This is a genomic window from Aquimarina sp. AU58 (assembly GCF_900312745.1).
Classification (GTDB): domain Bacteria; phylum Bacteroidota; class Bacteroidia; order Flavobacteriales; family Flavobacteriaceae; genus Aquimarina; species Aquimarina spinulae.
Genome location: NZ_OMPD01000014.1, coordinates 1 through 230,686 on the forward strand (window position 1 = coordinate 1; position 230,686 = coordinate 230,686).

General features: G+C 32.2%; 217 protein-coding genes and 1 pseudogene (1 of these 218 cut by a window edge). 124 read left to right on the top strand and 94 right to left on the bottom strand.

Annotated features, from left to right (window positions below; all coding sequences use genetic code 11):
- The coding region (locus DK441_RS11685) for a type IX secretion system membrane protein PorP/SprF (RefSeq protein ID WP_160112064.1) at window positions 1-209 on the top strand (209 nt) is incomplete at its 5' end.
- A gap of 111 nt (window positions 210-320) precedes the next feature.
- On the opposite strand, the gene DK441_RS11690 is transcribed toward DK441_RS11685, so the two are convergent.
- From DK441_RS11690 to DK441_RS26555, 3 genes are all read right to left on the bottom strand, one after another.
- The gene (locus tag DK441_RS11690) at window positions 321-749 is read right to left on the bottom strand and encodes a DoxX family protein (protein ID WP_370444316.1); all 429 of its coding nucleotides are present in this window, start codon (window positions 747-749) and stop codon (window positions 321-323) included.
- A gap of 103 nt (window positions 750-852) precedes the next feature.
- Entirely contained in the window at window positions 853-2,007 is a 1,155-nt protein-coding gene (locus tag DK441_RS11695) for a DNA polymerase III subunit (RefSeq protein ID WP_074405907.1), read from the bottom strand.
- Between the two features lie 239 nt (window positions 2,008-2,246).
- Window positions 2,247-2,423: a hypothetical protein gene (locus DK441_RS26555; RefSeq protein ID WP_160112065.1), complete on the bottom strand. Its 177-nt coding sequence runs from the start codon at window positions 2,421-2,423 to the stop codon at window positions 2,247-2,249.
- A gap of 375 nt (window positions 2,424-2,798) precedes the next feature.
- Between DK441_RS26555 and pgk the strand changes: the two genes are divergently transcribed.
- The 5 genes from pgk to DK441_RS11720 all read left to right on the top strand — a co-directional run bounded on the left by pgk (window position 2,799) and on the right by DK441_RS11720 (window position 11,859).
- Window positions 2,799-3,989 (top strand): phosphoglycerate kinase, encoded by a 1,191-nt coding sequence (pgk, locus tag DK441_RS11700; RefSeq protein ID WP_109098897.1) that lies wholly within the window; start codon window positions 2,799-2,801, stop codon window positions 3,987-3,989.
- 208 nt (window positions 3,990-4,197) lie between these two features.
- A complete protein-coding gene (locus DK441_RS11705; protein WP_235015756.1) occupies window positions 4,198-5,826 on the top strand; it encodes a LysM peptidoglycan-binding domain-containing protein in 1,629 nt (542 codons plus the stop codon).
- Between the two features lie 20 nt (window positions 5,827-5,846).
- Window positions 5,847-6,845: a DUF4837 family protein gene (locus tag DK441_RS11710; protein WP_074405904.1), complete on the top strand. Its 999-nt coding sequence runs from the start codon at window positions 5,847-5,849 to the stop codon at window positions 6,843-6,845.
- A gap of 190 nt (window positions 6,846-7,035) precedes the next feature.
- Entirely contained in the window at window positions 7,036-9,162 is a 2,127-nt protein-coding gene (locus tag DK441_RS11715) for a Tex family protein (protein ID WP_109098899.1), read from the top strand.
- Window positions 9,163-9,516: 354 nt separating this feature from the next.
- On the top strand, window positions 9,517-11,859 hold the full coding sequence (locus DK441_RS11720) for a glycoside hydrolase family 9 protein (protein WP_160112066.1): 2,343 nt from the start codon (window positions 9,517-9,519) through the stop codon (window positions 11,857-11,859).
- Window positions 11,860-11,949: 90 nt separating this feature from the next.
- On the opposite strand, the gene DK441_RS11725 is transcribed toward DK441_RS11720, so the two are convergent.
- Complete coding sequence (locus DK441_RS11725) at window positions 11,950-12,138, bottom strand: twin-arginine translocase TatA/TatE family subunit (RefSeq protein ID WP_025665469.1); 189 nt, start codon at window positions 12,136-12,138, stop codon at window positions 11,950-11,952.
- A 365-nt stretch (window positions 12,139-12,503) separates the two neighbouring features.
- On the opposite strand from DK441_RS11725, the gene DK441_RS11730 reads away from it, so the two are divergent.
- From DK441_RS11730 to purD, 45 genes are all read left to right on the top strand, one after another.
- The gene (locus DK441_RS11730) at window positions 12,504-13,376 is read left to right on the top strand and encodes a M23 family metallopeptidase (RefSeq protein WP_109098901.1); all 873 of its coding nucleotides are present in this window, start codon (window positions 12,504-12,506) and stop codon (window positions 13,374-13,376) included.
- Between the two features lie 6 nt (window positions 13,377-13,382).
- On the top strand, window positions 13,383-14,882 hold the full coding sequence (locus DK441_RS11735; RefSeq protein ID WP_109098902.1) for a GH3 auxin-responsive promoter family protein: 1,500 nt from the start codon (window positions 13,383-13,385) through the stop codon (window positions 14,880-14,882).
- A gap of 55 nt (window positions 14,883-14,937) precedes the next feature.
- Window positions 14,938-16,632, top strand: a complete 1,695-nt coding sequence (locus DK441_RS11740) for a hypothetical protein (RefSeq protein ID WP_109098903.1) — start codon at window positions 14,938-14,940, stop codon at window positions 16,630-16,632.
- Window positions 16,633-16,637: 5 nt separating this feature from the next.
- Window positions 16,638-17,636 carry a hypothetical protein gene (locus DK441_RS11745; protein ID WP_109098904.1) on the top strand — a complete coding sequence of 333 codons (999 nt, stop codon included), beginning with the start codon at window positions 16,638-16,640 and terminating at the stop codon, window positions 17,634-17,636.
- An 88-nt stretch (window positions 17,637-17,724) separates the two neighbouring features.
- A complete protein-coding gene (locus DK441_RS11750; protein WP_109098905.1) occupies window positions 17,725-18,696 on the top strand; it encodes a type I phosphomannose isomerase catalytic subunit in 972 nt (323 codons plus the stop codon).
- A 6-nt stretch (window positions 18,697-18,702) separates the two neighbouring features.
- Window positions 18,703-19,716: a dTDP-glucose 4,6-dehydratase gene (gene rfbB, locus DK441_RS11755; RefSeq protein WP_109098906.1), complete on the top strand. Its 1,014-nt coding sequence runs from the start codon at window positions 18,703-18,705 to the stop codon at window positions 19,714-19,716.
- Between the two features lie 58 nt (window positions 19,717-19,774).
- Complete coding sequence (gene rfbA, locus DK441_RS11760) at window positions 19,775-20,632, top strand: glucose-1-phosphate thymidylyltransferase RfbA (RefSeq protein WP_109098907.1); 858 nt, start codon at window positions 19,775-19,777, stop codon at window positions 20,630-20,632.
- A gap of 1 nt (window position 20,633) precedes the next feature.
- Window positions 20,634-21,179, top strand: coding sequence for a dTDP-4-dehydrorhamnose 3,5-epimerase (gene rfbC, locus DK441_RS11765; protein WP_109098908.1), 546 nt, complete (start codon window positions 20,634-20,636; stop codon window positions 21,177-21,179).
- 353 nt (window positions 21,180-21,532) lie between these two features.
- Complete coding sequence (locus DK441_RS11770) at window positions 21,533-22,573, top strand: hypothetical protein (protein WP_109098909.1); 1,041 nt, start codon at window positions 21,533-21,535, stop codon at window positions 22,571-22,573.
- A 17-nt stretch (window positions 22,574-22,590) separates the two neighbouring features.
- The gene (rfbD, locus tag DK441_RS11775) at window positions 22,591-23,457 is read left to right on the top strand and encodes a dTDP-4-dehydrorhamnose reductase (protein ID WP_109098910.1); all 867 of its coding nucleotides are present in this window, start codon (window positions 22,591-22,593) and stop codon (window positions 23,455-23,457) included.
- Between the two features lie 88 nt (window positions 23,458-23,545).
- A complete protein-coding gene (locus DK441_RS11780; protein WP_109098911.1) occupies window positions 23,546-24,733 on the top strand; it encodes a UDP-N-acetylglucosamine 4,6-dehydratase in 1,188 nt (395 codons plus the stop codon).
- Between the two features lie 4 nt (window positions 24,734-24,737).
- A complete protein-coding gene (locus DK441_RS11785; RefSeq protein WP_109098912.1) occupies window positions 24,738-25,877 on the top strand; it encodes a LegC family aminotransferase in 1,140 nt (379 codons plus the stop codon).
- A gap of 338 nt (window positions 25,878-26,215) precedes the next feature.
- A complete protein-coding gene (locus DK441_RS11790) occupies window positions 26,216-27,469 on the top strand; it encodes a hypothetical protein (RefSeq protein ID WP_160112067.1) in 1,254 nt (417 codons plus the stop codon).
- A 34-nt stretch (window positions 27,470-27,503) separates the two neighbouring features.
- Window positions 27,504-28,145, top strand: a complete 642-nt coding sequence (locus DK441_RS11795; RefSeq protein ID WP_109098914.1) for an acetyltransferase — start codon at window positions 27,504-27,506, stop codon at window positions 28,143-28,145.
- Between the two features lie 4 nt (window positions 28,146-28,149).
- Window positions 28,150-29,157, top strand: coding sequence for an N-acetylneuraminate synthase (neuB, locus tag DK441_RS11800; RefSeq protein ID WP_109098915.1), 1,008 nt, complete (start codon window positions 28,150-28,152; stop codon window positions 29,155-29,157).
- Window positions 29,154-30,305, top strand: coding sequence for a UDP-N-acetylglucosamine 2-epimerase (gene neuC, locus DK441_RS11805; protein WP_109098916.1), 1,152 nt, complete (start codon window positions 29,154-29,156; stop codon window positions 30,303-30,305). The genes neuB and neuC overlap by 4 nt, the downstream gene beginning before the upstream one ends.
- A gap of 23 nt (window positions 30,306-30,328) precedes the next feature.
- A complete protein-coding gene (locus tag DK441_RS11810) occupies window positions 30,329-31,369 on the top strand; it encodes a nucleotidyltransferase family protein (protein WP_109098917.1) in 1,041 nt (346 codons plus the stop codon).
- Entirely contained in the window at window positions 31,369-32,088 is a 720-nt protein-coding gene (locus DK441_RS11815) for an acylneuraminate cytidylyltransferase family protein (protein WP_109098918.1), read from the top strand. The genes DK441_RS11810 and DK441_RS11815 overlap by 1 nt, the downstream gene beginning before the upstream one ends.
- On the top strand, window positions 32,085-32,996 hold the full coding sequence (locus DK441_RS11820; RefSeq protein WP_109098919.1) for a Gfo/Idh/MocA family protein: 912 nt from the start codon (window positions 32,085-32,087) through the stop codon (window positions 32,994-32,996). Before DK441_RS11815 ends, DK441_RS11820 begins: the two co-directional genes overlap by 4 nt.
- On the top strand, window positions 32,978-33,724 hold the full coding sequence (locus DK441_RS11825; protein WP_109098920.1) for an SDR family oxidoreductase: 747 nt from the start codon (window positions 32,978-32,980) through the stop codon (window positions 33,722-33,724). The genes DK441_RS11820 and DK441_RS11825 overlap by 19 nt, the downstream gene beginning before the upstream one ends.
- 92 nt (window positions 33,725-33,816) lie before the next feature.
- Window positions 33,817-35,205, top strand: coding sequence for a hypothetical protein (locus tag DK441_RS11830; protein ID WP_160112068.1), 1,389 nt, complete (start codon window positions 33,817-33,819; stop codon window positions 35,203-35,205).
- A gap of 232 nt (window positions 35,206-35,437) precedes the next feature.
- The gene (locus tag DK441_RS11835; RefSeq protein ID WP_109098922.1) at window positions 35,438-36,241 is read left to right on the top strand and encodes a hypothetical protein; all 804 of its coding nucleotides are present in this window, start codon (window positions 35,438-35,440) and stop codon (window positions 36,239-36,241) included.
- Window positions 36,242-36,477: 236 nt separating this feature from the next.
- Window positions 36,478-37,155, top strand: a complete 678-nt coding sequence (locus DK441_RS11840; protein WP_109098923.1) for a DUF4956 domain-containing protein — start codon at window positions 36,478-36,480, stop codon at window positions 37,153-37,155.
- Window positions 37,156-37,190: 35 nt separating this feature from the next.
- A complete protein-coding gene (locus tag DK441_RS11845; RefSeq protein WP_109098924.1) occupies window positions 37,191-40,175 on the top strand; it encodes a hypothetical protein in 2,985 nt (994 codons plus the stop codon).
- A gap of 82 nt (window positions 40,176-40,257) precedes the next feature.
- A complete protein-coding gene (locus tag DK441_RS11850; RefSeq protein ID WP_160112069.1) occupies window positions 40,258-40,875 on the top strand; it encodes a VTC domain-containing protein in 618 nt (205 codons plus the stop codon).
- A gap of 163 nt (window positions 40,876-41,038) precedes the next feature.
- Window positions 41,039-41,560 (top strand): hypothetical protein, encoded by a 522-nt coding sequence (locus tag DK441_RS11855; RefSeq protein ID WP_160112070.1) that lies wholly within the window; start codon window positions 41,039-41,041, stop codon window positions 41,558-41,560.
- A 284-nt stretch (window positions 41,561-41,844) separates the two neighbouring features.
- Window positions 41,845-42,690, top strand: coding sequence for an imidazole glycerol phosphate synthase subunit HisF (gene hisF / locus DK441_RS11860; protein WP_074405875.1), 846 nt, complete (start codon window positions 41,845-41,847; stop codon window positions 42,688-42,690).
- Window positions 42,687-43,337: an imidazole glycerol phosphate synthase subunit HisH gene (gene hisH, locus DK441_RS11865; protein WP_109098927.1), complete on the top strand. Its 651-nt coding sequence runs from the start codon at window positions 42,687-42,689 to the stop codon at window positions 43,335-43,337. The genes hisF and hisH overlap by 4 nt, the downstream gene beginning before the upstream one ends.
- Window positions 43,337-44,569, top strand: a complete 1,233-nt coding sequence (locus DK441_RS11870) for an N-acetyl sugar amidotransferase (protein WP_109098928.1) — start codon at window positions 43,337-43,339, stop codon at window positions 44,567-44,569. The genes hisH and DK441_RS11870 overlap by 1 nt, the downstream gene beginning before the upstream one ends.
- Window positions 44,570-44,578: 9 nt before the next feature.
- A complete protein-coding gene (locus DK441_RS27195) occupies window positions 44,579-45,136 on the top strand; it encodes a DapH/DapD/GlmU-related protein (protein WP_109098929.1) in 558 nt (185 codons plus the stop codon).
- Entirely contained in the window at window positions 45,136-46,374 is a 1,239-nt protein-coding gene (locus tag DK441_RS11880; protein WP_109098930.1) for an oligosaccharide flippase family protein, read from the top strand. Before DK441_RS27195 ends, DK441_RS11880 begins: the two co-directional genes overlap by 1 nt.
- Window positions 46,356-47,324: a polysialyltransferase family glycosyltransferase gene (locus DK441_RS11885; RefSeq protein ID WP_109098931.1), complete on the top strand. Its 969-nt coding sequence runs from the start codon at window positions 46,356-46,358 to the stop codon at window positions 47,322-47,324. The genes DK441_RS11880 and DK441_RS11885 overlap by 19 nt, the downstream gene beginning before the upstream one ends.
- On the top strand, window positions 47,308-48,519 hold the full coding sequence (locus tag DK441_RS11890) for an O-antigen ligase family protein (protein ID WP_109098932.1): 1,212 nt from the start codon (window positions 47,308-47,310) through the stop codon (window positions 48,517-48,519). The genes DK441_RS11885 and DK441_RS11890 overlap by 17 nt, the downstream gene beginning before the upstream one ends.
- Window positions 48,520-48,594: 75 nt before the next feature.
- On the top strand, window positions 48,595-49,899 hold the full coding sequence (locus DK441_RS11895) for a hypothetical protein (protein ID WP_109850921.1): 1,305 nt from the start codon (window positions 48,595-48,597) through the stop codon (window positions 49,897-49,899).
- 95 nt (window positions 49,900-49,994) lie between these two features.
- Window positions 49,995-51,245, top strand: a complete 1,251-nt coding sequence (locus DK441_RS11900; protein ID WP_109850922.1) for an O-antigen ligase — start codon at window positions 49,995-49,997, stop codon at window positions 51,243-51,245.
- Between the two features lie 129 nt (window positions 51,246-51,374).
- Window positions 51,375-52,163, top strand: a complete 789-nt coding sequence (locus tag DK441_RS11905) for a class I SAM-dependent methyltransferase (protein WP_109850923.1) — start codon at window positions 51,375-51,377, stop codon at window positions 52,161-52,163.
- 106 nt (window positions 52,164-52,269) lie between these two features.
- Window positions 52,270-53,274: an NAD(P)-dependent oxidoreductase gene (locus tag DK441_RS11910; protein ID WP_109850924.1), complete on the top strand. Its 1,005-nt coding sequence runs from the start codon at window positions 52,270-52,272 to the stop codon at window positions 53,272-53,274.
- Complete coding sequence (locus DK441_RS11915; RefSeq protein WP_109850925.1) at window positions 53,274-54,416, top strand: glycosyltransferase; 1,143 nt, start codon at window positions 53,274-53,276, stop codon at window positions 54,414-54,416. Before DK441_RS11910 ends, DK441_RS11915 begins: the two co-directional genes overlap by 1 nt.
- Window positions 54,413-55,447, top strand: coding sequence for a GDP-mannose 4,6-dehydratase (gene gmd, locus DK441_RS11920; RefSeq protein ID WP_074405864.1), 1,035 nt, complete (start codon window positions 54,413-54,415; stop codon window positions 55,445-55,447). The genes DK441_RS11915 and gmd overlap by 4 nt, the downstream gene beginning before the upstream one ends.
- Window positions 55,431-56,327: a GDP-mannose 4,6-dehydratase gene (locus DK441_RS11925; protein ID WP_109853502.1), complete on the top strand. Its 897-nt coding sequence runs from the start codon at window positions 55,431-55,433 to the stop codon at window positions 56,325-56,327. The genes gmd and DK441_RS11925 overlap by 17 nt, the downstream gene beginning before the upstream one ends.
- Before the next feature lie 27 nt (window positions 56,328-56,354).
- Window positions 56,355-57,668: a UDP-glucose/GDP-mannose dehydrogenase family protein gene (locus tag DK441_RS11930; RefSeq protein ID WP_109850926.1), complete on the top strand. Its 1,314-nt coding sequence runs from the start codon at window positions 56,355-56,357 to the stop codon at window positions 57,666-57,668.
- A gap of 2 nt (window positions 57,669-57,670) precedes the next feature.
- Window positions 57,671-58,648: a UDP-glucuronic acid decarboxylase family protein gene (locus DK441_RS11935; protein ID WP_109850927.1), complete on the top strand. Its 978-nt coding sequence runs from the start codon at window positions 57,671-57,673 to the stop codon at window positions 58,646-58,648.
- Window positions 58,649-58,659: 11 nt separating this feature from the next.
- On the top strand, window positions 58,660-60,006 hold the full coding sequence (locus tag DK441_RS11940) for an exopolysaccharide biosynthesis polyprenyl glycosylphosphotransferase (protein ID WP_109850928.1): 1,347 nt from the start codon (window positions 58,660-58,662) through the stop codon (window positions 60,004-60,006).
- A gap of 159 nt (window positions 60,007-60,165) precedes the next feature.
- Window positions 60,166-61,458 carry an O-antigen ligase gene (locus DK441_RS11945; protein ID WP_160112071.1) on the top strand — a complete coding sequence of 431 codons (1,293 nt, stop codon included), beginning with the start codon at window positions 60,166-60,168 and terminating at the stop codon, window positions 61,456-61,458.
- A 157-nt stretch (window positions 61,459-61,615) separates the two neighbouring features.
- Complete coding sequence (purD, locus tag DK441_RS11950; RefSeq protein ID WP_109850930.1) at window positions 61,616-62,887, top strand: phosphoribosylamine--glycine ligase; 1,272 nt, start codon at window positions 61,616-61,618, stop codon at window positions 62,885-62,887.
- Window positions 62,888-63,004: 117 nt separating this feature from the next.
- Here purD and DK441_RS11955 read toward each other — a convergent pair whose 3' ends face one another.
- On the bottom strand, window positions 63,005-63,235 hold the full coding sequence (locus DK441_RS11955) for a uracil phosphoribosyltransferase (protein ID WP_074405858.1): 231 nt from the start codon (window positions 63,233-63,235) through the stop codon (window positions 63,005-63,007).
- A gap of 126 nt (window positions 63,236-63,361) precedes the next feature.
- Here DK441_RS11955 and DK441_RS11960 point away from each other — a divergent pair, with 126 nt between their 5' ends.
- The 3 genes from DK441_RS11960 to DK441_RS11970 all read left to right on the top strand — a co-directional run bounded on the left by DK441_RS11960 (window position 63,362) and on the right by DK441_RS11970 (window position 66,269).
- Window positions 63,362-64,282 carry a DUF6427 family protein gene (locus tag DK441_RS11960; RefSeq protein WP_160112072.1) on the top strand — a complete coding sequence of 307 codons (921 nt, stop codon included), beginning with the start codon at window positions 63,362-63,364 and terminating at the stop codon, window positions 64,280-64,282.
- Window positions 64,283-64,615: 333 nt separating this feature from the next.
- Window positions 64,616-65,224: a DUF4254 domain-containing protein gene (locus tag DK441_RS11965; RefSeq protein WP_025665417.1), complete on the top strand. Its 609-nt coding sequence runs from the start codon at window positions 64,616-64,618 to the stop codon at window positions 65,222-65,224.
- Window positions 65,211-66,269: a glycosyltransferase family 9 protein gene (locus tag DK441_RS11970; protein WP_370444317.1), complete on the top strand. Its 1,059-nt coding sequence runs from the start codon at window positions 65,211-65,213 to the stop codon at window positions 66,267-66,269. The genes DK441_RS11965 and DK441_RS11970 overlap by 14 nt, the downstream gene beginning before the upstream one ends.
- Window positions 66,270-66,331: 62 nt before the next feature.
- Here the strand turns inward: DK441_RS11970 and DK441_RS11975 are convergent, their stop codons facing one another.
- Complete coding sequence (locus DK441_RS11975) at window positions 66,332-67,384, bottom strand: ferredoxin--NADP reductase (protein ID WP_074405854.1); 1,053 nt, start codon at window positions 67,382-67,384, stop codon at window positions 66,332-66,334.
- Window positions 67,385-67,613: 229 nt separating this feature from the next.
- Between DK441_RS11975 and DK441_RS11980 the strand changes: the two genes are divergently transcribed.
- Together DK441_RS11980 and DK441_RS11985 are read left to right on the top strand one after the other, a co-directional pair.
- Entirely contained in the window at window positions 67,614-69,086 is a 1,473-nt protein-coding gene (locus DK441_RS11980; RefSeq protein WP_109850933.1) for a DUF5687 family protein, read from the top strand.
- A gap of 5 nt (window positions 69,087-69,091) precedes the next feature.
- A complete protein-coding gene (locus DK441_RS11985; RefSeq protein WP_109850934.1) occupies window positions 69,092-69,808 on the top strand; it encodes an ABC transporter ATP-binding protein in 717 nt (238 codons plus the stop codon).
- Between the two features lie 54 nt (window positions 69,809-69,862).
- On the opposite strand, the gene DK441_RS11990 is transcribed toward DK441_RS11985, so the two are convergent.
- The 4 genes from DK441_RS11990 to DK441_RS12005 all read right to left on the bottom strand — a co-directional run bounded on the left by DK441_RS11990 (window position 69,863) and on the right by DK441_RS12005 (window position 72,427).
- Complete coding sequence (locus DK441_RS11990; RefSeq protein ID WP_109850935.1) at window positions 69,863-70,513, bottom strand: CHAP domain-containing protein; 651 nt, start codon at window positions 70,511-70,513, stop codon at window positions 69,863-69,865.
- Window positions 70,514-70,546: 33 nt separating this feature from the next.
- Window positions 70,547-70,867 carry a hypothetical protein gene (locus tag DK441_RS11995; RefSeq protein ID WP_160112073.1) on the bottom strand — a complete coding sequence of 107 codons (321 nt, stop codon included), beginning with the start codon at window positions 70,865-70,867 and terminating at the stop codon, window positions 70,547-70,549.
- Window positions 70,868-70,960: 93 nt separating this feature from the next.
- Window positions 70,961-72,040 (bottom strand): AraC family transcriptional regulator, encoded by a 1,080-nt coding sequence (locus tag DK441_RS12000; RefSeq protein ID WP_109850936.1) that lies wholly within the window; start codon window positions 72,038-72,040, stop codon window positions 70,961-70,963.
- 195 nt (window positions 72,041-72,235) lie between these two features.
- Window positions 72,236-72,427 (bottom strand): hypothetical protein, encoded by a 192-nt coding sequence (locus DK441_RS12005; RefSeq protein ID WP_109850937.1) that lies wholly within the window; start codon window positions 72,425-72,427, stop codon window positions 72,236-72,238.
- A gap of 378 nt (window positions 72,428-72,805) precedes the next feature.
- Between DK441_RS12005 and DK441_RS12010 the strand changes: the two genes are divergently transcribed.
- The 17 genes from DK441_RS12010 to DK441_RS12095 all read left to right on the top strand — a co-directional run bounded on the left by DK441_RS12010 (window position 72,806) and on the right by DK441_RS12095 (window position 91,379).
- On the top strand, window positions 72,806-75,451 hold the full coding sequence (locus DK441_RS12010; RefSeq protein ID WP_235015757.1) for a hypothetical protein: 2,646 nt from the start codon (window positions 72,806-72,808) through the stop codon (window positions 75,449-75,451).
- Between the two features lie 23 nt (window positions 75,452-75,474).
- Entirely contained in the window at window positions 75,475-75,921 is a 447-nt protein-coding gene (locus DK441_RS12015) for a polymer-forming cytoskeletal protein (RefSeq protein ID WP_109850938.1), read from the top strand.
- A gap of 280 nt (window positions 75,922-76,201) precedes the next feature.
- Window positions 76,202-76,432 (top strand): AtpZ/AtpI family protein, encoded by a 231-nt coding sequence (locus DK441_RS12020; protein ID WP_234387083.1) that lies wholly within the window; start codon window positions 76,202-76,204, stop codon window positions 76,430-76,432.
- A gap of 613 nt (window positions 76,433-77,045) precedes the next feature.
- Complete coding sequence (gene atpB / locus DK441_RS12030; protein WP_109850940.1) at window positions 77,046-78,122, top strand: F0F1 ATP synthase subunit A; 1,077 nt, start codon at window positions 77,046-77,048, stop codon at window positions 78,120-78,122.
- A gap of 32 nt (window positions 78,123-78,154) precedes the next feature.
- Entirely contained in the window at window positions 78,155-78,346 is a 192-nt protein-coding gene (atpE, locus tag DK441_RS12035) for an ATP synthase F0 subunit C (protein ID WP_034244746.1), read from the top strand.
- Window positions 78,347-78,434: 88 nt separating this feature from the next.
- On the top strand, window positions 78,435-78,935 hold the full coding sequence (locus DK441_RS12040; protein WP_109850941.1) for a F0F1 ATP synthase subunit B: 501 nt from the start codon (window positions 78,435-78,437) through the stop codon (window positions 78,933-78,935).
- Window positions 78,936-78,940: 5 nt separating this feature from the next.
- Complete coding sequence (gene atpH, locus DK441_RS12045) at window positions 78,941-79,468, top strand: ATP synthase F1 subunit delta (RefSeq protein WP_109850942.1); 528 nt, start codon at window positions 78,941-78,943, stop codon at window positions 79,466-79,468.
- Window positions 79,469-79,542: 74 nt separating this feature from the next.
- Entirely contained in the window at window positions 79,543-81,123 is a 1,581-nt protein-coding gene (atpA, locus tag DK441_RS12050; protein ID WP_109850943.1) for a F0F1 ATP synthase subunit alpha, read from the top strand.
- A 123-nt stretch (window positions 81,124-81,246) separates the two neighbouring features.
- A complete protein-coding gene (gene atpG, locus DK441_RS12055; protein WP_109850944.1) occupies window positions 81,247-82,107 on the top strand; it encodes an ATP synthase F1 subunit gamma in 861 nt (286 codons plus the stop codon).
- Between the two features lie 201 nt (window positions 82,108-82,308).
- Window positions 82,309-82,800, top strand: a complete 492-nt coding sequence (locus DK441_RS12060) for a hypothetical protein (protein WP_160112074.1) — start codon at window positions 82,309-82,311, stop codon at window positions 82,798-82,800.
- Window positions 82,801-82,938: 138 nt separating this feature from the next.
- Entirely contained in the window at window positions 82,939-84,813 is a 1,875-nt protein-coding gene (locus tag DK441_RS12065) for a hydrolase/aminopeptidase (RefSeq protein ID WP_109850946.1), read from the top strand.
- A gap of 137 nt (window positions 84,814-84,950) precedes the next feature.
- Complete coding sequence (locus DK441_RS12070) at window positions 84,951-86,402, top strand: oligosaccharide flippase family protein (protein WP_109850947.1); 1,452 nt, start codon at window positions 84,951-84,953, stop codon at window positions 86,400-86,402.
- Window positions 86,403-86,476: 74 nt separating this feature from the next.
- A complete protein-coding gene (gene dut / locus DK441_RS12075) occupies window positions 86,477-86,911 on the top strand; it encodes a dUTP diphosphatase (RefSeq protein WP_109850948.1) in 435 nt (144 codons plus the stop codon).
- A gap of 34 nt (window positions 86,912-86,945) precedes the next feature.
- Window positions 86,946-87,962 carry a sugar phosphate nucleotidyltransferase gene (locus DK441_RS12080; protein WP_109850949.1) on the top strand — a complete coding sequence of 339 codons (1,017 nt, stop codon included), beginning with the start codon at window positions 86,946-86,948 and terminating at the stop codon, window positions 87,960-87,962.
- Window positions 87,963-87,998: 36 nt separating this feature from the next.
- Entirely contained in the window at window positions 87,999-89,372 is a 1,374-nt protein-coding gene (locus DK441_RS12085) for a tetratricopeptide repeat protein (RefSeq protein WP_160112075.1), read from the top strand.
- Window positions 89,373-89,379: 7 nt separating this feature from the next.
- Complete coding sequence (locus DK441_RS12090; protein WP_109850951.1) at window positions 89,380-90,153, top strand: DUF4292 domain-containing protein; 774 nt, start codon at window positions 89,380-89,382, stop codon at window positions 90,151-90,153.
- The gene (locus DK441_RS12095) at window positions 90,150-91,379 is read left to right on the top strand and encodes a murein hydrolase activator EnvC (RefSeq protein ID WP_109850952.1); all 1,230 of its coding nucleotides are present in this window, start codon (window positions 90,150-90,152) and stop codon (window positions 91,377-91,379) included. Before DK441_RS12090 ends, DK441_RS12095 begins: the two co-directional genes overlap by 4 nt.
- A 12-nt stretch (window positions 91,380-91,391) precedes the next feature.
- On the opposite strand, the gene DK441_RS12100 is transcribed toward DK441_RS12095, so the two are convergent.
- Entirely contained in the window at window positions 91,392-91,901 is a 510-nt protein-coding gene (locus DK441_RS12100; RefSeq protein WP_109850953.1) for an acyl-CoA thioesterase, read from the bottom strand.
- A 154-nt stretch (window positions 91,902-92,055) separates the two neighbouring features.
- On the bottom strand, window positions 92,056-93,051 hold the full coding sequence (locus tag DK441_RS12105) for an SPOR domain-containing protein (protein ID WP_109850954.1): 996 nt from the start codon (window positions 93,049-93,051) through the stop codon (window positions 92,056-92,058).
- A 147-nt stretch (window positions 93,052-93,198) separates the two neighbouring features.
- Here DK441_RS12105 and dprA point away from each other — a divergent pair, with 147 nt between their 5' ends.
- The 4 genes and pseudogenes from dprA to DK441_RS26560 form a co-directional block, all read left to right on the top strand.
- Window positions 93,199-94,302, top strand: coding sequence for a DNA-processing protein DprA (gene dprA, locus DK441_RS12110; RefSeq protein ID WP_109850955.1), 1,104 nt, complete (start codon window positions 93,199-93,201; stop codon window positions 94,300-94,302).
- A gap of 190 nt (window positions 94,303-94,492) precedes the next feature.
- Entirely contained in the window at window positions 94,493-95,389 is an 897-nt protein-coding gene (locus DK441_RS12115) for an AraC family transcriptional regulator (protein WP_109850956.1), read from the top strand.
- An 85-nt stretch (window positions 95,390-95,474) separates the two neighbouring features.
- A complete protein-coding gene (locus DK441_RS12120; RefSeq protein ID WP_109850957.1) occupies window positions 95,475-96,596 on the top strand; it encodes an aminotransferase class I/II-fold pyridoxal phosphate-dependent enzyme in 1,122 nt (373 codons plus the stop codon).
- Between the two features lie 10 nt (window positions 96,597-96,606).
- Window positions 96,607-96,795, top strand: a pseudogene (locus DK441_RS26560) (DNA-protecting protein DprA); the annotation flags it as partial.
- A 16-nt stretch (window positions 96,796-96,811) separates the two neighbouring features.
- Here the strand turns inward: DK441_RS26560 and DK441_RS12130 are convergent.
- The 18 genes from DK441_RS12130 to DK441_RS12215 form a co-directional block, all read right to left on the bottom strand.
- Complete coding sequence (locus DK441_RS12130; RefSeq protein ID WP_109850958.1) at window positions 96,812-98,140, bottom strand: DUF6624 domain-containing protein; 1,329 nt, start codon at window positions 98,138-98,140, stop codon at window positions 96,812-96,814.
- 75 nt (window positions 98,141-98,215) lie between these two features.
- Window positions 98,216-99,034, bottom strand: coding sequence for an AraC family transcriptional regulator (locus DK441_RS12135; protein ID WP_109850959.1), 819 nt, complete (start codon window positions 99,032-99,034; stop codon window positions 98,216-98,218).
- 183 nt (window positions 99,035-99,217) lie between these two features.
- Window positions 99,218-99,574 (bottom strand): SnoaL-like domain-containing protein, encoded by a 357-nt coding sequence (locus DK441_RS12140; protein ID WP_109850960.1) that lies wholly within the window; start codon window positions 99,572-99,574, stop codon window positions 99,218-99,220.
- Window positions 99,571-100,452 (bottom strand): sterol desaturase family protein, encoded by an 882-nt coding sequence (locus DK441_RS12145; protein WP_109850961.1) that lies wholly within the window; start codon window positions 100,450-100,452, stop codon window positions 99,571-99,573. The genes DK441_RS12140 and DK441_RS12145 overlap by 4 nt, the downstream gene beginning before the upstream one ends.
- Window positions 100,449-100,628, bottom strand: coding sequence for a hypothetical protein (locus DK441_RS12150; RefSeq protein ID WP_035096058.1), 180 nt, complete (start codon window positions 100,626-100,628; stop codon window positions 100,449-100,451). Before DK441_RS12150 ends, DK441_RS12145 begins: the two co-directional genes overlap by 4 nt.
- Before the next feature lie 69 nt (window positions 100,629-100,697).
- A complete protein-coding gene (locus DK441_RS12155) occupies window positions 100,698-101,567 on the bottom strand; it encodes a GyrI-like domain-containing protein (protein WP_109850962.1) in 870 nt (289 codons plus the stop codon).
- A 50-nt stretch (window positions 101,568-101,617) separates the two neighbouring features.
- Entirely contained in the window at window positions 101,618-104,773 is a 3,156-nt protein-coding gene (locus DK441_RS12160) for a S41 family peptidase (protein WP_109850963.1), read from the bottom strand.
- Between the two features lie 104 nt (window positions 104,774-104,877).
- Window positions 104,878-105,738 carry an alpha/beta hydrolase gene (locus DK441_RS12165; protein WP_109850964.1) on the bottom strand — a complete coding sequence of 287 codons (861 nt, stop codon included), beginning with the start codon at window positions 105,736-105,738 and terminating at the stop codon, window positions 104,878-104,880.
- Window positions 105,739-105,925: 187 nt separating this feature from the next.
- Window positions 105,926-106,381: a hypothetical protein gene (locus DK441_RS12170; RefSeq protein WP_109850965.1), complete on the bottom strand. Its 456-nt coding sequence runs from the start codon at window positions 106,379-106,381 to the stop codon at window positions 105,926-105,928.
- A gap of 67 nt (window positions 106,382-106,448) precedes the next feature.
- Window positions 106,449-107,045, bottom strand: a complete 597-nt coding sequence (locus tag DK441_RS12175) for a hypothetical protein (RefSeq protein ID WP_160112076.1) — start codon at window positions 107,043-107,045, stop codon at window positions 106,449-106,451.
- 169 nt (window positions 107,046-107,214) lie between these two features.
- Window positions 107,215-107,934, bottom strand: coding sequence for a DUF2071 domain-containing protein (locus DK441_RS12180; RefSeq protein ID WP_109850967.1), 720 nt, complete (start codon window positions 107,932-107,934; stop codon window positions 107,215-107,217).
- Window positions 107,935-108,065: 131 nt separating this feature from the next.
- Window positions 108,066-108,575 carry a nucleotidyltransferase family protein gene (locus DK441_RS12185; RefSeq protein ID WP_200822849.1) on the bottom strand — a complete coding sequence of 170 codons (510 nt, stop codon included), beginning with the start codon at window positions 108,573-108,575 and terminating at the stop codon, window positions 108,066-108,068.
- Between the two features lie 311 nt (window positions 108,576-108,886).
- On the bottom strand, window positions 108,887-109,882 hold the full coding sequence (locus DK441_RS12190; RefSeq protein WP_109850969.1) for a HEPN domain-containing protein: 996 nt from the start codon (window positions 109,880-109,882) through the stop codon (window positions 108,887-108,889).
- 197 nt (window positions 109,883-110,079) lie between these two features.
- The gene (locus tag DK441_RS12195) at window positions 110,080-110,739 is read right to left on the bottom strand and encodes a CPBP family intramembrane glutamic endopeptidase (protein WP_109850970.1); all 660 of its coding nucleotides are present in this window, start codon (window positions 110,737-110,739) and stop codon (window positions 110,080-110,082) included.
- Between the two features lie 46 nt (window positions 110,740-110,785).
- Entirely contained in the window at window positions 110,786-111,589 is an 804-nt protein-coding gene (locus tag DK441_RS12200; RefSeq protein WP_160112077.1) for a tail fiber protein, read from the bottom strand.
- Between the two features lie 331 nt (window positions 111,590-111,920).
- Window positions 111,921-112,628, bottom strand: a complete 708-nt coding sequence (locus DK441_RS12205) for a DUF4386 domain-containing protein (RefSeq protein WP_109850972.1) — start codon at window positions 112,626-112,628, stop codon at window positions 111,921-111,923.
- Window positions 112,629-112,635: 7 nt separating this feature from the next.
- Window positions 112,636-112,794 carry a helix-turn-helix transcriptional regulator gene (locus DK441_RS12210; protein WP_234423388.1) on the bottom strand — a complete coding sequence of 53 codons (159 nt, stop codon included), beginning with the start codon at window positions 112,792-112,794 and terminating at the stop codon, window positions 112,636-112,638.
- Between the two features lie 58 nt (window positions 112,795-112,852).
- On the bottom strand, window positions 112,853-113,299 hold the full coding sequence (locus tag DK441_RS12215) for a hypothetical protein (protein ID WP_109850973.1): 447 nt from the start codon (window positions 113,297-113,299) through the stop codon (window positions 112,853-112,855).
- A gap of 288 nt (window positions 113,300-113,587) precedes the next feature.
- Between DK441_RS12215 and DK441_RS12220 the strand changes: the two genes are divergently transcribed.
- The gene (locus tag DK441_RS12220) at window positions 113,588-114,289 is read left to right on the top strand and encodes a hypothetical protein (protein ID WP_109850974.1); all 702 of its coding nucleotides are present in this window, start codon (window positions 113,588-113,590) and stop codon (window positions 114,287-114,289) included.
- Window positions 114,290-114,845: 556 nt separating this feature from the next.
- On the opposite strand, the gene DK441_RS12225 is transcribed toward DK441_RS12220, so the two are convergent.
- The 5 genes from DK441_RS12225 to DK441_RS12245 form a co-directional block, all read right to left on the bottom strand.
- A complete protein-coding gene (locus DK441_RS12225) occupies window positions 114,846-116,558 on the bottom strand; it encodes a DUF2326 domain-containing protein (protein ID WP_109850975.1) in 1,713 nt (570 codons plus the stop codon).
- Window positions 116,549-116,773, bottom strand: coding sequence for an ABC-three component system middle component 6 (locus tag DK441_RS12230; protein ID WP_109850976.1), 225 nt, complete (start codon window positions 116,771-116,773; stop codon window positions 116,549-116,551). The genes DK441_RS12225 and DK441_RS12230 overlap by 10 nt, the downstream gene beginning before the upstream one ends.
- Window positions 116,760-117,728, bottom strand: a complete 969-nt coding sequence (locus tag DK441_RS12235; protein ID WP_109850977.1) for an ABC-three component system protein — start codon at window positions 117,726-117,728, stop codon at window positions 116,760-116,762. Before DK441_RS12235 ends, DK441_RS12230 begins: the two co-directional genes overlap by 14 nt.
- A gap of 61 nt (window positions 117,729-117,789) precedes the next feature.
- A complete protein-coding gene (locus DK441_RS12240; RefSeq protein WP_109853505.1) occupies window positions 117,790-118,431 on the bottom strand; it encodes a Shedu anti-phage system protein SduA domain-containing protein in 642 nt (213 codons plus the stop codon).
- A 257-nt stretch (window positions 118,432-118,688) separates the two neighbouring features.
- Complete coding sequence (locus DK441_RS12245) at window positions 118,689-118,943, bottom strand: helix-turn-helix domain-containing protein (RefSeq protein WP_074405800.1); 255 nt, start codon at window positions 118,941-118,943, stop codon at window positions 118,689-118,691.
- Between the two features lie 468 nt (window positions 118,944-119,411).
- On the opposite strand from DK441_RS12245, the gene DK441_RS12250 reads away from it, so the two are divergent.
- Window positions 119,412-119,753: a hypothetical protein gene (locus tag DK441_RS12250; protein WP_109850978.1), complete on the top strand. Its 342-nt coding sequence runs from the start codon at window positions 119,412-119,414 to the stop codon at window positions 119,751-119,753.
- Window positions 119,754-119,984: 231 nt separating this feature from the next.
- Here the strand turns inward: DK441_RS12250 and DK441_RS12255 are convergent, their stop codons facing one another.
- From DK441_RS12255 to DK441_RS12295, 9 genes are all read right to left on the bottom strand, one after another.
- Window positions 119,985-124,802 (bottom strand): RecQ family ATP-dependent DNA helicase, encoded by a 4,818-nt coding sequence (locus DK441_RS12255; protein ID WP_235015758.1) that lies wholly within the window; start codon window positions 124,800-124,802, stop codon window positions 119,985-119,987.
- 481 nt (window positions 124,803-125,283) lie between these two features.
- Complete coding sequence (locus DK441_RS12260; RefSeq protein WP_109850979.1) at window positions 125,284-125,997, bottom strand: hypothetical protein; 714 nt, start codon at window positions 125,995-125,997, stop codon at window positions 125,284-125,286.
- A gap of 154 nt (window positions 125,998-126,151) precedes the next feature.
- The gene (locus DK441_RS12265; protein WP_109850980.1) at window positions 126,152-127,360 is read right to left on the bottom strand and encodes a hypothetical protein; all 1,209 of its coding nucleotides are present in this window, start codon (window positions 127,358-127,360) and stop codon (window positions 126,152-126,154) included.
- A 379-nt stretch (window positions 127,361-127,739) separates the two neighbouring features.
- A complete protein-coding gene (locus tag DK441_RS12270; RefSeq protein ID WP_109850981.1) occupies window positions 127,740-128,546 on the bottom strand; it encodes a class I SAM-dependent methyltransferase in 807 nt (268 codons plus the stop codon).
- Between the two features lie 132 nt (window positions 128,547-128,678).
- Entirely contained in the window at window positions 128,679-129,395 is a 717-nt protein-coding gene (locus DK441_RS12275) for a hypothetical protein (RefSeq protein ID WP_109850982.1), read from the bottom strand.
- 193 nt (window positions 129,396-129,588) lie between these two features.
- The gene (locus DK441_RS12280) at window positions 129,589-130,173 is read right to left on the bottom strand and encodes a hypothetical protein (RefSeq protein ID WP_109850983.1); all 585 of its coding nucleotides are present in this window, start codon (window positions 130,171-130,173) and stop codon (window positions 129,589-129,591) included.
- A 250-nt stretch (window positions 130,174-130,423) separates the two neighbouring features.
- A complete protein-coding gene (locus DK441_RS12285) occupies window positions 130,424-130,915 on the bottom strand; it encodes a hypothetical protein (protein ID WP_109850984.1) in 492 nt (163 codons plus the stop codon).
- 206 nt (window positions 130,916-131,121) lie between these two features.
- Window positions 131,122-131,637 carry a GNAT family N-acetyltransferase gene (locus DK441_RS12290; protein ID WP_109850985.1) on the bottom strand — a complete coding sequence of 172 codons (516 nt, stop codon included), beginning with the start codon at window positions 131,635-131,637 and terminating at the stop codon, window positions 131,122-131,124.
- On the bottom strand, window positions 131,630-131,866 hold the full coding sequence (locus DK441_RS12295) for a hypothetical protein (protein ID WP_074405790.1): 237 nt from the start codon (window positions 131,864-131,866) through the stop codon (window positions 131,630-131,632). Before DK441_RS12295 ends, DK441_RS12290 begins: the two co-directional genes overlap by 8 nt.
- A 166-nt stretch (window positions 131,867-132,032) precedes the next feature.
- Here DK441_RS12295 and DK441_RS12300 point away from each other — a divergent pair, with 166 nt between their 5' ends.
- Both DK441_RS12300 and DK441_RS12305 read left to right on the top strand, forming a co-directional pair.
- On the top strand, window positions 132,033-132,443 hold the full coding sequence (locus DK441_RS12300; RefSeq protein WP_109850986.1) for an Lrp/AsnC family transcriptional regulator: 411 nt from the start codon (window positions 132,033-132,035) through the stop codon (window positions 132,441-132,443).
- A 410-nt stretch (window positions 132,444-132,853) separates the two neighbouring features.
- The gene (locus DK441_RS12305) at window positions 132,854-133,468 is read left to right on the top strand and encodes a hypothetical protein (RefSeq protein WP_109850987.1); all 615 of its coding nucleotides are present in this window, start codon (window positions 132,854-132,856) and stop codon (window positions 133,466-133,468) included.
- Window positions 133,469-133,745: 277 nt separating this feature from the next.
- Here DK441_RS12305 and DK441_RS12310 read toward each other — a convergent pair whose 3' ends face one another.
- From DK441_RS12310 to DK441_RS12390, 17 genes are all read right to left on the bottom strand, one after another.
- Complete coding sequence (locus tag DK441_RS12310) at window positions 133,746-134,150, bottom strand: lipocalin family protein (protein WP_109850988.1); 405 nt, start codon at window positions 134,148-134,150, stop codon at window positions 133,746-133,748.
- A gap of 199 nt (window positions 134,151-134,349) precedes the next feature.
- Window positions 134,350-135,549 carry an intradiol ring-cleavage dioxygenase gene (locus DK441_RS12315; protein ID WP_109850989.1) on the bottom strand — a complete coding sequence of 400 codons (1,200 nt, stop codon included), beginning with the start codon at window positions 135,547-135,549 and terminating at the stop codon, window positions 134,350-134,352.
- A gap of 97 nt (window positions 135,550-135,646) precedes the next feature.
- Window positions 135,647-136,468 carry a LytTR family DNA-binding domain-containing protein gene (locus tag DK441_RS12320; protein WP_109850990.1) on the bottom strand — a complete coding sequence of 274 codons (822 nt, stop codon included), beginning with the start codon at window positions 136,466-136,468 and terminating at the stop codon, window positions 135,647-135,649.
- 158 nt (window positions 136,469-136,626) lie between these two features.
- Window positions 136,627-137,388, bottom strand: coding sequence for a DUF4272 domain-containing protein (locus tag DK441_RS12325; RefSeq protein ID WP_109850991.1), 762 nt, complete (start codon window positions 137,386-137,388; stop codon window positions 136,627-136,629).
- Window positions 137,389-137,627: 239 nt separating this feature from the next.
- A complete protein-coding gene (locus tag DK441_RS12330; RefSeq protein WP_109850992.1) occupies window positions 137,628-138,290 on the bottom strand; it encodes a CPBP family intramembrane glutamic endopeptidase in 663 nt (220 codons plus the stop codon).
- A gap of 124 nt (window positions 138,291-138,414) precedes the next feature.
- Window positions 138,415-139,251: a LytTR family DNA-binding domain-containing protein gene (locus tag DK441_RS12335; RefSeq protein ID WP_109850993.1), complete on the bottom strand. Its 837-nt coding sequence runs from the start codon at window positions 139,249-139,251 to the stop codon at window positions 138,415-138,417.
- A gap of 343 nt (window positions 139,252-139,594) precedes the next feature.
- On the bottom strand, window positions 139,595-141,352 hold the full coding sequence (locus DK441_RS12340) for a YwqG family protein (RefSeq protein ID WP_109850994.1): 1,758 nt from the start codon (window positions 141,350-141,352) through the stop codon (window positions 139,595-139,597).
- A gap of 390 nt (window positions 141,353-141,742) precedes the next feature.
- A complete protein-coding gene (locus tag DK441_RS12345) occupies window positions 141,743-142,225 on the bottom strand; it encodes a hypothetical protein (protein WP_109850995.1) in 483 nt (160 codons plus the stop codon).
- A gap of 353 nt (window positions 142,226-142,578) precedes the next feature.
- On the bottom strand, window positions 142,579-143,070 hold the full coding sequence (locus tag DK441_RS12350; RefSeq protein WP_160112078.1) for a hypothetical protein: 492 nt from the start codon (window positions 143,068-143,070) through the stop codon (window positions 142,579-142,581).
- A 420-nt stretch (window positions 143,071-143,490) separates the two neighbouring features.
- The gene (locus tag DK441_RS12355; RefSeq protein ID WP_109850997.1) at window positions 143,491-144,141 is read right to left on the bottom strand and encodes a response regulator transcription factor; all 651 of its coding nucleotides are present in this window, start codon (window positions 144,139-144,141) and stop codon (window positions 143,491-143,493) included.
- 2 nt (window positions 144,142-144,143) lie between these two features.
- Window positions 144,144-145,502 (bottom strand): ATP-binding protein, encoded by a 1,359-nt coding sequence (locus DK441_RS12360; RefSeq protein ID WP_109850998.1) that lies wholly within the window; start codon window positions 145,500-145,502, stop codon window positions 144,144-144,146.
- A gap of 232 nt (window positions 145,503-145,734) precedes the next feature.
- Window positions 145,735-146,178, bottom strand: a complete 444-nt coding sequence (locus DK441_RS12365) for a hypothetical protein (RefSeq protein ID WP_109850999.1) — start codon at window positions 146,176-146,178, stop codon at window positions 145,735-145,737.
- A gap of 85 nt (window positions 146,179-146,263) precedes the next feature.
- On the bottom strand, window positions 146,264-146,743 hold the full coding sequence (locus DK441_RS12370; RefSeq protein WP_109851000.1) for a hypothetical protein: 480 nt from the start codon (window positions 146,741-146,743) through the stop codon (window positions 146,264-146,266).
- Window positions 146,744-146,773: 30 nt separating this feature from the next.
- A complete protein-coding gene (locus DK441_RS12375) occupies window positions 146,774-147,481 on the bottom strand; it encodes a suppressor of fused domain protein (protein ID WP_109851001.1) in 708 nt (235 codons plus the stop codon).
- Window positions 147,482-147,546: 65 nt separating this feature from the next.
- Complete coding sequence (locus DK441_RS12380; RefSeq protein ID WP_109851002.1) at window positions 147,547-148,281, bottom strand: YARHG domain-containing protein; 735 nt, start codon at window positions 148,279-148,281, stop codon at window positions 147,547-147,549.
- Between the two features lie 190 nt (window positions 148,282-148,471).
- A complete protein-coding gene (locus DK441_RS12385; RefSeq protein ID WP_109851003.1) occupies window positions 148,472-148,972 on the bottom strand; it encodes a hypothetical protein in 501 nt (166 codons plus the stop codon).
- A 116-nt stretch (window positions 148,973-149,088) separates the two neighbouring features.
- Entirely contained in the window at window positions 149,089-149,313 is a 225-nt protein-coding gene (locus DK441_RS12390) for a helix-turn-helix transcriptional regulator (protein ID WP_109851004.1), read from the bottom strand.
- A gap of 120 nt (window positions 149,314-149,433) precedes the next feature.
- Between DK441_RS12390 and DK441_RS12395 the strand changes: the two genes are divergently transcribed.
- The 6 genes from DK441_RS12395 (at window position 149,434) to DK441_RS12420 (ending at window position 160,013) form a co-directional block, all read left to right on the top strand.
- Entirely contained in the window at window positions 149,434-149,643 is a 210-nt protein-coding gene (locus DK441_RS12395; protein WP_109851005.1) for a hypothetical protein, read from the top strand.
- An 80-nt stretch (window positions 149,644-149,723) separates the two neighbouring features.
- Complete coding sequence (locus DK441_RS12400; protein ID WP_109851006.1) at window positions 149,724-150,029, top strand: helix-turn-helix domain-containing protein; 306 nt, start codon at window positions 149,724-149,726, stop codon at window positions 150,027-150,029.
- Window positions 150,030-150,554: 525 nt separating this feature from the next.
- The gene (locus tag DK441_RS12405) at window positions 150,555-150,896 is read left to right on the top strand and encodes a hypothetical protein (RefSeq protein WP_109851007.1); all 342 of its coding nucleotides are present in this window, start codon (window positions 150,555-150,557) and stop codon (window positions 150,894-150,896) included.
- Window positions 150,897-151,363: 467 nt separating this feature from the next.
- Window positions 151,364-155,782, top strand: a complete 4,419-nt coding sequence (locus tag DK441_RS12410) for a hypothetical protein (RefSeq protein ID WP_160112079.1) — start codon at window positions 151,364-151,366, stop codon at window positions 155,780-155,782.
- A gap of 21 nt (window positions 155,783-155,803) precedes the next feature.
- On the top strand, window positions 155,804-159,544 hold the full coding sequence (locus tag DK441_RS12415) for a DUF6443 domain-containing protein (protein WP_109851009.1): 3,741 nt from the start codon (window positions 155,804-155,806) through the stop codon (window positions 159,542-159,544).
- On the top strand, window positions 159,528-160,013 hold the full coding sequence (locus DK441_RS12420) for a hypothetical protein (protein WP_109851010.1): 486 nt from the start codon (window positions 159,528-159,530) through the stop codon (window positions 160,011-160,013). Before DK441_RS12415 ends, DK441_RS12420 begins: the two co-directional genes overlap by 17 nt.
- A 403-nt stretch (window positions 160,014-160,416) precedes the next feature.
- Here the strand turns inward: DK441_RS12420 and DK441_RS12425 are convergent, their stop codons facing one another.
- The 9 genes from DK441_RS12425 to DK441_RS12470 all read right to left on the bottom strand — a co-directional run bounded on the left by DK441_RS12425 (window position 160,417) and on the right by DK441_RS12470 (window position 168,700).
- Window positions 160,417-160,941 carry a nuclear transport factor 2 family protein gene (locus tag DK441_RS12425; protein WP_109851011.1) on the bottom strand — a complete coding sequence of 175 codons (525 nt, stop codon included), beginning with the start codon at window positions 160,939-160,941 and terminating at the stop codon, window positions 160,417-160,419.
- A gap of 483 nt (window positions 160,942-161,424) precedes the next feature.
- On the bottom strand, window positions 161,425-162,729 hold the full coding sequence (locus DK441_RS12435; protein ID WP_109851013.1) for a hypothetical protein: 1,305 nt from the start codon (window positions 162,727-162,729) through the stop codon (window positions 161,425-161,427).
- A gap of 633 nt (window positions 162,730-163,362) precedes the next feature.
- A complete protein-coding gene (locus tag DK441_RS12440) occupies window positions 163,363-163,893 on the bottom strand; it encodes a hypothetical protein (RefSeq protein ID WP_109851014.1) in 531 nt (176 codons plus the stop codon).
- 25 nt (window positions 163,894-163,918) lie between these two features.
- Window positions 163,919-164,653, bottom strand: a complete 735-nt coding sequence (locus tag DK441_RS12445; RefSeq protein WP_109851015.1) for a YqjF family protein — start codon at window positions 164,651-164,653, stop codon at window positions 163,919-163,921.
- A gap of 53 nt (window positions 164,654-164,706) precedes the next feature.
- Window positions 164,707-165,099 carry a DoxX family membrane protein gene (locus tag DK441_RS12450; RefSeq protein WP_109851016.1) on the bottom strand — a complete coding sequence of 131 codons (393 nt, stop codon included), beginning with the start codon at window positions 165,097-165,099 and terminating at the stop codon, window positions 164,707-164,709.
- 99 nt (window positions 165,100-165,198) lie between these two features.
- The gene (locus tag DK441_RS12455) at window positions 165,199-166,305 is read right to left on the bottom strand and encodes a glycoside hydrolase family 3 N-terminal domain-containing protein (protein ID WP_109851017.1); all 1,107 of its coding nucleotides are present in this window, start codon (window positions 166,303-166,305) and stop codon (window positions 165,199-165,201) included.
- A 32-nt stretch (window positions 166,306-166,337) separates the two neighbouring features.
- Window positions 166,338-167,189, bottom strand: coding sequence for a sulfurtransferase (locus DK441_RS12460; RefSeq protein WP_235015759.1), 852 nt, complete (start codon window positions 167,187-167,189; stop codon window positions 166,338-166,340).
- Window positions 167,190-167,209: 20 nt separating this feature from the next.
- Window positions 167,210-167,665, bottom strand: coding sequence for a nuclear transport factor 2 family protein (locus DK441_RS12465; RefSeq protein ID WP_109851018.1), 456 nt, complete (start codon window positions 167,663-167,665; stop codon window positions 167,210-167,212).
- A gap of 39 nt (window positions 167,666-167,704) precedes the next feature.
- Window positions 167,705-168,700 carry an NAD(P)H-dependent glycerol-3-phosphate dehydrogenase gene (locus DK441_RS12470; protein ID WP_109851019.1) on the bottom strand — a complete coding sequence of 332 codons (996 nt, stop codon included), beginning with the start codon at window positions 168,698-168,700 and terminating at the stop codon, window positions 167,705-167,707.
- Window positions 168,701-168,823: 123 nt separating this feature from the next.
- Here DK441_RS12470 and DK441_RS12475 point away from each other — a divergent pair, with 123 nt between their 5' ends.
- Window positions 168,824-169,747, top strand: a complete 924-nt coding sequence (locus DK441_RS12475; RefSeq protein WP_109851020.1) for a nicotinic acid mononucleotide adenyltransferase — start codon at window positions 168,824-168,826, stop codon at window positions 169,745-169,747.
- Between the two features lie 238 nt (window positions 169,748-169,985).
- Here DK441_RS12475 and DK441_RS12480 read toward each other — a convergent pair whose 3' ends face one another.
- Window positions 169,986-172,451: a T9SS type A sorting domain-containing protein gene (locus DK441_RS12480; protein WP_109851021.1), complete on the bottom strand. Its 2,466-nt coding sequence runs from the start codon at window positions 172,449-172,451 to the stop codon at window positions 169,986-169,988.
- Window positions 172,452-172,741: 290 nt separating this feature from the next.
- Between DK441_RS12480 and DK441_RS12485 the strand changes: the two genes are divergently transcribed.
- The 4 genes from DK441_RS12485 to DK441_RS12500 all read left to right on the top strand — a co-directional run bounded on the left by DK441_RS12485 (window position 172,742) and on the right by DK441_RS12500 (window position 179,159).
- Window positions 172,742-174,295: an aldehyde dehydrogenase family protein gene (locus tag DK441_RS12485; RefSeq protein WP_109851022.1), complete on the top strand. Its 1,554-nt coding sequence runs from the start codon at window positions 172,742-172,744 to the stop codon at window positions 174,293-174,295.
- Window positions 174,296-174,489: 194 nt separating this feature from the next.
- Window positions 174,490-174,858 (top strand): carboxypeptidase-like regulatory domain-containing protein, encoded by a 369-nt coding sequence (locus tag DK441_RS12490; protein WP_109851023.1) that lies wholly within the window; start codon window positions 174,490-174,492, stop codon window positions 174,856-174,858.
- A gap of 86 nt (window positions 174,859-174,944) precedes the next feature.
- A complete protein-coding gene (locus DK441_RS12495) occupies window positions 174,945-178,634 on the top strand; it encodes a T9SS type A sorting domain-containing protein (RefSeq protein WP_109851024.1) in 3,690 nt (1,229 codons plus the stop codon).
- Between the two features lie 63 nt (window positions 178,635-178,697).
- Window positions 178,698-179,159 (top strand): hypothetical protein, encoded by a 462-nt coding sequence (locus DK441_RS12500; RefSeq protein ID WP_109851025.1) that lies wholly within the window; start codon window positions 178,698-178,700, stop codon window positions 179,157-179,159.
- 125 nt (window positions 179,160-179,284) lie between these two features.
- Here DK441_RS12500 and DK441_RS12505 read toward each other — a convergent pair whose 3' ends face one another.
- The 9 genes from DK441_RS12505 to DK441_RS12540 all read right to left on the bottom strand — a co-directional run bounded on the left by DK441_RS12505 (window position 179,285) and on the right by DK441_RS12540 (window position 189,677).
- A complete protein-coding gene (locus tag DK441_RS12505; RefSeq protein WP_109851026.1) occupies window positions 179,285-180,388 on the bottom strand; it encodes a DNA helicase PriA in 1,104 nt (367 codons plus the stop codon).
- 104 nt (window positions 180,389-180,492) lie between these two features.
- Window positions 180,493-181,629: an SPFH domain-containing protein gene (locus DK441_RS12510; RefSeq protein WP_109853508.1), complete on the bottom strand. Its 1,137-nt coding sequence runs from the start codon at window positions 181,627-181,629 to the stop codon at window positions 180,493-180,495.
- 216 nt (window positions 181,630-181,845) lie between these two features.
- Complete coding sequence (locus DK441_RS12515; RefSeq protein WP_109851027.1) at window positions 181,846-183,273, bottom strand: hypothetical protein; 1,428 nt, start codon at window positions 183,271-183,273, stop codon at window positions 181,846-181,848.
- A 361-nt stretch (window positions 183,274-183,634) separates the two neighbouring features.
- Entirely contained in the window at window positions 183,635-183,823 is a 189-nt protein-coding gene (locus DK441_RS26565) for a hypothetical protein (RefSeq protein ID WP_160112080.1), read from the bottom strand.
- A 361-nt stretch (window positions 183,824-184,184) separates the two neighbouring features.
- Entirely contained in the window at window positions 184,185-185,024 is an 840-nt protein-coding gene (locus DK441_RS12520) for a hypothetical protein (protein ID WP_109851028.1), read from the bottom strand.
- Window positions 185,025-185,299: 275 nt separating this feature from the next.
- Entirely contained in the window at window positions 185,300-185,764 is a 465-nt protein-coding gene (locus tag DK441_RS12525) for a hypothetical protein (RefSeq protein ID WP_109851029.1), read from the bottom strand.
- Between the two features lie 276 nt (window positions 185,765-186,040).
- Complete coding sequence (locus DK441_RS12530; RefSeq protein ID WP_109851030.1) at window positions 186,041-186,793, bottom strand: LytTR family DNA-binding domain-containing protein; 753 nt, start codon at window positions 186,791-186,793, stop codon at window positions 186,041-186,043.
- Window positions 186,794-186,805: 12 nt separating this feature from the next.
- The gene (locus DK441_RS12535) at window positions 186,806-188,653 is read right to left on the bottom strand and encodes a sensor histidine kinase (RefSeq protein WP_109851031.1); all 1,848 of its coding nucleotides are present in this window, start codon (window positions 188,651-188,653) and stop codon (window positions 186,806-186,808) included.
- A gap of 148 nt (window positions 188,654-188,801) precedes the next feature.
- Window positions 188,802-189,677 carry an alpha/beta fold hydrolase gene (locus DK441_RS12540; RefSeq protein ID WP_109851032.1) on the bottom strand — a complete coding sequence of 292 codons (876 nt, stop codon included), beginning with the start codon at window positions 189,675-189,677 and terminating at the stop codon, window positions 188,802-188,804.
- Window positions 189,678-189,704: 27 nt separating this feature from the next.
- On the opposite strand from DK441_RS12540, the gene DK441_RS12545 reads away from it, so the two are divergent.
- The gene (locus DK441_RS12545; RefSeq protein ID WP_109851033.1) at window positions 189,705-190,361 is read left to right on the top strand and encodes a TetR/AcrR family transcriptional regulator; all 657 of its coding nucleotides are present in this window, start codon (window positions 189,705-189,707) and stop codon (window positions 190,359-190,361) included.
- A 149-nt stretch (window positions 190,362-190,510) separates the two neighbouring features.
- Here the strand turns inward: DK441_RS12545 and DK441_RS12550 are convergent, their stop codons facing one another.
- From DK441_RS12550 to DK441_RS12565, 4 genes are all read right to left on the bottom strand, one after another.
- The gene (locus DK441_RS12550) at window positions 190,511-190,996 is read right to left on the bottom strand and encodes a collagen-like protein (protein ID WP_160112081.1); all 486 of its coding nucleotides are present in this window, start codon (window positions 190,994-190,996) and stop codon (window positions 190,511-190,513) included.
- 486 nt (window positions 190,997-191,482) lie between these two features.
- A complete protein-coding gene (locus DK441_RS12555; protein WP_109851035.1) occupies window positions 191,483-192,211 on the bottom strand; it encodes a metallophosphoesterase in 729 nt (242 codons plus the stop codon).
- A 36-nt stretch (window positions 192,212-192,247) separates the two neighbouring features.
- Window positions 192,248-193,384, bottom strand: coding sequence for an ATP-binding protein (locus DK441_RS12560; protein WP_109851036.1), 1,137 nt, complete (start codon window positions 193,382-193,384; stop codon window positions 192,248-192,250).
- A gap of 85 nt (window positions 193,385-193,469) precedes the next feature.
- Window positions 193,470-194,222: an SDR family NAD(P)-dependent oxidoreductase gene (locus DK441_RS12565; protein WP_109851037.1), complete on the bottom strand. Its 753-nt coding sequence runs from the start codon at window positions 194,220-194,222 to the stop codon at window positions 193,470-193,472.
- A 256-nt stretch (window positions 194,223-194,478) separates the two neighbouring features.
- Between DK441_RS12565 and DK441_RS12570 the strand changes: the two genes are divergently transcribed.
- The 12 genes from DK441_RS12570 to DK441_RS12625 all read left to right on the top strand — a co-directional run bounded on the left by DK441_RS12570 (window position 194,479) and on the right by DK441_RS12625 (window position 208,477).
- Window positions 194,479-195,480, top strand: coding sequence for a MoxR family ATPase (locus DK441_RS12570; RefSeq protein ID WP_074405732.1), 1,002 nt, complete (start codon window positions 194,479-194,481; stop codon window positions 195,478-195,480).
- An 89-nt stretch (window positions 195,481-195,569) separates the two neighbouring features.
- Window positions 195,570-196,436: a DUF58 domain-containing protein gene (locus tag DK441_RS12575; protein ID WP_025665309.1), complete on the top strand. Its 867-nt coding sequence runs from the start codon at window positions 195,570-195,572 to the stop codon at window positions 196,434-196,436.
- A gap of 13 nt (window positions 196,437-196,449) precedes the next feature.
- On the top strand, window positions 196,450-198,102 hold the full coding sequence (locus DK441_RS12580) for a DUF4381 domain-containing protein (protein WP_109851038.1): 1,653 nt from the start codon (window positions 196,450-196,452) through the stop codon (window positions 198,100-198,102).
- A gap of 2 nt (window positions 198,103-198,104) precedes the next feature.
- The gene (locus tag DK441_RS12585) at window positions 198,105-199,109 is read left to right on the top strand and encodes a VWA domain-containing protein (protein WP_074405729.1); all 1,005 of its coding nucleotides are present in this window, start codon (window positions 198,105-198,107) and stop codon (window positions 199,107-199,109) included.
- 59 nt (window positions 199,110-199,168) lie between these two features.
- Window positions 199,169-200,203 carry a VWA domain-containing protein gene (locus DK441_RS12590; RefSeq protein WP_109851039.1) on the top strand — a complete coding sequence of 345 codons (1,035 nt, stop codon included), beginning with the start codon at window positions 199,169-199,171 and terminating at the stop codon, window positions 200,201-200,203.
- A 6-nt stretch (window positions 200,204-200,209) separates the two neighbouring features.
- The gene (locus tag DK441_RS12595; RefSeq protein ID WP_109851040.1) at window positions 200,210-201,094 is read left to right on the top strand and encodes a tetratricopeptide repeat protein; all 885 of its coding nucleotides are present in this window, start codon (window positions 200,210-200,212) and stop codon (window positions 201,092-201,094) included.
- 55 nt (window positions 201,095-201,149) lie between these two features.
- Window positions 201,150-202,916: a BatD family protein gene (locus DK441_RS12600; protein ID WP_109851041.1), complete on the top strand. Its 1,767-nt coding sequence runs from the start codon at window positions 201,150-201,152 to the stop codon at window positions 202,914-202,916.
- A 3-nt stretch (window positions 202,917-202,919) separates the two neighbouring features.
- A complete protein-coding gene (locus tag DK441_RS12605) occupies window positions 202,920-203,669 on the top strand; it encodes a tetratricopeptide repeat protein (RefSeq protein WP_109851042.1) in 750 nt (249 codons plus the stop codon).
- A gap of 78 nt (window positions 203,670-203,747) precedes the next feature.
- Complete coding sequence (locus DK441_RS12610; protein WP_109851043.1) at window positions 203,748-204,077, top strand: hypothetical protein; 330 nt, start codon at window positions 203,748-203,750, stop codon at window positions 204,075-204,077.
- 124 nt (window positions 204,078-204,201) lie between these two features.
- Window positions 204,202-205,758, top strand: a complete 1,557-nt coding sequence (locus DK441_RS12615; protein ID WP_109851044.1) for a SulP family inorganic anion transporter — start codon at window positions 204,202-204,204, stop codon at window positions 205,756-205,758.
- A gap of 102 nt (window positions 205,759-205,860) precedes the next feature.
- Window positions 205,861-206,493: a carbonic anhydrase family protein gene (locus tag DK441_RS12620; protein ID WP_109851045.1), complete on the top strand. Its 633-nt coding sequence runs from the start codon at window positions 205,861-205,863 to the stop codon at window positions 206,491-206,493.
- Window positions 206,494-206,590: 97 nt separating this feature from the next.
- Window positions 206,591-208,477, top strand: coding sequence for a SulP family inorganic anion transporter (locus DK441_RS12625; protein WP_109851046.1), 1,887 nt, complete (start codon window positions 206,591-206,593; stop codon window positions 208,475-208,477).
- Window positions 208,478-208,532: 55 nt separating this feature from the next.
- Here DK441_RS12625 and DK441_RS12630 read toward each other — a convergent pair whose 3' ends face one another.
- The gene (locus DK441_RS12630; protein ID WP_109851047.1) at window positions 208,533-209,039 is read right to left on the bottom strand and encodes a CvpA family protein; all 507 of its coding nucleotides are present in this window, start codon (window positions 209,037-209,039) and stop codon (window positions 208,533-208,535) included.
- A gap of 172 nt (window positions 209,040-209,211) precedes the next feature.
- Between DK441_RS12630 and DK441_RS12635 the strand changes: the two genes are divergently transcribed.
- Together DK441_RS12635 and DK441_RS12640 are read left to right on the top strand one after the other, a co-directional pair.
- Window positions 209,212-209,454: a hypothetical protein gene (locus DK441_RS12635; RefSeq protein ID WP_025665297.1), complete on the top strand. Its 243-nt coding sequence runs from the start codon at window positions 209,212-209,214 to the stop codon at window positions 209,452-209,454.
- 5 nt (window positions 209,455-209,459) lie between these two features.
- Window positions 209,460-209,735 carry a hypothetical protein gene (locus DK441_RS12640; RefSeq protein WP_109851048.1) on the top strand — a complete coding sequence of 92 codons (276 nt, stop codon included), beginning with the start codon at window positions 209,460-209,462 and terminating at the stop codon, window positions 209,733-209,735.
- Here DK441_RS12640 and DK441_RS12645 read toward each other — a convergent pair.
- The 3 genes from DK441_RS12645 to DK441_RS12655 all read right to left on the bottom strand — a co-directional run bounded on the left by DK441_RS12645 (window position 209,732) and on the right by DK441_RS12655 (window position 213,850).
- Window positions 209,732-212,299, bottom strand: a complete 2,568-nt coding sequence (locus DK441_RS12645; RefSeq protein WP_109851049.1) for a TonB-dependent receptor domain-containing protein — start codon at window positions 212,297-212,299, stop codon at window positions 209,732-209,734. The two genes, DK441_RS12640 and DK441_RS12645, sit on opposite strands and share 4 nt — an antisense overlap.
- A gap of 78 nt (window positions 212,300-212,377) precedes the next feature.
- The gene (locus DK441_RS12650) at window positions 212,378-213,280 is read right to left on the bottom strand and encodes a FecR family protein (RefSeq protein WP_109851050.1); all 903 of its coding nucleotides are present in this window, start codon (window positions 213,278-213,280) and stop codon (window positions 212,378-212,380) included.
- 57 nt (window positions 213,281-213,337) lie between these two features.
- On the bottom strand, window positions 213,338-213,850 hold the full coding sequence (locus tag DK441_RS12655; protein WP_025665293.1) for an RNA polymerase sigma factor: 513 nt from the start codon (window positions 213,848-213,850) through the stop codon (window positions 213,338-213,340).
- Window positions 213,851-213,924: 74 nt separating this feature from the next.
- On the opposite strand from DK441_RS12655, the gene DK441_RS12660 reads away from it, so the two are divergent.
- From DK441_RS12660 to DK441_RS12705, 10 genes are all read left to right on the top strand, one after another.
- Window positions 213,925-215,502: a 7TM domain-containing protein gene (locus DK441_RS12660; RefSeq protein WP_109851051.1), complete on the top strand. Its 1,578-nt coding sequence runs from the start codon at window positions 213,925-213,927 to the stop codon at window positions 215,500-215,502.
- Between the two features lie 82 nt (window positions 215,503-215,584).
- Window positions 215,585-216,463, top strand: coding sequence for a sugar-transfer associated ATP-grasp domain-containing protein (locus DK441_RS12665; protein WP_109851052.1), 879 nt, complete (start codon window positions 215,585-215,587; stop codon window positions 216,461-216,463).
- Window positions 216,464-216,495: 32 nt separating this feature from the next.
- On the top strand, window positions 216,496-217,629 hold the full coding sequence (locus DK441_RS12670; RefSeq protein ID WP_109851053.1) for a hypothetical protein: 1,134 nt from the start codon (window positions 216,496-216,498) through the stop codon (window positions 217,627-217,629).
- Between the two features lie 193 nt (window positions 217,630-217,822).
- Entirely contained in the window at window positions 217,823-218,179 is a 357-nt protein-coding gene (locus tag DK441_RS12675; protein WP_109851054.1) for a hypothetical protein, read from the top strand.
- Between the two features lie 70 nt (window positions 218,180-218,249).
- Complete coding sequence (locus DK441_RS12680) at window positions 218,250-219,017, top strand: AraC family transcriptional regulator (protein WP_109851055.1); 768 nt, start codon at window positions 218,250-218,252, stop codon at window positions 219,015-219,017.
- Window positions 219,018-219,116: 99 nt separating this feature from the next.
- A complete protein-coding gene (locus DK441_RS12685) occupies window positions 219,117-220,424 on the top strand; it encodes a DUF885 domain-containing protein (RefSeq protein ID WP_109851056.1) in 1,308 nt (435 codons plus the stop codon).
- A gap of 100 nt (window positions 220,425-220,524) precedes the next feature.
- The gene (locus DK441_RS12690) at window positions 220,525-221,346 is read left to right on the top strand and encodes a GNAT family N-acetyltransferase (protein ID WP_109851057.1); all 822 of its coding nucleotides are present in this window, start codon (window positions 220,525-220,527) and stop codon (window positions 221,344-221,346) included.
- Between the two features lie 58 nt (window positions 221,347-221,404).
- Entirely contained in the window at window positions 221,405-222,424 is a 1,020-nt protein-coding gene (locus DK441_RS12695; RefSeq protein WP_109851058.1) for a phenylalanine--tRNA ligase subunit alpha, read from the top strand.
- A gap of 8 nt (window positions 222,425-222,432) precedes the next feature.
- A complete protein-coding gene (locus DK441_RS12700) occupies window positions 222,433-222,828 on the top strand; it encodes a hypothetical protein (protein WP_109851059.1) in 396 nt (131 codons plus the stop codon).
- Window positions 222,829-223,253: 425 nt separating this feature from the next.
- Window positions 223,254-223,754, top strand: coding sequence for a hypothetical protein (locus DK441_RS12705; protein WP_109851060.1), 501 nt, complete (start codon window positions 223,254-223,256; stop codon window positions 223,752-223,754).
- Between the two features lie 35 nt (window positions 223,755-223,789).
- On the opposite strand, the gene DK441_RS26570 is transcribed toward DK441_RS12705, so the two are convergent.
- Window positions 223,790-223,933, bottom strand: coding sequence for a hypothetical protein (locus DK441_RS26570; RefSeq protein ID WP_159099244.1), 144 nt, complete (start codon window positions 223,931-223,933; stop codon window positions 223,790-223,792).
- Between the two features lie 69 nt (window positions 223,934-224,002).
- On the bottom strand, window positions 224,003-224,152 hold the full coding sequence (locus tag DK441_RS26575; RefSeq protein ID WP_160112082.1) for a hypothetical protein: 150 nt from the start codon (window positions 224,150-224,152) through the stop codon (window positions 224,003-224,005).
- 84 nt (window positions 224,153-224,236) lie between these two features.
- Between DK441_RS26575 and DK441_RS12710 the strand changes: the two genes are divergently transcribed.
- The 5 genes from DK441_RS12710 to DK441_RS12730 all read left to right on the top strand — a co-directional run bounded on the left by DK441_RS12710 (window position 224,237) and on the right by DK441_RS12730 (window position 226,515).
- A complete protein-coding gene (locus DK441_RS12710; protein ID WP_034244961.1) occupies window positions 224,237-224,461 on the top strand; it encodes a helix-turn-helix domain-containing protein in 225 nt (74 codons plus the stop codon).
- A 292-nt stretch (window positions 224,462-224,753) separates the two neighbouring features.
- Complete coding sequence (locus DK441_RS12715) at window positions 224,754-225,305, top strand: TetR/AcrR family transcriptional regulator (RefSeq protein ID WP_109851061.1); 552 nt, start codon at window positions 224,754-224,756, stop codon at window positions 225,303-225,305.
- Window positions 225,302-225,733, top strand: coding sequence for a DUF6463 family protein (locus tag DK441_RS12720; protein ID WP_109851062.1), 432 nt, complete (start codon window positions 225,302-225,304; stop codon window positions 225,731-225,733). Before DK441_RS12715 ends, DK441_RS12720 begins: the two co-directional genes overlap by 4 nt.
- Window positions 225,720-226,109, top strand: coding sequence for a hypothetical protein (locus DK441_RS12725; RefSeq protein ID WP_109851063.1), 390 nt, complete (start codon window positions 225,720-225,722; stop codon window positions 226,107-226,109). The genes DK441_RS12720 and DK441_RS12725 overlap by 14 nt, the downstream gene beginning before the upstream one ends.
- Window positions 226,102-226,515, top strand: a complete 414-nt coding sequence (locus DK441_RS12730) for a hypothetical protein (RefSeq protein ID WP_109851064.1) — start codon at window positions 226,102-226,104, stop codon at window positions 226,513-226,515. Before DK441_RS12725 ends, DK441_RS12730 begins: the two co-directional genes overlap by 8 nt.
- A 35-nt stretch (window positions 226,516-226,550) precedes the next feature.
- On the opposite strand, the gene DK441_RS12735 is transcribed toward DK441_RS12730, so the two are convergent.
- The gene (locus DK441_RS12735; protein WP_109851065.1) at window positions 226,551-226,886 is read right to left on the bottom strand and encodes a hypothetical protein; all 336 of its coding nucleotides are present in this window, start codon (window positions 226,884-226,886) and stop codon (window positions 226,551-226,553) included.
- 62 nt (window positions 226,887-226,948) lie between these two features.
- A complete protein-coding gene (locus DK441_RS12740; protein WP_109851066.1) occupies window positions 226,949-228,055 on the bottom strand; it encodes a DNA alkylation repair protein in 1,107 nt (368 codons plus the stop codon).
- Window positions 228,056-228,250: 195 nt separating this feature from the next.
- On the opposite strand from DK441_RS12740, the gene DK441_RS12745 reads away from it, so the two are divergent.
- On the top strand, window positions 228,251-229,795 hold the full coding sequence (locus tag DK441_RS12745) for a hypothetical protein (RefSeq protein ID WP_109851067.1): 1,545 nt from the start codon (window positions 228,251-228,253) through the stop codon (window positions 229,793-229,795).
- Between the two features lie 114 nt (window positions 229,796-229,909).
- Here DK441_RS12745 and DK441_RS26580 read toward each other — a convergent pair whose 3' ends face one another.
- Together DK441_RS26580 and DK441_RS12750 are read right to left on the bottom strand one after the other, a co-directional pair.
- Window positions 229,910-230,062: a hypothetical protein gene (locus tag DK441_RS26580; protein WP_159099242.1), complete on the bottom strand. Its 153-nt coding sequence runs from the start codon at window positions 230,060-230,062 to the stop codon at window positions 229,910-229,912.
- 25 nt (window positions 230,063-230,087) lie between these two features.
- Window positions 230,088-230,339 (bottom strand): hypothetical protein, encoded by a 252-nt coding sequence (locus tag DK441_RS12750; RefSeq protein WP_109851068.1) that lies wholly within the window; start codon window positions 230,337-230,339, stop codon window positions 230,088-230,090.
- Window positions 230,340-230,463: 124 nt separating this feature from the next.
- On the opposite strand from DK441_RS12750, the gene DK441_RS12755 reads away from it, so the two are divergent.
- Window positions 230,464-230,686, top strand: partial view of a helix-turn-helix transcriptional regulator gene (locus DK441_RS12755; protein ID WP_108808119.1) — the 5' portion only. It continues 2 nt past the right edge of the window; only the first 223 of its 225 coding nucleotides appear in the window; its start codon is at window positions 230,464-230,466; the stop codon is cut by the window's right edge — 1 of its three bases falls inside, at window position 230,686.

Sequence of the window (230,686 nt, forward strand, 5' to 3'; positions counted from 1 at the left end):
TTAGTCTTCGATCTTTGGTTGATCAGGATTTTAAACCACTTTCTGTTTCTCCTATGTTGGGGATCAAAAAAGCTAATTTTTATGTTGCGTATGGATATCAGATTAACGTAAACGAAGTTTTACAACCAACCACAGCAGCAGGATCACATATGATCACGCTAGGATTTGATTTTGGTTGTAGACAAAGTAAATGTGGATGTACCTATTAATAAGATTTTAAAAGAAATTCTAAAATCCTGCTTTAAACAAAGCAGGATTTTTTTTGCCTAATTATTTACTTCTAAAACTGTATCGCACCGATTAAATAGAAATGACACTAACTAATTAATGTGCTTCAGTACTATAAAATGTTTTATAAAGAAACTACATATAACCCAAAGATGGCCACTACAAAGTAACAGGTGATTGTTAAGGCCCCTTGATAGTCTTTTGCTACTTTGTCCAAAAAGCAACATTAAAAGCGTTATACACGCTAAAAACATAGCCAAAACGGCATAACATGTAATATCATCTGTAATAAGATAATAGATACCAAAAACGCAGCATACTGCCGTAATCATTTCAATGATTAAAACAATTGTTAAAAGAAGAGGAACCATATTCCCCATAAAAGTAGAAGCAAAATGTTCTTTTAGCCAACTAAGGTTTCCTTTCCAATCGATTATTTTATCGATCCCAGATTGCAAAAAAGTAATGAGAAGAAATAATAAGATGGTTATTGAAACAATATTATTTATAAAATTATCCATGTGAGATTAGTTTAGAGTATCAAATATAGAATAAGATTTGGGACTAAAAAATGTTGATTTTTAATTTACCATCCTTAAGTATTAATAGGCAGTAAACTATATATTATGAACTTTTTTTATGTAATAATCGAGTAAGTTTTATAGAGAGATCGGTAAGTATTATTTTTGCATTACCATTTCGTTCTATATGATAAGCAGCATCCTGAAGTTCGTTACAGATATCCATAATATTGGCACCGTGTATGAAAGGAGCAAAGTTTTTTAATTTAAAACCATTTGTATTTGGTTCTAGAAATACCAAATCTTCTGCACCATAATTAAGTAACATTGCCTGTCTGAAAAAATCCAGGCAATATTTCAGAAACTTTTTTTGTGTTTCTCTTCCTGTACCTGCTATAGATTCACTCCAGGTGATTAAGTCATTTACAGCAGATTTATTCCCTTTGGCCTTAAATGCTGTACGTACCCATTGTATAAACCAATCTTCAAATTGATCATCACCACCATCATGGTGCAGCAGATGTAAAGCTTTACTATAATCGCCATTAGCCTGATGTGCTATTTTTAAAGCATCGCTATCAGAAAGATTTTCTTTTTTCTGAAGTGCTTCTTTTATTACCTGTTCTCCCAAAGGAGGAAAATGTAATACCTGGCATCTGGATCTAATGGTTTGTATAAGCTGCTCCTCATCTTCTGTGATAAGTATAAATATCGTTTTCTCAGGAGGCTCTTCAATTAATTTAAGAAGCTTATTAGAAGCGGCGATATTCATTTTATCTGCCATCCAGATCAACATTATTTTATACCCCCCTTCATAGCTTTTTAACGAAAGTTTTTTAACGATTTCAAGAGCTTCATCTACTCCTATTTGACCCTGTTTTTTTTCAATTCCAAGAGAAAGATACCAATCAAAAATACTTCCATATGGGTTTTCATTTACGAAATGTCTCCACTCCTCTGCAAATTGATCAGATGTGGGATGTTTTTTTACCTTATCATTTACAGCAACAGGGTATACAAAATGCAAATCAGGATGCGCCAGATGATCAAATTTTACATTACATGACTCAAGACCATTTGTGTTTTCTCCATTTTGATTTTGGCATAAAACATATTGCGCATAGGCAATAGCCATAGGTAAAGTTCCACTACCATTTGGGCCAACAAAAAGCTGCGCATGAGGTATTCTTTGACGATCAGCACTGGTGGTCAAATAGCTTTTGATATGTTTTAAACCTAATATTTCTGAGAAAAGCATGGGCAAATATAAGGGATACCTAAAAAAGAAAGCAGATCTATAAGATATAAAACCTGATAAAATTAAGCAATCCTTAAATAACCAATACAGTAATTAAAAGATGTAGTATTTATTTAACTTCAGGATGTGCACTCATAACAAGTATTACTTATTATATCTCTCTAGAAAATCCTTTCTATAAAATAACCAGAGCTAAACATAATTTAAATTAGTGTTGACCTTCACAGAAAATTAGGAAATTATAACCCTTTTAAATAAACTCCTAGTAGCAGAAGTACATATCCTGCCAGAACAAGCCAATTACTATTTGCTGCCAGAACAGGGTGAATATGTGAGCCTAGAAGGCCTAAAAGAACAAGTACAATACTTATGATTACTGTAATTTTTTTTGGTGTGTGTGCAGATAAATTACTCATAATTAGCTAGTTGTTTAGTGTTTTTGTAAATACAATATATAAATAATTTTTAACATAAAATCCCATTCACATGTTTTACTAATACAACGAGGGTGTTAATAGCTTCGAAGACTTATCTTATTCTAAGGTATCTAAATGGGTAAGTATGAAAATAGGATGGAGTAGTCGATTTTATAATAAACATCAAAATCGCAACTTTTTTGGTTTGATAGTAATACGATTATTTAACTATGATTCTTTTATTGAAAAAAGGATTTTTATAAAAATTTGATAAAAGTGAAAAATTACCTTTGATTTTGGGTAATTTTTCTATCAGATTTTGATGTTTTTAATGAAATAGAATTATTTTCGTTTGCGAAAAACCAATTCAGTATCATGAAGACAATTGACGATTTTAATTTTGAAAATAAAAAAGCATTAATTCGAGTAGATTTTAATGTTCCTTTAAATGAAAATTTTGAAGTAACAGATGACACTAGGATTCAGGCTGCAAAACCCACGATAATTAAGGTTTTAGAAGATGGAGGAAGTGCGATCTTGATGTCTCATTTAGGTAGACCAAAAGGAGTTCAGGATGAATTTTCATTAAGACATATCGTAGAAAAAGTTGCAGATATTCTTGGAGTTCAGGTAAAATATGTAGCTAACTGTGTTGGTCAGGAGGCAGAAGATGCTGTTGCAGCGTTAAACTCTGGTGAAGTTTTATTATTAGAAAACCTAAGATTTCACCCTAATGAAACAAGTGGAGATGCTGTTTTTGCAGAGCAATTGTCAAAATTGGGAGATATCTATATAAATGATGCATTTGGTACAGCTCACAGAGCACATGCTTCTACTACTATTATAGCACAATTTTTTCCTGAGCGAAAATGTTTTGGTAGCTTATTAGCAAAAGAAATAGAAAGTATTGATAAAGTATTAAGAAGTGGAGAGAAGCCAGTGACTGCTGTTTTGGGAGGATCAAAAGTATCTTCAAAAATTACGATAATCGAGAATATTCTGGATAAAATAGATCACTTGATTATTGGGGGAGGAATGACCTATACTTTTATTAAAGCTCTCGGAGGCCAAATAGGGGATTCTATTTGTGAAGATGATAAACAAGAGCTGGCATTAGAGATTTTAAGAAAAGCTAAAGAAAAAGGAGTAGAAATTCACCTTCCTGTTGATGTATTGGGAGCAGATGCATTTGATAATAATGCAAACACTAAGGTTGTTGCTGTTAATACAATTCCTGATGGTTGGCAAGGACTTGATGTTGGGCCCGAAACAATGAAAGCTTTTCATGACGTAATTTTGAAATCGAAAACCATATTATGGAATGGGCCACTAGGTGTTTTTGAGATGGAAAATTTTGCTAAAGGAACAATAGCATTAGGACACTCTATAGCAGAAGCTACAGCAAGTGGAGCATTCTCTCTTGTAGGAGGAGGAGATTCTGTAGCAGCAGTAAAACAATTTGGTTTTGGCACTAAAGTAAGTTATGTTTCTACAGGAGGAGGAGCTATGCTAGAAAGCTTAGAAGGTAAAACATTACCAGGAATAGCAGCAATAGAAAATGAATAGCACCTAATTTTGTAGGAAAACACTTAATTTTTATAAAAATTATGAAAAAACGGTTGTTTTAACCGTTTTTTTAATGTTTTTAACGCCTTGATTTTTTGCAGTTTAGAAAAAAAAGTGCGATTTTCGCTGCTGTATTGTTGATAACATGTTAAAAACAATGCAAATAGCCCCAATTTTCTGTTGAACTAAAAGCAAATGCATTTGTAAGATGAATAACTATTGCACATTATTTCTTTCTTTTCTATTAGTTTCGGTTTCGTTAATGGGACAAGAAACATCATCAGAGAAACAATCAACCCCTCCAAATACCAAGGAGATTGTACTTAATAAGACTCAGGATTTAAAACAAGATACAGTTCGAGTCGTAGATACAACTCAAGTAATCAAAACAACGGGAGAACTACAGACAACTACCATAACATCGACAAGTGTAAAAGATAGTGTGATTTATGTAGCAAATGACCATCCGAAGATGTCACAGTTAGACTCTATCTGGAAACAAGAATTATATAACTCTAACCTTTTTGATACCATTTACAAATCAGTTACCAAACTGAAATATGAACCCGTAGAATATGTTGATCTTCCTACCGATACGTTAAAAGCAAGATTGGCAGAACTAAATGCACGTACACCTTTTAATGTAGAGTACAATCCTTCATTAGAGAGTGTAATCAAGAGGTATTTAAAAAACAGACACAAACATTTAGAACGCTTAATGGCACTAAGCGAATTTTATTTTCCACTTTTTGAGCAGGAGCTAGACAATCAGAACATTCCTTTAGAAATAAAATACCTTGCTATTGTAGAGTCTGCTTTAAAACCTAGAGCAAAATCTAGAGTTGGAGCTACAGGATTATGGCAATTTATGTTTGGCACCGGTAAAATGTTTGGTTTAGAAGTAAGTTCATATGTAGATGAGCGTATGGATCCGATAATGTCTACCAAAGCTGCTTGCAAGTATCTTTCTAATTTGTATAAAGTATTTGGAGATTGGGATCTTGCTTTGGCTTCATATAATTCGGGCCCCGGTAATGTAACCAAAGCCATTCGCCGTAGTGGAGGATATACAAACTATTGGAATATCAGACATAACCTTCCTAGAGAAACTGCGGGGTACTTACCCGCTTTTTTGGCAACAATGTACATTTTTGAGTATGCAGACAAACATGGTTTTAAACCTAGAAAACCAGAGTTTGCATATTTTGAAACCGATACCATTCGAGTAAAACAAATGATCACATTAGATCAGGTTTCAGAATATATCAATATTGATATCGAAGAATTACAATTTCTAAATCCTTCCTATAAATTAGATATCATTCCATATATCAAAGATGAAGATTATGTATTGCGATTACCGCTGGATAAGATAGGTCCTTTTGTTGCTAATGAAGATCAAATCTATACATTGGCAAAGGCAGAATTTGATAAGCGCGAAAAACCATTACCTAAATATCGTGAGGCAAATGATCGGATTCGATATCGAGTACGTAGCGGCGACTATTTAGGAAAAATCGCAAGACGCTATGGTGTTAGAGTAAGTCAAATTAAAAAGTGGAATGGTTTACGAAGTAATAATCTTAGAATTGGTCAACGTCTTACCATTTACCCTCGTAGACCAGTAGTAAGTAAACCCAGAAAAACTACAACAAAAAAAACTTTAACTAAGGTTGCAGCTAATAGCTCAGAGGTATATACTGTTAAGACAGGAGACACTTTATGGAGTATTTCACAAAAATTTAAAGGAGTATCTGTCGAAAATCTTAAAAATTGGAACGATATTAGTGGTAGTGGTATAAAACCAGGTATGACACTGAAACTTTCAAAATCATAACCGCTAACTATTTCTATCTTATGAGAAAATTATCCCTCGCAATTATTTGCCTGCTTTGTATTGTTAGTTGTACAGAAGAGGTTAAAAAAGAAAAAAGCCAGAAGAGTCAGGAGTCTATGGCACACTCTAATGGAAGAATAAATCATCTTTCTGTGGTTGTAGATAATGAACTATGGAACAGTAATGTTGGTGATACTATAAGAAAATATTTTGGAGCCGAAGTGCCGGGTCTACCTCAAGAAGAACCATTATTTACATTGCGACAGGTACCAATGGAAGCCTTTACCGGACTTACAAAACAGAGCCGTATTTTTCTGTGGATTAAAAAAGAAGATGGAGGAGAAAATAAATATGGATTATTAAAAAATAAATTTTCTAATCCTCAAATCGGTGCTGTAATTTCTGGAGCTACAGATGATGACATTACTACTTTGATTCGAGAGAAGCATGAAATGATCGTTTCAAAATATAAATCTTTAGAAACCAAAGAGAAACAAGCTATTATTAAAAAGTCCTTAGAGAGGATTCCACAGCTACAAGAAAAATTAGGAATCACTTTAAATATTCCTTCGGCATATCGTATCGCTACTGAAGAAGACAAGTTTTTTTGGATACGTAAAAATGTTAAACATGGTAGTATGAATCTTATGATCTATGAATTACCATTAGGAACGGTAACCAAAGATTCTAATACAGTTTCTAGTATCATAAAAATGAGAGATTCTATAGGAACAGTAAAAATTCCTACTCCAGAAGTTGGTCATTTTATTACAGAAGAGGCATATGCACCTTATCTTTACGAAATTGAGTTAGATAATAGGTTTACTTTCGAGACCAAAGGAACCTGGGAGATCAAAGATCGTTTTATGGCAGGCCCATTTGTTAATTATGCCATAGAAGATATTGCTAATAATAGACTAATGGTATTAGAAGGATTTGTATTTGCTCCTTCGGTTAGTAAAAGGGATAATATGTTTGAGCTCGAAGCTATTATAAAGTCTATAAAGTTTGATAAATAAAACAACTATCATTTTCTTATCTGATATGTAGTAGTAGAAATATAGCTTCAATACATACATATTTAGGTATCACATAGAGATATGTATACGAAAATTAATTTTTTAAAAAAATTGTAGAAAACTTTCTCCTCAGTATAAAATAATCTTTCATTTTTGGCATTATATTTAGCGATTCCAAAAACTTGATTTTATGAGTATCGTTTCTTTTATAGCGAAGCAGATTCCTGTTTCAGAAAAACAAATTGCTAAAACTATCTCCTTACTAGATGATGGGGCTACGATTCCTTTTATCTCTAGATACCGTAAAGAGATGACAGGAGATCTTGATGAGGTAGCTATCGGTGAAATTGTAAAACATAAAACAGCTTTTGAAGCTTTAGTAAAAAGAAAAGAAAGTGTATTAGCCACAATCAAAGAACAAGAAGCTTTAACACCAGAGTTGGAGAAAAAAATTCTGGCTGCCGATACACTTACACAAGTAGAGGATTTGTATTTACCATACAAGAAAAAAAGAAAAACCAGAGCTACTGTCGCCAAAGAACTAGGATTAGAACCTTTGGCAAAGATCATTATGCAACAAAAAGAGGAAGAAATCCTTTTTGTAGCTTCACAATACCTAAACGATACTGTTACTAGTGAAGAGCTCGCATTACAGGGAGCAAGAGATATTATAGCAGAATGGGTTAATGAAGATGAAAAAATAAGAAATAGATTACGAAGACTATATCAACGCAAAGCTACAATAACCTCTACCATAATCAAGACAAAAAAGGATGATGTAGCTGCTCAGAAATACTTACAATATTTTGATTGGGAAGAACCTCTGCATAAGTGTCCATCGCATCGGCTATTAGCAATTTTAAGGGCCGAAAACGAAAAAGTAGTAAGAGTAAAAATTACAGTACCAGAAGATGATGCATTAGATATCATAGATAGTGTGATGATCAAAACAAATGTTGAAGCTTGTACAGATCATATGTTTTTGGCAGGTTCTGATGCTTATAAACGATTGTTAACACCAGCAATCTCTACAGAAATACTCAATCAATTTAAAGAAAAAGCAGATGATAATGCTATAAAAGTTTTTGCACAAAATTTAAAACAATTACTATTAGCCTCACCACTAGGGCAAAAGAGAATATTAGCTTTGGATCCAGGTTTTAAATCAGGATGTAAAGTAGTTTGTCTAGACAATCAAGGTGATTTACTGCATAATGAGAATATTTATCCCCACCCTCCACAACGAGAAGTAACAGGGGCAATCAAGAAAATCAGATCTCTGGTAAATGCATATAAGATTGAAGCTATTGCAATAGGAAACGGAACCGCTGCCAGAGAAACAGAAGCTTTTATTAAAAAAATACCGTTTGAAAAACCAATACAGGTATTTATGGTAAATGAAAGTGGAGCTTCAGTATACTCAGCATCCAAAATTGCCAGAGCAGAGTTTCCCACTTATGATGTAACTGTGCGTGGTGCAGTATCTATCGGAAGACGATTAGCCGATCCTTTGGCAGAATTAGTAAAAATTGACCCAAAAGCTATTGGAGTGGGTCAGTATCAACATGATGTGGATCAATCTAAGCTCAAAAACGAATTGGATACGGTAGTAATGAGTTGTGTAAACGGTGTGGGTATTAATGTAAATACCGCTAGTGTTCCGCTATTAAGTTATGTTTCGGGTATTGGTGAAAAACTTGCAGAGAATATTGTAGCGTATCGATCAGAAAATGGAGCGATACAATCACGCGAAGAACTCAAAAAAGTGCCAAGATTGGGAGGAAAAGCCTATGAACAAGCAGCAGCTTTTTTACGAATAACTAGTCCTAAAAACCCACTTGATAATTCTGCAGTACACCCAGAGCGATATAAATTGGTTTCGAAAATGGCAAAAGACGCAGGAGTTCCTATAAACGAATTAATAGGGAATAGAGAGGCCATTACAAAAATCAAACTACAAAACTATATTACAGATGAGGTAGGGCTTCCCACATTAACCGATATTGTGAGAGAATTAGAAAAACCTGGTGTAGACCCAAGAAAAAAGGTAACCGTCTTTGAGTTTGATCCTAATGTAAAAACCATAGAAGACATAAAAACAGGAATGAAACTACCAGGAATTGTAAATAATATTACAAATTTTGGATGTTTTGTCGATATAGGGATTAAGGAAAGCGGATTAATTCATATCTCAAAATTAGCAAACGAATATATTAGCGATGTAAACGCTGTAGTACAATTACATCAACACTTGATGGTTACCGTAATAGAAGTGGATATAAACAGAAAGAGAATTCAACTTTCTCTAATAGACTAAAATATACAGTCAAAAAACATAATAATTTCTCGTTTTCATACTAAACACAAATTAAGACCTCTATCAATTTCTCGATTTATGAATTGAAAAGATACATTCGTTAGCTGAAACTGTATAGCTATCAATTCTATATCGTAATTATTTTCTGATATGCATATGTTTGATTTTTTTAAGACAAAAGAATCAGTAAAAAACACCTGTTTTTAAAGCTTTAAGAAACCCAGGAAATTTTGGTAGGTTATCATGAAAAAATACTTGTATTTAATTTTAATATTTGTTTTTAAAATTGTTTCAGCGCAATCTATCGTCGATGTGCATACAGCTAACACAAATGTTATTGTAGTTGTTCTAGAAATGAGCGTAGAAAATCGAGATGTAATTCCTTCTCCCTCTGGTTGGACTGTAAACGGCACTATTCCTATTTCTATAGGAAGAGGGACTAGTGTTTATGACGAAAGAAAGTATGATTGGACCGTGGGATATTATGAGATTTTTGTACGACATAATATATATCTCGAATTAAATCAAAACTTAGCAAATAATACAAACTATACTATAGTAAGCCCCTACGGCACTACATCATTAGCTTTTTCTGATACAGAAGTGTTTTGCGAATCAATTAAAGTAAATCAAGAAGGGTATAGCGGAAATGCAACAGGAAATTATGCCAATTTTGGATATTACGGCGGCAATCTTGGATCCACAATGTTTGATGTGATACCAGATTACCAGATAGTTAATGAGAATAATACTGTGATTACTTCAGGAAAACTGATCTATTGGGGAGATGATACCGGTATAGGACTGGCAACTTCTGGTGAACACGTATACAGGATAGACCTATCAAATGTTCCTGTAGGAGGGCCATACCATATTGTTGTAAATGGTGTTGGTAGATCTTATTCCTTTGGCGTTGGGAATAACTATTTACGCAAAATAGCCGAAGTTCATGCGCGGGGGATGTTTCATCAACGTTGTGGTATCGAACTCAAAAGACCATATACAGAATATGAAAGAGAAATATGCCATGAAGAAAGTGCTTTTACTATGGATACATGGTCTTCTTCGAGTTTTATTGATGTGCCAGACGATGCAGAAATGCATGCTGTTATAGGTGGATATCATGATGCTGGGGATTTTGACAGACGGCCTTATCATACGGTTATTCCGATAACAATGCTCTCAACTTTTGAAGCATTTCCTCAAAATTTTATTGATAGGCAATATAATATTCCAGAATCGGGAAATGGAATTCCCGATTTTCTTGATGAAGCTTTATGGGGTGTTTTAATTTGGGAGAATTTACAACTAAATCAAAATAACTGGGATAACTCAGATGATTTTGGAGGTGTAATGCAAGGAACAGAAACAATGGCGCATCCAACATATGGAGCACATAGAGCTGATTATGAAGATAATCGCCAATATGGAACTTTTGAGGTTGGGATAAAAACAACTCTTGAAGCAGCCGGAATGTTTGCACAAGCTTCCAGGATTATCGAACCTTATGACTCTGACAGGGCTTCGGATTTGTTTGCAAAGGCAGAACAAGCATGGTCATACATTGACAAAAATTATGTTTCCGGAACACATCGTGGAGCTATGCTGTATGCCGCGTTGCAAATGTATCTGGTTACTGCTATCGGTAATGATACAGAGGATGCACAGAATAGGTATCATACACTATTTAGAGATGAAGTAATAAATACTATCACTAACGGAGGGACATGGCCCGATCAGTACTTAGGAGGTAATATGTCTGCAACAATTAAATCTTCTCAGTTTATTAGTTATTTACTTGTAAGTGATATTTATACAGATCCCACCATCAAGGAAGGGTTGCTAAATGCACTCAAATTTCAGGCTGATACCGGAGGATATATGGGTTGGAATGAAAATGATTTTCCATATGCGCAAGGTGTTACAAAATATAATGGATGGGGAGCTTCTACTGCACAAGGTAGATATACAGAAGACCTTGGTTATATGATGCGGTTAAGCACTTCAGAAGAAGATAAGCAACATTATTATAACCAGATAAGCAATTATGCCAATTATTCTCTAGGGTTAAATCCACAAGGACATAGTTATGTAACAGGATTGGGAGATAAACAACCTATAAGTCCGGCACACCTCGATAGTTACTATACCAAATACGGTGAATCACCGGGTGGAGGTACACAACCAGTTATCGGAAATATACCTGGTATAGTCGTCTATGGCAGTACCGAGGGCAGAAGCGGGCAACAATATCAAAGAGTTATTACAGACAAACTTTATCCAGCTTGGGATGACTTACCTGGCTTAAGAAGATGGAGTGACGGATGGTCTCTCATTAATGGAAATGAATTTACTACTTGGGAAACAATGGTTTGGAATGTATGTATGTTTGGAATTCTTTATGACGCTTCCAGTGATGAAACAGTAGTAATAGACGAAGTAGATCTAGATGATTTGAACGAACCTTACAACGAACTTATTGTTTATCCTAATCCTTCAGAAAATATCATAAATATTAGCTATTCTGAATTAGAAGGAACCAGAGTAGAGATAATAGATATGATAGGTAAAAGAATTTATCGTGAAGTAGCGAGTCAAAATGAACACTTTATTAGGCACTCGTTTGCAAAAGGAGTATATTTTTTAACTGTTTCTAAAAAAGGAGAAACTCTCGTTAAAAAATTTATTGTTCAATAATAATTTGATGGTATTCTATATTACATTCAGAAAAAATAAAAAAACCCAACTCTCATGAAGTTGGGTTTTATATATAAGGTGTTTCAGAAATTATTTTTTCTCATCAATCTTAGGATCTTCTTCTTCTTTTGAGGCATCCTTAAATTCTTTTATACCACTACCAAGGCCTCTCATTAGCTCGGGAATTTTCTTTCCACCAAATAAAAGCAATACAATTGCTACAATTAGAGCAATTTGCCATGGGCCAATCATTCCTAAAAATATACTAGATAATATCATGATCTTAACTATTAGATTACAAAGTTAGCAAGAAATGATTAAATATATGTTTTTAGCTGTTAAAAAACGGATTTTTATATCAATTTTATCAAAATCAATAGACGATTTACATATCAAAACCGTTGTGTTTTAATATGGAGTAAGTTGAATTTATCTCTGAAGGAATATTTACATCTCATAAGATTAACTTTTTGTAAGAAAGGCGTTTTTGATTGAAATAATAATGCAGTAATTTGATAAAAAGACAAAATTAGAAGGTAAAATGTAAATTTCGCAGGTAAAAGGTAAACCCAAGATGAGTTCATTATGTATATTTGCGATTAATGATACCGATTTGATAACATTCTTTATTGAAGATGTAATCTATGGCAAAAAAGAACAAAGAACAAAAAAAAATTACCAAGAAGCTACTTAATAAGTATCGCTTGGTTATCCTTAATGAGGATACTTTTGAGGAACGAATATCATTTAAATTAAACAGACTTAATGTTTTTGTAATGGTTACTATTACCTCAATTGTTTTGGTAGCAGGAACCACTTTTTTAATTGCATTTACGCCGCTTAGAGAATATATCCCGGGATATTCTTCTACTTCACTCAATTTGAGAGCTAACCGATTAGTGGCTACTACAGATTCTTTGGAGTCAGTGATTAATATAAATCAGGAATATTATAAATCGATCAGAAAAGTACTTACAGGAGATGTAAAAACTGTAGAATTTGATATTGATTCTGCAATACAATCCCAAAAACTAAATCCTGAAGAGGTCGATCTTAAACCTTCAGAACAAGACATAAAACTTCGTGAAGAAGTATCTAAGGAAGATAAATATAGTCTATTCGAAAGCGAAAAATCAAGCTCTGATTTTTCATTATTTCCACCGGTAAAAGGTAATATCACTTCTACCTATAACATGAATGAGAAGCATTATGGTATAGATGTAGCAGTTCCCAAGGATACTCCGGTAAAAGCAGCATCTTCTGGAACTGTAATTTTTTCTGAATGGACTGCAGAAACCGGTCATGTAATTATACTTAAGCATAGCAATAACTTACTTACAGTATATAAACATAACGCTTCTTTAACCAAGCAACAAGGAGAACAGGTTAAGGCCGGAGAAGTAATTGCTACAGCAGGTTCTACGGGAGAGTTATCTACAGGGCCTCATTTACATTTTGAATTATGGCGAGATGGATACCCAACAGATCCTTCTAATTTTATTGATTTTGAACAATAATTATCTATGTCCTTAAAAACATTAGGAGCTAAAGTATTTGCTAAGCGAATTCGCAAAAAAATTAATAAATGGGCATCGAACCCAATAAAAACTCAAGAACAAGTTTTTGCAAACCTTATAGAAAAAGCAAAAAATACGGCCTTTGGTAAAGATCATAATTTTCAGGATATAAAAACATATTCAGACTTTACACAAAATGTCCCTATACGAGATTATGAAGAATTAAAATCATATGTAAATCGTGTCGTAGCTGGCGAGAATGATGTACTTTGGCCAGGAAAACCATTATATTTTGCTAAGACATCAGGAACTACAAGTGGCGCAAAATATATTCCTCTTACAAAGGATTCTATGCCTACTCATATTAGGGCAGCTCGTAATGCAATTTTGTGCTATATTGAAGAGACCAAAAAAGCAGATTTTGTAGATGGTAAGATGATATTTCTTCAGGGGAGTCCAGAGATGAGTGAAAAGAATGGAATATTATTAGGAAGACTCTCGGGAATAGTGGCGCATTATGTACCAAAATATCTTCAAAAAAATAGAATGCCTAGCTGGGAAACTAATTGTATTGAAGATTGGGAACAAAAAGTCGATGCTATTGTTGAAGAAACAGTACATCAGAATATGAGCGTGATAAGTGGTATTCCGCCATGGGTACAAATGTATTTTGAAAAACTACAACAGAAGACAAATAAAACTATAGGAGAACTTTTTAAAGGCTTCGAACTCTTTATATACGGTGGTGTAAATTTTGAACCCTATAAAGCTACATTCGAAAAATTAATAGGCAGAAAAGTAGCAGGTATAGAATTGTATCCGGCTTCAGAAGGGTTTTTTGCATTTCAGGACAGCCAGAATGAAAAAGGAATGCTATTGCAACTGGATTCGGGGATGTTTTATGAGTTTGTAAAAGCAGATGAATTTTTTGAAGAAAACCCAAAGAGATTAACTATTGGTGAGGTCGAAATAGGAGTAAATTATGTAATGCTGGTTTCTACTAATGCTGGGTTATGGGCATATAATATTGGAGATACAGTATTGTTTACAAACACATCACCATATAGAGTAGTTGTTTCTGGTAGAATAAAGCATTTTATTTCAGCATTCGGAGAACATGTGATTGGTAAAGAAGTTGATCAGGCAATTAAGGATGGTATAGAAGCCACCGGGATAATGATTAATGATTTTACTGTAGCACCACAAGTTAATCCAGATAAGGGTGAATTGCCCTATCACGAATGGTTTATAGAATTTCTAGAAACTCCAGAAGATACAAGGAAATTAGCTTTAGAAATTGAGAATTCATTACGAAAACAGAATTCATATTATAATGATTTGATCGAGGGAAAAATATTAAGGACATTAAAAATAACCCCCGTTTCTAAAGACGGATTTAAAGATTATATGAAATCTGTAGGTAAACTAGGAGGGCAAAATAAACTTCCTAGACTTTCTAATGATAGAAATATAGTAGATGTACTTACAACTATAATAGACAAATAGTCCTAATTGAATTTTAATGTTCAGTTAGTATACTTATATTTGCTAGGAAAAATTTATGGCAAATCTTATATTACAAGGAAGAACAAGAGCTCAGGAGAGCTCTAGTGCAATTGAACGCATGTACATAACTATGCGCCATCTATTTAATAGAGGTTTTTATAAACCCATGGGAGTTTCTGGAGATACACTTAGAGAGGCATTGTTAATACTTCGCCCGGAGATCTATGGCTCTGTCGCAGAAGAAAAAGTAGAACTTAACGGGTTGCTCTATGTTATCGATCGTTTACCATTTGGTATTGAAGAATGCCGATATATTAACTTAACAAGTGACGAAGGATATAAAAATTCTCATTTTAAAGCCATAGTACCTCCCAAAAGACGTAGAAACTGCTATCGTATAGATGAGGAGCAAATGAATATCGAGATTACCAGAGGGCGATCAGAAATTTATGATATTCTTACGCACCTTACCTTTTTATTTATAGAATCACATAAGATCATGAATCGAGTAGTGATTAATGAGCAAGGAAATGTTACCAGAGATTGGCAAAAATTAGAAAAAGCCGTAACGTCTAAAAAAGATTTAACCAAAGCCGAAAGAGAAGTCGCTTTGACCCATACAGCTAATATTTTAGGAAGAACCTTTGAAGAAGTTTCTTCTGTATATGGTAGTTTTTCTTGCCCAGAAAACAAAGAACGGTTTTTGGATATTATTTATTGGTTGGGTAAGCTGGCGATAGAAGAATCAATTGAAGATGAAAAGAGAATCGTAACCTTTAGTCCAGTATTAAGAGAAAGGCTAGGTCATCATATTCATGGAGAGATTTGGGCAAATACGATTAAAAACAAATTAGAAGAATTAAATTTACTTGATCGCCCAATTCATATCATTAGTGCTAATATGCATAGTGTAATGAATACATTATACGCTTCTGTTGCTTTAAAAAATGAGTTGAAAGATAAAAGTATTTTTGACGTTTATGAATCATTAAGTGATAATAAAAATGACAAACTAAGAGCAAAAGTGCGAAAGTTAGCCTTGCAAAAAGGAATGACGTATATAGAAGATCAAAGTGGAGCAAACATAAATGTACAGATATTTGATACTGCTCAATATGCAGATTGTGAATATAAAAACCTAATAGCAGATATTGAAGATAGTGATAAACCTATAATTATCGTAATGGATTATGCATTTGGAGAACAGGCATATGAGACGATGGATGAGCTATTAAAACCATATATAACTACCCAGGGAGCCAAAACACACATTGATGTTAAATCTATTTCTATTATGGGTAAAGCGGGCATTCTTGAAGGAGGAAAAGGAGATATTATGATACCATCTGCTCATGTTTTTGAAGGGACAGCAGATAATTACCCATTTAAAAATCAGTTAAAAAAGAAAGAATTAGAGGGACATGGCATTGATATCTATGATGGAGCAATGATTACAGTTCTAGGAACGTCTTTGCAAAATAGAGATATCCTGAAGTTTTTTCATGATTCTACCTGGAATGTAATTGGACTAGAAATGGAAGGAGCACATTATCAAAAGGCGATACAATCAGCTTCAAAACTTAGAGGTAGTATCAGCCCAAAAGTAAAAGTGCGATACGCTTATTATGCTTCAGATAACCCTTTAGAAACAGGAAGTACATTAGCTTCTGGAGGACTAGGAACTACAGGAGTAAAACCAACATACCTAATAACCGAAAAAATAATAGAACAAATATTTAAAGAAAGATAATAATTATGGGTAATGAAAATTACAAAGATGAGGTAGATGTAATGCAAATTTTTGGCATGTTTAGGAAGCTTTTTAAAAGCTTTTTAAGATCGGTTATATCTGTAATTAGATTCTACAAGAAAAAAGTAATCTTATTCTCGATTTTGTTGGTTATTGGTGCAGTTATTGGTTTTTTCTTAGATCAAAATCAAGATACAAAAGGGAAGTATATACAGGAAATTATAATCGAACCTAAATACAATAGCGCAAAATATATTTATGATTTTGTAGAAGAGTTAGAAAATAATTTTCAAGACGGTATTTTTCTTAACAAACTAGGAATTAGTTTGGATCATGCTAAAAACATAAAAAAAATTACTGTCGAACCTGTGGTAAAAGGCACAGATGTTTTAGACAATTTACAGAAACGGTATAAAAATAAAGAGTTCTTTAAAGATGTTATGGAAGCCTATGAAGAAGATCAGCTAAAAGAAGAAGGATTTAGAGATTTTTATAAGCATCATAAACTTACTATTAATTTTGACAAAGCAAGTGAACATAATAGTAAAACAACTTCTTCTATTCTGGAGTATATTAAATCAAATAAATACTATCAGGAAATATCAGATCTTACACTTAAACAAAAGAAAATTGACATAGAAAGAAATAAGAAATCATTACAATTTATTGATGTGTATTTAAGTAATCTGGAAAAATCACCATTAAAGGCAGAAAACGAAGCCATTATTATTTCCTCTGGATCAGAATTGCCCATGGTTTCTATAGCTTCTCTATTACAAAAGAAAGAACTTTTAATAGAGTTGATTAATGACCAGGAACGTGCTTTGATTCTTGATAAAGAAATCTTTTCTTTTGTCGACTATGGGGATGTTATTTCAAAACGGAAGAAACTATTAAACCGTATGATGATACTAATCCCAATGCTTCTTATAGGGCTGGTTTCTTTATTCTACTTTCTTCGATATTTGAATGGAGAGATAAAAGAATTTGTTAAAGACGAATAATAATAGATTTTGACAATTTTTAATACGTGTTCATTTAGGAAGTATGCCTTGTCAAAATCTATGAAAGAACTAATAAAAAGCAATAATTATGCTATATCCTTTAAAATTTCGACCAATTCTAAAAGAAAAAATATGGGGGGGGAATAAATTAAAAACTATTCTTAATAAACCTATAATAGATGAGAATACAGGTGAAAGTTGGGAAATATCAACGGTGGGTGGTGATATTTCAGTAGTATCTAATGGGAATTTAGAAGGAAAAAAACTAGATCATCTAATTAAAGAATATAAAGAAGATTTATTAGGTAATAAGGTATATCAGCAATTTGGGGATCAGTTTCCTTTGTTAATTAAATATATCGATGCCAAAGAGGACTTATCTGTTCAATTACACCCAAACGATATATTGGCGAAGAAACGTCATAATTCTTTTGGAAAAACTGAAATGTGGTATGTCGTTCAAGCTGATTCTGACGCTAAGTTAATTGTTGGTTTTAATAAAGATACGACAAAAGATGAATATGAAACGTTCCTGAAAGAGGGGAAAATTACAGAATTGCTGAATTTTGAAAACATTTCAAAAGGAGATAGTTATTTTATTAAAGCAGGAAGAATACACGCAATTGGAAAAGGATCATTGATTGCAGAAATTCAACAAACGTCAGATATTACGTATAGAGTTTATGATTGGGATAGAAAAGACAGTAATGGAAATGGGAGAGAATTGCATACAGATCTGGCATTGGATGCACTGGATTTTAAAGGAGATAGATCTTTTAAATTAGAATACGAAAAGGATAAAAACAAAATTAATAATCTTATTTCTGGCACATATTTCACAACAAATACACTTGAAATTGATCATGATTTAAAAAGAGATTACAAACACCTGGATTCGTTTAAAATCTTGATGTGTGTTGAAGGAAGTGGTGAAATAAGAACTGATAATAATTCTACAAATATCTCATTTGGTGAAACCATATTGATTCCGGCCAAAATTGAAAACTTACAAATTGAAAGCAATACTCAAGGGATGAAATTATTAGAAGTTTATATCTAATATATTATGAAGGGAAACATATTAATAACAGGAGGTGCAGGATTTATAGGGTCGAATTTTGTGAATCTTATTTCAAAAAATGATGACTCAAAAATTATCAATCTTGATGCATTAACCTATGCTGCTGATCTTGCTAATATTGAAGTCCAAAATGGCACAAATTATACTTTTATAAAAGGAGATATATGTGATTGGAGTGTGGTTGAAAAAGTTTTTATAGAACATAATATTGATACCGTAGTTCATTTTGCTGCAGAATCTCATGTCGATAACTCTATTGAAGGCCCAAAAGCTTTTATTGAAACCAATATTGTTGGGACGTTTAATTTGTTACAAGCTGCATACCAGACATGGATGAAAGCTCCAAATCAACCAAAGTTAGAGTTTGAAAACGCTCGCTTTTTACATGTTTCTACAGATGAGGTCTACGGTACATTAGGAAAAACAGGCCTTTTTACCGAGGAGACGTCTTATGCACCTAATAGCCCGTATAGCGCGTCAAAAGCGTCTTCTGATATGTTAGTTCGTAGTTATTTTCATACCTATGGCTTACCAGTGGTAACAACAAATTGCTCAAATAATTATGGCCCTAGACAGCATAATGAAAAACTAATCCCAACTATCATTAGAAAAGCTATTAATGAAGAAAACATACCTATTTATGGTGACGGCAAAAATATAAGAGATTGGTTATATGTTTTGGATCATTGTAAAGGAATAGACTTAGTACTACGTACCGGGAAAGTTGGAGAGACGTATAATATCGGAGGAAAAAATGAAAGAGAAAATATATATATTGCCACGACTATTTGTGAAATTTTAGATACTATAATTCCGAGGAGTACTACTAAATCATATAAAGATCTTATCACGTATGTTACCGACAGACCTGGCCATGATTTTAGATATGCTATTGATGCTTCCAAAATTGAAAATGAATTAGGGTGGAATGCAGAAGAAAATTTTGAAACAGGAATCAAAAAAACGATAGATTGGTACTTAAAGAAGTATAAGAATTAGTGCTGTTTTAAAGGCAAAAGTTGACTAAAATCCATTTTCAGACAATAATACTATAGCAATGAAAGGAATAATATTAGCAGGAGGATCAGGAACACGTTTACATCCGCTTACACTAGCGATTAGTAAACAATTAATGCCGGTTTATGACAAACCAATGATATATTATCCTCTTTCTACATTGATTTCTGCAGGAATTAGAGAAATTTTAATCATCTCTACTCCTCAGGATTTACCGTTATTCGAAAAACTATTAGGTGATGGCAAAATCTATGGTTGTCGATTTGAGTATGCTGTTCAGGAACAACCTAATGGGTTGGCAGAAGCTTTTATTATTGGAGAAAAATTTATTGGTGATGATAAAGTTGCTTTAATACTTGGGGATAATATATTTTATGGATCTGGATTAGAAAGTCTATTAGAAAACAATAATGATCCTGATGGCGGTATTATATATGCCTATCATGTTCAAGATCCTGAGCGATATGGAGTCGTTGATTTTGATAAAAATGGAAAAGCCACATCAATAGAAGAAAAACCAAAACAACCAAAATCAAATTATGCTGTACCCGGAATTTATTTTTACGATAATAAAGTAGTAGAAATTGCTAAAGCCATTAAACCAAGTGCTCGGGGAGAATTAGAAATTACCGATGTAAACAATGTATATCTACAACAAGGGAAATTAAAAGTAAGCATACTTGATAAAGGTACAGCCTGGTTAGATACAGGAACATTTAACTCTCTCATGCAAGCAAGTCAATTTGTTCAGGTTATTGAAGAACGACAAGGACTTAAAATTGGAGCTATAGAAGAAATAGCGTATAAAAAAGGTTTTATCGATAAAAATCAACTTCAGGAATTAGCAAAGCCTTTATTAAAAAGTGGATATGGTAAATATTTATTACAACTAGATTAAGATGGAAATTCAATCTACTTTTATTGACGGGTGTTTTATCCTTAAACCCAGAGTATTTGATGATGAAAGAGGCTCTTTTTTTGAAAGCTTTAACCAAAAAGTATTCGAAGAAATTACTGGGTTAAAAGTCGATTTTATACAAGATAACCAATCTGTTTCTAAGAGAGGAGCACTTAGAGGCTTACATTTTCAAACAGACGAATATATGCAGGCAAAATTGGTTAGGGTGGTTAAAGGAGAAGTATTAGATGTGGTTGTTGACCTAAGACCTAGCTCTAAAACATATAAAGAACATTATTCTATTGTGTTAAATGATCATAATAATTTTCAGTTATTTGTTCCCAGAGGTTTTGCACATGGGTTTATTACATTGAGTGAAAGTGCAATTTTTAGTTATAAATGTGATAACTATTATCATAAATCTTCAGAATCAGGAATCATATATAATGATCCCGATCTTGCAATTGATTGGAAATTAGATGCTTCTGAAATTCAGTTATCAGAAAAAGACAAAGATTTAGCTTTTATAAAAGACTTAAAATTATAATATCTCAAAAATCATAAAAAGCACACTTGTTTTTTTAAGGTAAATACCTGATGTTAAAAAAAATGTTAACGCTCATTTTTGTTTAATTTTTTTTATTACTTTGCCCTAGTTTCTTTTAAAATTATAAAAGAAAAACCTGAATTTTTTGGGAAAGCATAAATACTAGTGCTTTATGATTGGCGTTTTTCCTACCCTATCGTCAAAATAATAACATTTCATTGATTCTAATAAATAAGAGACTTTTTGTACATGTCTCCCGATTTTGAATCTGCGATATTATGTTATTTAATTTTATTTAAAGTTTATCAATTTTTTGGGCATGATTGCTCCTTAAAATAAATTAACCTACGACGATGAAAGAAAACACTTCAGAAGAAATTGACTTGGGAGAATTATTTAGATTGATTGGCAATGTTCTTAATAGATGTATTAAGTTTATTGATAAGATTTTTAAAAATCTTTTTCACCTTTTTATCCTTTTTCTTAAGTTCATAAGAACTCATTTTTTAAAATTTGTAACTGTAACATTTATAGGAGTTATAATAGGAGGATACTTAGATTATAGATCATTACCCATATATAAATCTTCTATGATTATAGAACCTAATTTTAATAGTGTTCAACAACTATACAACAATATTGAGTTTTATAATCAATTAGCAGAACATCAAGAAAGTAAAGCTTTATCTGAGGCTTTACAAGTTAGTGAAAACGAAGCATTATATATTAAAAAAGTTACAATAGAATCATTTTCTGATGAAACACAACGAATAAAACAGTTTAGCGAATTCATTAGCGGATTAGATTCTATATCTCAAAAACAAGTAGATTATGAGTATTATTTAAAAAACTTTAATGATATCAATGCAAAGTTTCATAGAATACAAATAGAGGCAACTTCTCCAGAAATAGCAAAACGATGCCAGAAAGCGATTGTAACATCAATAGAGAATAATGAGTATTTTAGACTACAGAAAGAAATTAACGAGCGCAATATTGCTCTTAAAGATTCAGTTATAGGCACTCAACAAGAAGAAATCAATGATTTACAAGCATTCTATAAGAAGATAAAAATCATGGAAGCTCAAAAACCTGATGGGACCACTAATATTAACTTGGCAGAAAATCAATCAGATCAAGTATCAGAGATCGAGTTACTAAATCAGGCAGGGAAACTAAAAGACGAAAAAATTGAACTAAATAATGAAAAAGCAAATACGAAGAATACCATTAATATTATTTCAGAATTCCCTAATAAAGGAGCTTTGGTAAATGATTTTATGAATAAAAAAATCGTATTGATACCAATAGTATTTGTTACTATCTTATTTTTGACCCTAATTCTTATTTCATTAAATAGGTATTTAATGAATTATGACAAATTAAATACGTGAATTTGGTAAGATAATAGATGGAAAAAAAATCGAAGAAAAACAATATTTTGATTACAGGATCGAGAGGTCAATTAGGGCAATGCATAGAAAAAATTAAGAAAAACTATCCCGAATTACAATTGTATTTTGCCAGTTCTGAAGCCTTAGATATCACAAAAAATGATGAGGTACAACTTTTTTTTAAAGATAAGTCATTCGATTTTGTAGTGAATTGTGCTGCATATACCAACGTAGAACAAGCAGAAAAAGAATCAGAAAAGGCTTTTTTGGTTAATGCAACTGGAGTACTAAATTTGGCACAGGTCTGCAAAGAGTATAATATTACACTTATACATATATCTACCGATTATGTTTTTGATGGGGCTAAAAAAACGCCTTATATAGAAGAAGATACTCCAAACCCAATTAATGAGTACGGAAAATCAAAATTAGCTGGTGAACAACACATCCAAGAAATTTTGGAGAAATATTTTATCATTAGAACATCATGGCTATATTCTGAATTTGGGCATAATTTTTTTAAAACTATTGTAAAAAAATCAGAGACCGAAAAAGATCTCACTATTATCACTTCTGAGATAGGTACACCAACAAATGCTAATGATCTGGCAAAATTTATACTAGATTTAATTTTGATTGATGATCCTAAATATGGGACATATCATTATAGTAATCTTGGTGAAGCCACATGGTATGATTTTACGGAAGAAATTTTAAGGTTTTCGAGCAAACTTGATACTATTAAACTTAAAAAAATAGATAATTACCCTACTTTTGCAAGAAGACCAAAATATAGTGTTTTGAATAAAGAGAAATGCTTAGCATCTTTTGGTTTAGAAATTCAAAATTGGAAAATATCTTTAGAAAACACAATAAAGAACTAAAGGAGATATAATTATAAGAAAACCAGGATAGATCATTGCTCTGATTCCAAAAACAGAGGGATTTGTAATATAAAATAGATTATTTTAAATGAACATATTAAAACTAATAGGAAGAAAGCAAGAATTATTTTCTAAAGACATCACAGAAAAAGAATCAGAACTGAAAAATATTGTTTCTTCTTCATCTTTTCTGGTTATTGGTGGTGCAGGCTCTATTGGACAAGCGGTGACTAAAGAAATCTTTAAAAGAAATCCACAAAAGCTACATGTTGTGGATATAAGTGAAAATAATCTGGTAGAATTGGTTAGGGATATCAGAAGTTCTTTTGGATATATCGAGGGAGATTTTAAAACTTTTGCTTTAGATATCGGATCATTAGAATATGACGCTTTTATAGAAGCCGATGGAAAATATGATTATGTACTTAATTTATCGGCCTTAAAGCATGTAAGAAGCGAAAAAGACCCATTTACATTAATGAGAATGATTGATGTAAATATTTTTAATACTGATAAAACCTTACTTCAGGCTATTAAAAAAGGAACCAAAAAATATTTTTGTGTATCTACCGATAAAGCTGCTAATCCTGTTAATATGATGGGAGCCTCTAAGCGAATTATGGAAATGTATTTGATGAGGAGAAGTAAAGAGATTAAAATCTCTACAGCACGCTTTGCTAATGTAGCTTTTTCTGATGGGTCATTACTTTATGGATTTGATCAAAGAATCAAGAAAAAACAACCTATAGTTGCTCCAAATGACATTAAAAGATACTTTGTGATACCAAAAGAATCAGGAGAGCTTTGCTTAATGTCGTGTATTTTTGGTAACAATCGAGACATTTTCTTTCCTAAATTAAGCGAGGATCTTCATTTAATCTCTTTTGCAGATATTGCGATTAAATATCTTAAAGAACTTGGGTATGAGCCTTATTTGTGTAAAGACGAAAATGAAGCCAGAGAAGCAATAGAAACATTACCTCAAGAAGGGAAATGGCCTTGCTTATTTTCTTCTAGTGATACAACAGGAGAAAAAGATTTTGAGGAGTTTTTTACCGATAAAGAAACCCTGGATATGGATAGATTTCATAACCTTGGAATTATAAAAAACGATTTAAATTTTGATGAAGAAAAATTAAATCTTTTCACTCAAGGAATTCAAAACCTGAAACAAAACAAGAGCTGGAACAAAAAGGATATTGTTGATCTTTTTTTCAAAATGATACCTGATTTTGGACATAAGGAGACAGGTAAATATTTAGATAGTAAAATGTAAATCTATGCATCAAGAATTTATATCCTTTGTTAAAGAGAGTTTTAGAACAGAAGAGTTTATACCATTGCATGCCCCAATATTTATGGGCAATGAAAAAAAATACCTGAATGAGTGTATTGATTCTACATTTGTCTCTAGTGTAGGTAAATTTGTTGATCAATTTGAGGCTGATATTGCAAAATTTACGGGAGCAAAACATGCAATTGCAACATCTAATGGCACAGCTGCTCTTCATATGGGCCTTCTAATGGCTGGAGTAAACCCAAATGATGAAGTAATCACTCAGCCCTTAACGTTTATTGCAACAGTTAATGCTGTAAGTTATATCGGAGCTCATCCTGTTTTTGTAGATGTAGATAAGGATACTCTTGGTTTGTCTCCAGAAAAACTAGATCATTTTTTATCACAAAATACTGAAATGCTAAATGGTGAATGTATAAATAAAACCACCAAGAGAAGGATAAAAGCGGTTGTTCCCATGCATACTTTTGGATTGCCTTCAAGAATTGATGAAATTGTATTAGTTTGTAATAAATTCAACATATCGGTAGTAGAAGATGCCGCAGAATCATTAGGTAGTTATTATAAAGAAAAACATACTGGAACGTTTGGTTTAATAGGAACATTTAGTTTTAACGGAAATAAGACTATTACTACTGGTGGTGGTGGAATGTTAGTTACCGATGATAATGACATAGCCAAAAAAGCAAAACACATAACAACAACTGCAAAAATACCACACCCGTGGGATTATGAGCATGATATGATAGCCTATAATTATCGCCTGCCAAATATTAATGCAGCGTTAGGGTGCGCACAAATGGAGAAACTCCCCCTTATTTTAGAAAAGAAAAGGATATTATCAGATAAATATGAAGCCTTTTTTAAGGATAAAAAATTACAATATCTCAAAGAACCAAGACACTCGATTTCGAACTATTGGTTAAATGCTATTCTGTTAGAAAACCTCGAAGAAAGAAATGCATTTCTAAAAGAAACTAATGAAAAAGGAGTAATGACCAGACCCATTTGGAAACTAATGAATGGTTTAACAATGTTTAAAAATGCCCAAACCGGAAATCTCGAAAATGCTAAATGGTTTGAAGAGCGTGTAGTAAACATACCTAGCAGTGTTATTTTATGATTAGCAGAAATCTTATTTTTATGAAAAACAAATACCTATTATACTTATTTGTGTTCTTTCTTTTCAATAATCTATTTATGCTATTTAATAATGGTGTTTATTGGGATGATTGGACAGTTTATAAAATGGATAGAATTGGCTTAATGCAACATTTTGGAAATAATGGTGCTTTGATGCTAGTATATGTTCATGATTTTTTAAATGATAGTGATTATTCTCCATTATTGTATCATTGGTTATCATTTGTGTTTCTTTTAGGGATATTCATGTTTTTTTTTAAAATTCTTAAACAATATGGATGTAAGGAAATAACAGCTTTTTTTATATCCTTATTAGCAATGTTAGCTCCTTATTTTGAAATAAAAAGTACTATTATTTGCATGCCGTATCCCTTGTTTTTATTTTTATTTACGGCTGGGTTGTATATGGTGCTTGATTTTTTAGAAAATAACAAAAAATATATAAGTTTAATTTTCGGAAGTTTTTTTCTTTTAGTAGGCTTTTTTTTAAATTCTTTACTTCCTCTGTTTTTGTTTATATTAACGTTACACTTTATAATAAAAAGAGATTTTTCGTTTGATAAAATAAAACAAACAAATTATAAAACAATATTTTCTTATTGTGGTTTAGGATTACTTCCTTTCATTTTTTGGATATTTAAGAAAGTATTTTTGCCAATAGGTGGAGCATATGCTTCTGTTGGATATAATAAAATAAATATTGTTTGGAAAGAAATTCCAATAAAATATGCAAATGCTTTTACTGATAATATTATTGGAATATATAAAGAGCTTATAACTGCGTTTCAAGATCATTTTTCATTTAGTATTGGTGTCTTTTTTATAAGTATTTTCTTTTCTTTTTTTGTACTTAGAAATGTTTTGTTTAAAGAAAATTATGAAAAATCAAAACTTCTAAAATTTATGATTTTTGGAATTTTGTCGTTCTTGGTAGTTGTATTTCCTTATTTAGTAGTTAATAAACCACCTTCTTATGAAGGATATGAAACAAGGCATCAAGTATTACTTCCACTAGCTTTATCTTTTTGTCTATTTCCTGTTGTATTTGTGCTTCCTGAAAATTTTAGGAAGGCAATCTGTATTTTTATACTTTCTTGCTTTCTTACAATTAATATAAATGCAAATGCCAATTATTTAAGAGGTTGGATAAAAATAGAAGCAGTAAAACATAATATTAAATTTTTGAATGAAAATAGAGATGGTACTATTTTTACTGATGGTTTTAATGGTGAATATAATGCAACCGAAAGGCAACTTATTTTTTATGAGCTGAATGGAGTTTTTAAAGAAATTCTGGGAAAAGAAGATAAATTTATTATACAAAATAAAAGTAGTTATAATTATCTATCAACTTTTTTAGCACAACCAGAATCATATAACATTAGGGATTTGACTGAAAATGTTAACGAAGATGTAGTTTTAAAAGTAGAGTATGGTAATGAAACAGATTATGGGCGGTTAGAAATTATGAAGAGTATCTATTATTATTATTTTAATCACGATAAATTTAAAGAAAGAGTTGAGAATATGTTAAGCATGAAATATCAACCAAAACCAGTTATTGTGGAATGATTTTTTTAATAATAATTATATAACATTAAAAAACATGACAAAGCTATTACTATTAGGTGGAGGCGGACATTGTGAATCGGTAATAGAAGTATTAGAAATGCTACCTGATTATCAAGTAATAGGCATTTTAGATCCTATTTATTCCGAATTGACAGAGGCAAAAATATTAGGATATCCAATTTTAGGAAATGATGATGATGTACTTAAATATATTCAGGAAGGTTATGAATTTGTAATTACAGTTGGGCAGATAAAATCTGCAGCTGTACGAAGAAAATTGTTTACCAAAGTGAAATCCCATGGGGGTAAATTACCTGTTATCATTTCATCTACAGCACACGTATCTAAACATGCTACAATTGGAGAAGGAACCGTTATAATGAATTTTTCTATGGTTAACAGTAATACTTCTATAGGAGTAGGTAATATCATAAATACATTTGCTAATATAGAACACGGCTGTAGATTAGGGGACTTTAATCATATTTCTACAAGAGCAACCGTTAATGGAGATGTTAACATCTATAATGATGTTTTTATCGGCAGTGGGACTATAGTCAATGAAGGATGTACTATTGAAGAAAATGTTGTTATAGGTTCGGGAAGCCTGGTAAGAAAAAATATTTCATCTAATAGGATTGCTCGTGGGAATCCTATAAAGATTATTAAAAAGTAAACATATGAATCCAGATAAAGTTGTTATCATAGCCGAAGCAGGTGTAAATCATAATGGAGATATTAAACTGGCAAAGAAATTAATAGATGCTGCTGCTGCTGCTGGAGTGGATTATGTAAAATTTCAAACGTTTAATTCTAAAAAACTAGTGAGCAAAAATGCTCAAAAAGCTACATATCAAAAAGAAAATACGGGTAATGCTTCAGAATCTCAATTAGCAATGTTGCAAAAGTTAGAATTGAGTAAAGACATGCACCTCGAATTAATACAATATTGTAATTCAAAAAATATTAAATTTTTATCTACTGGTTTTGATTTAGAAAGTATAGACTTTTTAAATGAATTGAATATAGATCTATTTAAAGTTCCTTCAGGTGAAATAACCAACTTACCATATTTAAGAAAAATAGGAAGCCTCGGTAAACCAATTATTATTTCAACAGGAATGGCAGATCTTAAAGAAATAGAAGAAGCTGTTCATGTTGTAGTTGAAGCTGGTGCAAGCATGTCTAGTATCACCATATTGCATTGTAATACTGAGTATCCTACACCAATGCACGACGTTAATCTTAGGGCTATGAATACCATTAAAGAGACATTTAATGTTCCTATTGGATATTCTGATCATACTTTGGGTATTGAAATACCAATAGCAGCTGTTGCTCTTGGGGCTACGGTTATTGAAAAACATTTTACACTAGACAAAACTATGGAAGGGCCTGATCATAAGGCTTCTCTTGAGCCAGAAGAATTAAAAGCAATGGTAACCGCTATTAGAAATATCGAAAATGCACTGGGTCATGGCAGAAAAGAACCCAGTAATAGTGAAAAAAAGAATAAGGAAATTGCAAGAAAAAGTATAGTTGCCAAAAAATCAATACAGCTAGGAGATATTTTCACAGATGATAACATAACCGTAAAAAGACCGGGTAGTGGTATTTCTCCTATGAAATGGGATAGTGTAATAGGAACAAAAGCATTAAGAGATTACCAAGAAGACGATTTGATATGAAGAATATTGCAGTCATAACAGGCACCAGAGCAGAATATGGATTGTTAAAACCTCTTATTAAGGCAATCACAGATGATTCTGAATTTAATTTACAATTGGTGGTTACCGGTATGCATCTATCACCAGAGTTTGGTCTTACTTATACTCAGATAGAACAAGATGGTTTTGTTATCGATAGCAAAGTAGAAGACCATCTATCCGGAGACTCCGCAGCAGCAATTACCAAGGCAATAGGAACGGCTATGATTGGTTTTGCAGAAACCTATGAAGCGCTAAATCCAGATCTTATAGTAGTATTAGGAGATCGCTCAGAAATATTAGCAGCTGCAACAGCTGCAATGATAAAAGGAATACCAATAGCACATTTGCATGGCGGCGAAACCACAGAAGGAGCATATGATGAAGGAATCAGACATGCCATCACAAAAATGAGCTATTTGCATTTTACCTCTGCAGATGTATATAGAAAGAGAGTGATACAACTAGGAGAATCTCCTGATCGGGTTTTTAATGTAGGAGCAATAGGAATTGATAGCATAAAAAGTTTAAAGCTACTTAATACAACAGAATTTGAAGAGTCAATTAATTATAAGCTAAATAAAAAAGCGGTATTAATTACGTTTCATCCTGTAACCCTCGAAAAAGCAACCGCAAAAAAACAGTTTGAGGAACTTTTAACATCATTAGACAAATTAGAAGATACCTCCTTAATTTTTACGAAACCTAATTCTGATAAAGACGGTAAGATAATTATCGAAATGATAGATGATTATGTGACCAAAAAACCAGAAAAATCAGTAGCCTTTACTTCATTAGGTCAGTTACGATATCTATCAGCATTACAACATGTAGATGTAGTTATAGGAAATTCTTCCAGTGGAATTTATGAAGTGCCTATTTTTAAAAAACCAACCATTAATATAGGAGATCGACAAAAAGGAAGATTAATGCCCGATAGTGTTATTAATTGTGAACCTAATAGTGGCGCTATTGATAAGGCAATACAGAAAGCTTTTGACAGAGAGTTTATTAAAAGCATACAGCAACAAAAAAATATTTATGGTGATGGTACAACTACATCTCAAATTATAGAAGTACTTAAAACAGTTAAGATAAAAGACATTAAAAAGTCATTTTATGATTTATAGTTTTATAGAAATATTAAATACATATGAGTAATATACTAATCAATAAGAATAAGACTATTCTAGAAGCTTTAAATAGATTAAATTCTATTAAGGATGTAAGCCGATTAATTCTTTTTGTTGAGGATGACCAGCAACAGGTAATAGGAACATTAACTGATGGTGATATAAGACGTGCTTTGGCACAAAATAAAAATATTTACGAGACTATAGATTCGGTTTGCAATAGAAGCTTTACTTATATTGAACAAGGATACTCTTTTATTAACCTAAATGAGTATCGCAAAAAAAACTTAAAAATACTACCTGTTCTTAATGAAAAAAAACAATATGTTAAGTTATTAGACTTAGATAAAATAAAAGCAGTATTGCCATTAGAATGCATGATTATGGCTGGTGGTAGAGGGAAAAGGCTTAGCCCATTAACCGATAAGGTGCCAAAACCAATGTTACTTTTGGGAGACAAACCAATTATTGAACATAATATAGATAGATTAATATCGTATGGGATTCAAAAAATCTATATTTCGGTTAAATACCTGGGAGAACAAATTGAAGAATATTTTGGAGATGGTAGTTCAAAAGGGATTTCAATAGAGTATGTATGGGAAGATAAACCTTTAGGAACTGCAGGAGCGCTGTCACTGGTAGAAAAATTTGATTCGAGTCATGTATTGCTAATGAATAGTGATTTATTTACAAATGTTGATTTTCAGGATTTATTTTTAACACTATTAGAATCTGATGCAGAAATGGCTGTAGCTTCTACAGAATATAAAGTGGATATCCCATACGCAGTTTTTGAAACTAATGGGAGCTATGTCAAAAATTTTAGAGAAAAACCATCTTTTATTTACCAGTCTAATGCTGGAATATATATTCTAGAAAGAGAACTTATAAAAGAGATTCCTAAAAATCAGTTTTTTGATATTACAGATTTAATGGAAAAAATTGTTAAAGAAGATAGAAACCTAATTTATAATCCAATCCTGGGATATTGGATAGATATAGGTAAGCCCGTAGATTATGAGTATGCTAAAAATTTTATAAAACATCTGGAACACTAATGGAAAATATATTAATAACAATATGTGCGAGAGGTGGCTCAAAGGGAATTCCGGGCAAAAATATAAAAGATCTTAACGGGAGACCTGTAATTGACTATTCTATTCAACACGCAGTGATGTTTGCCAAACTTCATGATAATGTAGATATTGCATTGTCTACAGATAGTGAAGAAATAAAGAAGGTAGCCGAATCATGTGGGTTGAGCTCAGAATATACTCGTCCAGATTTTTTAGCGAATGATACTGTGGGTAAAATTGATGTTTTGGATCATATTCTTAGCTACGAAGAAGAACAACGTCAAAAAAAATATGATATCCTTTTGGATCTAGATGTATCTTCTCCAATGAGGACTATTGATGACTTACAACAAGCCTATAAAATATTTACCCAAAACAAAGAAGCATTAAATATTTTTTCGGTTTCAAAACCACATAAGAACCCCTATTTTAATGTTGTAGAACTTAAGGAAGATGGTTTTTGCAAATTGGTTAAGCAAAGCGACAGTAAATCACGACAAGCAGCACCTGTAGTATATGATATGAATGCTTCGTTTTATATCTATAGAAAAGCATTTTTTGATCAAAAATTAAGATCTGCAATAACCAATAAAAGTTTACTCTTCTTAATGGATCATATCTGTTTTGATATAGATGAACCAATAGACTTTGATATGATGGAGTTTCTTCTATCAGCAAATAAATTAGATTTTGAGATATGAATGTATTAATAATAGGACTAGGTTCGATAGCTACAAAACATATTTCGGCTATAAAAAAAATCAAACCTGATGCCCGGTTTTATGCACTACGTTCTTCAAAAAAAGCAGATGAAACCACGGGTGTAAGCAATATCTTTTCTTTAGATGAATTACAAAAAATCAAACCTGATTTTGTAATTATTTCTAATCCTACTTTTGCTCATCATAAAACTATTATAAGTCTTATTCCTTTTAATATTCCTCTATTTATTGAAAAACCTCTTTTTTCTGAATTGGATAATGGAGAAGTTGTTAAAGAAATACAGCAAAATAATTTAACGACCTATGTTGCTTGTAATCTTAGATTCCTGGATTGTTTACGATTTGCGAAGGATTATATCGCTAACAAAAGAATTAACGAAGTCAATATATATTGCGGGTCTTATTTGCCAGACTGGAGACCAGGTAGAGATTATAAATCTACCTATAGTGCAAACAAAGAACAAGGGGGAGGAGTTCACATAGATTTGATTCATGAAATAGACTATGCCTATTGGTTACTTGGAAAACCCATGCAAGTATCTAAAGTGTTTTCTAATAAATCTTCATTAGATATAACTGCATTTGATTATGCCAATTATACTCTGGATTATCCCAATTTTAATGCAAGCATTATCCTAAATTATTTCCGTAGAGACCCAAAACGAACTTTAGAACTGGTTTTAGAAGAGGAAACGATTTTGGTAGATATACTAAAAAATAGAGTCTACAGAAATGATGATATTATTTTTGATTCAGAGAAAACAATAGTGGATACATACGAAGATCAACTACGATTTTTTATGGATCATGTTATTGCAAAGAAAAAAGAATTCAATACAGTTGATGAAGCTTATGAAATACTAAAAATATGCCTACAGAACGATTAAAAAATAAAGTAATTATTGTTACAGGAGGAAGTGGTTTAATTGGAAAGCCAATTTTAAAACACCTGAAAGATAATGGAGCAATTGTAATTAATGCAGATATTAATGCCGAAACTAATATTGAAACCGGAGACCACTCATGTGATGTTACCTCTGAAGCTTCAATTCTAGAACTGGTAGATTCTGTGGTAAAAAAACACGGAAGAATAGACGGCTTAGTTAACAATGCATATCCTCGTACTAAAGATTGGGGGAATAAATTTGAAGATGTATCCTTAGACTCTTGGAGGCAAAATGTCGATATGCAAATGAATAGTGTTTTTTTAATCTGCCAGGCAGTTTTAAAAGAAATGGAAAAGCAAAAAAGTGGATCTATTGTCAATATCTCCTCTATTTATGGAGTGGTTGGTAATGATTTTACTATTTACGAAGGATATGGGGGTACCTCTCCTGCTGCGTATTCGGCAATAAAAGGAGGTATTATTAATTTCACCAGATATTTGGCTTCCTATTATGGTAAACATAATGTAAGAGTAAACTGCGTATCCCCGGGCGGGATTAAAGATCAACAACATCCATCATTTATAGAAAGGTACGAATATAAGTCGCCTTTAAAACGTTTGGGGCAGCCACATGAGATAGCACCTGCAATTACTTTTTTATTATCTGATGAAGCCTCGTTTATTACAGGGCATAATCTAATGGTGGATGGTGGGTGGACAGCAATATAAATACATGTTTTTAATTTTAAAAAAGGAGTTTATAGGAGTAACATTTATATGAGGTAGTACATTAACTAGTATAACCGCAAATATTGAAAAAAATGAAAAAAACAATTTTGACAACTGCTCTAATCTTGTTTTCAGTAATTATTTACTCAAAAACCTCAATGCCCATAGCTGAATATGTTATCACTGGGGGAATAGAAAATGGAACATCAGGAGTTTTAACTGATGCTAAAAATGCTTTAAATAATAGTGGTGTAATTACAATTAAAGGGGATATTACCATTAGCGGGAATACAATAATCCCAGAAGGAATTGAGCTAAACTTTTTTAGGGGTAACAAATTAATAGTAAAAGGAAATGTTAAAGTAACTCTTAATGGTAGCATTAATGCCGGATCATATCAAATTTTTGAATTAGAAAACAACGGGACTATTGAAGATTGTCAGTTTGATAGATGGGATATGACTTTAGATGATGGAAAAGTAACAGGTAATTTGAAAAATAATTTTGTTATTCCACAATGGTGGGGAGCTGATGATACTGGAAAACATGATTGTTCTGAAGCGTTTCAAAAAGCTATTGAAGCATTTCCGAATGTTAAAAAATTTGTAGCAGCAGGAAAATTTATAGTATACAAAGAAATATTCTTAAATCAAGACAATAGATATTATGACTTTGCCGGAGCTACTTTTATAGGAGTTAACACTAGTAATGATAATCATGAAGGTTTGGGTGAAAGACCAATTTGTAGCTTTTTAAGAAACGACCCAGATATAGGTCCTAATGGTTATGATGGAGTACCAGCTACTTGGCCTGCTGTGCAAAGAGGTGGTATGATAGGTATTGGTAAACTTCAACAAGGTAATGAAACATCTCCTTATTCTGTGCAAAACGTAACATTATACGGAGGGTTTTATAAGCCAATGAGTATTTATGATGTAGCTATAGGCATATATAATTCAAAAAACATAAAAGTTCTAAACGTAAATATAAATTGTTATGAAGGATTGAGAGGAATAGCTATTCAGCATGATCCATGGCCAGTTTTAAGTAGAACTGATGATGTAATAATTAAAGATGTAATTCAAAATGGAGGTGTGAATATCATTAATATTGATATTTTAGAGAACAATCCGCATTATGTGAAAAATATAATTATTGATAATATTATTGGTCATGATGTAGTTGGGAAAGAACCTCTTAATAAAGAAGATAGAGAAGCAGGGAAAGAAGAAGGTCGACATGGGTATGCTTTTAGAATTAGTTCTCAAGGATCGGGCGAAAATATTTCAAATGTTTCTATTTCAAATGTTATACTATCCTATATAAATGGTGGATTCTATTTTGATGGAGTTACAGGAGTAATGTCAAATATTCAAATTATAGGTTATAATAAAGATAAACATAGCTATGAACCAAATTTCCCTCCAGGTAGCCCTGGAATGATGAGTATGCAGCAAAGCAATATAAGAATAGTAGAGTAATGATAATTTTAAAACAATTTTTTATTGATAATGTTATTTTCTGTAAAAAAGAATTCAATACTCGTAGCCAAGGCATATGGAATACTAAAGATATGTTTACAGAATAATTAGAAGACAAGTATTTAAACTATAAAATATGTTGTTCTCTATATTAAATTTCACGAAACTAATATACTTTTATTATAAAGTAGCATCTATATAGTATAAAACATTAATTAATATTATTAAAAAAATGAAAAAAACAATTTTTTTAGCGTTATTTTCTATTACACTTTTAAGTTGTTCAGATGATGAAAATGCTAATCCAACCTCATTTGAGATTCTTGAATTTTATTATTCTAGGGGATGCGGAGATGATCGTATGGATCAAAGAGAATTTATTAATTTTTCCTTTAATCTACCTACTGATTCAGATGGAGATAAAATTTCATATGAAATGAATTTTGGAGGATTAATTTGGGACCTTCCTTCTGATGGTATTAATACCATCTACGGGTTTTCAGGATTTAAAGATGGAGTTGGAAATTTTATCCGTATAACTGAAGTAAATTTACCTGCCGATTTTCCTGATTTTTCGGGCTTTGAGGAAGTTGAATTCAAAATAACGGCAAGAGATGGAAAGGGAGGAGAAAGTGTTGTCTCAAAAGTGTTTAATGTTACCGCGACCGATGTAGATTTAGGAACACTATCTCTGCCTTATACAAATGTAGTAAGCTATGATAAAAAAAATGAGGTCATCGATGAAAAGATAGAATATACATTTACAGTAGAGAATGAAGTGAATTATAATATAACGTTTGAGCTAACCGATGATGGGTCTTCATCAGACAGATATCCATTAATATCTATTTATAATAAAACTAATGGGGAGGTTGTTCAAAATAATAATAGTGAAAATCCACTTTTATTGAATGGGACTCTTTCACCTGGGGTATATATTCTTAGTGCCAAAAGTCATATTTTTCCAATTTTTTCAGGGGGTTGTATACCATTAAATGATTTACGCGCTGGCAATGTTACAATTACTATGGAGTAAACTATTAAATAATAGTACCTCAAGTGAATGCATTACTGCTAAGTTTATAAAAAAACCAATTAGTGAAAATATAGTATATCAATTTCATTTTTTCGAGCCATTGTATTGGCTTTAAGAACCCTATCTTCAACTCTTAATTGTTTTTAGTGATCAAAAAGTGGTGTTAGTTGAATAGAAAATGTAATATTGCTATATTTTAAATTATCGTTAAGTAAATACTATTATTCTATTAAATTATGGACGAATTATTAAATCAATTTAATTTAAATATCCAAGAAAATTTTTCAATTTCAATTTTCTTAATCAATATTGTAACCGCCTCGGTTTTACTTTATATTCTTTCAAGACTATATATTAAATTCGGAAACTCAATGTCTAATAGAGACCAACTCTCTCGGGTGTTAATTATAATAGGAGTAACCACTTTTTTAATTATCACTATTGTGAAATCCTCGTTAGCACTTTCTTTAGGTTTGGTAGGAGCATTATCGATTGTTAGATTTAGAACAGCGATTAAAGAGCCTGAAGAGTTGGGTTTTTTCTTTATTGCAATAGCTATTGGTTTAGGTCTTGGTGCTAATCAATTAATTCCAACATTAGTAGGCTTTATAGTTTTGGCAATTATAATTATTTTTCTGAATAGAAATAAAATGAAAGGAACATTAACTCAAAATATCATTATTAGTTTATCGTCTAATGAAAAAGATAATAACACTATTGTAGATATGGTTAGTTCTGTTTTGAAAAATAATTCGAATCAGTTAGAGATAAAGAGATTAAACTCAACAGAAGACAACTTGAGTTTGAATTTCTTAATAAATGTTGCTGATTTAAATGCTCTTCAAACGATCTCGAAAGAATTAAGTGATATTGATAAAAAAATGAATGTAACTTTCATAGATAGTATTATATAAGTGATGTTTTTTAATAACTTAAATCAGATCATACTATGAAAATACATACTAGGAAAACTGGATTTGCTAAGTTTATATTACCCGGATTTATATTGATTCTATTAGTTATATTTTCTCTAAGCCAGAGGTCAAACGATAAACATAGTAAGAAAAATAATAAGAGTAATCCTATCGAGACGCATTCTGCGTTATTAGACACTAAAGGTATAGAGGAAATGATCGTTGAGGATATTAATTTGATTCACAAAGATCGCGAATGTTCTTTATATTTCAATAATTCTTTTGGTGCACCAACCTTGTATTATATATATAAGGATTCTTTAAACACCTTACAAAAAACAGATCGGGTATATGTGCATATATATTTGAAAGATAATTCTAAATTGGAAAATGGTCCTTTTATTAATTTGGGATTAAATTTTGAACCCGTAGAACAGGTAATCAATGAATCAAAGTATTATATATTTAGAATACCTTTTGTTAATAAAGATCTCGAAATAAACAACGTGGATTATTTTAATACAGGAAGATATAATTCTACTACAGCAAAAAAATCATATCAAGTTAATGAACTAAAGATAGATGAACTTTTTCTTAAGGAGATTTTAAATAATAATTTTAAGAAATTAGTTATTTCATTAAAGAAGAAAGCGTATACTAAAATAGCAGATAAAAGAGAAGAAGCATTAGAAGTCGGTATTTTATCTTCAGAAGATAGTGATTTAGTTAAAGCTGAAATTTCGTCAGGAAATTCTGGGAATTTAAAAGCAGAAATACGTTTGAAAGGCGATTGGACAGATCATTTAATTGATCCTCTTAAATGGTCGTTCCGAATTAAGTTAGAAGATGATAAAACTTTGTTTGGAATGAGGAAATTTTCAATTCAACATCCAAAAGTTAGAAATTATGTTTGGGAGTGGTTATTTAATAAAACATCAAAAGAAAATGATCTAATTGGTTTAAGATATGATTTTTTGAATGTGGATCTTCAAGTAGAAGGAGATGATAACGTTGACCTCAAAAATATGGGTGTCATGGCTATTGAAGAATCTTTTGATAAATTATTAATTGAGAATAATAAAAGAAGAGAAGGGATAATAATTAGTTTTGACGAATCATTTTTATGGGATGATAGAAAAAAGACCCAAAAATTAAAGTTGTCTGCTGATTCATATTCTAAAGACCTTCATTCATTTATGAATGCTCCGATAAGAGTTTTTAATGAGAATAAAGTATTAACTTCTCCTAACTTGTCAAAACAATTTAAAACGGCTAAAAACCTTCTGAATGAATTAAGAAATGGAAATTTAAAAATTTCTGAAGCTTTCGATGTAGACAAATTAACTTTTTTTGTTGCTCTATCCAACCTGTTTGGAGGTGAGCATGGGTTGATCTGGCACAATTTAAGGATATACTATAATCCGATAACGAGTAAGTTAGAACCGATCTCATATGATTCAGATTCGGGTCATAAAATTGGCCGTATATTAAATTATCCTTTTCATGGAAAAGATACATTATATCAACAAAAATTGATTGAGAAACTAGGGATAGTAACTAGTGATAAGTTTATCCAAAATTTGATAAATTTTAAGGAGTTTAACTCGTTAATATCAAATATAAATTCTGAGTACAACATCAACTTTGATATTTCTATTTTAGAACACAACATTAATTTTATCAAAAAACAAATCTATCCTTCTAATACTATTGTTTCATATTTGTATACACATGACTCTAGGCAGATGTTTGTTGATATTGAAAATATTTCTGGATTTCCAGTTGTAATTAACGGGCTGCAAACAAAAAAGGGGAAAGCTTTATCAAAATCATTTTCTGACAATATTATTATTTACCCAAAAGAGCGAAGAGTTGTAGGTTTTATATTAGAAGATTCATTTATAAATGCTTTTGTTTCCAAAAAAAACAAAAAGGGAGAATTTCGATACCCAAAGGATTTAGCAAAAATAGATCTTAATTATAATATATTAGGATCTGGTTACAAAAGATCTGATAAGATTATACCTTATACAAAAGAGGATACCGATTTTGTTAATTACTATAAAGAATTTTCATCATTCAACCTTGATTCTTTTAATTTTATTTCATTAAATAAAAAGGATAGCATTATTTACTTTAATTCGGGAGAACATATTACAAATAAAACTATTCGTATTCCATCTGGCTATAAAGTTATTGTAGAGAAAGGATTTAGTTTAGACTTAAAAGATGAAGCCTCATTAGTTTCTTTCTCTCCTATATTTTGTAAAGGAACAAAAGAGTCTCCTATTAATTTTTTCTCTTCAGATGCTACCGGATGTGGTATTTTTGTTTCTAATGCAAAAGAGAAATCAATTCTAACATATTGCAATTTTAATAATCTTTCAAACCCGAAATCATCAGAATGGAGCCTATCTGGATCTGTAAATTTTAACGAGTCTGATGTCAATGTTTCAAACTCAGTGTTTGAAAACAATAGAAGTGAGGATGGACTTAATATTATTAGATCAGAATTTCATATTGATTCTTCTATTTTTCGTAATACAATGTCAGATGCTTTTGATGGGGATTTTGTAAAAGGAAGTATTGTTAATAGTAAATTTGTTAATTTAGGGAATGATGGTATTGATGTTTCAGGATCAAACTTAAAAATAAGCAATATAGACATCTTAGAACCTTCTGATAAAGCAATTAGTATAGGGGAAGATAGTAAATTATCTGGTGAAAAAGTGAGAATAACCGGAGGAGAAATTGGTGTTGTGAGTAAAGATTTGTCTCATATTGTATTAAATGACGTTACTATTTCAAATACACGATTGGCATTTTCATGTTTTCAGAAGAAAAGTGAATTTGGACCTGGATCAATAGCCGTGTCTGATATAGAATTGTTAAATAATGAACTGGACTATTTGATTGAAAAAAATTCTAAACTATCAATAGATAAAGTTTTTATGGAAACAAAAAGTGCCAAAGTAATAGAAAAAATGTACGGAAAAGAATATGGTAAAAGTAGTAGATAAAAATTTAAACAATGAACTTAGATTTGAAAGAAAGTTTATTTTTTCTAAAATTCATCTGAACGATTTGATTCAGAAACTATATTTGAACAGTTTTTGTTTCACTGAAATCTTTGAAGAAAGAAAGATTAATAATGTATATTTTGATGATAATGATTTAAGTTTTTATAGACAAAATGTTATTGGTGTTGGCGAAAGATTAAAGTATAGATTAAGATGGTATGGACAAGATTTTTCGTTGATTGAAAACCCCACAATAGAAATTAAAAAGAAAAAAGGTGAGGTTGGAGATAAGGTAAGGCATAAGTTTACGAACTTTTCCTTTAATCTTGATGCTAATACTCCATCAGAATTGCAAAATATGATTATAAACAGGCTGGAAGACAATCTGGGGATGAAAAATAAGTTTTATCAGCTACAACCAGCGCTTTTAAGCTCTTATGAGCGTAGGTATTTTTTATCCTTTTGTGGAAGATATAGAGTAACTTTAGACTACAATCAAGAGTTCTTTAACCCAAATTACATAAACTATAAAGATTCTAGAAGAACTATTGACCAGAGTACTATAGTTTTAGAATTAAAATATAGTATTAATGAAGATGTAGATTCCAGAATAATTACACAACAGTTTAATACACGGTTATCGAAGAATTCAAAATATGTTCAAGGGATAGATTTTATTCATGATCAAATAACATTCTAATAACGTATTAAAAATAATAATATAGCTTAATTTTATTGAACTTTTAAGGAAGTCGAACTGTAATTAATGTTTAATGACTAGAAAAAACAAAAAAATTCCCTCCAAAAATTATACTTCTCTATTTTATAAAAAACCAGGTTTTATCGTTTTTTTAAGTTTATTAATGACAATTATTTTTTTTCAAGTACAAAAGAAAAATCAATATATAAAAGATATAGAAGAAAATACCAGAGCTAAAGAATTGGCTAATTCAGAATTTGTGAAATTATTAGATCAAAGACCAATTTATACAGATAGTATTTACAAAATATATATTGCTAAGTTTGGAGAATACAATAAAATAGTATTTCTGCGCAAAGATTCGATTTCTGAAGTTCAAAAAGAAAGTAGATTTTTCTTACACCTTTACCCAAGAGATAAAACTCTTTTAGGAGAATCAAAATCTAAAAGCCCATCTTTTGATTTTAAAAACAACGTTTCCTCATTTACCTTTAAACAATCAAAATACTTTGTGTCTTCTACGAATTTGCCAGACATTCTGATAGACAAAATCAATGTAGGACAATATGGTTTTAGAGGTGATGGCAAAATCACATGGCAGATTTCTTCGTTATTAAATGCTAAATCTATTGAAGAAATACTTAAAATAAATAAAGAAGAGAATAATATTTTTAAAAGAAGATAAAAATTGAAAAATGTAAATGTTATTTTTTTTAGGAAAATATTGTCGTGTAAATAGTGTTAAAAATGTATAGTAAAAAGTCGTGTTAATGGCGTAAATATTCTTTAAAATTCTTAGTATAAAGATGTAAGTAAAGAATAAGTTTAGCATATTTTTTTGTAGTTTAGCTGCCTCTAAATGGGCGTTAGCATGTACTTAAAAAAATCTTAATTGTCAAATTGTTTAATCAAAAAACAAAGGCAATTCATTTTTAGAAATATGTATGCCTAAAATATAGAAAATATAGAATGAAAACAGTTAGAATAATACCTAGACTAGATATAAAAGGGCCTAATTTGGTTAAAGGAATTCATCTAGAAGGATTAAGGGTATTGGGTAAACCTGCAGATTTTGCAAAATACTATTATGATCAAGGAGCAGATGAGTTAATGTTTATGGATGTAGTTGCTTCATTATATGAAAGAAATAGCTTGCACGATATTATTTCTGAAACAGCAAAGAGTATTTTTATTCCTATTACCGTTGGAGGTGGCCTTAGGACAATTTCTGATATAAAAGAAGTATTAAGAGTAGGGGCAGATAAAGTCTGTCTAAATACCGCTGCAATTAAGAATCCCGATTTAATTAAACAAGCATCCAGAATGTTTGGTTCATCAACTATCCTTGTTGCAATAGAAGCTATAAAAGAGTCAGATGGCAGATATTTGGCATATACTGATAATGGTAGAGAATATACTGGTGTAGACGTGTTTGAATGGGCCAAAAGAATAGACGAATTAGGCGCAGGAGAAATTGTAATTACATCTGTAGATAATGAAGGAACTGGTCAAGGATATGATATAGATTTAGTATCTAAAGTAAGTAATATGGTTAGTATTCCTGTAATTGCTCATGGAGGCGCTGGTAAAACACAGCATGTTACAGACATATTAAAAAAAGGAGATTCAGATGCAGTAATGATGTCATCCTTATTACATTACCATTATATAAAAGAAAATGAAACCAATGTTTCTAAGAATGAAGGAAATGTAGAATTTTTAAAACAAAAAAGGAGTTTTCATACTTTTGAACCATGTAGTATTGAAGAATTAAAACAAGATTTAGTCAACCATGAAATCGAATGTAGAATATGACAAATAAGAAGGTAGTCATAATAGATTATAAATTAGGAAATCTGTTTAGTGTTAAACAAGCATGTGACACAGTCGGTATAGATGCTAAGATAAGTTCTGATAGAGAAGATGTTTTAAACGCAGATGCTTTAATTCTTCCTGGCGTAGGAGCATTTATTGAGGGTATGGATAACCTTAAGAAGCTAAACCTTGTTTCTGCAATTAAGGAAAAAACAAACAATGGAAATCCCTTATTTGGGATTTGTTTAGGTCAGCAATTGCTCTTTTCTAAAAGTGAAGAATTTGGTGCTGGAGAAGGCTTAAACATAATATCTGGAGTTATAAAAAAGTTTCCAGAAAATTTTGAAAACTCTAAAGTTAAAGTGCCACATATTACTTGGAACAAAATTTATTCGGTTAACCAAGAATGGGAAAACACAGCTTTTGTTGATTTAACAAATAACGAATTTATGTATTTCATACATTCTTATTTTGTTCAACCAACAAGTGAAAGTTGTATTTTAACCAAAACAAATTATTCGGGGATAGAATTTTGTTCATCTATTTTAAAAGATAATATTTTTGCAACTCAATTTCACCCAGAAAAAAGCGGAGAAAAAGGATTGTCAATATATAAAAACTGGGCTTCAATAAATAATTTAATATAATGTCAGAAAGTAAAAAACACCAAGCATTCTATGGCTTACCAGAAGAAGTAAAATTTTGCACCAAATGTGTAATGTCTAATCAAAGACCTACATCTGCTATAGAATTTAAACATACTAAAGACAGTAAAAAAACCACCATGAATTTTGATGAAGATGGTGTCTGTGATGCATGTAGAACAGCAGAAATAAAAGACAATATTGATTGGGGGATGAGAGAAGAAGAACTGCTGAAGCTTTTAGATAAACATAGAAAAAATGATGGATCTTATGATTGTTTAGTTCCAGGAAGTGGAGGTAAAGATAGTGCTTATCAAGCGCATGTATTAAAATACAAGTATGGCATGAACCCATTAACAGTAACATGGCCACCAATTTTATACACAGATTACGGTTTGAAAAACTGGAAAAACTGGTTAGATAGCGGGTTTGATAACATTTCTTTTTATCGTAATGGAAAGGTAATGAAATTACTAACCAAATTATCTATTGAAAACTTAATGCATCCATTTCAAACATTTATTCTAGGGCAAAAAAATCTTGCACCTAAAGTAGCGGCTAGATATGGAATTAATCTAATATTTTATGGTGAAAATGAAGCTGAATATGGAAACCCTTTAGCAGACAATACCAGCTCCTTAAGAGATAAATCTTATTATAGTTTTGAAAAATTAGATGAGATTTATTTAGCAGGAGTTTCTGTTAAAGAATTAATGGAAAAGTATGATGTAAGATTAAGTGATTTGATGTCTTTTTTCCCTCCTACAACTAAAGAACTAGAGCAATCCAATGTAGAAGTTCATTACTTAGGATATTATTTAAAATGGACACCACAAGAAGTTTATTATTATGCTGTAGAAAACACGGGCTTTAAAGCTAGACCACATAGAACACAAGGAACATATAGTAAATATAGTGGTATTGATGATAAAATAGATGACTTACATTTTTATACGACTTTCATTAAATTCGGAATTGGTCGTGCTACATACGATGCATCTCAAGAAATAAGAAATAAACATATCACGAGAGAAGAAGGTGTTGCTCTTGTCAACCGATTTGATGGAGAATTCCCAGACAGATATTTTGATGAAGTTATGGAGTATATTGATATGAAACCAGATCGTTTTCATGAGCTTTGTGATAAGTTCAGATCTCCACATTTATGGGGCAAAAACGAAAAAGAAGAATGGCAATTAAGACATACAGTTGCCAAGAATGGTTTAGAAGATTAAACTATTTTTATGATCAAGGAGATTATATCAAGGATAAAATTCTGGAAAACAACAGATAGAATTGGACCAGATGTTCCTTGGTATTACTGGAAACTTTTTTTTAGAAGTACAATGCTAAAGTATTGTACTTCTAAATTTTTATATTTTGATCCAACCGCCGAAATTAGACCAGGTTGCTTTATTGTTGGATGTTCTCAGATTTCAATAGGAAAAAGAGTAGTAATTAGGCCTGGTTCGATGATCCATGGAGAAACTTCTACTCTAAAATTGTCAATTCTAATAGAAGATGATGTTTTGATTGGATCAGGGGTTCATATTTATATAGAAAATCATAAATTTGACGGCCCAGACCCCTCTATTTCTATTATTGATATGGGTCATACACAAGCAAAGCAAGTAACATTAAAAAAAGGATGTTGGATAGGTGCAAATGCAGTTATTTTACCCGGAGTCACGATTGGAAAAAACAGTGTTATTGGAGCTGGTAGTATTGTTACTAAAAGCATTCCAGATCATTGTGTAGCAGCTGGAAACCCGGCAAAAATAATTAAAAGAATTATCGACTAGTGAAAAAAAGCATTGAAAGCATTGCATCAAGATTAATTTCAATTGCATCTAAATTTTTAACACTTACTTTTTTAGCTAAAGTACTATCGTTATCTGATTATGGATCATATCAGTTAATTACTTATTTTGTAATGATTTCGGTATACATCTATGGTGTAGAGTATTATATGTTTGGAAATCGAGAGGTAGCCAAAAGAATTGATAATTCTAATAAAATAAACGACCACCTAAGTTTTTTTATTACCACGTTTCCGGTAACATTCATGATTCAGTTAGCTACTCTTTTTTATCTGATACCTCATGATATTTTAAGTGTTTTCATTGTCATTTTTATCATTTTTATTAATTTTTGTGAGTATTTTAATCAGGAAATATACAGATATTTAATAATGATGCAGCAAATAAGGAAAGCCAATGTTTTGTTGATTTCTAAAGCTGTTGTTTTTTTGATATTAATTTTTGGTTACCATTTTTTATTCGAAGAATTAGAACTTAACAGCGTTGTTCTTTTAATGTTTATCTCCTATTTGATTCTTTTGATAATTACAAGCTACTTTTTTTTCAAATATGTTATTTCAAAAAAAGAAATTAAAATAAGATTATTATCAATAGTAGAATTTAAAAAAACCTTTCGCTTTTTATTACCTTTTATTGGGTTGATGATATTTACCAAAGGGCTAGAGTTTTTTGACAAATTTGCAATTGAATATTTTTACGGAACAAAAGAAGTGGGTATTTATTCGTTTCTGTTTTCGATCGCGTCTTTGATCTATATATTTGTCACTTCCGGATTTTATTTGGTTTATTTACCCGAGTTAATTGAAATGAATGAAAAGAAAATCTCAGGGTTCAAAGAAAAAATTTATAGATATAGCATTTTAGTAATTATTTCATCCATAATTTTGATAGTAGGAATTGTGTTTACTATTGAAATTCTCTTAAATCTTATAGGGAAAAGCGAATTAATAGATAATATAAATCTTTTATATATTCTATTAGGCTCATTTTTCTTGCTTAATATAGCAACAATACCAAATATTATACTATATGTTGCAAATAGAGATAAGGATCTTATGAAAATAAGCGGAATAACCTTTGCTGTAAATATAGTTCTGAATATAATACTTATAAGAGAATTTTATGTTTATGGCGCTGCATTAGCTTTATTTATAAGTTATTTAATAAATTGTACAATTACATTTTATAAAGGAATTTTGGTGTGGAAAAAAATCAAATAAAGCTGTTCATTACCCTCGAAGAACATTTACAAGAGCGATATAAATATATAATCGATAAATACAATTTTAAAAGTTATAATTTAGAAAATTTAAAAGAGCTTGGCCTAGGTACTTCTTTTAGTTCTATTAAAAAAAGAATTCAGTACAGAAGAAAACTAAGAGAAGAATATATAAAATTGAAGGATTGGATTCTAAATGAAAATGAACAAGGTGAGATTGTACAAATATATTTATCAAATGTTGAAGGATATATAGCACATAACATTATAAAAGCAATAAAAAAAGACTTTCCTACTATTGAGTGTATAGGATTGCAACATGGAGTTTTTGAGTTTTCTTTAAAACCCAAAAGCCCAATAAGAAAATTAATTAATATTTTTTTTAAAACAACCATGGGAATATATCCTTTGGGTGTAGGATTTGGAGGCAAAATTGTCGACAAATATATAGTCTATAGTAAAATATATAAAGATTTTTTAATTAATGAGTTTAATTGGGATAAAAGTAATGTTGAAGTTAATTTAGGATTTTTAAAAGCAGAACTCCTGGATCAAAAGAAAACAATTGCTAAAGATGGTTCTATCGCTCTTTTTCTTACTCAATGTTTAAGTAAATCTAGCCTATGTAGTAGTGAAGTTGAAAACTATTTGAATGAAAAAGTGATTTCATATCTTATTCATAAACACGATAAGGTATTAATTAAAAGACATCCGGCTTGTACCAAAGATAATTTGACAACCACAAATCCTAATGTTACACCAATAGATGATTTAATAGAAGCATTTAATATGAGTACACATGCTTATAGCTATTCATCTACAACACTAATAGAGGCAGAACTATTTGATATTGAATCATATGCCATCAATTCGAGTTTGGTTAAAGAAGATAAGTCTGTTTATAAAATTTTTAAAAATGTAATAGATTTCGATAATGAAATTGACATCTAAATCTGCGTTATCGGTTTTATTTTTTTCTATCCCTCTTAATTTTATAGCAATAGAAGGAATAGGAAATCTTTATGTGTCTACCTTAATAATTTTAGTAGAATTCTTTTTTTTATTCTTTTTAACAAAAGGGAATATTTTAGCCAAAAAAGACGTTTTGTTTGCTCTTGTAGTTTTTCTTTCGACTGCTTTTGTTACTATAGTTAACGTTATTTTTTTCGATCGCTCTTTAATGAAAATTCAAACGGTTAATACCATTATCTATTTACAAAATACTTTGGTTTTTGTTTTAGCCTATCATTTTCATTATAAGAATTCATTAAAGACCTTTTTTAACTCTTTCCTTATTATCGCTTTTATATCTACACTTCGGGTTTTTATAGAAGAGCCGGATCGTGTTTTTATGCTAAGTACAGTTGGTACCGAGCGAATTGAAGCTTTGTTTATAGGGGGAGTGAACAATTTTGCTTTGATTGTGGGGCTGGCTTTTCTGATTAGTTTTTTTTATATAAAAAATAAAACATTAAGAATATGTCTATCACTTTATTGGTTGATAATTGTTATTCTTACCATGTCTAGAGGAGCATTATTAGGGCTAATTATTACACTGTTTATTACATCAATTTATGATACTAATAGAAAGACACTTAGATTACTGATTAGATACTCCCTTTTACTTATGTTGTTGGGGATCTTGGCTTTAATTTTAACAGGAAAAATGGACTTAATCATTGATAAGGTTGAAGATAGATTCTTTAGTGTGTTTAACGGTAAAACAAAGCTAGATGACTTCTTTTCGGGAAGAGGAGCATTGTTGATAGATATATTTTCTAGGATGTCTGATTCATCTATTTTTCAAATCTTATTTGGTCATGGTAACGGAGGAATAGACTTTTATAATACAGCAACAAAACAGGACTACGAGACATCTCACAATATTTTGATAGATATATTTTATAGGAATGGGCTTTTCTTTTTCATTTTGTATTTGCTGATGATTTGGAATTTATTGTTGTTGTTTTTAAAAAGAAGGAGCAGAGATAAATTGGCTATATTTGGTACTTTTGTTTTTTTCCATCTAGAGTTGTTGGTAAACCCCATTTTGTTTGCCGCTCAAACCGGATGGCTATATGCAATTTTCATTGTACTTTTTCTAAAACAAAATAAAATGACAATACATCAAATAAAGGAGTTATAAGTAATTACTCAAAATATTTAGGTAACATTTATAAAAATAAGACATTTACTTATATAAGCTTAAAACGAAAAAGAAATGAAAAAAACGATCTTTACGCTGATTTTAACTCTATTTTCTTTAATTGTTTGTTCGCAGACAGAATATGTTACTCCTGGTGGTATAGAAAATGGAAGTTCAGGACCTTTATCGGATGGAATAACTGCATTGAATGGCACAGGTACAATTAGCATTAAAGGTGATATTCAAATTAATGGAAACATAACTATACCTGAAGGAATTGAACTAAATTTCTTTCGAGGTAATAAATTTAAAATTGAAGGTAATATTACCCTAACAATTAATGGAAGCGTTAAAGCAGGGGCTTATCAAATTTTTGAATTAAGTAATAACGGAACTATTGATGATTGTCCATCTGATAATATTGATGAGACATTAGATGATGGTAAAGTTAGAGGAAATCTAAAAAATAAGTATGTTATCCCGCAATGGTGGGGTGTAGATGATACAGGAGCCAATTATTGTTCAAAACTATTTCAAAAAGCAATTGAATCCTTCCCTAATGTTAAAAAATTTGTAGCTAACGGAACATTTTTGCTTGATCTCACTGTATGGTTAAATCAAGATAATACTTTTTATGATTTTACTGGAGCAGTATTTATTGGAATAAATAGTAATGTACAACGTTGTGGAGCAACCTGGAACAGTACTGATGACGGAGGACTTATCAATATTGGAAAAAATGAATTAGTAACATCTAATACCTCTCCATATTCGGTATCAAATATAACTTTACATGGTGGGGCATATCAACCAAGGCATAGGCATGATAATGCGCTAGGTATAACTAATGCAAAAAATATAAAAATTATTAATGTAAATATAAACTGTTATGTAGGGCATAGAGGTATTGCAATTCAGCACAATGTAAGTAATGAAGGGTTAATTTCAAGAACGGATCATGTATTAATTAAAGATGTTACTCAACAAGGAGGACGTAATGTAATCAATATGGACTTTGCACAAGATTCTAATTTCGCTAAAAATATTATAATTTCTAATATTATAGGACATGATATCGATGGTAAAGCACCTGGTACAGGTGGTAACATACCTACAGAGGTTGATGAAAATACTCCAAGAGAACCTGCATTTAGAATTTCTTCTCAAGGAGGAAGAAAAATTTCTAACTTATCTATTTCCAATGTAATATTATCGTATGTTCATGGAGGTTTTTATTTTGATGGTGTAGATGGCATAATGTCAAATGTTCAAGTAATTGGTTTTGATCAACAAAATGGAGGAAAAGAAATAGAAAAGAAAAACTCATACGAGTTTCAGGTAACTGATACAAGATATGTTCCAAGCACATCTGCACATTAGTAAAATTTGTATGTATCCTTCTAACTTTAGCCAAATATTAAATATTTTATATCGATTTTAAGATATACTATAGTAGTTATAAGTAAATTATTAGAATGAAGATATCTGGATTGTATACTAATTCAAAAAAATATAAAAATATTTTAGAAAAAGTAACTCCCGTTTTATTAGCCTTGTTACCAATTGTGGTTACTTTTTTTGGCGAAAAACTTGTACCTGTTGCGATCGTTGTACTAGTTGTTTCTTTTTTGTTCGAAGAAAATAAAAAAGAAAACTTTGCAGCAAATAAAAAACTGTTATTACCCTATGTAATATATGTATCGGTCTTTATTTTATATTCTTTTTTTGCAATAGAAGTTAAATTAGCAATGAAAGTATTAGAAAGACAGGTCTCATTACTTCTAATACCCGCTATCGTCTTTTCAAGTAATCTTAATACAGATAGGGTCAAGATATTCGTAAAGACCTTTATTATAGGAATGTTGATTATTTTAATATATTCTGTGATAAAACTTTCATGGTTTATATATACTCAGGCAGAGTGGATAGAAATTATGAATAAAACTAGTGGCAATTCAACCTATTTACAGTTTAAATATCCACATATTGTTGGTGCTCACCCAACGTATTGGTGCTATTTGTTGATTTTGGCAAATATCTTTTTGTTGAGTAACTCTTTTATGAAAATATTTTCCAATAAATATTGGAACATTCTTTTACTCATTATATTTAATATAAATATTTTTTTCCTATCTGCGCGAACACCGATTGTGGTTAATATTTTAATTCATCTCTTGGCGTTTATCCTCTATCAAAAAAATCAGAAAATGTCATTTGTGAAAATTATTGGGATAATCGGCGCAGTGTTTTTAATAGGGATTTTAGCGATAAATTCACCTTTACTAAAGGCCAAAGTGCTTGGTGTAGTTAATGACGAAAGGATGTATCTATGGCCAAAAGCTCTTGATCAAATTAAGCAAAATTATTTTGTTTTAGGAGAAGGATTAGGGCAAGGAAAAAAAATACTAAAAGATTATGTTATTCAAAATGGAGATCCAAGAGAAGAATATATTAGATATGATCTTCATAATCAATATCTCAAACATTATCTGGATATGGGGATTATGGGACTCATATCATTACTATATTTGTTAATTCATCCTTTTTTTAGATTAAAAAACCTGTTTAGTATTATGAGTTTACCATTAATTGGGTTTTGCACGCTCTTTATGTTATCATTATTCACAGAGTCCTCTTTATACCTGATTAAAGGAATATTAATATTTGCTATATTTTCATCAATACTATTAAAAGACTATCAAAATCAGCAAAAAAACATAGAATAGGTCTGATTTTTGATTCTAGAATTAAAACAATACATTTAAAAAAGTATAATCAATGCATAATGTGTCATTAAATAAAAATTAACTTATTGACCCAACATCTCAAAAAACTATTAGAATTAAAAATTTATTATGAGTGATGTAATCGAAAAAAAAACCTTGACCAATGTTTTTAATGCTTTGGGTAAAGAATTAAAATCTATTGATAACCAAGATAGTGTTCTGGGAGCATACTTTTATTTAAAGCAATATGAAGAACTTCATGAAATTACTACAGCTTTATCAGGAAATGACCTGTTAGATTGGGGAGCAGGGTATGGACATTTTTCATTTGTACAAAGTAGTTTAGGAAAAAAAGTTCACGCATATAGCCCAGTTGAAGATGAGTATACAATATATCCGGAAACGTTAAAAAAACTATCTGAAAAATCTTCATTTACATATGAATTAACCGGAGAACCAATAGCACTTCCTTATGAGGATAATTCATATGATATCGCTGTATCTTGTGGAGTCTTAGAACATGTACGTGAGTTTGGTGGAGATGATGAAAAGTCACTTTGCGAATTATATCGTATACTTCGTAATGGAGGATATTTAGTAATTGGACATTTACCCAATACAGGATCTTGGATTGAAGCATTTAGTAGAGCCACAGGAAGAACACATCATACTTATTTATATACCAAAAGTGAAATTAAAAAAAAGGTGACTGATGCAGGCTTTGAAATAAAAAAGTATAAAAGGTATGGGTTTGCACCCAAAAATACAATAGCAGTTTTTTTGATGCGCTATAATGAAGACAGTAAATGGGTTAAATTCTTAACAAAATTTGTTTATGGAATGGATAAGTATATTTTAAGTAAATTATTTCCATGGTTTGCTCAAAATCACTTATTAATTGTTCAAAAGCCTAAATGATTGCTCAAGTATTCCTAACGACGTTTATTTATATAAAAAAACAAGAAGGAATCATGTTGTAAACTACTTTATTAAAAATATATTTGTATTCCAATTAAATTGATATATGAGGGCTTTCGCAATAATTTTCGGAGGTAGTGGGTACATTGGGACTCATTTACTTAGGGAACTACTGAACAAAAATGAATTTGATAACTATATTATTGCAGACATTAAACCCTTAACAGGGTTTGATGAATATTTAGAAAAAGGTAATGTTAATTACATAACAACAGATGTAATAAAAAAAATAGAATTTGATCTCGATTTTTCAGATATTGATCTAAACAAAAGCTGGATATTTAATTTTGCCGCAATACATAGAGAGCCTGGTCATGAGTTTCAGGAATATTTTGATACAAATATCCCAGGGGCAGAAAACATCAATGATTTTGCCAGAGAAAGCAAAATAAAAAATATTTTTTTTACCAGCAGTATTGCTCCTTACGGAAAATCGTTAGACCAAAGAATAGAATCATCTCCATTATATCCCGAAACTGCTTATGGTATATCAAAAGGATTTGCAGAGAAAATCCATAAAGAATGGTTAGCAGAAGATAATTCAAGAAAACTTATAATTGTAAGACCTAGTGTTATTTTTGGTCCAAAAGATCCTGGCAATGTTTTTAGAATGATTAAAGCACTTAAAAAGGGAGCTTTTGTCTTACCAGATGGAGGAAAAGTAATTAAAGCATATGGTTATGTGTATGGGCTTGTAGAAAGTATGTTGTTTACAATTAAAAAAAATGAAAGATGTATAATTTATAATTATGCAGAAAACCCTGTTGTTCCTTTAAATGAAATGGTTAATATTGCAAAAGAAGACCTAAACATTAAAAAACCCACAATAAAATTACCCGTTAAGATATTGGCAGTTATTGCTTTTTTTGTTCAAATACTGTTTAAAATTATCGGGAGAAAATCTGATATCCACCCTGTAAGAGTAAAAAAGGCAGGGTTTCCTACAAACATAAAACCACAATATCTAATTGATAATGGTTTTCAATTCAAATACGATTTTAAAAACGCGTTAAAACATTGGAAATCTATTTCACCAGAAGATTTTGATTAATGAAAGTAGCCATAATACATGAATGGATAACTGTAATAGCAGGATCCGAAAGTTGTTTTAAAGTTTTTACAGAGATTTATCCAGAAGCAGATATATTTGTTCTTGTTTCTGATGATAAGAGTATTAAAAAGTTAGGAATAGACCCTAATAGAGTTAATAATTCGTTTATTCAGAAACTACCAAAAGCCAAAACCAAATGGAAAAACTATCTTCCTTTGTTCCCTTTTGCAGTAGAACAATTTGACTTATCAGAGTATGATTTAATTATTTCATCTTCTCATGCTGTAGCAAAAGGAGTAATTACTAATGCAAATCAAACACATATCTGTTATATATACTCACCAATTCGATATGCCTGGGATCTTTACCACCAATATTTAAAAGAAGCTAATTTAACCAAAGGGGTTAAAGCTTTTATAGCAAAAAGTATATTGCATTATATAAGAAATTGGGATTTGGGCACATCTAACAGAGTTGATGCATTTATCCCTATCTCTAAGTATATAGAAAAAAGAGTCTGGAGAACGTATCGCAGAGAGTCTTATAAAGTTATTTACCCTCCGGTAGATGTAGATGCTTTTACATTAGAAAAGAAAAAAGAAGATTTTTATCTTACCGCTTCTAGAATTGTTCCGTACAAAAAAATAGACCTTATCGTAGAGGCATTTTCTAAAATACCGGATAAAAAACTAGTCGTTATTGGCGATGGCCCAGAATTTAAAAAGGTAAAAGAAAAAGCAGGTGATAATGTTTCTGTTCTTGGATATCAAGATTTTGAAGTGTTAAAAGATCATATGCAAAGAACCAAAGCGTTTATTTTTGCTGCAGAAGAAGATTTTGGTATTATCCCCATCGAAGCTCAGGCCTGCGGAACACCAGTACTCGCGTACGGAAAAGGAGGGTCTTTAGAAACCGTAAAAGGAAAATTTGTAGACCAACAGTTAACTAGTGATGATACCGGGGTTTATTTCGAAAATCAAACCGTTGAGTCCATATTAAGTGCAATAAACTTTCTAGAAGATAATTATGATGTTTTTGACCCAGAGAAGATTAGAAACTTCGCACTAAAATTTGATAAAGAATTGTTTAGAAAAAATATTGAAGACACATTTAATAAAATTATTAAAGAAAGAAGAAAATGAAAAAGGCTATAATAACAGGAATTACAGGTCAAGACGCAGCATATTTAGCAGAGCTTTTATTAAGTAAGGATTACAAAGTTTATGGAACGTATAGAAGAACTAGCTCTACTAACTTTTGGAGAATAGAAGAATTAGGTATAGAAAATCACCCAAATTTGCATTTGTTAGAATATGATTTAATAGACTTGTCTAGTGCATATAGAATTATAGCCGATGTAGAACCCGATGAAATCTATAACTTGGCAGCTCAAAGTTTTGTTGGGGTATCATTTACACAACCTATTGCTACTGCTAATATTACGGGGGTTGGAGTATTAAATCTGCTTGAAGCAATACGAACAATTAATCCAAAAATTAAGTTTTATCAAGCCTCGACTTCAGAAATGTTTGGAAAAGTTCATGCAATACCACAAAATGAAGAAACCCCTTTTCATCCCAGAAGCCCATATGGGGTAGCAAAAGTTTTTGCACATTGGGCAACTTTAAATTATCAGGAATCCTATGATTTATTTGCAGCGAGTGGTATATTATTTAATCATGAATCTCCGTTAAGAGGAAAAGAATTTGTGACAAGAAAAATTACAGATGCTGTTGCAAAAATACATTTGAATAAACAAGATATATTAGAATTGGGAAATCTAAATGCAAAAAGAGATTGGGGATATGCAAAAGAATATGTTGAAGGAATGTATAAAATTCTACAAGCTCCTGAAGCAGATACCTATGTTTTAGCAACAAATCAAACACAAACCGTTAGAGATTTTGTTACATTATCATTTAAAACAGTTAATATTGATATAGAGTGGAAAGGAAGCGATGAAAATGAAATAGGTATAAATACTAAAACAGGAAAAACACTGATAAAGGTTAATCCACAATTTTACAGACCAGCAGAAGTTGATCTACTTATAGGAGATGCATCAAAAGCTGAAAAGAATTTGAACTGGAAAGCAAAAACAACTCTAGGAGAGCTTGCAGATATGATGGTGAAAAGTGATATTAAAAGAAATGAAAATGGTGGATCCTTCTAAGAAAACAATTTTCATAACAGGTATCTCGGGTTTTACCGGCCAACATTTAGAATCTTTTTATAAGGAGAAAAACTATACTGTTTTTGGAACAACGTACACAACATCCAAAAATTCAAATCACTTTCTTTGTGATATCACAGAAAAGAAACAAATAAAAGAGATTTTAAAAAACATACAGCCAGATTATATAATACATACAGCTGCAATATCTTTTGTTGCTGGGGATAATCAAAATGAAATGTATGGAGTGAATGTTTTTGGAACATTAAACCTTCTTGAAGCATTAATTGAATGTGAAATAAATCCTGAAAAAATAATTATCGCAAGTAGTGCTGCCGTTTATGGTAATATAGGAAATATACTTTCTGAAGATATGTGCCCTCAACCTATTAACCATTATGGCAATAGTAAATTAGCGATGGAAAATATGGTTAAGAACTACTTCTCAAAACTTAATATTCTGGTTGTAAGACCTTTTAATTATACAGGAGTTGGTCAAACAGAAATTTTTTTAATACCAAAAATAATAAAACACTATAAAGATAAATCTTCTGAAATTGAACTAGGGAATATTAATGTTTTTAGAGAATTTAATGATATCGATTATTTGATAAATTGCTATTATCAACTCTTATTAAGTAATGGCAAATCAGAAATACTTAATGTCTGTTCTTCTAAAACGAATAGTATTGAACAGATTTTGTCTTATATGGAAGAAATTACCAATCATAAAATTAAAACTAAAATAAACCCAAAGTTTGTTCGTAAGAATGAAATTAAAAGCTTAAAAGGGTCTACACAAAAGTTACATAGCATTATTGATGATTTTTCTAATGAATATTCTTTAAAAAAGACGTTAGAAAAGATGTATTTTTCATAGTAATGTAAAAGAGCAAATAATAAAAGCATGAAAATAGCAGTAATAGGCTCTGGGTATGTGGGATTAGTAACAGGAACATGTCTTGCCGAGACCGGAAATGAAGTTATATGCATTGATATAGACGAGAGCAAGGTTCAAAAATTGAGTAAGGGTGAGGTCCCTATCTATGAACCACATCTGGACATGTTGTTTGATAGAAATATAAAAGCTGGAAGACTAAAGTTTACTACTTCTCTTGAAGAAGGCTTAGAACACGGCGAGATTATTTTTTTAGCATTACCCACACCAGAAGAAGAAGATGGTTCTGCAGACTTATCATATATTATTGGTGTTGCAGAAAATATAGGGCAGTTACTCAACGAGTATAAGGTAATAGTAGATAAGAGTACTGTACCAGTTGGGACAGCAGAAAAAGTTCGAGCCACTATTGCAAAATATACAACATGTGATTTTGATGTAGTTTCGAATCCTGAGTTTCTAAGAGAAGGTTTTGCAGTAGATGATTTTTTAAAACCAGAACGAATTGTTGTGGGGTCAAGCTCTGATAGAGCAATAGAGGTTATGAAAAAATTATATAAACCTTTCGTACGATCCGGTAATCCTATACTAGTGATGGATGAAAAATCAGCAGAACTTACTAAATATGCAGCAAATTCTTTTCTGGCAACCAAGATTACATTTATGAATGAAATTGCAAATTATTGCGAAAAAGTTGGTGCAGATATTGATAAAGTACGAATTGGAATAGGAACAGATTCTAGGATTGGAAAACGTTTTTTATTTCCAGGTATAGGATATGGAGGTTCTTGCTTTCCAAAAGATGTAAAAGCGCTTCATAAATCAGGTAAAAATTCGCAATATGATTTTAAAATTCTGGATGCAGTAATTAGAGTAAATGATAGTCAGAAAATTGCGTTATTACCAAAGATCAATGCATATTTTAATAATGATCTGTCTAACAAAACATTTGCAATATGGGGATTAGCTTTTAAGCCGGAGACAGACGATGTTAGAGAAGCTCCCGCATTATATCTGATTGATGAATTGCTAAAAGAAGGAGTAAAGATTAAAGCATTTGATCCAGAGGCAATGAAAAATGTAGCCCATAGATATGGAGATAAGATTGACTTGGTTACTACTATGTATGAAGCGGTTCAGAATGCAGATGCACTAATTATTTGTACAGAATGGAGTATTTTTAGAACTCCGGATTTCAATAAAATAAAAGAAGGATTAAAGATCCCTTTAATTTTTGACGGAAGAAATCTTTATGATATTGTTGATATAGAAAAAGAAGAGATTTCCTATTTTTCTATAGGGAGAAAAGATATTAAATTATAGCTATGCAAAAAGTTTTAATTACAGGAGCAGCTGGTTTTTTGGGGTCTCATCTCTGTGATCGGTTTATTAAAGAAGGTTTTCATGTGATTGGTATGGATAACCTAATCACAGGTACCTTAAAAAATATTGAACACCTGTTTAAGCTAAAACATTTTGAATTCTATCACCATGATGTGACCAAATTTGTTCATGTTCCTGGTGCATTAGATTATATATTACATTTTGCATCTCCTGCAAGTCCTATAGATTACCTTAAGATTCCTATTCAAACATTAAAAGTAGGGTCTTTAGGCACGCATAATCTTTTAGGTCTTGCAAAAGAAAAAAATGCTAGAATTCTTATTGCATCAACTAGCGAGGTTTATGGTGATCCTTTAGTGCATCCGCAAAGTGAAGATTATTATGGTAATGTTAATGCTATTGGACCTAGGGGTGTCTACGACGAAGCAAAACGTTTTCAGGAGTCAATCACAATGGCATATCATACCTATCACGGTTTAGAGACAAGAATTGCCCGTATCTTTAACACCTATGGCCCAAGAATGCGATTAAATGATGGTCGGGTAGTACCTGCATTTATTGGGCAAGCGTTAAGAGGTGAAGATTTAACTATATTTGGCAATGGATTACAAACCCGATCTTTTTGCTATGTAGATGATTTGGTAGAAGGAATTTATAGGTTACTTTTTAGAGATTATGTATATCCCATAAATATAGGTAACCCTGATGAGATTAAAATCAAAGATTTTGCCGAAGAAATTGTAAAACTTACCGAGACACACCAAAAAGTAATTTATAAACCACTACCAATCGATGATCCGTTGCAACGACAACCAGATATTGGTAAAGCAAAAGAAATTTTGGATTGGCAACCAAAAATAAGTAGATCAGAAGGAATGAAATTAACTTTGGATTATTTTAGAGGGTTTTCTGAAGAAGAGCTTCAAAAGAGTGAACATAGAGATTTTTTAAAAAAATAATTTAGTACTTTATGAAAAGTAGGATCGGTAGATATTCAGTATACATAAAACCACTTTTCTGTTTGGTAGATTTATTTATTTTAAATCTTACCACCTTATTGTTTCAAACAAATATTGATCAAAACCTTTTATTTTCAGCCTATATTTCAGTTTTATGGATTATCCTTTCTAGTAAGAATAAGTTTTATGACATAAAGCGATTTTCGAAATTAGTTCATATTATAGCTTCTTTAATTCGGCAATTTTTAATTTTTGCACTTATCCTTTATGCTTTTATAGGGTTTTTTAAACAGCCAAATATTAGCAGATTAGAGATGGGTAAGTACTTTATAGCTACAATTGGATTAGTTACTTTTTTTAAGTTTGTTTTACTTTTTTTACTATCAAAGTACAGAGAGATATTTGGAGGAAATATTAGACGAATTGTTGTTATTGGGGATAATAAAAAGACAAATCAATTAATTAAATTTTTTAAAGAGAAACCTGATTTTGGGTATAAGTTTCAAAAAAAATTCTGTGTTAATAAAGAAGATTTTGATCTAGAAGAGTGTTTTTATTATATCGTAGAGAACGAAATCGATGAGGTATATTGTTCTATTGCAGAATTATCAAATAGCCAATTACGGAATGTCGTTAATTTTACAGAGAATAACTTAAAAATCTTAAAATTTATCCCGGACAATAAAGATATTTTTACCAAAAAATTAATTTTTAATTACTATGGCTATATTCCCGTATTGTCATTTCGTGATATACCATTGGATGATTCGATAAACAAGTTTACAAAAAGAACTTTTGATATCTTATTATCCCTATTTGTTTTAATAGGAATCCTTTCATGGTTAACACCTTTAATTGCATTTCTCATTCAATTAGAATCCAAAGGCCCGGTATTTTTTAAACAACGTCGTAATGGATTGGATTATAGAGAGTTTTATTGTTATAAATATAGATCGATGAAACCAAGCACGAGTGCTAATCAGGCAACCAAAGGTGATGCTAGGGTTACGAAGGTGGGAAAATTTATTAGAAGAACCAGTATCGATGAACTACCGCAATTTCTTAATGTGCTTAAAGGTGATATGTCTGTAGTTGGACCAAGACCACATATGGTAAAACATAATGAAGAATTTGCAAAACGAGTAGATAAGTTTATGGTTCGCCATTTTGTAAAGCCAGGAATTACAGGGTTAGCTCAGGTTAGTGGTTTTAGAGGTGAAATAGAAACGAACAAGGATATTGTTAACAGGGTAAAATATGATATTTTTTATGTAGAAAACTGGTCATTGCTTTTAGATATTAAGATTACTATTCTTACTGCAATAAATGCGATTAGAGGAGAAGAAAAAGCATACTAACTTGCGCTGTATAAAAAGAAAATTAATTTTGTACATTAAAAAATACTAATACCAAAAGAGAAAATGTTTATTAGCGTATAATTATGGTAGGTATATACTAAATACGATAATACAAATTCAAAAAAATCGTTAACTACCTCATAATACATCTTATAAAAAGTGCAACTAGTTAACATAATAACCCAGGCTACCAACATGTTTTATAAAGAAGATCATTGGGTCGTAATGATCTTTTGGAACAGCTTGTATATTGCCTTTTTTTTATTACCATTAGGTATCAATCTCCCAACTCCATTTTTTATAATTTCGATCATTTTTGGGATAGGTATGATGTTTAGAACCGAAAAGAAGTTTATTCTGGATAAATCATTATTACTTTTTCCATTATATTTTATTGTGATGTCTTTGGGGTTGATTTATACTGATAATTTGATCAGTGGATTCGATTTGGTACAACGATCCCTTTCATTATTGTTATTTCCTTTAATTTTTCTATTTGTTAAGGAAGATGCTGCTACGGTAAAAAAACTATTTGACTTTTTACTTATGGGGCTAATTGTCTCATTTTTCATTAATATTTTTAAGGCAGGTAATAGCTTAACATGGCATATTATTGATGAAAGAGAAAGCATAGAAATTCTTGTGTTTATAGAGGGGGTTGTAAAAAATTGGCATTACTTTTTTGTAGGATCTCTATTTTCTAGATCAGTTAATGCTAATTATATTTCTATATACATATTACTGGTATTAAGTTATTATCTTAAAAACAAGTTGAAATCTCGAATACAGTTAGTAGTAGTTATTCTTTTATTTCTGTATCTTTTTTTATTGGCTTCAATCGCAGCCTACCTTATTTTGTTTGTAATGTCGATATTATTGATTTTTGATATTACTGATAAACAAAAAAAATATACCATGACCATTATTTTTTTGATGGGACTGTTACTGTTTTTAAATAACCCAAGGGTATTTGATTTTTATTCCAGAATAAAAGATTTTAGTAATGTAAAAGAATATTATGATGCCACGGCATCAGAAAAATCAAGACTGTTGGCATGGGATGCCAGTATCAAATTGATTAAAGATGCTCCTGTATTTGGTTATGGAGTTGGAGATGCAAACGATGTTTTGGTTCAAAAATATAAGGAGTTAAATTACATTCTTAATTACAAAAGCAAGTATAATGCACACAATCAGTTTCTACAAACGTATTTACAAACAGGTATTATTGGGTTTGGGGTTTTAGTGTGTATTTTTGTCATATTGGCAATACGTATGAAAAGAAGTAGAAATGAATTTTCAGTCTTTTTGATCCTTTTTATATCATTAATATTCGAATCTATGTTAGTTCGATTTAATGGTATTGTATTCTTCTCTATTGTTACTCCTTTGCTTTTAAAAAAGAGAAGTATTTTAAGTAGTAGGATTATTCGCAATGATAGTAGTGAATAAAATTAAAATAGGATATCACAGTATCTCATTATTGGATGTAAGATCGTTTTAATTTGAGAAGCACATAAAAAAATCATGAGTTTTTATCTAGAAAGAATTAGCTATACAACTACGAATAAACTATTTTTGGGCCCATAAAAACAAGCCATAATACATCATGAATATTTTAGTACTTGGATCAGGAGGTAGAGAACATACATTTGCTTATAAAATTGTACAAAGTTCGATTTGCGACACCTTATTTGTTGCACCTGGTAATGCAGGAACGGCTGGTATAGCTACTAATGTAGCTATTGCAGTTACAGATTTTCCTGCGATCAAAGACTTAGTGTTACAAGAGAACATTGAAATGGTTGTAGTTGGCCCAGAAGATCCATTGGTAAGAGGAATAAGTGATTATTTTGCTGAAGATAGCCAATTGAAAAATGTTGTAGTGATTGGTCCATCAAAAGAAGGAGCACAATTAGAAGGAAGTAAAGAATATGCCAAAGAGTTTTTAATTAGACACAATATACCTACAGCAGCTTATCAAAGTTTTACTGCTGCTACTGTTGATGATGGAAAGCAATTTTTAGAAACTTTACAGGCACCCTACGTGTTAAAAGCAGATGGTTTGGCAGCAGGAAAAGGTGTATTAATTCTTCAGGACATAGATGAGGCAAAGGCAGAACTTGAAAACATGCTAACCAACAAAAAATTTGGTGCAGCGAGTGAGAAAGTTGTGATCGAAGAATTTCTTGATGGTATAGAGCTTAGTGTTTTTGTACTTACAGATGGTAAAAATTACTTAACCTTACCAACAGCCAAAGACTACAAACGTATTGGAGAAGGAGATACTGGGTTAAATACAGGAGGTATGGGAGCTATTTCACCAGTTCCTTTTGTAGATAATACACTTATGACTAAAATCGAAGAGCGTATTATTAAACCAACTGTACAAGGATTAGAAAAAGAAAATATAGATTATAAAGGTTTTATTTTTATCGGACTTATTAAAGTAGGGGATGATCCAAAAGTAATTGAATATAATGTACGTATGGGCGATCCAGAAACCGAGGCAGTCCTGCCGAGAGTGAAGACAGATTTAGTACAATTATTTCAGCATGTTGGAAATCAATCGCTGAATGAGATCAATCTCGAATTAGATAAGCGAAGTGCTGCTGCTATAGTAACTGTTTCTGGAGGGTATCCAGAAGCTTATGAAAAAGGAAAAGAGATTACTGGTATAGATACGATTACAGACTCTATTGTTTTTCATGCAGGTACATCTCTAGAGGGTGATAAAGTAGTTACTAGTGGGGGGAGAGTAATGGCTATAACATCATTGGATGAAGATTTTAGAAAGGCCATTAAAACATCGTATCAAAGCATAGAAAAACTTAATTTTGATAAGATCTATTATAGAAAAGACCTAGGATTCGATTTATAGCGCCTCCTAAATACAGAACAATCAAAAAAAGCATTTAATTTATATATAAATTAAATGCTTTTTTTGATATTTATAACACTCGTAACTTCAAGAATTACTTCTTGATCAAGCGAGGTTTTAGTTTAAAAAAGAATGAGCTGTAGGATCTCTATTCTCCTCATTATTGTCATTAAATTTCTTTAATTCCTTCATCCAATATATAAAAGCAGCAAAACCAATAAACATAAATGCCCAATTAAGCATATTAGCACCAAACCAGTTTTCTAATTCTAATGCTCTAAACCAATCAAAAGGAATAAATAATATATCTACAAAAAGTGATTCTATCACTTCAAAAAAATCTTTCATAACTTGTTCTATATTTTCTTTGTAAAAAGTCTAAAGCGGTAAACTAAAAACTTTTTATAAATTAGTTCAATAATACCAATAGACAATTCTATACTATTGTCTGGTGCAAAAATATAAAAAATAGTAGTGTTATCAAGCTTTTTTAGTAAATCAAAACCCATTAATTATATTGCTGTGGCATTGTATATGGCTATACTATTTGGTATTGCCCATTATAGAAAGGGTTTTGAGGCCGAAAGCAGCCATATTTTACTAACAGCAGCTAGTATTTTTTTGTATATTTTACCAATGTTAGCTCTTAATTTTGTGGCGCAAAAAAATGACCTTACCAATAAAGGTACATTTACAATACTTTTGTATGCTTTTCTTACTGCAATTTTACCTAGTTCACTAACCAGTTTTTCTATTTTATTATCAAATGTATTTGTATTACTGGCACTGCAAAATATCTTGCATCTGCGAAATGAGAAACATATTAAAGCCAAAATTTTTAATGCATCAATCTTTATCGGCTTAGCCTCATTAGCTTATTTTTGGAGTATTGGATTTATTTTTTTGGTTTTTTTAGGGATACTTTTTTTCGACCCCCAAAACTATAGAAACTGGATTATTCCTTTTATTGGAATTAGTATGATTTATGTATTTGCGAATTGTTTTACACTACTGTTTTATGATTCGTTTTTTGCAATTGAAACCTATGTTGACCCTATATCGTTTTCATTTCAGAATTACTTTATAAAAGAACATCTTTTCTCTGTAGGGATAATATCGATTTGTATTGTATTCTTTTTCTCAATATACCTTATTAAGTTTGGTAGAAAAACAGCGAATACAAAACCTATATTGCGAGTTGTTATTATCTATTTGATTGTGGCGATTGTAGTAGCAGCCATTGCACCAAAAAAGGATACTTCTGAGCTATTTTTTATAGCAACACCTCTTTCCCTTATCGGTACTACATATCTCGAAATGAATTATCATCAATTTGCTAAAGAAATTAATATTTGGGTATTCATCTTGATCCCTTTTACAGTATTATTGTTCTAAATAATATATGATAAGAGCTGATAGCGCATTACAATCCTTGTTAAAAAGAAACATATTATACCTAAACTCAACCATGTAATTTTTGTTGAGGTAGATTGAATTATCATATGCCAAATACTATTACAAAATATAATACCTTTGTACCTGCCGAAAAATAAGGTTGCGTACATATGATTGTTCTGTATATTGTGAATTAATACAGTTAAAACTGATTTTTAAAGAATTGGCCATAACAACAAATTGCGAGTAATTCAACGCTGATAAAACACAATATAGAAAACATATGAAGATACTTTATAGAATATTTACAATTTTAGAAAAATACTAGCAAAGATGTTTACCGATAAAGCAAATTCCATTTTTAAAGAAGTTATAGAAAAATACCATGTGATCGATAGTGTTGATCAAGAGTTTTCAAATCCATATGATAGCAAATCACAGGCAATAGAGCATTTGCTATATCGAAAATGTTGGATTGATACCGTACAATGGCACTATGAAGATATCATACGAGATCCAGAAATTGATCCAATCGCAGCCTTAAAGCTAAAACGACAGATTGATGCCTCTAATCAGGATCGAACAGATATGGTAGAATATATTGATAGTTATTTTTTAGAATTGTATAAAGAGATAACGCCCAAGACAAATGCTACCATTAATACAGAAAGTCCTGCATGGGGAGTAGATAGACTGTCTATTTTGGCATTAAAAGTATATCATATGCATGTAGAAACGATTCGCGAAGGGGCTACAGATACTCATAAAGCAGCATGTCAAAACAAGTTGAATGTGCTACTGGAGCAACAAGTAGACTTGTCTACTGCTATTGATACATTGTTGAATGATATCGAGAATGGGGATAAATACATGAAAGTATATAAGCAAATGAAAATGTACAATGATGATGAATTAAACCCGGTATTACGTGGGGGGAAGTAATCTAAAGAGATCTAAAGAGTCTGAAACGAACGTTCTGGTGATTCGTCTTTCTGCTATGGGTGATATAGCAATGACGGTTCCTGTTTTAAGAGTTTTTAGAGCTACCTATCCCGATGTAAAACTAACAGTACTTACCCGAAAATTCTTTGAACCCATATTTTCTGATATTGAAAATTTAGAGGTATATCATGCAGATGTAAATAATAAACATAAAGGCTTTATTGGGCTTACGCGATTATCCAATGAATTGCGTAAACAAAATATAAACGCTGTTGCCGATATGCATAATGTATTACGCTCTAATGTACTTAAAACTTTATTTTCGTTACGAGGGATAAAAACAGCTCAGGTAGATAAAGGTCGTGCAGAGAAAAAAGCATTGACTCGATCAAAAAATAAGGTGTTTAAACAATTAAAAACAACACACCAGCGATATGCTGATGTTTTTTCTGCATTAGGATATCCTATTGATCTTACAACTCATGAGTTCCCAAAAAAACAACCGCTAACACCTGAAATTCTTTCCATAACTCAAAATTCGACCAAAAAATGGTTAGGGATTGCACCATTCGCACAATATGAAAGTAAAACCTACCCACTAGCATTAATGATTGAGGTAATCGAGACCTTGAACAAAGAAGACGGGTATGAAATTTTCCTCTTCGGAGGAGGTAAACGAGAATTAGATATTCTAAATAATATAGAAAGTAAGTATAAGAATGTAACCAATATCGTAGGGAAACTATCTTTTGAAGATGAGCTAAAACTTATAGGTAATTTAGATGCTATGGTATCAATGGATAGTGGCAATGCACATTTAGCAGCAATGTACGGAGTGCCAACAATTACACTATGGGGAGTAACGCATCCATTCACCGGTTTCATGCCTTTTGAGCAACCTATGGAACGTGCTGTTTTACCAAATTTGGCAAAATATGACCAGATTCCAACTTCAATTTATGGTAATAAAGTACCTCCTGGTTATGAAAAAGTGATGCATACCATAAAGCCAGAAACTGTCGTAGAAAGGATTAATAAATTATAAACTTATCATACATTTCAGCTTTGCTGAAATGTATTTTTAACAGATAAAGTTAGTCCTCAAAATCAAACATCATCAAAATCAACGGTAATCGAAGCAGAGGTTGGATGTGCCTGGCAAGCCAGAACGAGCCCTTCTTCTATTTCTCCATCGGTAAGAATGCTATTCTTTTCCATTACTGCATTACCTTCAGTGATTTTGCAAATACAAGAACTACACACTCCTCCCTGGCAGGAATAAGGAGCATCGATATCTTGGTCTAATGCTGCATCAAGAATTGTTTTTTTCTGATCCATAACAAAATTAAACTCTTCATCATCTACCAATACTTTAATATTCGATTTTCCTTCAAGATTAGTATCTATTTCTGTTGCAGAAGCACTACTGGTAAAGAGTTCAAAATGGATGTTGTCTTTAGTAATGCCGTTGTCTTGTAAAATTGAAGTTACCGTATTGATCATTTCTTCGGGACCACATAGATAAAATGAAGTAAAAGAAATGTCTTTAAATTTATTTTTTACTACATAATTTACAGTCGATTTTTCTATTCTTCCGAAGTGTGCGTTATCTTCCTGACTTCTACTATATATAAATTCTATAAATAGACGATCAGAATATTTTGCTTGTAATTCTAATAATTCTTTATGAAAAATAGTCTCTTCTGGAGTCTTATTTCCGTATACCAAAACAAAACGACTATTGGGTTCTTCTTCAAGAACTGCTTTGATCATACTCATTACGGGAGTAATACCACTACCTGCTGCAAAAGCAGCATAAGAATTATTTGCCTGGGTATTAGGAGTAATTGAGAAATTACCTTCGGGAGTATGAACTTCGAGCACATCACCCTCTTTTAATTTGTTATTCGCAATAACCGAAAATGTACCTCCGGGTATTTCTTTAACAGTCACTTTAAGAATATTACTTTTTGGAGAACTACAAATAGAATATGCTCTACGTACTTCTTTTCCTTCTACTTCGGTTTTGATAGTAATGTATTGACCTGGGATAAAAGAATAGGCACTCTGTAATGTTGTTGGTACTTCGAATGTTATAGAAACTGCCAAGGGAGTTTCTCGAGTAATATGTTGTATGGGTAATTTATGAAAATCTGACATTGTATTGTACTAAAAAACCTAATTTGAAAACTTCAGTATTAAGGAGAATTCAAAGTAGATAGTTGTATGAGCCCGATACTATATCGGAATCTCATTTTTTAAATTTGTGACAAAAATAGTAAATGCAACCAGAGAAGATAGCCTTTACGAAAAAATTTAAGCAGTTCTTAATTATTTTTTGTAACAAAATCTCGTTTTTGATTACTAAATAGTTAAATACATCTTAACTATGTTTACTCGCTTCATCAATTTACAATGGAAATCTTTTTGGCGATCAGCTTCTTTAACCTCTGGATTATTTATGAAGTTCTTTATGGGATTTTGGGCACTTTGGGTTATTGTAATGATGGCTTCGGGAGGAATTGGCGCCTTTTTTTTAATTAAGGAAAAGCTTAATCTCGATCCTCTAGAAACCATAAACAGGTTTTTGATATATTGGCTAGTCTTTGATTTGCTGTTTCGATATGCCTTGCAAAAAATGCCAGTTATTAATATTAAACCATTACTCATTCTTCCTTTCAAAAAAAGAAAAATCGTTTCATTTGCTTTTGGGAAGACAGTATTTTCATTTTTTAATATTATTCATGCTTTCTTTTTTATTCCATTTTCTATTGTATTAATTGGAAATGAATATCCAGTGTTTGATGTGCTATTATGGAATATTGGATTGACTGCATTAATTTACAGTAACAATTTCCTAAATATCATTTTAAACAAAAAAGACAATCTTATATTTATCATAGGAGGTGTTTTGGCAATTCTAGGAGGATTACATTATTTTGAATATTTTGATATTACGACATATACAGCTCCATTTTTTAAAGGATTATATGAGATTCCTTTTTTGGTATTGATTCCTATAGCGATCCTCTTGTTTTTGATAACTATATCGTTTCGATCCTTTGTAACCGACCTGTATCTGGATGCAGGATTAGCTACTAAAACCAAAAATGTAAAAACAGAAAACCTCGAGTGGTTAGATCGGTTTGGTAAGACCGCAACCTTTCTCAAGAATGATATAAAACTCATAAAAAGAAATAAGCGAGCCAGGTCCACAGTTTTGGTGAGTATTTTATTCTTATTTTACGGATTGTTGTTTTTCACAGGAGCTGTAAAGACATATGACGGACCCGTTTGGAGAATTTTTGCTGCCATTTTTGTTACTGGTGGGTTTCTATTGAGCTTTGGACAGTTCGTACCGAGTTGGGATAGTTCGTATTACCCATTAATGATGAGTCAAAATATTCGCTATAAAGAGTATTTATCTTCTAAATGGTGGTTGATGGTAATTGCAACATTAATCTCTACAGTATTAGCATCTGGATATTTGTACTATGGATGGGAAGTATATCTCGCTATACTAGTTGGAGCAATCTATAATATAGGAGTGAATTCTCATGTAGTATTATGGGCAGGAGCTTATGTAAAAACACCTATTGATTTAACCAGTAACAAAAATGCGTTTGGAGATAAACAAGCTTTTAATGCAAAGACCTTACTATTATCATTGCCTAAAATGGTTTTACCTATGATATTATATGCGATAGGCCATTATGCATATAGTCCTTATGCAGGATATGCTCTGGTAACTGTTGCTGGTATTGCAGGGTTTGCATTTAAAGATGCAGTTTTTAATAAAATAGAAAGTATTTATAGAACAGAAAAGTATAAAACGATCTGGGCATACAAACAAAAAAAATAAAAAACATGATATCAGTACATAACCTAACTAAAACATATACCGGAAATACCGTTCTTAATATTGAATCTCTAGAGATACAGAAAGGAAAGAGTTTTGGTCTGGTGGGTAATAACGGAGCAGGAAAAACAACTTTATTTAGTGCGATATTAGATCTTATTCAACCCACAACGGGATATATCGAAAATAAAGGAATTAAAGTTAGTGAAAGTGAAGAATGGAAATCGGTAACTTCTGCATTTATTGATGAGACGTTCTTGATAGGATACCTTACTGCAGAAGAGTATTTTTATTTTATAGGAGAACTTCGTGGGCAAAATAAAGCCGATGTAGATGCATTATTATCTGGTTTTGAAGACTTTTTTCATGGTGAGATTTTAGGGCAAAAAAAATATTTAAGAGATCTCTCTAAAGGAAACCAGAAAAAGGCGGGTATTGTTGCGGCACTTATTGGTAATCCAGAAGTAATTGTTCTAGATGAACCTTTTGCTAATTTGGATCCAACGACACAAATTCGCTTAAAAAAAATAATTAAAGAACTATCTACAGACCCAAATATCACCGTTTTGGTATCTAGTCATGACTTAATGCATGTTACCGAAGTATGCGAGCGAATTGTAGTGCTGGATAAAGGAGAAGTAGTAAAAGATCTTTCAACATCAGAAGAAACACTTAGAGAACTCGAAGCACATTTTGGTAAGGTGGATAGTTTAGATATAGAATAAATCAAGATTCAGGTTTCTTCCCAAATCTTGATTTAAAAGTCTGAAGATATAATATTAGCAGCTAGAATATGGTGAAGCACAAGCATAAAAAGGCGCATTTGAACAGTTTATGCTTCTGTTTGGATTTTGATATCCTTTAATCATTGGGTCATCAACAGATAACCAGACTGTACGACACACTCCACTAGGTCGATTACCTTCATTAATTTTAAGTAAAGGATCTCCAAATTGATAAACAATTTTTTCTACATAAGCTACATGTCCCTCGGGTATTCCTGTATCCATTATTACCGCCGAACCTACTGTAGGGTTACAACTATTAATTAATTTCATCTTTCCTTTTAAACATCCTGTATTTGTCCATTTGTAATGTGTGTCACAGCCAGAATCCACAGGCATAAGTCTAGAATCTATACTCCTTACATGATGAACACAGTTATTACAGTTTTGCTTTGATGTAGAGGTAGTACCAGGAGAATAATATTCAAGAATAGTTAGGATTTGCTCAGAGGTCAGGTTTTTAAATCGATCATCTTTTGATAAATCGGTATGTGGTTTACTCAAGTCAATTTTGTAATACTCAAAATCTAATTCGGTTCCGATCTCCTCGGAGGAAGTAATCGTGTCTTCTTTGCTACAACTTGTAAATAAAAATATGGCAATAAAGAATATGCTGAAATAAATTTTCATTTCTTGTGGTTTCATAATTATATTATTTTAAAAGTTAAAAAAAGAAGTTTAAGGACAATTTGAAGATGAAGAAAACCCTATAAAGACGTTTCTATACTCATCGGTTGCTATTTCCATTCCTCCACAAAAATGGTATTTTCTATCTTCTCTATATTTAGTGCAAACGCCAAGTAAACAAGAAGAACAAAATTCACGCTGAGGCCTCCAACCAGTGGTGCAATCCATATTTTCTAAAGTAGGTTTTTTTAAGTTGTTGGCATTTAGATTTTCTAATGGAGTCATTAAGAAAATGGATAGTAAAATTGCACATGCTAAGGCAAATGAAGTTTTTAAAAACTGTCCTTTTGATGTTAAGAAATACTTTTTCATGATTTGTTGTATTTAAGTGATTAATAAGTTATTACTCAGTATAAAATTACTAACCAACCATGATCTACAGAATATAAAAACCCAAGTAAGGTGTTAATTTAAATTATTTTTTACTCTTTTTTTATTTAAGTTTCGGTATTTAGAAGGTGTAGTAGAGGTGTGTTTTGTAAAGGCCTTATAAAAAGTTACTTTATTATTAAAACCCGACTCTGTAGCAATAGCTTCTATTTTATAAATATTGTATTCCGTGTCTTTCAATAATTTTTGAGAATACATTACCCGATGCTTGTTCACGTAATCATTAAAATTTTCTTTAATGAATTCAGAAAAGGTTTGTGAAATTTTATAGGGTTTCACATTAAGTTCTTTGGCCAAATAACCAATGGTAAGATCATTTTTTAGAAATATTAAATCATTAATAAACAGCTCATTAATCTTCTTTTGAATATGAACCATATCATTATGATCTAATGTAGAGTTCGAGTATTTTTTTTTGATCTCTTTCAGAAATTGAGGATTGGTATAGAGAATAATCCCAACAACAAAAATCATGATGTTGTTAAACAAATAATAGTAAGCAAATTGACGCCAGCCATCAGCGAACAAAGTAAAGAATGAAATAATTAGAGTAGAACAGATGTATATAATCGCAAGTGTAAATAAGTACACTATTACATTTGATGATAGCTTTGCCCTGTTTTTTATGGTTATATAAATAACGGCAATTGCATATAATAGTTGATGAATGGCCCTAGCGTAATTTATAGGCATAATTTGATCTAAAAAACCATCTCTCATGTATTGTAAACGTTCTTCACTAGGTAGTATCAAAATATCTATTATGAGAATATATATGATTATAAATGCTATAAAATGTAAACCATCAATTTTTGAATATCTGTTTTTATTATAGATAAAAGATTGAAAATGAAACCATAAAAAAGGACCATAAAGAAAACCCATATCGAAATAAAACCATCCCAAAAACTGAGGATATACTATAGATAGTTGGCTGGTTCCATAAAGAAACACTAATATTTCTAAACCAAATATTCCTGAAAATAAACCGATAGTCCAGCTTTTTAGATTTTTAGAATATTTGAAGAAAACCCCTCCAGAAATAAAAAGAATTGTAAGAGCTTGTATGAGGAGAAAATACCTTATGATGGTCATATTGAAAAAATAATGGACAACTCAACTCTTTTTTTAGAACCACTGCGATACTTTAATTTTTGACAAGAGAGAACTGTAAAATACCTTTCAAGATTAAAGGAAAGATACAAAAGGACATGTTTTTTAGCATATAGGGTATTGAAAATTCAATTTCAGCACCCTATATATTTTTTAAGTTAAAAGGAAAAAAAATAATTAATTCCAACATGTACCACCTGGCTGTAGGCCTGGATAAGAATCTAAAAAGCATAATTCTATAGCATAACAACATCCCTGACCTCCAGGGCAATCTTGGTGACTGGTACAATGCCTGTGAGCACCACCCATAATTTTTTGCTGTTGCTTTTTGTCTAGTGCTTTACCAAGGTTTAACAATTTTGATTTCATAATAAGAGTTTTAAGAGATTTTTGCCTTAAACATTTATAGACACTTAAGACATGAGTCTAAAATTTTGATAGCATAATAGTCTATAAAAATCACAATGAATTTATTGAATAATTTTTACCTGGAAAACAAATCACTATTATATTTAATATTTTGATAATCAATAAGATGTTGATGCTGTGATTTCCTTAATTTTCGATGTAATATTTTGATCAATAATCGATATGGTAAAAAAAGAAAGTTTAAGCCGAGAAAAAGATGTTAACAACCGGTTTTTTAACGAAAGAAATGTATTTTTACAACGCACACGTAATTTTTGTGTACAATCAACACACTAAAAGTCAAGTTTTTTAGTTATCACACGTATAAATTTATCTGGTTTGGGCAGAAAATTATTAAAGATCGCGCTGATATTGCTTTTGGCAATTGTAGGATTTGCTTGTTCTCGTAAAAAGGACAAGTTTATAAATCGTACATGGCATGATGTTACGACAAAAAATAATACACTATATAATGGCCGATTGGCTTTTGATATAGGTAAGGAAGATATCGTTCAGTCTTATAAAGACAATTTCTGGGAGTTACTACCTGTAGAAAGGATGATTGTAAGTGAAGATGTTAGACTTCCTAACGAAGTACTTAATAAAAACTTTGATAGAGCAGAGGAGAAAGCAGTAAAAGCAATCCAAAAGCATAGTATGCTTATTGATAATAAGGAACGTAATCCTAAAATCGATGAAGCATTTTTGCTATTAGGTAAGGCTCGTTATTTTGAACAACGTTTTGTGCCGGCATTAGAAGCTTTTAACTACATCTTATATAAATATCCCACAAGTAATACAATCAATCATGCCAAAGTATGGAGAGCCAAAACTAATCTTCGCCTTGATAATAACGATAAAGCGATAGAGGATCTTACCAGAATGATCGAACAGGAGTTTATGAAACCTCAGGATTATGCCGATGCTATAGCTATGATGGCTCAAGCATATATTAACTTAGAAAGAAAAGACTCTGCTGTTACTTATATTACCAAAGCTGCCGTTCATACCAGAAAGAATGAAGAGAAAGGTAGATATCTCTATATAAAGGGACAATTACTAAATGAATTAGGCTATAAAGATAGTGCAAATTACGCTTTTGATCAGGTTATTGCACTCAATAGAAAAGCGCCCAGAAAATATATGATGAATGCCTATATGGCAAAAGCTCGAAATTTTAATTATGAGAATGGCAATAAAGAAGAGTTTCTTGAATTATTAACCGATCTTGAAAAAAATCGAGAAAATCGACCGTTTTTAGATAAAATATACAACCAAAAAGCAGTTTATTTTAAAACTCTGGATTCTATTGATCTGGCTGTAGCATATTATAATAAATCATTACGAACAAAGTCTGAAGATAAATACTTAGAATCCCTTAATTATTATACTCTGGGAGATATTAGTTTTGATAGAAAAGAGTATGCTATCTCTGGAGCGTATTATGATAGCACACTTCAGCGAATGATTGTAGATTCAAAACGGTATAGGGTATTAAAGAAAAAGAGAGATAATCTTGAAGATGTTATTTTATACGAAGGTATTGCCAAAACAAATGACAGTATTCTTACTATTTTGGCTATGTCACCAGAGCAGAGAATAACGTATTATGCAGAGTATACCAATGCGTTAAAAACAAAAGCTATAGAAGAAGAAAAAGCTGCAGAAATTGCCAGAATAAAGGATAACTTGCCTGTAGAACAAAGGTATAGACAGCCAGGTTCTGGATTTGGAACAGATACTAAAGGACCAAGTGTAGAAGGAGGAACTTTCTATTTCTATAACCAAACTACTGTAGCTTATGGTAAAACTGCATTTAAAAGAACATATGGAAACAGAGAGTTACAGGACAATTGGAGAGTTTCGAGTATTTCTAATCCAGGTGCTGTTTCTACAATAGAGAAAGAGAAAAAGGATGAATACTCTATCGATACCGATCCAACATTTGACCCACAAACCTATATTGCTCAATTACCAACCGATCCTTCAGCTATAGATAGTCTTCAAACTGATCGTAACTTTGCCTATTATCAACTTGGGGTTATATATAAAGAAAAATTTCAGGAATATGGTTTAGCTATAGATAAATTCGAAAATCTATTGCAGAGCAATCCCGAAAAACGATTAATTATTCCTTCTAAATATAATTTGTACAAAATCTATTTGGCACAAGGAAACGCCTCGAGGTCCAATGCAATGATGCAGGATATTATTAATAATCATGGAGAATCGAGATATGCCAAAATTCTTCAGAATCCTGATGAAGCATTAAAGGATGATGAAAACAGCCCTAAATTTATATATAATAGGTTGTATAGAGATTTTCAGAACCAAAAATATGCATCTGTAATAAAAGAAAGCGATGAGATGATTATAAAATTTGGCGGAGATGAAGATTTTTTACCCAAATTCGAATTATTAAAAGCTCAGGCGATAGGAAGATATAGAGGATTTGAAGCGTATAAAGAAGCACTTAATTATGTATCTCTTAATTACCCTCAAAGCCCCGAAGGTAAAAAGGCACAGGTAATCTACCAGGTTACGATTCCGCAAATTCGGGATAATGCATTTTTGACCAATACAGATGAGCAGAATAACCATAAGTTGATTTATGCATTTTCTACTTTTGGAAACAATCAAGCGCAAGCATTAAAAGAACAAATAGAAGCCATTATCAAAGAACTTCGATATGAGAAAATGAAAGTTTCCTTAGATGTATATAATAAAGATCAACAATTTGTAGTTGTACATACAAACGGAAGTAGATTAGCAGCAGAAGGATTTGGGGAATTGTTGTCTTTGGGTAAAACCGAAGACACCCGTGGTGTAGATTTAACAAAGTGGAACAGGAAAAAGAAATATTATGAAAAAGTAGAGGCTACGTATTTTACGATAGCATCTCCGAATTATCGAGTACTTCAGATTCATAAAAATCTTGAAGAATATGCTCAATCAGAACCAGAATTAGAACCAGAAACCGAATAATCATTTAATCCCCCTTATATATTATGTTTTCAGACAATAAAAAAGGAAGAGATTACGGCAGTACGACCGATTTCTCTCGTAACCAAAACAAAATCTCAGAAGGAACTAAAATCATAGGAGATGTTATTTCTGAAGGAGGTTTTAGAATTGAAGGTACTATCGAAGGAACTTTTAAAACTACTGGCAAAGTAGTAGTAGGAACATCAGGCTTTATTAAAGGTACGTTAGAGTGCTCTGATGCAGATTTCGAAGGTAAGTTCTCAGGAACTCTTAACGTATCAAATACCTTATCTTTAAAACCAACGGCACATATCGAAGGCGAAGTTACTGTAGGTAAATTGGCTGTTGAACCAGGAGCAAACTTTAATGCATCTTGTTCTATGAAAGGTAATGTGAAATCTTTGAGTAAGCCTAGTGAACAGAAACCTTCACAATCGCAAACAACACAAGGACAAGGAAAATCAGCTTAGATTAGAAGTTTGTATTTACTGTATTAGGTTTTCTCTTGATTGCCGTGAATACAAACTTCTAATATAAAAAATCTAACTATAAATTAGTTATAGGACACCAAAGAGAGCATTTCTCCTCATAGAGCCAAAGCAGAAGAAAACTTCTCTTTAGTAAATAATCTCGAGCGATTTAGTGATTACTTATTTTGGTCATGATATTGGGAGATGGGATCAGACAATAGATTTTCTGTATACTTAGAATGCTTATTTAAAGTAATACTTTTTCTTAATAAAAAGAACCTTGAAAAAAAATAATCGAGGTAAAAAAGCCTTTAATAAATACATTGCCCTTACAGGGATAGCTTTCCAAATGGGAGCTACCATATTCCTGTGTGCTTACGCCGGAAAAAAACTAGATGCCTATTATGAATTGGATAAACAATGGTTTACCATGGGATTTATACTCTTTGGAGTAACCGCATCTATATATTTGGTGATTAAGCAACTCAATCGGATTAATAAATCTGATTGATTATTATAATGCATCACTATTAGATTTTTAAATTCCTTAAATGCTTCTATACTATTTAGAAAATTTAGATATTTGATGAGTTTATTTTTTGAATAAAGAATTTTAATACGCTAATGGGAAAGAACGTATTCCGTTTTTTATTTCTTTTCACTATTGTAATAGCAGGCAGTTATATGATCCATATGGGTATCATAAACACCTTTTTGCTCGAAAGAAATATCAATATTATCAAGCTTTCATATGTATTCAATAGTGCATTCACCTTTGTCTTTACAATAGTTATACTAGTGCTAAGCAAAAAATTTAAAGACCAACTTGGTTTTATTTTTATGGCCGGTAGCCTTATAAAAATAGGAGTTTTTATGGCTGTCAGTAAGCTTAATGATTTCGAAATCAATAAAAATGTCTTTCTTGATTTTTTTATAGCCTATCTAATCTGTTTAATCCTCGAAGTCTATTATGTTTCAAAAATTTTGAATTCTACTAAATAATTGATTTTCAGAAACTTAATCATTTACGGATAATCTTAAACTTATTTAGTCAAAATAGTTTAAGAATCTAACATAATTATGTACATTTGCACCGAAATTTAGGAACCGAAATTTTACGCGTAATGCAAAAACGTACTGTAGTTAAAATTTTATTGATTTTTAGTCTGGTCTTTACGACAGGAAACTTATTCGCCAAAGAATCCGAGAAAAAGGAAAATGAAGGAGAAGGAGGTTTAAAAGAACGAATCAAAGAATTTGTAGATCATCACCTTCAAGACTCTTATGATTTTACATTGTTTTCTGATGAAGAAGCAAACAAGCATTATGGCTTTCCTTTGCCTGTGATTTTATGGGATAATGGACTAAAAGTTTTTTCTTCCTCTAAATTTCACCATGGTGAATCTGTTGCCGAAGTTGATGGTAATTATTATAAGTTATACCATTCAAAAATTTATAAAACAGATGCATCAGGTACGATCAATTATGATGAAGATCATCACGCTACCAATGCAAAGCCACTTGATTTTTCTATTACAAAAAATGTTGTAAGTATGCTATTGATTAGTTTACTTATGTTTTTTATGTTTAGAAGTCTTGCTAAATCATATAAGAAAAATAACGGTATCCCTACAGGAGTAGGACGTTTCTTAGAGCCTTTGGTTTTGTTTATAAGAGATGATATAGCTATTCCTAATATTGGAGAACATAAATATAAGAAGTACATGAGCTTTTTGCTTACCGTTTTCTTCTTTATTTGGTTTTTAAACCTTTTAGGAATGACTCCTCTGGGAGTTAATGTTACAGGAAATATTGCAGTAACTTTTGCATTAGCATTAATTGTATTTTTAATCACTAATTTAACAGCGAATAAAAATTACTGGGGTCACATTTTCTGGATGCCAGGTGTGCCAACTTTTATGAAAGTTGTTTTAGCACCTATAGAATTGTTAGGAGTTTTTATCAAGCCATTTTCATTAATGATTCGTTTATACGCGAACATGACTGCAGGTCACGTAGTACTAATGAGTATTATTGGAATGATATTCATATTTAAAAACTGGATAGGTAGTCCATTGTCATTTGGATTAGCTTTTGCGTTATCAATATTAGAATTATTGGTTGCAGCATTACAAGCTTATATATTTACGATGTTGTCTGCGCTATACTTTGGTATGGCAAATGAAGAAGCGCATCACTAGAATTTGAACGTTTAATTTTTAATTATATAATTATGGAAATTCCAAATATTGTTGGAGCAGGTTTAATCGTAATCGGAGCTGGTATTGGTATCGGTAGAATCGGTGGACAGGCGATGGACGCTATCGCTCGTCAGCCAGAAGCTTCTGGTAAAATCCAAACAGCTATGCTTATTGCAGCAGCACTTATTGAAGGTATTGGATTTGCAGCGTTATTCGCAGCTTAATTTACAAACAACAGCTATAACGGTTGGTTATAGCTGTTGTTAATTAGATTTTTAAAATTAAACACTAAAGAAATTAATATCATTAATAATGGAGAAGTTAATAAATGATTTTTCGTTTGGTCTGTTTTTCTGGCAGATCTTAATCTTTGTAGGTTTACTATTATTATTAAGAAAATTTGCATGGAAACCTATTTTAGAGGCTGTAACTAATCGTGAAGAAGGAATCAAAAATGCATTAGAGTCTGCAGAAGAAGCAAGAAAAGAAATGCAAAACCTTCAGGCAGATAATGAGCGAATCTTAAATGAAGCGAGAGCAGAACGTGATGGGATGCTTAAAGAAGCTAGACAGCTTAAAGAAAACATGATCTCTGATGCAAAGTCTGAAGCACAAGCAGAAGCTGATAAAATTGTAGCACAAGCGCAAGCTACTATCGCTAGTGAGAAAAAGGCAGCAATTGCAGATCTTAAGAATCAGGTAGCAGGACTTTCTGTAGAGATTGCAGAAAAAGTAGTGAGAAAAGAATTATCTGGTAAGGACAAGCAATTAGAATTGGTTGAGTCTATGCTAGAGGATGTTACTTTAAATTAAACTAAATGAGTAGAGCAGCAATACGTTATGCTAAAGCAGTTTTGAGCCTGGCTCAAGATAAAAAAGCTACTGAAGATGTTCAGAAGGATATGCAAAGTATTATCGTGACTATTAGCGATAGCGCCGAGCTCAGAATGGTGTTAAGTAGTCCATTGATCAAAAGTGAAGTAAAACTTGCTTCATTACGTGAGATCTTTAAAAGTACTGGTGAGATTACACAAAAACTTTTTGATGTATTAATCGAGAATAAAAGAGTGAACTTGTTAGATGATGTAGCAAAGCAATACAGTATTTTGTTTGATCAGTTAAACAACACTCAGGTTGCAAAAGTAACTACCGCAGTACCACTGGATAAAGGATTAAGCGCTAAAGTTTTGGCCAAGATTAAAGAATTAACAGGTAACGAAGCTACTATAGAAAATGTAATCGATGAAAGTATTATCGGTGGATTTATTCTTAGAGTAGGTGATTTACAGTATAATGCAAGTATAGCAAATAAGCTTACAAACTTAAGAAGAGAATTAAGCAATTAATACATACATTTTAAAATATAAATTTAATAATAAGAGAATGAGTGTTCAAACTCGTTCTTTCAAACTATTATAAAATGGCAGAAGTGAATCCTGCTGAAGTATCAGCAATATTAAAACAACAATTATCTGGATTTGAAGCATCAGCTTCATTAGAAGAGGTAGGAACGGTATTACAAATAGGTGATGGTATCGCCAGAGTATACGGATTGTCTAATGCTCAATATGGAGAATTAGTACAGTTTGAATCTGGTTTAGAAGGTATCGTACTTAACTTAGAAGAAGATAATGTTGGGGTAGTACTTTTAGGTTCTTCAACTGAAGTTAAAGAAGGTGCAACTGTAAAACGTACACAACGTATTGCATCAATTAACGTTGGAGAAGGAATTGTAGGTCGTGTAGTGGATACATTAGGTAGCCCTATCGATGGTAAAGGTGCGATCGAAGGTGAAACTTTCGAAATGCCATTAGAACGTAAAGCTCCTGGAGTAGTTTTTCGTCAACCAGTAAATGAACCTCTTCAGACAGGGATCAAGTCTATCGATGCGATGGTACCAGTAGGGCGAGGACAGCGTGAATTAGTAATTGGTGACCGTCAGACAGGAAAAACAACAGTATGTATCGATACTATTCTTAATCAAAAAGAATTTTATGATGCTGGTGAACCAGTATATTGTATATATGTAGCTATAGGGCAAAAAGCATCTACAGTAGCATTAATTGCTAAAGTACTAGAAGATAAAGGTGCAATGGCATATACTACTATCGTAGCGGCTAATGCATCAGATCCTGCTCCAATGCAGGTATATGCTCCATTTGCTGGTGCTGCGATCGGAGAATATTTCCGTGATACAGGACGTCCTGCTTTAATTATCTATGATGATTTATCTAAGCAGGCAGTAGCATACCGTGAAGTATCTTTATTATTACGTCGTCCACCAGGTCGTGAGGCCTATCCTGGAGATGTTTTCTATCTTCACTCTAGATTGTTAGAGCGTTCTGCAAAAGTAATTGCAGATGATACTATTGCTAAAGATATGAATGACCTTCCTGATTCTTTAAAAGATAAAGTAAAGGGTGGTGGATCATTAACAGCATTACCAATTATCGAAACGCAAGCAGGTGATGTATCTGCGTATATCCCTACAAACGTAATTTCGATTACAGATGGTCAGATATTCTTAACATCAGATTTATTTAATTCTGGTGTACGTCCGGCAATTAATGTAGGTATCTCGGTATCTCGTGTAGGAGGATCTGCACAGATTAAGTCAATGAAAAAAGTAGCAGGTACACTAAAATTAGATCAAGCACAGTTTCGTGAATTAGAAGCATTTGCTAAGTTCGGATCTGACCTTGATGCTGCTACCTTAAACGTAATCGAAAAAGGAAAGCGTAACGTAGAGATTCTTAAGCAAGCACAAAATGATCCATATACTGTAGAAGATCAGATTGCAATCATCTATGCAGGTTCTAAAAACCTATTAAGAGATGTGCCTGTAAATAAAATAAAAGAATTTGAAAGTGATTATATAGAATATCTTAATGCTAAGCATAGAGATACACTAGATACTTTAAAAGCAGGAAAATTAACAGACGAGGTAATCGATGTGTTAATGGCTGCTTGTAAAGAAATTTCAGCAAAATATAAAAACTAGTATTAAAGTACAGCGTATTGGATTCTAATACGCTGTACTTAATAAAATAAAGTTTACTATTTAGAATGGTGTTGATCTAGAAAGTTCTCATTACTAACTACTCAATACTCAATACTAAGAAAAATGGCAAATTTAAAAGAATTACGTAGTAGAATTACCTCTGTATCTTCAACGATGCAAATTACCAGTGCCATGAAAATGGTATCTGCAGCAAAGTTGAATAAGGCACAGATGGCGATTACTGCAATGCGTCCTTATGCAGATAAACTTACCGAGCTATTGCAAAGCTTAAGTGCTTCGCTAGAAGGAGATAGCGCAAGTGCATATGCAGAAGAACGCGAAGTGAATAAAGTATTGATAGTAGCAATTGCTTCTAATCGTGGTCTAGCTGGTGCTTTTAACTCTAATATTGTTAAAGGGGTAAGAGAGCTATATCAAAATGAATATGCAGGTAAGCAAGTAGATTTTGTTACCATAGGTAAAAAAGTCAATGATGTTGTTTCAAAAACACATACAGTAGTTGCAAATAGAAGCTCGGTGTATGATGATCTTACTTTTGCTAATGTTTCAGATATTGCAGAAGAACTAATGGAGTTATTCAGTAATGGTTCTTGTGATAAGATCGTTATTGTATATAATAAATTTAGAAATGCAGCTTCTCAGGATGTTACTACAGAGCAATTCTTGCCAATTGTACCTGTAGAAAGTGATAAGAATGTAAATCTAGATTATATCTTCGAACCTTCTAAGGAAGAGATTGTAGAGCAATTAATCCCTAAGTCACTTAAAACACAATTGTATAAAGCAATACGAGACTCATTTGCATCAGAACATGGAGCACGTATGACAGCGATGCATAAAGCAACAGATAATGCTACAGAGCTTAGAGACGCACTTAAATTATCATATAACAAAGCAAGACAAGCTTCTATTACTAATGAAATTTTAGAGATTGTTGGTGGTGCCGAAGCTTTAAATAACTAATTGTAGTTTAGTATTGATTCAGCTTAGCTAGAATTTAGTATAATAAAATACCAAGACCTCATAAGTTTTCTTATGAGGTTTTTTGTTTTTTCAACAGGTATTTTGCCTATTTCCCTATCTTTAGCGAAACTAAAATTACCAAGACTATGTTTTTGGTATCAATTTTGTTTTTCAATACTTAAAATATCAAAAATGATAAATTTGAGAACAATAAGTACAACAATTGGTGTTTTGTTAGTCCTGATAACATATACACAATGTGCCAGCAGTCAACAAATCGATATGAAAACTCCAATAGTTATTAAAGATGTTTATTTTCAGAAATGGGTAGCCGGTGTTGAAGGCGGTGGTTCTGGTTTTATGCTATATATAGAAGTTAATTCGACATCAGATGTGCAATTAGAGTATGCGTATTTTAAAGGGAAAAAGATAGAACTGGGGCATAAAACCAATGAGCTTGTATATGTAGGTCATCATACTTACCCTTCTAGAAGGCAAGATCTGATTATGAGTGATGATCCTAAGAAAGAGTTTAACAACCAGTTACCGGCAGTTGAAAAAAAGCCTCCTTTCGAACTTAAAGATAATGAATGCATTGTTGCGTATACCAAAGAGGGTAAAAAAGGGTATTTCAAATTAAATAATGTACCCGAAAAAGAATTGCAAGCGTATCCGACCAGAAAGAGTCAGTAAATTGTATTGCTGTACTATTGGAAACTGTAAAGAACAACTAGTCATATATTGATGTATTTAGAGAGACAATACATAACTAGAAATACTATTTTTTTGAATAAAAGAGAATAATCAACACTATAAATTTATAAATAGGAAATGAAAAAAGTAATTACTTTATTGGTATGTGCAACACTATTGTTAGGAAGTTGTGCCGATGCTAAAAAAGAAAAAACAGAATTGAAAAAGGAAGCTTCTTTGCCTAAGTATGAAGAAGAACCACATTCTTTTGCACAACCGAATAAAGCTGCAATAAAACATTTAGATTTAAATATAGATGTTGATTTTGAAAAAGAAATCATTAGCGGAAGTGCTACTTATCAAATAGAAAACAATAACGCTTCAGAAATCATTTTGGATGTTAAATTTTTGGAAATCGAAAATGTACAGGCAGACGAAGTGGATACCAAGTTTGTATTAGGAAGATTTGACGAATACCTAGGGCAGCCACTAAAAATTGATATTCAAAACACCACAAAAACAATAACAGTTCAATATAAAACCACGAATAAAACTGAAGCATTACAATGGTTAAGTCCACAACAAACTGCCGATAAAACACATCCATTCTTATTTACGCAGGGGCAAGCAATATTAACTAGAACCTGGATTCCTATACAGGATAGTCCGCAGATAAGAATAACGTATAATGCTACAGTAAGTGTCCCATCAGACCTGATGGCAGTAATGAGTGCAGAAAACCCAAAAGAGAAAACAGAAAATGGAGAATATCAATTTAGAATGAAACAACCTATCTCTCCGTATCTCATTGCACTGGCAGTTGGAGATATTGAGTATAAGGCGATTAGTGACAGAACTGGAGTCTATGCTGAGAAATCTATGGTAGATGCTGTTCATAATGAGTTTTCGGATATGGAAAAAATGGTTGTTGCGGCCGAAAAATTATATGGAGAATATGCTTGGGAGCAATTTGATGTGATCGTATTACCACCAAGTTTTCCTTTTGGAGGAATGGAAAACCCACGTTTGACTTTTGCTACCCCTACACTAATAGCTGGGGATAAAAGTTTAACATCTGTTATAGCACATGAATTGGCACATTCCTGGTCAGGGAATTTGGTTACGAATTCAACCTGGGATGATTTTTGGCTTAATGAAGGGTTTACAGTTTATTTTGAAACCCGTATAATGGAAGAATTGTATGGAGTAGACAGGGCAAATATGTTAGCATTAATTAGTAGACAAAGTTTGGATGATGAAATAGAAGGTTTTAAATCAACACCAGATGAAACTAAATTAAAACTGAACTTAAAAGGGCGAAATCCAGATGATGGTATGAATAGTATTGCCTATGAGAAAGGATACTTATTTTTAAGAACATTAGAAGAAACAGTAGGGCGTGAAAAATTTGATAAATTCCTTAATAATTACTTTCAAACACATGCCTTCTCTACTATAAGTACAGAGAAATTCATTGTTTTTTTGAATGAAAATTTACTGAGTAAAGAGAATATTAAATTTAATGCTGATGAGTGGATTTATAAAGCAGGTGTTCCGAATAATGAAGCGATTGCAAAATCAGACAAATTTGATAAGGTCTTAGAAGCGTTAACACAATTTATCACAAATAATAAGGTAGATGTAAAAATTACCGAAAATTGGACAACCCAGGAATGGGTATATTTTGTTCGCAATTTTCCAAAAGATATAAATGAAAAACATTTAGCCATGTTTGATAAAGCTTTTGATCTAACGAATGCTACCAATTCTTATATTGCAATGGTTTGGTACGAACAATCCATAAATCATGATTACCATGGTAATCATGTAGATAAAAAAATTGAAGATTTTCTTATTACTGTAGGACGTCGTTGGTATGTTTCTACTATTTTTAAAGCGTATCAACGAAACAATAAAACAAAAGAAGCATTACTTATTTATGAGAAAGCTCGACCAAACTATCATTCTGTCACCGTAAATACTATTGATGATATTTTAGGTGTTAAGAAGTAATTTTTATTAGTTTTTAGTAACGAACTCGTTTAAGTTTTTCAATTGGTTAAAAAAATTAAACGAGTTCGTTGGTAAGAAAAACGCAACAATACGTAAGACAAAAAAATGTATTTTTACAACTATAAGTACACCGCCAATTGAGCATATTTCAGAAACTCTTTAAGCAAACTTTTATCTATGGGCTGGCAACAGTGCTTCCGCGCATGTTGTCTTTTCTGTTAGTCCCTCTGTATACAGATTTGTTACCAACAGGAGAATACGGTAAGATTTCTATTATATTTTCGTATTTCGTGTTATTCAATGTGATACTGGCTTATGGTATGGAAACCGCTTTTTTTAGGTTTTTTAATAAAGAATCTGATAAAGATGCAGTAGTAAGTACATCTGCAATATCTTTGGTGATCTCATCATTTTGTTTTTTTGTTTTAGCCTTGCTATTTAGAAACCAAATAGCAATACTTACCGATATAAGAGTTGATTACATTACCTTGGTAATTTGGATTCTTTTATTAGATGCTTTAGTAATTATCCCCTTTGCATGGCTAAGAGCAAATGAAAAGCCAATGCGCTATTCGTTGATTAAAATTCTAAATGTAATCGTTAACCTGGGGCTGAATGTCTTTCTCTTACTGTACTTAAAAACAGTATCAAAAGATTTTTCGATACTAAAGAGCATCACAATAGAGAATTATGAGATCAATTATATCTTCATTTCTAATTTGATTGCGAGCGGATTAACATTAGTATTATTGATTCCTTTCTATAGTAAGATTAAGTATCGTTTTAACCGAGTGCTTTGGAAAAAAATGATGAACTACGCTTTTCCGATTCTTATTGCAGGAGTTGCATACTCTATTAATGAAACGTTTGATAGGATTTTGTTGGATTACCTGTTGCCAGAAGATGTAGCTGATCATTTGGTGGGGGTATATTCTGCCTGTTATAAACTGGCATTGTTTATGACTTTGTTTGCTACAGCTTTTAGATTAGGAATAGAACCATTTTTCTTTAACTACTCCGAAAATAAGAATGCTCCCGAAACCTATGCCAGAATTACCAAATACTTTGTAGCTTTTGGGGCGGTTATTTTGCTTGGGGTGATCGTTTTTGTACATTTATTAAAAGACCTCATCATAAGAGATCAGGCATATTGGGAGGCCGTTAAAATTGTTCCGATAATTTTATTAGCCAATCTCTGCCTCGGGATATACCATAACCTTTCTGTATGGTATAAAATTACAGATAGAACTAAGTTTGGAGCCTATATTTCTGTAATAGGGGCTATAATTACATTAGTATTAAACTTTATTTTAATACCAAAATATAGTTACCTTGGATCAGCTATAGCAACACTAGCGGCTTATGGATCTATGATGATGTTATCATGGTATTATGGTAAAAAATATTACCCTATTCCTTATAATCTTAAAAAGATAGGAATGTATCTTTCTATATCTATTACCTTTTCGATTTTATCATTTTATGTTTTTGATAGTAATTATATAATTTCTATCCCATTGTTACTTGGGTTTTTAGTAATTTTGTACGCCTCAGAAAAGAAAGAATTAAAACAAATTTTAAAAAGATAAGTCTGGTTAAAATTTTGACTCTTACCGCTTATGGCAAAGTAGTCTAACTTTTACAGGATAATTAGGATATCAATATGCAGATAAAAATAATTAATCAATCATCTCACGATCTACCTCATTACGAAACTATTGCTTCGGCAGGAATGGATCTAAGAGCACATATAACAAAATCAATAACGCTAAAACCACTAGAGCGTACAATTGTAAAAACCGGATTGTTTATAGAGTTACCGATTGGGTATGAAGCACAAGTGCGTCCACGTAGTGGATTAGCAGCCAAAAAAGGGATTACAGTACTTAATGCACCAGGAACAATAGATGCAGATTACCGGGGAGAGATTGGGGTGATTTTAGTAAATCTGTCGAATGAAGATTTTACTATTCAGAATGGAGAACGAGTAGCCCAAATGGTAATTGCAAAACACGAACGGGCAGAATGGATCGAGGTAACAGAATTATCAGAAACAATTAGAGGAGAAGGAGGATTTGGAAGTACAGGAGTTAAATAAAACAACAATCATCATAAAACCAATTTAAAATAGCATGAAAATCATAGTACCAATGGCAGGAAGAGGATCGAGACTAAGACCTCATACGCTCACAGTTCCTAAACCATTAATTCCGGTTGCCGGAAAACCAATAGTACATCGGTTAGTATCTGATATTGCTAAAGTTTTAGGAGAACCAGTTGAGGAAATAGCCTTTGTATTAGGTGATCCTGCTTTTTTTGGAGATGATGTAGTAGAAAGTTTAACAACATTGGCAGAAAGCCTGGGAGCAAAAGCATCTATTTATAGGCAAGATCAACCCTTGGGAACAGGACACGCTATTATGTGTGCCAAAGAATCTTTGTCAGGACCTGCAGTAATTGCTTATGCAGATACACTGATTAGAGCAGATTTTAACCTCGATAAAAATGCAGACTCTGTAATTTGGGTAAAACAAGTAGGCCAACCAGAAGCTTATGGTGTCGTAAAACTAAACGATAGTAACGAGATTGTAGAATTAGTAGAAAAGCCTAAAGAATTTGTGTCCGACCTGGCGGTAATAGGTATATACTATTTTAAAGATGTGGCAGTTCTTAAAAACGAATTGCAGTATGTTCTGGATAATAACATTATTAACGGGGGAGAATATCAAATTAATGATGGAATTAAAAGAATGATGAGTAATGGAAAAGTATTTGTAACCGGACAGGTAGATGAATGGATGGACTGCGGAAACAAAAATGTGACCGTAGAAACAAATACAAGAATGCTGGGATTTTTACAAAAAGATGGAGAACATTTGGTTAGTAATGAAGTTACACAAGAAAACTCAACTGTTATCGCTCCATGCTATTTGGGTGAAGGAGTAACGTTAAAAAATGCTACTATTGGGCCCAATGTTTCGATAGGAAAAGGGTGTACAATCGAGAATGCAATAATCAAAAATAGTCTGATTCAGACCAAAACTGTCATAAAAAATGCTAACTTAGACAATGCTATGATTGGAAACAATGCTGTTTATGATGGAAACTTCACTACAGTGAGTATTGGAGACTATTCTATTTTGGAATAATTTATGATACAATATCAGTATTGCAGAACACAGTTTATGATTAACTATTGGAAACATATATGTCTTTTATTTCTATTCTTTTGGGGTGGGAGTACTATGGTTCTATCTCAGGATATAGAGCCTAAACAAGAGATAAATATCGACGATCTGGGAAATGTTTCTGACGAATTTCAAGAGAATTTTTTTGAGGCGCTAAAACAAAAAGCGATTACCAATTACGATAAGGCAATTGAAGCCTTAGAGAAATGTATAAAAATCGACCCTAAACCCGATTTTTTATATTTAGAATTAGGTAAGAATTATTTAGAGTTAAAACGATATCAGGATGCAGAAGATAATTTCGTAAAAGTATTAGATGCTAAGCCCAATAACAGGTTTATCCTCGAGCTTTTGTTCGAAGTTTATTTTCAACAACGAAAATACCAGGAATCAATAGGTGTAGTAGAAAAGTTAGTTGCATTCAACCCTATGTTCAAGGAACAGTTGGCCAATTTGTACTTTCTAGAAAAACGATATGAAGAAGCATTAATCGTTCTTGATGAATTAGATGACGAATTTGGAGCCGATGATTATCGCAATCGGTTACGAAAAAGGATCTCCTCAAAAATTATTAATCCCAATGGTCAAATTAGTAGACTAGAGAAAAAAATAAAAGAAAAACCTAAGGTAGAGCAAAATTATTTAAACCTGATTTACCTGTATAGTAAGGATAATCAAAAAGAAAAAGCGTTTGAAACGGCTAAATTACTATTAAAGAAAAAGCCAAAATCAGAATTCGTACATCTGGCACTATATAAATTTTATCTTGAAGAAAATAATTTTGAACAAGCTATTAGTTCGATGAAGATTGCTTTAAAAAGTAATAAAATAGATGTCGAATCAAAATATAAAGTGATTAACGATTTTTTACCGTTTCTAGATAAGAATCCTCAATACGAATCTCAATTAACAGATATTGTTTCGTTGCTCTCTAATGGTCAAAATAATGGAAAAGTCTTTACAGAATTAGGCCATTATTATTATAAAAATGACAAAAAAGAGCAAGCACTCAATTTTTATGAACGAGGAATTAAAAGTAATGCCAATGACTTTATATTGCTAAAAAGAATATTATTATTACAACTAGACTTAAAGCGATATGAAAAAGTAGAAATAGGAAGCGAATTAGCTTTAGAAATGTATCCTGCACAACCTATTTTCTATTTGGCCAATGGCGTAGCATTAATTCGCCTCGAAAAAGCGGCTGAAGCTATCGAGATTCTTACTATAGGTATAGATTACGTGATAGATGATCTAAAGATGGAATCAGACTTTTACCAACAAATAAGTGAGGCATATCGCAACTTGGGAGATACTACAAAAGCTTCAGAATATCAACAAAAAGTAAATCAACTTCAGAAAAAATCATAAGCGGGTAATGAACAGAATATTTTATCTATTGTGCATTGCTATGATGATGCTTAATTCTTGTAAGGGAACCAAAGCAGTAAGTGCGTCGGGAATCAAAAAACTAAATGCAGAAAAGATAATTGCAAATCACTACAATCGATCTTTTAATTTTAAAACACTTAATACCCGTATAAAAGTAAGATATGATAATGGCAAACAATCTTATAGTCCTAATGCTACACTGCGAATAGAAAAAGATAAAACCATTTGGATTAGTGTAAAGATGTTGGGTATTACGTTGGCAAAGGCACTCATTACACCAGAAAAAGTAAGCTACTACGAGAAAATCAATAACACCTATTTTGAAGGAGATTTTAAATTGCTAAGCGATTGGTTGGGCACAGATCTGGATTATAATAAAGTACAGCAGATGCTTTTAGGACAAGCGTTGTTTAACCTAAGAAAGGATAAATATAAATCTTCAATAACAGGAAAAGCGTATCAATTACGACCTAAGACAGAATTAGCACTTTTTGAACGATTGTTTTTAATACATCCGGATACCTTCAAAATGTATTCACAACGATTAAAACAACCGATCGAAAATAGAGATCTAACGATTAATTATCAAAGCTATCAAAAAGTAGGAAATCAGGATTTTCCGAAAGAAATCTATATTGAAGCACTGCAGGAAAAAGAAAAAACCATGATTGAGATAGATTATAAAACGGTAGATTACAATGCTAAGGTGAGTTTTCCGTTTAAAATACCATCAGGGTATAAGCAAGTCACTATTCAATGAGGTTTTTAAAGATTATATATTTCGTAGGTTTATTACTGGTTTTTAGTCCATCTTTTTCTCAAAGTAGCAAACAACAGCAGCTCGAAGAAGAGCGCCAACGACTTAGAGAAGAGATCGAACAAATGAAAGAGCTACGTGCTAACAACAAACGTAAAGAGCGTTCTGTTCTTTATGAAGTAGAAACGATCAACTCACAGATAGGAACACGTAAAAATCTAATAAAAATAACCAATCAACAAGCTAATTTATTGACCCGGGAGATCAATACGAATTTTAAAAAAATAGAGGCATATCGTAAGGAACTTACAGCACTTAAAAAGGATTATGCCAAGATGATTTCAAAATCTTATAAGAGTAAATCTCATCAAAGTAGAATTATGTTTTTGCTTTCTTCTTCAGATTTTTCTCAAGCCTATAAGCGATTACAATATATGAAACAGTATAACGAACATCGCAAAGAGCAAGCAAACCGAATAGAAAATAATACCAGGGAGCTTCAGACGTTAAATACAGATCTGTCGAGACAAAAAAAAGAAAAGCAAGTACTGATCGAAGAGAATCGCGAAGAACAGAATAAGCTTAAAGAAGAGAAAAAGGAGCAACAAATTTTGATGACTTCTATTCGCAAAAAACAAGGCACCTACACAAAGCAAATCAAGAAAAAAGAACAACAAGCCAGTGCTATTGATAAAGCAATTGAGAAATTGATTCGGGAAGCCATAGCTAGAGCGAATAAAAAAGCAGGTAAAAAAGTAACCAAAAAAGGATCTGCAACCACATTTGCACTTACTGCTGAGGCCAAAATATTGGCCGATAATTTTACATCTAATAAAGGAAAATTACCTTGGCCTGTAGGAACAGGAAGAATAACAAAGAAATTTGGGCGTCAGCCTCATCCTACGCTTCCTAATATACAAATTAATAGTAGTGGGGTAGAAATTGAAACAAGGTCGGGAGAACCTGCGAGAGCGATTTTTGAAGGAGAAGTAATCGCTATACAAAAACTTAAAGGAGCGAGTCGTTTGATACAAATACGACATGGTAATTATATCACCACCTATTATAATATCGAGAATATTAGTGTTAAAGAAGGGCAAAAAGTAGCAACAAAACAAGCAATAGGTGAGGTGCGTACTAACCCAACAACTGGTAGAGCAATTATGAAATTCTTAATCTATCAAAATGCAAAACGATTAAATCCTCAAAGTTGGATTTATAAGATGTAATGAGTGTATAGTCTATACAAACAATGCTTTTAACTCTGTAGCATCACTAGGATTCATTTTTCCTGCCAGAACCAGACTCAATTGCTTACGGCGTAAAGCGGCATCATACCGCTGTTTTTCGAGCTCTGTCTCTGGGGTTATTGAAGGTACGGCTACTGGATTTCCACTTTCATTTACAGCAACAAAAGTGTAGATAGCCTCATTGGCTTTAGTTTTATCTCCACTCTGGCGATCTTCTACCCAAACATCTATATATACTTCCATCGAAGATCTAAAAGCTCTGGAAACTTTTGCTTCGACGGTTACAACACTACCTAGTGGGATAGCCTTATTAAAAGCAACATGATTTACAGAGGCAGTTACCACAATTCGTCGAGAATGTCTACCTGCTGCAATTCCTGCTGCACGATCCATACGAGCTAAAAGTTCTCCTCCAAATAAGTTATTTAAAGGGTTGGTTTCTCCTGTTAGTACCAAATCGGTTAAAGTAGTAAGAGATTCTGAAGGATGTCTGGATTCCATGCAATTTTAAATTTTTTGCAAAGATATGCGGTAATACCATAATGAGAAAATTATAAATGGTATTAATTCATGAGTATTTAAATTTCATCTTAAAGTATTCTATTGCGGTCACGACAGAATACTTACACTATATAATTGTAGTATGATTTTTGGATTACTTTTTAATCAATAACCAAGCTTTAGGGCTTTGTTCTCTTTTAATTCTGGCTAGCGCTTGTACCGCTTCAGAACGGTTTTCATAACTTTCGTATGCTACCTGGTGTAAACCATATCTGTTTACTCCAATAAGATGCGCATTAAACCCTTGCGCTTTAAGTTTTTGTACTTTACTATCTGCATTAGATGCAATTCTAAAAGCACCGGCTACGATATGAAAACTTCCTGATACAGTATTAGATACTTCAGGAGTTGTAGTAATGTTTTCTTTGCCTTTTATAATATTAAGATTAATGGCAGGGAGCGGGTTAGAAATTTCAAAAGTAGCCTCTTGTATCCTGTTTTCAATTTCCTGATTAGCTTTTTGCCATTCCTTATTATTATAACTTACATTAGTATCACTAACTTGTTTCAAACCAAAAAAACCACCAACCCCCAATAGGATTGCTGCCACAGCTGCATATTGTAAATAAGGGCGTTCACTACGTTTTTCTGGTGTAAACGTAAGTGGAATTACTTCTTCGATAGCTTCTACATTCTCCTTATATACTTCGCGCTTGATTTCAATATTCCTTTTAATTACAGGAGATGCAAACGAATGTAACCCAAAAGCTTCTGTAAGATAGTTTACCTCTTGTAAAGGTTCAAATTGTAAGGTGTTTTCTACCGAAGTATAAAATGAACCAATTTTCTCTAATTCTATACGTTGTCCATTCGCCATCTTTTCATTAAGAGATAAAACATAACGTTGGATTTTGGCAACAGCATCTGTATATGAGATGTTTTCTGCAGAAGCAATATAGTTCGCTAACAAGCCATCATTGTTTTTCAATTGGCTATTAAAAGAAATTAATTTTTGAGGAGGATAAAATGTATTAGTTCCATCTTGTATTGTAGCTGGTTGACGCCTGGTCAAAAATGCACCAAAACCTGGTAGAATTATGCATTCATATCGATATAATAGTTCGCTTATATAGTTAGCTGTGTTATTCATTACCCCTTCTAAAAATGTGCTTTCTTCGTTAGTGAAAATTAATTATCCCAAAGGTATAAAAAAATGAAGGTCATTTAAACTCTAGCCGCTGAATTTATTAACAGTTTCGTTTTTTTTTGTTTCTTGCACTGACTTACAAATTATTACATGAACATCGAAAAACTTCTCGCCTTACTTACCCTTAAAAAAGTAACCAATCTTGGGGATAGTTCTATCAAAAAATTAATACGCGAAGTAGGTGATGCAGAGGCAGTACTTGCCGAAAAAACAAACAACCTGCTCAAAATTGATGGAATAGGAAAAATGAAAATCAAAGATTTGCATAATCCAGAATATCGAAAAATTGCAGAAAACGAACTGCAATTTATACAGGAAAATAATATCAATTGCCTGGTATATGATCAACAGGATTACCCAGAAAGGTTGAAACATTGTATTGATGGCCCTGTAGTATTATTTAGTTCTGGGAATATTGATCTTGAACATAAAAAGATTCTGAGTATTGTAGGTACACGACAGGTAACTCGTTATGGAGTACAGTTTTGTGAAGAATTGATAGAAACCCTCGCTCCTGTAAATCCTGTTATCGTATCGGGTTTTGCTTATGGTGTAGATATCACAGCGCAGCGTGCAGCGGTTAAACATAATCTACAAACTATAGGCTGTTTGGCTCATGGCTTAAATCAAATTTATCCTAAAACGCATAAGAGGTATGTTCCACAGATCGAGGAAAACGGCGGGTTTTTCACAGATTTCTGGAGCACAGATACTTTTGATCGTAAAAATTTTCTGGGTCGTAATCGAATTATCGCTGGACTTAGTGAAGCAACAGTAGTAATTGAGAGTGCCGATAAAGGAGGTTCTTTGGTAACTGCCGATATTGCTAATTCTTATAATCGGGATGTATTTGCAGTACCGGGTAGAGCGCATGATCCTTTAAGCAAGGGATGTAATATGTTGATAAAGACCCAGCGTGCCCATATGCTTACCAGTGCTGCTGATCTAATGTATATGCTTAATTGGAAACTCGATGAGAATGAACAACCTGCTGTACAGAAAAAACTATTTGTAGAGTTAGATGAACAAGAAAAGAAAATCTATAATTTTTTAACCGATAACGGAAAAGAGTTATTAGACGTCATAGCCTTACAATGCCAAATCCCTACATTTAAAACAGCTTCTGTTTTGCTTAATATGGAACTTAAAGGAGTTATAAAACCACTACCGGGAAAATTGTTTGAGGCAGTCTGATCAATCTATGGTATAACATCTAATAACTCTTTTATGATTTTTTCACTTGTGTTGGGAGTGTGTAACCATGTTTTGTGACGAGAAATGATTATCAAATAAACGATTTGGAGTTATATCTTAAAATAATAAATATTAGTTTATAGTATTCAGAAATATGGCTATATTTATTAGATAAAAAGTATATAGAATAATGCTCTGTACTCAATTCCCGGATCCAAATGCTAGTACAGGTTCTTTTTATAATAATTTGTGGGAGCAAAACATTTTATTGCAAGCAAAAAGTAAATCTATTGCTTATATAGATAAAAAAGGACCACTATCTTTAAAAGCAACCTTAAAAGGGTCAGAAAGATATATTATAGATAAAGTTCCAATAGAAGTTAATCCAGAGTCAATTTTAATTATAAATGAAAACCATTCTTACTCTAGTATAATTGATTCTGATTGTGAAGTAGATTCTCTGTCCATATATTTTAAGAAAGATTTGGATAAACAAGTATTTGCGGGTTTAATTAAAGAAGAAAGTTTTCTCCTCTCTAATCCTGACTATACTCTGGTAAATATGAGTTTTTATGAATTTAGGCAAAATAGAAGTAAGCTGCTTAAACAATTATTTACTCGACTTTTAAGTCAATTGTCAGAGCCATCTTCGATATTTTTAATTGATGAAATTCACATATCAATTGTAGAAGAATTGATAAGATTAAACTATGGAATATATACTCAAGCCAATAGTTTGAAATATCGAAAAAAAAGCACCAGGCTAGAAATATTTAAACGCATTAATTTAGTAAAAGAATACTTACACTGTTCTTATGGAGAAGATGTAAATCTATCACATTTATCTAAAATAGCATGTATGTCGGAATATCATTTTCTTAGGTGCTTTAAAGAAACAATGGGAAATACACCACATAAATATTTGATTGAGTTACGACTTCAAAAAGCTTTTGAATTATTAAAAAGTGAAGCGTTTTCTGTTCCCGAAATTAGTGATATTGTTGGTTTTAAAGATGTAAAATACTTCAAAAGAATAGTTCAGAATAAGAGTATGTTTAAACATGCTCTATGCAAGATTAAATACTAATTTAAAATTAGCAATTTTTTCTCCTTAGTAATCTTGATATGGTATTAATTTTGGTATTGTATAATATGACTAATACATTTAAGACATGACCATAAAACCATTTAAACTTGAAAGATTTTATACTATTCATGAATTTACTGCCGAATATCTTCTGTGTAGTTCTGATTGTGAATCGATGTCTGTTCGTGACGTACTTTCTTTAGAAAATGGGGCACTAGAAAAATTTCAGGATTTATGGCTTGGATATACAGAAACAAAAGGAAATCCTTTTTTACGAGAAGATATTTCTTCGTTATATAATACTATAACACCAAATGATCTATTGGTGTGCACAGGAGCACAAGAACCTATTTTTTTGTTTTCACAAGCAATTTTAAAGCCCGAGGATGAGGTAATTGTTCAATTTCCTTGCTATCAATCAGTACAATCTATTCCAGAAAGTATTGGGTGCAAGGTTTTGGATTGGACAGTTCGATATGAGAATAAAAAGTTTGTGTTTAATATAAATGATTTAAAGAAGCTTGTAAGTAACAAAACAAAAGTAATTTACCTAAATACGCCACATAATCCAACAGGGTTTCATTTCTCAAAAAGAGAACAACTAGAAATAATAGAGATAGCAAGAAAAAATAACATCATTATTTTTTGTGATGAAGTATATCGGGAATTAGAACACAAATCTGAATATACAATCCCTGCATTTGCTGATATATACGAAAATGGAGTTTCTTTAGGTGTAATGTCAAAAGCTTATGGCTTACCAGGACTTAGAATTGGGTGGATAGCTACCAAAAGTCAAAAAATAATAGAAAATATAGAAATATTAAAAGAATATACTACAATCTGTAATTCGGGACCTAGTGAATTTCTGGCAGGGATAGGTCTTAGAAATAGAAAATCAATATTAGAGCGAAATCTTAAAATAGTAGAAAAAAATATAGCACTGCTCGACCATTTTTTTATTAAGTATTCTGATTTATTCTCTTGGGACAAACCAAATTCTGGTCCAATTGGATTTGTAAAAATTAATTTTGATGAGGATGATATGGTATTTTCTGAAAGAGTTATAAAGAAAAAAAATATACTATTACTACCAGGAGAAATTTATGATTACAAAGGTTTTTTTAGAGTAGGTTTTGGTAGAAAAAATATGCCGGAAACTCTTGAGAAATTCGAAGAATTTATTATTGAAAATTTAATTAAATAATAGCATATCACTATTCATTAAGTTAGATGAGCAAGAAAAGAAAATCTATAATTTTTTAACCAATAACGGAAAGGAGTTATTAGACGTTATAGCTTTACAATGCCAAGTCCCTACATTTAAAACAGCTTCTGTTTTGCTTAATATGGAGTTTAAAGGAGTTATAAAACCGCTACCGGGAAAATTGTTTGAAGCTGTTTGATCGTTAAAAACAGTAATTATTGACTCTTTTGAAGGAGTTCTGTAATTTCTGACCATTCCTTTTTTTCATACCATGAGACAAATTCTGGTTGTTTGGGTATTTGAAATCTACCCTCCCATTTTCTCCAGATAAGAACTTTTAGTATTTTTTTGCAGATTCGTTTAGAACGTTTATTCTCGAATGGGGCAAGATGTAATGACGCCTGATAAAGTTGTTCATTACTAAGTTCACCGTAAAATGATATTGCGTTTGCAATATGTGCATTTGCCGAATCAATGTTTTTCTGATCTATAAATTTTTCGAAGGTTTCAAAACTTTGTAGTGCTTTTTGATGTGAGGTTGCTAATGTTATCTTAGCTTCTTCTGCGCTAGGCCTTTGGTATTTGATTCCATGAAAATAAGCATATACTTCTATTGGCTCAAGAAGCCCTAATGCAACCCTTCTTCTATCTACGTTGGTAGGGTCTTTAATAGGATAAGGAGCGTCTTGTGCCATGCTTGCACCATAGATTTGTTTTTGCCAGGTATCTCGAGCTATCCTATCATTAAGTTCTGCATAATGGTTGGGATCCATATCTCCTTTTTTCATTGCTTTTTCAATTAGGGATAGACATTTTTGTTTAAAAAAAACATCGGGATAATGTTGTGGTATTGCCCAACTTATTTTTGCTCCATCTTCTCCGACAAGTTTATTTCCGGGCCAACCATAAATATCAATGATACTATCGAGCTTATTCCTGTTTATTTCCCACCGGTCTTCGACGGGTTTAAAGAGTAATTGGTATTCTTCTGTAGAGGCATTACTGTTTAGAGCTTTTGTTTTTTCTTCATATTGAGATAATGCAAGTTGATCCTGTGCCCACATTTCTTCCAATTCTTTTAATAACTCTGGGTTTTTAATAGTTTGTATATACTTCCTTTTGTTGTTGCTTACGGCATGTAATAGATCATTCCACCTTAAGTCGTTTCTTAGATTAGATAAGCCTGGATAGGTTGCTGTTAATACAGAATCTCTAAGCCCTGCTTGTATAGCTTTATCTAATGATAAAAATGCTTCGTCATTTTTGTTTTTGGGAGCATAAACAGTTGCTACCATAAAATAGATCTCCCAGTTTTTCTTGGGCATAAGTTCTGCGGCCTCATATAGTTGATTAGCTGCTTCAATATTTTGATTATCATTTAGGGTTCTATATGCATTGATTAAACTACTTACCCATTTTGGATTTTGATCGTTGGTAGTGTATTCTTCCTCAACCACTTTTTCGGTTTCTTTTTTAGAAGTGGTACAACCTAAAATTAAGATTAAAAGACTTATATATACTACTGACAATAAATTATTTTTCATACTATATTATTTAAATGACGCTAACAAAGAAATGTAATGGCTATTTAAAAAAATAGAACAGAATTTGCTTTTATTTTAAATTTTGACGTATTCCTTAGGTAAATAGCCAGTCATAGATTTAAATATCCTTGTAAAATGACTTTGATCAGAAAAACCACAGATATAAGCTATTTCGGTTAGTGAGTATTGAGAAGAGTGTATAATATCGATAGAATGATTCACTTTTAGTTTTCTTGTGTATTCGCCAAAGGTACATTGAAAGTATTGCCTAAAATTCTTTGATATTGTAGTAGGATGAATATTTACTTGATTCGCTAGTTCTTTTAAAGAAACATTTTCGTTCCATCGATCGTTTAGTATATCTCTAACAGATTGCATCCAATACGGAAATCCTGTTTCTTCTTTTGATTTGATAGAATTCTCAATAAATGCCAGAAATAGCATTTCTATAGAATCATGGGATTGTAAATCACTAATTTCGGCTTCATTCATTAATTTTATAAAAGTAAAATGAGAATCATAACTTTTTTTCAAAGCTAGTTCAATTTCTGCTTCTGTATAGTTGTATTTCGTTAAAAAAGAAGTGTCTATTTCTAAGCTTATATGTTTAGATGGAAAATTGTGGTAGACATTTTTGTGTAATTCATGGGCATGATAATAATTTATACATCTCGCAGTTCTTTCAGTTTTTTTTCCTTTTCTATATTCTGTATTATGACCATAAAGTACAAAACTGATTAATGGTTTTTCATGAGAGTGCCAAATACCGGTTTCAATAGGGTTTTTATAATTTGTTACACCTATCAAAAAGTCGTTAAAATCATAAATGTTGTATTTGGGAGCCAGATAACACCCTCTTTTTAAATTGATACTGGTATGATTTAACTTTTGCATGCTCTATTTGTAACTTTTTAAATACTATAAAAGAATAGCATTTGTATAAAAATACAGATGTTTAGCATATACATAACAAGTATTAATCAATTTCCTTGATAAATTTCGATATAAACACTTAAAACTATTGAGGAGAGAGAGCAAATAGACTAGTGACATGCCTATGAATGCTTAAAAATTCTTCTATTTATAAAAGAATTGCTCTTTTATGATTTTTCTGTCACTTACTTCATAGACAATGATTTCGTCGATTACTATATTATCATTATTTACCATGATTACATCTGTGATCATTCGTATACTAAAATGATCTTTACTCACTAATGGATCCGAAACCTCAAAATGATTCCATTTTTTTATATACAAAAGAAAACGCTTTTCTTTTTGAATCATAGCTTCTAAACCTACTACTGATTTTTCCTTAAACTTATCAGGTTCTTGATTGATTGCATCTGTAGCAAATAATTGTTGCTGAGCCTCCAGAAATTTTTTCTGTCGCAGTAGTTCTACTAGTTTGTTAGCTATTGTTATAGTCGTCATGTATTATTTTTTTGGTTTTTAAAATAAGAAGGACGCCAGATAAGACTACCAAAGATGATCTTAAATCGATCACTCCAGGTTCTGCATTGCTTTACATCTCTCCATATATTTTTGTATTCGATAAAATTGATAGTGATAGGATTATTAGAGTTTATATTTTTGGTTAATCCATAGATCACTTTTTCTTCTTCTCTCTGAAAAGTGCCAAATAGTTTATCCCATAGTATAAGTACCCCACCATAATTTTTGTCGAGGTATTTTTGATTAGAACCATGATGTACTCTATGCACAGATGGGGTATTAAATAGTTCATCCAGCCAACCCAGTTTGATAATTCTTTCGGTATGTATCCATGTTTGATATTGTGCAACAAAAATTAGTGAAACTATAGCTTGAAAAGGATTAAAACCAATTAATATCATTGGGATAAGAAAAATCCACTCGATAGCACTTTCTACAATGCTTAATCGCATAGATACCGTTAGATTATAATCTTCAGAAGAATGATGTACACTATGGTTGGCCCATAAAATACGATGTTCGTGTTCTATCCTGTGCATCCAATAATATGTAAAATCAGCGGCCAGCAGGCTTAACACCCAGGTCCAGCCATTCATAGGGATCTCAAATGGTGATAGATGGTAAAAGGGCAGGAGGCAAATGATCCCGACAGAACCAAAGGCTGTTTTTTCTAATAATTGTCCGAGAAAAAATATAACAATGTTAGCTCCAGTATCTTTCCATCTTCGTTCTTTGCTAGTGAAAAAATCTAAGCAAATTTCAAAAAAGATAAGTGTAAAATTGATGATAAAGAAATACGCTACGTAGTCTAGTATTTCTGAGGTCTGGAAAAGTAAAGTAATTTCTTCTATATTCATTTTTGCTGTTGGTTTTCTGGTAAGAAGTATAAAAACCAAAGGAACCACAACAGGCTTAATAACCCCCAAATAGAACCTCGACCATGGTAATAATCGATCACATCTGAGAAGGTATAGAAACCAATACACCCTAAAACTCCTAAGTACCAGTATTTTTGAAACGTAAAGTTCTTCATGCTTTTTTACTTATAAAGCAAAAGTAATAGCAATGTTAAGGAGCTTGTTTGTTAATTTTGGACAATATGTTACTTGGTAGGAATGTAAATCTCGGTAAGTAGTTCGTCTTGGGGAGTATCTGCTTCATCATTAAGAAAAAACTCCAGGGTAGGTTTATCTACTAATTCTAATTGTATGTCTGTCATCCAATGCGAATAAATATAGTCATAGGTCACTATAGAGTCTTCATAACTGCCTTTATGAAGAAACTTAGCATATTTTTGAGGTGTTATTGTTTTGGTTCTAAATAACCCTTCTACTTCAAATTTTAATGAGGATTCTATAATAATACCTGCATTATATCTGCAATATACACTATCGGTAATATCATTGTCATCTAATATCTCTGCCATACATATGGTATCATTATCAAATACATTATTTTTTGATGCATATGCTATGAGTTGTTTCCAGATTTCTTTAATACCATCAATATCATCAAATGTACCTTGATAGGTTATGTATAGAAAATCGAAACTGGGCAATTCTTCAATTTCAAAAGTAATAGGGGATTGTTGACTTACTTTTTGTGGCTCTATTGTTTTTTGAAATAACTGACGTTTAAGCTCCTGGGTTTCTCTAAATTGAGAGGGAGAACAGTTAAATTGATTTTTAAATGCTTTACTAAAAGCTGCGATATCACTATATCCAAGAAAAAAAGCGATATCAGAAATAGTCGTGTCAGAATATTTAATGTATTGTGCTGCTTTTTCTAGTTTAATTCTTTTAATGTACTTTCCGATGGTTTCATGGTGTAGTGCAAGAAATATTCGATTGATGTTTCGATAGGAGTAATACGATACCTCTTCTATATCGTTGATAGTGATATCTTCTTTAAACTTCTTATCCAAAAAATCTAACAAAGACTTGTACCTTTCTAACTGTGTAGGATTACTCATATACAAACATATACATACCTTAACAATGCGATGTTGTTAATTTTGGACAATTATTTGGTTCCTAATTGTTTCATTATTTCTGATACCGCTTTATCTAATTGTGGTTGACTATTTTCTAATCGATTTTTAAACGTTTCTTTGACATAAATATCTGGTGCAACTCCTGTTTTTTCTAGATTTTTACCATCTAGTGTATAACATCCCCAGGAAGGTAAACGATAGGAGGAACCATCTACCAAACCTTTGCTAGAGGTAAAAATAATCCATCTATAGGTCTCTGTTCCTATAATTTTACCCAGGCCAAGTTCTTTAAAACCAGCAGAGGTCATCTCTGCATCACTTAAGGTTTGCTCGTTTATTAGGATTATAATAGGTTTTGCCCCAGGTGCAAAATTGGGTTGTGAAGTAAGTTTACCATCCCTGTATTTCCATTTTAGATAGGGCTTTTGGGATAAGAACTGTAATACCTCATCGTGCACATTTCCTCCTGTATTATTTCGTAAATCCAGGATCAAAGCATCTCTTTTGTACCCTTCAGAAACCATTTCCCTTTTAAAGTTATTGAGTTCCCCGCGCACCATATTTTTCATATGAACATAGGCAATTTTTTTATTACTTTTTTGATCGATATAAGACTGGTTACTATCTACCCATTCATCATATCGTAAGTTTCTTAAACTTCTTGATGAGATTGGGTGTAGATTTACCGTTATCTTTTGCGAATTACGTTCTAGTGTTAATTGTATTTCCTGATCCAGTGATGGTTGCGTAAAATATAGTTCTCTATTGTTTTTTGAATCAATTTTTTGATTATTTACAGCAATTAATCGATCACCCGGGAGTATATTTTTGTTGGCTACATCTGCGGGGCTGTCGGTAATAATTCTTTCTACTTGATACGGGTCATTTTTAGAGAAAACAATTCCTGTTGCCAGTGTCTTAGTACCATAAAATTGCTTTTCTTCTTTACCAGTAGACCGAAACCCAAAGTGAGATGTATTTAACTCACCTAGCATATCATTAAATAATAGTCTTAGATGAGAACGGTTATTGATATAAGGTAAATATGCTGCATATTGATCTTTAAGTTTTTTCCAATCTTCTCCATGAAAATCCCCATCATAAAAATTTTCTCCAAAACCAGCCCAGGCTTCCTGAAACATCTGTTGAAATTCATCAGACAATGTTTTTCTAAATTTAAAATCAATTTTGATTTCTTCAGTGGTATTGCTTTCAATATCCAGAGTGTGAATATTTCCTTCTAGCAATACATAATAACTATCTTTTGCAGACGCTATTTGATACCCAAAAACTTTGGCATCTCCGACTTTCTCTGTTTTGTTTTTCTCAAACGGTTTAATCGTGGTTTTCCATAGTTTAGCATCTCCTTCATCATGATTAGAGATATAAAGCACATAGGTAGTTTCTTTTTTCTCAAAAACATGAACGCCACCTTGATACCCAAAAGCAGGACTAATGCGTTGTATACGCTCCATCAATCCTTTTGGGTTAATATTGATCTTTATCGTTTCAGTTTTGTCTTTTTTATCTTCATCTTTCTTTTCATCCTTGTCCTCATCATCTTCTTTTTCTTCTACAAATAATTCTTCAAACTTCTTAGAGGTATAAGGAGCCTCATACTTATCCAGTGCCATTTGATAAATACCCGCTTCATCTAGCCCATAGGGATAACTAGGCTGTGTAAGGTTAGAACTAAAGTAAATGTATTTACCATCAGGGGACCAGAAAGGACTACTTTCATTTACGCCGGTTTGAGTAAGGTTGATTGTTTTTTTTGAAGGAATATGATAGGTAAAAATATCTTGTTCAAAATTACGTATCGCATTATAAACGAGATACTGGCCATTTGGAGAAAACCGGGGTTGTGGTGGATATAATGCCCAGAATTCATCTTTTACAACAGTAGTACTTTTTAGGTTTTCGAGATTAAGAAGGCGCAACTCATCTCTACCGCTTATATAGGCTGCTTGTGTGCGCTTTGGGTTTATTTCGATATTTACATTACTTCGGGAGTCCGAAGTGATTTGTTTTTCTTTTCCTTTTCCTTCCGCAGAAATAGTAAATAAATTAAGATACCCATCTACAGTCTGGTTGTATAATAAGGTACGATTATCCTTAAGCCATTTTACCTCGACTACCCGTTCTGCTGGATTAACAGGTATTTGCTGAATAAATTTACCTTTTGGATCAGAAACAAATAGCGCACCGCGCGAAACGAAGGCCATCTTTTTATTATCGGGAGAAATATCAAAATTGGTAATGTTTCCCTTAGTCTTAAAATCCTGGGTTTTATCTAATGTGTTATTAAGATAAATCTTAATCGGTACTTTTTTTGTGGTATTAGCAGCTACATCATACAGGTATATTTGATAATCCTTACCAAAAACCACGTGACTTCCATTAGCACTTACTTGTGGTCTAGCGATAGAGGTGTCAAATTTGGTAAGGGCTGTTTTTTTACCATTTTTAAAGGTGTACAGATTATATTCTCCGTTAGCCTGGTCAGAAACAAAATAGAGGTTGCCATTTTTATCTATTGTTGTCCAAAAGTCTTTTCCTTTATAGGAAGTATGTTCTTTATATTCTTTGGTTTGGGGATTATAAGATTTTATATTGGGATTATAATCTCCTTTATATCGTTTTCTATGCGTAAAATTTTTGCTTTCCCAGCTTTCGTTAAAGAAAATTTCTCCTGTGGTAGGATGGGGTACTATATTATGAACGGTATTAAAATAATGATCAAATAAACGCCTTGGGGTCCCACCAGAAACAGCTACCTCATATCCACTAAAACGATTTTCTCTGGATGAGGTAAAATATATACTTTTTGAATCCCATGACCAGCTATCTACATCATCTGCCGCATCATGAAAAGTAAGTTGACGAATTTCTCCTCCTTTCAAAGGCATGATATATACATCCTTATTACCATACTGGGTAGCACTAAAAGCTACCCATTTCCCATCGGGAGAAACAGTTGGTAATGTCTCGTCACCTTGCATTCCTGTAAGTCGGGATGCCTCGCCACCGCCAGAAGAGACTTTCCATAAATCCCCATCATAACTAAATATAATAGTTTGCCCATTTGGGGTTAAGGTTGGATCGATTGTAAAATATGCTTCTTGTGCCTGAGCCCCAATACTAAATGCAAAACAAAGAATTGAAGTGAAGAGTGATTTGAACATGTTGATGTTTTTGATTGAAGCAGGAAAGATACTAAACTTGAGTAATACAAAATTTAGAAGAAAAAGTTAAAAAATTGTTACTTCCTAATGTTTAGAGCAATTGTTTATACACTGTTTTTATTTTTATCAATATGCTTTGTGATAACTTTTTCAAGTTCCTGATAGTCTGTTTGTATTAACCAATGGCCTGAATCTAATTCTATAAATTCGTAATCATTTTTCATGTATTGATGGCTTTCACTAACAGAATAAGAACCTATCGCAATATCTTTATTTCCCCATATAAATAAAGTTGGGACATTTATGTCGCCAAGTATTTGATTTTTATCCGCACTCTTTAATAGTTTATAATTACTACGGTAATAGTTTATTGATGCAGTTAATTGTTTTGGGTTTCTGAAAACCTCTAAATAATCATTAACCTGATCTGGTTCACAATTCTTCCATAATCTTTTTAATATTTTAAAATTGTTTTTTTTTAATCGTAATTCTGGAAGATAAGGCAATTGAAAGTTCTTTACATATTGACTCATTTTTCTTTGTTCACTATTAACGATCATTGCTTTTCCAAAAGCTTGTGGATGTGGAACAGAGATTCCTGTCCAACTTAAAATTTGGTCTTGATTATCATGAACTAACTTCCAGCCAATAAGTGCCCCCCAGTCATGACCAATAAGGTGAAATTTTGGTTTATTTAGATGTTTAGAAATGTTTAAAATATCCTTAGATAATTTATCTAAACTATAATGTTTTTTCCCTTCGGGACATGCTTCTTTACTATACCCTCTTAAATTAGGTGCAACACAATAAAAACCATTTTTCGAAAAACTAGACATTAATTTTTTCCACATAAAAGAAGTTTCGGGCCACCCATGTAAAAAAATTACTAATTCATTTTCTTTATTACCATTTATTCGACAATCGAATATTAAATTATCAATCCTTATTTTAATAGTTTCTTGCATTGTTCAGAATTGTGTCTAACGTTTAATATATGTGTGGTAGCTATGAAAATTGTTACCTAGCCTTGGACACTTTTGCGCAGATTTTATACCTTTTCAGTTTTAAAATCACTGTACCACTATAAATATAAAAGAACCATTCGATTAATCACTAATCAGCTATGATCACATATATCGTGTTAGCAATATATTACTTTTTCAAAACCAATTCTGCCTTGTTAATTTTTAAGGTATGGTTTTCTGAAGAATGAAGTACTGCTTTGAAAGTATAGTTTCCATCTTCCTTAATAGTCCAATGGTTCATTTTTCCAGTATACCTCCAGGTAGTTTTATTACCCAATGATTTCTTAATTTCCATCATTGTAGGGTTTGTTTCTAAGGCATTCATTTTAAACCCTCCTTGTTCTTTCGAATCTATCAATAATTCCACTGTATAAATTAGAGCTAACTCATTTTCGTATTCAATGTCAATTTCAGTCCAAAATGAAATTTTCTCACCTTTTTTTAAATCTAGAGTTGTTTCTCTGATTATTTGTTCGACATCGCTTGTCTGCTTGAATGAAATTCGCCCAATTTCTTCTCCAGTTAATGCATCACACCCTATTAGGGCTAGAGTGATTGATAGTCCAAGTAATAATTTTTTCATTTTTTTATCTTGTGATTATTGCTAACAACAAAATAAAGAATATATATCCTTTATTTTCTATGTATGGTTATTTTTCAATTATTACATCTTCTAATTTAGAGTTTAAAAAAGATTTTAATTTTTCAATAGTATTAGAATTCAAGTCCAAATGATTAATTGAGTATTTTTTCTCGTGTAAGTCCTGAACAATTATTGATCCGTCTATTATCTTAATAGAGTTTAGCCTATTCAAAGCTATGTATTGGTATTTGTTATTATTCCCAAAACTTAATTCTTCACTGTCTACTTTGATAACTCCGCTTGGGTTATTTTGAATTCCACTTATGATCAATGATATCCCAATTATTAATAAAGAAAGTAATGTTAATATAGTCCACTCAAAATAGAAATACCAAATAACAATACTTATAAGAATTCCAAAACCCCAGAAATAATTTAAAAACGTATAGTAATGGTCATTTTTTGTTTTAAATGGTATTGAATTAGAGCCCCTCTTTTTTTTGTTATTAAACTTTTTAAGATTCGAATAAACAGAGGCTAATGCAATTAAAGGAAGAAAGTACTCAAAATTAATTTTTAATCCTTCCCAAATTTCGAATGCCACTATATATGTCATTACAATTATTGCTATAAGCGATGAACTAAAAGAATAACGTTTTTTCATTTTTTCAATATTGGAGATGACGTTTAATATATGTGTCGTAGTAGGGTAAAACGTTACCTTGTTTTTCGATTTCTCTGTGCATTGGTTGTTAGCAGTAAGTATTGCGCCATTCCAAAAATAAGAAGATCATCCGTTTAACGATCTAGTAGCTATGATATCATGTATGTTGTTAGCTGCATTTTTTTATTTTTTTCAACCCAATCCATTCATGTTCAATATCTTTCATCAATAAAGCATTATCAAACTTTACAGATCCTTTCGGAAAAATACTTTCATTTTCAAAAAAACTTGATTTTACATTTTCAACTTCCAAAAGAGATACTTTCCAGTTATAAGCTTTCAACTCAAGTCCGTCGAAATCATTTTTGTCTGGAGAATATCCCACAGAGCCTTCTTCAAAGAAATCCGAGACGCATTCGAGATTTTCGAATACACTTTCTTTATTCCAAGTATTAGTTTCTCGAGCCTTAATAGATAAAGATGTGTTGTCATCGCTTATGAAACTGACTTCATAATTTCCTTCTTTTTCATTTATTTTGAAATCTGCTAAATGATGAATTCCCGGAAATATAGTTCCTCCTGCTAAAGAATTTAATTTAGAAGAAGTGTCTCTTCTTGGAATATAAACTCCCTCTTTATGTTTTCCATTTTCAGTCCATTCAACAGCAATTCTATGTGCTCCGTTTTCCGAAGATATTCCGATTTGTTTAGGTAAACCTTTTGGTCTGATTTCTCTTAGTCTAATTAAGCAAATTCCAGCAATTCCTTTTCCGTTTACCAATTTAGGCTTAAAAGGTTTTGGTAAATAATCATCCAAGACTTCTTTGTCAATTTGATAATTGATTAAAATACGCCTGTCAATTATTCCTTTTATTTTTGGTATTTTCATTTATGTGTTCTAATTGCACCTAACGTTTTGTATAAGATGCGTGCGTCGCAGGCGCACTGCTGATTGGCCGCAGGACAATCACATTGTAAATATACACTTACTTTGGTTTTGGTACAAAGTGAGTATGCATTTTATATGGTGTTGTAACCAGTTTTTATATTTAGGTTACACCATTTAGCTATCCAAGACTTACTAGCAATTCGATCATTATAAACCTTTAAATCGAATCCAGGGGTAGGGATTACTATTAGATTAAACAAGTCAACTAATCCGTATGGTGCAATAAATTCAATTTCGTCATTTGTATTAAGCCTCACCGCAATTGCTGTAGCAGTTTCTGGCCAATATGAAATTGCCTGAAAACAATCCTCATAAGGAGCATGTCCATTTCGTAAATTCATTCTTGCTTGGTTTTTAACAGACCAATTAATATCGGAGTTTATTTCACTTAATTGTTTTTCAATTAGTAAATCTTTCTTTTTTGAAGGGTTTTTATCGTTGAAGTAAATTACGTCTATGTCATTGAGTTCTGTTCTGTCAAATCCATGTTTATAATCCCAAATTTTATTTCGGATAAAACCAGCTCCGACCCAACAATCATTTAAATTTAAACCTTTTATATTTTCTAAGATTTCAATCATCCATTTATCACTTTGGATAATATTGATTAATTCAGATTTAAAGTTAGAGGCCATTTAGGGAATTGGTTACAACACTAATATAAAGGATATATGTCCTTTATATCCCATGTATGGTTATGTTTACTTGATAAATGTAACTATTAGTATTGAGTATAAAAAACCCGATCGATTTGCATGGTAAAATTAATCACCACTATTTTTCCCAGTTCCGAAAAATGAAACTGGCGTGTTGTATCATTGTATATCAATTATTTATTAACTATGATGCGCAGGGTGCATATGCAATATGCAAATTGTTGTAGGTCGTTTTTTCAATTCATTCCAAAAATCAACTTATTAAAATAATCGTCTAATTTTTTATTATCTCTACTTGAAAATAAATTTAAAAGAAATCTATTATTTAATATTTTATTAATTGCAATCCGCGCTATATTATCAGTATTATTAACCAAATCATTAATTGATTTAAGTTTTTTAGAAGAAACATTAGATCCGTGAACTACTTGTGACCTTACGGAATAAATATCTTTAATTTCTTGGAATCTTTTGTACCTTAACTCAGGAAGTAACTCAGTAAAAAAAGCAATACGTTCTGCTAATTTATGAGTGATTTCTGTGTTTGAAGTTGAAAAAATTGATTCAAAGAAAGTACAATAATGCCCGATTTTTAAGGCTAAATCGTGTTGACCTCTTGCTATATTTATAGAAGCCAAAGCTATACCTATTCTAGGGTTATTGTTATAAACAGGACTCGGATCAATAGCAAATTTAGTGTATTCTGTTGGTTTTAAAAATTTCGAATATTCAAGTATTTTATTTAAATCATCAAATTTAAATTTTTGATTTTTTTTGTCTCCATTTGCAAAAGTATTGATGACTCCAAGGTGATTTGTAGAGCCAAAAGTTGATTCTATAGAGTTTTCGGATACAAATTTAAAAAATTCGGTATATCCAATTTCAATATTCACTGAGTTGTCTTTTATTAACCAAAATAATGAAATAAAAGATTGACTTAAATATAAAAATTCAAGTAATTCTTTTTTATGGTTCTTAATTTGTTTATCGAATTTTCCTTCAAAATCAGATGTTAATACTTTATAAAAAACCCCATTAGCATTCATTAAAGAATCATATTCAATTTCCCCGATTCTCTTTTTTAAAGTTTCTGTAGCGAACTCTTTGATTATGGAGTTATTGTTTGTGAAAACAATATTATTTCCAATATGAATTCCAGATTCTAAATTTGTATCTATTTCAATATTATAGACTGGAGTAAGGAAATAAAAAACATTTTTTTTGAAACTCATAATTTTAATTAGCTACAACGTTTAATATATGTGTCGTAGCAGGGCAAAATGTTACCTTGCTTTTGGGTTTTTCTGTGTATTGGTCGCTACCTTTTACCTTCAGTAAGCATTGCGTTATTGCAAAAATAAGACGATCATCTGTTTAACTATCTAGTAGCTGTGATATCATGTATGTTGTTGGTAAATCGTTTTTTCTTTTAGATTAAGATAACCATTAAATTCCATATGATATGAAAAATCAAAGAAGGTCCTATAGACTTTGATTTATAATATATGGTTCCTGATATCAATCCTCCAAAAAATGCTATATATGCTAGGTGCCCATTAAATTCAATACTATTTAAAAAGGTTGCTTGATAGGGTAAGTGAATTAAAGCAAATAACAAAGTTGAAATTCCAATTGCAATTATTGGTTTATATTTCGTTAGAAGTTGCTTTAAGATATACCCTCGAAAAAATAGTTCCTCAGCCATAGGGATTAGAAGTATGACGGCAATTGAATTCCAGGTGAGTAACCCTTCCATTCCGTAATCATAAGTAATTCGATACGATGTATCAAAAATTAGATTATAAAGTTCGTTTAAAGGAGTTTGGATATAAGGATAGCTAACCCCAGTGATAATCGACACCAAGTAATATTTAATGCTGGTTTTTAATGGAATTACATTTTGATTTCTAAATACAATTTTTAATAATAAAAAAACAAGTGCTAACTCAATAATTCCATTAATTAGATTATAGAGTCTAGTGGTGAAAATAGTTTCTTTTTCAATATCAAAAAGCAGAATCCAAGAGGCTGCCAATTCAAAAAAGATGACAAAAAGTAGAGTTAATAAAATTGATTTTAATATTGTCATTTAAATAAATGCAAACGTCTCAGTCAAAAAATCGTTTTAATGTTTTTTATTTTTTAGACTCTAGTTTTTCAAGTCTCTTTTGTAATTCAATGAGTTTTTTATTTTGTGATTTCAATTCCTCAATCTCCTTTTGTTGTTGAATAGTATACAATGTCAACTCTTCAATTTTTTTAAGTAGATTCATATCCATTTCGGCCTGCATTACCCCATTTTGTTCAAACTCTTTTGCAGATGGGATTTCTGGTAAATGACTGTTTTCTTTAATAAATGTTTCTACTTCTTCTATACTTCTCAAATCATAATCACTTTTGAATACGTAATCAGGCGCGGGAACATTAAGGTCAATTTTTACTTCTGTGGCATGAATATTTCCTTTTACGGTAAGTTTCATATCTGGATTGGTGGTTCCAATTCCTATATTTCCGTTTGCTTTAACAGTCATTTTTGTAGAATTACTACCAGCTCTAATACTTAAATCGTGATTAGACATGGTCGAAATAATCCCTCCGTTGGTGTCTGCTCCTATTAAGAGTTCGTGTCCATTATTAGTTTTTAGGTTTAGGTAAGAACTTTGAGCACTTAAGATACTTAATTTTCTATCGGGACTAGCGGTTCCAATTCCAAAATTACCATTACGATCAAAGTGAAATTCTGAATCTATACTCCTAATTCTAACATCCCCAATTTTATTCCAAAACAATGTTCCGGTCCAATTGGGATCTGTATACCCTAAAAGGGCACTAACACTAGCTGTAGCATTTCTTTTGATATTTAAAAAAGAAGTTACTTCTTGTGCATTACTATTAAGACTAATCATTACCAAGACTAAACTAAAAATGGTTTTTTTCATTTCTTTGATTTATTTTGTTTTGTTTCCCTGTTTAGTATTAATGTCTTCAGAATTGTAATTGTTACTTAAATTTTGAGAAATCCTTATATAAAAATAGAAATATAAACCTCATTCTAGACCTCACAGGTTTTTAAAACCTGTGAGGTCTCATCAAATTAATCACTACTATTTTTTCGAGTTCCGAAAAATGAAACCGGCGTGCTGTATCATTGTATATCAATCATTTATTAACTCATATCTATAGTGCGTGATAAAGTAAAAAAACGCTTAAGGTGTTACTGATTTTTTACTATGCTATTGTATAATAATACTATTTTAAATAGTTTATACGCTATACTTTTTTGATTTGTTTTTCAGCTAATCGTTCGATTGTTTTATTTTTCACTAATAGCCATATCATCAATAGAATTTCACCGTATGACGTATAGTCCGATAGTGTTGCAATATTTAGGTGTGGATAGACAAATAAAAACAGAGAGTCCAGGATGTATCCAGCTCCAGCTATAAATAGCAGGATTCCAAGAAACTTCGAGATTCGAGTATTTAGTTTATAAATTAAGACCCCAAGTGGAAAAAGCCATAGCCCCCAAAAAATTACGGCAATATGAGCACCGTGATTATATATCTCAGAAAATAGTATGGTTAGGTTTTGGCTTTCTTCTATAGAGAAACCGTCTATGTTGTTGATGCATAACATAGCAAAATGATTCACCTCATTTAGTGTAGAAATTCCTGCACCAAATAGCATTAAAACTAACATAGATAAAGCCGTTGTTTTGTTGATATTTGATAATAATTTATATAGATAGATTACGAGTAGGATAGTAATGATGTTCATGCAAAGCATACTAATTATGCCGGCCCGAAACATAAATGGATTGCTATTCATGTTCGCAATTGTTTGTACTATATCTCCTTCAACCTTTATTTGAGGTAAGGCAAACATAAGCGCATAAAATCCTGTTATAGCCGTGAGTAAATAAGCTATCCCTGCAAACAAGGCATTCTTTTTGGATGTATTGTTTTTGATATCGTTCATGTTCTGTTTATTTTGGGTTATATGTAAATACTTCTTCTAAAGGTTTGTTAAATACCAAAGCGATTTTGAATGCCAATTCAAGAGATGGTGAATACTTGCCTTTTTCTATAGCGGCAATGGTTTGCCTTGTCACATTTACTTGGTCTGCTAATTCTTGTTGCGTCATTTCATTATTAAGAAAACGCAAGGTCCTAATGCTTGTATCTATATTACATTCTTTCATTTTAAATACCTTTTTTAGAGTAATAGTACGTTGATACGTTTTGTACTGCGAATGCAGAGAAAAGTGAAAAGAAAAACAATTTAAACATTATGGATATAGAGATTCCCACAACAAGCATTATCATTGTTATAACAAATCCAAGCATAAAGGTCGTGCTGAAGTTACGAGATGCTTTTAATTTGATGATTTCTCCTAATTCATCGATGAGAAATTTTTCTTCCTTTTTTTTAGTAATTACGGTATTGAAAATACTGTAAAGCACATAAAGAGTTATTCTTGATGCTATCATTAGGGGTATGAGCATCAATATTGATACACCCCAAAATGGTAATTCATCTATAGAGGCTGTATATTCTTTTTGAAAATTTAAAAGGAGTATATAATACGTAAAAAAGGTTAAGGTGTCTATGGTTAAAAATACTAACGGTCTTTTTTCTTGAGTTGTCATAATTTTTATTTTATGTATACTATAGTTTACGCAAAGTAAGTTTATTTTTACATGATGTAAAATATTTTTAACATTAAATTGTGTAAAAAAATATAAACTGTTGATTTTTAAGAATGTATTGCGTATAAAAACCACGTTCGATTTTCTGATAAAATTAACTGCTACTATTTTTCTCAGTTCCGAAAAATGAAACTGGCGTGCTGTATCATTGTATATCAATTATTTATTAACTACGATCTATTGCAAAATTTTTAAAACACGCAATAGATTTTTAAAACATGTTATACGATGTCTAAAGAAAATTATGACACCAAGCTGGTCGTGCTAGAAGCATTACCACAAGAAGCGGTAAAATCACCAACAATCCCTGTTGATGTATTTATGCAAGAGGCCGAAAACTTATTTGTATGGGCAGAAGAGGATAAAGAAACCTTAGTTGCCAAAGGATTAGATTGGCAGACGTATGCAGAAGATTTACCTACCCGAACCGGGGCGTGTAGATATGCCCAGGCGGTATGGATGAAAGAGCGGTATAGCCAGGAAGAAGCAGCCAAAGCCTGGCGGGAAGAATCTCCCAAAGCCTACGAATTTAGAAACGACCTGTTGGCCGATTTGCGTTTTGCGTTTCGTAAGCGATTGGATTTGCTGGCCCGAGTACGTGCTATTGCCGATGGAGAAGGCGATGCCGATATGATCCAGGATTTGATGGATATTAGTGTATTGGGTAAAGCTAATGCACCAGAGTTAGAAAAAGCAAAGTATGATCTAGGCAACTTTGATATAGCAGCGCAACAATCGGATGCCCTGGCAGAATTGCTGGCCAAAGCTAATGGGGCGACCTTAGATAACTCTAAAGCCAAAGAAATACGAGATCGTGCCTATACCCATCTTAAGGAAGCTATAGATGAGCTTCGCGAAACGGGTAAATATGCATTTAGAAAAGATCCCGAGCGCTATAAGGGATATATTAGCCGATATAAACGCAGATAATCGGTTGCTATTACTGGCCCCCGCATAGGGTAAAGGTCTCCGCGCAGCGAGGGAGGCTCACCCTATTGCGGGGGTTTGTTTTACCCTTGCGGAGGAAGCATCCGGTATGCCGATGGTCGATACAAATGGTGCGGGGAAGGGGTACACTTATGCGGGGAAAGTATTTGACATGCCAATGGTCGATAAAAGTGGTGCAGGGAAGAGATACTCCTATGCTGGGAGAGTTATTTGTATACCAATGATCGATTAAAATGATGCGCGGATAAGATTAACCAGTGCGGGGGAGCGTTGATTTGTTATTTTGTTGAAGAATGGAATCTATTTATTAGTAATACTATACCAAAAAGGATCCTTGCCTTTAGTTTATCCTAAGCAGAGACTACTATTGTGATGTGAGAATTATGGGTTTATTGAAGTTTGATAGCTACTGTATAATTAGTGGCGTTTTAAAAAACCGAAACTTTTAGTTTATTACAGAAGCTTAATTAAAAAAAAGAACTTCTAGTTTTTAGCACTATCCAGCCATTAACTATACAGATTGTTGTGTTTTCGTTTTTTACTTTTCAATTCGGAACAATTTATCCTTATCGGAAAGTTTAGCAACAAAATATTCTTCCTTATCCAATTCAGGAGGAAGTTTATCTTTTAGTATTGATGCAACAAATTGAATTTTATTTTGGTTAACTAATTCAGCAATCTTGACAAGCTGATTATTGTGCATTAATTCTTTTTTATCATTAAGTAAGAAATGAAAAGATGGAATACCTTCTTCATCTGCAAATAAAGTATAGGCTATATCAAAACATGAAATTTCTCCTTGTTTTTTACCCGAACTAAAATTCGTGTTAAAAGCACTGAATTTATAAAGTTTTTGTTTCTTTCGGTTCTCTTCAATTTCATATTTAAGAGCATATTGTTCTCCATATAAAAATTCAGAAATAGCTGAAAAATGTTTGTTAAACTTATTGATTTGCAATTTTACTTTTTCTTCGAATTCATCAGAGAAAAGTTCTTCATCTATTTTCTCTAATTCAGAATTAAACTCTTTAAGATTTAAATCTACTTCATTCAATTGCTCAATGATATTTTCAAGCTCACCTTTAGTCCTAAATTTTTCATTTAAATTAACAATTAGTATTTCTAGTTCTTCAAATGAATCGCTTTTAGATATTTTACTTGTTAATTTATTCTCTTTTTCAAGAAGTGATTGCAAGCTAATTTGTTCTTTACTGATTTGTAGTTCTAGTTGAGGGAGTTCATTTAGGATAAATTTCTTTTTCTCCTCAATCATTTTGTTATGATAGTCAGTTAAGTCTTCAAATGATTTTTGTATTTCACCAACTATATCTGTGAACTGTGAGTAAATTTGATTTAATTGTACCTTATCAATATTTGCAGAGTCTGATTCCACATTATTAACGGTCTCATTTATAAGTTCTTTTCTTAGATTTAATTTGCTTATTTTAGAACTTGATTTGTTTATTATATATTTAAGATCATTAAGCTCATTCAAATCTTTTTCAAAGTCTTCATTAATATTAAGATTCGATTTTTTGTGATTTAATAATTCAATGTCTGTATCAATTATTGCAAGTTTAGCCTCATACGCAGATTTTGTTTGAACTTTTTGGAGACGTTTTTTAAAAGACTGTTCTCTCTTTATTTTTTCTAATATTTCTTGCTTTTCATTACCACTCCCAAATTCACAACCTAATAAAAATAAATACAGAGTTTCATATTCCGCATTACTTGTAAACTTATCTAAAGTCTTTAAAGTGTTATTAATACTTAAGTCTTTGTGTCTTATATTGTGTGAAATAATTTGTCTAAACGTAGGCTTGTCAACACTTTTGTCTGGAAAAAAAGTTTTTTCAAGATTTGGTTCAAACTCTTCTTCTGTATAGTGAATTCCATCAATTTTTCTAATTACAGATTTAACTGGTGACAGAAAATTTCTTTCAATAATTACTTCTTCAGCTCTATCATTTGCTAAATCCTCTGTGAGGCATAGTGTTACAAGTATTTCATTTTTTATGAGATAATCTTTAACAAGTTGATAAGTTTCCTTGGGGTTTTCAGGATCTATCCAAATATTTTTTTTATTTGCTCCAAGGCAAAAATCAATAAGTTTTAGGACAGTAGTTTTACCAACACTATTACCTGTAACCTCCACGGAAGTCTCATCAATAATTAAGTTGATACCTTCTCTGAAGTTAACCTCTCTAATTACTGATGCACCTTTGGTTATTGTTAATGACTTTAAGAACATAACTCTACTTTACCATTTTTTAATATTGCAACATCTATTAAGTACAACCAATCTAAACAAAGAATATAAGCCTGAAAGGTCATTTTTGATTTATCTTTAATCTCATTATAGAGATTAAGAAAGTCAATAGAACTGTTAGTTTGGAGTAACTCTAAAATAAAAGAACTATTATAATAAATACTATTTTCAGGATGAATATTGTCAGGTAGTAGCATATTTGTAATTTTTTGGATTATCAAATATTTTACATCTAATAAATGCATCAACGGTTAAAATTTCAATGCATAATTCAAGTTCGTCAAAAGGTATTTCATCAAAATTAATACTTTCAGTTACTTTAGAAACGAGAATATCAACTGTTTTCTGAAATGAACCATCAGGATCATTTTTATCAAATAATTTCAGAAATTCTCTCTTAATTTTTCCTAGCACAGAATTACTTTTGTTTAAGCCTTGTTTATCAAATTCCTTATATATAGAATCGACTTTAGTGTAAAATAAAGCATTTTCCGTAATTATTAACCTTGTTCTATCTAATTTATTATGAACAATCTTTCGTTCAATTTCAAATGAATCTATATTATCAATTTTGTTAGAATCGTCCCAATCCTCATTGGAAAGGACATTAATGATTGATGCCAGATTTGTTTCAATCTTTGATATGTCAACTTCTCCTCCAAGTTCTGATTTGATGAAATCATACAATGGCTTTTGGTTTATAGCTTTCCTTGATAAAATGTCGTTCAATATTGAATTAATATCAAATATGTCTGAAGATGGGTTAAAAGGAAGTTTGTACGGGTTTTTAAATGTCTTTGTTCTTAAATCACTGGCATCTTTTGAAATGGAAATGAATTTAAAAGAATAGTCAGAATAATCCGTTAAAGATTTTTTACCTAAAGCACTTTCAATTTTTTGCTTTGTAGAAGTAGCTGATACTTGAATTATGATTTTGTTTTTTTTATCTATTAAGTCGATAGCTTCTGCATTTTGCAGAATTTTATTCATATTTACTAATTCATAACTATATAGTAAGTTGAAAAAATGAAAGTAAAAGTTTTCAGCATGTAAATGCAGATCCAAGAAATTTAGCTTTCCTCTTGATTCGATTCTTCTTGATAGGACATGCAATTTTTCTTCAATATATGTGTAATAAGTATTTCTTCTCACGAGTCAAAAATATTGATTATATTCAAAATATCAATTATAGCTTTTTTTGGCATTACGTTTTTTAATTCAATAGCCTTCTCCACATTTCCATATATCCATACTCTTTCCAAAATTTTTCTAAATCAGAATCTTTTAATGATTTAGGATTTTCTTCAAAACTCCAAAAATCTCCATAGTTTTTTTTAGCTGACTCTAAAGAGTTTAAAAATGAATCAATACTTCTTATTTCGATATTAAATTCTTTATTTTGATACGCTCTCCATTTTATTGCATTTTCAGTGTGCCAATCCCTTCTTAATCCTCCAATCAATATATATCTAAATTTCGAAACTGCACCGAAAATTCTTTTTTTCTCTGTCGGATTTTCTTTAAAATATTTATCCCAAGACCTTACTTGTTCTAAAGCATGATTTAATTCGGCGGTTGGTTCTTTTTTTTTTGTAAATAATCTCATTTTTGGCTTTTCAACTTCAACTAAAACCCATTCAGGTCCACCAGAATTGTCATTTAACCAAGTAAAATCACATCTATATCTACCGAAACTTACTTCAGAAAAATTCGGTAGAGCACCTCCTTTTCGAGAGTAAAACTCATAAAATAAAAAAGAATTTTCTTTTAAAATACTTAATAATTCAACTTCTGAATTGTTATCAAAAGCCTTTTTAAGTTTCTTTTCAACGCCCAATATGTTCCATGTACTCATAAATATCATTTTTGTAATGAATTCTAACAATAGAATAAAGGATATAACCTTTATTTTCCATGTATGGTTATTTTTAATCTTTTATATCAAACAATATCCGTAATCTACTTTTACAAACATTGTGGTAATCCACAATCACCATTTGTTTTTACCAAACAACCCCATTCTTCAACTCTTAAGAATTGAAGAATGGGGTTGTGTTTACCAGATAAATGTAACTATTATTATTGAGTATAAAAAACTCCCTAAGACGTTACTTATTTTTTAAAATCTTGTTCTAGATCTTTTAGTAATTCACTCATTGGCAAGCCAAGCGATTTAGAAATTCTAAAAAGCATGCCTATTTTCATTTCTTGAGTACCTTTTATGTACTTTCTAAGATTTTCAACATCAATACCTGCATCATGAGCAATATTTTTCTGCACTAATCCTCGTTCAATAATAATTTGCTTAATTCTTTTTGCTAAAACAATTACTATTTCAGGACGTTCATGTTTTCCTTTTTTTGCCATGCAGTGAAGGTATATGTAATAGATTGTTTACAAATGATTGTAAACAATCGGTTGTATGTAACCGATTAATTGTTATATTTATCACTAATTATATATATATTTGCGATTCTTCGTATAGAAAATATTGAAGCTGTCGCTTAGAATCTCACACTAGAAAACTGGTAATTTTTGCAAATGAGATGATAAGCAGATTGGCTCACGACCCGGGCGTGGGCTCTCTTATCGTTTGCAGGGTATACCAGTACCTCTAGTGTGGTAAGTTGAGTTCCACGCCTATTTTTGGTGGTCTTATTCAACAATTCTTAGCATTGGTTTTACTTTTACTCTAAGTTTCGTAATAATTAGCATAGGCTTTTTTGTGGGAAGATAGTACTTGGTATGCATTTGATTTTTCTAATGTGTGTTTTAGCAAAGGCTGGAGACTACGCTAATTTTATCTAAATCAAAGGAAACCATAACTATAAGCAGATGAAAATAGATCTAGACACTCAGATTTTTCCTCAATTTAAGCTATCGACACATCAGGATTTGATCTTATATCTTATTAAGAATGAGTTATTAGGTACCCGATTTATAAATCAATTAGGTACGGTCGGTTTTGACACTTCTTTTTTTAGTGTAGAACTGGGTACGGCGATTTTATCATTAATGGGGTTTAAAAACCGAACCGATGCTTTGTGGGAATGGTATCACAATACTGTAGATAGGTACGCAGCTAAGGTTTGTCTAGAAGATTATGCCACTACCAGAGCAGTTTCTTTTGATTTTTATATTGCATTACGCATCAAACTACATACCGAACAAGGGTAATACAAAAGCTACTATGAGCTCAATTTAGAAAGCTATACAATTGATTTAATTCTATCGGTTTATTGAACTTTTATTAATGTTCTTCATGGTTTGGATTAGGAAATATAATAGTGCAAGAAACTATCAAGATGACCATACTATTTTAAATAGGTAGTGATAGTATCTATTTGGATTATCTAAACAGTACTACCACTAGCGAGATGCTAGCGAGAAAGTGCGAGTATTATTTACTTATTTTTTATCAAACTTTAATTTAGGTAGTACAACCTTATATTCCTTATCATCTTCCGTATCATACCAATACACTAAATACTCAACATTTCCACTTGTTAACTGATAATCATCCTTAACAAAAGTGTTATATTTTTCATCTATAAAGTGTCTTGAAAATAATAGCACATTTCCTCCACCTTGTTTGGCTAATCCAATACCTATGTTATCCTTAAACTGCACGGTATCATTCTCAAGGTCGTCTCCTGATTTGAGAGTATTAATTCTATTTAATGTTTTAAAATATTTTTGAGAACCCAAGTTAATGTCTTTGTGCCCTAATACTAATTCAAAATGTTTTGGCTGTTCTGTTATTCCTTCATATCTGATTATCTCTAGTTTATCAGAGTTAAAACCATCAAAAAATGATGAATTACAATGTATTTGCAAACTTTTCTTTGCTCTAGAACAACCAACATACAAAACTCGTTTAGACTCTGTACAATTAAAGTTATAATCTTCTAGGAGCAAATATACATGGTCAAATTCTTTCCCTTTTGCTTTATGCATAGTTGCTATAATAATTACATTGGCATCAGCATTTATCGCATCTTCCATTTTTATTTCTCGAATATATTCGTGCCAGTCTATAAACTGTTTTTGTTTGTCATAATTCACTTCAAATTTTTTAATAATTTCTAAACAGATATCAATGTGAATACTAGAATGATGTTTTGATTTAAAATGGTCTTTTGCTTCATTCCACTGGTTATTAAAAATTATACCAGCATCATTTTTTTTCTGTTTAAGAAATTCTGTAAAGGTTCTTAGTTCAAATAAGTGATCCAAACTAAATCCTTCTAGCCCAGTAATTAGTCTTGTTTTTTGATCAAATTCATTTAGAAAAGTTCTTAGCATTAAAGCTTGTTTATTCGTCCTAACTAAAATGGCTCTTGTTCCGTTAAAATTGTCTTTAATTACCATTTCTGCTAGTGACTTTTCTAAAAAAGAAGTAGTATACCTAACTAGCTTAATATTCGATAAAACACGTTTATTCACTGGTTCTAACACTTGAACTTTTAACCGATTTGGGATTTTATTAAGTAATTCATTATTGAAATGAACGATGTTTGAACTACTTCTATAGTTTTTGATTAAAGAATACTGAGTAGCATTATACTTCTCTTTAAACTCTAGCATGTTCTTATTGGAAGAACCTCTAAATCCATATATATTTTGATCATCATCGCCAACAGCAATTACTCTAATGTTACCTGCTTTAGTTATTATTGTTTGAATTAGTTCCCATTCAATATCATTTACATCTTGAAATTCATCCAAAAGCAATACGCTTTTGTTAATAATGGATGAGATGTCAATTTCCTCATCGTTAATTGCTTTAATACAATCTTGAATTACATTTTTAGATTTCTTTAAATCACCCAACTGTCCTATTAATTGAAAACAAAAACCGTGAAAAGTTGTGATCTTAATAAGCCCAGAGTATTCTGGAACAAGTTTTCGGGCTCTGGCTCTAAATTCTAAAGAAGCTGCTTTTGAAAATGTGAGCATTAAAAATTGTTCAGGTTTTATATCTTCTAATAACAATAGGCTGGCGATTTTATGAACCAAAACCTTAGTTTTTCCACTTCCAGGGCCCGCTAAGACTAATATATTGTTAGACTTCCCATCATTTACAATTCTTGATTGATCTGTATCTAATTCTCCTATTATTTCTTTAAGGCGAGTAGGGGTTAGTGGTGTCCTTATTTCCTTTTTCCTTCTCGGAAAATACTTAGATAAAAACTCTTCATAAGGTTGACTAAAGTAGTCATTAACATATGCTAAAGCAGATTCGTAGTTTTGGAGTCTTCTTTTGGCATATTCACCAACAATATGAATTTGTTCTGTCTTATGATGGTAATGCTGATTCATTTTTTTGAAATTCTCATTTGTGAACCTTGGAATTGAATCGTTAATTTCTTCAATATTCAACCTATTGTATGACACCATGAAACCACCTTCTAGTTTTATTGATTTTATTTGATTTAAAAACAATAGTGTCTTCTCATATCGCTTAACATCCTCTTCTTTTATTTTTCCGAATAGATGATTAGAATTTTTGAGTTCTAGCATTGAAAAACTAACAGGTAAGTCTTTTTTATCTTGAGTTTTTAGTTTTTCCTTTTGTTCCTTATGAAATTTTTCAAGAAGTTCATACACATCTAATGATAATTCATGCCTCCAGTTTATATCCTCAGTTAATGAATCATACTGTTTAACTTTTATTTGGTATAAATCATTTTCTCGGTCGACTCGTTTTTTTTGAATGAAATTCCTTATTTCCCAATAATTAAGAATATTCTTTATTGCATTAATTGATGTTTTTTCTACACCGTCATCTATTATGTTTTGATTCAATTGCCGCATTGATATTTTAATATTCTTAGGTAATATTTTATGCATTACCACTTCAATTTTTCGATAACGCTCAAGTATTTTCTTTGAGTTATTGGTAGATTGTGTCAAATTAATAAATGCTGTTAGGTCTCTTGCATCACCAAGAATTTGTAGGTTTCTTAATATATCAATGACATCTCTTATTTCTCTTAGTTTCAAGCCTGTTCTATCTGCTAAATAGTCAATTCTACATTCATCATCCTTTACTATACGTTGAAGCACTCTTGAACAATGTTGTATTTGAATTTCTGTTATATCCTTACTTTGATGTATTCTTTCGAGAGCTTTGAAAATGTTTGGAACCATTAAACTATTTGCAAATATGGTTGGTGAGTTTTGCTTTCGTTTTAAAAAACCTTGGTCTTCTAGTGCTGCAACTGAAGTTTTAACTCTAGTTTCTAATTCTCGAATTTCAGTATCCCATCCTGCTTTTTGTGCTATTTCTAAGGCAGAATTACTTATCTTCTTTGTTTTTCTATATTTTGACAAATACTTGAGTGCTTGCCAGACTTGCTGAACCTCTTTTTGATTAATTTTGGTTTGTTGCAATAAACTAAAATGTTTGTTTAAATCCTGTTCGTTAAATAAAATGTAACATTTAGCTTGTATTTTTTCATCTCTACCTGCTCTACCTGCTTCTTGCACATAGCTTTCTAAAGAATCGGATATATTGTAATGTATTACTGATTTCACATCATCTTTATCTACTCCCATTCCAAAAGCTGATGTTGCAACAATGATGTCTTTTTCATTATTCATAAAAGCATCCATGTAGTTTTTCTTTACATCTTTATCCAATTTACCATGAAAATAGGTTGAGTTGAAACCAGCTTTTTCTATTAAACCATGTATTTCTTCAACCCTCTTCGTTCTTGACGCATAAATGATTGCTGGTTTTTCACAACGGTCTAATAGTGGGAGTAATGCATTCATTTTTCGTTCAGGATCTTCTACATCTATTACTTCATATTTTAAGTTAGTTCTACTTGCTCTAGTTACAAATTCATTTAATTCAATATTAAGTTTAGTCTTGAAATATGTTTTGATATCCTCTATCACTTGGGGCTTTGCAGTTGCTGTAAAGCATGACACAGGTATTTTACCAGACATCTTATTTTCTTCGAGGTTTTGAATGAAATCTGCTATGTATAAATAATCGACTCTAAAATCTTGTCCCCAAGAAGAAAAGCAATGTGCTTCATCTATTACGAATCTGGCGATTGAACGTTGTTTTAGAATTCTTGATATTGTCGGTGATCGCAGAGATTCGGGAGATAAATATAATAATTGAACATCTCCTTTTTCTACCCTTTCAATAGCATCTTGTCTTTCTAATGGAGATAACAAGCCGTTAATAGCTACAGCCTTTGTAATATCAAAGCGTTTTTCAAGATTTTCAACCTGATCTTTCATTAACGAGACTAAGGGAGATATAACTACTGTTAATTGACGAGATAAAGAGCCTTTCATTAAGGCCGGTAATTGAAAAGTGAGAGATTTCCCTCCTCCAGTAGGAAATACAGCAACAAATGAAGCAGAACTTATTCCGGCTCTAACGGTTTTTTCTTGTAAACTTATTCCTTCATTTTGGTCAAATTTTCTAAAGTCTTTATAACCAAAATAGGATTGTAACGCTTTTTTAGGGTTTAAATTAGAATTACAATAATTGCAACTTGGGTTTCCACAAAACTTAAACCTTATATCATCTAATATTTGTTGCGTTTTAGGTAGCGTATTATGTATCCAATATGCTAAAACAGATTTATCTTCTTTAGTGTTTAACAATGAAAAAGCATAGGCTAATTCAACAGGATTATCTTTAGCTAATTGAGAAATATTGGCGCTATCACAAATTTTATTTTTGAATAAACGACCTATTTCAATGGCAGCATTAATGTTATTGATTTTAAAATTAATTAATTTTAAAAAGCCCGAATAGGCATTTGAACTATTAAGTAAACTAGCATAAACTTGTTGAATAACAGGATCTAGCTCATTGAATTTATTAAGTTCGTCTATTAATAATTGCTTTGTAAGTTTGCAGTCTGAAAGAGGATTATTATACTCACTATCGTTAACAATTTTGTAACCTTTTACTAATTTGTGATACGGGTTATCGCTAAAAAGCAATGGAGACCAAAGCAAAGTATCTACTATTTTTTTATTTCTAAAAATTTCAGGCCCTAGAACTTTTCCTAAAAATGGAATATCATGAGCAATTATATTGTGACCACATATATACTCAGCCTCCTTAATCCATTTCTCAATTTTAGTTAGCTGGCTTTCGTGTAATTCTTGTCCATTGAAAAGTGCTCCAACATCCTTTATCTTTCCATTCTTATTGGTTTCAATGTCTATATATAGAATTTTGTTTATCATACTTCCAAGCGATGGCAAAAAATAGCTGTTTTGGTTTTTCAGCGTTTGTTTATGTATTAGCTAAAAACAAATGCGTTATTTGTGCAGGTGGCTTCTTCTTTTCTCACATGAAGCACAAGAATAGAATAAAGGATATATGTCCTTTATAATTCTATGTATTATTATTTTGGATCTTTTATATCTAACAATATCCGTGATTCATCGATAAGATAATTGTGGATTACCACAATCACCATTTGTTTTTACCAAACAACCCCATACTTCGACTCTTATGAGTCAAAGTATGGGGTTGTGTTTACTTGATAAATGTAATTATTATTGTTGAGGATAAAAAATCTCTCGATTTCATAATTAGAATCAAGGATTGCCAACAATACAACAATACAACAATATAAAATTAGTATTATGAGTTAATTAGAATATTAAAATATTGTGTTTTTAATAAGGATTTTACTTAGGACACATTGTTGGCAATTTTATTTTACTTCTTTGAAGCAATAGTGGCAACAAGTTCTTCAACTTGGTATCTTTCGAATCTTTTAGCTTCTCTTAAACACACCATAAAAAGAACTAATAATAAACCTGAAATAACAAAGAAGAGTGAACAACTTATATCAATGCTTTTTTCAATTAGTAGCCCAAACTTTGATTCAATAAATAAAATTAGTGCTATAAAAATCGAAATTGACAAACCATCGTATGTAGCAGACATTACCCAATATCTTCCAAGAAAAGAACGTGAACTAGTATATTTTTCATCATTCCTAATGTCCGCCCAAAGTCTAACGTATAGTCTCCAAACACCTCTATATTCAGGTTTTTCTAAGTATTTTTTATAGTTAGGCTCCTGATCAATTTCATGAGCTTTTAATATAGTTTCAAACCTTGAATCAAACTTTTTTGGATTACCCTTTTTTTTAAGTAGGTAATCTCGAATATTTCCAATTATTCCCATTCTAATCCAACGCCCTAGAGCGAAACATAATAAGCCGTTAATATAACAACACAAAATAAAGGCTATTATTGAATGTGTGTTCAATACTTCTATAGGTAAATCTATGCCTCTTTTTAGACTCCAGAATAGTAATATTATAGTTGTGAAAAATCCAGATACAAAAAAGGATAAATCAAAAATATCAAAAAAGTCACTAAGCTTATCAAATATAGATTTAAGAGCTTTTCCTATTTCTTCCATTGTTCTTATATTGTTGTCAACAGTCTAGTGTAAGAATAGTAGCAGATTTTTACGCACTTACTTTTCGGTTAAACACAGACCTTTTATATATTTACTTACTTTGGTTTTAGCGATTAAACCGCTATTATTTTTATACATTGTTAGGCACAGTTTTCTATTTGACCATATCATTAATATCTATTTGAACAACAACTTCTTCTTCATGATAGTAAGGTCTCAAAGGTGATTTCCTCAAAATGAAGAGAATAATTTCACCATCCCAATCAAGCCGAGTTAAGTCATGTAATTTCTGAAATTCTCTAAACTCATTTAACCTTGTGCCTATTTCTGAGCTGGTTATATTTATGCTGATCCACATATTTCCTGCAGGTTCTATATACGTTATTGGAGCTTGGCCTCCCTCAGAATCCGTTATAGATATTCCAGATTTATCTGTATCAAATGAGAATACTTGACCTGACCAAGTATCACCATTTTCAGATTCAAGAAAAGATGAATTTAATTTGTTTAAGCTAGACTTAGAAATTATTACAGCAATTTTCGCATTTCCCCTATTTGTTATAAATAAGTTTAGCTTCATTGTTGAGTCATTTACACTAAAGTCTATAGTAGCAGACCTGAGATCTGGTGAATCATTTAATTCAGTTTTGATTTGAGTTGGTCCATATGTCAGTCCATAAAGTAGTAAAAAAGGAATAATAGCAGTTACAAAGGATGTAGTAGGAATTACTATATTGAGAAGAAGGCGTTTAATCTTTTTTAAGTTTGGGAATTCCCTTCTCCAGTTAGCTTTTAAATAAAGTATAGGATTTATGATAATCAATGCGCTCCATACAAGAGTTAATATATTCTCAGTAACTATTTCCCAATGAGGAACGGTCCTCACCCCTTTGTCAAACATCATAATTTCCTGATGTAAATTAGAAATAAATATCCCAATAAATATTACAGACAGTTGGAATCCGGACGAATAAAAGAGTATATGAATGACCTGCTTTGATTTATTTATACCGTTACTAAAAAAGCGATCAATGAATTTAGCTAACAACCAAATAAACAAAACAGCAGGGAAAGTGAGCCCAACAAGTTTGAAAAATGTTAAATCCTTCTCTAAATTAACTATTTCGTCCGAACTGAATATTTGGTTCAAGGATTTAATGGCTATAAAGCCAACAAACATAGATGATGTGAGATATGCCCCAGGCTTGCACAGGATACTTTTGTTATAGATTATTTTTTTTGGTTTTACAAGTATTAGAAACGTTGTGTATGCATACTTATTTATAAATTCTAAAAAACCAAATATTGTGTCTTCTAAAAGATTAGTTAGCTTAAATTCAGTTTTCTGGTCTTTTTGAAACATCCTTATAAGTGTGATTAATTGTGCCTAACAACAGAATAATGGATATATATCCTTTATATTCTATGTATTATTATTTTAAATCTAACAATATCAATGATTCATTTATAAAATGATTGTGGTAATCCACAATACATCATTTGTTTTTACCAAACAACCCCATACTTCGACTCATATGAGTCGAAGTATGGGGTTGTGTTTACTTGATAAATGTAATTATTATTATTGAGTATAAAAAACCCTCTAAGACGTTCTTGTTTTTAATATGCTGTTATATAATCATACTATTTTAAAAATAGATAGTAATGGGTGTCTATTTAGATTATCTAAACAGTAATGTCTCTAGCGAGACGCTAGCAGGAGTGGAGGAAGCAGAGGTTTATCATTTTCTCAATACATAATGATAATAAACTATCTTACCATTACTCAATTCCTTATGGATGTTCGAACCCTTAACTCCTGCAAAATCATTCAGCGGCTTTTTTAACCAGCCCTTTACCATATTTTGAAAGAATGCTAACTTGAATTCGTGAAAAGCATCCATTGCATTAACCACTTCCTTAGAGATCAATTCCTTTTTGAGGACTTCAAATCCCGCATCATTGAAAATCTTATCAAGTTCTTCGATCTTTTCTGAGGGACGTAGGTCGGCAAACAAAAAATACCCGCCAGGACGAAGCACCCTGTTGACTTGTTTCACAAACTTTTTCATAGACCCGTAGCAATGTGATGATTCTACATTTACAATTGCATCTGCACTTTCATTCTCCAATGGTAGATTTTCTGCATCACCATGAATAAAGGTTAACCCTTCTACCGAATGCTGTGTATTGCTAAATTTGATTGCGTTTTTAGAGTAATCAATTCCAACCATCGTCTTTGGTTTAAGATATCGTTTAATGTACGACGAACCTCCTCCGCGACCACTACCAACTTCTACTACGTCTTTATCTGCAAGGTCTACAGCTGTTGCCACATAGTGGTATAGCTGAATCATATACCGGTCGTTTTCTTCCTCCTCATTTAGTGGGATTGCAATAGGTTCATTGCAAGATTCATATCCGTAGTTCATATAAGTCCATTCTGCTGTTGGATACTTCTTTGACAAATACTCATATAGCTTTTTCCAGACCGCTCGCTTCAGTCGTGGAGAAATTTTAAGAAAGAAAGCAAAAATATTGGTAAGCATAGGTTAGCAATAAGTGTTAACAATATATTGAAATAGAACGTACTAAACTAGAAATATTTTTATATCAAGGTAGCTGCAAAAAGGGTTATCCATTATGTTAGATTAAGTACAACGGTTTGTGTAAAACGCATTTTACATCTTGTTAGGCATTGTTTTTATTTCTTTCAAATTAACTTTTAAGATTACCTTTTTGTAGTCAACGAGTTTAGAATCATTGTCCAATATTTCTTGCTCTTCATCAGTCAGTTCATCATATGGTTTACTGTCTGATTTTCGGATTTCTATTTCCCTATCCAGGACGAAGTCATTGTTTTCATTCCACCCTTTAATCTCTCCGACATCTTCAATTCTCTTAAGTTCTTTAAAAGGAAGTTCATCAGGATTTGTAAAGTCAAAAAATACAATATCGTATGGACAAGCCCAATAGCAACCTTCAACAGCTAAAACCTCACAATCCTTTGAAGGTATTGCATTTGTCCAACAAAAACCGTGTCCATCGAATCCATTTTCAGGAAAATGGTTTTTAACAGTTCCCTTGGTTAAATTTACAACAGTTTGTCCTTGGTAATCTTCTCCGCATAATAGATATTCATTGCCATTGGTGTGTTGAACCCAAGAATACCAGAAGTGAGAATAGTTTCGTTTTACATCAGCAATGACTTCATCATTTTTACTATTCCTTATTGTTCCTTGTGAATATGTCCAAGTATTTTCTCCAGTTTTATATGAAGAAATAATCAGATAGAATTTTCCAGAAGGAGAATAAATCCTTTCAGATTCGTCAGTTTTATTTTTTGGCTTGAAAAAATCTAAAATTTCTTTCCTCCAACTTTTATATTTAATATTCATCTTCAATAATGCCTAACGCCAAATATATGAATCGGAGCAAGGCAAGTAGGCTTGAACCAATTGATTTATCTGCGCATTTTTATTTCTTGTTTAATTTATAAAAATTTAGCGCCATCGCAAAAAGGAAAAGACCTTTCGATTTAGTTCTAATTTTTGCTCTGATTTCATATATAATGTTAGCAACTGACTTTTTTCAACGGAATATTTCAGTCAAATACACTATTCCGAATATCCAGCCTAAATATAACGCTGTATAATACAAAGAGTATAGAGTAGAAATTCCAATATTACCTTTTGTTTCTCTATATTTTGTGAAGACGAATTTCAAAGCTCTAAAAAACACCCAATATAGCATTGTTAATATTATAAAAATTGAAATCCAAAACACAGCTTCCAGTAAAATCAATAAAACAAAAAATAGTATTGTCATCAAAATCCAAAGTAAAACAGATATGATCAAGCCACTAATGCCATCATCAGTCTCAATACTTGGCATTTCCCAATCAGGAAACTCTCCAGATGAAGGTATTATTTCTCCTGTTTTAAAATTTCGGAATTTCGGAAAATTATCTTTTAATCCAATTCCCTTAAAAAGTCCATAAGTCATAAATATGAAAAGTGCTGTTCCAATTATAGACAATGATAAATATAAATTAGAAGTAACTGATCGATTATAATTTTCTCCAGTAAGATATACAGTCAGAATGGTAATTCCGATTACAAGTAAAGAAACTATAAAAACTGACTTTCCTTTTAAATATGTTTTTTGGGCTTTCAAATAGTTCAGTTTTTTTGCTGTTTGTTGCTAACAATAGAATAAAGGATATATGCCCTTATATATTCTATGTATGGTTATGTTTACTTGATAAAAGTAATTATTAGTATTGAGGATAAAAAACCTCTTATGGTGTTCTTATTATTTAATATACTATTAAAAATAGATAGTGATGGGTAGCCATTTGGATTATCCAAACAGTAATGCCACTAGCAAGAGCGGGGTTTTGATAAACATTATAGACAATTGACTTTTAGTCCAAAATGTCCTTTTTTTCAATATGATACATTTTTAATAAATCAACAAATCCGTTTTTTATTTTATTCACTTCAGACTGCGGTGTATCTTTTTCTAGAAAAATTGTTATGCTAGATGCGGTTTTCCCATTGAAATGTTCTTCAGTTTTTATGTTAATCTTTTTAGTCTCTATGGAATTATTGGGAAAAAATAGTTGAATGTATTTACTTTCAGCTTTTTGCTTGACTGTTATTTCTGAATACTCTTTTGCGGTCAAATAATATGCTGTTGAACAAAGTTTAAAAGCGGTACAGAATTGTATAAATTTAATAGTTTTGTTGTGATTAAAGTCAACCTCCTCAAATAAATAGTTGTAATTTTTTTCGCTATCATAAAGCTTATGTATATCTATTTTTTCACCCAAAGATAGAAGCGCTTCTGTTTTAGTTTGACTTGAACATTTTGTATAGATAGATAATAAAAACAACACAACAAATAAATTTTTCATAATTGGATAATGTTTTTTTGAGCTATGGTTTACAACGTGTTTGTGTATGTTTAGTTGCGCTTAGCAACTAAGATAGCAAAAGGGGACAAGTATGAGTGAAATTCGGAGAATTTTTCGATTGGCACAGAGATAATCTACCAATTAACTATAAACGGTGTTGGCATTGGTTTTTCTTTTATTCCAATATTTTAAATAGTCTTGCATACTTATATTTTTTTTGAGAAAACAATATTTTCATATGCTTTTCCATTGACTATAAAATTTATTTCTCCAACGTTTTTAAATTTATTTCTTTCATAGAATCTAATGGCTCTATTGTTTTTTATGTACACGGTGAGCCACATGGTATCTAATTGCAATTTTTTGGCTTGCTCTTCAACAAAAGTTAGTAACTGTTGGCCAATTTTTAAGGGTATAAAATCATTTAGGATGAAAATTCGTTCTAATTGACAACTGTTTTGTGATGTAATATTTTCGTTTGACGCATTTACTACTAATTTCGCATAACCGACAGGTAAATCATCTGCATAAATAATATAGAAAAGTTGCTTGGGATTGTTTATATTCTGTTTCGTTTTAAAAACTGAAAAATTCTCGTTAAGGTATTTTAATACATCGCTTTTATCTTCGATATAATGACCATGAGATTCAGCCCATGTTAGTCGACCTAGAAGTGCTAAAACATCTGTATCTGCTTTTGTAGCTATTTTTGTTTTAATCATTACTATTCTTATTTATTCGTAATCTTCTTATATGATAACCATGAAGCAATACAGCAATTGTGCAGCCTACAATTATTGGGGTAGCACTAATTAATGCACCATATAAAATGTAACCTGTATTCGCGATTAGTGATATTAAACGTAGTTTATATTCGCCTTTGGTGGACATAGAATATAAATTGATCACTAGAGCTGTATAGCCAATACTATCAATTAAAAATGGACTCATGTTTTATCTTTTTCTGTTTGATTAATTTATATTGGAAACTATCCTGTTTAAATAGTGCAACACAAATATAGAATGCATTATCTTGTTTTTGGTTTATAATCGAATTAATAATTGTATATTTGAGTTTGATACTATCGAATAAACCGTAGTAAAATTACGATTACAAATGGATACATTGGATAAAAAGATACTTGAATTGCTAAAAATTAATGCTAGAGAAAGCTTCGCTAATATTGGAAAAGAAATAGGATTGTCTGCTCCTGCCATAGGCAAGCGTGTTCGGCAAATGGAAGAAGAAGGCATAATCGAAGGCTATGGTCTAAAATTGAATCATGAAAAATTGGGCATTGAGACTAAAGCATATATAACATTAGTAATACACCGAGAATCAAGAGGATCAAATGATGCTCAAAAACAAATACAAGCAATGGAAGAAGTGCAAAGTTGTGATAGAATTACTGGTGATGATTGCTTATGCGTTTTAGGTTATTTTAGAAACAATAAGCATCTTATTTCCTTTCTTGAAAAAATCGCAGAGTATGGTGCTTCAAAAACGAGCATTATTTTAGAAGCGTAATTTATTTCCTTGAAAGGCTCTATAAACAGACAAATTATGTTATTTATTTATCTGTAAGAGATAATATTACTGCCAACGTCTCTGTATAAGATTAGTTGCGTGGTTTAGCAAATAATTTACCAAAAATGGAACGAACCAGAGGAAATTCCTATGGAATTTCCAAGTAGGCAAGCACCAAGCAATTAATTTCATATATTGTTATGTGCTGGATTCTATTTTAATTTGATGACCTCTTGTTAATTCTTCAAGAATATTTTTAGGTGTTTTTAGTAACTCTGGATTTTTTTCTAAAAGTATAGTTTCAGTGATTGTTAATGTTTTAACCATAATATTTGAAATGCCATTATTGGTAACTTTTACTATTAATATTGAGCCTAATTTTGTAATTTTTAAAAAAATATATATCAGAAATGAAAAAATTACTTTCACTATTTTTATTCTTTGTTTTGTTTTCTTGTTCGGAAAGCGACATACAGCAATTTGAGTCTGGACAGTTTGGAGAGCAAGATATTGTAACAGATGCAAGTGGAAGAGAATATCCTTTTTTGGATCCAAATGTGGTATCATACTGTGGTCCGGGTTGGGGAAGAAAGTTTTGTCGATTTTTATCTAAATATGATGGGACAATCTGGACAGATGCAGAAAATTATTATAGCGACTTTTCAGATATAAAATTTTCAAACTTTTCAGACAATGAATATTTTATATCCTTCTTTAATCTTGATAGTATTGCTTCATATTGTGAAGGATGGAAAATAGGTGAAACAACTTACGATGGAATAAAATGGAATATAAAAATCAAAAAAGATCAGGAGGATGTTTTGTGGTTTGCATATGATTATTATGGGTCTAGTGAAGAAAGGGAATATACTATAACTTATAAATATGAAGTAATTGATGGTTTACTTCATTTTTCAAGTACTGAAGGTCAAACGTTTATTTTCGGTCCTTCTGAAAGAAATTATTCAGAAGATTTTCTTGACACAGGCGACATAATTAGATTAAAAGGATGTATGTTTTACTAATTTTGCCCACTGTAATGGCTCATCATCTTTATGAGACACAGTTTGGACTTTAGGTATTATGTAAGGTAATAGTTTAATAAGTAGTTTATGATATTAGAATTGCCAAATTCGGTATTTCTTTTGTTTCCCATTTTCTCTTGCACATAACGGACTTGTGTATGCTTTGTTGCGTTTGGTTTAGCGTAAAGTTAGCAAATAATAACTGAATAGAAAGTCCGCAAGGACTTTCCAAGATATGCCATAAATAGCAATAAAATATACACGGTGTTCTACGCAGTTATTTTATTTTTTCAAACTTTTGTGAAAATCCTTCGTTCGAGGCAAAATGGAGAAGTAAATAATTGTCTTTAATTTCGAAACCAATTGCAGCAATATTAGCATTTTGACAATTGGTTATAATCCTTTTTTCACTCAAAGAATATGTTCCAGAAGATATTTGTTCATCGGAATATGGTTGACATAAAGACCCATTTTCTGATGTAATTACTTCGTTTTCGAAAAATTTAATTACTTTTTGGCTATCAATGCTTTGAAAAGTTCCGCTACCATCTCCAGGATCCGCTAATTGCTCTATCAATTTCCATTGTCCAATTAATTCTGTTGTTTCAGAATTGTTATTTTCATCTGTTGAGCATGAAATTAAAATTCCAATGAATGTTAGAAGTATGATTGTTTTTTTCATACATTTTAGATATATGTAGTTTACTATTAGATTCAGAAATATTTATTTGGTTGCGTCAAATTGCGTAGAACAACAGAATAAAGGATATATGCCCTATATATTCTATGCATGGTTATTTTCAAATTTAATCTTAGATCTACTTTTATCTCTAATGTGCTATAACGATGTTGTATATATGATGTTGGCAGTATATTCTTGTTTAATGATGCTTAGGTTCTGGTAATTCGAAGAATTTGCTTACGGTTTTATCCAGCATTTTTGAGACTTCATTTTGGTTTTCTTTGGTTGGTTTAAGGTCAACAAATTTTCCAATTATATTTCGATGTCTGTAAATGATTATGGTGTGCTCTGCTTTAGGGTTTATCTTATTTAAATGGACTTCTGATTGCGTATCGGTAAATGATGGAACAAACGTCAATGCAATATTTTCTAAGTTCAATTCTTTTCCTAGTTGTTCTAACTCTATTTGTCGATTCGATTTGCTGTAGCCGTTCTTATTACCATAAACAAAGTAGACTTTTAAGTATTTTTCTCGGGTAACACTTTCTTGCTCCAAAAATGTTAGCCATTCTTTTATTTCGGACCAGTTTGGTTGGCTACCCACAAAGTAAACAATTCCGTGAAATCGTCCATATTTACATACAGGGCAAGTTCTTGTGCCTTTGTCTGGTCCCCAGGCGTGAAATGGTGTAAAAGAAGGGTTCTCTTCGCCAATTTCTAGACCAGATTTAAGTGTATGATCTATAGTTATAGGATAATTTGGGATATTAAGCCCTAAAATAATATTATGCTCAGCAACTTGCATTTCTGTATCAATAAGTACTCTTAAAATACCACTACCACCACGATTTTTAAGCATCTTTCTTTTTTTGCCTGTCAATAATATATCATCGGCAAATTCTAAATTATCGATATAATACTCATCATCAATTTCGGGTTCTTTAATAGATAAATGAATGTGCGCAGGGATATCACGATTTGGATAAGGCGCTGGTCGAATGGTATATATCGAGTAATTTCCTTGCTTATCAGATTTTACCCAGCCACGAGTACGACCGTGTTTTTGAGATTTGCCTTCTCCGTTAGCATAATATCCATTGTGGTCGGTTTGCCAATAATAAACGATTACGTTGGGCGCAGGCGTAACACCGTCTAATTTTAGTATTTTTCCTGTAACCAATAATTTTTGCCCTTTCCCGTTCCAGGCCGAACTTGTATCAATAGGTTTAATATTTTTTGGCATTCCGACATACATTAATTCACAACCATCGCAGCCGCCACCAACAATTTTGTTTTTGTTATTTCTTTTGGGTATTTGTTCATTTTTTGCCTGGCCATTACAACTTGCCAATGATATCAGGAATAGAAAAAGGAGTCCGAAGTTCAGTATTTTTTTCATTAGTATAAAATTTAAAGGAAGTCTCAAAAGTCCAATAAATCCTAAGTGTTGAAAAGAAAACTATACAAGAATTAGCTTACTGGAGTGGTTTTAGAACTTAGTGGTTTAATAGGGTACTCCAATTTTGACGATAATGCCTGCTGAACCTTATGGATTGACCATTAGATAAAATACAATCGTAATCGCCATTCTTTCTTGATTTTAATTCTGCTATGCAGTTTTTATTGACAATTACAGAACGATGAACCCTTAAAAAGGTTTGAGGGTCTAATAAGTCTGCAAGTTTTTTTAAACTCTCATCATGCAAAATTTTCTGACTGGTTGTATGTACCATTGTATAGGGTCTGTCGGTTTCGATAAATAGAATTGTAAAGGTGTCAATCTTTATTCTACGAATACCATTTTTAACAGTAATGGTTTTATTGGTCTTTTGATTTTGGAAGTGTTTGTTTAACTGTTTTTTTCTTTTAAGATAATCAAAAATAAAAGGACTAAATAAATAGACCATAATGGTTATATGCAATTGATTTGAAACTGCATTTTTAAGTATTGTTAAAAAACGATGAGGTACAGAATAGATAAGATTACTGCCTAAAATAAAAATTGAAGTAAAAATAAATATATGTAGTACGCTAAATATAAACCCAGTGCTTAAAGCGTAAAGTACTTTGGTAGTTAGTGATTTGAATTGAACTTTATTATAAAAGGAATTTGCAATTTTTATAAATGGAATAAATAAAAGCCAATATATATTATAGAGCATAGTATCGGTCCAATAAAATGCAGTAGGTTTAATTTTGGAGAAAACGTAGTCTTGAAAAATTGCCAACCCATAAAGTACAACACAAAATACAACCAATGTCCCAAAATTTGGATGTAGGAGTTTGTTTATTGTTTTATTAAGTTTTTGTTTTCTCACTTCTTTTTAAGAGTTACTGCCAACGGTTTGTATATGATATAGTAAGGGATTAAAACGCACTTACTTTTCGGTTTAGCACATAGTCAAATTTATATGCACCAATTTGGGGTTTGGCATTTAACCCTTATTATTTTTACACGGTGTTGGTTATAGTTATTTTACGTGCTTAAATCAGTTTCTTCCCAACTTATACCTTTAGATAACATCCAAGTCAAGGAATGCCTTCGTTCATGAATTACACCTCCATTTCCCATTGGATCAAAACCATTGGGAACTGTTTCACTACCCAATTGAGCACTTCTTACTGCATTATGTAGGCAATAAAATAAATCTTCTTTTTGCATCAACTTTTCTTCAGACAGAGTTTCTTTATCTTTAATCCAATCTTCTACACTTTCGTCTATAGGACAACTAAAGTCTTTCAAAATATCTTGCATTTGATCTCCCGACATCATTTGCCCCGTAATATCAGGCTCTTTATATCCAAAAAACCAAGCTAAAGACCAAGCATTTTCGAATTTCCATCCAATAGAATTTCTTGCTTGTTCATCATCTCTTGATATATTGAGAATTTCTTTTTCTTCTTCGTCCATAAAATCCTTAAGATTATTTTTGTCTATGAAAGTCAGAATTTTATCACTTTCTAAATTGTCTTGGGGAACCATTAACCAAAGAACTAATGCTTTTATAGCGTTTAATCTTTGCGCGATTTCAATTGAAGGTCTTAGTTCTCGATCAAATTCTGTTGGTAAAGAGCTAGCTGGCTTAAATCCAGAATCAAGACAAATAGATATATTTTCAAGTCTCAAATCTGTCATCCAGGGAACTTGTTTAAAAGATTCTAAGTTATTCTCATTTTTAGTTTCTCGTTCAGATTCTGTATTTTCTTTTGAACCAAATATTTTTTTGAAAAAGCTCATTTTTCTATTATTGTGTTTTTAATTGTAGCTAACGTGTTTGTGTATGGTTGCGTGGTTAAGCAACTAATTTAGTAAACAAATACGAACCCAAGAAAATTCCGTAGAAATTTTCCAAATAATCACTAATCAAAGCAATTAACTATACAGGTATATTGTGCTTTCGTTATTTTAAAATAACTTAATTTTTAAAAATGCTTGTATTGGTTAAATAAAAGTATTTTCGATATTTCTAGTTGTCGTTACGCCAAACCAAAGTAGATACAAATTAAAGCTATAGTGTTAAAAAACCCGTGTATGGCAATAACAAACCACAAATCGTATTTGCGTAAGTAGAATATCAGAGCTATAAGTGCTCCAGTAATCCAAGTAACAAGTTGTCCTGTAATGCCTTGTTGACTGTGCATGAAGCCAAAAAAACCAGTAACTAGGACAATATTAAGCACTATACTGATCTTGCTTTCTCCAAAGAATTTTACAAATTGGCGCATAAAATAACCGCGAAAGATTATTTCTTCTCCAAATCCCGCAGTAGCCCACACTATTAATAAAGTAACTAATAAGGCAGGAAGATTTCCTTTTAATCCATCAAAACTTGAATAATCTATAGGAACTCCAGTTAGTTTTGTAATTACAGGGACCAATGCAAAGAAATAAAAAATAAAGAGCCCTAGCGCAACTAATGGAGCAAGTACGAAAATGTTTTTGGTTGTAAATTTTTCGCGTTGAAACCCAAGTTCTGAAAATGCTTTTCCTTTGTATTCTAGGTAATTTGCTATGATAATTACTATTGAAGCAATAATATTTGGAAGGAAACTTAAATTAATTGGTCCAAACCATAAAAAGCAGATGATTGCAAAGGTAATTGAAGGAATTAATATTTGTCGTATGGTGATTTTGTTCATTGTTTTTTGATTTTAAATTCTAAACGAAATAATGAACAAAATCTCTGAAAACCCTTTTAAACACTTATGTTTTTACTGAATGGTCGAAATTTATAACCGAATAGTCGGTAGTTTTTGGCATCTTTTATTGAAACCAATCCATAAATGCTTTTCGCTTGTAACGACTTATATTGATTTCAGCAATCGTATCCTTTTTAATGAAAGCTTTTAATCGAATACGCAACTTACCATTTTCAATCTTTTCAATTAGGTGTACAGTATCTTTGTGAATGATAATTTGCCGATTGGCTCTAAAAAACAATTGATCGTTTATTTTTTCTTCGAGCTCATTTAATGTAAAATCAGTGTTAATTGTTGTGCCGTCATTTTGAAGGGTATACACAATTTTGTTTTCGCTGTAAAAGCACGCAATATTTTCATAGGTAAGCTTCGTCATTTTCGTGCCGCTGTCAATAGTAATTTCAGCATCTCTTATAGATAACTTATATAAATTGTATATGTCTTGAGCATACAATAAACCTATGAGAATAAAACACAATAATAAAGTAATTAGTAAACCAATTAATAAATAATAAAACACTGTCTGTCCGCCTACAACTTTATCTATAATAATATTTATAGGAATATACATGATTGTAATATATCCTAGAGTAGAAACCATAAACCATACAATAGCAGCAATTTCTACCTTTTTAGAGAAATGCTTTTTCTTGTAAAATTTAAAATTAAGTTCCGCTATGATTCCAATGAGAATAGATAAAACAATAGTCGATAGAAAACCTTCTATGGGAAATCTATACGTTTCACTATCCAGAAAATTATCACTCGCTGCTAAATGATTTGCGACTAACGAGAAAATCGTTAATATAATTGCTTTCTGAACCCAACGCCATGCAGAACTACTGATACATGTATGCCATACTGTTTTTACTGTACTCTTGGTTGGTTGTGTAGTACTCATGAATTAGAAACTCTTTTTTTTGTTAGGTTCAAAAGTAAAGAATAATTTCTCCAAGAATATGGTTAAAATATTTTTCAATTTTACCCGGGGAAGTAAGTTTTGTCTAATTTTTTCTAAAGAGTTTTATTATTGGTTAGCGGTTTGTCATAATGAAACACAACATTTAGTATATTAAGCGTAGCATCCTGCAAGGTGCTATGATTTCATATACATTGTTACCTGCTGGCATGTTTAAAATTTATTTCCATTATATTCAAATCTAGAAAAGGATTGGCATGTATATCAAATTGAGCAAACTGCCAAAAGTTTTATCTGCCCTTGTAGGCATTTTACTCAAGATACTTTATGTTCCTATATAAACGCCCCAAACTTTATTAAAATTCAGTTTTTCCAAATCAGAATTAGTAATGAAAAATGATAGATCTCCGTCATCATCATTCCATTCAAAAAGTAAGTTTTGATCTTGGGCCATTTTCATTTTTTCCTCAAATGCTTCATGACTATCAATATCAACATCATAATTCATTTTATATTCCTTTGGGTCACCTTCAATACTAACGGGGTAAGCCAAAATTCCCCTACTATCAAACCCATAGTTCTCATTTTCAAAAATAGGGTGACTAAAATAAACATCAAAATTCTCGTTTACAGGTAGTTTCAGTAATTCCATCTTTTGCTCTAATAATTGTAATTCCAGGCTATTTCTGCTATCTGGCAACGAAATTTGATATTGAAACTTGATTTTTTGTGTATCTATTGTTTTGCTACTTGGTATTTTGATGTCTATTTTTTCATTATTCTTAGTTTCTTTTTGATAGACGACTTTCACTGGACAAATTTCAGTGTCTTTACCAGTTTCAAAGTATTCTGTATCTGCAAAAAAGTATAGGATGCCTTTAGCAGGTAGTTTTTTTTGTGGGGCTAATGTATTTAGTTCTTCAAGATTTACCTGCCCCAAGAAAAGCATAGGTACTCCTTGTTGAATAGGCCATTCTATATATGAAAGGAAATCAGGTGATCCTCCATATTTGGACTCAAATACCAACGGTTTTTTCTTTAAAGTCTTTATTCTTGATGAAACAACTACCAAGCGCTCTATATCAAAAAGAATATCTGGATTAAAATCTTCATTGCGGAAATATTGGATGGCTATAGCTTGCTTTTTTTCTTGCTGATTGAGGCCTTTCGTGGTAATCTTAGTGCTCTTTTTTTTTTGGCCTTTTTTAGTACTTGTACTGTATTGTTGGAGATCTACCAGTATACATCCGTCTTCACTATTTCCACCACCTATCATTAATTCGCCGTCGGCTGTGGCACATATTGTTTTAAAATAAAACTTTCTACTAACTTTCAGTGGTAATTTCTTCCATTTTTTAAGGTCTGTTGTATAGTGGATAGCAGATAGATCTATGATTGCATACAGGGTTTCATCAATAAGGCATACATCAGTCACATTCTTATTCTCGTTTATACTTAGTCCTTGAGGTATAAAATTTTTATTGTTGAAAGTGATAAGCCCTCCATCAATAAGTTGAATATGGGAACTTGTCCTTTGTGTAGAATAAAGTTTTTGTGGAATTTCAGCATTATTGGAAAAATAATGCAACTCTTCCCACGTCAAACCATCATCCTGGCTAATAATGGCTATTTCTTGAGCATTAATTGAAATTAAGGCATTATTATCTTCAATAATTCTACTCACTATATACCATGCCGTGTCTGGCGTTTCCGATTTCATAAATGTCTGTCCATTGTCAACCGACCTATATATCTTTCCGTATTTTGTACCTACCAATAATGTGCCTAGAGATGTTTTTTTTATGGCACAAACATCTTCATCTATTGGCACTATTAACTTCTGCCAAGTTTCTCCAAATTGCGAGTGGTAAATTTGTCCATTTACTGCCCCTACAAATATTTCACCTGTATCGGTGGTGGTTATTGTTTGTCCTTTAGCCTTAGCAGCCATTCGCTTCCATTTCTGACCATTCCAGGAGTATACGCCTTTGAATGTAGCTGTTAGTAGTTGATTTTTCCATTCTCTAATTTGGTGTATTCCCGATCCTGAAGGCGATTCTAATTTTAAAATACCATCTTTCATTTTTTTCTATATAATTATTATTATCTGCTCTCACGCACTTATAAACATTTTTATTAAAACTTTTGGAATCTGAAAATATTTTTTGAATCATAGGTTTTATGCAGCTTGCAGGTAACAACGGAATAAAGAATATATATCCTTTATATCATATCTATGCTTATTTTTAAATTTAATCTTGTATCAAACTCTTATATTGAGTATAAAAACTTTCTAAGGCGTTACTTATTTTTTAAGATACTATTAAAAATAGATAGTGATGGGTATCTATTTGGGTTATCTAAACAGTAATGCCACTAGCAATACGCTAGCGGGAGCGGGGACTTTGATGAAAAGCATATCAGTTCAGTAATTATTAACTCTATATTATAGACCTTATTAAACTATTGTAATTTATTTTTTTTCATCAATTATCATCTCAATTAAAGATGATTTATGGCCAAATCTATCTGATAGAATTAAGACATTATAACTCGCTAAGTCAATAGAAAAACTACCCTTCGATTCTAGCTCAGAACTAGAAACCCAGAAATTTTTCACAACATTTTCTGCCTTCATAACATTTTCTACTTTCACTTTTAAAGCATATTGTACATCACTAAAATAATTCCTGTTGGGATCTTCAGGAGGTGCATCGTATCCCCATTCATGTATATAATCAGTAATTTCTATTTCTATTAAATCATCTTTATTGCTAATTGTTAAAATTTCATCACTCGACAGTGTTAATGCTTTTCCAAATTTCGCTTGTTCTATGATTAGATATTTGTTATTGTTTTGTAACCCCTCTTTTGATTGGGATTTTTTCATAAATTCTTGTGAACTAATACTATATGATATAAAAAAGACTATTGGAAATATTACTGTTTTTTTCATTATTATATTTTATAGTGGCTGACTTTTAAAACAAAGGTAAGTACGGAATAATATTTACATCATACTGTTTTCTGTGAAAATATTTTTATGGCGTACAATGTAGAAGTGATATGTAATTACCAAAAACAATGATATAAAGGATATATATCCTTTATATCACATCTATGCTTATTTTTAAATTTAATCTTGTATCAAACTCTTATATTGAGTATAAAAACTTTCTAAGGCGTTCTTAATTTTTAAGATACTATTAAAAATAGATAGTGATGAGGTGTCTGTTTTGATTATCTAAACAGTAAAGCCACTAGCGAGACGGGAGCGGGGTTTTGATAAATATTATAGACAATTGACTTTTAGTCCAAAATGACCTTTTTTTCAATAGTATACATTTTTAATAAATCAACAAATCCGTTTTTTATTTTATTCACTTCAGACTGCGGTGTATCTTTTTCTAGAAAAATTGTTATACCAGATGCGGTTTCTCCATCGAAATGTTCTTCAGTTTTTATGTTAATCTTTTTAGTCTCTATAGAATTATTGGGGAAAAATATTTGAATGTATTTACTATCAGCTTTTTGCTTGACTGTTATTTCTAAATACTCTTTTGCGGTCAAATAATATGCTGTTGAACAAAGTTTAAAAGCTGTACAGAATTGTATAAATTTAATCGTTTTGTTATGATTAAAGTCAACCTCTTCAAGCAGATAGTTATAATTTTTTTCGCTATCATAAAGTTTATGCATATCTATTTTTTCACCCAAAGATAGAAGCGCTTCTGCTTTAGTTTGACTTGAACATTTTGTGTAGATAGATAATAAAAATAATGCAACAAATAAATTTTTCATAATTAGATAATGTTTTTTTGAGTTATGGTTTACAACCTCCCAACTAAATGAGTATGTTCTGTAGCTACTAGAAGTAATCATGTTAGTGATTTACAATGCCCTTCTAAACGACTCAATTCGCATATTCATTTTAGTGCTTTGTTAGCTACTTTTTTAGTTTATTCATTAGATTCTCTCCTTGTTCTTGTAGCATCAAAAACACAAATCCCTCTTCACAAACCGTTTTTGGGCCAGTGCTTAGCGCTGGCAGAATATGATAGTATTAAAAAAGTAAGAATGAGGATTGTTTTTAATTTCTTTATGTTTAATATTTTATACAGCAAAATTACCTCTTATATGTAATTGATAAAATAGGTAATCGTACTGATTTTATATCCGTAGGATTACAGAAAAGCCAAAGGAGAAGAAGGTTGAACGCTACTAAAAATCTGAGGTAAACCCGTTTCTTATACCATATTTAATAAGGCCTACAATGGTTTTTACTTTTGTTTTTCGAAGAATATTTTGACGGTGTGTATCAACTGTTCGCCTTCCTATAAAAAGTTTGTCTGCAATTTCTTGACTACTATATTCTTGGCAAATTAATTCGAGAACTTTTACTTCCCTATCTGTTAGTTCATTTGTTTCGGCTTCAATTTTCCGTTCTTTTTTAACCTTGTTCACCATAATAGACAAGACTTCTTTGCTGTAATAAGTGCCATTGTCTGTAATTCTGGTTAGTGCTTCAATGAGCTCTTGTTTTCCTGTATTTTTGAGGATATAGCCATCGGCTTCACTCATCATTATTTCGCTAACAACTTCTTTGTCGTTATGCATCGATAGCACAAGTACTTTTAAGTTAGAGTAAGTAGATTTTATTGTTTTAATAAGTTCTATACCACTCATTCCTGGCATACTAATATCGGTAATAACAATATCAACGGTATCTTTTTCGAGCTGCTCTAATGCATCTTCGGCACAAAGGTATTCTGATACAATTTGTAAGTATTCCTCTTTTCGAAGTAATGATTTAATTCCATCAATAAACATTTGATGGTCGTCTATAATCATTATTTTTACGGGTGTTTCCATATTTAAAGAATTACGTCAATTCGGATATCTGTTCCTTTTCCCTCGGTAGAAATAACATCAACTTCACCATTTATCATGGATATTCTAGAAAAAACATTTTGCCAGCCAATGCCTTTACTTTGGTGAATGGTACTTATATCAAATCCTTTTCCATTATCCGAAATTAAAAGGTGTGCCTTATTGTTTATTCGATTCAATGTTACAGTAATTTTATCTGCTTTGGCATATTTAATCATGTTGTTTAGAACTTCTTGAACAACTCTGTATAATGCAATTTCTTTACTTTCCTCTAATCGGTTATCCATTCCTTTGTGGCTAAAATTAACATGAAGTGCTTTAGACTCATTTATTGTATTGGCAAATGATTCAATGGCAGAAACCAATCCGTATTCCATAAGTGCGGCTGGCATCATATTGTGTGAAATAGTGCGTACTTCATTTACAGCCTCATCTATCAAGTTCATTGAATTTTGAACTAATATCTTATCCTCTTCATTTACTTCGTCTTCTAACCCTGCAATGTTTAATTTTGCTGTAGAAAGCAACTGGCCTAAGCCATCGTGAAGGTCTTTTGCAATACGAGAACGCTCTTTCTCCTCTGCCTCAAACACAGCTCTATAGTGTACAGTTTCTTCGTCACGTTTTGATTTGGCCTCTTTTACTCGAGTATTAAGATAATAAATCAACCCTAGTAATATCAATAGTCCTAAACTTAATCCACCCCAAAGCACTAAGTTTTTGTTAGCAGCTCTTTCTTCTAACAGTTTTAAGTCTTTAATCACATTTTCTTTTTGCAATTCTGCATTTTTACGTTCTTCACTTAGTTTTTCATTCAAGATTCGTTGTGTTTCATATGTAGTATGTTTTTCTGCAATTGCCATTTTCATATCATTTTTGAAGATGGTGTCTTTTAGATTCGTTTGGATTTTATAATATGAAGCCGCCTTTTTGAAATTCTTTACTCTTTCGTTGTTAGTGGCTAATTTTCCTGCCAATTCCATCTGGTGATAGAGAGAACCAATTTCTGTTGCAATTTCATAGGCGCCTTTAAACAATTCGTTAGCTTTTTGATGCTGCTCTAACTGGGTATAAGCTATTCCTTGGTTGGTCATTATTATCATTAGCTGTTGCTTGTTATTAGTAGAAGAGGCTAGTGTATAAGCAGAATCGAGCATCACTAAAGCTTCATGGTATTTTTCCTGGGACTCATGCTGTAAAGCTATTTCGTTAAGAGTATTTGTTTTAATAGTGTTGTAGGGCGTTTCCTTAACTGCTTTTAAGCTGTCAATTATACTTTTGTTTTGTCCAAATGCAGAATTGAACAGTAGTAAAAGTGAAAGGAAGAATAACCAATTTTTCATATAAAGTGTTATACTCAGAGCATTGTAGCTAACAACAAAATAAAGAATATATATCCTTATATTTTCTATGTATGGTTATTTTTTAACATGCTGTTGTATAATGATACTCTTTTAAAAATAGATAGTGATGGTTAGCTATTTGGATTATTTAAATAGTAATGCCACTAGCGAGACGCTAGCATATTTGTTCTATATATAATTTTTATATCATACATCTTGTTAGCTGTATTTTTTATTTTAATTCTTCATATTCAGTTATTGGAAACTCATGTTCAATCCATTTCTCCTTATATAACTCAGGTCCAATTTCATCATGGATTTTTATTAATACATTTCGTACTTGATTAACATATGAGGAAACAGTTGTTTCTCCAGTCATTATTACTTCATAATCGTTTTCGCTGATCATGTTCCAACTCGCCCAATCTTTGTACCATCTCAATTCAAAATTCAACTTAGTTTCTTGTGACCGTTTCAAAAGCAATTTAATTTCGCCAGGTTCTTCCATAAAAATTACAGACTCATCGGTTTTGCGCTTTATTTTAATAGCAGAAGCTGCAAGTTCCTTCAAACTATCATGTAAGTAAGAAACACCAAATCTTTCTTGAGTTGTCCCATTCCCTATAGTGACAGTTGCCCATCCAGCATTTTCTAATTTGTATTTAATACTAATCATTTCTTAATTACAGCTAACGTTACGTATATGAATCGTTGTGGTTTTTACTACTATGAATTATACACCTTGTAAGCAATAGGTTTTTTTATATTGCGTCATATTTATTTACAACAAACTTTAATTTCTTAATACAATCATTCAAACAGTCAGCAAATCGTGTCCTCCAAATTATTAATTCGGTGAAAGAACCATTCTGTTGAACAATTCTATAATTTCCTATTCGAAAAGTCATTTTAAATCGAAGTAACATTATTTTAATTTTAGATCCTCCTTCAATGATTTTTTCTCCATTAATAAACTCCATATAATCAAATCTATCAATGTTTTGTGCCAAAATTTTAGTGGTTAAGTTTTTGTCAATAGAGTAGATATGTTTTGTTGTCACAATAATTTTTCTTGACCTTTTAAGTTTGATTAAAAGGACTTCTAATTCGTTATTATCTAAGACTATATTTTCTTTAAATTGATTATTTGGATTGTCAAAAAATATTATTCCTCTACTATTTCGATAGTACTTTACCTTTTTTAAAATTTGATTCCTTATGTCTTCTTTTTTCTTTTTCAATGACTAGTTTTCTAAAAATCGTCCAACTTCCTATTTTAAAAATTTACTAATAAAAGATTCTTTTTTTATTAAGTTTTTTCTTTTAGAATTTAATATCTCTTTCGAATCAGCTTCTATTATTTTGTCTAATAAGGCATTGTAGCCATTATTAATTTTATACTCAACTTCATTTTTATAAAGAGGAAAAAAACTGTAAATATTTATAATCCTTCCGTCCTTTTTAATTTTTGTGAAATTTTCGTCAAAAGTTACTGAAGGTAAAATTACTCCACCTACAAATTCCGTATCATTTCCATAGGGTTCAAAGTCGGCGTTAGAAACTATGGAATGCCCAATTCCTATCCAGCTGTCTTCCTGATGAGGGAATTTAGCAGTTCGTTTTAACATTGAAATTATGTAATCATTTTTTTTGTCACCGGTATAAACATTTTCAAATTCAATTCCTTTTGGAATTAACATCATCATTTCAGCAAATCTTAGATCTTTGGGGTTTTCGGCTTCTTGAGGAATTTTCATTTCTAAAGAACTCATTCCTGATGTAATCAAAATATCGAACTTAGAAGACTTTGCTTTTATTAAATGTACGTGTACTTTAAAGTCAAAAGTCATTATTTCATGAAAGACTTTTACTTCGGCATCAGGAAAGTGTTTTTCAATGTGCTCATTCACCCATTCATAATGTTCGTCAAAATAATCTCTATTTTGGAAATGATCAATTATGCTTTTTATTCCGTCCATTTTATTTTCGGCTTGTTGCTAACGTATAATTATGTGTCGTAGCAAGGCAAAATGTTACCATACGTTTATTTTTGTTCTAATTTTAAAATCAAACTGACATTATGTTTTTCAATATCGTTTAAAATTGGTTTGTCAGTCTTTTCTATATAGTTATACCACTCTTTTTTTGAAAAAAAGTTGTCCATTTCTCCTCTTTGCTTAAAGATATATCCATTTCTAGCGAATATTTCATTTCTCATAATTTTCAAATCGTATTTCGAATAATTTAACAAGTCGTTGTCAGTCAGTTTTACAAAACTTGTTTCAGGGTGTTGACCTTTAGGGAGTTTAATTTTATTATCCTCGTTAAATTGAATATAATGGTAGTTTTTTCCGTTTAGGTTTTCAAAAAAATAAGAAACTAAACCTTTTTGCCCTTCATTAAGAGTTAGATATGTTGTTTTGATACATTTATATAATTTATATGAAGTTTCTCCTATTTTTATCTCACCATTTGAATATTTAATCGGCTCTCTATTAATTTTTAATACCCATGTATTTTGTTCCCAATCACTGTATTCCGTTCGAGCAAAAAGTTTTCCATTACTGTAAATTATTTCTAGTTGTGATTCTCCTTCTGATTCTCCAAAATGATAACTTCCTTGATAATTTATAATTTTAGGTTTTTTAATTTTCTCTATACTTGAATTTTCAATTTCATAATTTGTAACTCCAACATAAGTAATAGTATCATTAATCTGAGCATGTATTAAGTTAGAAAGAACTGCAAAAAGCAATACTAGAAAATATCTGATTCTCATATTTATTAATGTATTGGTAACGCCAAATATATGAATCGGAGCAAGGCAAGTTGACCTGAACCAATTGATTTATCTGCGCATTTTTATTTCTTGTTTAATTTATAAAAATCTAACGCCATTGCAAAAAGGAAATGACCTTTCGATCTAGCAATAAACTTTGCTCTGATTTTATATATAATGTTAACACTTTTTATTTTTCCAATTCCAAAATTTCGCTCATTTGAGGAGTCGTTTTAGAATATAATATTGTTATTGTGTCTCCTAGGGATATTGTTTTTTCAGGATTCTCTTTAGTTGATGTGTGATATAATTTATTACCAACGGAATACTTAGCTTTAACAGACCAAACGTCGGCTCTACTTTTTCGCTTAACCAACCAAGCTTTTTCAATTATTCCGTAAGTCTGTTTTCCGTTATTTTTTAATTCCATATCGCTTTGCATTCCAAGCCATATGCCAAATGGAATTCCCAGAAAAACTGAAATATATGCAATTCCAGTTCTTGCCTTTTTAGCAAGAGAAGTTAATTCCAATGATTTGTATAAAAAATATGGTAAAATTAAGAATATAGCTCCGAAAACAATCCATCTCATTACTCCACTTCCAGAATAGAAAATATCTTTTGGTAGAATAAAGAGTATGATACACCATACGGCTAGATAAAAAAATGGAAATAATTTGTTTAAGCTCATTTTAAGGTTAGATATTCAGTTTTAATTGGTGTTAACAATGATATAAAGGATATATATCCTTTATTCCATCTATATTTATTTTTTAACATACTGTCTATAATCATACTACAGTACGATTATTTACTTTCTTTTTTCAATTTTAAATCCCCACAAATATGTTCTAGCAATTCGCAGGCATCTACTTCTATGGCTAAAGCAATGAGATACAATTCGTCTGCTCTAAGTTTTGTCTTTTTATTAATCGAGAGTTCGCTTATCCTTTGTTTACTTATACCTGTTCTTCTAGATACTTGGGATTTATTTACTGCTTTTCTTTTTAAATAAGCTCCTAGCTTTGTCATTTGGATTTCATTTTATTCGGTCTAATTATATGAATTATTATGACTAATGTAAAGAATTTCTTCATTTTATTTTTATATAGTCAATATTATATGTATAATTGTCAAGAAAATATGTAAACAATGATAAATAACAACCAAAAAAAGTGCCAGACCTATATTAAAATCCCACTTACAGAAGAAAAAGATCTAGAAGTATATAAAGATGGGATTCTGGGGATATTAAGTAAAGTAGAAATACATAGTGTAGACCAAAGAACGATAGGGCATCTTAAAACTGTATACAAATTATTAGATTGTATACAAGTGCAGGATATACGATCTGTTTCTTAACACTGGTATCCCAAAAAATAAATTCTATTGTTATGATGGGATTAAAAAAAATAGTAAATTTGTCAAAGATTGACAAATGAATGAAAGAAACGTTTGGAGAATATATCAAAATGCTTAGAACAACAAAAGGGCTTACCCTAACCCAACTGGCAGGTCTGTTACAAATGGATTTTGCAAATCTAAGTAGAATAGAGAATGGGATACGCGATTTTGATAAAAAGAAACTTTCTAAATTGGCAGAGGTTTTTAACCTAAGTATAGAAGCATTACAAGATGAATATGCAAGTGATCAACTGGCAAAGCATATGTATGAGATAGGTTGTTCTAAAGAACTGCTTAAAGTTGCAGAAGAAAAAGCAGAATATCGCAGAGCATTAAAAAAATAAAAAATAATACCCATTGTGCTTTTGGGAAAAACATGGTAAAAAAAAGCGTCAATTCGAGTGTTTCGATATACTCAGGATGACAAAGATTGTTGGTTTAAAAAAGCTATTCTCGATACATTTTGTCTTCATTTCGTTACGACAAAACACTCGAATTGACGCTTTTTTGATTCAAAAATCTTAAATGCACAACAAATTAAATACAATACCTTTTTTACAGATTTAAGGTATTCTTTTTTTCGGGACTACATTGCACATCCTACCTGGCAATCCTGTAAATCTGTTAATTATAAAGAGAAAGTAATGTATGGTAGATCATACGTTTTTACCAGGATTGTGATTAGAGCTTTAGTAGATTTTCTAATGCATAATTCGGGTTTACCTCTTTACAAGTCGAGTACACTTATATCCGCTTCTTTTGAGAAGATAGCACTTGGCATGCATTTGATTTATCTAATGTGTGTTATAGCAAAGGCCGGAGACTACGCTAATTTTATCTAAATCAAAGGAAATCATAACTATAAGCAGATGAAAATAGATCTAGACACTCAGATTTTTCCGCAATTTAAGCTATCTACACAGCAGGATTTGATCTTATATCTTATTAAGAACGAATTATTAGGTACCCGATTTATAAATCAATTGGCCGCGATAGGTTTCGACACTTCTTTTTTTAGTGTAGAACTAGGTATGGCGATTTTATCAATAATGGGTTTTAAAAACCGAACCGATGCTTTGTGGGAGTGGTATCATGATACTGTAGATCTATATGCAGCAAAAATTTGTCTAGACGATCACGCTGTTACCAGGGCCGTTTCTTTTGATTTTTATATCGCACTACGCATCAAACTACATACAGAGCAAGGGTAGGTAATGTAGTCACTAAGGGGAGCCATTTTTTTATAGAACGATCATGCTTATTTCTTAAATTTCTGTGAAATATGCGGATATCTTTTAATAAATGTAAAATAAGTTAGATGCCAGAAGTCGGAGGCTAGATATCGGAAGCATCATACTCCAGACAATCATCAACCAATATCGTTATGAATATCATTACTCCTTTTATAGGATAACTAAGAGAGCGGTTAACCCAAACCAGATACCTGATACCCCTTCCATCTCATTTCTAAAAAAAACTTTCATTTTTTTTTCTCAGTCCCGAAAAATGGGACTAGGATGATTTAATATTGCATTGGGAATTAACTAACATGACAAATAATAACTTCATTTAAAGTGTTTTTATCTATAGTTTTTAACTCCTTGGCGGGCTGATCCGTTATGGTTTTAATTGTAGGTTTGGCACGTGAAAAATGAAATCGGTCATTAATTACTTTTATATGAAATATCTTATCACGACGTTAACATTCTTGCTTTTGGGATTCACGATTCTTGCTCAAGTAGGGCAACCGCCCACAGAACCACCAAAGATTTTTCCTACTTCTCCCGAAGCAGCTAGTTTAGGAAAGTATGGAGAGATTCCTGTCAATCTTTCTACTGGTAGAATGAACCACACTATCCCATTACATACCATTAATGAAGCAGGTTTTAGCCTGCCGATTTCGTTATCCTATAATTATTCTGGATTGATGGTAGATGAGATTCCCGGAGCTACTGGATTAGGTTGGGATTTCTCTGGTAAAGGGATGATCACCCGACAGGTTCGTGGCCTTGCAGATGAGTCACAGCTTGGATATATTGGGCCAAATGAAATAGGGAAAAAAGTACATAAATTTCATACCGATTCTCAAAATATGACCCCAGAAGAGCTTGGATTATTAATCCGGGAATCTGCGGCAGGAAAATGGGATACAGAATCTGATAAATATATGATTAGTGTAGGTTCTCTATCGGCTACTTTTTATTTTAACCATAATGGTGAAGCCGTTTTTGCACCCTATAAGAATTATAAGCTTACCCGTTTGTTTGGGACTCAAGGTAATTTTAAAGGCTTTAAGTTGATAGATGATGCAGGAGTTAATTACTTTTTTGAACTTCAGGAAACTACAGAGATTGAAACCTTAAGCGCTACAGAACCGACCATAACGATGTATCCTTCTGCCTGGGTAATTACCAAAATAGAACTTCCCAATACAAAAACCATCACTTTCGAATATCAAAACTATACGGTACGACAAAGAACCTATTCTGATGCCTGGACCATAGTAGATATTGATTCTCCAGAATATACACGGTGTATACAAGAACAAAGTCTAAACAGAGTTTCTCACTCTTATTCTGATAATACTACTGAAGGGCTATTAGTAAATAAAATTATTACCCCATCCGAAACGGTAACCTTTAATTATACTACCTATACTGCAGTTAATATTGATAAAAACCCAACATCACTTGATGCGGTAACAATAAAGAATACTATAGGACAAGAAGTAATGACATATACGTTAACGTATACTGATAAAACTGCTACCCGAAAACTTCTAACAGCAATAGATAGAGGAAGAACAAATGCCTCACAACAACAAAATTATTATCGATTCGAATATTATGGTAGTCCTGCCGCAACTATTGCCTATTATAAACAAGATTATTGGGGATATTACAGTGGTAGTACCAATAATACAGGGAGTTTGATTTCAGAAAACTCCAATCGATCTCCTGATTTTAACAGTACTCGTCAAGGTGCTTTAAGAAAGATACATTATCCTACCAAAGGATATTCAGAGTTTATCTATGAGCAAAACCAGGTGTTTGGAAAACTAGATACAGGAGAAATTGGTAGTGAAGCTCGTTTGGATGTAAAGATAGATACAGTAATCACTTCTGATACGTATCCTTTAAATGAAAACATCAATAAAACCATTACCATTCCTTTTACTCCAAAAGTACTTCCAGGTGGTGGCGGTATTAAAGTTAGTTTAGGCTATTATTTACACACTTCTATGGGGTATTCTCTGGCTTTGGTAGAACTTAAAAAAGTTGGAGGAGGTGTAGTGTCAAATTGCCCGGGTCAGGGTATATGCAACTATAAATCTGAAGTTTCCTCGGCAGAACAAGAACCAGTTACCAAACAACAGGATCCAACATTATATAGCCTGGAAGCTGGAGATTATGAACTGGTTGTTCAGCTAGAAAGAATAGCTGCGCCATCAAATCCAGATAGAACGCCAAGAGCTGTAGCTAATGTACAGCTAAAATACTATTCGGGAACCCCTCCTCCAGAACCAGAAGTGATTAATATCCCTTTTGGAGGACTGCGAATCAAAGAAGTAAACTCTTATGACAGTCAGGGAGGGCATACAACCAAACGATATTCGTATATGAAAGAAGATGGGATTACTTCTTCAGGGATCAATCTTTCAAAACCTGTATTTGTAAACAAAGAATCCTATCATTACCTGCCGGATCTTACTCCTCCGGGTAAAGCAAAAATGGACTGTAATCTTACCAAAAGATCATCATCAAGTACGATTCCGTTAAGTACTTATATTGGTAGCCCGGTATTATATACTACTGTAGAAGAGCAATTGATAGGAGATGCAAATGAAATGCTTAAAACCCGTTCTTATTTTTCGGGAACCAAAAATCTGGAAGAAAGTTATCCTTATGCTCCTATAGAACAAAGTAACTGGAGAAAAGGACTTGTGAAAAAACAAGAATCCTATATCAAAAATGGGAGTTCGTATGAAGTGAATGGAGCAACAACCAATATATACAATAAGCTAGAAAGGCATTTAGGAACATTAAGCCATTTAAATTCGTTTAACTTAAAAGCAGGTAAGGTTAGATATGTCTTTGATGCCGATGGAAATCTACAAACATCTACCTCTGGGGTTAATAATTCTGAGTGGACCCGATATGTAAACCGTTCTGAGTTGTATCCTATTGCATCATCAAAACAAGAAGAAATTTATCATAGTAAAACCATTACCAAGGATGTTACCTATACCTATGATGATCCATATGGGCAGTTAAAGACACAAACCACTACAATTAGTAATCAGGCTACTGTTACAACAAACTATAGTTATCCTTATGATAAGAATAGTACAGTAAACAATGCTCTGGTGACTCAAAACAGGATTACGACTCCTATAGAAATGCAAAATATAGAAGCAGGTGATGTATTATCTACCCAAACTACAGAATTTATAGATTGGGGCAACGGGATTCTACTACCTGGGATTACTAAGGTTGCCAAAGGGACTGATACTCCTGAGCTTCGCCTTACCTATCATGAATATGATGCTAAAGGAAATCCGTTAGAAGTTTCACAAGCCGATGGTCGTCATATCATGTATGTTTGGGGGTATAATAGCACTCGGCCTATTGCCAAGATTGACAACGCTAGTTATACAGGGATTTCTTCAACAGCAAGCTCTTTAATCAGCCAGTTACAAACTGCATCGAATACAGAAGATACAGTTGCAGAAGAAGTAACGATGCGCAACTTGTTTAAAAACCTTAGAGAAGACGCATATTTTGCAGATGCTCAAATAACCGGTTATACCTATGACCCTCTTGTTGGGGTGACTAGTATGACAGATCCTAAAGGACATACAGGGTATTATCAGTATGACGAATTTAATAGATTAACATATGGATTAGATGATGACCAGCATATCGTGCAACAAATACGTTATAATTATCAGGGAGAACAAACGACTACTTTGGGTGATGTGACCATTAGTACAAGTTTAAGCGCAATACAACCCAATCAAGCCGTTACTTTTACAGCTAATACCTCGGGAAGTGAGGGTGCAGATCTCTATACCTGGTCTGTAGACGGCATACAAGAACAATGTGATAGTACTACAAGTTTTACCAAAACCTTTGCCAGCGAAGGAACATATACGGTATCAGTAATCGGCTATAATACGCAAACCAAACATAGAGTAAGTAAAACGATAAGTGTGGTGGTAGCCTATCCTCCTATTACTACCCCTATTGTAAGTGCAAACTATACTAATATTGTAAAAGGAACCAATGTAACTTTTACTGCCTCAAGTGTTGGAGGAGGCACTGGGAATCTGAGATACGAATGGTATGTAAACAATGTAAAACAAACCAGTACAGCAACTACATTAGTATACAACCCTGGTACAGCAGGAACCTATAATGTATATTTTAAAGTTATTGATAACACAAGTGGAAAAACTGTAAACAGTGCTATACGCAAACTATATGCTTATAACCCTTTAACTGCAGCTAATGTAAGTGCTTCCAAATCACATATTGTACAAGGAACAACGACGACATTCTTTGCTTCAGGTATTGGAGGGGGAACAGGTCTTGTACTGTACCAATGGTTTATTAATGATGTAAAACAAAGTGCTACAGGAACAACGCTTTCTTACAATTTCCCTAATTCAGGAACGTATACAGTTAAATTCAGATTGGTGGATCGAGGATTAGAAAACGGATATTACCAATGGGGAGCTAATGCTCCTGTTGTTAAATCATATCCTGGTATGGTGGCAAACACCAGTCAGTCTCATACTTCTATTTCTGGGACTAACCCAAGCGTGTCGTTTAACATTACTAGTTTAACAGGAGGTTCGGGATCACGTCAGATTTCATGGAAAGCATATAACAGTATTAATCTTTCTCATGCTTTAGGATCAGGAAGTGGTACAAGCTTTGGTTTTTCTAACTTTTCAAATGGTACTCATGAATATACCATTAAAGCTACTATAACAGATAATCTTACGGGTCAACAGATCACCAAGGTGATGGTTGTTGTAGCCACAGTTACTACAGGCGGCGGTGGCGGTGGTAATACAGGAGAACAACATTAATCCCATAAACAATATAATAAGATGAAAAAACAAATTATATATATACTATTGATACTAATGGGATTGAATCTTCAGGCCCAGGTTGTATTATCAGATAAGAACTATGTGCATACTACGGTTCCTCAAACCGCAATGACTATTGCCGAGTTAGAGAACGTAAACTGTACTAACATTAATGATATCAACAGATCGATAGAGAGTGTTACTTATTTTGATGGACTGGGTAGGCCTATACAACAACGAGCGATCAAAGCCTCACCAGATGGTAAGGATATCGTTACCCATATGGCTTATGATGATTATGGTAGACAGGATAAACAATACCTTCCTTTTGAAGCAAGTAATACGATTGGGAGTTATAAGGCTATCAATGTTAATACCGATATCAATCAATATTACAAAGACAACTATGCTGATGATTTTCCCGGGATTACAAATGCTAATCTGGGAGAGGTGAATGCCTATTCAGAAAGTGTGTTTGAGGCTTCTCCTCTCAATAGAGTGCTAGAACAGGGAGCTCCAGGAGCAGCCTGGAAAGCAGATCGAGGTAGCGATACAGATCATACTATTAAATTTGATTGGGATGCTAATACAGCGAATGAAGTAGTCTATTTTAAAGTAACTTTTGCCAATCCAGATGATACCGAAGCTCCTACCTTAACAAAAGATGGTTTTTACGCTGCAAATCAGTTATACATCACCATTACAAAAGATGAAAACTGGACTCCGGCAGAAGGTAACAATCACACCACTAGAGAATATAAAGATAAACAAGGTAGGGTGGTGTTAAAAAGAACCTATGCCAATGTTGGGGTACCGAGCGTAGTCGAGGCGCATGACACCTATTATGTATATGATCGATTTGGGAATTTAACCTATGTAATCCCACCAAAAGTAACTACAAATGACGGTGTATCGGACAATGAGCTTGCCGAATTGTGTTATCAATACAAGTACGATCACAGAAATCGCCTTATTGAAAAGAAAATCCCTGGTAAAGACAAGGAGTATATTATCTATAACAAACTAGATCAACCGATTCTAACTCAGGATGCCAACCTAAAAGCAGATAATGCCTGGCTCTTTACCAAATATGATGTTTTTGGCAGAGTTACCTATACCGGTAAATTCACCGATAACCGCGATAGAAAAACCATACAACAAGCTGTGAGTACAGAATCTACACTATGGGAACAACGGGATGTTGCAGCCCAGATCGATGGTACTACCATCTATTACAGCAATACGGCATTCCCAACCACAAATCTGGAGTTATACACCATTAATTACTATGATAATTATGGGTTTGATCTCGCAGAGTTAACCAATCCTGGTACGGTATATAACGAAGCTATTACCGATCAAACCAAGACACTACCTACAGGAAGCAAAGTACGAGTACTTGATACCTATGATTGGATCACTACCGTTACCTGGTATGATAAAAAATCAAGACCTATTTATATAGCTAGTAAGAACGAATATCTAAACACTACCGATATCGTAGCAACCCAATTGGATTTTGTAGGTAAGGTAGAACAAACCAAAAGTACTCACACTAAAGATAGTAACGCACCTATTATAACCATAGATACCTTTACCTATGATCATATGGGTAGGATGCTCACCCAAAGACAATGTATAGAAGATGCTTCTGGGGTAAATTGCACCGGTAATACCGGGGTTACACCAGCAGTAACCTTATCACAACCGATCACCCAAACCACAACGACTGTAGCAGGTAATACCATTACCTTGTCTAATGGATTTCATTTTGCAGCTACGGCTAGTACTTCTTTCTTTGCTAAGATCCAGAACGAGGAATTCCCGGGAGAATTAATCGTATCCAATACCTATGATAAGTTAGGACAATTAATCTCTAAAGAAGTTGGAGGAGGATTGCAAGATGTACATTATAAATACAATGTACGAGGATGGTTAAAAAACATCAATCAGGATAGTTATGATGATAATGATCTGTTTGATTTTACCATCAATTACAATACCTCACAATATGGGGCTACTGCACTGTTTAATGGTAATATCTCTGAAACAGCATGGAAAACTGCCAATGATAATGTAGAGCGATATTACAAATACAGTTATGATGCTTTAAACCGAATTACCGAAGGAATCAGTAGTGATGGTAACTATAACCTAAGTGGTGTTACCTACAATAAAACAGGAAATATCCTATCCTTAAACCGAAAAGGAAACCTTGATGCAGCTGCTACTTCTTTTGGAGATATGGATATCCTAGCATATACCTATGATAGTGGTAACAAACTCTTAAGAGTGACCGATACCGGTAATACGACTTTTGGTTTTAAAGATGGTAGCAATACCAATGATGATTTTGCGTATGATGCCAATGGAAATATGACCCAGGATCAAAACAAGGGAATTACAGGGATTACTTATAATCATTTAAACTTGCCTAAAACAGTAGCTGTAAATAATGCTTCTCATACCGGAAATATTACTTATATTTATGATGCCACTGGGGTAAAACTAAAAAAGGTTACCACAGAGGGAAGTTCATCGACAACAGAATATGCTGGTAATTATGTGTATAAGAATGGTACGCTAGAATTCTTTAACCATCCAGAAGGAATCGTAGAGCATGAAGCCGATGGGTATAAGTATGTATACCAGTTTAAAGACCATTTAGGAAATATTAGGTTATCCTACTCAGACCGCGACAATGATGGTAAAATAGACTTAGAAGGTGTAGGAGAAGATTTAGACAATGATAATCGTGTAGAAGAGTATGAGATCATACAGGAGAAGAATTATTATCCTTTTGGGCTGCAACAGAAATACGGTGGAAATGACCCTAGATCAGCTGTAAATGGTAGAGAACATAATTATGGATACAACGGAAAAGAAGAGAATAGCGAGTTAGGTTTAAGATGGATGGATTATGGAGCTCGTAATTATGATGTTGCATTAGGAAAATGGATGAATATTGATCCTTTAGCTGATAAATATTATGAATTATCACCATATAATTATGTAGCAAATACACCTATAATAGCAATTGATCCTGATGGTAAAAGAATAATTTTTGTACCAGGTTTAGGCTATGACGGATCTAAGAGTGGAGATGGCTCTCAAAACTATGCAGATAATATAACCAAAGCTTTATCAGTTTATACAGCTCAGTATAATACAACAAGTCAAACAGTAGATGGCTCTCATGGTCTAATGGGAGATATGATCCACGTTTTGTTTAACTCACAGAAACCAACAAGAAGTAGAGGTATTAAGGAAGGAACTAGAATACATGATGTAGCTAGTGGAATTGCTCAAAATTTATTAGACAATCCATTAGAGAAAGGTGAACAAATGAATGTTGTAGGTTTTAGTCAAGGATCAGTAACAACCTCACAAGCTGTAGTTGATATTTTTAGAGATCCTTCAAAGTATGGATTAGGAGATGATTTTAAAATAGATAACCTTATCTTGGGTGGCTCGCCTGTTTCAAAAAAGTCAAAACTTTATAAAAGACTTCAAAAATTACAAAAAGCAGGAAAAATTGGAAATATAATTTATGACGAAGCTCAATTAGAAGGGGATAGTGTTACAGGGTTAGGAGGAACTTCTAGAGGAAAAGCATTAAAAAATGGTTTTGGTTTCTTAAAAAGGATGTTGTCCAAAAAGAAAAGAGAGAAAGATGTTCATGCTCAAGCAGCACAGGACAAGAATAATAAAACTACTAATTTTGTAATACAATTTTTAAAAGATGCAGGAATACATTAGGTCAACCTTATTAATATTTTTAACAAGTTCCTTATTATCTTGTGGATTAGGAGCAAAATTAAATTCTGAATCATTAAAAGATGATATAAATCAGTACTATAATATAATTTCATACATAGAAAAGGAAGGTTTGTTTGAAAAGAAAAAAACCTTAATAAAAGGAAGTAATTTTTTATCTAATCAAGAAGATATATGTCTATATAAAAACGATGAATTTCTTAGTATTAATAATCTAGAACAATTTCTTAGAAATAATGATTTAACAAGTATTTGCAATAAATTATTTTTTGAAGAAGAGTATATTACATTTTATTATGACTCTCCTCCTTATTTTAAAAAATCATTTTTGATTTTTGATGGAGGCAAAGGTACACTTCGCAAGAACGTGATTGATAACAAAAGTGTTTTTGGAGATCATTATTCAGGGGAAATTATAGATGATAATTTTCTCTTTATGAAAAAAAAGTAGGTTCTCCACTCCCGATCACTCGGATATGATAGCGCGGATTTGCCCCCGCTGCTCCTAGCGTGTAATTGATCGCTCCCACTAGCGTTTCGCTAGTGGCGTCAAAGCTTGAAGGATAAGAATTTATAAATGATAAGGATCCAGATAGCGCGGATTTACAATCTGTGAAACATACCAAAATATCAAAACAATCACTTAATAATGTGACTGTTTTTTTATAGTTAATTATTAATAATCTCGCTATGGTAAAATTGGTTTAAGTTTATTTATAAACTTTTTAAAAGCAGGGATTGTAAATCCGTTCCATCAGATAATTTTATATAAGAAATGATATGCGTAATGCGTACAAAGACTCCATTTAGAAAACTATATAATTGAGGAAAACAATCTATTTTTATAGTACTATTTATTCTGTTGTAGTAGCCTTTGGTTTGGTCTTTTCTATTGATGATGCGTGATCCTTGATCACATACCATTTGTCATCTATTTTTTCTAAATCATAACTAACCATCATATGATTAAAATAAGGACTACCATTTCTATTGGGTTCTCTATACATAGCCTCGGTAACGGCCATCCCGATTTTATCTCCCACTTTTACATTTACTATTTTTGTCTCCATAGTCCAGGTAGTGTCTTTAAACCATTCCTGATGCAAAGCAACAAACTCATCTGCTGTATTTTTAATTTTTAAACCCGGTAAAATAAGTTGCATTTCTCCTGTTGGAGATAGTGTTGATTTTAAGGAGTCAAGATTTCTGTGCTCTATCGCGGTAAGGTGTGTTTGTAATGTTTTTGTAAAAAGTAATTCGTTTTGTTCTTGAACAGCTTTATGATCAATGGGTTTTTTGGTGGCACTAGTACATGAGCTTAAAAGTGTTGCTAAAAACACAAAGAGGGTAACAAATTGAATTGTACGGCTATTTTTCATGAGTTCTGTTTTAAAAGATGACTTGTTTTTTGTTATAATAGGGTGCTATGTTTGTGTTTATTTTAGTATTACGGTAATCATTATATATGTTCTGAAATTTTTGAGGATTCAAAAATAACGTTAAACATACGCTTTCCTTTGTTAAGTTCTCTTATGAATCTGGTTATTAAAATAGTAAGCAGCCTTTAAAATATGGTTTCTGGCATCAAAGGGGTGTCACAACACCTATTTACCAGATTAAACGCTTTTAAACTTATTTTCTTGTTCATAGATAAAAAGCAGCTTGCTGCTGGTACTTATAAAGTATGTCTTATGGTAGAAATGCCAAATTACCCTAATGAAACCACTTTTTGTAAAACAATAATGATTAAATAATTAGATTAATTCCCTGGAAGTATGGTCATGCCTCCAGGGAATTTTTATTATAAAAACGTATGCTACAATAGCTAAGGTTTCTATAAATGAGTTAGGGGTATTGAGAAATTAAAATTCCTCACCGCCACCGCCGCCATTTGAACAGTCTACAAACTCGACTTCGGTGCCAAACCATTCTGTAGTACCACAAGGGTTAGTTCTTTTTACCTCAAAAAGATACCAACCGGGAGTTGGAGTATAATGTAAGGTTCCAGAATCTCCCGAGTAATTAGTTGATGGGCTGTATACAATAGATAGATTAGGATACCTGCGTAACCTTATTTGATGTGTTGTACCTGATAATCTTGGGAAAATGCTATAGGTATTACCTGTGTGACTAGAACAAAAATAGCCACTCTCACCTATACCATTTTCGAATTCGATCATATCTACGACAGCTTCTCCTATCCAAATATTTCTACGTACCGTATGTGACGGTAAAGCGGCTTGAATAAATCCTGATCCATTATATGCACTATTTGCAGGTCTTACCGTAATACTGGTATTTGTCGAGGATACGATTTGAAGATTCGATGAGGTTGTCCAGTTTATAGGAATAGTAGAAATACTCGCATTATAAGTCACTGTAGAAGTGTTACATATTAGCGATGAACCAGCTATAGTGAACGGAGGAAATAAGTGCCTTATTGCCAAAAAATCCCCGGCGCTAAAATTGTCGATTGAGCATGCTTTACCGCCATTCATTACAGATTGCGCATCTGTGTTTGGTGTACCTGGGATAAGGCTTGCAGAAGTTTGATTGGTGTGCATAATGCCTAAATTATGCCCCAGTTCATGTTGTACATTAGAAATTCTCATATTCTGTGTAATGGCCCCACTACACGCATTAAAATCTGGATTAACCCAGATCCTTACTCCTGGTAAACCGTTGGTTGTAGGAAATGTTCCTCTTCCAAAAACATTGGAAGCTAAATTCATACTAGGATCTTGTGAGTCATACATAATCTGGATATGGGCATTGGCTGCCGTAGCAGTTATGTTGAGGAATAAACCTGAGCTAGCAGCATTCCAACGGCCAATTGCGCTTATCGAAGCATTTCTCCAATTTAAGTTCATATTGGGATTTATAAACACATTAATATTGTTAATCGTCACAGTATTGGGATGTTCTCTTTGTTTGGTGCTGGATTTTTTAGGAGCATGGTATTTTTTGTTTTTATAAAAAACCATATCTCCATCTACCAAATAATAGGTTCCTTTATCTTCGATTTGATCATCAGAAAACCCCCAACTCTTCAAGGTTTTGAGTACAGAATCGCTTTGTGATAAACTTTCGTTTTCTACCAGATAATCCTCTTCAGAGCATCCAACGAGGATAGTGAACAACAGACTTAAAATAAATAGTTTTTTCATTTTGTGTGAGTTTTAGTTTTTGCCCTACTTTGTTATGGAGTGTTCGGGTCACATTTTCTCCTTGTGATTAATAGCTCCTGGCGGTAGTGAAGTGTTTTTTTGTTATTGCGAAGTCTATTTTGTTCTTTAAACTTGGTTAAAGAAATTTAAGCTCTCTTTTATGTATACGCTGTGCGCCATCATTTGTAATAACATCAATATATTTCCTCTTGTTCAAATAAGGTGTCTGAACTTTTGGATTACAGAGCTAATGAGACTTAAGAATCGTAAAATAGCTTTGATGTCGATTAGAATTCGTTATCGTGAAATTGAGAATTGTGTACTTACGGTATGAGTAACAATAGGGTTCTTTGTGTGCGTGTTTCCATAATTTTGCTGTTGGTTAATATTGATAATTGCTAAGTTTTGCAAGGTTATTGTTTTTTACCTTGCTTACTTTAATACCTTAAATTTAGGGTTTTTTGTGTAAACCTTTCTGGTTTTACCTTAAAAATAGTTGGATATAATTGGTTCCATTTTAGAACAGCATCAAAAGCAGTTTTAATCTACTTTGGTTGGATATAATACTAAATGGAGTACAAATTACATAGTAGATAATTTAGGAGAATACTAGTATGCTAGAATGCTATGTTTTTATCTATTTTTTCTTAATACTTTGCTCAATACATGTGCATGTTCTAAAAATTTTGTTTGTTTAAAAATTCGGTTAAACAAACGCTCTCCTTTTTTAAGTTCTTTTATGAGTTTGGAGTGATTAAAATAGTAGCGACCTTCGAATATGGTTTCTGGTGGCAAAGAGGTATCAAAAGACATCCATTCACCAGATGAATCGTAAACACTTTTAAACTTATTTTCTTGTTCATAAGCAAAAAACAGTTTACCTTCTTTTAGGTAATATTCTATTACAATAGACCCATAAGAGACCCCAATCGATTCAACATATTTTACCAGTTGGCCATTTTCAAAATATCCAGTAAGTTGACCGCCACCATTTGTTGTATACTCCATGAACTCCTCGTTGTATACGTCAATCTTTTCGAGTTGATGGTTTGAATTAATACGTTGAAATTCTTCCCTGATTTTTAGGATTTGCTCATCGGTATTCTGAGAAACTCCTATAAAGGGAATGACTAACATTCCTATCAACAGTAAAACGTTTCTCATAGTAATGGTGTGTAAAAACTAGTATTTATGATAGTGCGATCCTTTCTTTTTTATGCTTCCCCCAGGCAATTACGTTTACCCCTTTTGAATATTGAATTTTATCGGGCTTACCCTTGATTAGTTTATCAAATCTTGCGTAGTTTACCTTTAGGTTAGTAACCTCAATTTTTTGTATTGGCCACTCCAGGTGATGGATTTCAAACTCATTAATCGACTTCTCTGTATCTTGAAACAAAGCATACCTTTCTGTAAGCCATATATCGAGAGGACTTTTATCTGTAATTTCTTCTTTAATAGAAAATTGTATGTCTAGTTGATCTTTAAACTTTGGATTTATGGATAGATATTGGTGTTTGCCTCGTTTTATTTTTGAATACCGATATGGCAATTGAGAAATTGCCTTAGCAATTTTACAGGATAAACTTGTTCCTCCTTCTATACTTAGAAAATAAACTCCCGTTTTTGAATTAGACTTAACGTATGTTCTAATATTAATTTCATCAAAATTAGAGATCGGAGGAAATGCCGGTAGGTTTTTAGGTCGAATTTTTTCCATTGTAAAAGCTACCAAAGAAACCCAGGGTTTGCCTTCAAAAAGATCGATTTCTAGCTCTTTTGGAACAAATTTTTGTAATTCTGATAATTCGACCTGCCAATGAATAAATATTGCATTATTCCATTCCTGATAGAATTTCCAGTTTTTATTTGGGATTTTCCAGGGTCGATGTTCGGTCGTATTTAGTAGTTCTTTGATTGACACAGTTAATAAAAGAAGATGTTTATTTGTATAATTTGTTTACTACAATTTCATAATCATAGTTGTGAATTTTTGCTTTTCCGGATCCCATTGGGATACATTATAGTTACCAGTACACAAATTAGCAAAAAATTATATTCTATTCCGTTTCTTCCATCTCCTACGACATACCAACCTTCTTTGAGATGAACTAAAAAAATACCTGTGGTGAGTATTAGAATAGTTACTAATGAAGCCCATTTGAGATATTTATTCAATATAAAAAGGATAGCACATACAACATGTGATAATTTGATAGTCCAGGCTATGTATACCCCAAAAGGAGAAAACCCAATCTGATTTAAAAACAAATTACCAAAATTGTTAATACCATTGTCGAACATACCCGGTATACTATGTGTTAAAAGAATAATTGCTACTGCAAGGCGAAGAATAAATATGGGATTCATTGTTTTTTGTTTAATGTTCACTAATAAATATCCCAAAGTATATGATTTGCTGATCAGTAATGATTGGGAGTATACTTTCTATTCACTATAAATCACCAACTATTTAATAACCCCGGCGCATACTTTTAATCGTAAGATTTTCTTTACCGATTGCATTACCTGTTTTTTATAGGCTGGATCGGTTTTCATTTCGGCCAAGATAGCATTTATTGTTTTTATTTCGTTTTGTGGCATTAGGATCAGGTCACAACCAGCTTTAGAAGCGAGTAGGGGAGCATTGTCTAAAATCGTAACTGCCTTCATGATATTAAGTGCATCAGATATAATAATACCTCTAAAACCCATTTTTTCTTTTAATAGCCCAGTAACAATTTTTCGTGAACAACTAGAAGGTAATCCATCGGTGTTATACTCCTCATTGTTTTTAATAGTGATGTGGGCAACCATGATAGAGAGCACACCATCTTCGATAATTTTTTTATAATTATCTACTTCCTGTAAAGGGCCATCTATGTATACACTTTGTTTGTGGGTATCTCCTTTTACAAGACCATGACCGGGAAAATGTTTTGCTGTTGCTATGATCCCACTTTCTTGAGAACATTTTATAAATTGATTCGCGAGGCGAACTACATCTTCTTTATTATTTCCATAACTTCTGGATTTAATAGCTTCATTACTAGAACTTACATCCAGTACAGGAGCATAGTTGTGGTGTACACCAATATCTCTAAGTTCCTGATTGATAATATTAACTACAGAGTCTGATTGCGCTTCATTTTTGATATCAATAGTTTTACCTACTTTACGGGCTCCTTTAATTCTACTAGAGAATAAACTAGGTTCGGCATCCATGCTAAACAGAAGTGGGATGGTCTTATTTTTTGCAGTAATAGTATTAAGTGCGTTGATATCTTCGGTATGTTTATGTTTATGTCCTTTTAAATAAACTACACCTCCAATAGCATTTTGCATAGCCAATTTACGAACTGTTGCTGTGGGTTTGCCTATTTCTCCACCAGAAGTGATAATCATTTGGGCGACCTTTTGTCGATCGCTTAATGTATTAAAAATAGAATCTACTGTATATTCTAATTCAGAAGTATAGGTATAAAAATCTTGTAAGCTAAATTTTGGAGCTTTTTGAGCATAACAATTAGCCGATAACAAAGCGATGCAAAAAATCAATCGAAAAAAACAATTCATATAATATAATTAAGCAGATATTTTATTTGTATTTAACATTGAATAGGAGCTCCATCCAACTGCCCCCATTCACTCCATGATCCATCATATACAGATACATTATGATATCCTGCCAACTCTGCGGCAAGCATAATAATACATGCAGTAATGCCGGATCCACATGTAAAGATCAGTTTTTTGTCTTCAATATTAAAATACTGTAGAATTTTTTGCAATTCTGTCGTAGATCGCATTTTACCATCATCAAGTACTTCTGTATAATGCAAATTCATTGAATTTGGAATATGCCCCCCTTTAAGGCTTTCTCTGGGTTCGGGCTCTGATGCAGTAAATCTACCGGGAGAACGGGCATCCAGTATTAGAGAACTTTCAGAATTCATTTCTATACGTACCGTTTTAGCATTGGTAACTAATTGGGGAGTGTAATTGGCTTTAAAATTTCCATGGTTGTATTCTTGTGGGCTGGTATCCTCAGTTTCGCAAGGTTGCTCAGCTTTTTGCCATGCCGGGAAACCACCATCTAATATGGCAACGTTTTGATGCCCCATGGTTGTAAACATCCATCTTGCTCTTGGACTAGAGTAGATCCCTAATGTATCATAGATCACTATGGTATGATGAGAACTAATACCAAGTGTTTTACAAGCTTCTGAGAAAGCTTCTGCAGAAGGAAGCATATTAGGAATATCGATAGTTGTATCAGAAAAAACATTTTTAATATCAAAAAACCGAGCTCCTTTAATCTTTAGGTTCGATTTTTTTGGCTTGTCTTGAGAAGTTACTTTTTTAATTGTAGCATCCAGAATCACCAAATCTGGATGATCTAAATACTTAGAAAGCCAGTTTACCGATACAATGGGTTGTGTGATTTGTAATGTGTTCATATTAGGTTAAGGTATCAAAATCAAGAGGCCATAAATTTATCGAGCATTTTATTGGTTTTCAGGATTAGCTTTTTCTTAAAAAAACCGGTTCCACCAAGCAAAGCGCCTTTCCATCCAATAGCTTGAGAAGCCCATCTATGCAAGTTAAAATCATCTGTGTGTTTTATGATTTTACCATCTTTAAATTCGAATTGAGCATCGATTTTATTATGAACTGATCGTCCTGTTTTACTGAAAGAGTACCAGGCCTCCCAATGTGCTGATCCATTTTGATCATTGGCTTCAACTTGTGAAAACTCTACTCTAAAATTTCTTGCATTTTTACATAGCATACGCCACATACCCTTTGCACGATTGCCTTTTAGTTTTCCAAAACCAGGATCTTCAAAAACCACATCATCATGATAACATGATATCATAGTTTCTGCATCGAGATTGCTTAATCCGGTATAAAACGTTTCGATAAGCTTCTTCATAAGATGTATAAATAATCAGAGGCATGAAGATAAGAATAATTAGTCTAGCTTATCTGTTAGTTTCTTAAATACTTTTTTCGGATTTTTATTTTCGTATAATACAGCATGTACAGCATCAATAATAGGCGTTCTAGCAGCTTTTGTAGCGTCGAGTTCATACGCGGTCTTTGCAGCATAATATCCTTCTGCAATCATACTCATTTCCATCTGAGCGCTTTTTACCGTGTACCCTTTACCGATCATATTACCAAACATTCGATTACGAGAGAAAATAGAATACCCGGTAACCAATAAATCACCCAAATAGGCAGAATCATTAATGTTACGTTTCATTTTATGTACTTTTTTAATAAAACGTTTCATTTCACGAATGGCATTACTCATAAGAACACTTTGAAAATTGTCACCATATCCAAGACCATGCGCAATACCTGCAGCTACAGAATAGATGTTCTTGAGTACTGCAGCATATTCGGTACCGATAATGTCATCGCTGATTTTACATTTAATATAATCACTACTTAAATGATTTGCCATTATTTTGGCTTTTTCTTCATCATTAGAAGCAATAGTAAGATATGATAATCGTTCTAGCGCAACCTCTTCTGCATGACATGGCCCGGTAATCACCCCGATATTATTAAAAGGAATGTTATACTCGTCATGAAAATGCTCTCCTACAATAAGCCCTGTCTCTGGAACGATACCTTTTATAGCCGAAAAAATAATCTTGTCTTTTAAGGATATAGTAAGTTTATTAAGTTCGCTATGTAGAAAAGCAGATGGGATAACAAAAATCAAGTAGTCTGCATAGGCAACAGCTTCGTTTATATCATTAGTGAGTTTAAGTTGTTCAACTTTAAATTCGACCGAACTTAAATAATTAGGATTATGTTGTTGTTTTTTAAGATGCTCTAAAGCATAAGTACTTCGCATATACCATCCGACTTCATTTAGGTTTTCTGTAAGCATTTTTACAATGGCAGTTGCCCAACTACCACCTCCCAGTACTGCAAATTTTAGATTTTTTTCCATAAATAATATTGTGGGTTCAAAAATAGGAAAAATACAATTCAAAATAAATACTTGATAATCAGTTTATTATAATTTTGGCACGTGTTTTGGTTCTCAATTAATGAAATTGAAAATACACAGCATATGAAAACGCTAAAATTACTTTCGGTTATTTTTTTAGGTTCAATACTATTAACTTCTTGTGTAGCAGAGGTTGTTATCGAAGAAGACGTTTATGTAGAAGAACCAAGAATTACTTTAAACGAATTATTGAATACCTATGAGATCTGGTATGTAGATATCGAACGCACAAAGGGTAATGGTGAGATTCCGTTTTTACAAAAAGCGTTTACAGTTTCTTTCCGAAACGGAACATTTTATGCCAATAATAATCTAGTGGGTATGGGAAGTAATGGAGACGGCTATGGATTAGATGTTGGTTTCTATGATACTTTTAGAATGGATTTGGGTATTAGTCATGATATTGATGGTACATATGAATTAATAATTACTCAATTGTCAGATAATCAGATAGAAGTGTATGATAGGGTAACGAATACCAGCTACTTCTTGGTTGGATACCAACGTAGTAATTTTGATTATGATCAGGTATTTTATGATAATATTCATTATTTCCTGCAGGAGTATGAAACCTGGGAAAAAGTCTTTACCAGTGAGTTTGGGGTATTGAATGAGTTTGATAACGAAAACTATTTGAAATTCTCATATTTTGGATCTGGAGAAAATTTTAAAAGCTCTCGAGATGAAAATGGAATTCATATTGATGATATCTTTTATGATTATACGGGTCATTATGAGGTTAATGATATCGTTAACATTTTTGATAGGAAAACTTTAACACTTGATTACGATTATCTGGGCAATGAATTCTTTGAGTTGTCCGTTATAAATGATAGTAAAATAGAATTGTTTCATCCTATCTCAGAAACAGTGTACCAGTTTGTAGGTAGAGGACATATACAATTTAAGAGTTCTGAGAAAGGAAAACCAACTCAGAATGAAAAGAAAAGAATAAAAAAAGCTGATTTTATAAAGCTTTCAAAATAAAAGTAAGGTAGCACTTAAACAATATTAACTTTTTGGTTGGTTATTTAGTTGGGAATCGCTCTACAAGGGAAATCTTGTTTGAGCGATTTCTTTTTTAACTTAATTTTTAAAAGCTAAAAAGAGATTCAAAATATTATGAATATAAATGCAATCCCACTCTAGAGCGGGATTGCCTTAATAATTTTTAGCTTAGAGTTTAGTCTTTTTTCTAAGCCAACAGTAGATAATTAGATGTAAATTATCTTTTAAAGATCTTCTTCACAGTAGTTTTTCCATCTATAGTAAGTCTCAAAAAGTAAATTCCTTTTTTGAGAGATTCTATGTTTACTTGTTTTACGTGATTTCCTTTATCATAAAGATTTTTATGATTCGAAATGAGTACGTTCCCTTCAAAATCTCGTATTGAAACAGAAACATCAGTATTTGATTTTGTTGCTGTAAAGCTAATGTTTAAGAATTTATTTGATGGGTTAGGAAATATAGATAATGAAATATTATCAGTAATTATATCTTGTCTTGGATTTTTCTTTTTATCCTGATATACGATATCAAAACGTTCTCCTCCTATAATTCCTCTTTCATTTTTTTGAACTACATCAAATATAAAAGGTCTTCTAAAAGGTTTGTTATCATTTAACTTAAATTGCATCTGCATAGAAAAAGATTCTCCTGGTTTTAGATAGATTCCTTTCATAACTGCTTTAGAATCATAAATCTGTACAGTGTTTTTGTCAATAATTTTAATTCCTTCTCCTTCTTTTTGCCATCTTTCGAATAGTTCTGGATCCATGGTCGCAATTACGGTTCCATTTCTCAGGAAAGGATTTTCGGTTGAAGTACCATAATTTCCATCCATAAAATACAAGTCAATAACATCTTCTTTTTCCCTAAAAATATTTCTGATATAGACATTTGTATAGTTAATATTATTAGAAGGATTTACATCATAAACAGAGATGTTTTTCCAGGCGATATTATTATTATTTTTGGTATTACTGTTAACTGAAGCTGTTTCTAGACCTATAGGATCTATCTGAGACTCTACCCTGGCAATTAGACAAAAATGATGTATGTCGTAATCGAAATCATTTGGATTGGGGGGATACCAAGGAATTTCAATAATGGTTTCATCTCCAGGATTGAGTGTAGGGATATTTAAAGGTATGCTGGTAATTTCATCTCCATGCAATACATAGGAACCACTGGGTGTAAAATCATAATAATTGGACCAATGTGTTGGCCAGGATAATCCCGTGGAAGCTTTAGAAAAATATACCCTTAATTTGCCATCAGAAATTGGAGCACATCCTCTGTTTTTAACCCGTACATATACTCCATTAGGACTTGTTGTCTTGTACTCTGGGTTTTCATGAGTTGTACCTCCATCCACATCTTGTCTTACCCAAATATCTCTACTTGTCCACATAGGCCCACTAAAAGTATTAGGTTCAACACCAGAATCGGTTACACTATGATATGGAGCACGATTGTCTTTGATATAAAGATCGCCAGTTCCATTTAATGTGAGTTGATCTCCTAGGTTGATCGGTGTTTCATCAAATTGTGGCGTCTCAGGTTTAGTATCATTAGCTTCTGCATAATCAAATGCTTCACGTTTACTAATTACGCCATCAGAATTTGTATCGGGATTCACTATAGTACCAGAAGGTAATGCTTCATTCATTGCCGAAGTCCAATAATAAACAAATTCATCGGTATTGATAGTAGGGCCTGCCCATGACAATTCATTATGTTTTGCTGCAGTTGCAATTACCCGATTTGGGCCAGATAGATCGTCAATAAATCCACCACTATTACATTGTTCCATAACGATAGAGATTTTCCCGGCATTGACCTTATTTACCTCAATTGCAAATTGATCATCTGTAATTGTTTCTCCCCATAAATATAATAGTGTATCCCATGCCGATGTTCCAGAACCATCTACACCGCCATGGTCTGTAGTAAAAATGAATAATTCATCATCTTCATTTAGGATTCCTGAAAGCGTATTAAAAACAGAAGTGATATTAGCGGTTGTTGCAGAAAACTGAATATCATTGTCCCCATCACCATCTAAATCAGGATTAGAATTGGTTCCGTTAGAAATATCAACCGCAGCATTGGTTCCGTCAGACATTAAGGTATAAATATTTGCTTCGTCATATCCATACTTGTTGATTAAAGTACTGTATACAAAAGAGCAATCATTCCAATACCGAATATGATTATTTCCTTGATTCCATCCTCCACTAATAATAACGGCATATTTATTACTGGATGTTCCACAAGCTATAGTATTTGTTTTTGCAAAATCTAAAAAACGCTCTCTGGTTTCGATATATTTTTTAAAAATCTTCATCTCATGAATTATATCAGGAGGTGTAGTTGCTCTTTTGGTTTCAAACTCACCTGATCGAATATCAAAGAATATATATTTTGCAGGATGCTCCCAGTTTGCATAAGGGTCCTCATCAATAAAAAACAACCAAGACTCAAATTTCGAAGATACTATGGTTTTATTAAAACTTCTGATTTCGTAATTAGGAGGAATTGGTTTTTGTAATCCATATACCCATTGGTTTCGTCCTTCGGGAATAATTTGTTTTTCTACTAGGATTTTGTAGGCTTCTTCTTGCGAAATCTGGGACCATGCCAGAGTAGAACTCAAGAAAATAAAGGTTAAAAGAAATAATTTTTTCATGATGTTATATTTAAAAGTTAGTAACTATAAAAGTTGGATTTTAACATTTAAAATGTAAGAGGTGTTTAACGGTAAAATAATAGGTTAACACCTATAAAGAAGTGAGGTAATACCTCAGGATGAAGAAACGAGAAAATCAATTATTTCTTTTTTGAAAACCAAAAGAGAAAATTTGATTAAATTTAGTCTCATAAATAAAAAAATAACTAAAAACAGTAGTGTCAGAATAGTAAATAATATTTTCATTATAAAAACACAGTATCTTTACCTTTTCAAAAAGTAACTTATACATGGCAACAGCAATATTAGATTTCGGAATTCAGGAAGCACTACAGCAACTGGGTGTTTCTGAACACAATAAAGGAACTTCAACTGGAGCAAACTGGCTCTCTTCAAAAGAAACGATTTCATCATATTCACCTGTAGATGGAGAATTGATAGGTAAAGTAGAAATCACGACAGCAGAAGATTATGAAAAAGTAATACAAACTGCAGCTGAGGCATTCAAAACCTGGAAAATAATGCCGGCTCCGCAACGTGGAGAAATCGTACGACAGTTTGGAGAAGCTTTACGAGAATTAAAAGAGCCTCTTGGGAAATTGGTTTCTTATGAAATGGGAAAATCTTATCAGGAAGGTTTAGGTGAAGTACAAGAGATGATCGATATCTGTGATTTTGCTGTAGGATTATCAAGACAATTGCATGGTTTAACAATGCATTCTGAGCGTCCTGGTCATAGAATGTACGAGCAGTATCATCCACTTGGGGTTGTAGGAATTATCTCTGCATTTAATTTTCCTGTAGCAGTATGGGCCTGGAACACTGCATTAGCATGGATTTGTGGAGATGTATGTGTATGGAAACCTAGTGAGAAAACACCACTTTGCGGAATAGCTTGTCAAAATATTATAGCTAAAGTTTTAAAAGATAATAGTCTGCCAGAAGGAATTTCTTGCTTGATTAATGGAGATTATAAGGTAGGAGAGATGATGACAACAGATAAAAGAGTTCCTTTAATTTCTGCTACAGGTTCTACTAGAATGGGTAAAATTGTAGGAGCGACCGTAGGACAGCGTTTAGGAAAATCACTTTTAGAACTAGGAGGAAACAATGCAATTATCGTTACGCCCGATGCAGATATTAAAATGACTGTGATTGGAGCTGTGTTTGGTGCAGTAGGAACTGCAGGTCAACGTTGTACCTCGACACGCCGATTGATTATACATGAATCTATTTATGATAAAGTAAAAAATGCAGTAGTAGCTGCATATGGACAGTTGAGAATTGGTAATCCTCTGGATGAAAATAACCATGTGGGACCGTTAATAGATACTGATGCAGTAAAAGGTTACCAAAATGCATTACAAAAAGTAGTAGAAGAAGGAGGAAATATAGTGGTAGAAGGAGCTGTGCTTTCTGGAGAAGGTTATGAAAGTGGATGCTATGTAAAACCTGCTATTGCAGAAGCTGACAATTCGTTTGAAATTGTACAACACGAAACATTTGCACCAGTATTATATTTATTAAAGTATAGTGGTGATGTAGAAAATGCTATCGAAACTCAAAACGGAGTAGCGCAAGGATTATCCTCTGCAATTATGACCAATAATTTACGTGAAGCAGAACGTTTTCTATCTCATGCAGGGTCTGATTGCGGGATTGCTAATGTAAATATAGGAACCTCTGGTGCCGAGATTGGTGGTGCTTTTGGAGGAGAAAAAGAAACAGGTGGTGGTCGCGAATCGGGATCAGATGCATGGAAAGTCTATATGCGACGTCAAACGAATACAATAAATTATACTACAGAATTGCCATTGGCTCAAGGAATCAAATTCGATTTATAGTCAGATAATTTTGTAAATAAATAATAGAAGAAGCATCCCATGTCGGGATGCTTTTTTTATTAAATGTTGTACTAATATGTAACTTTTTCGGTTTATATATGTAATAAATACTGTATAGAGGATGTTAAAAAACGCAACCATAGCTTTTTAGATGCATCTTATATACAAGTAATAACTTATAAAGTTTAATATACATGAAAAAAGTTTTTTTACTTTTATTAATACTCTGTGGGGCTTGTAATGATGACGATAAGACAGAAGATCCGGTTTTGTGTACACTAGAGGCCAGACCAGGTTTAGAAGTAACGATTAAAGATACTACCGATGCGACGTTTTTGGTAGAAGGTATTACCGTAGTAGCGACAGATAATGAGTATAAAGAAACACTAGAGAATATATCAGGGACTACTATTTTTGTTGGAGCTTATGAACGCACTGGTACTTATGTGATTACGGTGAGCAAAACAGGTTACACAACAATTACGAGTGATCCAATTATAGTAACAGAAGATATATGTCATGTAATTACCGAAAGTTTAGAGGTTTTATTAGAGAAAAAGTAAAAAAATCGTAAATTTCCATAAGATTTAAGAAAAAAATTCAAAAATTTAAGCTAGTTTTGAAAAAATCACTCACAAATCAGCTTAAAATGAAAACACTTTTATTTTATCTCAAACGTTCCGTTTGGGCGGTTTCTCTTGTGGGAACCATTACTTCAGTAAATGCGCAACAGCTTAAAAATCAGGCAGATCAACAGGAGAAACCTGGCGGTCATTCACTTTACAAACAGTCTAAAATTTACGATAGTAAATATGGATCTAAGTCTGATGTAAAAAAAGTTGGTGATAAAGCATTAGAAAGAATGAAGTGGGAATTTGAAAGACTCAAAGACCCGAACACTAATGAAATTCCTTTCGGAATTAGAGACAAAGAGGTTAACTTCTCTAGTAAGATTTCAGAAGGAAATGATTCGAAACAATCAATTAGCAATGCTGCAAAATCTTCAAAAGCCGGTCGTTTTTCGTATTGGAAAAACAGAGGCCCTTACAATGTAGGGGGAAGAACAAGAGCCCTGGCTATCGATCGTACAAACGAGAATGTAATTCTTGCCGGAGGGGTTTCGGGAGGATTATGGCGCTCTACTAATGGTGGAGAGTCCTGGAGAAAAGTAACGTCTCGTAGACAATCACCAAGTATTACTTGTATTGTACAAGATCCCAGACCTGGTAAACATAATACATGGTATTATGGATCAGGAGAACGTTTTGGTAATTCTGCAGGAGCAGGAGGAGCCTTTTTTCAAGGAACCGGAGTTTATAAATCTACCAATGGTGGAAGAACCTGGAGACTACTTAAGGCTACCAACGATAATGACGTAAGAGCATTCTCTCCTTTTGATTTGATTAATTCTATCGTGATTAATCCAATTAATGGAGATATTTTTGTAGGTACTTTTAATGGTGTGCACAAATCTAAAGATGGTGGAAAATCATTTGAAGAAGTATTAGCAGGTGGTTTTGATAATACTGCAGAAGTTGCCGTTACAAGTACAGGTCAAATCTATGCAACTATCGATTCTGGAGGAGACCCTAATAATGGATATTTTACATCTACAGATGGTGATGTTGATACCTGGACAGAAATATCACCAGAGCTTTTACCAGCAGATTATGGTAGAAGTGTTATGGGGATAGATCCTTCTAATGAAAACATTGTATATTTCTTTACACAGAACTTAAGTGCAGGTGGGCCAGCATTTTTATTTAAATACGATGCTGCTGCAGCTACACCAGAAGAAACCTGGACAGATTTAAGTACTAATCTACCTACCGCAATTGGTGGATCAGTAGGAAATTTAAATCTTCAGGGGGGATATAATATGATTGTTAAGGTTAGTCCGGCAGATCCTAATTTAATGTTTGTAGGAGGAACTAACATATACAGATCTACAACTGGATTTACAACTCCGGCAGGACAAGCAAGTTGGATTGCAGGATATTCTCCTCTAAACAATGTAAGTGTATATCCAGATCAACACCCTGATCAGCATGAATTACTTTTTTATCCATCTAACCCTAACAAAGTATTATCTGGTAATGATGGAGGTGTATTTGTAACCGAAGATGTTACTACTTCTACATCTGCTGCAGAACCTGTAGATTGGATTTCTTTAAATAATGGATATGTAACAACACAGCCATATCATGTATCTTTTGATCCAGAACCAAATAGTGATGATTTGCTAGCTGGTTTTCAGGATAACGGTACCTGGTTTACATCTTCTACAAGCCCTACAGAGCCATGGATAGAAGATTTTGGAGGCGATGGTGCTTATAGTGCAATTGCAGATAATGGAAGAACAAGATACGTATCTTCACAAAGAGGAAATGTATATAGATTTAATTTTGATGAAGCTGGGGAATTTCAGTCATGGACAAGAGTAAGACCAGCAGGAGCTAACAACCTTGCTTTTATTACACCATTTATTCTGGATCCAAATAATGATAACATTATGTATTTACCTGCGGGTAATAGAATTTGGAGAAATAATGATCTGGATGAAATCCCTCTTTTCTCGAATGCTTTTGCAACGGTAAACTGGGTAGATCTTCCTAATACTGATACTCCGGCAGGAACTTCAATATCTTCTTTAGATGTTTCTAAATATCCAGTTGCAAATAGATTATATTATGGTACTAATACAGGAGGGATCTATAGAATGGATAATGCTAATCTTGATGGTCAGGAAGTAGTAGATATTTCTACAGGAAAAGGATTACCAGAAGGATTTGTAAACGATATTAATGTAGACCCTTCTGATTCTGATAGAGTAATTGTTACTTTTTCAAATTATAGAGTAATAAGTGTATTCTTAACGACCGATGGAGGAGATACCTGGACAAATATTAGTGGTAATTTAGAAGAAAATGCTGATGGATCAGGAAATGGACCATCTGTAAGAAGTACGGCATTCTTAGGAAGTAGTCAAGGATTCTTTGGTGCTAGATTACAAAAAGTATATGCAGCAACAAGTACAGGATTATACTATACAAATAGATTAAATGGAGAAAGAACCCGTTGGATTAAAGAACCTTTTGCTATTGGTAATGCTGTAACCGATGAGGTAAAAACTCGTAAAGATGGATTTATCGCAGTAGCTGCACACGGTAGTGGGTTGTACAGTGCAAGATTCCCGGTATTTAATGAATTACCAGAATCTTCATTAAGTGTTGCTTATTTACTAGATGATCTTCTTGTAGCAGAAAATAGTGAAGATGTAGAAGTGGATGTAACAGATTTATTTGTTCACTCTAACGGAAATGCAATAGATATAGAATTTACGAATTCTAATCCAGAATTAGTGACAGCTACATTAGAAGGAAATACGATTACATTGTCTTTTGCACCAGATAGTTTAGGTAAAGCGACAATTGGTCTTATAGCTACCTCTGGAGATGAGCAAGTTGCAGAAGGATTTACAGTATCTGTTACAGAACTTGCAATTTATGAGCAAATAGAAGGCGCTACATCATCATTGGCATCTCAATTCTTTGTAGATTTTGGTGGTCTGGCGCAATCTGCAGATGACTTCATTATTCCGGCAGGAAATACATGGACGTTAGAGAGAATTGTAGCTTTTGGCGGGGCTAATAACTCACCAGCATTAACTAATGCTACTGTTGTAATATATAGTGATAATGCAGGGGTTCCTGGTGATGAGGTTTATAATAGTGGAGCGATTACTCCAATTTCAGATCCTACTGATACAAACTTAAACTTAATGCTTCCTGAAGGAGTAATATTAGAAAGTGGTAACTATTGGTTGTCAGTTTATGCTAACTTAGCTTTTAATCCAGATTCAACACAATGGTTCTGGTCTTCACAAAATGGAGGAATTGGTCAGGAGCCACATTTTAAAGATAATTTAGACTTATTTGGTACAGGAGCTACAGATTGGACACCAGTTTCGGTTGCATTTGGTAGAGATCCTCTTGATCAGGTATTCCAGATTTATGGAATGGTAGATGACGGTGGTGCAGGTGAGCCTCAAACTTCGGTAGATCCTTTGGCTGTAATAGAAGTGTCAAAAAACACTACAGCTTCACCAAATCCATCTAACGGGATGTTCTCATTTAATTTTAAAGATACAGCATTAAAATCTAATGGAAATACTTCTAGATCAATCGAGATCTTCGATTCTATGGGTAATAGGTTGTTTTCAAATAGTAATGTTGGTGATAATACAACCTGGGATGCTTCAAATGCAAGATCTGGTTTGTATTTCGCAAGAATTACAGAAAATGGAAATCAAAGTACTCTTAAACTTATTAAAAAATAAGTTGCAATAGTGATAAACTTAAAAGGAGTTGAAATTTTCAACTCCTTTTTTTATTTTTATAGAATGGATAAAATACTATATATATTAATAGTAGTTGGTTTATTTTCTTGCAAATCAAATAGTATTGCCCAGGAAAAGGAAACCGAAAAAATAAAGCCAAAACCTAAAGTAGAAAAACCGAAGTTTAGCGATCTTCAGGATGATACAATTGATCCTAATACCGTGCACTTGATTGCAGTAATACAAGGTGTAACTAGGAATACATCTATCTGTGAAAAGAGTTTTAAAACAGCTACTACGGTAAAAGTGAAACAGATTATAAATTCTGGTTCAGGTATTACAAATATGATTTCTCCAGGGCAGGAGATTACTTTTGGTTTTATGAACTCACCAGCAAATGATTTTGATACGCTAAAACAACGAATACCTAAGGATAAGGAGGTTTCTTTTAAAATTAGAGAAAACCTATGCCCCGATATGAGTAAGACAGTCTATGAGGTTATTGGCTTTACAACTAAGGATTAGAAACTCTGGCTTTGCGATAGCGCTATTTTAGAAAAACAATAATAAAAAAGGAGACTGGTTTTTAACCAGTCTCCTTTTTTATGAATTAAATTTTACGGTCACTAATTTTTCTTTTGCAGATAAAACTATTGCTCGGCAAACCACACAATTATTGCAATAATAATGAGTATAAACAGTACAAAGAAGAATATCTTCCAGAAAGAGTAAGGTCTGTTTCCAGAAATAGCTCCTGTTTGACCATTGATAAAGAAATTATACTTTTTACCATTAAATCGGTAGGCACTAATATATACCGGAAGCAGAATATGTTTAAAGGTCTCTTCGCTTAAGCTCATATCTATATGGTGTACTCTTTGGGTATCCCCACCTATATCACGTCTGGCCCAGGATGTAGCAATACGTTCGGCTTCTTTGGTAGATGCTAAATGACCATCTTTTAATGGAATTGTATATTTTTCGGTAACAAATCCTGCCAAAAAATTAGTATTAAAAGGTGAAAGAGCATCCAGATTCCAATTTGATATTTTTCTTGGTACCGGATTTTTATTTTGGTGTGATGCTTTGATTAAAGTATCATCAACAAAACCATTTACATTTCCGCTTGCCGGAGACCATCTTGTTCTACGTTCTTGTCGGGTTCTGGTAACAGATTTACCATTTACCGTTGTTGTATACGGAACACTAACATAATAATAGTCTCCACGTTGTCCTGTATAGTTCGCATACAATTGAGCATCAAAGGTCCAGTACGGTAAATAGAGGCCTTTGGTGTTTTGAGGATCTAATGCTGCTTTTTTAAGATTATTAGGGGCGAACCATAGCCCTTTTACCCATTTTGAAAATATCTGATGTGATTTCTTCTGATCAAATTGAAAAGGAAGAACTGCTCCAGGTAATATCCAGTCTTCTTTATATGCATCTTCTATAATCAAAGGCATGGTGCAATACACGCAATGCAAAGATTTGTAGTTTTCTTCGATATGTTGATTTGCACCACAATTTTTGCAATGCAGCATCATGATTTCTTCAGAATGCGATTGAGAACCCATTTCTTCGAGATAGGGTTTAAGCTCTAACTCTTGAAATCCATTTTGATCATTTATAATCGTTTCATGATGTCCACAATACTCGCAAGTAACCTCAGTTGTTCCAGGTTTGTATTTTAATTCTGCACCACAATTAGTACAGGATTTTTTACGTTCTGAAACTGCTTTTTTTTCTTCTTCCATTTAGGAACTAATAATACTGGATGTTATATAGAATAGTTCCTTCTCCCATATGGGAGAAGGTTATGTCCTATCCCAAAATTAATTTTGGGATGTGTTTTTGTTTTTTAATTCCCGGGTAAGGGAGGAGGAGTGCTTCCGCCTAGAAAAGATTTTAGCTCTTCTACATCTTTTAATGCGACCCAGCTATCCATTCCTTGTTTCCATACCAAAGAATCTTTATTTATGGTTCTATTGGCAAATAGTGCTTTTAATTGTTCAAAGGATGCGGGTCCTGCCTGTTGTCCGTTTTGAGCATAAAAATACTGTACTTGCACTGGCATTGGTGGTGGAGCCACTGGAGTAGTTTGTTGAGGTTGTATTTGTTGTTGTCCTCCCATTGGGTTCATCATACCTCCCATTTGCTGAGCCAGAACAAATCCCATTCCCATTCCCATTCCAGCTCCTGCTGTACCTCCTTCATTGGCTGCGGCAGCTTCAATAGCTTTTGCGGTCTTAAATTTGGTTAATTTGTCTAGATCAAGCTTATCAATTCTACTATATTCAAATATTTCTTTTTTCAACTCTTCTGGCATAGAAACATTCTCGATAAAGAATTTTTCCAGAGAAATACCCACAGCGTTAAATTCGGGTTGCATTACCTCAAGACAGGTGTCAGATAATTCTGTAGTATTAGCGGCATATAGCTCGATAGGTAAATTAGCTTCACCAACGGTATCTGTAAATCGTGTAGAGATTAAGCTTTTAAGATGCTCATTAATCTCGAAATTAGTAAAATTGGCATCTGTTCCTACAATATCAATGACAAATTTACCGGCATCATTAATCTTAAATGCATAGGTTCCAAAAGCACGAATTTCTACAAGCCCAAAACGATCATCGTTCAAGGTAATCGGGTTTTTGGTCCCCCATTTTTCATCAGTAAATAAATGTGTATTTACAAAATATACTTCGGCTTTAAAAGGACTATTAAATCCATATTTCCAACCTTTTAGTGTCGTTAAAATAGGTAGATTTTGTGTGTTTAAGGTATATGTTCCGGGAGTGAATACATCTGCTAGTTGTCCTTCATTAATAAAAACTGCAGTTTGCCCTTCCCTTACAATAAGCTTCGCTTCATTTTTAATTTCATTTTGATATCGTTCAAACCGATGCACAATAGTGTCATCGGTATAGTCTAACCATTCTATGATATCTATAAATTCGTGGCTAAGTTTTTTCTTTATTTCGTCAAAAATTCCCATTGATGAGTTGATTTTAAATTTGTGTTCTAAAGCTACAAAATTGAAAGGTTGATGAAAAATTTTTTTCAGCCAATCTGAAGTAGACAGCATATAAATAGGAATCTGAATTTTTAATTTTGAAAAAACAATGTTTTTGCACTGTAATTGTTACAGAGATATTGCTTGAAGAATTGAACTGATCTTGAATTCATTAACTAAATTAAACATTAAAAAATATCACTTAAGGAAGCTATCCATCAATATTGTAAAGCTGTTTCTGGAAGGAATGTTAGTAATTGCATCAATAGTTGCATTAAGCGTTGCTGTTCCTTCAACATCATCCAATTGAAAAACTCTTGCATCATTTCCAACACCTATTTGAAGTTCTTCAATATCAGTGATATAGAAGTATGCTGTATTAACATGCCCACTAATGGATATGTACTGCAACGTCATCGTTTTTTGCCCATCTGGACCAGGAGGTGCAGTGATGTAATATCTAGCAGTTTCATCATGAGTAGTTGGGTTGTCAATTACTGTCTCATAATTGTTACCTATCATTACAAGAAGTGTCCCTTGTTCTGCATCTCCTGGTGAAGTAACGATTCTTGTATTAGAAGGGATTCCCAGTACTAAACGATCAATACCGGTATCAGACCAAAGTGCGTTTCCCCATGCTCCTCCTCCAAAAAAATTAGGACCAAGCCATGTATTTGGTTGTTGATTTACTTCATCTACATGCCAGACAAAAAGATCTCCGCCATTTCCGCCAAAGACTCTAAAATCACGTGCATTTCCTCCTATAACAACAATATCTGTCCCATCATAAGTATCTAGTGCATCTGTTCTACCATCGTTTCCATTTCCGGCATCTATTGCTGCTCTTTCCCAGTTGTTTACAAAAATCAAATCGTTTCCTGGGCCTGTATGAATACTGGTGGTCATAATATCATATACCCCTGGATTTAGTACTTCTGCGCTTCCAATAATTACTAGGTCATTATCATGCTGGTGGCCGGTTGCACTAGAACCTGTCCTGACTGCTGCTGAATGGCTATGACGAAACCTTAACATATCTGGGCCGTCACCAAAATTTACAGGATCTCCATACATAGGATTGCCTGCCGAACTAAAAGAACCTTGCAATCCTAAATCAATAATATCTGTACCTGGTGAACCATAAAATAGTTCTAGGTGTGAAGTCACATCAACTCCGGTAATTACGTTGCGATTGAGTCTCCAACCAAATTCCTGGTTAGAAAAATCAACAAGTAGGTCAAAGTCTCCTACAGAGTTTGAAAACCCTCGCCAATTTGCCAATAATGAGGTTATGTTCCAATCCCATTTTCCGGGAGGCAAAATAGGAGAAGCTTCCCCTTCCACAGTATGTCCATCAAAATAAATGTCATCGTAAAGACCATCGATAGGGAAGTCATCGGAGGTAGGCTCCCAGGAACCATCCCAAGAATATGCATTGTGTTTTAATGGCCAATTGGTGCCGAAATCATCAATAATATCTGAATCAGGAATCTCATCTATTAAAAAAGACTCATCTGTACAGCTCCCTGTGAATATAAGTATAAGAAGACAGAAATATTTAATACTATTTTGCGTTGCGTAATCCTTCTTTGAGGTAGGTTTTGTGTAGTTAAATTTAATTCTCAAATTATTCAATTTTTATTAAAATATTATTAAGTAACACTCTCTAATCCTTGATCGAATTAGAGAGTGCGGGGATATTTAGTAACCCAGATGGGGATTTAGAAGATTGGAAAACATTTAAAACGGTGTAGTGATATTGAATTCAAAAAATATACTACACAAACTACTTCTGGGTTACTTATAAAACTCTAAAATTATTAATGTTTGGCAAGGTGTTTTTGTAAAAACGTCATACTCGGTATAGTTAAACCTATGTTCGTAATGAGCAGTTAGGAGGTTCACTAATTGGTATATAATAATTGCCTTTATGATCTTTTATGCTTCATCAGATAAAACCGAAGCGAGGCATAAAAAAGCTTATTTTTTAGTGTCTATAATTAGAGCAATAGCATTCTCCATTATGAAGCGCTCCTGTGTCATGTCCAGCACTTCTACACTCCTGACAACAGGGTCCGCAATAGCTAGTAATGAATAATCCTCCACCAGCAATTCCTTTTTGCTGTTTTTTGTCAATTTTTTTGACATTTTCTAAGTTTAAAATGTTGTTTAGCATGATGTGAAATGTTATGATTTTTTAAATAACTATACTGATTTATATCAAAGGTTTAAGCATTATACTCTAACTCTATCATATCAGCGTTTGGGGTAAAATTATAGTATTAATTAAGAGTTGTGAGGTGCAATTGACAAAAGGTATGTTTCAATAGATAGTTGTATGTTTTCAATATACGAGCATAGCTTTTTAATTGATCATCGAACAAATTGGTTGTTGTTAAAATAAGAAGAACCCCCTAATCCCAAATTTGAGATTAGGGAGAACTCCTTCCTAACTTAATTAAACATTACTAACAAACATTGTACATGCTAAGAGTTTAAGTTGAGGCACTTTTTATGCTAAATAGATAAATAATTATTTAGTTCTTATCTAATCCCAATACGTTGTCTTTGTATCCAGAAAAACGTACTTTTCCTCCATATCGTTGCTCATTAATACTTGAGATATAAATGTATCGTTTTCCCTTTGCGAAAAATGATTTTGAGTAATATCTATGTTTACGTGGAGGAATATCGATGATGGCATAAGTTTTTAGAGGACCATTATTAGGAGAATACTTATGATAAATTCTTAATTCTTTGTTATAATCGCAATTGGTTAAACCAAACTGTACTCTTCGACATTTATTTTTTTTATTATGAAGTTCACTACCGGAAAGATCATATGTATTATAATTTTTGAAGGATATTGTAACACGATCAGGTTTAGAAAGTAAGTTTTCAACGTACCTTTCTTTCCACCCATTACACAAAGAAGGGAATCGTAGAGCTTTAATATGGTTTGTAAATGATTTAGAAACAGGAATATTTGTACTATGTTTTTCTATAGTACCTCTTTGCAATGCTTTTTCTTTGATTTTTTGATCTTCTTCTAATTTGATAAGATCTGTAGGTACGGCAATATTTTTGTCGGTTAAGGTTAAAAAACGATCTAACAGGCTTAAATCATTTAACTCATCTAATTCGCCAAAATTATCAGAATCTCCCGAGGCTTCAAAGACAATACCGTCGGTTTCTGTTTTAAAAGTAATTGTAGTGTTACTAGGCAATTCTATAGTTGCCAAAGTTTTAGTTGTTAAAACAGGTGCTTCTATCGATTCTTCAGTTTTAGGGATAGTATCTTCTTCAGAACTACAAGAATAACATAAGAAAAGAGTGAAAATTACAAGGATTCTTACTAAATTAAAATTGATTTTCATGGTTGTAAGTTTTAAGATTAAGTTCAAACTTAAGGACTCCAGAAAACAACAACCAGGTAGAATTAATAATTATACGGTTTCAATTGATAGATATAACTTATCAATTAATGATTGAAAAAATTGATATAACCCATGACTCTTATAAAAGTACGAAGAACCCCCTAATCACCAACTTAAGATTAGAGGGTAAATACTTATTTGGGGCGTTTTATAAGGAAAAACTTACTAAAGAAAACCTATAATTACTCTAGGAGCATTACCTTATTGATAAGTAATTAGTCATTGTTAACGATAACCTGTTTGTGATAGGCATAATTCTTACCATTACCCTCTAGCATATATGATACTTGAAAATAAGAATCACTAGATAGTAATTTTGGAAATTTTACATTTACTGAATTTGAAGGGATTTCAAAGATCCATGTTGTTTTTGATGCATTAGGTACAGGGTTCTGCCAAATAAAACGAATTCTATATTTTCTTTTTGCTATCGGAATGGCATTTATCATTTGCAGTGTAGGATTAAAAGTGTAAGTAACGTTAGTTAGTGCATCTACATTTTTAGGACCAAGTAGTCCAGGAGTAATAAAAAAGTTAAGTTTGTTAGAATTAGTATTTTCTGTAACTTCAATTTGATCAAACGCTGTAGATTGATTGATAATTTCTTCGGATTCATCCTGGTCACAAGAGATAAAAAATAATAGTCCAAGGATTGGTAATACATAAAATAATTTTTTCATAATGATTTTGATTTCTAAATTTAAAATGATGTGAAATAATCTGATTTTTTAAATAACTATACTGATGTATGTCAGAGGTTTGGATATTATACTTTAACCCTGTATATCAGTATTTAGGTAAATTTAGAGTAAGTAATCAAGAGTGGTAAATGGGAATTTATAAGAGATGTGTTTCAATTAATAGATCTATGGTTTCAATTGATAAGACAACGGGTTAATCGAAATATTAATTCATTTTTGAATATGTAAATAATAAGAATACTTTTTGTTGTACTATTACAACAGATGGCTCATGGCAATGAGAAACTTTTCTTTTTTATTTTTCGAAATATTAATGATGTCATTATTATTCATCATGATATAACCTCCGTCTGACTTTACAAATTTTTTCACTTCTTTTAAATTGATCAAAAAACTATTATGTGTTCTCATAAATTGTTGTTCGATCAATAAGTTTTCATATTCTTTAAGATGTTTACTTACTAAAAGAGATGTATTATTTTTGAGAATAAATGAAGTGTAAGCTCCATTAGCCTTGCAGTATATGATATCCTTTATATTAATAAACTCTACACTATCTGCTGTAGAGAGACATATTTTATTAAACTTTGGCTGCTGTTGTAGATTATCTATTAAGGTTTCTAACTGTTTTTTATAAACCTCTTGATCTTTCTTTTTCTTTGCTTTTTCTATGGCATTTTTGAGTTCTTCAATACCTAAAGGCTTAAGTAAATAATCTAAAGAAGAAAATTTTATAGCCTGTATGGCATATTGCTCGTAAGCAGTAGTAAAAATTACCTCAAAATTTATGGTATCGATTTGGGTTAATATATCAAAACCTATTCCTGATTGCAGCTCTATATCCAAAAACACAACATCAGGATTATAGTTTTTAATTTTATCGACGGCTTCTATAACAGAATTTGCAGTTGTTAGAACAGTGGTCTCCTGGCAAAACTCTTCTATTAATTTTGTTAAGGCCTCTCTACTGTGTTTTTCGTCATCTACAATTATTGCTGTTAAGCCCATAATTTGAAAATTTTATTCGGTTTGAATTTTGATAACCACCTTTGTTCCTATAGATGTACCATAGTTATCTATTTTATCTATAATTTTTATATTTTTTTCCTCAGATTTATGAAATTGTTGTAATCTTTTTTCAGTTAATTCTAAACCTCTTGATTTTATAGGTTTTTTAAAAGACGAATTTATGTTTTTAGCAGCACTTCTTCCTATACCATTATCATCTACTTCGCAAATAATATGATTTTTTTCTTTTCTGAAACAAATATTTAGTTTTTTATCCTCTCCTTTTTTATTTAATAAACCATACAGGATTGCATTTTCGACAAATGGTTGAATGATCAACATAGGTACCTCTTCGACATCTGGATTTAGCGTGTCGGTTACATGAATGGCATACTCAAAACTGGCATCAAAACGTAAAGCTTCTAATTCTAAATATTGATGTAGTAAGTTGATTTCATCTGATAATACGATATTTGTTTCTATAGAATTTTCAAGTAGGTTTCGCATTAAATGACTAAACTTAGAAAGATATTTTAAAGCAGCTTCTTTTTTTTCGAATACAATTAAATGTTGAATCGATCCTAAAGAATTAAAAATAAAATGTGGATTTATCTGAGCTCTTAGCGCTTTACAATTGTTAATAAATGATTCTTTTTCGAAGAGGAGTTTCTCTTTATGCTCCTGATGTATTTTATACGCCAAACCTAATGCAAAAATTATGATTTCGAGAGTTGCTCCTGCTATCATATAATCACATTTCTTGGTAAAAAAGAAACCCAGAGTGCCTATCATGAATAGGAATGATCCAGCAACTATAAAATAAGCTAAACGGTTTTTGGCAGTAAGCAGTAAATAAATCATCCCACCAATACCAAAAAGAGTCATTATTAAACGCTGAATATTCATGATATAAATAGCTGCTTCAAAATATTTAAAATACAAAAAGAAACTGTCTATAATTATAATGATAACAAGTGTGTAAATGATACATTTTATGATACGATTGAGCGTAGGGTAGTCTTTTTTTGTGGCTAGATAAAACGAAACAAAATAAACATAACATAAATTAATTAATACTTGTGCGATCTGAAAAAACCAATGTACTATTATACTATAGCTATCAAAAATGATATTATTTGCTATAAGTAAAGGACCATTTAGGTAGATAAATAACCACAAAATGTATAAAGAGTAAAATAAGAATTCAAAATTTCCCGAAGTTATAAAGAACGCAAGAGTAAGAATAAACATAACCAGACATATCCCTGTAAAAATGTATTTGCGTATTGGGATTGTAATATTTTTTTTGAGGTAATAGCTCTGTGCTGAGTGGTTTATAGTTTGTAAAGCATAGTGAAATTTCCAATTAACAACACGATCTGAAAATCTTAAACGTCTTATTTTTAAATATATAAATCGGTTTTTGATAAGTGAACTATATTTAAGAGGTATTCTATTAATATGGGATATAGAATTAATTTTTTCTGAACCATCAAATAAACCAAATTTCTTTTCTATCAGTATATTGTTCTCGACACAAAACATAGATGCATGTGCATAATTACTGGATTTTAGAAACCAGAGACTATCAGTTTTTAGTATTTCTAATTCTTTATTGAGGTCGATTTTTATCCAATAAATATCTTTAGGTCTGGTTTTATCGGTAAAATAGCCAGATGATCGAAAGTGGGTGCCTGGTTTTATAATATCATGTATCGATAATGTATCATCGGTAGTTTTATATACTTCGAAAGGAACTTGAGTTGTGTTTTTATGTAAATTATTTTGGGCATTGAGACTATAGCAATATACATTCGATAGAATAAGAACAGAAATTATATATAGTAAACTTTTTGGCATAAGCCCTATTGCTATTTATCGTTGAGAGTGTGTTATTAATATAACGTTTGTAGAAGGTAAGACCCCAGTCCCTCATGTAAATTGTGTTAGAAATATTTTCTATTTCTAGATTAGAACTTACCATGTAATGGTAAAGTAAAATGTTTTCTTATGACTCTTTAAGCCATATGTTGATTTGTTTTTCGATCTGAGCATATGTTTTTTGATCAGGAATATGTTTTGTGTTTTTTAAGAAAATAGAGTCCTGAAAATTGTCAAATATTTCTTTACATCTTTTTAGCGCTTTCTCGCCGGGAAAAAAGATATCATTATCAGCAAATATTGCATAAACAGGGGCGGTTAGATGATTTACATCTTTCTTTTGTAAAAGAGGAGGTCTTCGATAATCCATTTTTGTGCCTAATAAAACGTTCTTTTGAAAAGCAATAGAATACGCATCTATTGTAGTGTAAAATGCGTTCATGAATTTTAGAAGGTATTTTTCTTTTTTAGTAAATAGAAAACTTAATAAGGGGAAGGTTAAATGCTTCATTGATGTGCCAAAAGAACCATTTACAAGACCACTGGGGACAACAAATATACCTTTGTGTACCTTCTCTGGTCGGTAGGACATTATTTTTTGCAATAAAAATGCTCCATAGGAGATACCAATTATAGTAGCCTTTTCAATATTTAAAATATCCATGGTTTCAGAAATCCATTCCCCATAAGAATTGTCATTAATGGGTAACCTGTTTTCTGTGCTTTTGGTGGTTTGACCTATAGTATCTATGGCATAAATTCGGTAATTATCCCTTAGGTTTTTTATAGGTTCGATAGCTAATGGCGCACCCGCATTTATGCCATGCAAAATAATAATAGGAGGATTTCCTAGCATTCCTGTGGTAATTATATGTGTTTTACCAGCTTTTGTATTTACATAAATATCTTCATATTCAATTTCACATGATTGTAGTTTTTCATCATATAATTTCATTATGATATCTTTCGTTTCTTTATTTTTATAAATACTTGTGTTTGCCATTACGTTGTTTTTTAACAAAAATATACTATGTTGCTAAAAATTAGTCCATTCGGACTAATTAAATTTATGTTGATGAATATTAAGGATATAATTAAAGGAAAAGCCCTCGAACTTTTTAATGTAAAAGGAGTTATGAATGTAACCTTAAGAGAGGTTGCAAAAGAATTGAATAAAAGTTATGGTAATATTACATATCATTATAGAACCAAAAATTGCCTGATAACCGCCTTGTATAATGATATGATGATCGAAACAAAAGCAATAGCAACCTCTTTTAGCAATGGTAATTTTTTTTACGAAATTTTGGATGCCCCAAAAAAGACGTTTAAGATTTCTATGAAATACCTTTTCTTTTATGTTGATTATATTGAAATAAGACGCAATTTTAACACTGTTTTCATAAACTTTGAAAAAAACAATGATATTAGAAAAGTGTTCTACAAAAGCGTTTTAGAGCAATTGCAAGATCAAGGAATAATTCGGGCAGAATTGAATCCAAAAGATTTGGATTATTTAATGGAGTTAAGCGGTGCTATAAGAACATTCTTTTTTCTTAATGTTTCTTCAGAAAAATTTCTAGATAAAGAGCTGGAAAACCAATATGTAGAGTATGTAAATAGATTACTTATTCCGTACCTCACATCAAATGGTTTAGAACAATATAATACCTATAAAACAGAATAAACATTTTTCTTAAAAAAGAGACAAATTAGTTTTGAAATGCTATAATTAGAACAACCTTTACCTAATTTAATTAGGTAAAGGTTGTCTGTAGTTTATTATGTAGTCAAAAACTTTTTTTGTTACGTATGTTTGACTGCTGCGTAGTGAAGTTAATCTGCTAGATTATAGAATGATTCTACTTCTAGGTAGTTTTCAAAATTAATACCGCTGGCATCATTACCTTCTACCAGTACAAATCGAAGTCTAAGATTAGATTGAGTAAAAGTAGCACGTAATGTAGCTTTTCCAACCTCAATTTTGTCAATCTCAAGAATGATTTGCTGTCCTAGACTAAGTGGTAATACTTCCCAGTAATTATTTCCTGTTACTGTTACATAGGCGTAAACAATACCAGTGTCAAATATTTCCTTTGTTAATTGGGGAATGTCAAAAACATTATCCCCGTTAGATATCGTTTGGTTTTCGAATAAAACAGAAACTACATTAGCATTTCCATCCTGTCCATTTGCCCCATCAGCTCCTGCAGGTCCTTGTGGCCCTATTTGACCATCGACTCCATCTTCTGCAGAGCAAGCACTTAAAACTAAGATTAGTACCAAAATACCATACTTAGAAAATTTCATTATTGTTTCCATACTTTTCATGTTATTAATTATTAATTGTGTGAATACTCGATTGTTTATTTGCGAAGTGTTTTTAGTGATTGATTCCACAATTACAACCTTATGCTACAAAGATGAAGAGCGTTTGAAAAGCTATCAAGAGGTTAAAACCTTAATTTCTATAGGGTAAAACCGTATATTTGTAAGGGTTATTTCCTGAATTTGTATTACCTCAAACTCGTATTTGAAAAATACTGCTAGTTCTATAGCCTATTTCATTTTGTAGAATAAAACAAAAAAATGAGTTGTAATTAAACCTAAAATTTAGCTAGGTTCTGTTTTGAGGATTGATTTTTCTATTAGATTGATCTTTTCCTTAATGATTATAAAAACTAAAGAAAAAGCCATTAATAGATACGCTAAAAATTTCATTGTTGTTTTCATGATATGTGATTTTTTATCATTTACAACCTTAGATCAATAGCTTTAAATTTTTGTTACCCTTTTTACGATAAATTTTTAATTTCTACCATTTTCATTTGGGTATAATTGGTATACGGGATCACTTTGCCAGAACTCTTTGGTATTAATATCCATTATGGTAAGTGGCCCTTTAAATGCAGCTCCTGTATCTATATTCCATACACAAATAGCTTGTATTGGGGTAGTCTGATTGATTCGTGTAACGGGAGTGTGGCCAATATATATCTCATCAAAAAGTAACAGTCGTTTAGGATATTTTGGATCTGTCTTTTTTAGATTGGGATCTGTGGCCAATGCAGTTTCCCATAAAGTTCTATCCCAATAAAATAATTCACTAAAATATTCTCGATGCGGTCCATGAAGATTGGTGAACCCTGCATGAAGAAATAAACGATTGTGAGTATCTATATGATAATTATTAAGGGTTTCATAAAAACTAAGATGGGTGTTAATTTCTTCTTGTGATAGTTTAGCATATGAATCCATAGTCGCTTGACCACCGTGTTGTACCCACTCGGGATTGTGAGTATGTTGTGTGAGCCAGGTATAACAAAGTTCATCATGATTTCCTTTAATAAAAATACAATTGTGAGAAGCTTTGAGCTTAATAAGGAACGAAACCAATGGGGCACTATGGCTCCAACCATCTACATAATCTCCCAGAAATATAAGAGTATCGTCTGTAGTTACCTTTGCTTTTTCAAGTATTTGCTCTAATGCGGTTAGTGCACCGTGAATATCTCCAATTACTAAAATTCTTCCCATGATTGGTTAATTGTTGGTCATTTTTGATGTATTACATTAACTATATCTAACTTTTCTTAAAATCCGAATACTTTCTTTACAGAGAGAATATATAGTATCGTTATAGAGTTTTAAATATGGTTTTGCCTCTTCTAATTTTTCTTTTGCTTCTCTAAGATCATTAAAATAACATATCAAATACGTAGCAGGAAGATTTACAATATCTTTTTCTTCGTTTTTTGATAGCGGAATTTTGTTTTTTAATTTCTCGATTAATGCATTATTGCTATTATATAAATGATGTAATGTTTTACGATCAAATTGTGGCGGTTCAAAAAGAAGTTTGCTTTCGATATCATAACTGGCATTATCCTTAAAGGTAATTACGACTTCTTCTAGAGGATAATAACTAAAAGTATCCTGTAAGCCTAATTGCACATATTCTATAATCTTAAATTGGTCATCGGTTAAGGATATACTCACTTCATCTAATTCTGAGTAAAATAGCTTTACATGCTCATTGATTAATTCGATATCTACTCGGGAGTAATATACTTCTCCATTTTGCCGTTTTTCTTTGGCAGCCCAGCAAACCACAAAATATTCTTTAAAAACCTTATATGCGGGATTGTAATCTATTCTAGAATTCATAAAATCAAACACTCCATCCAAAGTAAGTTCAATATTATTCTGAGCATGACTTTCGATAGCATCTACAATTTCTGAATTGACATCTTTGATTTCAATATCAAAAACTTTAGGCATACTCATGCTACCATCTCTAAAAAAGACACTACCGCCGTAATATTTCCAGATATTTTTGCGAAGAGAACAGAGTTGCCCACCTTGAGGTCGAATGGTTACCAATCCTACTACTTTATCCGATGATAGATGAGGAAAAGGGATATTTTCATAAGACACAATAGGAGGGTTGTCTAAATATGCATTTACCAGGTTTTGAATTTTACTATCGTCAAAAAAATCAACCCCTATAATTTGATTATCTTCATCTTCAACCCCGATTACGATATATGAATTGTTTTTGGGATTAGAATTTGCCAGTGCACAAATATGCTTTAAGAATTTAGCTTTTCCCTCTTTCTCTCCAATATTAAGTTTACGTTTCTTGTCATAAAAACTATTTTCGTCATTATGTGCCAGTAAGTTCTTAATAAGGAGGCGTTTGTTAATCATTCCGTTTACAAATAGCAATTGAAATTTTTCCCAATATAAACTTAGCCATTTTTATTGGGTCAACAATGCGATGAGAATAAAGAAATTATAAACTTTTATTAATTATTGTACTGCCCGCCTGCGCAGTAGGGAATACAATAAGATCTGCAATATTAACATGATATGGTCGTGTAACCACAAAAGTTATAATATCTGCAATATCTTCTGGAGTAAGTGGGTCAAAACCTTTATACACAGTATCTGCTTTTTGATCATCACCTTTAAATCTAATATTACTAAACTCGGTTTCTACTAATCCTGGGTGAATAGCACCTACTCTAATACCGTATGAATTAAGATCCATACGCATTCCCTTGTTAATGGCATCTACAGCGTGTTTACTTGCACAATAGATGTTTCCGTTTGGATAGACTTCTTTTCCTGCAATTGAGCCAATATTGATAATATGACCAGATTGTTGTGTAATCATTTTTGGTATAACTGCCTTAGAAACATACAGTAACCCTTTAACATTAATATCTATCATAGCATCCCAATCATCAAGATTTCCGGTCTGAATAGGGTCAAGTCCATGAGCATTTCCTGCATTGTTAATAAGAATATCAATTGTACTAAACTCTGCTGGAAGGTTTTCAATCATAGAAAGAACCTTGTCTTTATCTCTAACATCAAAACAAAGTGTGTGTACTTGCACTTTTTTACTTAGTTCATCCTGTAGCGTATCTAATCGGTCTTGTCTTCTCCCACAAAGAATAAGATTTATATTATGTTTTGCTAATTCTATAGCGGTAGATTTTCCAATTCCACTAGTGGCCCCTGTGATTAATGCTGTCTTCATAAGTAAGTTTAATATTTAAAAAATGCAACACCTTTACATCAGATCCGTCTTTTGATAAGATCATCGTAAAAACGATGAAAATCTTTATGTCCAATTTTTTGTAAAAGTGGTTTAAATATACTGTAAAATTTGTGCCTAAAACAGGTTTTGTAGTGCACATTTAACCAACAATTAACAAGAGCATGAAAATTAATTCGACAATTTGCAATGTTGGATTATGAGTGTTAAATTCACGCCTTAAAAAAAATAAATATAGATGGAAGAGAATAATGCTATTGATATTGCTTCAATCAATCAGAAAATAGAGAAAGAATCTGCATTTGTAGATTTACTAACTCTAGAAATAAACAAAGTAATTGTAGGTCAAAAACATATGGTCGAACGATTACTCATCGGGTTATTGGGTCAAGGTCATATTTTGCTGGAAGGGGTTCCTGGTTTGGCAAAAACATTAGCGATTAATACATTATCTAAAGCTGTTCATGGTAGTTTTAGCCGGATTCAGTTTACACCAGATTTATTACCAGCCGATGTAGTGGGGACTCTTATTTTTAATATGAAAGAGAACGATTTCTCGATTAAAAAAGGACCAATTTTTGCTAATTTTGTCTTAGCAGATGAAATTAACCGTGCTCCGGCAAAAGTGCAAAGTGCTTTACTAGAAGCGATGCAGGAGAAACAAGTTACCATTGGTGATGAGACTTTTGTATTAGACAAACCATTTTTGGTAATGGCAACACAGAATCCGGTTGAGCAGGAAGGAACATATCCTTTGCCAGAAGCTCAGGTTGACCGTTTTATGCTAAAAACAGTAATTGATTATCCAAAATTAGACGAAGAACAACTAATTGTTCGTGCTAACCTCAAAGGATCTTTTGAGCAGGTAAACCCTGTTGTTTCAGTAGAGCAGATTATTAATGCTCAGAAAGCAGTTAGAGAAGTATATATGGATGAAAAGATCGAAAAATACATCCTGGATATCATTTTTGCCACGCGTTATCCAGAAAAATATGGTTTAGAAGAACTTAAACCTTTAATCAACTTTGGAGCATCACCTCGTGGAAGCATCAATTTGGCTACTGCAGCAAAATGTTATGCCTTTATTAAACGAAGAGGATATGTGATTCCAGAAGATGTTCGTGCAGTAATTCTTGATGTACTTCGCCATCGTATAGGGATTACCTACGAGGCCGAAGCAGAAAACGTAACTTCAGAGGATATCATTAATAAGATTGTAAACGAAATTGAAGTACCATAGAGATTTTGGATTTTAGAATTACGATTTTGGATTTTAATATGAGAATCCGAAATCGTTAATCGCCGATTCATCAATCGTAAATCATAATAATGGATACTAAAGAGTTACTAAAAAAAGTTCGAAAAATTGAAATTAAGACGCGTCGCTTAAGTGACCACATCTTTGGAGGAGAGTATCACTCTACTTTTAAAGGACGTGGTATGACTTTTAGTGAAGTACGACAATATCAATTTGGTGATGATGTACGTAATATAGACTGGAATGTAACGGCTCGATATAATGAACCTTATATAAAAGTGTTTGAAGAAGAGCGAGAACTTACTATGATGTTAATGGTAGATGTTTCGGGATCACAACTTTTTGGTACTCAAGAACAATTTAAAAAAGGGATCATTACTGAAATTGCAGCAACTTTAGCATTTTCGGCAACCCAAAATAATGACAAGATCGGATTGATTTTATTTACCGATGAAATAGAGTTATTTATTCCGCCTAAAAAAGGAAGATCCCATGTGCTAAGAATTATACGAGAATTATTAGAATTCGAGCCTAAAAGTAAAAAAACGAATATTACAGAAGCATTGAAGTTTTTGTCTAATGTGATGAAAAAGAAAGCGATCGTCTTTATACTGTCTGATTTTATTGCAGATGATTACCAACATACATTAAAAATTGCAGGAGGAAAACATGACGTTACCGGGATAAGAGTGTATGATCGAAGAGAAGAAGAAATCCCTAATCTGGGAATGGTGCAAATGGAAGATGAGGAGACAGGAGAACTTTTGCTGGTGAATACAGGCTCTAAAAAAACACGAACCAATTATAGTAAATATTATCATGAAAGAGTAGATTACTTTAAAGATAGTTTTACTCGCAGTGGAGCGGGTTCTTTGAGTAGTAGAATTGATGAGAGTTATGTGAAGAAATTGTTAGGCTATTTTAAAAGAAGAGGATAAGGAAGATTTAAGAATGACGAATTACGAATTACGATTTAAAAAAAGAACTATACAACCGGGAGCCCTTAGGCTTTTTACCTGGATGATATTCTTTGTTTTTAGTGGGCTTGGAGCTTTTGCCCAAGTTTCGGCTACAATCGACTCTACTACAATAGAAATAGGAAATGAGATTCGATATAAAATGCAAGTCGAAGCAGATTCGACTCAAATAATTGTTTTTCCTGAAGGGCAAACATTTACTCCTTTAGAAGTAATCGAATCACAAAAAATAGATACCTCTAGAAATGGAAAACGTTTTAATCTTACCAAAGAGTATGCATTAACTCAATTTGATTCTGGTCATTATACCATACCAAGGCAAAAAGTAGTGATTGGCGATAAGGTTTTTTTTACCGATTCTCTTAAAGTTGAGGTCAAAGATGTTTTGGTCGATACCACCAAACAAAAAATGTATGAGATCAAACCTCTGGTTGATGTAGATGCTAAATTTGTTTTTAACTGGAAAAAATGGCTCTTATGGATTGGTGTTTCACTACTCATATTAGGAGTAATCGCTTTTTTTATATTTAGAAGAAAAAAACGAAAAGCAAATAAAGAAGATGAGCTGCCTCCTTATGAAAGAGCAATATTAGCACTTCAGAAAATTGATGAGTCTCATTTATTAGAAAAAGATTCACATAAAGAATATTATTCGCAGTTAAGTGATACCGCCCGTAAATATATCGATGAAGAAGTGTATGATCATGCTATGGAGAGCACAACTGATGAGTTGATTACGAGACTTGATGAAGAGATTAGATCAGGAAATCTTAATTTGGATAAAACCACTGTTGAAGAACTTAAGAATGTGTTGAAAACTGCAGATATGGCCAAATTTGCCAAATCTAAACCCGATATCATAACAGCAAGAGCAGATCGTAATGTTATCGAACAGGTGATTCATAAGACAAAAAGTGCGATACCAGAACCAACCGAAGAAGAATTATTGGCAGATGAAGAGTATAGAAGAACAGTAGCCGAGAAAAAACGCAGAAAGAAAATTATTTTTGGTAGCATTGCAGGCATTGCAGTAGTTACTATTACATTACTCATCTTTATTTTGGTAAAAGGGTATGATGTTGTAAAAGACACACTACTTGGGCACCCAACAAAAGAGTTGGCAGAAACCGAATGGATTACAAGTGCCTATGGATCTCCTCCTGTTACTGTTGCTACTCCCAGAGTATTGATTCGTAACGCGTATCAAATGACAGAAGAACAAAAGCAGATTCTTAAAGGAAATGAAACTTTTGTATATGGAAGCCTGGTAGGAAATTTCTATGTAGTTGTAACTACAGTACAATATAAACAGCCTACCGAAATAAAGTTAGATAAAGTAGTAGAAGGTGTTGTGGGGAAATTTGAATCTATGGGAGCAAAGAATATTTCTGTAAAAGATGAAGAATATGAAACTTTAGGCGGAGCAAAAGGAGTTAAAGTGTTTGGGGATTTAGAAATAGTGAATCCTGTAACCAAAAAGAAACAAAAAAACAGCTACTTAATGTTGAATTTTGCTGAAAATGGAGGGTTTCAACAAATCACTTTGGTATATGATGTTGAAGATCGTTATGCAAAAGATGTTGCCGAGCGTATTATTAATTCTGTAGAACTTAAAAATACCAAATAACGATGTTTGAAAATTTTACATTTGAAAATCCACAGTTTTTTTGGTTGTTTTTACTACTTCCATTAGCTATAGGATGGTATATATGGAAACGAAATAAGCAACAAGCAGCTTTAAAAATATCTAGCGTTAAAGGATTTAAAATTTCTGGAAGCTGGCTCACCAAATTAAAACCGTTGTTGTTTATCATACGCCTAATAGCATTATCTTTAATTATTACTGCATTAGCAAGACCTAGAACGGTAGATGTATCTACCAAAACCAAGACTACCAAAGGTATCGATATTGTGATGTCTATAGATGTATCTGCCAGTATGCTGGCAAAAGACCTTAGACCAAACAGGTTAGAAGCATTAAAAGAAGTAGCCGCAGAATTTATTAAGGATAGACCCAATGATCGTATTGGTTTGGTCGTATATGCCGGAGAGAGCTTTACCAAAACTCCAATTACAAGTGATAAATCAATTGTGCTAGGTAGTTTAAAAGATGTAAAATATGATAATGTCTTAGAGAATGGTACGGCAATAGGAATGGGACTGGCAACATCTGTAAATCGACTTAAAGACAGTAAAGCTAAAAGTAAAGTGATTATTTTACTTACAGATGGTTCTAATAATGCAGGTTTTATTGATCCTAAGATTGCTTCAGAACTAGCAGTAGAGTATGGTATTAAAACCTATACAATTGGTATTGGTACAAACGGAATGGCTTTGGCTCCTGTAGCTATATTACCAAACGGATCTTTTCAATATGGTAGAGTGCAAGTAGAAATTGATGAAGATTTATTAAAAGAAATTGCTAAAGTTACCGGAGGTAAATATTTTAGAGCAACAAATAACAAAAAATTACAACAGATTTATCAAGAAATTGATAAATTAGAAAGAACAGATATCGAAGAATTTAAATTCTATAATTATGAAGAAAAATTTAGATCATTGGTGCTGCTGGCAGGATTATTAATTTTTATAGAATTTTTGTTTAGGTATACAATATTTAGAAGTTTTATTTAAAAAATATATAAACCTCACAGGCTTTGAAAACAGATGAGGTTTAATGAATAAGGTAGAAAATGTACGTATTAGAAGAGAAAATATATTTCTGGTTATTATTGGGTATTCCAGTACTAATTCTGCTGTTTTTGGGAGTGTTAGTTTGGCAAAAGACAGCTCAGAAGAAGTTTGCAGATGCAGCGCTTCTTAAAAAATTGAGCCCTAATCGATCTATCTTTAAATCAATATTAAAGATTATTGTAATTAGTTTAGCTCTGGCTTGCCTGGTGATTGCCCTGGTTAATCCTAAGGTAGGTACAAAACTCGAAACCGTAAAACGAGAAGGAGTAGATGTCGTTTTTGCAATAGACGTATCTAAAAGTATGCTAGCAGAAGATATTGCACCCAATAGATTAGAAAAATCAAAGCAATTGGTTACCCAGATTATCAATAATCTGGCAAGCGATCGCATTGGGATCATTGCATATGCAGGTAGTGCTTTTCCTCAATTGCCAATTACTACAGATTACGCTTCGGGAAAGATGTTTCTACAATCTATGAATACAGAAATGCTATCTTCTCAAGGAACTGCAATTTATGAAGCTATAGAATTAGCAAAAACATATTATAATGATGAAGAACAAACCAATAGAGTTTTATTTATTGTAAGTGATGGAGAAGATCATGAAGGTAATGTAAAAGCCATTGCAGAAGAAGCGGCCAAAGAAGGAATTAAGATTTTTACAATAGGGGTAGGATTAGAAAAAGGAGCACCCATACCTATAAAGCGAAATGGAATTGTACAAACGTACAAGAAAAATAGTCAGGGAGGTACTGTAATTACCAAATTAAACCCGACAACTTTACAGGAAATTGCTAATGAAGCAAATGGCACATACATTGATGGTAGAAACACAAGTAAAGTTGTAGAAGAAGTGACTACTGTACTGCAAAATATGGATAAAAAAGAATTTGAAGCCAAGCAGTTTGCAGATTTTAAAGATCAATTTCAGTGGTTTCTGTTTGCCGGATTGTTATTATTATTTTTAGATATTTTCTTATTAGAAAGAAAAACATCTTGGGTAAAAAAATTAAACCTGTTTAACGAACAATAGTGAGGTATGAAAAAGATTTTATGTGTTATATTATGTTTTCAGATAGGGATCATATGTTCTCAGGAAGAGAATCGTGATCAAGTTATTAACGAAGCAAACCAGTTTATAGCTACAGGTAATAAGGTTCTGGTTAAAGATGGAAATTTTCCTAAGGCAGAAGGAGAATACAGAAAAGCAATTGCCAAAAATCCTGTAAATCCTACAGCAAAGTATAATTTGGCTAATGCATACTATAATTCTGAAAAATATGATGAAGCTACCCATCGTTATACAGAAGCAGCTAAGGTAGCTTCGGCTAAGTCAGAAAAACATAAGGCATTTCATAATCAGGGAAATACCTATATGGAGCAAAAAAAATATAAAGAAGCTGTTGAAGCTTATAAAAATGCGCTTAGAAATAATCCCAAAGATGATGAAACGCGTTATAATCTGGCATTGGCAAAGAAAATGCTAGAACAACAGCAACAACAAAACGATCAGAATAAGGATAAAGACCAAAACAAAGATCAGAAGGAAGATAATAAGGATAAGAAAGAGGGAGACGATAAAGAAGATAAAAAGGGAGATGATGGAGATAAGGAAAAAGAAAAGGGAGAAGATCAAAAGGATAAAGAAGGAGATAAAGGAGAGGATAAAAAAGATGAGGGAGATAAAGAAAAGGATGACAAGGGTGAACCTAAAGATGAGAAGGATAAAGGAAAAGATCAAAAAGAACAGGAAGGTGAACCTAAAGATCAACAACAGCAACAACAACAGGTTCAGGGTAAATTATCCCCAGAACAGGTTAAAAGCTTACTCGAAGCTATGAACAATCAGGAAAAGAAAGTTCAGGATAAGATTAACGCCAAAAAAGCTCAGGGGTCAAAAGTTAAAACAGATAAAGACTGGTAATTTGATAAAAGACTTGTTAGGTTTTAAAAATCTAACGATCTAAATAGCATAAAAAATGAAACTAAAACTAATTTTTCTAACCTTATTTCTAACCACAATGCAGTTTGCATTGGGGCAAGTGAGGTTTGAGGCTAAAGTAAGCAAGAAAAAGTTAGGTGTAAATGAAAGATTACGAGTGGATTTTGAAATGAATAAAGATGGAGACAATTTTACACCTCCTTCCTTTTCGGGGTTTACCGTTGTAGGCGGACCTAATCAATCTATTAGTAATTCTTGGGTTAATGGAAAACGATCATACGCCAAAACATTTAGTTATTTTCTTGAACCTACACGTCGAGGACAATTTACTATAAAACAAGCAACTATAGAGATTGATGGGCAAACATATAAAACATTACCCATTAGAATTGAGGTTACAGGTGCAGTAGATAAACCAAAGGATGGTAATAATACAGATTTTGTTGCAAGTGAAAACCTTCATCTTATAGCGGAAGTTTCTAAATCAGATCCCTATTTGAATGAAGCAATTACAGTAGTGTATAAACTGTATGTTAGTCCGAGAATTAGTGTAAGTAACTGGCGAGAGCTAGACAGTCCAAAATATAGCGATTTTTGGAGTCAGGCGATCGATATGAAACAGCTCAAAATTGAAAATGGAGAATATAAAGGTGAACCATATCGTTATGTCGTGCTTCGTAAAACAGTACTATACCCACAAAAGACAGGTAAATTAAATATAGAACCTCTTACCCTAACCGTTTCTGTAGATGTTCCCACAAAAAGAAGAGATATTTTTGGAGGTAGACTGTATACGACAGTTAATAAGACTGTTGCTGCAGGTAATAGAGTAATAGAAGCAAAACCCTTACCAATACAAGGAAAACCAGATGATTTTTCGGGGGCAGTAGGAGATTTTGATTTTAAAGTAACCACTAATAAAACAGAGCTGGATGCTACAGAATCCCTTGATGCTAAGGTTTTGGTTACAGGTAATGGTAATTTAAAGCTGTTTGATTTACCAAAGCTTAATGTGCCAAATGGTTTAGAACAATACGAACCTCAGCATAATGAAAGAGTGCGAACAAATCTAACAGGTATGGGAGGCAGCATATCTGATACCTATACCTTAGTACCACAATATAAAGGTAAATATCCTATACCATCAATTTCGTTTTCTTATTTTGATTTGAAAACAGAAACCTATAAAAGAATTACATCGGATGAGATTGTAATTAATGTAAAAAATGGCCCTGATGGAGGTGATACCGTAGTTACATCAGAATCAGGAGGAACAAATAAAAAGCTGGTGACTCAAGCAGGAAATCAATTTAGATTCTTAAAACTAAATGCGGAACTTCACACTATTCAAAAAGAACACTTTTTTAAGTCTACCGCGTATTGGTTATCATTAACTGCACCGTTATTAGCAATTCCTTTATTCCTTTTCTTTGGTAAAAAAAGACAAGAACGATTAAGTGATATAAGTGGAAACAGAGTACGTAAAGCAGATAAACTGGCTCGTAAATACCTTTCTGAAGCTAAAAAAAATCTGGGAAACCAAAAGGAATTCTATATTGCTATGGAACGAGCATTGCACAATTATTTAAAAGCAAAGCTACATATCCAGACAAGCGATATGAGTAAAGAACGTATCCAAAGATTATTAAAAGAGCGTGATGTTGAAGATGCGATATCTATAGAATTTATTGCATTGCTAGAGAGTTGTGAGTTTGCAAGATATACTCCATCTTCTACTTCAGCAATGCAACAGGATTATGATAAAGCCTCTAGAGTAATTGCCTCAATAGATAAACAACTATAATGTATGAAAAGAATAGTTGAAACACTTATTTTTTTAAGTATAGCATTGGGTTTTTCTCAGAATCAAGAAGCATTTCAGAGAGGAAACTCATTATATAATCAAGAAAAGTATCAGGAAGCTATAGATGCATATAAATCGATTTTGGATACAGGTCAGGAATCAGCTTCGCTATACTATAATCTAGGCAATGCAAACTATAAATTAACTAACATAGGTCCTAGTATTTTTTATTATGAAAAAGCGTTAGCATTATCGCCTAATGATGAAGATATCAAAAACAACCTGGCTTTTGCCCAGAAAGCAACAATAGATGCAATAGATGTAATCCCGGAAGGTTTTATTTCGAGAACATTTAAGAAATTTACTAATATGATGGATTTTGATAGCTGGGCATGGTTTTCGGTGATCTGTATTATTGCATTTGTTATCCTGTTTATTTTATATTATACAGCACATAGCTCTACAAAAAAGAGAATATTCTTTGTAGGGTCATGGGCGATATTAATTTTGGGATTATTTGGAGTATTCTTTGCTTTCTCACAATACAATTATATTAAGAACAACCAGTTTGCAATCATTTTTGCTCAGGAAACAACTATAAAAAGTGAACCAAACCTTAGAAGCGAAGAAGTTTTTGAACTTCATGAAGGAACCAAAGTACAGGTAACAGAAACCGTAAATGATTGGAAAAAAATTAAACTTGCCGACGGGAAAATTGGTTGGATTCCTAAAACAGATTTAAGAGAGTTATAATTGATCAATAAAATTTGCAATACATTAACAACATTTGAAAGCAATACTGTTATTTTTGCTTTCTAAAATTACCCTATAGTGATTATCAAACTTCAAATAGCAAAATTTCTAATTCTTTTTGGCTTTATTATAAGTATAGCCAATTATGGGATAGAGCTATTTGAGATGTATAATAAAGAAAACACTTCAATGATTTTGGGTTTAGATGACTCTGAAGAAAAATCTGAATCCAAAGAAAATGATAACTCAGAAAAAGAGGATAAAAAAGAAAAAGATAAGATTTACCAAGAAAATCCGGTAAACCAAGCCAGATTGGCTGAGTTATACATTAGTTTGTACTCTTATTTTTACGCGCATAATACTTCGGTTTATCTAGAACAGAAAACCCCTCCTCCAGAAGTTTCATAAAGTATATTATCGACACCAATTTTGAATACTGATGCTTTACATGAGTAAAGGGTCTGTACGTTCTTTTGGTAATTTTTTTATTACACTAACACTTATGTTAAATATAAATTGAATTATTATTGCTATGAATTTTTTTAAAACATTAAAAAATGATTTACCGGCAAGTATTGTCGTATTTTTTGTGGCATTACCGCTATGTTTAGGTATTGCCTTAGCCAGTGGTGCTCCCTTGTTCTCTGGATTGATTGCAGGAATCATTGGAGGTATTGTGGTAGGAGTCCTAAGTGGTTCTCAAATTGGAGTGAGTGGACCAGCTGCTGGACTGGCCGCTATTGTATTAACCTCGATCGGATCATTAGGAGGTTTCGAAAACTTTCTGGTTGCCGTTGTTCTGGGTGGAGCTATTCAAATAGTACTGGGATTATTAAAAGCAGGAATAATAGGATATTATTTTCCTTCTTCTGTAATTAAAGGAATGCTCACCGGTATAGGAATTATCATTATCCTGAAACAAATCCCATATTTCTTTGGGTATATTCCGGGAAAAGGAGAAGGTGCTTTTGAGCAGATTTTTAATTCTTTTATAGATTTAAGTATAGGGAGTACCCTTATTGCCTTAATAGGTCTGGGGATACTAATTCTTTGGAGTAATGTACTTACTAAAAAGGCAAAAATATTCCAATTAATACAAGGGCCTTTAGTCGCCGTTGTTGTAGGAATTGTATTTTATAAAATACTTGGCTCATCCGGAACTTTAGGGATTAATCCCAAAAGCCTGGTAAACGTACCAATCCCATCAGATATATCTAGTTTCTTCGGGCAATTTAGTTTTCCTAATTTCGAAGTGATCACGCAGGGAGATGTGTGGTTAATTGCTTTTACTATTGCTCTGGTAGCAAGCTTAGAAACCTTACTTTGTGTAGAAGCTACAGATAAAATTGATCCAGAAAAAAGAGTTACTCCAACAAATCGAGAGTTATTGGCACAGGGAACAGGAAATATCATTTCGGGACTTATAGGTGGGTTACCTATCACGCAGGTAATTGTTCGTAGTTCTGCAAATATCCAATCTGGAGGTAAGTCAAAACTTTCTGCAATTGTTCATGGGTTCTTTCTATTAATTTCTGTAATTGCTATTCCAAAACTACTTAACTTTATTCCTCTTTCTGTATTGGCAGCTATATTATTAATTGTAGGATATAAGCTGGCTAAACCTGCTACTTTTGCCACTATGTGGAAATCTGGTTGGAAACAATTCGTACCTTTTATAGTTACTGTTTTGGGTATAGTTTTTATCGATTTGTTGTGGGGAATCGGACTAGGATTGATGGTAGGAGTTGTGGTAATTTTGTTTAAGAGCTATCAAAACTCACATTTCTTACATATAGAAGATGAAAGCGATGGAAAACGTAAGGTAAAAATGACTCTTGCAGAAGAGGTAACATTTTTCAATAAAGGAGCCATCTTAAAAGAACTTGATAGTTTGCCAGAAGATACTTATCTTACCTTGGATGTTAGAAAAACACGTTTTCTGGATTATGATATCGTAGAAATTCTTGAAGATTTTTCTGAAAAAGCAAGAAACAGAAATATTGATATTAATCTGATTTCAGAAAGAGGTATTGTCGAAAATCCAGAGAGTTACATTAAGTTTTTTAAGCTTAGATCTAAAACTGCATAAATTTTTAAACAAAGAAATGAGCCACCAATAGATACGTTAAATTAGCTGAAATATTAGATGGTAAATTTCATCACACAATTATAAATAATAAAAATATAATAAATGAAAGCACATACTAAAGAAACACAGGCCGCAGTTACTCCGCAAACTGCACTACAGATGCTTAAAGAAGGAAATCAGAGATTTCAGGATAAGCGTATGGCAGATAGAAACCTTTTAGATCAGGTAAGTGATACTAAAGGAGGACAATATCCTTTTGCTACAATCCTTAGTTGTATAGATTCAAGAGTTTCTTCAGAATTAATTTTTGATCAGGGGATTGGGGATATTTTTAGCGCTCGTGTAGCTGGTAATTTTGTTAATGAAGATATTCTGGGTAGTATGGAGTTTGCCTGTAAGCTTGCAGGAACAAAACTAGTTGTGGTATTAGGACATACTGCATGTGGAGCCGTAAAGGGAGCATGCGATGATGCAAAACTAGGAAATCTTACAGCTTTATTAAGTAAAATTAAGCCTGCAGTTGCCGCGGTTGCAGAACCAGCCGCTCCTGCTGAAAGAACTTCTAAAAATATTAATTTTGTAAATGAAGTAGCTGTAAAAAATGTAGAGATGACCATCAATAATATAAGAAACCAAAGTGAAGTCCTTCGTGAGATGGAAGCCAATGATGAAATTAAGATTATTGGTGGTATGTACGATATTAGTGACGGAAGTGTCAAGTTTTTTGAAGGATAGGACTCCTAAAATTTTATTAAAATAATACCGATGCTACTTAGTGTCGGTATTTTTTTAGTATTTTTTAGAAAGTTTTAACAAAAACCAGAATATATAAATGAAAGGATTTTTCAGTAATTTGAAAGGAGATGCCTTTGGTGGATTAACGGCAGGTATCGTCGCATTGCCTTTGGCTTTGGCCTTTGGAGTGTCATCGGGATTAGGACCAACAGCTGGACTGTATGGTGCAATTTTCATTAGTTTTTTTGCAGCTTTTTTTGGTGGTACAAACACACAAATTTCGGGCCCAACTGCCCCTATGACTGCGGTAAGTATGGTTGTTATTGCTGGAATTATTGCAGCCAATGATGGTAGTGTTGAAAAAGCCCTTCCGGCGATCTTAACAGTTTTCTTGTTGAGTGGATTGATGCAAATAGGATTAGGAGCTATTGGTTTGGGTAAATACATTAGATATATTCCATATCCTGTAGTTTCTGGGTTTATGACAGCAATTGGTGTCATCATTTTACTTACGCAAATATTACCTTCATTTGGTTATTACCCAAAAGAAGATGCAGAGTTTGTAGCTCAATTCAAACCAGAGGCAGAAGAAGTAATCCTCGAAAATATTCTTAAAGAAGAAGCTGCAGAAGATATTTTGGTACTCGAAGATTTTAAAGAAACCATCTCAAGAGCAGAAAAAATTACACAGGATGATATCCTGCAAGAATCTCAAACCCTGGCAGCAAAAGAAGCTTCAGGTGCTTTAGGAGCTATTAAAGTCCTTCCAAGAGTTATGAGAAACATCAATTGGTTAGAGTTATTGCTGGCTATTGGTACTATTATTATTATCTATGGCTTTAAACGTATTACCAGGGCGGTACCAAGTACTCTGGTTTCATTGATAGTGATGTCTGGTATTGCTTATGGTTTTGGGTTAGACTATAGACCTATAGAAGAAATTCCAAGCGGATTACCTATTCCTAAATGGGAGATATTTACTGGATTTAGTCTAGCTAGTATTACTCCTTATATTTTTACAGCACTTACATTGGCATTATTAGGAGCGATAGATTCGTTATTGACCAGTGTAGTGGCAGATAATATGACTAAAACCAAACATAAACCTAATAAAGAATTAGTAGGACAGGGAATAGGAAACAGTATCGCAGCATTGTTTGGAGGTATTCCTGGTGCTGGTGCTACTATCAGAACAGTGGTAAATATTAATTCTGGTGGTAAAACTAAATTGTCAGGAATGATTGCTGGGTTAGTGTTGTTTATTGTTATGATAGGACTTGCTCCGGTAGCTTCAAAAATACCTGCTGCAGTACTTGCAGGAATATTGATTACTGTAGGGATTGGTGTAATGGATTATAAAGGGTTAAAAGCTATACCAAGTTTACCAAGAGATATCAAGGTAGGGCCTGTTAAGTTAAGTTCTGAAGTATTGGTTATGTTAATCGTGTTGGTATTGTCTACCTTCTGGAACCTGGTTTACGCTGTTGGAATCGGATTAGTGATCGCATCACTTATGTTTATGAAAAAAATCGGGGATCTTACCGCAGAGCGTTCTGATGTGAAATCACTTAAAGAAGAAGCATGGAAAGATGAAAAAGGTTTCCCTACTAAACTAAAAGAAGAAGTATTTATCAAACATCTTAAAGGTCCATTATTCTTTGGTTCTACGAGTGATTTTCAGCAATTGGCCGCTCAGATCCCAGACACTTCTTCTGTGGTGATTATGCGTTTAGATCGTATGCAATATATGGATCAATCTGGTCTATATGCAATGGAAGAAATGATTATGGATTTACAGCAAAAGGGCATCAAAGTTCTTTTTGTAGGATTACTAAATCAACCAAGATATATGATGGAACGAATTGATATCATTCCAGATTTGGTTCCTTCTACCTACATATTTGAAGATTTTGATTCCTGTATTGCCTATTTAGGAAATATCGTAGAAGATACAGTGTCGAGTATTTCATTTGATGAAGATTAAAAACTATTAAGACATAAAACAAGAAGATCCAGCTTTTCTGGATCTTCTTGTTTTATTAAATCTCTTGTTCTTTCTTGTCAACATTTTTCAGGATATCAGGCAATATCATTGGTGCCAACTTCCGAACAGGAGTGTATAATACAGAAGAATTAAGCGTTTCTTCTTTAATGATAGTAATATTTCTATTTAAGGCATCTATAAAAATAATAATAACACTGGCGATAAATGCCATTTTCAGCACTCCAAAAGCACCGCCCAAGAGTTTATTTAAAATACCAAGTGCAGCGTAATCTGCTATCTTAGTAAGAATTTTACCAGCTAAAGAAACAAGGATAACCACTACAATAAAAGTTATCGCAAAAGCTACTAATTTCATAGCTCCTTCTTGCCAATTTACATATTGTTGAAGATATCCCCCAACAATATGCGAGAAGTGAACAGCAATATAGATACCTACTATAAGAGCAATAAGAGAAGCTAATGAGGAAAACAACCCTTTACTAAATCCTTTTATTAATCCCCATAACAAAAGAATTCCTAAAATAATATCGATGTAATTCATTAATAAATGATTATTGAATCTCAAATATAATTCTTTCTGTGTATAAGTACACATTCAATTTTGCTTTGTGAGATATACTCTTACTAGAATTTGTTTTGATAAATGATATTCCTAAAAAGATGATATTTTAAATTTTTTATATATTTAGCATATTATATATATAATATATACTATGAGAAAAATAATAGATATTGATGAGCAAATAATCCCTAAACTTAAGATTATAGCAGCAATAGAGGGATCTAGCGTGAAAAAAATTATGGAAAAGGCCATCATCCAATATATAGAACAAAAACAAAAAGAACAGATGGATTCACTGTCTTTGGATCAAAAGGAGGACTTAGGGTTATTGCTTTTAATGCAACAGGCAAATGCACAGGTCACAGTAAGTGAAGAAGAATTATTTAATTCCTAGCAGACATGGTACTAAAAACCTCTTCACAATTTGCAAAAGATTTTAAAAGCGTTAAAGATGTTTCGTTACGGCATAAGGTGAAAGATGTTCTGGAATCATTAAAAACTGCCAAAAATGTAAATGATGTACCGCATTTCAAAACAATAAGTGGTAATGATAAGGCATACAAGATGGGCATAGGGTTTTACTATTTGGTAGGAATTATAACATCAGAACAGGAAATAACATTGATGCGATTATTACATCGGGATGAGGTTCTGCAAATCATTAAAAACACCTAAAAATAGATTCTTAAAACTACATTAGGAGTAATTCCTAAGGATTCTTGCTGCAATCTATCCAATTCTATTTCTCCGGTAGTCGCATTATCATCTACCCTATAGCTTATAGAGATAGGCACTTGTCTATTATATATATTTTGTATTGAAGCTCCTATTTGCCCTTTCCAATTACTAGTTTTGTTGAAATCAAATCGATAAATGGCAGAGATATCTAACCTATGATATTCTGGTAAACGCTTTGCATTGGCAGCTCCATATTCAATCTCGTCGTTTACAAGATCAGCATCGGTAAAAGGAGCTCCAGATCGCCATAACCAACCCAAAGAAAATTCCCAATCATTAATTTCATATGTATTAGAAATTCTAAAATTATGAGTGATGTCGTTATTCCCAGAGAAAGAGGTTTCCTGTATTTCAGGAAAAGTATATTTGATATCGTTAAAAGTATATCCTATCCAGGTTCGAAAATTTTCGAACTTCTTTTTTAATAATATATCGATTCCATAAATTATACTTTCTCCTGTAGATAAATCACTATTAATAGTATTAAATCCGTTGGTGACTGATGTTAGACCATCAATATTTTTATAATAACCATCAACCTCAAAATTCCAACCTTTTTTAGAGAATAATAGCCCTGTAGAAAACTGAGTACTTTTTAATACAGGAACTTCTTGATTGGCATGTATCCATAAATTATTTTCCAGGCGAAGCTGGGTGTCTTCAAACTCGATTAATTGACTTATTGGTTGATATCTAAGTTCTCCTGTTGCTTTTATTCTTAAAAGATTAGTAATAGGATACTCAATATTTACTCTGGGCTCAATATACAATTGATCGATTATTGAATAATGAGATGTTCTTATTCCAAGATTGATAAAACTCTTGTTTTTTGGTAAAAACTTATAGCTTGCATATATAGTATTTGCATTGTTTTTTACGCTACCTGACTCATTTATCGGTGTTTCAAATTCAGCTTCTCTTGTGATTGCATAAGACACTTCACTATTAGAAAATTGGTACCCCAACATGAGTGAATTTTTGGTGTTAAGGTCATAGGTGATATTAAAATCTAATCCAACATCTTTTACGGTATTCTTTCTAACCGATTGTCTTTCTATCTGTAATTCTTGCCTTTCGGTAAACAAGTAATCAGAATCATACTTAGAATAATATGCTTTTAAACTATGATGAAAATACTCTAGTTTAGTGCCTTCCCAGGAAAGACTAGCTCCCTTATTTTGAATTTCAAGATCATCGGTAATCAAATCTTCATCATCGTTAATTTCGAAAGCAAGATCATTGTTGGTATAAATGGTACTCGCTAAAATTTTGTCATTTTCTGAAGCGTCAATAATTAGTTTTGCACTGGCATCATAAAAGAAAAAATTATTTTTGGCAATTGCTTCTTCCCGTTCTTCTTCATCGTCATCCTCTTCTTCACCTGTTACTGGTGTTTGATTGGGGTTCTCGACTATTTTTGTATTCTGAAATACTTTTTCAGAAAGCGCATTATAGGTTGGAGTTTCAAAAATATCGGTATAAGATCGTCTAGCAGAAAGTATCAAACCTACAGGTTTTGTTACAGGAACTTTCATAAAAATATCGGCATGAGTACCATTGACTCCTGCACCACCACTAAATTTTTTAGGTATCTTTTTATCACTAGAAATATCAATAACACCCGATACTCTATCGCCATATTTTGGATCTGCACCTCCTTTAAATATTTTGGCACTATTAACTACATTAGGGTTAAAAGCAGAAAACATTCCGAAGAAATGACCGGTGTTATACATTTTTATATCATCCCAAAGTACCAGATTCTGATCTGGTGATCCACCTCGAATTTGTATTCCTGTTGCGGTTTCGTCGGGACTGTTTATTCCAGGAATAAGTTGGATACTTTGAAAAATATCAGGTTCGCTTTGACCGGGAAGAATACCAATTTCTTCATTCGAAATTCTAAATGAGCCGTCAATGTTTTTGTCAATTCCGGTAGTAATGTATTCTACAATAAGCACTTCTGCCAAAGAGGTGCTTTCGATAAAAAGTTGAATTCTGGGACAACTTGAAGCTTTAAAAGAAGAAGCCTTCATCACTTTGTCTTTATAACCAACATACTGTATGGTGATCGATTCGTTCTGATCGATAGTTCCTAACTGAAAAAAACCATCATCATTAGCAATTGTACCTGTTTTAGTACTTTCAATACTTATAGAGGCATAGGAGAGAGGTTCGTTGGTAGTTTCGTCGAAGAGATATCCACAAACTTCAACTTTATTGCTGGGAGAACTAACAACCACCTGTCTATCTGATATTTTTTTAAAATTAAGATGTGTTAGTGTTTTTAAAGTAATCAAAACCTCGTCCAACGGAGTATTGTTAATAGCCAATGTAATGACCTTGTTTTTTACGGTTTCATTACTGAATGAAAAAATGAGATCATACGATTCTGATAACTCGTTAAGCACCTGTTGTAAAGGTGTCTCATTGTAGCTTTTGGTGATTTGTGCTTGTATAGAACATGTGCAAAAAAGTAAGAGTAGCAGAGTTTTTTTCATTGTATGGTTGGGTTTTAGAGAATTCTAAAACGTTAAGATTCTTAAATAATTAATGTGCGAATTGATTGATTTCTGAAACTAGGGTACCGATAGTAAAACAGTAGTCCCGTTAACTACATATTCTATCCCCATAGGAACTAATACTGATTCTAGGGCAATACTTAGATCATTATAATTAAACCCACCTGTAAACAACTGATTCTGATTAATTTTATCACGTCTAAAAGTTATATCATATTGCCTCTCTAATTCATCCAATACATGTATTAATGGAACACTATTAAAAATGCTCTCTCCTTTTTTCCACAAAGGCTCCTGATCTGTTATGGTTTCGTCTATAAGTTTTTTGTCTTTTAACGAAACACCATTCCCTTTTTGTAATATCTTTTGTTGGTTATCTTGTGTCGATACCCGAACTTTTCCTTCATAGCAAGCTACACTAAATTCGGCAGCTCTACTCTTTACATTAAACTGAGTTCCTAAAACTTCGATTTTTCCTAATTTGGTGGCTACGGTAAAATTAGAACCAGAAGTTACTTTAAAATATGCTTCTCCTTCTAAGGTGATTTTTCGATTTTGTAACCAGAAAAAACGTCTATGAGTAAGCGTTGATGCAGCGTTAAGATCCACAGAGCTTCCATCGGGTAAAACAACAGCCAATTGTTGTCCGAGATCTGCTGTATAACTCACCGTATTAAAGAAAAGCCCAATAATTAATACTATAGAGGCTGCTGCTGTAAAAGTATATACGATTGGCTTTAGGTTAATTACCTTTGCTTTTTTGGGCCGATAAATTTTGCCTAAAGTTGTTGCTAATGACGGTTGTAGATCAAAAGAAGGAGCTTTAAAATAGGCTAGCCCTTCTACGATTTTTTTATAATCGTCATATTCGGGAAGCTTTTTTAACTCTTCTAATTCTTCGGGGCTAAGATCGTTATTTAACCACTTTGCCAGATATGTATTTTCCTTTTCGTCGAGCATAATTTCTACCTTGTATCAGGAGAATAACAGCTAAGGTGTAAAATACCCTACCGTCTTTTATATATTTTTTACCAATTTTCTTAATTGCTTTAATGCATTATGCATTCTCTTTTCTACAGCTTTTACCGAAATGTCTAGCATTTCAGCAATTTCATTATATGTTTTCTTATCAATTCTATTGAGTAGAAAAACTTCTCTTTGGCCATCAGAAAGTTCAGAAATGGCATTCTGAAGCTTATCCATGAACTCCTTTTCTTCCATCACATAATCCGGAGACTCTATATTTTTGGTGCTACGAGGTATTTTTGCATATTCTAGTCTTACCTTCTTATGAGCAACTTGATTTAAGAACAAGTTATTAGCAACGGTACACAAAAAACCTTTAGTTCTCTCAAAGATTACCTTTTTACAGTTATCCCAAAGTTTTATAAATGCCTCTTGCATTACATCTTCTGCTTGTTCCTTATCCCCACATTTGTAGTAAATAAAATTTCTTATATCCTCAGCATGTGTCTCGAATAGCTTGGTGAATACGGGTTGTTCACAAACAGATTTTGAGGATTGGGTCATAAAAAAAGAATTTTTTTCGATTTGAGGTAGGGTGAAACAGTTCCTACCTGTTATTAATCCAAAAATAGCTGATTATGAATTCGAAAACAAATCTTAAAATCGCATTAACTATAATTTCAATAATTGCCATAATCGCAATAGGATTTAAAATAAAACCAATTCTCAATAATTATGACAATTTTAATCCTGAAAAAGTTTATAAAGTAAACTACAGGTTTTTTTTTAAATCAGGAGATAAAAACACTTCATTAAAAACATATATCCCCAGTAGCAACTCTAGACAAAGAATTTCTAATGAAAATATCAAAAATGACAGTACTCTGTCTTTTGTTAAGAAAGAAGAAATTGGCGAAAATATAAGAGCAATTTGGAACACCAGGGAGAGAAATACATATCATTCTGTAGATTATGAATTTGTTTTCGAAGGAAAAGATAGAAATTTTAGAATCCCAAAAGTCTTTAATGTTGCATCGGGCAAGTATAGAAAATATCTTAAACCTACAGAAAATATACAATCTGATAATGAAATTATCAATGAATTAGCGACTCAACTCGGACAAAACACTAAAAATGACAGAGAAGTAATCAAAAATGTTTTTGAGTATGTATATGCTATTCCTTCTGCACCAATCATTACACTCACAGATGCTGTAACTACAATCGAACAGAATAGAGCTTCTTGTAATGGAAAAAGCAGATTATTTGTAGCGCTAAGTAGAAATTTGGGATATCCAGCAAGAATAAAAGGTGGAATTATTGTAGAAAATACAGATAAAAGAACATCCCATGCCTGGGTAGAAGTATTGATTAATGAAACATGGGTTCCTTTTGATGCATTAAATAATCATTTTGGGTTTTTACCTGCCAATTACTTAGAACTTTATCGAGGAGATAAATCTTTGATTACTCATACTGCGGGCATTCAGTTTGATTATACCTATAAGATGGAACAGGTACATCATATTTCTTTCTTAAAAATGAATTCTGAAGAAATTCATAATCTACCAGGTTTTTCTCTTTGGCACCTGATCGATAAAAATGTAATACCAACAGGAGCTTTACATCTTTTATTATTACTGCCTATTGGGGGATTTTTGGTTGCTTTTTTAAGAAATATTGTTGGATTAAAAACTTTTGGAGTATTCCTACCAGTGTTGATAGCCTTTTCTTTATTGCATACAGGTTTTATTTCTGGAATTGCAATTTTTGTGGGACTTATTATGTTTATTGGATTAATATCATATCCTTTTGATAAGCTAGGGCTGTTATACACTCCAAAAGTGGTGATCTCACTTACTACAATGGTATCTGTGATCCTTTTGGCAACACATTTTGGGGTTAAGAATAACATAGAATGGCTTACCAAGTTAACATTCTTCCCTATCATTATCCTTACCATTTCGGCAGAACGCTTCTCACGCTCTACTCTTGAAGACGGATACATAAAGGCTATCGATAAATTGTTTCAAACTTTAATAGCGACATCAATTTCTTATCTCATACTATCCTGGTCATGGTTACCATCTGTTTTGGTTTTATTTCCTGAAATAGCTCTTTTAATAATAGCATTGTCCACATTATTAGGGAGATATATTGGGATACGATGGGTAGAATTATTTAGGTTCAAGCCTCTTTTGAAAGCAGAAAAATAAAAAACCACCTTTTTTTGGTAGGGTATATAAACACTCACCTGTTTCTATAGCAAACAAAAAGATAATACTAAAAAATACAAATATGTTCTCAATAATTTTCAATAAGAAATCGACTGCAGCATCTGGCGTAATTGGTTTGAATGAAAGAAACATAAAGCTTATTTATCCCAATAACCCGAAGAGGCATTATCCCTTAGCCGATGATAAAGTGCTTACCAAAGAAATATTACATCAATACAATATCCCTTGTGCAGAAACCTATGCAGTAATCGAATATAATAGTGATATTAAAGAAGCATGGGAATCCTGCAAACATTATCCTTCTGTAGCAATAAAACCAGCAAATGGTTGTGGTGGTGGCGGAATTAAAATTCTTAAAAAGGACAAGAAAGATAATTGGATATGCAACGGTGAAATGATTACCGATCGAGAAGTATTTCAACATATGGCATCTATAATTATGGGATTTTTTTCGTTAGGTTCTCACGACAGGGTACTTATCGAAGAATGCATAGAGCCACATCCTTTTTTTTATGAGATATATCCACAGGGAGTACCCGACTTTAGAATCATAACACTTAATAAAATACCATTAATGGGAATGTTAAGAATGCCCACAGATAGGTCTGATGGTAAAGCCAATCTTCATCAAAATGGGGTAGGTATAGGTATCGACATGAAAGGAGGAAGATTATTAGAAGTATATGATGGCAAAGAATATAGCAATCATCACCCGGATAGTACATTTTTGGTTAATGGTACCCCCATACCATACTGGAAAGAAATTTTGGAAATATCTATAGCAACTGCTAAGGCATTTCCATTAAACTATCTGGGGATTGATATTGTGATCGATAAAAATAAAGGCCCACAAATTATGGAAATCAATGTTCGACCTGGCCTTGGGATTCAGCTAGTAAATAAAACCGGATTAAAAGAAGTAATAAAACAAGCTATTTAAATAACGCATTAAACAAAAGAAGGAAAATTGTAATGGAAAACAGAAATATAATACTTGCTGTACTCATCCTATTTATATACGCTATAGGCTTTTCGCAGAGTAAAAACACTTTCGATATCGAAACACAGGGAGGGTATGAATACAACTATTTTAAAAGCCCTAAAGAAGTAAGAGTGAATGATAGTGTACTTTCAAAAGAGGATTTGATATCAAGTAGCATCTATCAGGATATCTCAATCAATTATAAGTACCGTTATAAATGGAAAAAAAACAGAATAAGGTTGTCTTTAAATCCTTTTTCAAGACTATTTTATGAGAATTTTGATGATAGTTATTGGAGCTTGGATACAAGAGCAAAATACGATCACAGATTTACTAAAAAAACTACTTTTTTAGCCGAAGTTAGATTTAGGCGAATGAATAGAGAAGGTTTGGGCGGAGATCAGGATGTATTGATTAATCCATTGGGATATACAAACTATGGAGCTACCGCAGGAATAAAGCTTATGCCTTTTAATGCTAATGAAATGACATTAGAAGGGTTTTATAACTTTAAAAATTTTGATGCTTTTGGAGTAAGGGATCTACAATTTGATGAGTTTGGAGTTCAATTCTCCAGTGTGCAATCCTTTACTGTAAATCGATTAGAACACAAGCTAGGGGTGAATACATATTTCAAAAAAAGAAAGTATGATACTTTTAATGCTAGCGAAATAGATACAGACGGTGAAAGAGATTGGGACTACATAAAAGGAGGTTTGTTTTATGAATTACCGTTTAGCGAGAAATTTAAAATAAAGCCCAATTTTGTGTATTACACAAGGATCGATAACTCTACCGGGCGTTCTGGATTTAATCAGTTTGGTCCGGGAATCAATATGAGATATAAAAATAAAACAACCAAAGTACGAACCTCTCTGTCTTTTATTACCAGAAAATACAAAGAAATTGAAGCCAGAAATACCGAGATAGCAATAGGAGAAAATTTGAAATATCAATATGCAAATTTTAATCTAAATGCTTCACATAAAATAGGAAATGGATTTTCATTAACTGCAACACTATATTCTAGGGTGAGGATTACAAATTATACAGATATAGACGCCCGTTCTTTCAGAAATTATAGAAACCAATATGCAGGAATAGGTATTCTATGGGAATTATAACATATTCCCTTTTATTTATTGTTAGTTTTTTTGGGTTAAGCGTTACTTTTGTAGCGCTTAACTTTTTAATAAGATCAAGTTGGTAAAATTATGATTAGCAGTATTCGAACTATTAATCTAACTTATCCAGTTTAAAAGTGAACTCTTATTAAATATCCAAAGCACATTTGACAACCATAATTGAGTAAGGACAATGGCAAGAGACGAAAAGCTAAAAGAACGCTGGGAGATCCTGGTAAAAAAACTGTCGGATCAGTTTGCAGACGGAGAAGATTTAGATCTCGACGGGATTATATATCTAATAGGAGTACAAGAATTGGGTCAGTTACACCGGAAGTTTAAAAAAGACGAAAAATTAGATTTAATGCATATTGCCATATGTCGACTTTTAGAACCTTATGGTTATTATGAATTTGATTATTATGATGATGATGGTTGGCCACATTATAAGATTAAAGAACAATTACCTAGTCTTAAAGCAGGTGAACAATCTGTTTTGATGAAAGAAGCTATTGTAAGTTATTTTTTGGTAAGTAGGTATATCGTATAAGTACAGTATCGAGAACAAAACAAGATATCAACATCGTGATTTTGGGAAAATAAATTTCTCTCAAAGTAATATGCCAACAATTTACAATGGTAAAACAACAGGTATTGCTTTAAAATATGTGATAGAAGGAAAAGAACATTATAAAACGAATATAAATCGATTAAATGTGCATAAGGGTCAATTTATTATCCTGAGAGAAAATATTGACTACGAAGTGTATTCTAAAAATATAAGTACCCAAGGTTTTTGTCTAGATATCAATCCAGAATTATTAGATGTAGAGATATCAGATTTTTTGAAAAATGATTTATTATTTAATCAACCATTTTCGGGAATTTTATCTACCTCATTAGGCAAGTCTATATACGATTTTACTAACACTACTACAACGGCTAAATTTGCTCAAAAACCTTTAGAGATTATTACTAAGCTTAAAGACGATTTACTCTGCTTTCAAAATGATCTAACCATAATCGGAAATGGTTTACAAAACATAACCAAAAGGAGTTACACACAAAAACTTCTGGTTTCAAAACTTTTTGAAGCAAGAGAATATATTCATTTATATTATGCACATAAAATTTCGCTAAATACTCTTGCCAGTATATCAGGCATCTCTAAGTATCATTTTGCCAGAGTTTTTAAAATTTGTTTTAAAATAACTCCGTTACAAATGCAGGAGCAGTTGCGAATGGAAAAAGCCAGAGAACTATTACATAGTGGTAAGATTTCTTTAACTTCGATAGCATATCAATTAGGGTATACAGATTTAGCTTCGTTTTCTAAAAGATTTAAAAAATATTACAAAATACCGCCTTCACAATATGAAGTGATTTAAACTATTCTCAATTCTATATAAAATAGCAAGATTGCACAAACTATAGTGAGATTTCTATAGTATCATTGTATTAAAACAGATTTTAAAAATCAAATTAATATGGTAAGTAGAGATATTAGAATTATAGTACAGATATTTATGTTCGTTCTATTTAGTTGCCAAAACAAAACCGAAAGCCAATCTATTGAATGGGAAACTATAACCAAAGAGTTTATAAAGAACTATAAAAAACTAGATCTTCAGGGATTAGAACTTTCTTTTGTAGAAAACCTTAAGAACATTAGGGGCAAGAAATCTGTTCAAAACCAGGAAGAAGTATTTATTTCTTTAGAAAATGCATTACAAAAAATAGACAAAAATCAATTATCTGATCGTGATAAATTGGATTATGAAGTATTGCTTTATGAATGTGAACTGAATCGGGAGAGAATCATAATCGAAAAAAAATGGTTAAATGCGATTAGAGATAGTATCCCAACCACTAAAATATTTGATGTGCCAAATGGAAAAGATTGGTATGCGTATTTTTTAAAAAAGTGGGTAGATAAAGACGCAACACCAGACCAGATATATGATTTGGGAGTAAAAGAAATAGAAAAGGTAACTTCAAAAATCAAAGAAATACAGATCAAATCCGGGATGGATAGTTTGAATTTTAATAGACATATTAGGGATTCTGTATTTTTTTATTCTAATGTTGAAATGGTTCAAAAGCGTTTTTTAAAAATCAGAGAAACTGTAGCCAACAAATTACCAGAAATATTTCCATTTACAGATAGAATTCCAGAAGTAAAAATTAAACAAGGAACGAATAAAAATTTGTCTCAAGTTCCAGGTTTTTATACAAATGGTACCTTTTATTATAATTATTTCAATACATCTTTTAATAAGCGACAAGTAGGTTGGTTATACGTTCATGAAGGAATGCCAGGACATCATTATCAGGCAATGGTTGAAACGTTATTGCATCGCTCTGATATTCAAAAAATGTTTAGATATAGAGGAGTTGCAGAAGGATGGGCTGCATATGTAGAAGAAATAGGAAAGGAAATAGGAGCATATCAAAACATATATGATGAATTAGGAAAATGGGAATGGGATATTATTCGTTCTGTACGAGTAGCATTAGATGTAGGTCTTAATTATTATGGCTGGAGTGACCAAAAAGCGTTAAAATTTTGGCAACAATATATCAAAGGACAAGATGATATTGCTTTTCGCGAAATAGCTAGAATGAAAAGATGGCCAGTACAAGTTATCACGTATAAATATGGATCCAATAAAATACTTCAATGGAAATCACAACTCGAAAAAAATCAAAACTTTAACCTTAAAGAATTTCACAAAAACATTTTAAAAAACGGATTGTTACCTTATTCAATTTTAGAATCACAACTAGGACTGTAATTAATTCATATTTATGAAAGCATTATCGTATGATGATTATGAAGTTCATTATATTTAGAGTGCTTATTTAATAATGATAAAATACAGATAGATTTATAGTATGGTGGTTAGAACCTTAGAAGAAGTTGCGTTTAAATCGATAATAGATTGCTTTCTAATTTCATTTAAAAACTACTTTGTAGAAATGCCTACAGATTTAGAGTATTATAAAGAAAGATGGGATAACGCAAAAGTTCGATTTGATCTATCCTATGGTATGTTTGATGATGAGAAGCTTGTTGGATTTATTATAAATGGAATTGACAAACGAAACGGAGATCTAATCGCATTTAACACAGGAACAGGGGTGATTCCTGAGTATCGAGGAAAAAAGATAGTGCAATCTATCTATGAATATGCTCTTAAAGATTTAAAACAAAATGGTATTACTCTATGTTCTTTAGAAGTAATCAAAGAGAATACAATTGCCATTAGGTCCTATGAAAATGTTGGCTTTAAGAAATGTAAAAATTATAAATGCTTTAAAGGTAAAATACAGATTGAGAATGAGAAAATTATTGAGTTAAATGAAATTGATTTTAACCAATTTGATACGATAAATTTACCCAATCAGGAATACTATTCCTGGGACAATCACAAAAACTCAATCAAAGATGGAAATTATAGATATTTTCAAGTTTTAAGAGATCAAATGCCCGAATCCTATTTTGTTATAAATCCAGTAAATGGATATTTAGCTCAATTTGATCTTTTGAATAAAAATGAATTAGGATGGTATCGTCTGTTTTCAGGGATTAAAAGTATCTGTGAGACTATAAAAATTAATAATATTGATACAAGACTTGTCGAGAAAATAAACTATTTGAATTCGATACATGTCGAAAACATAATTGATCAATACGAAATGGAATTAAGAATATAAATGTACTATTCTATTAACCTAAATTGCGTAAATTTGCCGTTCTATTAAGAAAATAGTGATGATTGATAAGATTAAAGAGTATATAGAAGAAGTTGATAGTTTTAAAGCTAAAACGAAAGAAGATGTTGAGGCATTTCGAATTAAGTTTTCGGGTAAAAAAGGATTGATCAACGAATTCTTTGCAGAGTTCAGAAATGTAGCTAATGACCAGAAAAAAGAATTTGGACAAGCTATTAATGCTCTTAAAGTAGCAGCAGAAGGAAAGGTAAAATCTTTAAAAGATGAATTAGAATCCAAAGACGAAGATAAAGGACTTTATGGCGATCTTACAAGACCGGCAGAACCTATTGCTTTGGGATCTAGACATCCTATTTCTTTGGTGAAAAATCAAATCATCGATATTTTTTCTCGTATAGGATTTAATGTAAGTGAAGGCCCGGAGATAGAAGATGACTGGCATAACTTTACAGCACTTAATTTACCAGAATATCACCCAGCACGAGATATGCAGGATACGTTTTTTATACAAACAGATCCAGATATTCTGTTACGTACTCATACCTCGTCGGTTCAAGTACGATATATGGAAAATAATAAACCTCCAATTCGTACAATTTCTCCAGGAAGAGTATATCGTAATGAAGCTATTTCTGCACGATCACATTGTTTTTTTCACCAGGTAGAAGGATTGTATATTGATAAAGATGTGTCGTTTGCCGATTTAAAACAGACACTTCAATACTTTACTACAGAGATGTTTGGTAAATCAAGAATTAGATTACGCCCATCGTATTTTCCGTTTACCGAGCCTAGTGCAGAAGTAGATGTATACTGGGGATTAGAAACAGAGACCGATTATAAAATGACCAAAGGAACAGGTTGGTTAGAAATTATGGGTTGCGGAATGGTGGATCCTAACGTGCTTAAAAATTGTAATATAGACCCTCAGGAATATAGTGGTTTTGCATTTGGGATGGGAATCGATCGTATTGCTCTTTTATTATATGGTGTGTCTGATATTCGAATGCTTAGCGAAAATGATGTACGTTTCCTAGAGCAATTTAAATCTTCACTATAGGGCACAACATGAAGAAAGATATTGAAATACCTATTGTAGAAGGTGTTTATATTGCAGTGGTCAAAGAATGGGACGAAGAATTTCTTGCTCAACATTGGAACTCCTATATCATTAATGATCGAGATGCCGAAATAGAAATGGTTTTAGTGGTAACCAAAGGATACGATGGGGATCGGAAAACTTCATTGCTACGTCACGGTATAGGAACAATGGAAGCAAAATCTTCTGCCAAAATCGAAATGCTTCAGGAAGAATTACTGGGAATGAATAATGAATTTGTTGTCACTTTCTTTGCAGAAAGTAAAATGTATGATAAAAAGTATGTGTTTAGAAAACATACTATAAATGAAAACGCTTTTCAGAATTTACCAGTAATGGATCAATTGGGAGTATTGGTAAAATAAATGCTAATTATAACTACCTTCAATATATCAGAGATGTAAATTAGAATGATTTCCTACTGCAGGATAATCTTCTCTTTTTGCACAGTAATAGTACCTTAATACCTCTAAAGGTTTCCAAGTATCTTAAAATTTATTAGTTACAGCAATTACATTGAACATTGATACTACTGTCTAGTTCTTCCCCAGATAGATCTGTATTGTACTGGATCTATACTGCTCAATTTTTAGCGATCGTTCTTTTTTAATATGGTTTTTATAAATAACCATTTAATTCTAACTTTAATTGTAAGCTATGATTAATAAATGAGACTAAGAAGCATCGATAAAATGCTATTATAATCGATAAAATACACATTTTAACGTTAATTATTTGTTAATAAGAAGTATTTTTCTGATTTTTGTAGCTGTAATTGGAAATACAACATATGAAGAGACTTTTACCAGCTTATGCTACGTTTTTGGTCTTGACACTTTTTGGAATATATTCTTGCGGAAAAGGTGATTCTAATGCTTCTAATATTATGATAGTTGGCATATGGCAATTGAAGCAAGAGTTTAGTAATGAAGAAGAGAATGCGCCATTAGAAGAATTCCCGCTTTCCTCTTGTGAAAAAATGACAACTCTAGAAGTGTTAAAGAATGGTAGATTTATTGAGAAAAATTATTATGATAATTTTGGAACAGGAGGAGAATGTATAAAGGATACTGAAGATACCCATGGGAGTTGGGAAAAAGAATCAGAAGGTATTTTTTATTTTATGTATGATAAGAGCGAAATCTTATTATTTAATAAATCTTATGTGACTGTCAAAAATGGAGATCTGGTAGTTACCATTGAATATGATGACCCTGATTTAGGATATGAAACTACCCTTAAATTTATTTATTCAAAAAAACATCAGGAAACTAGTTACTTACCAAAGTAAAAGAACCCGTATTTAGTATACGGGCTCTTTGTAGGCTAAAATTTCTGATGAGATTCTCGGGCCGCATTGGTTTTTTGTAAAGTTTCTAATGCCCATAAATAATGTTGTTGTGTTTCCTGGGTGACACCATGCTTACTTTTGTGAAGCATAAGGCGTTCATAAAGTTTTTTCTCTGTCATACATGTTAATTTTGGTTAAAAACTATATTGATATTAGTATCTTTTATACATCCATAAAAATGCACAGGCTTACGAACCTGAAAGCTCTGATGATGTTGTATCAGTGTTGTCAGGCTTAAGTGCTTCTAGCATAGCAATAAAATAGCTTTGTTCTTTTTTACAAAACTGATGCTCCTCTTTATAGGCTAACATATATTGATATAACTCTTCTTGGGTCATACATAATCATCTGATGTGACAAATGTAATAAAAAATTACCGATCGGTAATTGAATTTGTGTTTTATTAAGCTGAATTTTCCATTGTGGAAGAATATGACAAAAAAGAGCTACTAAATCTATTAGCTAAACGTGTAAAAGAATTGAGGTCAAGAAAAGATGTGACCCAAGAAGATGCGCTTAATGATACCGGAATTCACTTTGGAAGAATTGAACAAGGTAAAAGAGATATTTCTTTTTCAACACTTTTTAAAATTTGTCAATATTTTGAAATATCTCCAAAAGATTTCTTCACCAAAGACTTTGACTAAGTCTTTATGATCTAAATTTTCTTAAGCTTTATTACCAGATTTTATAGACGAAACTCGTATTTGTTTTTTTTGAGCACTAATATATACCCTTGTATTACTACTCTATATGATTTAAATACAGAGTTCGACGTTCTTATAAGAATTTTGCTCTTAAGAAAAAGAAAGCCTAAGATCAATTTAGTCTACCTTATTTTATGTTCAATTAATTATTAAATGTAAAATCTTTATTAAACGTTATCGTCTAATAAGAATTTTGTTGTATATTTGTTTTTTTAAACGTAACCGTCTAATAATGCCAAAAGTAATAGCACAAAGGAATGATTGGATAAAACTGGGATACAAACTCTTTTCTGAGCAAGGAATTTCTGGTATTGTCATTGAAAAGATTGCTAAAAAGTTAGAATGTAACAAATCAAGCTTTTATTGGCATTTTAAATCCAAGAAGAAATTCATCAGTGAGCTTATAAATTTTTGGATCACTTCAGAAACAGACCAAATTATACAGCAGACCGAAAAAGCAAAATCTTCGGAAGAAAAAGTTGAACAATTTTTGAAAATCACTTTTAAGAATGACCCTTATTTAGAATTCATTTTTTTCTTAAAACGCTATGCCGTAAAGAATAAGGAAGTTCAAGCTATCATAGATGAAATTGATACTAGAAGATTAGAATTTACAACTCAGTTGTTTCAGGAAATCGGATATTCAAAGAAAGATGCTGCTATAAAAGCGAGTATTTTTTATAAATATTTAATCGGGTATCATGAAATGATAAAAAACAAAAAACAATCCAAAAATTACCTTATAGAAGTAAAAAAGGAATTAAAACACTTTATAGCAATATGAAAATAATACATGGGAAAATATTAATATTCTTTGGGATTATTCACTCACTATTAGGAGTTTCACCATGGGCGTTTTGGAAACAGTTTGCAGGATTTACAGGCAAATTCTTTTTCAAAATAAGTGAAGGACTTTTTGAATTTCCTTTGCTCGATGGACAAATGAATTATGAACATTTCGCAGCATTTTGGTTTTTCTATTTCGGACTTTTACTTATCCCTATTGGGGTTCTAGTACACCATGTAGAGAAAACGAATGGGCAAATTCCTAAAAATTTTATATGGATATATCTAATAATCGTGGTTATTGGAGTGTACATGATTCCTTTTTCAGGTATGACTTTCTTAATGTTACCACATGCAACTTATATGCTCTACGATAGTTATAAAAAACATAATACATCAAATAAACAACGAAATGAAGAAAAATAAATACTGGATAATTGCAGGAGTAATTAACATTTTTACTGCAATCCTGCATTTAATTGGAGGTCAATTAGATTTGATTAATCCTTTGATGGAAAGCAGTATTACTCTTCAAATAAAAACCGAACTATTAGGGGTTTGGCATATGGTTACTATCATGCTATTTACTTCTTCAATACTTTATTTTAAACATGGCTTTAACACAACAAAGAAAGCAGACATAGCATTAGTTTCTTTCATAAGCTATTTATACATCGCTTTTTCATTCGCTTTTATCTTTTCGAGTGTATATAAATCAATACTAGCGTCTCAATGGGTTTTACTTCTTCCTATTGGGATATTAGGAATCATTGGCGTTAAAAAATCGAAGACTAATGCTTAAAATCGGCGGATATATAAATATATTAATTGGCATAGGTCATTTAGTAGGACTCATTTGGCCAGAACAAATGTTTGAAAAAACTGGTGTTCTGGAAGAAATGAAAACACTAGAGCAAATTCATTTTACTCTTCCATACCTGTTAACGGTTTTTGTTGCACTAATCTTTTTAATTTTTGGGTTTTATGGACTCTCGGCAAGCGAAAAAATTAAAAAACTTCCTTTCTTAAAATTTGGTATCTATACAATTGCTTTTATATATCTTTTTCGTGGGATTGCAGAACAATTGTATAATATAACCGAACAGACCACTACAATATCAGAAACTATTCAATCTGTAGTAGCAGTAATTATTGGTTTACTATTTCTAATTGGTGGTTTAAGAAAATGGAAATTTAAAATAGAATAAAATGAAGAACGACTTATCATACACAGCGTTCGTATTTATTGCTTAGCATCTTTAGGTTTTAATGATTTTGCATAGGTATAACTATCATTAAGATAGGAGGAAAGTGACTCAAAATCTTCCATCAGTTTTTTGGAAACTAATACATATTCTTTCATCACTGCGCCATAGGATTTGAAAACCGTGGTTTGATGTTCTTGCATAAATAGTGTTCCCTGTTCTTTAGGAAGCCGAAGACCTATTTCACCTGCTTTATTTAATTGCGAAAACATGTGGCCATTAACAGATGTATAAGGCATTGTTTTTCCTTTTCTATCGAAATTTGGATTGGAAGCTATAAGCTTGTCATAAAATGCTAATCGTTCTTCCCACATATCACTTCATTTTAAGAATTGCAAAATGTTACCCTATGTAAAAATACTAAAGAAAATTCTATTTAATTGATAAGTTCAAAATCGTATTTTTCAAACTCATTTCCATTAATAATAATTGACAATTGATGTAATCCTGTATGAAATTTCCTGGTGGTAATTATTTTAAAAGGCTGCTTTCTGTTAATAATCGTTATCGATTTCTCGGGATATATTTTTTCACTTATTTTAAATACTTTTTTAGATAAGCTTCCGTTGGCTTTCTGGTAGTAAAGGCTGTATTCTAAACGTAGTTTAGAGGCAGAATCACTGGTGTTATTAAGTTGAAAAGCGAATTCTAATACATCTCCAATCTTAACTTTTGGTGTAAGAATCTGTAGTGTATCAATTTTGATATGTTGAATATTGCCAAAACCAAACAATTTCATAATTTCTGTATTTCCTTGTTTCAAAAGGGTTCTGCATCCATGTTTTACTAACCAATCTGTTTCTTTTGTTTTTTTGTACCATTTTTTTGCAAGGTCAACTACAATATCGGGGTTGTCCTTTGCAATATCGTTTAAATTATTGGCGACACTTCTTCGTACAGATTCTGAGGTGTCATTTTTTAAATGTTCGAGAATAGGAAGAATAGGTGTAGGGTCGGTTTTTAAGAAAGGAAGCGCCATAGCCCAGGGTAAACGAGGTCTACAACCTTCAGATGATAATCTTCTTACCATAGGGTGTTTATGCTGTGACCATTTCTTCATTTGTAGTATTCCTTTTTTAGGATACTTTATCAGAAAAGGCCGTATAGCAAATTCACAACTTGTGAATTGGGTAATTTTTTCGATTGCTAGTATAGAAGCATCATAATGACCCATCCCATAATATTCTACAAAATCCGGCAGAAACATATACTCTAAACTATTTTCTTTAATTCCTTCTTTTTGAAGCTGTTTGATCACCTGTAATAGAACATCTATGTTTTTGGTATAATCATGCGATAAATGATGTTGCAATGTGATGGTGATATGACGCATTCGCTGCTTCAATTCTCTGTTAGGCCATTCAGGATCAAAAATTTGCTTAAAAAAAGATGAGGTATCAAAATCAGGGACAATTTTTTGAAAAGCTCCTGTAAATTTTTCAAAAAACTCCTGAGTATAAATATGTTTCAATAATTCTGCCATTGTAAATAGTGGATTAATTTGAAACAAAATTAAAACAGGGTAGTGACAACTGTATGTCAGCTATGCTGAGTTATTGGTGTTAGTAATATAGGTAGAGTATATTACCAATACCGGAAAACAGGGTAGTGCATAGTGTAAAAATGCAAAATCTTTGCATCATATTTTTTTGAATGATATGTTATAAAATAAGAAAAGATGAAAAATTTAAAACTACTTGTTATACTACTTATAGGAATTATTGTTATTTCATGCTCTAGTGATGATGACACTACAGAAACTACCATTGTTATAAAAGATTTTAAAGTCTCTATAGACGAAAATCCTGTTGCAGGGCTAGAATTGGGAGCTATAGAAGCTACAACCAACCAGGGTACTTTAATGTATACAATCAAAACAGAAGAACCATCAGGTGCTTTTGTAATAGATGCTAAATCCGGAAAACTTACTGTAAAAGACGCTACATTATTTGATTTTGAAACCAGGACTAGCCTTACCGCAATAGTACAGGTAAAAAATGGGGATCTAAGTAAAGAAGCTAAGGTCATCATAATATTAAATGATGTGAATGATGCAGTTATTACAGTACAAGATTTTGAAGCTACTATAGATGAAAACCCTACTGCCAATCAGGACCTTGGTACTATAGAAGCCACTACTGATCAGGGAGAATTAACCTATAGTCTTATAGCCGAAGAACCATCTGGAGCTTTTGTTATAGATGCTACAGGCAAACTTACGGTAAAAGATGCCACATTATTTGATTATGAAACCAGAACAACACTTACTGCAAGAGTACAGATCAAAAATGGAGAGCAGAGTAAAGAAGCTAAAGTAACAGTAATGTTAAACGATGTTATAGAAAGTGAGAATATTATATTTCCTGATATTAACTTTAAGAATGCATTACTAGCACATACTGATCCTATAATAGACACCAATACAGATGGAGAAATATCTATTGAAGAAGCTCTGGTTGTTGAAAAAATAGATGTTAGTAAGAAAAAAATATCAAGCCTTTCAGGGATTGAATATTTTGCTGTATTGACTTATCTGGATTGTAGTATAAATCAACTTACTAGTTTAGATATAAGTAAAAATACAGAGTTGACCTATCTGGATTGTAGTGCTGATGGCCTAACTAGCTTAGACATGAGTAAAACTCCTAAGTTGACCTATCTGGATTGTAGTAGTAATAAACTTACTAGTTTAGATATGAGTAAAAATACTGGGTTGATCAATCTACTAAGTGCTTTTAATCAACTTACCAGTATAGATGTAAGTAAAAATACGGCATTGACCAGATTAGACTGTTATGAAAATCAACTTGCTAGTTTAGATGTAAGCAAAAATACAATGTTGACTACTCTGAGTTGTTCATCTAATCAGCTTACTAACTTAGATGTAAGCCAAAATTCTGCGTTGACCATTTTGTGGTGTAATCGCAATAAAATTAATGCTTTGGATGTAAGCAAAAATACAATGTTGACTACTTTGGTTTGTGCTAAAAATCAAATCTCTAGCTTAGACATAAGCCAAAATACTATATTGACCAAGTTTCATTGTTATTATAATCAACTCACTTTTCTAAATATGAAGAATGGAAAGAATGATATTATTACCGAGATATTTACATACCAAAATCTTCTTACTTGTATACAAGTAGACGATCCTGATGCAGAATATCTAAAAAAGTGGGTTAAAGATGACAAGGCTAGTTATGCTAGTGATTGTACACGTTAGAATTACATTAGGAATTAAATAATGTACTTGATTTTTTATAAAAATCAAGTACTATTAAATTCTCTTTTTGATGAGGTATTTAACATCTTTCGTGAAAATGATTTATGAAAGATGTTAAACTCCTTCTTCTGGGTTATTACCATTAACTGTAAGTTGCCTTTGTTTAAGCAGCTCAACTGCCCACTTATAATGTTGTAACATTTCCTGGGTTACACCATATTTTTTTTTGTAACGCATTAACCGCTCGTATAATTTTTTCTCTGTCATGACTATTGATTTTTAATTTATATTTTCATATTTCTTCTTCTTTTGAATTGCTATCAGGTTTTAAGGTTTTTAATATTTTAATAAAATTGCTTTGGTCTTTTTCGCTAAACAAATGTTCTTTTTGATACGCCAACATATAGCGGTATAATTCTTCTTTTGGGTTACTATCAGGTTTTAAGGTTTTTAATAGTGCGATAAAATTGCTTTGGTCTTTTTCACTAAATAGATGTTCTTTTTGATACGCCAACATATAGTGATACAACTCTTCTTTGGTCATAACTTGAGATATCTTTTAATTTTAATATGCAATATACTGCATATTTATAACAGATAATCAAGTGTTTGTAAAAATAGGGATGCCTGCTGTATTTTTGCTAACAGGAAATTAGTCATTTTTGAGGATGGCTAAAGATGATAAATTCAAAGAAGCATTAGGCAATCGACTGCGAAGTTTACGGCTAGACGCTGGGTTAACATTGGTAGAATTAGCCGAAAAATCCGGAGTAAGTTACCGAACTATTATTGATATCGAAAAAGCAGACACCAGACCTTCTGTCGAAGTAATCAGGTTGCTCTGCAATGCATTAGAGTATCCTCTCTCTGACTTTTTTAAATTCAAATACT

Excerpts from the sequence above, each read along its gene's own strand:
- DK441_RS11690 (WP_370444316.1), bottom strand. The coding sequence starts at position 749 with ATGGATAATTTTATAAATAATATTGTTTCAATAACCATCTTATTATTT.
- DK441_RS11695 (WP_074405907.1), bottom strand. The coding sequence starts at position 2,007 with ATGCTTTTCTCAGAAATATTAGGTTTAAAACATATCAAAAGCTATTTG.
- DK441_RS26555 (WP_160112065.1), bottom strand. The coding sequence starts at position 2,423 with ATGAGTAATTTATCTGCACACACACCAAAAAAAATTACAGTAATCATA.
- pgk (WP_109098897.1), top strand. The coding sequence starts at position 2,799 with ATGAAGACAATTGACGATTTTAATTTTGAAAATAAAAAAGCATTAATT.
- DK441_RS11705 (WP_235015756.1), top strand. The coding sequence starts at position 4,198 with ATGAATAACTATTGCACATTATTTCTTTCTTTTCTATTAGTTTCGGTT.
- DK441_RS11710 (WP_074405904.1), top strand. The coding sequence starts at position 5,847 with ATGAGAAAATTATCCCTCGCAATTATTTGCCTGCTTTGTATTGTTAGT.
- DK441_RS11715 (WP_109098899.1), top strand. The coding sequence starts at position 7,036 with ATGAGTATCGTTTCTTTTATAGCGAAGCAGATTCCTGTTTCAGAAAAA.
- DK441_RS11720 (WP_160112066.1), top strand. The coding sequence starts at position 9,517 with ATGAGCGTAGAAAATCGAGATGTAATTCCTTCTCCCTCTGGTTGGACT.
- DK441_RS11725 (WP_025665469.1), bottom strand. The coding sequence starts at position 12,138 with ATGATATTATCTAGTATATTTTTAGGAATGATTGGCCCATGGCAAATT.
- DK441_RS11730 (WP_109098901.1), top strand. The coding sequence starts at position 12,504 with ATGGCAAAAAAGAACAAAGAACAAAAAAAAATTACCAAGAAGCTACTT.
- DK441_RS11735 (WP_109098902.1), top strand. The coding sequence starts at position 13,383 with ATGTCCTTAAAAACATTAGGAGCTAAAGTATTTGCTAAGCGAATTCGC.
- DK441_RS11740 (WP_109098903.1), top strand. The coding sequence starts at position 14,938 with ATGGCAAATCTTATATTACAAGGAAGAACAAGAGCTCAGGAGAGCTCT.
- DK441_RS11745 (WP_109098904.1), top strand. The coding sequence starts at position 16,638 with ATGGGTAATGAAAATTACAAAGATGAGGTAGATGTAATGCAAATTTTT.
- DK441_RS11750 (WP_109098905.1), top strand. The coding sequence starts at position 17,725 with ATGCTATATCCTTTAAAATTTCGACCAATTCTAAAAGAAAAAATATGG.
- rfbB (WP_109098906.1), top strand. The coding sequence starts at position 18,703 with ATGAAGGGAAACATATTAATAACAGGAGGTGCAGGATTTATAGGGTCG.
- rfbA (WP_109098907.1), top strand. The coding sequence starts at position 19,775 with ATGAAAGGAATAATATTAGCAGGAGGATCAGGAACACGTTTACATCCG.
- rfbC (WP_109098908.1), top strand. The coding sequence starts at position 20,634 with ATGGAAATTCAATCTACTTTTATTGACGGGTGTTTTATCCTTAAACCC.
- DK441_RS11770 (WP_109098909.1), top strand. The coding sequence starts at position 21,533 with ATGAAAGAAAACACTTCAGAAGAAATTGACTTGGGAGAATTATTTAGA.
- rfbD (WP_109098910.1), top strand. The coding sequence starts at position 22,591 with ATGGAAAAAAAATCGAAGAAAAACAATATTTTGATTACAGGATCGAGA.
- DK441_RS11780 (WP_109098911.1), top strand. The coding sequence starts at position 23,546 with ATGAACATATTAAAACTAATAGGAAGAAAGCAAGAATTATTTTCTAAA.
- DK441_RS11785 (WP_109098912.1), top strand. The coding sequence starts at position 24,738 with ATGCATCAAGAATTTATATCCTTTGTTAAAGAGAGTTTTAGAACAGAA.
- DK441_RS11790 (WP_160112067.1), top strand. The coding sequence starts at position 26,216 with ATGTTAGCTCCTTATTTTGAAATAAAAAGTACTATTATTTGCATGCCG.
- DK441_RS11795 (WP_109098914.1), top strand. The coding sequence starts at position 27,504 with ATGACAAAGCTATTACTATTAGGTGGAGGCGGACATTGTGAATCGGTA.
- neuB (WP_109098915.1), top strand. The coding sequence starts at position 28,150 with ATGAATCCAGATAAAGTTGTTATCATAGCCGAAGCAGGTGTAAATCAT.
- neuC (WP_109098916.1), top strand. The coding sequence starts at position 29,154 with ATGAAGAATATTGCAGTCATAACAGGCACCAGAGCAGAATATGGATTG.
- DK441_RS11810 (WP_109098917.1), top strand. The coding sequence starts at position 30,329 with ATGAGTAATATACTAATCAATAAGAATAAGACTATTCTAGAAGCTTTA.
- DK441_RS11815 (WP_109098918.1), top strand. The coding sequence starts at position 31,369 with ATGGAAAATATATTAATAACAATATGTGCGAGAGGTGGCTCAAAGGGA.
- DK441_RS11820 (WP_109098919.1), top strand. The coding sequence starts at position 32,085 with ATGAATGTATTAATAATAGGACTAGGTTCGATAGCTACAAAACATATT.
- DK441_RS11825 (WP_109098920.1), top strand. The coding sequence starts at position 32,978 with ATGCCTACAGAACGATTAAAAAATAAAGTAATTATTGTTACAGGAGGA.
- DK441_RS11830 (WP_160112068.1), top strand. The coding sequence starts at position 33,817 with ATGAAAAAAACAATTTTGACAACTGCTCTAATCTTGTTTTCAGTAATT.
- DK441_RS11835 (WP_109098922.1), top strand. The coding sequence starts at position 35,438 with ATGAAAAAAACAATTTTTTTAGCGTTATTTTCTATTACACTTTTAAGT.
- DK441_RS11840 (WP_109098923.1), top strand. The coding sequence starts at position 36,478 with ATGGACGAATTATTAAATCAATTTAATTTAAATATCCAAGAAAATTTT.
- DK441_RS11845 (WP_109098924.1), top strand. The coding sequence starts at position 37,191 with ATGAAAATACATACTAGGAAAACTGGATTTGCTAAGTTTATATTACCC.
- DK441_RS11855 (WP_160112070.1), top strand. The coding sequence starts at position 41,039 with ATGACAATTATTTTTTTTCAAGTACAAAAGAAAAATCAATATATAAAA.
- hisF (WP_074405875.1), top strand. The coding sequence starts at position 41,845 with ATGAAAACAGTTAGAATAATACCTAGACTAGATATAAAAGGGCCTAAT.
- hisH (WP_109098927.1), top strand. The coding sequence starts at position 42,687 with ATGACAAATAAGAAGGTAGTCATAATAGATTATAAATTAGGAAATCTG.
- DK441_RS11870 (WP_109098928.1), top strand. The coding sequence starts at position 43,337 with ATGTCAGAAAGTAAAAAACACCAAGCATTCTATGGCTTACCAGAAGAA.
- DK441_RS27195 (WP_109098929.1), top strand. The coding sequence starts at position 44,579 with ATGATCAAGGAGATTATATCAAGGATAAAATTCTGGAAAACAACAGAT.
- DK441_RS11890 (WP_109098932.1), top strand. The coding sequence starts at position 47,308 with ATGAAATTGACATCTAAATCTGCGTTATCGGTTTTATTTTTTTCTATC.
- DK441_RS11895 (WP_109850921.1), top strand. The coding sequence starts at position 48,595 with ATGAAAAAAACGATCTTTACGCTGATTTTAACTCTATTTTCTTTAATT.
- DK441_RS11900 (WP_109850922.1), top strand. The coding sequence starts at position 49,995 with ATGAAGATATCTGGATTGTATACTAATTCAAAAAAATATAAAAATATT.
- DK441_RS11905 (WP_109850923.1), top strand. The coding sequence starts at position 51,375 with ATGAGTGATGTAATCGAAAAAAAAACCTTGACCAATGTTTTTAATGCT.
- DK441_RS11910 (WP_109850924.1), top strand. The coding sequence starts at position 52,270 with ATGAGGGCTTTCGCAATAATTTTCGGAGGTAGTGGGTACATTGGGACT.
- DK441_RS11915 (WP_109850925.1), top strand. The coding sequence starts at position 53,274 with ATGAAAGTAGCCATAATACATGAATGGATAACTGTAATAGCAGGATCC.
- gmd (WP_074405864.1), top strand. The coding sequence starts at position 54,413 with ATGAAAAAGGCTATAATAACAGGAATTACAGGTCAAGACGCAGCATAT.
- DK441_RS11925 (WP_109853502.1), top strand. The coding sequence starts at position 55,431 with ATGGTGGATCCTTCTAAGAAAACAATTTTCATAACAGGTATCTCGGGT.
- DK441_RS11930 (WP_109850926.1), top strand. The coding sequence starts at position 56,355 with ATGAAAATAGCAGTAATAGGCTCTGGGTATGTGGGATTAGTAACAGGA.
- DK441_RS11935 (WP_109850927.1), top strand. The coding sequence starts at position 57,671 with ATGCAAAAAGTTTTAATTACAGGAGCAGCTGGTTTTTTGGGGTCTCAT.
- DK441_RS11940 (WP_109850928.1), top strand. The coding sequence starts at position 58,660 with ATGAAAAGTAGGATCGGTAGATATTCAGTATACATAAAACCACTTTTC.
- purD (WP_109850930.1), top strand. The coding sequence starts at position 61,616 with ATGAATATTTTAGTACTTGGATCAGGAGGTAGAGAACATACATTTGCT.
- DK441_RS11955 (WP_074405858.1), bottom strand. The coding sequence starts at position 63,235 with ATGAAAGATTTTTTTGAAGTGATAGAATCACTTTTTGTAGATATATTA.
- DK441_RS11965 (WP_025665417.1), top strand. The coding sequence starts at position 64,616 with ATGTTTACCGATAAAGCAAATTCCATTTTTAAAGAAGTTATAGAAAAA.
- DK441_RS11975 (WP_074405854.1), bottom strand. The coding sequence starts at position 67,384 with ATGTCAGATTTTCATAAATTACCCATACAACATATTACTCGAGAAACT.
- DK441_RS11980 (WP_109850933.1), top strand. The coding sequence starts at position 67,614 with ATGTTTACTCGCTTCATCAATTTACAATGGAAATCTTTTTGGCGATCA.
- DK441_RS11985 (WP_109850934.1), top strand. The coding sequence starts at position 69,092 with ATGATATCAGTACATAACCTAACTAAAACATATACCGGAAATACCGTT.
- DK441_RS11990 (WP_109850935.1), bottom strand. The coding sequence starts at position 70,513 with ATGAAACCACAAGAAATGAAAATTTATTTCAGCATATTCTTTATTGCC.
- DK441_RS11995 (WP_160112073.1), bottom strand. The coding sequence starts at position 70,867 with ATGAAAAAGTATTTCTTAACATCAAAAGGACAGTTTTTAAAAACTTCA.
- DK441_RS12000 (WP_109850936.1), bottom strand. The coding sequence starts at position 72,040 with ATGACCATCATAAGGTATTTTCTCCTCATACAAGCTCTTACAATTCTT.
- DK441_RS12005 (WP_109850937.1), bottom strand. The coding sequence starts at position 72,427 with ATGAAATCAAAATTGTTAAACCTTGGTAAAGCACTAGACAAAAAGCAA.
- DK441_RS12015 (WP_109850938.1), top strand. The coding sequence starts at position 75,475 with ATGTTTTCAGACAATAAAAAAGGAAGAGATTACGGCAGTACGACCGAT.
- atpB (WP_109850940.1), top strand. The coding sequence starts at position 77,046 with ATGCAAAAACGTACTGTAGTTAAAATTTTATTGATTTTTAGTCTGGTC.
- atpE (WP_034244746.1), top strand. The coding sequence starts at position 78,155 with ATGGAAATTCCAAATATTGTTGGAGCAGGTTTAATCGTAATCGGAGCT.
- DK441_RS12040 (WP_109850941.1), top strand. The coding sequence starts at position 78,435 with ATGGAGAAGTTAATAAATGATTTTTCGTTTGGTCTGTTTTTCTGGCAG.
- atpH (WP_109850942.1), top strand. The coding sequence starts at position 78,941 with ATGAGTAGAGCAGCAATACGTTATGCTAAAGCAGTTTTGAGCCTGGCT.
- atpA (WP_109850943.1), top strand. The coding sequence starts at position 79,543 with ATGGCAGAAGTGAATCCTGCTGAAGTATCAGCAATATTAAAACAACAA.
- atpG (WP_109850944.1), top strand. The coding sequence starts at position 81,247 with ATGGCAAATTTAAAAGAATTACGTAGTAGAATTACCTCTGTATCTTCA.
- DK441_RS12065 (WP_109850946.1), top strand. The coding sequence starts at position 82,939 with ATGAAAAAAGTAATTACTTTATTGGTATGTGCAACACTATTGTTAGGA.
- dut (WP_109850948.1), top strand. The coding sequence starts at position 86,477 with ATGCAGATAAAAATAATTAATCAATCATCTCACGATCTACCTCATTAC.
- DK441_RS12080 (WP_109850949.1), top strand. The coding sequence starts at position 86,946 with ATGAAAATCATAGTACCAATGGCAGGAAGAGGATCGAGACTAAGACCT.
- DK441_RS12085 (WP_160112075.1), top strand. The coding sequence starts at position 87,999 with ATGATTAACTATTGGAAACATATATGTCTTTTATTTCTATTCTTTTGG.
- DK441_RS12090 (WP_109850951.1), top strand. The coding sequence starts at position 89,380 with ATGAACAGAATATTTTATCTATTGTGCATTGCTATGATGATGCTTAAT.
- DK441_RS12095 (WP_109850952.1), top strand. The coding sequence starts at position 90,150 with ATGAGGTTTTTAAAGATTATATATTTCGTAGGTTTATTACTGGTTTTT.
- DK441_RS12100 (WP_109850953.1), bottom strand. The coding sequence starts at position 91,901 with ATGGAATCCAGACATCCTTCAGAATCTCTTACTACTTTAACCGATTTG.
- DK441_RS12105 (WP_109850954.1), bottom strand. The coding sequence starts at position 93,051 with ATGAATAACACAGCTAACTATATAAGCGAACTATTATATCGATATGAA.
- dprA (WP_109850955.1), top strand. The coding sequence starts at position 93,199 with ATGAACATCGAAAAACTTCTCGCCTTACTTACCCTTAAAAAAGTAACC.
- DK441_RS12115 (WP_109850956.1), top strand. The coding sequence starts at position 94,493 with ATGCTCTGTACTCAATTCCCGGATCCAAATGCTAGTACAGGTTCTTTT.
- DK441_RS12120 (WP_109850957.1), top strand. The coding sequence starts at position 95,475 with ATGACCATAAAACCATTTAAACTTGAAAGATTTTATACTATTCATGAA.
- DK441_RS12130 (WP_109850958.1), bottom strand. The coding sequence starts at position 98,140 with ATGAAAAATAATTTATTGTCAGTAGTATATATAAGTCTTTTAATCTTA.
- DK441_RS12135 (WP_109850959.1), bottom strand. The coding sequence starts at position 99,034 with ATGCAAAAGTTAAATCATACCAGTATCAATTTAAAAAGAGGGTGTTAT.
- DK441_RS12140 (WP_109850960.1), bottom strand. The coding sequence starts at position 99,574 with ATGACGACTATAACAATAGCTAACAAACTAGTAGAACTACTGCGACAG.
- DK441_RS12145 (WP_109850961.1), bottom strand. The coding sequence starts at position 100,452 with ATGAATATAGAAGAAATTACTTTACTTTTCCAGACCTCAGAAATACTA.
- DK441_RS12150 (WP_035096058.1), bottom strand. The coding sequence starts at position 100,628 with ATGAAGAACTTTACGTTTCAAAAATACTGGTACTTAGGAGTTTTAGGG.
- DK441_RS12155 (WP_109850962.1), bottom strand. The coding sequence starts at position 101,567 with ATGAGTAATCCTACACAGTTAGAAAGGTACAAGTCTTTGTTAGATTTT.
- DK441_RS12160 (WP_109850963.1), bottom strand. The coding sequence starts at position 104,773 with ATGTTCAAATCACTCTTCACTTCAATTCTTTGTTTTGCATTTAGTATT.
- DK441_RS12165 (WP_109850964.1), bottom strand. The coding sequence starts at position 105,738 with ATGCAAGAAACTATTAAAATAAGGATTGATAATTTAATATTCGATTGT.
- DK441_RS12170 (WP_109850965.1), bottom strand. The coding sequence starts at position 106,381 with ATGAAAAAATTATTACTTGGACTATCAATCACTCTAGCCCTAATAGGG.
- DK441_RS12175 (WP_160112076.1), bottom strand. The coding sequence starts at position 107,045 with ATGAAAAAACGTTATTCTTTTAGTTCATCGCTTATAGCAATAATTGTA.
- DK441_RS12180 (WP_109850967.1), bottom strand. The coding sequence starts at position 107,934 with ATGAAAATACCAAAAATAAAAGGAATAATTGACAGGCGTATTTTAATC.
- DK441_RS12185 (WP_200822849.1), bottom strand. The coding sequence starts at position 108,575 with ATGATTGAAATCTTAGAAAATATAAAAGGTTTAAATTTAAATGATTGT.
- DK441_RS12190 (WP_109850969.1), bottom strand. The coding sequence starts at position 109,882 with ATGAGTTTCAAAAAAAATGTTTTTTATTTCCTTACTCCAGTCTATAAT.
- DK441_RS12195 (WP_109850970.1), bottom strand. The coding sequence starts at position 110,739 with ATGACAATATTAAAATCAATTTTATTAACTCTACTTTTTGTCATCTTT.
- DK441_RS12200 (WP_160112077.1), bottom strand. The coding sequence starts at position 111,589 with ATGAAAAAAACCATTTTTAGTTTAGTCTTGGTAATGATTAGTCTTAAT.
- DK441_RS12205 (WP_109850972.1), bottom strand. The coding sequence starts at position 112,628 with ATGAACGATATCAAAAACAATACATCCAAAAAGAATGCCTTGTTTGCA.
- DK441_RS12210 (WP_234423388.1), bottom strand. The coding sequence starts at position 112,794 with ATGACGCAACAAGAATTAGCAGACCAAGTAAATGTGACAAGGCAAACC.
- DK441_RS12215 (WP_109850973.1), bottom strand. The coding sequence starts at position 113,299 with ATGACAACTCAAGAAAAAAGACCGTTAGTATTTTTAACCATAGACACC.
- DK441_RS12220 (WP_109850974.1), top strand. The coding sequence starts at position 113,588 with ATGTCTAAAGAAAATTATGACACCAAGCTGGTCGTGCTAGAAGCATTA.
- DK441_RS12225 (WP_109850975.1), bottom strand. The coding sequence starts at position 116,558 with ATGTTCTTAAAGTCATTAACAATAACCAAAGGTGCATCAGTAATTAGA.
- DK441_RS12230 (WP_109850976.1), bottom strand. The coding sequence starts at position 116,773 with ATGCTACTACCTGACAATATTCATCCTGAAAATAGTATTTATTATAAT.
- DK441_RS12240 (WP_109853505.1), bottom strand. The coding sequence starts at position 118,431 with ATGAGTACATGGAACATATTGGGCGTTGAAAAGAAACTTAAAAAGGCT.
- DK441_RS12245 (WP_074405800.1), bottom strand. The coding sequence starts at position 118,943 with ATGGCAAAAAAAGGAAAACATGAACGTCCTGAAATAGTAATTGTTTTA.
- DK441_RS12250 (WP_109850978.1), top strand. The coding sequence starts at position 119,412 with ATGAAAATAGATCTAGACACTCAGATTTTTCCTCAATTTAAGCTATCG.
- DK441_RS12255 (WP_235015758.1), bottom strand. The coding sequence starts at position 124,802 with ATGATAAACAAAATTCTATATATAGACATTGAAACCAATAAGAATGGA.
- DK441_RS12260 (WP_109850979.1), bottom strand. The coding sequence starts at position 125,997 with ATGGAAGAAATAGGAAAAGCTCTTAAATCTATATTTGATAAGCTTAGT.
- DK441_RS12265 (WP_109850980.1), bottom strand. The coding sequence starts at position 127,360 with ATGTTTCAAAAAGACCAGAAAACTGAATTTAAGCTAACTAATCTTTTA.
- DK441_RS12270 (WP_109850981.1), bottom strand. The coding sequence starts at position 128,546 with ATGCTTACCAATATTTTTGCTTTCTTTCTTAAAATTTCTCCACGACTG.
- DK441_RS12275 (WP_109850982.1), bottom strand. The coding sequence starts at position 129,395 with ATGAATATTAAATATAAAAGTTGGAGGAAAGAAATTTTAGATTTTTTC.
- DK441_RS12285 (WP_109850984.1), bottom strand. The coding sequence starts at position 130,915 with ATGAAAAATTTATTTGTTGTGTTGTTTTTATTATCTATCTATACAAAA.
- DK441_RS12290 (WP_109850985.1), bottom strand. The coding sequence starts at position 131,637 with ATGATTAAAACAAAAATAGCTACAAAAGCAGATACAGATGTTTTAGCA.
- DK441_RS12295 (WP_074405790.1), bottom strand. The coding sequence starts at position 131,866 with ATGAGTCCATTTTTAATTGATAGTATTGGCTATACAGCTCTAGTGATC.
- DK441_RS12300 (WP_109850986.1), top strand. The coding sequence starts at position 132,033 with ATGGATACATTGGATAAAAAGATACTTGAATTGCTAAAAATTAATGCT.
- DK441_RS12305 (WP_109850987.1), top strand. The coding sequence starts at position 132,854 with ATGAAAAAATTACTTTCACTATTTTTATTCTTTGTTTTGTTTTCTTGT.
- DK441_RS12310 (WP_109850988.1), bottom strand. The coding sequence starts at position 134,150 with ATGAAAAAAACAATCATACTTCTAACATTCATTGGAATTTTAATTTCA.
- DK441_RS12315 (WP_109850989.1), bottom strand. The coding sequence starts at position 135,549 with ATGAAAAAAATACTGAACTTCGGACTCCTTTTTCTATTCCTGATATCA.
- DK441_RS12325 (WP_109850991.1), bottom strand. The coding sequence starts at position 137,388 with ATGAGCTTTTTCAAAAAAATATTTGGTTCAAAAGAAAATACAGAATCT.
- DK441_RS12330 (WP_109850992.1), bottom strand. The coding sequence starts at position 138,290 with ATGAACAAAATCACCATACGACAAATATTAATTCCTTCAATTACCTTT.
- DK441_RS12335 (WP_109850993.1), bottom strand. The coding sequence starts at position 139,251 with ATGAGTACTACACAACCAACCAAGAGTACAGTAAAAACAGTATGGCAT.
- DK441_RS12340 (WP_109850994.1), bottom strand. The coding sequence starts at position 141,352 with ATGAAAGATGGTATTTTAAAATTAGAATCGCCTTCAGGATCGGGAATA.
- DK441_RS12345 (WP_109850995.1), bottom strand. The coding sequence starts at position 142,225 with ATGAAAAAAACAGTAATATTTCCAATAGTCTTTTTTATATCATATAGT.
- DK441_RS12350 (WP_160112078.1), bottom strand. The coding sequence starts at position 143,070 with ATGAAAAATTTATTTGTTGCATTATTTTTATTATCTATCTACACAAAA.
- DK441_RS12355 (WP_109850997.1), bottom strand. The coding sequence starts at position 144,141 with ATGGAAACACCCGTAAAAATAATGATTATAGACGACCATCAAATGTTT.
- DK441_RS12360 (WP_109850998.1), bottom strand. The coding sequence starts at position 145,502 with ATGAAAAATTGGTTATTCTTCCTTTCACTTTTACTACTGTTCAATTCT.
- DK441_RS12365 (WP_109850999.1), bottom strand. The coding sequence starts at position 146,178 with ATGATTAGTATTAAATACAAATTAGAAAATGCTGGATGGGCAACTGTC.
- DK441_RS12375 (WP_109851001.1), bottom strand. The coding sequence starts at position 147,481 with ATGGACGGAATAAAAAGCATAATTGATCATTTCCAAAATAGAGATTAT.
- DK441_RS12380 (WP_109851002.1), bottom strand. The coding sequence starts at position 148,281 with ATGAGAATCAGATATTTTCTAGTATTGCTTTTTGCAGTTCTTTCTAAC.
- DK441_RS12385 (WP_109851003.1), bottom strand. The coding sequence starts at position 148,972 with ATGAGCTTAAACAAATTATTTCCATTTTTTTATCTAGCCGTATGGTGT.
- DK441_RS12390 (WP_109851004.1), bottom strand. The coding sequence starts at position 149,313 with ATGACAAAGCTAGGAGCTTATTTAAAAAGAAAAGCAGTAAATAAATCC.
- DK441_RS12395 (WP_109851005.1), top strand. The coding sequence starts at position 149,434 with ATGATAAATAACAACCAAAAAAAGTGCCAGACCTATATTAAAATCCCA.
- DK441_RS12400 (WP_109851006.1), top strand. The coding sequence starts at position 149,724 with ATGAAAGAAACGTTTGGAGAATATATCAAAATGCTTAGAACAACAAAA.
- DK441_RS12405 (WP_109851007.1), top strand. The coding sequence starts at position 150,555 with ATGAAAATAGATCTAGACACTCAGATTTTTCCGCAATTTAAGCTATCT.
- DK441_RS12410 (WP_160112079.1), top strand. The coding sequence starts at position 151,364 with ATGAAATATCTTATCACGACGTTAACATTCTTGCTTTTGGGATTCACG.
- DK441_RS12415 (WP_109851009.1), top strand. The coding sequence starts at position 155,804 with ATGAAAAAACAAATTATATATATACTATTGATACTAATGGGATTGAAT.
- DK441_RS12420 (WP_109851010.1), top strand. The coding sequence starts at position 159,528 with ATGCAGGAATACATTAGGTCAACCTTATTAATATTTTTAACAAGTTCC.
- DK441_RS12425 (WP_109851011.1), bottom strand. The coding sequence starts at position 160,941 with ATGAAAAATAGCCGTACAATTCAATTTGTTACCCTCTTTGTGTTTTTA.
- DK441_RS12435 (WP_109851013.1), bottom strand. The coding sequence starts at position 162,729 with ATGAAAAAACTATTTATTTTAAGTCTGTTGTTCACTATCCTCGTTGGA.
- DK441_RS12440 (WP_109851014.1), bottom strand. The coding sequence starts at position 163,893 with ATGAGAAACGTTTTACTGTTGATAGGAATGTTAGTCATTCCCTTTATA.
- DK441_RS12450 (WP_109851016.1), bottom strand. The coding sequence starts at position 165,099 with ATGAATCCCATATTTATTCTTCGCCTTGCAGTAGCAATTATTCTTTTA.
- DK441_RS12455 (WP_109851017.1), bottom strand. The coding sequence starts at position 166,305 with ATGAATTGTTTTTTTCGATTGATTTTTTGCATCGCTTTGTTATCGGCT.
- DK441_RS12460 (WP_235015759.1), bottom strand. The coding sequence starts at position 167,189 with ATGAACACATTACAAATCACACAACCCATTGTATCGGTAAACTGGCTT.
- DK441_RS12465 (WP_109851018.1), bottom strand. The coding sequence starts at position 167,665 with ATGAAGAAGCTTATCGAAACGTTTTATACCGGATTAAGCAATCTCGAT.
- DK441_RS12470 (WP_109851019.1), bottom strand. The coding sequence starts at position 168,700 with ATGGAAAAAAATCTAAAATTTGCAGTACTGGGAGGTGGTAGTTGGGCA.
- DK441_RS12475 (WP_109851020.1), top strand. The coding sequence starts at position 168,824 with ATGAAAACGCTAAAATTACTTTCGGTTATTTTTTTAGGTTCAATACTA.
- DK441_RS12480 (WP_109851021.1), bottom strand. The coding sequence starts at position 172,451 with ATGAAAAAATTATTTCTTTTAACCTTTATTTTCTTGAGTTCTACTCTG.
- DK441_RS12485 (WP_109851022.1), top strand. The coding sequence starts at position 172,742 with ATGGCAACAGCAATATTAGATTTCGGAATTCAGGAAGCACTACAGCAA.
- DK441_RS12490 (WP_109851023.1), top strand. The coding sequence starts at position 174,490 with ATGAAAAAAGTTTTTTTACTTTTATTAATACTCTGTGGGGCTTGTAAT.
- DK441_RS12495 (WP_109851024.1), top strand. The coding sequence starts at position 174,945 with ATGAAAACACTTTTATTTTATCTCAAACGTTCCGTTTGGGCGGTTTCT.
- DK441_RS12500 (WP_109851025.1), top strand. The coding sequence starts at position 178,698 with ATGGATAAAATACTATATATATTAATAGTAGTTGGTTTATTTTCTTGC.
- DK441_RS12505 (WP_109851026.1), bottom strand. The coding sequence starts at position 180,388 with ATGGAAGAAGAAAAAAAAGCAGTTTCAGAACGTAAAAAATCCTGTACT.
- DK441_RS12510 (WP_109853508.1), bottom strand. The coding sequence starts at position 181,629 with ATGGGAATTTTTGACGAAATAAAGAAAAAACTTAGCCACGAATTTATA.
- DK441_RS26565 (WP_160112080.1), bottom strand. The coding sequence starts at position 183,823 with ATGCTAAACAACATTTTAAACTTAGAAAATGTCAAAAAAATTGACAAA.
- DK441_RS12520 (WP_109851028.1), bottom strand. The coding sequence starts at position 185,024 with ATGAAAATCAATTTTAATTTAGTAAGAATCCTTGTAATTTTCACTCTT.
- DK441_RS12525 (WP_109851029.1), bottom strand. The coding sequence starts at position 185,764 with ATGAAAAAATTATTTTATGTATTACCAATCCTTGGACTATTATTTTTT.
- DK441_RS12530 (WP_109851030.1), bottom strand. The coding sequence starts at position 186,793 with ATGGGCTTAACAGCAATAATTGTAGATGACGAAAAACACAGTAGAGAG.
- DK441_RS12535 (WP_109851031.1), bottom strand. The coding sequence starts at position 188,653 with ATGCCAAAAAGTTTACTATATATAATTTCTGTTCTTATTCTATCGAAT.
- DK441_RS12540 (WP_109851032.1), bottom strand. The coding sequence starts at position 189,677 with ATGGCAAACACAAGTATTTATAAAAATAAAGAAACGAAAGATATCATA.
- DK441_RS12545 (WP_109851033.1), top strand. The coding sequence starts at position 189,705 with ATGTTGCTAAAAATTAGTCCATTCGGACTAATTAAATTTATGTTGATG.
- DK441_RS12550 (WP_160112081.1), bottom strand. The coding sequence starts at position 190,996 with ATGGAAACAATAATGAAATTTTCTAAGTATGGTATTTTGGTACTAATC.
- DK441_RS12555 (WP_109851035.1), bottom strand. The coding sequence starts at position 192,211 with ATGGGAAGAATTTTAGTAATTGGAGATATTCACGGTGCACTAACCGCA.
- DK441_RS12560 (WP_109851036.1), bottom strand. The coding sequence starts at position 193,384 with ATGATTAACAAACGCCTCCTTATTAAGAACTTACTGGCACATAATGAC.
- DK441_RS12565 (WP_109851037.1), bottom strand. The coding sequence starts at position 194,222 with ATGAAGACAGCATTAATCACAGGGGCCACTAGTGGAATTGGAAAATCT.
- DK441_RS12570 (WP_074405732.1), top strand. The coding sequence starts at position 194,479 with ATGGAAGAGAATAATGCTATTGATATTGCTTCAATCAATCAGAAAATA.
- DK441_RS12575 (WP_025665309.1), top strand. The coding sequence starts at position 195,570 with ATGGATACTAAAGAGTTACTAAAAAAAGTTCGAAAAATTGAAATTAAG.
- DK441_RS12580 (WP_109851038.1), top strand. The coding sequence starts at position 196,450 with ATGACGAATTACGAATTACGATTTAAAAAAAGAACTATACAACCGGGA.
- DK441_RS12585 (WP_074405729.1), top strand. The coding sequence starts at position 198,105 with ATGTTTGAAAATTTTACATTTGAAAATCCACAGTTTTTTTGGTTGTTT.
- DK441_RS12590 (WP_109851039.1), top strand. The coding sequence starts at position 199,169 with ATGTACGTATTAGAAGAGAAAATATATTTCTGGTTATTATTGGGTATT.
- DK441_RS12595 (WP_109851040.1), top strand. The coding sequence starts at position 200,210 with ATGAAAAAGATTTTATGTGTTATATTATGTTTTCAGATAGGGATCATA.
- DK441_RS12600 (WP_109851041.1), top strand. The coding sequence starts at position 201,150 with ATGAAACTAAAACTAATTTTTCTAACCTTATTTCTAACCACAATGCAG.
- DK441_RS12605 (WP_109851042.1), top strand. The coding sequence starts at position 202,920 with ATGAAAAGAATAGTTGAAACACTTATTTTTTTAAGTATAGCATTGGGT.
- DK441_RS12615 (WP_109851044.1), top strand. The coding sequence starts at position 204,202 with ATGAATTTTTTTAAAACATTAAAAAATGATTTACCGGCAAGTATTGTC.
- DK441_RS12620 (WP_109851045.1), top strand. The coding sequence starts at position 205,861 with ATGAAAGCACATACTAAAGAAACACAGGCCGCAGTTACTCCGCAAACT.
- DK441_RS12625 (WP_109851046.1), top strand. The coding sequence starts at position 206,591 with ATGAAAGGATTTTTCAGTAATTTGAAAGGAGATGCCTTTGGTGGATTA.
- DK441_RS12630 (WP_109851047.1), bottom strand. The coding sequence starts at position 209,039 with ATGAATTACATCGATATTATTTTAGGAATTCTTTTGTTATGGGGATTA.
- DK441_RS12635 (WP_025665297.1), top strand. The coding sequence starts at position 209,212 with ATGAGAAAAATAATAGATATTGATGAGCAAATAATCCCTAAACTTAAG.
- DK441_RS12640 (WP_109851048.1), top strand. The coding sequence starts at position 209,460 with ATGGTACTAAAAACCTCTTCACAATTTGCAAAAGATTTTAAAAGCGTT.
- DK441_RS12645 (WP_109851049.1), bottom strand. The coding sequence starts at position 212,299 with ATGAAAAAAACTCTGCTACTCTTACTTTTTTGCACATGTTCTATACAA.
- DK441_RS12650 (WP_109851050.1), bottom strand. The coding sequence starts at position 213,280 with ATGCTCGACGAAAAGGAAAATACATATCTGGCAAAGTGGTTAAATAAC.
- DK441_RS12655 (WP_025665293.1), bottom strand. The coding sequence starts at position 213,850 with ATGACCCAATCCTCAAAATCTGTTTGTGAACAACCCGTATTCACCAAG.
- DK441_RS12660 (WP_109851051.1), top strand. The coding sequence starts at position 213,925 with ATGAATTCGAAAACAAATCTTAAAATCGCATTAACTATAATTTCAATA.
- DK441_RS12665 (WP_109851052.1), top strand. The coding sequence starts at position 215,585 with ATGTTCTCAATAATTTTCAATAAGAAATCGACTGCAGCATCTGGCGTA.
- DK441_RS12670 (WP_109851053.1), top strand. The coding sequence starts at position 216,496 with ATGGAAAACAGAAATATAATACTTGCTGTACTCATCCTATTTATATAC.
- DK441_RS12675 (WP_109851054.1), top strand. The coding sequence starts at position 217,823 with ATGGCAAGAGACGAAAAGCTAAAAGAACGCTGGGAGATCCTGGTAAAA.
- DK441_RS12680 (WP_109851055.1), top strand. The coding sequence starts at position 218,250 with ATGCCAACAATTTACAATGGTAAAACAACAGGTATTGCTTTAAAATAT.
- DK441_RS12685 (WP_109851056.1), top strand. The coding sequence starts at position 219,117 with ATGGTAAGTAGAGATATTAGAATTATAGTACAGATATTTATGTTCGTT.
- DK441_RS12690 (WP_109851057.1), top strand. The coding sequence starts at position 220,525 with ATGGTGGTTAGAACCTTAGAAGAAGTTGCGTTTAAATCGATAATAGAT.
- DK441_RS12695 (WP_109851058.1), top strand. The coding sequence starts at position 221,405 with ATGATTGATAAGATTAAAGAGTATATAGAAGAAGTTGATAGTTTTAAA.
- DK441_RS12700 (WP_109851059.1), top strand. The coding sequence starts at position 222,433 with ATGAAGAAAGATATTGAAATACCTATTGTAGAAGGTGTTTATATTGCA.
- DK441_RS12705 (WP_109851060.1), top strand. The coding sequence starts at position 223,254 with ATGAAGAGACTTTTACCAGCTTATGCTACGTTTTTGGTCTTGACACTT.
- DK441_RS26570 (WP_159099244.1), bottom strand. The coding sequence starts at position 223,933 with ATGACAGAGAAAAAACTTTATGAACGCCTTATGCTTCACAAAAGTAAG.
- DK441_RS26575 (WP_160112082.1), bottom strand. The coding sequence starts at position 224,152 with ATGACCCAAGAAGAGTTATATCAATATATGTTAGCCTATAAAGAGGAG.
- DK441_RS12715 (WP_109851061.1), top strand. The coding sequence starts at position 224,754 with ATGCCAAAAGTAATAGCACAAAGGAATGATTGGATAAAACTGGGATAC.
- DK441_RS12720 (WP_109851062.1), top strand. The coding sequence starts at position 225,302 with ATGAAAATAATACATGGGAAAATATTAATATTCTTTGGGATTATTCAC.
- DK441_RS12725 (WP_109851063.1), top strand. The coding sequence starts at position 225,720 with ATGAAGAAAAATAAATACTGGATAATTGCAGGAGTAATTAACATTTTT.
- DK441_RS12730 (WP_109851064.1), top strand. The coding sequence starts at position 226,102 with ATGCTTAAAATCGGCGGATATATAAATATATTAATTGGCATAGGTCAT.
- DK441_RS12735 (WP_109851065.1), bottom strand. The coding sequence starts at position 226,886 with ATGTGGGAAGAACGATTAGCATTTTATGACAAGCTTATAGCTTCCAAT.
- DK441_RS12740 (WP_109851066.1), bottom strand. The coding sequence starts at position 228,055 with ATGGCAGAATTATTGAAACATATTTATACTCAGGAGTTTTTTGAAAAA.
- DK441_RS12745 (WP_109851067.1), top strand. The coding sequence starts at position 228,251 with ATGAAAAATTTAAAACTACTTGTTATACTACTTATAGGAATTATTGTT.
- DK441_RS26580 (WP_159099242.1), bottom strand. The coding sequence starts at position 230,062 with ATGACAGAGAAAAAATTATACGAGCGGTTAATGCGTTACAAAAAAAAA.
- DK441_RS12750 (WP_109851068.1), bottom strand. The coding sequence starts at position 230,339 with ATGACCAAAGAAGAGTTGTATCACTATATGTTGGCGTATCAAAAAGAA.